The 225373-nt window shown below is 70.3% G+C and carries 209 protein-coding genes and 4 pseudogenes (1 of these 213 cut by a window edge); 89 read left to right on the top strand and 124 right to left on the bottom strand.

The features are described 5' to 3' along the window. The 8 genes from ACYQ1L_RS01585 to ACYQ1L_RS01550 all read left to right on the top strand — a co-directional run. Positions 1 to 877: the end of an alpha-galactosidase gene (locus ACYQ1L_RS01585; protein ID WP_460002490.1), read on the top strand. Its footprint begins 1298 nt before the window's first position; the window shows 877 of its 2175 coding nt (coding positions 1299-2175); its start codon lies off the left edge, out of view; the stop codon is at positions 875 to 877. A gap of 95 nt (positions 878 to 972) precedes the next feature. Next, the gene (locus ACYQ1L_RS01580) at positions 973 to 2229 is read left to right on the top strand and encodes an ABC transporter substrate-binding protein (RefSeq protein WP_460002488.1); all 1257 of its coding nucleotides are present in this window, start codon (positions 973 to 975) and stop codon (positions 2227 to 2229) included. 2 nt (positions 2230 to 2231) lie between these two features. Then, positions 2232 to 3161 carry a carbohydrate ABC transporter permease gene (locus ACYQ1L_RS01575; RefSeq protein WP_460002487.1) on the top strand — a complete coding sequence of 310 codons (930 nt, stop codon included), beginning with the start codon at positions 2232 to 2234 and terminating at the stop codon, positions 3159 to 3161. Continuing rightward, positions 3161 to 4066: a carbohydrate ABC transporter permease gene (locus tag ACYQ1L_RS01570; protein WP_460002486.1), complete on the top strand. Its 906-nt coding sequence runs from the start codon at positions 3161 to 3163 to the stop codon at positions 4064 to 4066. The genes ACYQ1L_RS01575 and ACYQ1L_RS01570 overlap by 1 nt, the downstream gene beginning before the upstream one ends. 70 nt (positions 4067 to 4136) lie before the next feature. Beyond that, positions 4137 to 4658, top strand: a complete 522-nt coding sequence (locus tag ACYQ1L_RS01565; RefSeq protein WP_460002484.1) for an adenine phosphoribosyltransferase — start codon at positions 4137 to 4139, stop codon at positions 4656 to 4658. A 107-nt stretch (positions 4659 to 4765) separates the two neighbouring features. Then, the gene (gene purS, locus ACYQ1L_RS01560; protein ID WP_460002483.1) at positions 4766 to 5014 is read left to right on the top strand and encodes a phosphoribosylformylglycinamidine synthase subunit PurS; all 249 of its coding nucleotides are present in this window, start codon (positions 4766 to 4768) and stop codon (positions 5012 to 5014) included. Then, complete coding sequence (gene purQ / locus ACYQ1L_RS01555) at positions 5011 to 5718, top strand: phosphoribosylformylglycinamidine synthase subunit PurQ (protein WP_460002481.1); 708 nt, start codon at positions 5011 to 5013, stop codon at positions 5716 to 5718. The genes purS and purQ overlap by 4 nt, the downstream gene beginning before the upstream one ends. Positions 5719 to 5959: 241 nt before the next feature. Then, a complete protein-coding gene (locus ACYQ1L_RS01550; protein ID WP_460002479.1) occupies positions 5960 to 6547 on the top strand; it encodes a dihydrofolate reductase family protein in 588 nt (195 codons plus the stop codon). Between the two features lie 60 nt (positions 6548 to 6607). Here the strand turns inward: ACYQ1L_RS01550 and ACYQ1L_RS01545 are convergent, their stop codons facing one another. The 9 genes from ACYQ1L_RS01545 to ACYQ1L_RS01505 form a co-directional block, all read right to left on the bottom strand. Then, positions 6608 to 7102, bottom strand: coding sequence for a hypothetical protein (locus ACYQ1L_RS01545; protein ID WP_460002477.1), 495 nt, complete (start codon positions 7100 to 7102; stop codon positions 6608 to 6610). A gap of 56 nt (positions 7103 to 7158) precedes the next feature. Further along, positions 7159 to 8715: an SDR family NAD(P)-dependent oxidoreductase gene (locus tag ACYQ1L_RS01540; protein WP_460002476.1), complete on the bottom strand. Its 1557-nt coding sequence runs from the start codon at positions 8713 to 8715 to the stop codon at positions 7159 to 7161. A 193-nt stretch (positions 8716 to 8908) separates the two neighbouring features. Further along, the gene (locus ACYQ1L_RS01535; RefSeq protein ID WP_460002474.1) at positions 8909 to 9310 is read right to left on the bottom strand and encodes an SRPBCC family protein; all 402 of its coding nucleotides are present in this window, start codon (positions 9308 to 9310) and stop codon (positions 8909 to 8911) included. Beyond that, positions 9303 to 9644: an ArsR/SmtB family transcription factor gene (locus ACYQ1L_RS01530; RefSeq protein WP_460002472.1), complete on the bottom strand. Its 342-nt coding sequence runs from the start codon at positions 9642 to 9644 to the stop codon at positions 9303 to 9305. The genes ACYQ1L_RS01535 and ACYQ1L_RS01530 overlap by 8 nt, the downstream gene beginning before the upstream one ends. Before the next feature lie 367 nt (positions 9645 to 10011). Next, positions 10012 to 10770 carry an SDR family NAD(P)-dependent oxidoreductase gene (locus ACYQ1L_RS01525; protein WP_460002471.1) on the bottom strand — a complete coding sequence of 253 codons (759 nt, stop codon included), beginning with the start codon at positions 10768 to 10770 and terminating at the stop codon, positions 10012 to 10014. Between the two features lie 187 nt (positions 10771 to 10957). Next, a complete protein-coding gene (locus ACYQ1L_RS01520) occupies positions 10958 to 12124 on the bottom strand; it encodes an ATP-NAD kinase family protein (RefSeq protein ID WP_460002469.1) in 1167 nt (388 codons plus the stop codon). Positions 12125 to 12128: 4 nt separating this feature from the next. Continuing rightward, positions 12129 to 13769, bottom strand: coding sequence for an aminomethyl-transferring glycine dehydrogenase subunit GcvPB (gene gcvPB / locus ACYQ1L_RS01515; RefSeq protein WP_460002468.1), 1641 nt, complete (start codon positions 13767 to 13769; stop codon positions 12129 to 12131). Continuing rightward, entirely contained in the window at positions 13766 to 15193 is a 1428-nt protein-coding gene (gene gcvPA / locus ACYQ1L_RS01510; RefSeq protein WP_460002467.1) for an aminomethyl-transferring glycine dehydrogenase subunit GcvPA, read from the bottom strand. The genes gcvPB and gcvPA overlap by 4 nt, the downstream gene beginning before the upstream one ends. After that, positions 15190 to 17307 (bottom strand): beta-galactosidase, encoded by a 2118-nt coding sequence (locus ACYQ1L_RS01505; protein WP_460002465.1) that lies wholly within the window; start codon positions 17305 to 17307, stop codon positions 15190 to 15192. The genes gcvPA and ACYQ1L_RS01505 overlap by 4 nt, the downstream gene beginning before the upstream one ends. Positions 17308 to 17431: 124 nt before the next feature. On the opposite strand from ACYQ1L_RS01505, the gene ACYQ1L_RS01500 reads away from it, so the two are divergent. Next, the gene (locus ACYQ1L_RS01500) at positions 17432 to 18088 is read left to right on the top strand and encodes a GntR family transcriptional regulator (RefSeq protein WP_460002464.1); all 657 of its coding nucleotides are present in this window, start codon (positions 17432 to 17434) and stop codon (positions 18086 to 18088) included. A 12-nt stretch (positions 18089 to 18100) separates the two neighbouring features. Here ACYQ1L_RS01500 and ACYQ1L_RS01495 read toward each other — a convergent pair whose 3' ends face one another. From ACYQ1L_RS01495 to ACYQ1L_RS01465, 7 genes are all read right to left on the bottom strand, one after another. Next, positions 18101 to 18997, bottom strand: a complete 897-nt coding sequence (locus ACYQ1L_RS01495) for a carbohydrate ABC transporter permease (protein WP_460002463.1) — start codon at positions 18995 to 18997, stop codon at positions 18101 to 18103. Continuing rightward, positions 18994 to 19938 carry a carbohydrate ABC transporter permease gene (locus ACYQ1L_RS01490; RefSeq protein WP_460002462.1) on the bottom strand — a complete coding sequence of 315 codons (945 nt, stop codon included), beginning with the start codon at positions 19936 to 19938 and terminating at the stop codon, positions 18994 to 18996. The genes ACYQ1L_RS01495 and ACYQ1L_RS01490 overlap by 4 nt, the downstream gene beginning before the upstream one ends. 1 nt (position 19939) lies before the next feature. Beyond that, complete coding sequence (locus ACYQ1L_RS01485; RefSeq protein WP_460002461.1) at positions 19940 to 21256, bottom strand: ABC transporter substrate-binding protein; 1317 nt, start codon at positions 21254 to 21256, stop codon at positions 19940 to 19942. A gap of 292 nt (positions 21257 to 21548) precedes the next feature. After that, on the bottom strand, positions 21549 to 23240 hold the full coding sequence (locus tag ACYQ1L_RS01480) for an amylo-alpha-1,6-glucosidase (RefSeq protein ID WP_460002460.1): 1692 nt from the start codon (positions 23238 to 23240) through the stop codon (positions 21549 to 21551). Then, the gene (locus ACYQ1L_RS01475) at positions 23240 to 24181 is read right to left on the bottom strand and encodes a carbohydrate ABC transporter permease (protein WP_460002458.1); all 942 of its coding nucleotides are present in this window, start codon (positions 24179 to 24181) and stop codon (positions 23240 to 23242) included. The genes ACYQ1L_RS01480 and ACYQ1L_RS01475 overlap by 1 nt, the downstream gene beginning before the upstream one ends. Beyond that, positions 24178 to 25128, bottom strand: coding sequence for a carbohydrate ABC transporter permease (locus tag ACYQ1L_RS01470; protein WP_460005743.1), 951 nt, complete (start codon positions 25126 to 25128; stop codon positions 24178 to 24180). The genes ACYQ1L_RS01475 and ACYQ1L_RS01470 overlap by 4 nt, the downstream gene beginning before the upstream one ends. A 2-nt stretch (positions 25129 to 25130) precedes the next feature. After that, on the bottom strand, positions 25131 to 26432 hold the full coding sequence (locus ACYQ1L_RS01465) for an ABC transporter substrate-binding protein (protein ID WP_460002457.1): 1302 nt from the start codon (positions 26430 to 26432) through the stop codon (positions 25131 to 25133). A 195-nt stretch (positions 26433 to 26627) separates the two neighbouring features. Between ACYQ1L_RS01465 and ACYQ1L_RS01460 the strand changes: the two genes are divergently transcribed. Both ACYQ1L_RS01460 and ACYQ1L_RS01455 read left to right on the top strand, forming a co-directional pair. Further along, positions 26628 to 27557 (top strand): NAD(P)-dependent oxidoreductase, encoded by a 930-nt coding sequence (locus ACYQ1L_RS01460; protein ID WP_460002455.1) that lies wholly within the window; start codon positions 26628 to 26630, stop codon positions 27555 to 27557. A gap of 113 nt (positions 27558 to 27670) precedes the next feature. Then, on the top strand, positions 27671 to 29332 hold the full coding sequence (locus tag ACYQ1L_RS01455; RefSeq protein WP_460002453.1) for a glycoside hydrolase family 13 protein: 1662 nt from the start codon (positions 27671 to 27673) through the stop codon (positions 29330 to 29332). Positions 29333 to 29342: 10 nt separating this feature from the next. On the opposite strand, the gene ACYQ1L_RS01450 is transcribed toward ACYQ1L_RS01455, so the two are convergent. The 10 genes from ACYQ1L_RS01450 to ACYQ1L_RS01405 form a co-directional block, all read right to left on the bottom strand. After that, positions 29343 to 29717, bottom strand: coding sequence for a DUF7882 family protein (locus ACYQ1L_RS01450; RefSeq protein WP_460002452.1), 375 nt, complete (start codon positions 29715 to 29717; stop codon positions 29343 to 29345). A gap of 130 nt (positions 29718 to 29847) precedes the next feature. Beyond that, positions 29848 to 30138, bottom strand: coding sequence for a helix-turn-helix transcriptional regulator (locus ACYQ1L_RS01445; RefSeq protein ID WP_460002450.1), 291 nt, complete (start codon positions 30136 to 30138; stop codon positions 29848 to 29850). 831 nt (positions 30139 to 30969) lie between these two features. After that, positions 30970 to 31281: a DUF7882 family protein gene (locus ACYQ1L_RS01440; protein ID WP_460002448.1), complete on the bottom strand. Its 312-nt coding sequence runs from the start codon at positions 31279 to 31281 to the stop codon at positions 30970 to 30972. 200 nt (positions 31282 to 31481) lie between these two features. Next, positions 31482 to 32726 (bottom strand): MFS transporter, encoded by a 1245-nt coding sequence (locus ACYQ1L_RS01435; protein WP_460002446.1) that lies wholly within the window; start codon positions 32724 to 32726, stop codon positions 31482 to 31484. 75 nt (positions 32727 to 32801) lie between these two features. Continuing rightward, positions 32802 to 35045 carry an exo-beta-d-1,3/1,6-glucosidase gene (locus tag ACYQ1L_RS01430; protein WP_460002445.1) on the bottom strand — a complete coding sequence of 748 codons (2244 nt, stop codon included), beginning with the start codon at positions 35043 to 35045 and terminating at the stop codon, positions 32802 to 32804. Beyond that, positions 35042 to 36109, bottom strand: a complete 1068-nt coding sequence (locus ACYQ1L_RS01425; RefSeq protein ID WP_460002443.1) for an ABC transporter permease — start codon at positions 36107 to 36109, stop codon at positions 35042 to 35044. Before ACYQ1L_RS01425 ends, ACYQ1L_RS01430 begins: the two co-directional genes overlap by 4 nt. A gap of 2 nt (positions 36110 to 36111) precedes the next feature. Beyond that, the gene (locus ACYQ1L_RS01420) at positions 36112 to 37107 is read right to left on the bottom strand and encodes an ABC transporter permease (RefSeq protein WP_460005742.1); all 996 of its coding nucleotides are present in this window, start codon (positions 37105 to 37107) and stop codon (positions 36112 to 36114) included. A 104-nt stretch (positions 37108 to 37211) separates the two neighbouring features. Next, complete coding sequence (locus ACYQ1L_RS01415; RefSeq protein WP_460002442.1) at positions 37212 to 38024, bottom strand: ABC transporter ATP-binding protein; 813 nt, start codon at positions 38022 to 38024, stop codon at positions 37212 to 37214. Next, positions 38021 to 38845: an ABC transporter ATP-binding protein gene (locus ACYQ1L_RS01410; RefSeq protein WP_460002441.1), complete on the bottom strand. Its 825-nt coding sequence runs from the start codon at positions 38843 to 38845 to the stop codon at positions 38021 to 38023. The genes ACYQ1L_RS01415 and ACYQ1L_RS01410 overlap by 4 nt, the downstream gene beginning before the upstream one ends. Positions 38846 to 38968: 123 nt before the next feature. Beyond that, the gene (locus ACYQ1L_RS01405) at positions 38969 to 40642 is read right to left on the bottom strand and encodes an ABC transporter substrate-binding protein (RefSeq protein ID WP_460002440.1); all 1674 of its coding nucleotides are present in this window, start codon (positions 40640 to 40642) and stop codon (positions 38969 to 38971) included. 143 nt (positions 40643 to 40785) lie between these two features. Between ACYQ1L_RS01405 and ACYQ1L_RS01400 the strand changes: the two genes are divergently transcribed. From ACYQ1L_RS01400 to ACYQ1L_RS01390, 3 genes are all read left to right on the top strand, one after another. Continuing rightward, the gene (locus tag ACYQ1L_RS01400; RefSeq protein WP_460002439.1) at positions 40786 to 41433 is read left to right on the top strand and encodes a TetR/AcrR family transcriptional regulator; all 648 of its coding nucleotides are present in this window, start codon (positions 40786 to 40788) and stop codon (positions 41431 to 41433) included. Positions 41434 to 41476: 43 nt separating this feature from the next. Further along, complete coding sequence (locus ACYQ1L_RS01395) at positions 41477 to 42691, top strand: amidohydrolase (RefSeq protein ID WP_460002438.1); 1215 nt, start codon at positions 41477 to 41479, stop codon at positions 42689 to 42691. Positions 42692 to 42842: 151 nt separating this feature from the next. Then, positions 42843 to 43367 (top strand): hypothetical protein, encoded by a 525-nt coding sequence (locus ACYQ1L_RS01390; RefSeq protein WP_460002436.1) that lies wholly within the window; start codon positions 42843 to 42845, stop codon positions 43365 to 43367. Positions 43368 to 43373: 6 nt separating this feature from the next. On the opposite strand, the gene ACYQ1L_RS01385 is transcribed toward ACYQ1L_RS01390, so the two are convergent. After that, entirely contained in the window at positions 43374 to 44066 is a 693-nt protein-coding gene (locus tag ACYQ1L_RS01385) for a GTP pyrophosphokinase (RefSeq protein WP_460002435.1), read from the bottom strand. Positions 44067 to 44369: 303 nt separating this feature from the next. Here ACYQ1L_RS01385 and ACYQ1L_RS01380 point away from each other — a divergent pair, with 303 nt between their 5' ends. The 3 genes from ACYQ1L_RS01380 to ACYQ1L_RS01370 all read left to right on the top strand — a co-directional run bounded on the left by ACYQ1L_RS01380 (position 44370) and on the right by ACYQ1L_RS01370 (position 48348). Beyond that, on the top strand, positions 44370 to 45554 hold the full coding sequence (locus ACYQ1L_RS01380; RefSeq protein ID WP_460002434.1) for an FAD-binding domain: 1185 nt from the start codon (positions 44370 to 44372) through the stop codon (positions 45552 to 45554). Between the two features lie 4 nt (positions 45555 to 45558). Then, positions 45559 to 46191: a TetR/AcrR family transcriptional regulator gene (locus ACYQ1L_RS01375; RefSeq protein WP_460002433.1), complete on the top strand. Its 633-nt coding sequence runs from the start codon at positions 45559 to 45561 to the stop codon at positions 46189 to 46191. A 69-nt stretch (positions 46192 to 46260) separates the two neighbouring features. Further along, positions 46261 to 48348: an APC family permease gene (locus tag ACYQ1L_RS01370; RefSeq protein WP_460002432.1), complete on the top strand. Its 2088-nt coding sequence runs from the start codon at positions 46261 to 46263 to the stop codon at positions 48346 to 48348. Positions 48349 to 48546: 198 nt separating this feature from the next. Here the strand turns inward: ACYQ1L_RS01370 and ACYQ1L_RS01365 are convergent, their stop codons facing one another. The 3 genes from ACYQ1L_RS01365 to ACYQ1L_RS01355 form a co-directional block, all read right to left on the bottom strand. Beyond that, a complete protein-coding gene (locus tag ACYQ1L_RS01365) occupies positions 48547 to 48828 on the bottom strand; it encodes a hypothetical protein (RefSeq protein ID WP_460002431.1) in 282 nt (93 codons plus the stop codon). A 96-nt stretch (positions 48829 to 48924) separates the two neighbouring features. Then, a complete protein-coding gene (locus tag ACYQ1L_RS01360) occupies positions 48925 to 49860 on the bottom strand; it encodes a sensor histidine kinase (protein ID WP_460002430.1) in 936 nt (311 codons plus the stop codon). Then, positions 49857 to 50537, bottom strand: a complete 681-nt coding sequence (locus ACYQ1L_RS01355) for a response regulator transcription factor (protein ID WP_460002429.1) — start codon at positions 50535 to 50537, stop codon at positions 49857 to 49859. Before ACYQ1L_RS01355 ends, ACYQ1L_RS01360 begins: the two co-directional genes overlap by 4 nt. A 99-nt stretch (positions 50538 to 50636) precedes the next feature. Here ACYQ1L_RS01355 and ACYQ1L_RS01350 point away from each other — a divergent pair, with 99 nt between their 5' ends. Together ACYQ1L_RS01350 and ACYQ1L_RS01345 are read left to right on the top strand one after the other, a co-directional pair. Further along, positions 50637 to 51938 carry a COG4705 family protein gene (locus ACYQ1L_RS01350; protein WP_460002428.1) on the top strand — a complete coding sequence of 434 codons (1302 nt, stop codon included), beginning with the start codon at positions 50637 to 50639 and terminating at the stop codon, positions 51936 to 51938. A gap of 16 nt (positions 51939 to 51954) precedes the next feature. Continuing rightward, positions 51955 to 52677, top strand: a complete 723-nt coding sequence (locus ACYQ1L_RS01345) for a DedA family protein (protein WP_460002426.1) — start codon at positions 51955 to 51957, stop codon at positions 52675 to 52677. Here ACYQ1L_RS01345 and ACYQ1L_RS01340 read toward each other — a convergent pair. Further along, a complete protein-coding gene (locus tag ACYQ1L_RS01340) occupies positions 52653 to 53312 on the bottom strand; it encodes a response regulator transcription factor (RefSeq protein WP_460002425.1) in 660 nt (219 codons plus the stop codon). The two genes, ACYQ1L_RS01345 and ACYQ1L_RS01340, sit on opposite strands and share 25 nt — an antisense overlap. Continuing rightward, positions 53309 to 54346 (bottom strand): sensor histidine kinase, encoded by a 1038-nt coding sequence (locus ACYQ1L_RS01335; RefSeq protein WP_460002423.1) that lies wholly within the window; start codon positions 54344 to 54346, stop codon positions 53309 to 53311. Before ACYQ1L_RS01335 ends, ACYQ1L_RS01340 begins: the two co-directional genes overlap by 4 nt. 321 nt (positions 54347 to 54667) lie before the next feature. Here ACYQ1L_RS01335 and ACYQ1L_RS01330 point away from each other — a divergent pair, with 321 nt between their 5' ends. The 4 genes and pseudogenes from ACYQ1L_RS01330 to ACYQ1L_RS01315 all read left to right on the top strand — a co-directional run bounded on the left by ACYQ1L_RS01330 (position 54668) and on the right by ACYQ1L_RS01315 (position 58875). Beyond that, entirely contained in the window at positions 54668 to 54757 is a 90-nt protein-coding gene (locus tag ACYQ1L_RS01330; RefSeq protein WP_233311593.1) for a potassium-transporting ATPase subunit F, read from the top strand. Continuing rightward, positions 54757 to 56441: pseudogene (kdpA, locus tag ACYQ1L_RS01325) on the top strand (potassium-transporting ATPase subunit KdpA). Before ACYQ1L_RS01330 ends, kdpA begins: the two are co-directional and overlap by 1 nt. A gap of 110 nt (positions 56442 to 56551) precedes the next feature. Next, a pseudogene (locus ACYQ1L_RS01320) lies at positions 56552 to 57301 on the top strand (P-type ATPase actuator domain-containing protein); the annotation flags it as partial. A gap of 536 nt (positions 57302 to 57837) precedes the next feature. Further along, on the top strand, positions 57838 to 58875 hold the full coding sequence (locus ACYQ1L_RS01315) for an FUSC family protein (protein WP_460002422.1): 1038 nt from the start codon (positions 57838 to 57840) through the stop codon (positions 58873 to 58875). A 78-nt stretch (positions 58876 to 58953) separates the two neighbouring features. Here the strand turns inward: ACYQ1L_RS01315 and ACYQ1L_RS01310 are convergent, their stop codons facing one another. Then, the gene (locus ACYQ1L_RS01310) at positions 58954 to 59214 is read right to left on the bottom strand and encodes a hypothetical protein (RefSeq protein WP_460002421.1); all 261 of its coding nucleotides are present in this window, start codon (positions 59212 to 59214) and stop codon (positions 58954 to 58956) included. Positions 59215 to 59458: 244 nt separating this feature from the next. On the opposite strand from ACYQ1L_RS01310, the gene istA (ACYQ1L_RS01305) reads away from it, so the two are divergent. Together istA (ACYQ1L_RS01305) and istB (ACYQ1L_RS01300) are read left to right on the top strand one after the other, a co-directional pair. Continuing rightward, a complete protein-coding gene (istA, locus tag ACYQ1L_RS01305) occupies positions 59459 to 61117 on the top strand; it encodes an IS21 family transposase (RefSeq protein ID WP_460002419.1) in 1659 nt (552 codons plus the stop codon). Continuing rightward, complete coding sequence (gene istB / locus ACYQ1L_RS01300; RefSeq protein WP_460002418.1) at positions 61114 to 61923, top strand: IS21-like element helper ATPase IstB; 810 nt, start codon at positions 61114 to 61116, stop codon at positions 61921 to 61923. Before istA (ACYQ1L_RS01305) ends, istB (ACYQ1L_RS01300) begins: the two co-directional genes overlap by 4 nt. Before the next feature lie 87 nt (positions 61924 to 62010). Here the strand turns inward: istB (ACYQ1L_RS01300) and ACYQ1L_RS01295 are convergent, their stop codons facing one another. Together ACYQ1L_RS01295 and ACYQ1L_RS01290 are read right to left on the bottom strand one after the other, a co-directional pair. Next, positions 62011 to 62631 (bottom strand): HAAS signaling domain-containing protein, encoded by a 621-nt coding sequence (locus ACYQ1L_RS01295; protein WP_460002417.1) that lies wholly within the window; start codon positions 62629 to 62631, stop codon positions 62011 to 62013. Positions 62632 to 63043: 412 nt separating this feature from the next. Continuing rightward, positions 63044 to 64225 (bottom strand): MFS transporter, encoded by a 1182-nt coding sequence (locus ACYQ1L_RS01290; protein ID WP_460002416.1) that lies wholly within the window; start codon positions 64223 to 64225, stop codon positions 63044 to 63046. Between the two features lie 261 nt (positions 64226 to 64486). On the opposite strand from ACYQ1L_RS01290, the gene ACYQ1L_RS01285 reads away from it, so the two are divergent. Genes ACYQ1L_RS01285 through narI form a run of 4 tightly spaced genes read left to right on the top strand, consistent with a single transcriptional unit; the run spans position 64487 to position 71332 of the window. After that, positions 64487 to 68242, top strand: a complete 3756-nt coding sequence (locus tag ACYQ1L_RS01285; protein ID WP_460002414.1) for a nitrate reductase subunit alpha — start codon at positions 64487 to 64489, stop codon at positions 68240 to 68242. After that, positions 68239 to 69891 carry a nitrate reductase subunit beta gene (gene narH, locus ACYQ1L_RS01280; RefSeq protein ID WP_460002413.1) on the top strand — a complete coding sequence of 551 codons (1653 nt, stop codon included), beginning with the start codon at positions 68239 to 68241 and terminating at the stop codon, positions 69889 to 69891. The genes ACYQ1L_RS01285 and narH overlap by 4 nt, the downstream gene beginning before the upstream one ends. After that, positions 69888 to 70586 (top strand): nitrate reductase molybdenum cofactor assembly chaperone, encoded by a 699-nt coding sequence (gene narJ / locus ACYQ1L_RS01275; protein WP_460002411.1) that lies wholly within the window; start codon positions 69888 to 69890, stop codon positions 70584 to 70586. The genes narH and narJ overlap by 4 nt, the downstream gene beginning before the upstream one ends. Beyond that, entirely contained in the window at positions 70574 to 71332 is a 759-nt protein-coding gene (gene narI, locus ACYQ1L_RS01270) for a respiratory nitrate reductase subunit gamma (RefSeq protein WP_460002409.1), read from the top strand. The genes narJ and narI overlap by 13 nt, the downstream gene beginning before the upstream one ends. Before the next feature lie 116 nt (positions 71333 to 71448). Here narI and ACYQ1L_RS01265 read toward each other — a convergent pair whose 3' ends face one another. Next, positions 71449 to 72540: a tellurite resistance/C4-dicarboxylate transporter family protein gene (locus ACYQ1L_RS01265; RefSeq protein WP_460002408.1), complete on the bottom strand. Its 1092-nt coding sequence runs from the start codon at positions 72538 to 72540 to the stop codon at positions 71449 to 71451. Between the two features lie 265 nt (positions 72541 to 72805). Beyond that, positions 72806 to 74251 (bottom strand): glycoside hydrolase family 35 protein, encoded by a 1446-nt coding sequence (locus ACYQ1L_RS01260; RefSeq protein WP_460002407.1) that lies wholly within the window; start codon positions 74249 to 74251, stop codon positions 72806 to 72808. Positions 74252 to 74465: 214 nt separating this feature from the next. On the opposite strand from ACYQ1L_RS01260, the gene ACYQ1L_RS01255 reads away from it, so the two are divergent. Together ACYQ1L_RS01255 and deoD are read left to right on the top strand one after the other, a co-directional pair. After that, on the top strand, positions 74466 to 75128 hold the full coding sequence (locus ACYQ1L_RS01255; RefSeq protein ID WP_460002405.1) for a DNA alkylation repair protein: 663 nt from the start codon (positions 74466 to 74468) through the stop codon (positions 75126 to 75128). A 90-nt stretch (positions 75129 to 75218) separates the two neighbouring features. Beyond that, the gene (gene deoD, locus ACYQ1L_RS01250; protein ID WP_460002404.1) at positions 75219 to 75932 is read left to right on the top strand and encodes a purine-nucleoside phosphorylase; all 714 of its coding nucleotides are present in this window, start codon (positions 75219 to 75221) and stop codon (positions 75930 to 75932) included. 132 nt (positions 75933 to 76064) lie between these two features. On the opposite strand, the gene ACYQ1L_RS01245 is transcribed toward deoD, so the two are convergent. Both ACYQ1L_RS01245 and ACYQ1L_RS01240 read right to left on the bottom strand, forming a co-directional pair. Beyond that, complete coding sequence (locus tag ACYQ1L_RS01245) at positions 76065 to 77771, bottom strand: SulP family inorganic anion transporter (protein ID WP_460002403.1); 1707 nt, start codon at positions 77769 to 77771, stop codon at positions 76065 to 76067. Beyond that, the gene (locus ACYQ1L_RS01240; RefSeq protein WP_460002402.1) at positions 77768 to 78175 is read right to left on the bottom strand and encodes an ArsR/SmtB family transcription factor; all 408 of its coding nucleotides are present in this window, start codon (positions 78173 to 78175) and stop codon (positions 77768 to 77770) included. The genes ACYQ1L_RS01245 and ACYQ1L_RS01240 overlap by 4 nt, the downstream gene beginning before the upstream one ends. 77 nt (positions 78176 to 78252) lie before the next feature. On the opposite strand from ACYQ1L_RS01240, the gene ACYQ1L_RS01235 reads away from it, so the two are divergent. The 4 genes from ACYQ1L_RS01235 (at position 78253) to ACYQ1L_RS01220 (ending at position 82736) form a co-directional block, all read left to right on the top strand. After that, on the top strand, positions 78253 to 78609 hold the full coding sequence (locus ACYQ1L_RS01235) for a zinc ribbon domain-containing protein YjdM (RefSeq protein WP_460002400.1): 357 nt from the start codon (positions 78253 to 78255) through the stop codon (positions 78607 to 78609). Between the two features lie 93 nt (positions 78610 to 78702). Beyond that, on the top strand, positions 78703 to 81231 hold the full coding sequence (locus tag ACYQ1L_RS01230) for a DEAD/DEAH box helicase (protein WP_460002399.1): 2529 nt from the start codon (positions 78703 to 78705) through the stop codon (positions 81229 to 81231). A 76-nt stretch (positions 81232 to 81307) separates the two neighbouring features. Beyond that, positions 81308 to 82402, top strand: coding sequence for a M4 family metallopeptidase (locus tag ACYQ1L_RS01225; protein ID WP_460002398.1), 1095 nt, complete (start codon positions 81308 to 81310; stop codon positions 82400 to 82402). After that, positions 82383 to 82736: a protealysin inhibitor emfourin gene (locus ACYQ1L_RS01220; RefSeq protein ID WP_460002397.1), complete on the top strand. Its 354-nt coding sequence runs from the start codon at positions 82383 to 82385 to the stop codon at positions 82734 to 82736. Before ACYQ1L_RS01225 ends, ACYQ1L_RS01220 begins: the two co-directional genes overlap by 20 nt. Before the next feature lie 102 nt (positions 82737 to 82838). Here ACYQ1L_RS01220 and ACYQ1L_RS01215 read toward each other — a convergent pair whose 3' ends face one another. The 8 genes and pseudogenes from ACYQ1L_RS01215 to ACYQ1L_RS01180 form a co-directional block, all read right to left on the bottom strand. Continuing rightward, positions 82839 to 83030, bottom strand: coding sequence for a hypothetical protein (locus ACYQ1L_RS01215; RefSeq protein WP_460002396.1), 192 nt, complete (start codon positions 83028 to 83030; stop codon positions 82839 to 82841). A 72-nt stretch (positions 83031 to 83102) separates the two neighbouring features. Continuing rightward, on the bottom strand, positions 83103 to 84158 hold the full coding sequence (locus tag ACYQ1L_RS01210) for a DUF998 domain-containing protein (protein ID WP_460002394.1): 1056 nt from the start codon (positions 84156 to 84158) through the stop codon (positions 83103 to 83105). Between the two features lie 88 nt (positions 84159 to 84246). After that, positions 84247 to 84801, bottom strand: coding sequence for a hypothetical protein (locus ACYQ1L_RS01205; protein WP_460002392.1), 555 nt, complete (start codon positions 84799 to 84801; stop codon positions 84247 to 84249). A gap of 128 nt (positions 84802 to 84929) precedes the next feature. Then, on the bottom strand, positions 84930 to 85907 hold the full coding sequence (locus tag ACYQ1L_RS01200) for an SRPBCC family protein (RefSeq protein WP_460002391.1): 978 nt from the start codon (positions 85905 to 85907) through the stop codon (positions 84930 to 84932). Positions 85908 to 85942: 35 nt separating this feature from the next. Continuing rightward, entirely contained in the window at positions 85943 to 86317 is a 375-nt protein-coding gene (locus tag ACYQ1L_RS01195) for an ArsR/SmtB family transcription factor (protein WP_460002390.1), read from the bottom strand. A gap of 66 nt (positions 86318 to 86383) precedes the next feature. Further along, positions 86384 to 86698 (bottom strand): DNA glycosylase AlkZ-like family protein, encoded by a 315-nt coding sequence (locus ACYQ1L_RS01190; protein WP_460005741.1) that lies wholly within the window; start codon positions 86696 to 86698, stop codon positions 86384 to 86386. A gap of 9 nt (positions 86699 to 86707) precedes the next feature. Further along, positions 86708 to 87122 (bottom strand): annotated as a pseudogene (locus ACYQ1L_RS01185) (DNA glycosylase AlkZ-like family protein); the annotation flags it as partial. 305 nt (positions 87123 to 87427) lie between these two features. Beyond that, positions 87428 to 88309, bottom strand: a complete 882-nt coding sequence (locus tag ACYQ1L_RS01180) for an SDR family oxidoreductase (protein ID WP_460002388.1) — start codon at positions 88307 to 88309, stop codon at positions 87428 to 87430. An 86-nt stretch (positions 88310 to 88395) separates the two neighbouring features. Here ACYQ1L_RS01180 and ACYQ1L_RS01175 point away from each other — a divergent pair, with 86 nt between their 5' ends. After that, complete coding sequence (locus tag ACYQ1L_RS01175; RefSeq protein WP_460002387.1) at positions 88396 to 88953, top strand: TetR/AcrR family transcriptional regulator; 558 nt, start codon at positions 88396 to 88398, stop codon at positions 88951 to 88953. Between the two features lie 225 nt (positions 88954 to 89178). Continuing rightward, a complete protein-coding gene (locus tag ACYQ1L_RS01170) occupies positions 89179 to 89649 on the top strand; it encodes a hypothetical protein (protein WP_460002385.1) in 471 nt (156 codons plus the stop codon). A gap of 24 nt (positions 89650 to 89673) precedes the next feature. Here ACYQ1L_RS01170 and ACYQ1L_RS01165 read toward each other — a convergent pair whose 3' ends face one another. Further along, complete coding sequence (locus tag ACYQ1L_RS01165; protein ID WP_460002384.1) at positions 89674 to 90033, bottom strand: ArsR/SmtB family transcription factor; 360 nt, start codon at positions 90031 to 90033, stop codon at positions 89674 to 89676. Between ACYQ1L_RS01165 and ACYQ1L_RS01160 the strand changes: the two genes are divergently transcribed. Then, positions 90032 to 90949: an MFS transporter gene (locus ACYQ1L_RS01160; protein WP_460002383.1), complete on the top strand. Its 918-nt coding sequence runs from the start codon at positions 90032 to 90034 to the stop codon at positions 90947 to 90949. The two genes, ACYQ1L_RS01165 and ACYQ1L_RS01160, sit on opposite strands and share 2 nt — an antisense overlap. A 154-nt stretch (positions 90950 to 91103) precedes the next feature. Here ACYQ1L_RS01160 and ACYQ1L_RS01155 read toward each other — a convergent pair whose 3' ends face one another. The 3 genes from ACYQ1L_RS01155 to ACYQ1L_RS01145 all read right to left on the bottom strand — a co-directional run bounded on the left by ACYQ1L_RS01155 (position 91104) and on the right by ACYQ1L_RS01145 (position 94134). Next, a complete protein-coding gene (locus ACYQ1L_RS01155) occupies positions 91104 to 93077 on the bottom strand; it encodes an ABC1 kinase family protein (RefSeq protein ID WP_460002381.1) in 1974 nt (657 codons plus the stop codon). Beyond that, on the bottom strand, positions 93077 to 93670 hold the full coding sequence (locus ACYQ1L_RS01150) for a PadR family transcriptional regulator (RefSeq protein ID WP_460002379.1): 594 nt from the start codon (positions 93668 to 93670) through the stop codon (positions 93077 to 93079). Before ACYQ1L_RS01150 ends, ACYQ1L_RS01155 begins: the two co-directional genes overlap by 1 nt. 74 nt (positions 93671 to 93744) lie before the next feature. Next, complete coding sequence (locus tag ACYQ1L_RS01145; protein ID WP_460002378.1) at positions 93745 to 94134, bottom strand: DUF2510 domain-containing protein; 390 nt, start codon at positions 94132 to 94134, stop codon at positions 93745 to 93747. Positions 94135 to 94290: 156 nt separating this feature from the next. On the opposite strand from ACYQ1L_RS01145, the gene ACYQ1L_RS01140 reads away from it, so the two are divergent. Then, positions 94291 to 95046, top strand: a complete 756-nt coding sequence (locus ACYQ1L_RS01140; protein WP_460002377.1) for a ribonuclease H family protein — start codon at positions 94291 to 94293, stop codon at positions 95044 to 95046. Positions 95047 to 95071: 25 nt separating this feature from the next. Continuing rightward, a complete protein-coding gene (locus ACYQ1L_RS01135; RefSeq protein ID WP_460002375.1) occupies positions 95072 to 95368 on the top strand; it encodes a DUF503 domain-containing protein in 297 nt (98 codons plus the stop codon). 166 nt (positions 95369 to 95534) lie between these two features. Here ACYQ1L_RS01135 and panB read toward each other — a convergent pair whose 3' ends face one another. The 6 genes from panB to ACYQ1L_RS01105 form a co-directional block, all read right to left on the bottom strand. Further along, complete coding sequence (gene panB, locus ACYQ1L_RS01130; protein ID WP_460002374.1) at positions 95535 to 96401, bottom strand: 3-methyl-2-oxobutanoate hydroxymethyltransferase; 867 nt, start codon at positions 96399 to 96401, stop codon at positions 95535 to 95537. Positions 96402 to 96546: 145 nt separating this feature from the next. Then, a complete protein-coding gene (gene panD / locus ACYQ1L_RS01125; protein ID WP_460002373.1) occupies positions 96547 to 97044 on the bottom strand; it encodes an aspartate 1-decarboxylase in 498 nt (165 codons plus the stop codon). Continuing rightward, positions 97044 to 97895, bottom strand: a complete 852-nt coding sequence (panC, locus tag ACYQ1L_RS01120; RefSeq protein WP_460002372.1) for a pantoate--beta-alanine ligase — start codon at positions 97893 to 97895, stop codon at positions 97044 to 97046. The genes panD and panC overlap by 1 nt, the downstream gene beginning before the upstream one ends. Beyond that, a complete protein-coding gene (locus ACYQ1L_RS01115) occupies positions 97892 to 98680 on the bottom strand; it encodes a DUF2520 domain-containing protein (RefSeq protein ID WP_460002371.1) in 789 nt (262 codons plus the stop codon). The genes panC and ACYQ1L_RS01115 overlap by 4 nt, the downstream gene beginning before the upstream one ends. Before the next feature lie 254 nt (positions 98681 to 98934). Then, positions 98935 to 100626 (bottom strand): hypothetical protein, encoded by a 1692-nt coding sequence (locus tag ACYQ1L_RS01110; RefSeq protein WP_460002370.1) that lies wholly within the window; start codon positions 100624 to 100626, stop codon positions 98935 to 98937. Between the two features lie 116 nt (positions 100627 to 100742). Beyond that, the gene (locus ACYQ1L_RS01105; protein ID WP_460002368.1) at positions 100743 to 101369 is read right to left on the bottom strand and encodes a VWA domain-containing protein; all 627 of its coding nucleotides are present in this window, start codon (positions 101367 to 101369) and stop codon (positions 100743 to 100745) included. Between the two features lie 132 nt (positions 101370 to 101501). Between ACYQ1L_RS01105 and ACYQ1L_RS01100 the strand changes: the two genes are divergently transcribed. After that, complete coding sequence (locus tag ACYQ1L_RS01100) at positions 101502 to 102473, top strand: A1S_2505 family phage non-structural protein (protein WP_460002367.1); 972 nt, start codon at positions 101502 to 101504, stop codon at positions 102471 to 102473. A gap of 42 nt (positions 102474 to 102515) precedes the next feature. Continuing rightward, positions 102516 to 102734 (top strand): hypothetical protein, encoded by a 219-nt coding sequence (locus ACYQ1L_RS01095; RefSeq protein WP_460002365.1) that lies wholly within the window; start codon positions 102516 to 102518, stop codon positions 102732 to 102734. A gap of 10 nt (positions 102735 to 102744) precedes the next feature. Here ACYQ1L_RS01095 and ACYQ1L_RS01090 read toward each other — a convergent pair. Then, positions 102745 to 103937 (bottom strand): IS3 family transposase gene (locus tag ACYQ1L_RS01090; protein ID WP_460002364.1). Its coding sequence is split into 2 segments (ribosomal slippage): positions 102745 to 103650 and positions 103653 to 103937, totalling 1191 coding nucleotides; the frame shifts between segments, so codons are not numbered across the junction. A gap of 56 nt (positions 103938 to 103993) precedes the next feature. On the opposite strand from ACYQ1L_RS01090, the gene ACYQ1L_RS01085 reads away from it, so the two are divergent. From ACYQ1L_RS01085 to ACYQ1L_RS01075, 3 genes are all read left to right on the top strand, one after another. Beyond that, entirely contained in the window at positions 103994 to 104518 is a 525-nt protein-coding gene (locus ACYQ1L_RS01085; protein WP_460002362.1) for a DUF3427 domain-containing protein, read from the top strand. A gap of 38 nt (positions 104519 to 104556) precedes the next feature. Next, positions 104557 to 104901 (top strand): nucleotide pyrophosphohydrolase, encoded by a 345-nt coding sequence (locus ACYQ1L_RS01080; protein WP_460002361.1) that lies wholly within the window; start codon positions 104557 to 104559, stop codon positions 104899 to 104901. 87 nt (positions 104902 to 104988) lie between these two features. Beyond that, positions 104989 to 106098: a nuclease-related domain-containing protein gene (locus ACYQ1L_RS01075; RefSeq protein WP_460002360.1), complete on the top strand. Its 1110-nt coding sequence runs from the start codon at positions 104989 to 104991 to the stop codon at positions 106096 to 106098. A 116-nt stretch (positions 106099 to 106214) separates the two neighbouring features. On the opposite strand, the gene ACYQ1L_RS01070 is transcribed toward ACYQ1L_RS01075, so the two are convergent. The 9 genes from ACYQ1L_RS01070 to ACYQ1L_RS01030 form a co-directional block, all read right to left on the bottom strand. Next, the gene (locus ACYQ1L_RS01070; protein WP_460002359.1) at positions 106215 to 106940 is read right to left on the bottom strand and encodes a hypothetical protein; all 726 of its coding nucleotides are present in this window, start codon (positions 106938 to 106940) and stop codon (positions 106215 to 106217) included. Positions 106941 to 107059: 119 nt separating this feature from the next. Continuing rightward, positions 107060 to 107578 carry a hypothetical protein gene (locus ACYQ1L_RS01065; protein WP_460002358.1) on the bottom strand — a complete coding sequence of 173 codons (519 nt, stop codon included), beginning with the start codon at positions 107576 to 107578 and terminating at the stop codon, positions 107060 to 107062. Positions 107579 to 107978: 400 nt separating this feature from the next. Then, entirely contained in the window at positions 107979 to 108581 is a 603-nt protein-coding gene (locus ACYQ1L_RS01060) for a dihydrofolate reductase family protein (RefSeq protein ID WP_460002357.1), read from the bottom strand. A gap of 92 nt (positions 108582 to 108673) precedes the next feature. After that, entirely contained in the window at positions 108674 to 109735 is a 1062-nt protein-coding gene (locus ACYQ1L_RS01055; RefSeq protein ID WP_460002356.1) for a carboxylate-amine ligase, read from the bottom strand. Between the two features lie 86 nt (positions 109736 to 109821). Continuing rightward, positions 109822 to 110013 carry a hypothetical protein gene (locus tag ACYQ1L_RS01050; protein WP_460002355.1) on the bottom strand — a complete coding sequence of 64 codons (192 nt, stop codon included), beginning with the start codon at positions 110011 to 110013 and terminating at the stop codon, positions 109822 to 109824. 130 nt (positions 110014 to 110143) lie between these two features. Beyond that, a complete protein-coding gene (locus ACYQ1L_RS01045) occupies positions 110144 to 111148 on the bottom strand; it encodes an RNA polymerase subunit sigma-70 (protein ID WP_460002354.1) in 1005 nt (334 codons plus the stop codon). Between the two features lie 129 nt (positions 111149 to 111277). Further along, positions 111278 to 111715, bottom strand: coding sequence for a type II toxin-antitoxin system VapC family toxin (locus tag ACYQ1L_RS01040; RefSeq protein WP_460002352.1), 438 nt, complete (start codon positions 111713 to 111715; stop codon positions 111278 to 111280). Beyond that, positions 111712 to 111948 carry a FitA-like ribbon-helix-helix domain-containing protein gene (locus ACYQ1L_RS01035; protein WP_460002351.1) on the bottom strand — a complete coding sequence of 79 codons (237 nt, stop codon included), beginning with the start codon at positions 111946 to 111948 and terminating at the stop codon, positions 111712 to 111714. Before ACYQ1L_RS01035 ends, ACYQ1L_RS01040 begins: the two co-directional genes overlap by 4 nt. Positions 111949 to 112169: 221 nt before the next feature. Continuing rightward, positions 112170 to 113771, bottom strand: coding sequence for an APC family permease (locus tag ACYQ1L_RS01030; protein ID WP_460002350.1), 1602 nt, complete (start codon positions 113769 to 113771; stop codon positions 112170 to 112172). Positions 113772 to 113984: 213 nt separating this feature from the next. Between ACYQ1L_RS01030 and purL the strand changes: the two genes are divergently transcribed. The 8 genes from purL (at position 113985) to ACYQ1L_RS00990 (ending at position 123209) form a co-directional block, all read left to right on the top strand. Beyond that, entirely contained in the window at positions 113985 to 116312 is a 2328-nt protein-coding gene (gene purL, locus ACYQ1L_RS01025) for a phosphoribosylformylglycinamidine synthase subunit PurL (RefSeq protein ID WP_460002349.1), read from the top strand. A gap of 20 nt (positions 116313 to 116332) precedes the next feature. Continuing rightward, positions 116333 to 116497 carry a hypothetical protein gene (locus tag ACYQ1L_RS01020; RefSeq protein ID WP_460002348.1) on the top strand — a complete coding sequence of 55 codons (165 nt, stop codon included), beginning with the start codon at positions 116333 to 116335 and terminating at the stop codon, positions 116495 to 116497. 103 nt (positions 116498 to 116600) lie between these two features. After that, a complete protein-coding gene (locus tag ACYQ1L_RS01015; protein ID WP_460002346.1) occupies positions 116601 to 117614 on the top strand; it encodes a LacI family DNA-binding transcriptional regulator in 1014 nt (337 codons plus the stop codon). Positions 117615 to 117758: 144 nt separating this feature from the next. Then, entirely contained in the window at positions 117759 to 119132 is a 1374-nt protein-coding gene (locus ACYQ1L_RS01010; RefSeq protein WP_460002345.1) for an APC family permease, read from the top strand. A gap of 2 nt (positions 119133 to 119134) precedes the next feature. After that, positions 119135 to 120736, top strand: a complete 1602-nt coding sequence (locus ACYQ1L_RS01005) for an amidohydrolase (RefSeq protein ID WP_460002344.1) — start codon at positions 119135 to 119137, stop codon at positions 120734 to 120736. A 144-nt stretch (positions 120737 to 120880) separates the two neighbouring features. Next, the gene (locus ACYQ1L_RS01000; RefSeq protein WP_460002343.1) at positions 120881 to 121231 is read left to right on the top strand and encodes a TraR/DksA family transcriptional regulator; all 351 of its coding nucleotides are present in this window, start codon (positions 120881 to 120883) and stop codon (positions 121229 to 121231) included. An 84-nt stretch (positions 121232 to 121315) separates the two neighbouring features. Then, positions 121316 to 122194, top strand: coding sequence for a hypothetical protein (locus ACYQ1L_RS00995; protein WP_460002342.1), 879 nt, complete (start codon positions 121316 to 121318; stop codon positions 122192 to 122194). Between the two features lie 4 nt (positions 122195 to 122198). Next, a complete protein-coding gene (locus ACYQ1L_RS00990; RefSeq protein ID WP_460002341.1) occupies positions 122199 to 123209 on the top strand; it encodes a Gfo/Idh/MocA family protein in 1011 nt (336 codons plus the stop codon). 71 nt (positions 123210 to 123280) lie between these two features. Here ACYQ1L_RS00990 and ACYQ1L_RS00985 read toward each other — a convergent pair whose 3' ends face one another. The 5 genes from ACYQ1L_RS00985 to ACYQ1L_RS00965 form a co-directional block, all read right to left on the bottom strand. After that, positions 123281 to 124087 (bottom strand): histidine phosphatase family protein, encoded by an 807-nt coding sequence (locus tag ACYQ1L_RS00985; protein ID WP_460005740.1) that lies wholly within the window; start codon positions 124085 to 124087, stop codon positions 123281 to 123283. Positions 124088 to 124308: 221 nt separating this feature from the next. Beyond that, positions 124309 to 125061, bottom strand: a complete 753-nt coding sequence (locus tag ACYQ1L_RS00980; RefSeq protein ID WP_460002340.1) for a glycoside hydrolase family 3 C-terminal domain-containing protein — start codon at positions 125059 to 125061, stop codon at positions 124309 to 124311. Then, positions 125031 to 125465, bottom strand: a complete 435-nt coding sequence (locus ACYQ1L_RS00975; protein ID WP_460002339.1) for a glycoside hydrolase family 3 N-terminal domain-containing protein — start codon at positions 125463 to 125465, stop codon at positions 125031 to 125033. The genes ACYQ1L_RS00980 and ACYQ1L_RS00975 overlap by 31 nt, the downstream gene beginning before the upstream one ends. Positions 125466 to 125565: 100 nt before the next feature. After that, positions 125566 to 126147 carry a TetR/AcrR family transcriptional regulator gene (locus ACYQ1L_RS00970; RefSeq protein WP_460002338.1) on the bottom strand — a complete coding sequence of 194 codons (582 nt, stop codon included), beginning with the start codon at positions 126145 to 126147 and terminating at the stop codon, positions 125566 to 125568. 10 nt (positions 126148 to 126157) lie between these two features. Continuing rightward, on the bottom strand, positions 126158 to 126580 hold the full coding sequence (locus tag ACYQ1L_RS00965) for a TetR family transcriptional regulator C-terminal domain-containing protein (RefSeq protein ID WP_460002337.1): 423 nt from the start codon (positions 126578 to 126580) through the stop codon (positions 126158 to 126160). On the opposite strand from ACYQ1L_RS00965, the gene ACYQ1L_RS00960 reads away from it, so the two are divergent. Further along, positions 126579 to 127688 (top strand): glycoside hydrolase family 3 C-terminal domain-containing protein, encoded by a 1110-nt coding sequence (locus ACYQ1L_RS00960; protein WP_460002336.1) that lies wholly within the window; start codon positions 126579 to 126581, stop codon positions 127686 to 127688. The genes ACYQ1L_RS00965 and ACYQ1L_RS00960 overlap by 2 nt on opposite strands. 58 nt (positions 127689 to 127746) lie before the next feature. Here the strand turns inward: ACYQ1L_RS00960 and ACYQ1L_RS00955 are convergent, their stop codons facing one another. The 4 genes from ACYQ1L_RS00955 to ACYQ1L_RS00940 form a co-directional block, all read right to left on the bottom strand. Beyond that, positions 127747 to 129258, bottom strand: a complete 1512-nt coding sequence (locus ACYQ1L_RS00955) for a lipase maturation factor family protein (RefSeq protein WP_460002335.1) — start codon at positions 129256 to 129258, stop codon at positions 127747 to 127749. 261 nt (positions 129259 to 129519) lie between these two features. Beyond that, the gene (locus tag ACYQ1L_RS00950) at positions 129520 to 130449 is read right to left on the bottom strand and encodes a glycine betaine ABC transporter substrate-binding protein (protein WP_460002334.1); all 930 of its coding nucleotides are present in this window, start codon (positions 130447 to 130449) and stop codon (positions 129520 to 129522) included. After that, a complete protein-coding gene (locus ACYQ1L_RS00945; RefSeq protein WP_460002333.1) occupies positions 130442 to 131389 on the bottom strand; it encodes an ABC transporter permease in 948 nt (315 codons plus the stop codon). Before ACYQ1L_RS00945 ends, ACYQ1L_RS00950 begins: the two co-directional genes overlap by 8 nt. Beyond that, positions 131386 to 132774 carry a quaternary amine ABC transporter ATP-binding protein gene (locus ACYQ1L_RS00940; RefSeq protein ID WP_460002332.1) on the bottom strand — a complete coding sequence of 463 codons (1389 nt, stop codon included), beginning with the start codon at positions 132772 to 132774 and terminating at the stop codon, positions 131386 to 131388. The genes ACYQ1L_RS00945 and ACYQ1L_RS00940 overlap by 4 nt, the downstream gene beginning before the upstream one ends. A gap of 509 nt (positions 132775 to 133283) precedes the next feature. On the opposite strand from ACYQ1L_RS00940, the gene ACYQ1L_RS00935 reads away from it, so the two are divergent. Then, positions 133284 to 134624, top strand: a complete 1341-nt coding sequence (locus ACYQ1L_RS00935) for a DUF222 domain-containing protein (protein WP_460002331.1) — start codon at positions 133284 to 133286, stop codon at positions 134622 to 134624. Positions 134625 to 134776: 152 nt separating this feature from the next. Here the strand turns inward: ACYQ1L_RS00935 and ACYQ1L_RS00930 are convergent, their stop codons facing one another. After that, the gene (locus ACYQ1L_RS00930) at positions 134777 to 135928 is read right to left on the bottom strand and encodes a class I SAM-dependent methyltransferase (protein WP_460002330.1); all 1152 of its coding nucleotides are present in this window, start codon (positions 135926 to 135928) and stop codon (positions 134777 to 134779) included. A 123-nt stretch (positions 135929 to 136051) separates the two neighbouring features. On the opposite strand from ACYQ1L_RS00930, the gene ACYQ1L_RS00925 reads away from it, so the two are divergent. Further along, the gene (locus ACYQ1L_RS00925; RefSeq protein ID WP_460002329.1) at positions 136052 to 138091 is read left to right on the top strand and encodes a DUF5107 domain-containing protein; all 2040 of its coding nucleotides are present in this window, start codon (positions 136052 to 136054) and stop codon (positions 138089 to 138091) included. 67 nt (positions 138092 to 138158) lie between these two features. On the opposite strand, the gene ACYQ1L_RS00920 is transcribed toward ACYQ1L_RS00925, so the two are convergent. Both ACYQ1L_RS00920 and ACYQ1L_RS00915 read right to left on the bottom strand, forming a co-directional pair. Then, positions 138159 to 138641 carry a DUF2510 domain-containing protein gene (locus tag ACYQ1L_RS00920; RefSeq protein WP_460002327.1) on the bottom strand — a complete coding sequence of 161 codons (483 nt, stop codon included), beginning with the start codon at positions 138639 to 138641 and terminating at the stop codon, positions 138159 to 138161. A 51-nt stretch (positions 138642 to 138692) separates the two neighbouring features. Next, positions 138693 to 139445 (bottom strand): M15 family metallopeptidase, encoded by a 753-nt coding sequence (locus ACYQ1L_RS00915; RefSeq protein ID WP_460002326.1) that lies wholly within the window; start codon positions 139443 to 139445, stop codon positions 138693 to 138695. Positions 139446 to 139532: 87 nt separating this feature from the next. On the opposite strand from ACYQ1L_RS00915, the gene ACYQ1L_RS00910 reads away from it, so the two are divergent. Both ACYQ1L_RS00910 and ACYQ1L_RS00905 read left to right on the top strand, forming a co-directional pair. Further along, the gene (locus ACYQ1L_RS00910) at positions 139533 to 140279 is read left to right on the top strand and encodes a response regulator transcription factor (protein WP_460002324.1); all 747 of its coding nucleotides are present in this window, start codon (positions 139533 to 139535) and stop codon (positions 140277 to 140279) included. After that, positions 140272 to 141405 (top strand): sensor histidine kinase, encoded by a 1134-nt coding sequence (locus ACYQ1L_RS00905; protein ID WP_460002323.1) that lies wholly within the window; start codon positions 140272 to 140274, stop codon positions 141403 to 141405. Before ACYQ1L_RS00910 ends, ACYQ1L_RS00905 begins: the two co-directional genes overlap by 8 nt. A gap of 32 nt (positions 141406 to 141437) precedes the next feature. On the opposite strand, the gene ACYQ1L_RS00900 is transcribed toward ACYQ1L_RS00905, so the two are convergent. Further along, complete coding sequence (locus ACYQ1L_RS00900) at positions 141438 to 141680, bottom strand: hypothetical protein (RefSeq protein ID WP_460002322.1); 243 nt, start codon at positions 141678 to 141680, stop codon at positions 141438 to 141440. Positions 141681 to 141847: 167 nt separating this feature from the next. On the opposite strand from ACYQ1L_RS00900, the gene ACYQ1L_RS00895 reads away from it, so the two are divergent. Then, positions 141848 to 142882 (top strand): nuclease-related domain-containing protein, encoded by a 1035-nt coding sequence (locus ACYQ1L_RS00895; protein WP_460002320.1) that lies wholly within the window; start codon positions 141848 to 141850, stop codon positions 142880 to 142882. Positions 142883 to 142908: 26 nt separating this feature from the next. On the opposite strand, the gene ACYQ1L_RS00890 is transcribed toward ACYQ1L_RS00895, so the two are convergent. Continuing rightward, positions 142909 to 143760 carry a helix-turn-helix transcriptional regulator gene (locus ACYQ1L_RS00890; protein ID WP_460002318.1) on the bottom strand — a complete coding sequence of 284 codons (852 nt, stop codon included), beginning with the start codon at positions 143758 to 143760 and terminating at the stop codon, positions 142909 to 142911. Between the two features lie 101 nt (positions 143761 to 143861). On the opposite strand from ACYQ1L_RS00890, the gene ACYQ1L_RS00885 reads away from it, so the two are divergent. Continuing rightward, entirely contained in the window at positions 143862 to 144623 is a 762-nt protein-coding gene (locus ACYQ1L_RS00885) for an SDR family oxidoreductase (protein WP_460002317.1), read from the top strand. Positions 144624 to 144638: 15 nt separating this feature from the next. Here the strand turns inward: ACYQ1L_RS00885 and ACYQ1L_RS00880 are convergent, their stop codons facing one another. The 6 genes from ACYQ1L_RS00880 to ACYQ1L_RS00855 form a co-directional block, all read right to left on the bottom strand. Beyond that, positions 144639 to 145415, bottom strand: a complete 777-nt coding sequence (locus ACYQ1L_RS00880) for a DeoR/GlpR family DNA-binding transcription regulator (protein WP_460002316.1) — start codon at positions 145413 to 145415, stop codon at positions 144639 to 144641. Positions 145416 to 145443: 28 nt separating this feature from the next. Beyond that, positions 145444 to 146310 (bottom strand): class II fructose-bisphosphate aldolase, encoded by an 867-nt coding sequence (locus ACYQ1L_RS00875; protein ID WP_460002315.1) that lies wholly within the window; start codon positions 146308 to 146310, stop codon positions 145444 to 145446. Beyond that, positions 146307 to 147317 (bottom strand): 1-phosphofructokinase family hexose kinase, encoded by a 1011-nt coding sequence (locus ACYQ1L_RS00870; protein WP_460002313.1) that lies wholly within the window; start codon positions 147315 to 147317, stop codon positions 146307 to 146309. Before ACYQ1L_RS00870 ends, ACYQ1L_RS00875 begins: the two co-directional genes overlap by 4 nt. Next, on the bottom strand, positions 147314 to 148261 hold the full coding sequence (locus ACYQ1L_RS00865) for an ROK family protein (RefSeq protein ID WP_460002311.1): 948 nt from the start codon (positions 148259 to 148261) through the stop codon (positions 147314 to 147316). The genes ACYQ1L_RS00870 and ACYQ1L_RS00865 overlap by 4 nt, the downstream gene beginning before the upstream one ends. A 10-nt stretch (positions 148262 to 148271) precedes the next feature. Then, positions 148272 to 149186, bottom strand: a complete 915-nt coding sequence (locus ACYQ1L_RS00860) for an SIS domain-containing protein (RefSeq protein ID WP_460002309.1) — start codon at positions 149184 to 149186, stop codon at positions 148272 to 148274. Between the two features lie 266 nt (positions 149187 to 149452). Further along, a complete protein-coding gene (locus ACYQ1L_RS00855; protein ID WP_460002308.1) occupies positions 149453 to 149749 on the bottom strand; it encodes a chorismate mutase in 297 nt (98 codons plus the stop codon). Between the two features lie 183 nt (positions 149750 to 149932). Between ACYQ1L_RS00855 and ACYQ1L_RS00850 the strand changes: the two genes are divergently transcribed. Together ACYQ1L_RS00850 and ACYQ1L_RS00845 are read left to right on the top strand one after the other, a co-directional pair. Then, entirely contained in the window at positions 149933 to 151132 is a 1200-nt protein-coding gene (locus ACYQ1L_RS00850) for an AI-2E family transporter (RefSeq protein ID WP_460002306.1), read from the top strand. Positions 151133 to 151371: 239 nt separating this feature from the next. Next, a complete protein-coding gene (locus ACYQ1L_RS00845) occupies positions 151372 to 151995 on the top strand; it encodes a histidine phosphatase family protein (protein ID WP_460002305.1) in 624 nt (207 codons plus the stop codon). 122 nt (positions 151996 to 152117) lie between these two features. On the opposite strand, the gene ACYQ1L_RS00840 is transcribed toward ACYQ1L_RS00845, so the two are convergent. Together ACYQ1L_RS00840 and ACYQ1L_RS00835 are read right to left on the bottom strand one after the other, a co-directional pair. After that, positions 152118 to 153521 (bottom strand): aspartate aminotransferase family protein, encoded by a 1404-nt coding sequence (locus ACYQ1L_RS00840; protein ID WP_460002304.1) that lies wholly within the window; start codon positions 153519 to 153521, stop codon positions 152118 to 152120. Positions 153522 to 153539: 18 nt separating this feature from the next. Beyond that, the gene (locus ACYQ1L_RS00835) at positions 153540 to 155039 is read right to left on the bottom strand and encodes a CoA-acylating methylmalonate-semialdehyde dehydrogenase (protein WP_460002302.1); all 1500 of its coding nucleotides are present in this window, start codon (positions 155037 to 155039) and stop codon (positions 153540 to 153542) included. 102 nt (positions 155040 to 155141) lie between these two features. On the opposite strand from ACYQ1L_RS00835, the gene ACYQ1L_RS00830 reads away from it, so the two are divergent. After that, positions 155142 to 156815, top strand: coding sequence for a PucR family transcriptional regulator (locus ACYQ1L_RS00830; RefSeq protein WP_460002301.1), 1674 nt, complete (start codon positions 155142 to 155144; stop codon positions 156813 to 156815). A gap of 6 nt (positions 156816 to 156821) precedes the next feature. Here ACYQ1L_RS00830 and ACYQ1L_RS00825 read toward each other — a convergent pair whose 3' ends face one another. From ACYQ1L_RS00825 to ACYQ1L_RS00815, 3 genes are all read right to left on the bottom strand, one after another. Further along, on the bottom strand, positions 156822 to 157328 hold the full coding sequence (locus ACYQ1L_RS00825; RefSeq protein ID WP_460002300.1) for a cupin domain-containing protein: 507 nt from the start codon (positions 157326 to 157328) through the stop codon (positions 156822 to 156824). Then, positions 157325 to 158719: an NAD(P)/FAD-dependent oxidoreductase gene (locus ACYQ1L_RS00820; protein WP_460002299.1), complete on the bottom strand. Its 1395-nt coding sequence runs from the start codon at positions 158717 to 158719 to the stop codon at positions 157325 to 157327. The genes ACYQ1L_RS00825 and ACYQ1L_RS00820 overlap by 4 nt, the downstream gene beginning before the upstream one ends. A gap of 92 nt (positions 158720 to 158811) precedes the next feature. Further along, positions 158812 to 159279 (bottom strand): Lrp/AsnC family transcriptional regulator, encoded by a 468-nt coding sequence (locus tag ACYQ1L_RS00815; RefSeq protein ID WP_460002297.1) that lies wholly within the window; start codon positions 159277 to 159279, stop codon positions 158812 to 158814. 100 nt (positions 159280 to 159379) lie between these two features. Between ACYQ1L_RS00815 and ACYQ1L_RS00810 the strand changes: the two genes are divergently transcribed. Continuing rightward, positions 159380 to 160828: an aminobutyraldehyde dehydrogenase gene (locus ACYQ1L_RS00810; RefSeq protein WP_460002295.1), complete on the top strand. Its 1449-nt coding sequence runs from the start codon at positions 159380 to 159382 to the stop codon at positions 160826 to 160828. A 323-nt stretch (positions 160829 to 161151) separates the two neighbouring features. Beyond that, positions 161152 to 161931 carry a dienelactone hydrolase family protein gene (locus ACYQ1L_RS00805; RefSeq protein ID WP_460002294.1) on the top strand — a complete coding sequence of 260 codons (780 nt, stop codon included), beginning with the start codon at positions 161152 to 161154 and terminating at the stop codon, positions 161929 to 161931. Positions 161932 to 162020: 89 nt separating this feature from the next. Here the strand turns inward: ACYQ1L_RS00805 and ACYQ1L_RS00800 are convergent, their stop codons facing one another. The 8 genes from ACYQ1L_RS00800 to ACYQ1L_RS00765 form a co-directional block, all read right to left on the bottom strand. Beyond that, the gene (locus ACYQ1L_RS00800; protein ID WP_460002293.1) at positions 162021 to 162722 is read right to left on the bottom strand and encodes a type 1 glutamine amidotransferase domain-containing protein; all 702 of its coding nucleotides are present in this window, start codon (positions 162720 to 162722) and stop codon (positions 162021 to 162023) included. 91 nt (positions 162723 to 162813) lie between these two features. Further along, positions 162814 to 163680, bottom strand: a complete 867-nt coding sequence (locus ACYQ1L_RS00795) for a LysR family transcriptional regulator (protein ID WP_460002291.1) — start codon at positions 163678 to 163680, stop codon at positions 162814 to 162816. A gap of 68 nt (positions 163681 to 163748) precedes the next feature. Then, on the bottom strand, positions 163749 to 164666 hold the full coding sequence (locus ACYQ1L_RS00790; RefSeq protein WP_460002290.1) for an ABC transporter substrate-binding protein: 918 nt from the start codon (positions 164664 to 164666) through the stop codon (positions 163749 to 163751). Positions 164667 to 164697: 31 nt separating this feature from the next. Continuing rightward, positions 164698 to 165465: an ABC transporter permease gene (locus ACYQ1L_RS00785; protein WP_460002289.1), complete on the bottom strand. Its 768-nt coding sequence runs from the start codon at positions 165463 to 165465 to the stop codon at positions 164698 to 164700. After that, on the bottom strand, positions 165462 to 166199 hold the full coding sequence (locus tag ACYQ1L_RS00780) for an ABC transporter permease (RefSeq protein WP_460002287.1): 738 nt from the start codon (positions 166197 to 166199) through the stop codon (positions 165462 to 165464). Before ACYQ1L_RS00780 ends, ACYQ1L_RS00785 begins: the two co-directional genes overlap by 4 nt. A 1-nt stretch (position 166200) precedes the next feature. Beyond that, the gene (locus ACYQ1L_RS00775) at positions 166201 to 167067 is read right to left on the bottom strand and encodes an ABC transporter ATP-binding protein (RefSeq protein WP_460002286.1); all 867 of its coding nucleotides are present in this window, start codon (positions 167065 to 167067) and stop codon (positions 166201 to 166203) included. Between the two features lie 13 nt (positions 167068 to 167080). Next, positions 167081 to 167413 carry a DUF427 domain-containing protein gene (locus ACYQ1L_RS00770; RefSeq protein ID WP_460002285.1) on the bottom strand — a complete coding sequence of 111 codons (333 nt, stop codon included), beginning with the start codon at positions 167411 to 167413 and terminating at the stop codon, positions 167081 to 167083. 240 nt (positions 167414 to 167653) lie between these two features. Continuing rightward, a complete protein-coding gene (locus ACYQ1L_RS00765; RefSeq protein WP_460002284.1) occupies positions 167654 to 169072 on the bottom strand; it encodes a dihydrolipoyl dehydrogenase family protein in 1419 nt (472 codons plus the stop codon). A gap of 239 nt (positions 169073 to 169311) precedes the next feature. Between ACYQ1L_RS00765 and ACYQ1L_RS00760 the strand changes: the two genes are divergently transcribed. From ACYQ1L_RS00760 to ACYQ1L_RS00735, 6 genes are all read left to right on the top strand, one after another. Continuing rightward, positions 169312 to 170376 (top strand): ABC transporter substrate-binding protein, encoded by a 1065-nt coding sequence (locus ACYQ1L_RS00760; RefSeq protein ID WP_460002283.1) that lies wholly within the window; start codon positions 169312 to 169314, stop codon positions 170374 to 170376. Positions 170377 to 170389: 13 nt separating this feature from the next. After that, positions 170390 to 171220: an ABC transporter ATP-binding protein gene (locus tag ACYQ1L_RS00755; protein WP_460002281.1), complete on the top strand. Its 831-nt coding sequence runs from the start codon at positions 170390 to 170392 to the stop codon at positions 171218 to 171220. Further along, positions 171210 to 172034, top strand: a complete 825-nt coding sequence (locus ACYQ1L_RS00750) for an ABC transporter permease (protein ID WP_460002280.1) — start codon at positions 171210 to 171212, stop codon at positions 172032 to 172034. The genes ACYQ1L_RS00755 and ACYQ1L_RS00750 overlap by 11 nt, the downstream gene beginning before the upstream one ends. Beyond that, a complete protein-coding gene (locus ACYQ1L_RS00745) occupies positions 172031 to 172900 on the top strand; it encodes an ABC transporter permease (protein ID WP_460002278.1) in 870 nt (289 codons plus the stop codon). The genes ACYQ1L_RS00750 and ACYQ1L_RS00745 overlap by 4 nt, the downstream gene beginning before the upstream one ends. A 213-nt stretch (positions 172901 to 173113) precedes the next feature. Beyond that, a complete protein-coding gene (locus ACYQ1L_RS00740) occupies positions 173114 to 174724 on the top strand; it encodes a LuxR C-terminal-related transcriptional regulator (protein WP_460002277.1) in 1611 nt (536 codons plus the stop codon). A gap of 120 nt (positions 174725 to 174844) precedes the next feature. Continuing rightward, on the top strand, positions 174845 to 175936 hold the full coding sequence (locus tag ACYQ1L_RS00735) for a flavin-containing monooxygenase (RefSeq protein ID WP_460002276.1): 1092 nt from the start codon (positions 174845 to 174847) through the stop codon (positions 175934 to 175936). Positions 175937 to 176007: 71 nt separating this feature from the next. Here the strand turns inward: ACYQ1L_RS00735 and ACYQ1L_RS00730 are convergent. From ACYQ1L_RS00730 to ACYQ1L_RS00690, 9 genes and pseudogenes are all read right to left on the bottom strand, one after another. After that, positions 176008 to 177246, bottom strand: a pseudogene (locus tag ACYQ1L_RS00730) (IS256 family transposase). A 406-nt stretch (positions 177247 to 177652) separates the two neighbouring features. After that, positions 177653 to 178990: an SNIPE associated domain-containing protein gene (locus ACYQ1L_RS00725; protein ID WP_460002275.1), complete on the bottom strand. Its 1338-nt coding sequence runs from the start codon at positions 178988 to 178990 to the stop codon at positions 177653 to 177655. Next, positions 178987 to 180237, bottom strand: coding sequence for a hypothetical protein (locus ACYQ1L_RS00720; protein WP_460002274.1), 1251 nt, complete (start codon positions 180235 to 180237; stop codon positions 178987 to 178989). The genes ACYQ1L_RS00725 and ACYQ1L_RS00720 overlap by 4 nt, the downstream gene beginning before the upstream one ends. Before the next feature lie 55 nt (positions 180238 to 180292). Further along, positions 180293 to 181234 (bottom strand): transposase, encoded by a 942-nt coding sequence (locus ACYQ1L_RS00715; protein WP_460005739.1) that lies wholly within the window; start codon positions 181232 to 181234, stop codon positions 180293 to 180295. Positions 181235 to 181239: 5 nt separating this feature from the next. Further along, positions 181240 to 181557, bottom strand: a complete 318-nt coding sequence (locus ACYQ1L_RS00710; protein WP_460002273.1) for a transposase — start codon at positions 181555 to 181557, stop codon at positions 181240 to 181242. Between the two features lie 134 nt (positions 181558 to 181691). Then, positions 181692 to 182474: an IS21-like element helper ATPase IstB gene (gene istB, locus ACYQ1L_RS00705; protein ID WP_460002272.1), complete on the bottom strand. Its 783-nt coding sequence runs from the start codon at positions 182472 to 182474 to the stop codon at positions 181692 to 181694. Further along, the gene (gene istA / locus ACYQ1L_RS00700) at positions 182474 to 183724 is read right to left on the bottom strand and encodes an IS21 family transposase (RefSeq protein WP_460002271.1); all 1251 of its coding nucleotides are present in this window, start codon (positions 183722 to 183724) and stop codon (positions 182474 to 182476) included. The genes istB (ACYQ1L_RS00705) and istA (ACYQ1L_RS00700) overlap by 1 nt, the downstream gene beginning before the upstream one ends. 717 nt (positions 183725 to 184441) lie before the next feature. Then, positions 184442 to 185422: a reverse transcriptase family protein gene (locus ACYQ1L_RS00695; protein WP_460002270.1), complete on the bottom strand. Its 981-nt coding sequence runs from the start codon at positions 185420 to 185422 to the stop codon at positions 184442 to 184444. A 354-nt stretch (positions 185423 to 185776) separates the two neighbouring features. After that, positions 185777 to 186985 (bottom strand): phosphoribosyltransferase-like protein, encoded by a 1209-nt coding sequence (locus ACYQ1L_RS00690; protein WP_460002268.1) that lies wholly within the window; start codon positions 186983 to 186985, stop codon positions 185777 to 185779. A gap of 481 nt (positions 186986 to 187466) precedes the next feature. Between ACYQ1L_RS00690 and ACYQ1L_RS00685 the strand changes: the two genes are divergently transcribed. Beyond that, entirely contained in the window at positions 187467 to 188906 is a 1440-nt protein-coding gene (locus ACYQ1L_RS00685) for an AAA family ATPase (RefSeq protein ID WP_460002266.1), read from the top strand. Positions 188907 to 189162: 256 nt separating this feature from the next. Then, a complete protein-coding gene (locus ACYQ1L_RS00680; protein ID WP_460002265.1) occupies positions 189163 to 189798 on the top strand; it encodes a hypothetical protein in 636 nt (211 codons plus the stop codon). Positions 189799 to 189986: 188 nt separating this feature from the next. Here the strand turns inward: ACYQ1L_RS00680 and ACYQ1L_RS00675 are convergent, their stop codons facing one another. From ACYQ1L_RS00675 to ACYQ1L_RS00660, 4 genes are read right to left on the bottom strand one after another with little or no spacing between them, the layout of a single operon-like run. After that, positions 189987 to 191108: a lactonase family protein gene (locus ACYQ1L_RS00675; RefSeq protein ID WP_460002264.1), complete on the bottom strand. Its 1122-nt coding sequence runs from the start codon at positions 191106 to 191108 to the stop codon at positions 189987 to 189989. Between the two features lie 22 nt (positions 191109 to 191130). Continuing rightward, a complete protein-coding gene (locus ACYQ1L_RS00670; RefSeq protein ID WP_460002262.1) occupies positions 191131 to 191694 on the bottom strand; it encodes a PIN domain-containing protein in 564 nt (187 codons plus the stop codon). Beyond that, a complete protein-coding gene (locus ACYQ1L_RS00665; protein ID WP_460002260.1) occupies positions 191691 to 192221 on the bottom strand; it encodes a helix-turn-helix domain-containing protein in 531 nt (176 codons plus the stop codon). Before ACYQ1L_RS00665 ends, ACYQ1L_RS00670 begins: the two co-directional genes overlap by 4 nt. A gap of 38 nt (positions 192222 to 192259) precedes the next feature. After that, positions 192260 to 193546 carry an adenylosuccinate synthase gene (locus tag ACYQ1L_RS00660; protein ID WP_159575040.1) on the bottom strand — a complete coding sequence of 429 codons (1287 nt, stop codon included), beginning with the start codon at positions 193544 to 193546 and terminating at the stop codon, positions 192260 to 192262. 203 nt (positions 193547 to 193749) lie between these two features. Here ACYQ1L_RS00660 and ACYQ1L_RS00655 point away from each other — a divergent pair, with 203 nt between their 5' ends. The 9 genes from ACYQ1L_RS00655 to ACYQ1L_RS00615 all read left to right on the top strand — a co-directional run bounded on the left by ACYQ1L_RS00655 (position 193750) and on the right by ACYQ1L_RS00615 (position 202997). Further along, on the top strand, positions 193750 to 194664 hold the full coding sequence (locus ACYQ1L_RS00655; protein WP_460002259.1) for a hypothetical protein: 915 nt from the start codon (positions 193750 to 193752) through the stop codon (positions 194662 to 194664). A 287-nt stretch (positions 194665 to 194951) separates the two neighbouring features. Beyond that, a complete protein-coding gene (locus tag ACYQ1L_RS00650; protein ID WP_460002258.1) occupies positions 194952 to 195935 on the top strand; it encodes a DMT family transporter in 984 nt (327 codons plus the stop codon). Between the two features lie 487 nt (positions 195936 to 196422). Next, positions 196423 to 197388 carry an AAA family ATPase gene (locus ACYQ1L_RS00645; RefSeq protein ID WP_460005738.1) on the top strand — a complete coding sequence of 322 codons (966 nt, stop codon included), beginning with the start codon at positions 196423 to 196425 and terminating at the stop codon, positions 197386 to 197388. 89 nt (positions 197389 to 197477) lie between these two features. Beyond that, positions 197478 to 198440 carry a DUF58 domain-containing protein gene (locus ACYQ1L_RS00640; protein WP_460002257.1) on the top strand — a complete coding sequence of 321 codons (963 nt, stop codon included), beginning with the start codon at positions 197478 to 197480 and terminating at the stop codon, positions 198438 to 198440. Continuing rightward, entirely contained in the window at positions 198424 to 198927 is a 504-nt protein-coding gene (locus ACYQ1L_RS00635; RefSeq protein WP_460002256.1) for a hypothetical protein, read from the top strand. The genes ACYQ1L_RS00640 and ACYQ1L_RS00635 overlap by 17 nt, the downstream gene beginning before the upstream one ends. After that, entirely contained in the window at positions 198918 to 199904 is a 987-nt protein-coding gene (locus ACYQ1L_RS00630; RefSeq protein WP_460002255.1) for a VWA domain-containing protein, read from the top strand. The genes ACYQ1L_RS00635 and ACYQ1L_RS00630 overlap by 10 nt, the downstream gene beginning before the upstream one ends. Further along, positions 199901 to 201013 carry a vWA domain-containing protein gene (locus tag ACYQ1L_RS00625; protein WP_460002254.1) on the top strand — a complete coding sequence of 371 codons (1113 nt, stop codon included), beginning with the start codon at positions 199901 to 199903 and terminating at the stop codon, positions 201011 to 201013. Before ACYQ1L_RS00630 ends, ACYQ1L_RS00625 begins: the two co-directional genes overlap by 4 nt. After that, positions 201010 to 201825 (top strand): hypothetical protein, encoded by an 816-nt coding sequence (locus tag ACYQ1L_RS00620; RefSeq protein WP_460002253.1) that lies wholly within the window; start codon positions 201010 to 201012, stop codon positions 201823 to 201825. The genes ACYQ1L_RS00625 and ACYQ1L_RS00620 overlap by 4 nt, the downstream gene beginning before the upstream one ends. 290 nt (positions 201826 to 202115) lie before the next feature. Next, positions 202116 to 202997, top strand: coding sequence for a hypothetical protein (locus tag ACYQ1L_RS00615; protein ID WP_460002252.1), 882 nt, complete (start codon positions 202116 to 202118; stop codon positions 202995 to 202997). Here ACYQ1L_RS00615 and ACYQ1L_RS00610 read toward each other — a convergent pair. Continuing rightward, on the bottom strand, positions 202969 to 204219 hold the full coding sequence (locus ACYQ1L_RS00610) for an MFS transporter (RefSeq protein ID WP_460002250.1): 1251 nt from the start codon (positions 204217 to 204219) through the stop codon (positions 202969 to 202971). The two genes, ACYQ1L_RS00615 and ACYQ1L_RS00610, sit on opposite strands and share 29 nt — an antisense overlap. A 128-nt stretch (positions 204220 to 204347) precedes the next feature. Here ACYQ1L_RS00610 and ACYQ1L_RS00605 point away from each other — a divergent pair, with 128 nt between their 5' ends. The 3 genes from ACYQ1L_RS00605 (at position 204348) to ACYQ1L_RS00595 (ending at position 206426) form a co-directional block, all read left to right on the top strand. Further along, positions 204348 to 205250, top strand: a complete 903-nt coding sequence (locus tag ACYQ1L_RS00605; protein ID WP_460002249.1) for a LysR family transcriptional regulator — start codon at positions 204348 to 204350, stop codon at positions 205248 to 205250. Positions 205251 to 205347: 97 nt separating this feature from the next. Beyond that, a complete protein-coding gene (locus ACYQ1L_RS00600; protein ID WP_460002248.1) occupies positions 205348 to 205542 on the top strand; it encodes a tautomerase family protein in 195 nt (64 codons plus the stop codon). 95 nt (positions 205543 to 205637) lie between these two features. Next, entirely contained in the window at positions 205638 to 206426 is a 789-nt protein-coding gene (locus ACYQ1L_RS00595) for a Pr6Pr family membrane protein (protein WP_460002247.1), read from the top strand. Between the two features lie 45 nt (positions 206427 to 206471). Here the strand turns inward: ACYQ1L_RS00595 and ACYQ1L_RS00590 are convergent, their stop codons facing one another. From ACYQ1L_RS00590 to ACYQ1L_RS00560, 7 genes are all read right to left on the bottom strand, one after another. Beyond that, positions 206472 to 207440, bottom strand: a complete 969-nt coding sequence (locus ACYQ1L_RS00590) for an N-acetylglucosamine kinase (RefSeq protein ID WP_460002246.1) — start codon at positions 207438 to 207440, stop codon at positions 206472 to 206474. A 63-nt stretch (positions 207441 to 207503) separates the two neighbouring features. Beyond that, entirely contained in the window at positions 207504 to 210425 is a 2922-nt protein-coding gene (locus tag ACYQ1L_RS00585; protein WP_460002245.1) for a glycosyl hydrolase, read from the bottom strand. 85 nt (positions 210426 to 210510) lie between these two features. Beyond that, positions 210511 to 211470, bottom strand: a complete 960-nt coding sequence (locus ACYQ1L_RS00580; protein WP_460002244.1) for a glycoside hydrolase family 113 — start codon at positions 211468 to 211470, stop codon at positions 210511 to 210513. After that, positions 211467 to 214085, bottom strand: coding sequence for a glycoside hydrolase family 2 protein (locus tag ACYQ1L_RS00575; RefSeq protein WP_460002243.1), 2619 nt, complete (start codon positions 214083 to 214085; stop codon positions 211467 to 211469). Before ACYQ1L_RS00575 ends, ACYQ1L_RS00580 begins: the two co-directional genes overlap by 4 nt. Then, positions 214082 to 214963 carry a carbohydrate ABC transporter permease gene (locus ACYQ1L_RS00570; RefSeq protein ID WP_460002242.1) on the bottom strand — a complete coding sequence of 294 codons (882 nt, stop codon included), beginning with the start codon at positions 214961 to 214963 and terminating at the stop codon, positions 214082 to 214084. Before ACYQ1L_RS00570 ends, ACYQ1L_RS00575 begins: the two co-directional genes overlap by 4 nt. Further along, positions 214960 to 215928, bottom strand: a complete 969-nt coding sequence (locus ACYQ1L_RS00565; protein ID WP_460002241.1) for a carbohydrate ABC transporter permease — start codon at positions 215926 to 215928, stop codon at positions 214960 to 214962. The genes ACYQ1L_RS00570 and ACYQ1L_RS00565 overlap by 4 nt, the downstream gene beginning before the upstream one ends. Positions 215929 to 215955: 27 nt before the next feature. Next, positions 215956 to 217263, bottom strand: coding sequence for an ABC transporter substrate-binding protein (locus ACYQ1L_RS00560; RefSeq protein ID WP_460002239.1), 1308 nt, complete (start codon positions 217261 to 217263; stop codon positions 215956 to 215958). Between the two features lie 248 nt (positions 217264 to 217511). Here ACYQ1L_RS00560 and ACYQ1L_RS00555 point away from each other — a divergent pair, with 248 nt between their 5' ends. Further along, positions 217512 to 219662 (top strand): alpha-galactosidase, encoded by a 2151-nt coding sequence (locus ACYQ1L_RS00555; RefSeq protein ID WP_460002238.1) that lies wholly within the window; start codon positions 217512 to 217514, stop codon positions 219660 to 219662. Positions 219663 to 219708: 46 nt separating this feature from the next. Here the strand turns inward: ACYQ1L_RS00555 and ACYQ1L_RS00550 are convergent, their stop codons facing one another. The 3 genes from ACYQ1L_RS00550 to ACYQ1L_RS00540 form a co-directional block, all read right to left on the bottom strand. Beyond that, on the bottom strand, positions 219709 to 220752 hold the full coding sequence (locus ACYQ1L_RS00550) for a LacI family DNA-binding transcriptional regulator (protein WP_460002237.1): 1044 nt from the start codon (positions 220750 to 220752) through the stop codon (positions 219709 to 219711). 38 nt (positions 220753 to 220790) lie between these two features. Next, a complete protein-coding gene (locus ACYQ1L_RS00545) occupies positions 220791 to 221765 on the bottom strand; it encodes an acetylxylan esterase (protein ID WP_460002236.1) in 975 nt (324 codons plus the stop codon). Between the two features lie 159 nt (positions 221766 to 221924). Beyond that, entirely contained in the window at positions 221925 to 224039 is a 2115-nt protein-coding gene (locus ACYQ1L_RS00540; RefSeq protein ID WP_460002235.1) for a carbohydrate-binding module family 20 domain-containing protein, read from the bottom strand. Between the two features lie 243 nt (positions 224040 to 224282). Between ACYQ1L_RS00540 and ACYQ1L_RS00535 the strand changes: the two genes are divergently transcribed. The 3 genes from ACYQ1L_RS00535 to ACYQ1L_RS00525 form a co-directional block, all read left to right on the top strand. Beyond that, positions 224283 to 224519 carry an AbrB/MazE/SpoVT family DNA-binding domain-containing protein gene (locus ACYQ1L_RS00535; protein WP_460002234.1) on the top strand — a complete coding sequence of 79 codons (237 nt, stop codon included), beginning with the start codon at positions 224283 to 224285 and terminating at the stop codon, positions 224517 to 224519. Then, positions 224503 to 224919 carry a PIN domain-containing protein gene (locus ACYQ1L_RS00530; protein WP_460002232.1) on the top strand — a complete coding sequence of 139 codons (417 nt, stop codon included), beginning with the start codon at positions 224503 to 224505 and terminating at the stop codon, positions 224917 to 224919. Before ACYQ1L_RS00535 ends, ACYQ1L_RS00530 begins: the two co-directional genes overlap by 17 nt. A gap of 73 nt (positions 224920 to 224992) precedes the next feature. Then, a partial coding sequence (locus tag ACYQ1L_RS00525) for an argininosuccinate synthase domain-containing protein (protein ID WP_460002230.1) occupies positions 224993 to 225373 on the top strand: 381 nt, incomplete at its 3' end.

Below are 225373 nucleotides of genomic sequence, written 5' to 3'. Positions count from 1 at the left end.
CCCGGACGCGTACGCGTACATCGCCGGCCGGCTGCACGCCCTGCTCGACGAGTACCCCATCTCCTATCTGAAGTGGGATCACAACCGCGACCTCGTCGACGCCGGGTCCGGCCCGGGCGGCGGATCGCGGGTGCACGCGCACACGCTCGCGGTGTACCGGCTCCTGGACGAGCTCACCGAGCGGCACCCCGGACTGGAGATCGAGAGCTGCGCCTCCGGCGGCGCGCGCGTCGACCTCGGGATCCTGCAGCGCACCCACCGGATCTGGACGAGCGACTGCACCGACCCGCTGGAGCGGCTCGACATCCAGCGCTACACCGGCCTCGCCGTGCCGCCCGAGCTCATGGGCATGCACCTCACGGCGCCCGTGGTGCACTCCACCGGGCGCGCGGTCGAGCTGGATCTCAGCGGGGCGGTGGCCCTGTTCGGGCACTTCGGCATCGAGTGGGACCTCACGACCCTGGATCCGGCGCAGCGGGCGCAGGTGGCCCGATGGGTCGCCCTGGCGAAGCGCGTCCGGCCCCTCGTGGCGACGGGCCGCGTCGTGCATGTCGACGGCACCGACCCGGGGATCGATGTCCGCGGCGTCGTCGCCGGCGACCGCGACCACGCCGTCTTCACGATCACCCAGGCGGCGACGTCGCTCGCCTACCCGCCGGGGCGGATCCGGCTGCCCGGACTCGACGTGGACCGCACCTACCGCGTGCGGCTCCTGGCGGTGTCCGGCGAGGCGCACACAGCGGGCCAGTCGCCGCTCGCCTGGGCCGAGGACGGGGTGCTGCTCACCGGTGCCCAGCTCGCCGTCGCCGGGCTGCGTCCACCGGTGCAGAACCCGGGTCGCGCATGCGTCCTGGAGCTCACCGCCATCACGACCTGAGCCGGATCCGACCGGCATCCTCGAACACCGACCGCGCAAGGAGGCGCATCATGAGACATCGACGCAGATCACGAGGGATGTCGTTCCCTCGACGAGTGGCCGCCGCGGCGCTCGCGCTGGGGGTGCTCGTCGCTCCGCTGACGGCATGCTCCGGCGACGACGGCGTGACCACGCTGAACTTCTTCCAGTTCAAGGGGGAGGCGACACAGGACTTCGACGCGATCATCAAGGACTTCGAGGCCCAGCATCCGAAGATCCGGGTCGTGCAGAACCAGGTCCCGGACGCCGACACCGTCATCCGCACCCTGCTGGTGAAGGACAAGGCGCCCGACGTCATCACGCTCAACGCCAACGGCAACTACGGACGACTCGCCCAGGCCGGTGTCTTCGCGGACTTCCGTTCGGATCCGGTCCTGAAGACGATCAACCCGTCCGTGCAGGAGATCCTCGCCGCGCTGGGGAACAAGAAGGGCGAGGTCAACGGGCTCGGCTACATCAACAACGCGAACGGCATCATCTACAACGCCGACATCTTCGCCAAGCTCGGCCTGCAGCCGCCCACCACCTGGGACGAGCTGATCGCCGTGTGCGACAAGCTGAAGGCGGCGGGGGTCACGCCGTTCGCCGGAACGCTGGCGGATTCCTGGACGGCGCTGCCGTCGTTCAACGGGCTCGGCGGCTACGCCGCGCAGGACCACTGGTTCGACCGGCTGCGCGCGGAAGGCGAGAACGTCGGCCCGAAGGCCGCCGAGTCGTTCCAGAAGGACTGGACCACGACCGTCGCCGCGCGGCAGAAGCAGCTGTACTCCTACGCGCAGGAGGGCTACCGCGGCAAGACGTACGACGACGGCAACGCCGCCTTCGCGAAGGGCGAGGTCGCGATGCTGATGCAGGGCATCTGGGCGGTCAACCCGATCACGCAGATCAACCCGAAGATCAATGCCGGGATCTTCCCGTACCCGACCGACAGCGCGGCCGACCGTCGGCTGGTCTCCGGCGTCGACGTCGTCGTGACCATGGGCCGGAACACGCCGCATCGGGCGGAGGCGCAGGAATTCATCCACTACCTGTTCCAGCGCGGAGTGATCGAGAAGTTCGCCGCGTCGCAGAACATGATCCCCTCCGTGCAGGGCGCGAAGCTCGGTGACAATCGAGCGCTGAAGGACGTCGAGCCGTTCTTCACCTCCGGGAGGATCACGGGTTTCATCGACCACCAGATCCCCCCGAGCGTCCCCCTCGCGCAGATCGCGCAGGAGGAGCTGTTCACCGGCGACGTCGAGCAGGGGATGGCCACGCTCGACAGCGAATGGCGCAAGGTCGCCGCCCGCACGATCCCCGTGACAGGAGACTGACCATGAGCACCATGACCCAGGCGATCCGCAGCACCGCCGGATCCCGCCGCCGCGCGGAGCGCATCCGCACCACGTCGGCACGGATCCTGCCCGCCTACCACTGGATGATCTGGCCGTGCGTGATCGCCTTCGCGGCGTTCCACACGCTGCCGATGCTCGTCGGCATCTTCTTCAGCTTCACGAACTACGCCGGCTACGGCGACTGGAACCTCGTCGGGTTCGCGAACTACGTCAACCTGTTCAAGGACGACCGCGTCTACGCCGCCTACGGGTTCTCGTTCCTGTTCGCGATCGTCGCGACCGTGCTCACCAACGCGATCTCGCTGGCGCTCGCGCTCGGCCTGAACGCGAAGATCCGGGCGCGCAGCTTCTGGCGGGGCGTCTACTTCGTGCCGTACGTGCTGGCGATCCTCGTCGTCGGATACGTGTTCCAGTTCTTCTTCTCGAACTCGCTGCCGAAGCTGCTACCGCAGATCCCGCTGTTCCGCGACAACATCCTCGCCAGCCCCGAATGGGCCTGGCTCGCGATCGTGGCACTCGCCGTCTGGCAGGCCTGCGCGTTCTCGATCATCATCTACCTGTCCGGGCTGCAGACCATCCCGGGCGAGCTGTATGAGGCCGCCGCCCTGGACGGCGCAGGACCCTGGCGGCAGTTCCGGTCCATCACGTTCCCGCTGATCAGCGCTTTCTTCACGATCAACGTGGTGCTCAGCCTCAAGGGCTTCCTGCAGGTCTTCGACCCGATCGTGGCGCTGACCAACGGCGGCCCCGGCACGTCGACCGAGTCGGTCACGCTGCTCATCTTCAAGGGCGGCTTCTCGGGCGGAGAGTTCGCCTACCAGACCGCCAACGCGGTGGTGTTCTTCATCGTGATCACGATCGTGTCCCTGCTCCAGTTCCGTATCCTTCAGCGTCGAGAGGCGGATCTCTGATGTCCAGCTCCCTGGCCGCCCCGAGCGGCTCCACGCGTGCGATCGTCACGCCCCGTCCCCGACGGCGCAGCGCCGACGACCTCGACACCCGGCGCACGAACTGGTGGGCCACCGCCCTGATCGCGGTGTGCTCCCTCACCGTGCTGGTCCCGCTCTATCTCGCCGTCGTGGTCGCCCTGAAGACGCCGGAGCAGCTCGCCTCCGGCACGGGCTTCGAATGGCCCGACCCCATCCGGTGGCAGAACTTCGCCGACGCATGGGAGCGCACGCATTTCCCGCAAGCGCTGCTGAACACGGCCCTGATCACCGTCGGGTCCGTCGTGTTCACGCTGCTCACCAGCTCCGTGGCCTCGTATGCGCTCGCACGGAATCTGCACCGACGGCTGTTCAAGGGCGTGTTCTTCTACCTGCTCGCGGCGCTGTTCATCCCGTTCCCGATCATCATGCTGCCGCTCGTGAAGCAGACCGCCGTGCTCGGTCTGGACAACCAGGTGGGCGTGATCCTGCTCTACATGATCTACGGGCTGTCCCTGAACGTGTTCATCTACACGGCCTACATCCGCTCGATCCCGATCGAGCTCGAGGAGGCGGCGCGGGTGGACGGCGCGAGCACCTGGGGCGTGTTCTGGAAGATCGTCTTCCCACTGCTCACCCCCATGAACGCGACCGTCGGGATCCTCACCTGCGTGTGGGCGTGGAACGACTTCATCCTGCCGCTCGTCGTGCTCACCGATCCGGGAGCGCGCACCCTGCCGCTCGCGCAGTACGTGCTGCAGGGCCAGTACAACACCGACTACACGACCTCGTTCGCCTCGTATCTGATGGCGATGGCGCCGCTGCTCGTGGTGTACGTGTTCTCGCAGCGCTGGGTGATCTCCGGCGTGATGCGCGGGTCGATCAAGTAGCGCGCCCGACCAGCGCGCAGAGGGGGTCACCGGCCGCGGCGGGTGACCCCCTCTGCCGTACCCTGGTCCGGTGACCTCCTCGCCCGCGCTCGTCCGCGCCGAATCGCTCATCCGCTCCGTGCCCGACTACCCGCAGCCGGGCATCCTGTTCCGCGACATCACGCCGCTGCTGGCCGACCGCGAGGCGCTGCAGGCGACGACCGAGGCCCTCGTCGCCCCGTTCCGCGGCGCGTTCGACGTGGTCGCGGGCATCGAGGCGCGCGGTTTCATCCTCGCTGGAGCCGCGGCCATCGAGGCCGGATCCGGGTTCGTGCCGATCCGCAAGGCCGGCAAGCTGCCGCTGCCCGCCGCCGCGGTCGACTACGCGCTGGAGTACGGCACCGCGTCGATCGAGATGCACGAGGATCTGCCCGCCGGATCCCGGGTCCTCCTCATCGACGACGTGCTCGCCACCGGCGGCACCCTCGCCGCGGGCCGGCGCATCGTGGAGCAGCTCGGCTACACGGTCGCGGGGATCTCGGTGCTCTTCGAGATCGACGGTCTCGGCGGGCGCGACGTGGTCGGCGACGTGCACACCGTGTTCCGCAGCTGAGCGGGGCCGTCGCGCTTCGAAAGACGGGTTCCGGCACCCGGCCGGAGCCCTCTCCCCCGGACGGTAGACTGAGCGTGCCCCCGCCCGCGACTGTCCCGGAGCCGTCCATGCCCACCATCGTCGTCGACGTCATGCCCAAGTCCGAACTGCTCGACCCGCAGGGGAAGGCCGTCTCGGGAGCGTTCGCCCGCACCGGCGTGACCGCGTTCAGCGATGTCCGCATCGGCAAGCGCTTCGAGCTCACCGTCGACGGCGAGGTCACCGACGACGTGCTCGCCGAGGCCCGCCGGGTCGCCGAAGAGGTGCTCTCCAACTCCGTGATCGAGGACGTCGTGGGCGTCGAGGTCGCGGAATGACCGTCCGCATCGGGGTCATCACCTTCCCCGGGTCCCTCGACGATCGGGATGCGCAGCGCGCCGTGCGCATCGCCGGCGCCGAGCCCGTCGCGCTCTGGCACGGCTCGCACGACCTCGAGGGCGTCGACGCCGTGATCCTGCCCGGCGGCTTCAGCTACGGCGACTACCTGCGCTCGGGCGCCATCGCCGCGCTGTCGCCGATCATGACCGAGGTCAAGGACGCCGCCGCCAAGGGCATGCCGATCCTGGGGATCTGCAACGGCTTCCAGATGCTCGTCGAGGCGCACCTGCTGCCCGGCGGCCTGATCCGCAACGACCACCAGCACTTCGTGCGCCGCGACCAGAAGCTCACGGTCGAGAACGCCGACACCGCCTGGACGAACGAGTTCACGCGCGGTCAGGAGATCATCATCCCGCTGAAGAACGCCGAGGGCGGGTACATCGCCTCCGACGAGACGCTCGACCGGATCGAGGGCGAGGGCCTCGTCGCCTTCCGCTATGCGGGCGTGAACCCGAACGGATCCCTGCGCGACATCGCCGGCCTCACCAACCCCGCGGGCAACGTCGTCGGCCTCATGCCGCACCCGGAGCACGCGACCGAGCCCGGCTTCGGCCCCGACACGGCCGCCGCGATGCGCAGCGGAGTCGACGGACTCCCCTTCTTCACGAGCGCCATCGCCGCGGTCGCCCGCGTCGCCGCGTAACGGCGTCCGCCTGCGCGGGCGCCCCTGCCGCCTCGCCGCACGCTTCGCTCGCCTCGCCGCGCGCATCTCGCCGCGACGGATGCAGGATCCTGCGACGCCTGCACGCCCGGATCCGCGATTCCGTCGTGCAGGCGTGACGCGGTCCTGCAGACGTCGCGTGCTGCGACGCCGCACCGGATCCGTTGCACCGCTCCCCGCCCCGGTCTACCGTCGAATCGGACGCCGCGGCGAGGAGGATCCCATGGGCCGGTTCGTGTACTGGATGAACGTGTCGCTGGATCTGCGGATCGAGGCCGTGCCCGGCGACGACGGCGGCGGCGACTGGATGCGGATCGGCGAGCCGCTGCACCGCGAGTTCAACCGGCGCGCGAGCGATCTCGCGCTCATGGTGCAGGGCAGGCGCGTGTTCGAGATCATGGAGGACTTCTGGCCGGCGGCGCGGGATGACGCCTCGCTGCCCGCGTACATGCAGGAGTACGGCGGGATCTGGACTGACAAGCCCAAGATCCTCATCTCGCGCACCCGCACGGAGGCGCCGTACAACACTCGCGTGATCGGCGACCACGCGCTCGACCGGCTGGCCGAGGTGCGGGCGGGGACCGAGGGCGACATCGGCGTCGGCGGGGCGACGATCGCCACGGCGCTGCTCGACGCCGGCCTGCTCGACGAACTGCTGCTGTTCACGCATCCGGCGATCCTGGGAGCCGGCCGGCCGCTGTTCGACGATCCGCGGCCCGGCGAGACCCGCCCGCCCGTGGTGGTCGACCTGCTCGAGCAGGCAGCCTACGACGAGGGCGTCACCCTGCACCGCTACGCCGTGCGGCACTGAGCGGCGCCGCCACGGCCGACCGCAGGACCGGCGCCACCTGACGCGGCGATGTCCGCCGCGTCAGTCCCGACGACGCACCGTCGGCCCGGGCAGGGAGCCGGGGTACGGCATATCGGGGCGCAGCGCCTGCAGCCGCTGGATCTCGTCCACGGACAGCTCGCCGCGCTTCGCCCGCGCTGCGATGCCCATGATCGCCACGTCGTTCAGCACGGCGCCCGAGTTGACGGGATGCCCGTCGGTCCGCGTCGCATGCTGCTGCATGATCGCCCAGGCGTACACCGCGCGCTGCTCCTTCGACATCCGCAGCCAGGCACGCAGCATGACGACGAACATGATCGTGAACACGACCCCCACGAGCAAGACCATCACGCCCTGACCCCGTTCGACCGGCGTGCCGGGAGGGGCGAGCACCTCGTCCGGCGCGACGAGCACGAACACGCCGGCGGCGAGGCCGCCGAACCCCAGCACCGCGCTGATCAGCAGCTGACCGACCCAGTATCCGGTGCCCTTGTACGGGCTCTTCGGAGCGGAAGGGTTCGCGGCAGGAGAGGTCACCCTCTCACCCTACGGACGGGCGCACGCATGCCGCGATGGGCAGCGCTGCCCATCCCTCACCACGGGCTGGGCTGGTAGTCCTTCAGGAACACGCCGTGGATGTCCTCCCCGGCCTCACCGCGGACGATCGGGTCGTACACGCGGGCGGCGCCGTCGACGAGGTCGAGCGGGGCGTGGAAGCCCTCCTCCGCGAGGCGCACCTTCGTGTAGTGCGGGCGCTCGTCGGTGATCCATCCGGTGTCGACCGCCGTCATCAAGATCCCGTCGGTCTCCAGCATCTCGCCCGCGCTCGTGCGGGTGAGCATGTTCAGCGCCGCCTTCGCCATGTTCGTGTGCGGGTGCCCCGGGCCCTTGTACCGACGCGAGAACTGTCCCTCCATCGCCGAGACGTTCACGATGTGCTTGCGCCGCGCGGGCGACGCGGCCATCGCGGGCCGCAGCCGGCTGATCAGCAGGAAGGGTGCGGTGGTGTTGCAGAGCTGCACCTCGAGCATCTCCAGCGGATCCACCTGGTCCACGCTCTGCACCCAACTGTTCACGCGGTTCACGTCGGGCACGAGACCGCCCGCGTCGATCGCGGTGCCGTCGGCGTGCTTCGCGAGCGACGAGGATCCGGGAGCCATCGCCAGCCGCGCGAGCTCGTCGGCCGTGAGCGCCTGGCCGCCCTGTTCGGCGATCGTGCCGCCCAGCGACGCGATCGACAGCAGCGGGTGCGCGTCGACCGAGGCCTGCAGCGCTTCCGGATGCGGATCCGCGGTGTGCCCGAAGGTCTCCATCTCGGGCAGCGGGCCGTTCGGCAGCGGCTGCAGCTCGGCGTCGACGAGCAGCGAGTACGCACCGGGCGAACGGCGCACGGTCTGCGCGGCGTTGTTGATGAGGATGTCGAGCGGGCCCTGCGCGGCGACCGAATCGGCCAGCGCGATCACCTGAGCGGGGTCGCGCAGGTCGATGCCGACCACGCGCAGGCGATGCAGCCAGTCGGCCGCGTCCGGGAGCGCCGCGAACCGGCGCACCGCGTCGCGCGGGAAGCGCGTGGTGATCGTGGTGTGCGCACCGTCGCGGAGCAGGCGCAGCGCGATGTGCATGCCGATCTTCGCGCGGCCGCCGGTGAGCAGCGCGCGCTTGCCGGTGAGGTCGGTGCGGGCGTTGCGCTTGCCGTGGCTGAACCGGGCGCAGTCCGGGCAGAGCTGGTGGTAGAACGCGTCGACCGTCGTATACGGCTGCTTGCAGATGTAGCAGTTGCGGGGCTTGAGCAGCTCGCCCGCCGTCGGGGCGTCCACCACGCTGCTGGCGAGGTCGAGGCCGCGCGTCTCGTCGTCGATGCGGTCGGGGGCGCCCGTCGCGGTCGCCGCGATCACGGCGCGGTCCGCCTCGGCGATCGCATCGCGGATCTCGCGGCGGCGCACGCGCTTGGCGGCCTTGAACATGGCCGAGGTCGCCCGGCGGACGGCGATGAAGTCGGGATGCTCCTGGTCGAGCTCGTGCAGCTCGGCGAGCACCCGCAGGGTGGTCGCGAGGTCGGCCGGGTCGATGCCGGATCCGACGACGCCGTCATCCGTCGTGGCGCTGCGGTCGCTCGGGGACGACGAGGCGTCGGAGAGGGCGTCGATCATTGTCACGATTTTACGCGAGCGGGCTGAACGCTGGCCCGGGCTCTCGTCGGTACCCCCCTCCGCCGTCCAGACCCCCGTTCAGTGGCGCGTGTCCGAGGGAGCCTGGTCGGCTCGAGGGGGTCTCGACGAGCGAGAGGGCACGGCCCCCGCACGGGATCGCGACGACGGCCGGCCGCACTCAGGGCCGCCGTACTCAGGCGACGACGGCCGCGATGCGGCGGATCACGCCGGGCCAGCCCCGGCCCATCCCCTCGAAGGCCTGCCTGCCGCGCGGATCGTCGAGGTCGAGGCCGTCGTGCGTGAAGAGCAGCCGGGTGCCGGTGCCCTCGGGAACGAGCCGGAACGTGAGCGTCGAATCGAGCCCGCCCTCGCTGAACGTGTACCGCAGCAGCCTCGGCTCGTCGGCCTCGAGCACGGTGCAGCGCTGCGTCCCCCACGGCCCCATGTCGAGAGTGAACGTGTGCCCCACCGTCGGGCGGATGTCGCCCTCGGCCCACCACTTCGCCACGATCTCCGGGGTCGTGATCGCCTCCCACACGGTCTCGGCCGGGTAGGGCAGGAACTCGTCGCACTCGATCGAGCGGATGTCAGGCATGGGTCTCCTCGTCAGGGTCGGGTGTCGCCGCGTGCAGCTCATCGAGCGTCTCGCGCAGGCCGCGCAGGCGACCGCGCCAGTAGCGCTCGAAGGGGTGGAACCAGTCGGCCGCCTCTGCGAGTCCAGCCGCCTCCAGGCGGTAGATCCGCGACCGCCCACTGGGCTCGTCACGGACGAGACCCGCCGCGCGCAGCACCTGGAGGTGCTCCGAGACGGCGGGGCGGCCGATCTCGAAACGCGCGGCGAGCTCGTTCACCGTCTGCGGGCCCGACCGCAGCACGTCCAGGATCTCCCGGCGGGTCGGGTTCGCGAGGACGGAGAACACATCGGGCACGCCGACCATGATACGTCGGAAATCTCCGACGTATCATGGTCGGCGTCCGAAACTTCAGCTGGATCCGGATCTGTCCTCGGCTCTACTGGTGCAGGCCGTGAGCGACGTCGTCGGCCCCCGGCTCGTGCGCGGCGGAGAGCGGGCCACGGGGTGGCCCGCGGCGCGCCGAGACCCCCGCTGCGCGCCGAGACCCCCGCTGCGCGCCGAGACCCCCACGCAGTCGCGGACCTCCGCGGGGGTCTCGGCGTCTCGTGGGGGTCTCGGCGGACGCGGCGTGCGGCCTCAGGACGCGGCGTGCGGGCGCAGGACGCGGCAGGGGTCCGCCGGGGCCGGGATCCCGCGGGCCGGAGGGCCGGGGACGCCGGGCTCAGGCGATGCCGCCGCCGTCCACGACGAGAGCGGATCCGGTCACGTATGACGATTCGTCGCTCGCGAGCCAGACGACCGCCGCGGCGATCTCCTCGGGCTCGCCCATGCGGTTGAGCGGACGCTCGGCGGCCTCGGCGAGGAACCCTGCCTGGTCCTGACCGAGCTGGCGGGCCTCGTCGCGCAGCATGCCCGTGTTCACGTCGCCCGGGTTGACGGAGTTGACCCGGATCCCCTGCGGGCCGTGATCGATCGCGAGCGCGCGGGTCATGTTCACCACGGCCCCCTTCGAGGCGCAGTACGAGATCGCCTGACCGCCTCCCTTGAGGCCCCAGCCCGATCCGGTGTTGACGATGGATCCGCCGCCGTTCGCCGCCATGATCGGCACGACGTGCTTGCACATCAGGAAGATCGCGCGCACGTTCACGCCGAACACGCGATCCCACTCCTCGACCGTGGTCTCGACGGCCGTGGTGCGGCGGATGATGCCGGCGTTGTTGAAGACGACGTCGATGCCGCCGAACGCGTCGACGACGGCCGCCACGACCCGCTCGATGTCGACCTCGCTCGACACGTCGGCGCCGATCGCGATCGCCGTGCCGCCCGCGGCGCGGATCTCCTCGGCCACGGCTTCGGCGGCGTCGGCGTTCAGGTCGACGACGGCGACCGAAGCGCCTTCCGCGGCGAAGGCGAGGGACGTGGCGCGGCCGATGCCGCCGGCGCCTCCGGTGACGATGGCGTTCTTGTTCTGCAGGCGCATGATGGGTTCCTTCCGGACGGATGGTGCGGGGTCGGTCAGGATCCCTTCGACAGGCTCAGGGACCGGATTGGTGCGGGTCCCTTCGACAGGCTCAGGGACCGGGTGCGGGTGGTTCGGGGGCCCTTCGACAGGCTCAGGGACCGGGTGCGGGTGGTTCGGGGGCCCTTCGACAGGTTCAGGGACCGGGTCAGGGGACGAGGACTTCGGGGGCGGCGACAGCGTAGAACGCCGCGGCTGCGGCGCCGGTGATGACGCGGATGTGTCCGGCGAGCGAGGCGTCGATCTCCGCATCGCCGGTGTCGACCAGCAGCGGGCGGCCGCCGAGATCGACGAGCTTCTGCTCAGGGGCGACGACGAGCAGGGGATCCGGCCCGAGCGCGCGGATCACGCGCGCCGACAGCTGCTGGTTGCCCCGGCCGAGCAGGAAGCCCTGACCGCCGATCACCGTGACCACGGCCTTCGCCGGCCCCGCGGCGACCTCTGCGAGCAGGCGCTGCTCGTCGGCGCCCGGGGCGATGACCTGTCCGTCCAGCACGACGTCGACGCCGAGCGCGGTCTTGGCGACGCCGAGCTCCGCCGCGATGCGTGCCGTTGTGCCGCCAGGGCCGAGCAGGTACCGCACCCCGGGCCTCATCGCGCGCACCGCTCCCCGGGCGGCGGCCGCGACCGCGTCCTCCTCGGTGACCGGGGTCGGCGCCTTGCGCGCCTGGGTGCGCCCGAGGCGCTGCGGCACGCGCAGCGTTCCGTAGAGCACGGGCTCCACGCGGGCGCGGCGGAGGGCCGCCTCATCCACGTCGAGCACCTCGCGCTCCGCAGTGGGGACCGGATCCGGCCCCAGCCAGTCCGCCGCGAGCGCTCCCGCGGCGACCGGGGAGACCGCGAAGACCGGGGAGTACATCTTGACGCCGGCGGGGATCCCGAGCACGGCCGGGACGCCTGCGAGGACGCCATCCACGGCGACCCCGCCCGCGGCCGACGCCAGTCCGCGCACGGCGTCTCGCAGGGTGCCGTCTCCCCCGGCGACGAGTACCAGGCTCGACCCCGCGGCGACCACGGCGGCGACCGCGGCGGCGGTGTCATCGGGCGTGGTCTCGAACTGCCCCGGGGCGTGGACGACCACCGGGTCGAGCCCTGCCTCCGCCACGGCCGTGGCGCCCATGGCCCCGCCCGCGGTGAGGATCCGCGTTCCGGGGCGCGAACGGGCGAGGACCGCCAGCGCCTGTGCGGCGCGCACGCCGGCCCGCGGCACGGAGCCGTGCTCCACGGCCCGGGCCTGCACGTCCGCGCCGTCGGAGCCGGCGAGGCCCGCGGGCCCGCCGACTCCGGCGACAGGGTTGACGACCAGTCCGATCACGGGATCAGTGCTCCCACACGCCCAGCGGTGCGGCCTCGGTCGAGCCGGGCAGGCTGCTCGCCACGGCGCCGGCCGGCTGCTCGCCGAAGTACTTGCGGCGGTAGGCGCGCCACGTGATCGCCCAGCGCTCCGGGTCGTCCAGGTCGTCGTGGTGGGTGTGGTGCACGGTCTGGTTGTGCGGCGCGGTGCGCACCACCTCGGGCGTCTCCCGCGCCTCGCGCGCGACCTCGGCGAGCGCGGCGACGTACTCGTCGATCTCCGCCTTCGAGTACGACTCCGTCGGCTCGAGCGTGAACGGCTGCGGCACCACATACGGGTGGTGGCTCGTCCAGTAGTGCATCCCGAAGTCGCTCAGGCGGATCCCGATCTCCTCCGAGCTGATGCCGGTCTCCTGGAACAGCTCCTCCCACGAGTAGCGCACCTGCTCGATGCGGCGGCGACCCGTCGCGTACGGCGCGGATGCACCGGGGATGTCGGTGACCTTCTTGAGCAGGTAGTTGTTGTTGAGCACGGCGATCTCGGCCGCGGCGAGCAGGCCGTCGGCCCCCAGCGCCATGATCCACGAGTACGCGCGGACGAGGTTGGGGATCACGCCGTGGAACGGCGCGACCGACCCGATCGACTTCTCCCCCGACTCTGCGATGGCGAAGGATCCGTCGTCCTGCCGCACGATCCGCGGGCCCGGCAGGAACGGCGCGAGCGCTGCGCTCACCGCGTTGGCACCGGCGCCAGGACCGCCGCAGGCGTGCGGCGTCGAGAACGTCTTGTGCAGGTTGAAGTGGCACACGTCGAAGCCGGCGTCGCGCGCCCGGGTGATCCCGAGGATCCCGTTCGCGTTGGCCTGGTCGTACGAGGCGAGCGCGCCCACCGCGTGCGCGGCGTCGACCCACTCCCGGATGGCCGGGTTGTAGATGCCGGTGTCCTCAGGGTTGGTGACCATGATGGCCGCCGTCCGCTCGGAGAGCGCGGCCTTCATCGCGGCGAGGTCCGGGTAGCCCTCGGCATCCGGGAAGATCGTGACGACCTCGTAGCCCGCGGCCTTCGCCGCCGCGGCGTTGGACGGGTGGCTGAAGATCGTCGTGATGACCTCGCGGCGCTGCTCCCCCTCGCCGTTCGCCTCGTGGTACGCGCGGATCATCGCGATGTTCGACCAGATCGCGGCGGATCCGCCCTGCGTGTGCAGGGAGACCTCGTCCATGCCGCTGATCTCGGCGATCATCCGCTCCAGGCGCCACACGATCTCGAGCACGCCCTGCGCGTCGGCCGGATCCTGATGCGGGTGCATCTCGGTGAGCTGCGGCACGCCGATGAGCTGGTCGTTGATCTTGGGCGAGTACTTCATGGTGCAGGTGCCCTGGCCGATGTCGACGTTGAAGTCGGCGCCGAGGTTCTCCTGGCTCAGGCGCAGGTAGTGCTTGAGCACGCGCATCTGACCCATCTCGGGCAGCTTCGGCGCCGTGCGGCGACGCAGCGACGCCGGAAGCGATCCGACCACGTCGCCGACGGCGGAGCGCACACCGGGCTCGACCGGGGTGACCAGCACCCCGCGCTCGCCCGGGGTGGACAGCTCGAAGATCACCGGCTCGTCCCACCGGGCCTGATGGAAGCGGCGCAGCGCGGGCTTGGGCGCGACGGGAAGGCTCACTTCGTCTCCTCCTTGCAGTCGTCGCTCAGTGCATCGCATCGGTTCTGCTCCTCTGCAGCGATCGGGGAGGGGGCGACGACCGCGGCGAGCGCGGCGGCCAGGCGGTCGATGTCGGACTGGCCGGTGGCCTCGGTGACGCACACGAGCAGAGTGCGCTCGCCGGTCACGACGCCCGGCTCGATGCCCTCGGCACGCAGAGCCGCGACGACGTCGGCGGCGGGCACGGGGAGCTCGACGGCGAACTCGCGCAGGTGCAGCGCGGAGTCGGTGAGGCGGATCCCGTCCACCTCGGCGAGCCTCTGCTGGGCGTAGCGGGTGCGAGCCAGCAGCAGTTCGCCGAGGTCGGCCATGCCGGCAGGGCCCATGAGCGCGAGGTAGACGCCCGCGGCGATGCCCCAGAGCGCGGCGGCGGTGCCGACCCATTCCTTGCCCTCTTCGCGGTGCGCGAAGGAGGTGCGGTCGTACGCGACGTCGCCGAAGCCGTACTCCCCCTCGACGTCGGTGGAGGCCAGGCCGAACAGGCGCGACGGCATCTGCATCACGAACCGGGGCTCGTCGTGCACGGCGATGAAGCCGCCGTGACCACCGCCGTACCACTGGTGGACGCCGAGCGACTGGATGTCGCCCGTGACGATGTCGGCGCCCTGCGACGCCGGGGTCGCCAGCACGCCGTACCCGATCGGGTCGGTGCCCACGACGACCACCGCTCCCGCGGCGTGCGCGGCGTCGGCGATCTCGCGCAGGGCCGCCTCGACCGCCCCCGTCGCGCTGGGGGTCTCGATCCACACGGCGGCGACGTCGTCGCCCAGCGCGGTGCGGACGGCCTCGACGTCGGCTGTGCCGTCCACGGTCGGGACGATCTCGAGCTCGACGTGGGCGCGGACGTAGTCGCGCACCTTCGACAGCTTCGCGGGCAGCACGTCGCTGGCGACCAGGATCCGCTTCCGGCCGGTCAGGCGGCCCGACATCGTCAGCCCCGTGGCCGTGGCCTGGTAGCCGTCGTAGACAGGGACGTTGACGACGTCCATCTCGAGCAGCTCGGCCATCATCGACTGGTACTGGAACAGCGCCTGGAACCGGCCGTGGTCCTCGTAGGGCTCGCCGGCGTAGGCGGTGAGGAACTCGCTGCGCCCGATGACCTCGTCGACGACGGCGGGCACGTAGTGGTTGTAGGTGCCCGCGCCGAGGAAGCTCAGCCGCTCCTGGGTGGAGCGGTTCTTCGCGAGCAGCCCGCGCACGTGGCGCGCGAGGTCCTGCTCGGCGACGAGCGGCTCGGGCAGGTCCAGCGGCGTGCGCAGCCGCAGGTCCTCCGGGACGTCGGCGTAGAACTCGTCGATGGACGCGGCGCCCGTCTCGGCGAGCATCGCCGCACGGGTCTCGGGTGCCGTGTTCGGGATGTAGGGGTGCACGAACGTCTGCGTCATGCTTGCTCCTTCGGCGGGGTGGTCAGGGGGACGGGAAGCGAGAGGGTGACGAACGGGATCTCGTCGGCGCGGGGGGCGGCGATCACCGCGATGCCATGGCGTCCGAGCGTGAGGGATCCGGTGGTCTCCGCGCCGGTGAGCAGGTCGCGCCCGGGCTGCGGCAGGTGGAAGGTGACGGGTTCCGTGGCGTGGTTGAGCAGGAACGTGTAGTCCGTGGTCCCGTCCGTTCGGGTCACGGCCTCGGCGTCCACCGACACCTCGTCGCGGGCCGGGAGTCCGGCGGTGCGCAGGATGTCGCGGAACACCTCGACGAGGCCTTCCGGCGTCAGCATCGCGCTGACGTACCAGGCGGATCCGGATCCGTCCGCACGGCGGGTGACCGCCGGGAGACCGGCGAGCTCGCCCGAGGCGTACGTGCCGCGCACCTCGACGTCCGCGTCGGCGTCGAGCCACTCGCTCCAGCTCGGCACCTCGAGCACGTCGCCGCAGTAGGCCAGCGACTCGGTGCGGCCGTCGGCGATCGGCCACTGCTCGTCCACCTCGACGCCGAGCAGGTCGCGCAGCGGGCCGGGGGCGCCGCCGTCGTGCACCTTCTCGGTCGCGTCGACGACGCCCGAGAACGGCCCGACCACCAGGGTGCCGCCGCGCTCCACGAACGCGCGCAGGGCATCGGCCTGCGCCTGCTCCAGGATGTACAGGTTCGGCGCCACGACCACGTCGTAGCCGTCGAACGGGGGGCCGGCGTCAGCGCCGCCCGCCCGCACCGTGTCGACGGGGTGGCCCAGCGTGTAGAGCGCGCGGTGCCAGGCGCGGGCCTGCTCCGCCCACTGCAGCCGCTGCGACGGCAGCGACTCGCTCGCGCTGGATCCCCACCAGGAGTCCCAGTCCACGACGAGGGCGACGCGGGAGCGCACCCGGGTGCCGCGCACCGGCTCGAGCAGGCGCAGCTCGTTGCCGAGCGCCTTCGTCTCCTGGAAGCTGCGGGACCGCTCGCCGCGGTGGCCCAGCATCGAGGAGTGGAACTTCTCCTGGCCGTACTTGGCCTGGCGCCACTGGAAGAACATGACCGCGTCGGATCCGTGCGCGACAGCCTGCAGGCTCTCCACCCGGATCTTGCCCGGAGCCTTGGGCACGTTGATGTCGCGCCAGCTCGTCGCGCTCGCCGACGACTCCAGCAGCAGCCAGGGACGGCCGCCTTTGAGCGAGCGCATCAGGCCGTAGTTGAGCGCCGCGCCGACGTGCGACGTCGGATCCATCGGATCCGGATAGGCGTCATCGGTCACGACGTCCTCGCGCTCGGCGAAGCGCCAGTAGTCGAGGTCGCGGAACATGCTCATGAAGTTCGTGGTGACCGCGATGTCGGGGGTGACCTCGCGCAGCACGTCGATCTCGACCTGGAACAGCTCGAGCATCGCGTCGGAGGAGAACCGCTCGAAGTCGAGCAGCTTCGTGGGGTTGACCGGCCCGGGCGCCTTCTTCGGCGTCTCGACGTGCTCCCAGGAGGTGTAGCGCTGGCCCCACACGTTCACGCCCCAGGCCTCGTTCAGGCCGTCGAGGTCGCCGTAGCGGTCCTGCAGCCAGCGCCGGAAGTGCCGGGCGGACTCGCGGCACCAGCACCGTGAGACGTGGTCGCCGTACTCGTTCGAGATGTGCCACATCGCCAGCCCCGGGTGGTCGCCGTAACGCTCCGCGATGGCGCAGGTCATCCGCGCCACGTTCTCGCGCCACACCGGCGACGACGGGCAGTAGGTCTGCCGGGAGCCGAACTCGAGCCGGTGCCCGTCGGAGTCCCACGGCGCCATCTCGGGGTGCGCGCGCAGCAGCCAGGACGGCGGCGTCGCGGTCGCCGTGGCGAGGTCGATGCGGATCCCGGCCTCGTGCAGCAGATCCAGGATCCGGTCCAGCCAGCCCCAGTCGTAGACGCCCGGCTCGGGCTCGAGCTGCGGCCAGCTGAAGATCGGCAGGCTGACCAGGTTCACGCCCGCCTCGAGCATGAGCCGGATGTCCTCGCGCCAGACGTCCTCGGACCACTGGTCCGGGTTGTAGTCGCCGCCGTACGCCAGGGCGTCGATGCGGACCTCGCGGATCCGCTCGCCGTCGGGAAGCTGCGCCACGGAGGCTCCTCTCTGAGTCTGTACACCTGCGCTGTTAAATGTATTCTGTATACAGCAAGCGTAAGACGAATGAGAGATCCGGTCAAGCCGTAGGCTGACCGCACCGGCCGAAGGGGAAGAACGAATGGCGATCGAACGCAAGAACCTGCGTTCCCAGGTGCGCGAGGAGCTGCTCAGCCGCATGCGCACCGGCCAGGTGCAGCCTGGCGAGGGCATCAACGAGGTGCAGCTGGCCGCCGAGCTCGGCGTCAGCCGCACGCCCCTGCGCGAAGCCCTGATCGCCCTGGAGTCCGAGGGGCAGATCACGAGCGAGAACGGCAAGGGCTTCCGGTTCGTCCCGCTCAGCGCCGGCGAGTTCGAGGATCTCGCGCCCGTGATGGCGACGTTGGAGAGCCTCGCGCTCGAGCTCAGCCCCGTCGACGAGCTGAAGCGCGTCGGCGTCCGCCTGGTCCAGCTCGCCGAGGAGTTCACCGACGAGCACGTCGAGCACGCGCTCGTGATGACCAAGGACGATGAGTGGCACGCCGTCATGCTGTCGGCCTGCCCCAACCGCCGCCTGCTCGACGTGATCGAGAGCGTGCGCGGGGCGTTCCACCGCTACGAGGCCCTCCTCGTCGCCGAGGACGTGAAGATCGACCGCGTCGCGGCCGAGCACGCCGCGATCGCGCACGCCCTCGCCGCCGGCGACGTGCCCGCGGCCGTCGCCGCCCTCAAGGTCAACTGGATGCAGGGCATGCGGCGGATCCTCGACAACTCCTCGAGCGCCTACTTCTCCGCCTGACCCGAACACACCTCAGCCCTTGACTGCGCCGCCGAGCAGGCCCGCGACGAACTGCTTCTGGAACACCAGGAACAGCACGAACAGCGGCAGGGTCGCCAGCAGGGATCCGAGCATGAGCCCCGAATAGTCCACGCGGCTGAGCCCGATCATCGTGTTCAGCGCGACCGGCACCGTGTACCGGTCCTCGGAGTTGAGCATGAGCAGCGGCCAGATGAACGAGTTCCACTGGCTGATGAACGTGTAGATCACCAGCGCCGCGATCTGCGGGCGGGCGACCGGCAGCACGATCCGGTAGAACGTGCGCAGCTCGCTCGCCCCATCGATGCGCGCCGCCTCGATGAGCGTCCGAGGGAAGTCGAGGAACCCCTGCCGCATCAGGAAGATGCCGAACGCGTTGGCCAGGAACGGCACGATGAGCGCCTGGTAGCTGTCGATCCAGCCGGCGCTCGCCATCATCTGGAACAGCGGCACGAGCAGCACCTGCATCGGGATCATCATCGTGACCAGGATCACCCCCAGCAGCACCCCGCGCCCCCGGAATCGGTACGTGGCCAGGCCGTATCCGCACATGATGCTCACGACCGAGCTGAACACGGTGTAGATCACGGCGACGAGCACGCTGTTGAGCATGACCTGCCCGAACCCGACGCTCTCCTGCAGCCGGCCGAGGTTCTGCCAGAACTCGCCGCCCGGCAGGAGCGGCAGCGGTGTGACGAACAGGTCGCTCGTCCGGTGCGTCGAGGCGATGACCATCCACAGGAACGGGATGAGCGCGAGCGCACTGGCCAGGATCAGGACGAGGTAGACGGGGGCACGCAGAGCGATCCGGCGCAGCAGCGGCTGTCCACCGTGCGTCGACGGTTGACCGCTGCGGCGCGGCCGGCCGGTGGTGATCAGCTGCGTGGTCACGGCTTCTCCCTCATGATGCGGAACTGGATCAGCGCGATGATCCCGGTGAGGACGACGAGCATCCACGCGATCGCGCTCGCGTAGCCGAAGTCGAACTGCTGGAAGCCGACTTTGTACAGGTAGAGCACCGGTGTCAGCGTCGCGTTGTTGGGGCCGCCCCCGGTGAGGATGTAGTTCTCGTCGAACAGCTGCAGCGCGCCGATGGTCGAGGTGACGCTGGTGAAGACGAGCACGGGGCGCAGCTGCGGGACCACGATGTGCCGGAAGGTCTGCCACCGCCCTGCGCCGTCGATGCGTGCGGCCTCGTAGAGCTCGGCCGGGATCGACTGGAGCCCGGCGAGGATGATGACCATGTTGTAGCCGGTCCAGCGCCAGGTGATCGAGGCGATCACGGCGACCCGTGCCCACCACTCGTTGTTGAGCCAGTCGATCGGCGCCGCGCCGAACAGCGCAAGGGCCTGGTTCAGCATGCCCCCGTCGGTGGTCATGATGACGCGGAACACGACCGAGTAGGCCACCAGCGTGGTGATGGCGGGCAGGAACGTGAGCAGCCGGAATCCTGCGCGGAAGCGCAGCCAGGCCTGGTTCAGCAGATAGGCGAGGCCGACGGCGAGCGCCATCATCAGCGGCACCTGCACGATGAGGATCAGCAGCGCGTTGCCCAGGCTCTTCAGCACGAGCGGATCCCGGAGCATGCGCGCGTACTGCTCGACGCCCACGAACGTGCTGACCCCGCCCGAGGTGCGGAACAGGCTCTGCAGCAGCGACACCGCGAGCGGATAGGCGAAGAACAGCGCGAGCAGCGCGGCCGCGGGCAGGGCGAACCACATCCCGGGGCGCTGCATGCGCGCCGCGAAGCACCGTTCCCGCCGAGGGGGATCGCGACGGATCCCGTCCCGATCCTCCTCGCGGGCGGGCCGCCGCATCGTGGCGACCGTCATCTCAGCCTGCGATCTTGCGGCCGGTCGAGTTCGCGATCTGCGCCGCCGCGTCGTCGAGCGCCTTCTTCGGGTCCTCGCCGTTCAACACCGCGGCGCCCACCGCGTTGGCGACTGCGTCGCTCGCGACGGACTGGTCGGACGTGAAGGAGATGGAGGGGATCTTCGGGGTCAGCCCGGCGAAGGTCTGGAACACCTTCTGCCCGCCGAAGTAGTCGCTCGGCTGCTCGAAGAAGTCGGACTTCAGCGCCGGCAGGTAGGCCGGGAACAGACCCTCCTTCTGCATCATGCTCGACTGGTTCTCGGTGTTCGCGAGCACATAGGTCAGGAAGTCGGCTGCGAGCTGCGGATTCTTCGCCTGCGCCGGGATCGCGAGTCCGGATCCGCCGTTGTTCGACGTCGGGGCGCTGGCGTCGTCGAACACCGGCAGATCGCGCACCGCGTACTTGCCGCTGAGCTCGGGCGCCTCGCCCTCGAGGGTCCCGATCCACCAGACGGCCTCCGGGGTGACGGCGGAGTCGCCGTCCTTGGCGCTGGTGACGCTCGCGTCCCAGCCCTTCGCATTGGCGATGAGGCCTTTCTGCTGCATGGTCTGCAGCAGGGTGAGCGCGCGCACCGCGGCGGGCGAGTTCACCGTGATCCGGCCCTCGTCATCGAAGTAGCCCTGGCCCTGCTGCTGCAGGTACATCGCCAGGGAGCCGCCTGCCGAGAGGTCGGCCGTGAGCAGGGTGTGCCCCGTGGCGGCCTTGATCTTCTCGCCCGCGGCGACGAGGTCGTCCCACGTCTTGACGGCCGACGGATCCACGCCCGCGGCCTGGAAGTAATCGGTGCGGTAGTAGAGGCCGACGGTGCCGGAGTCCCAGGGCGCCATGCGCAGCTTGCCGTCCTTGTCGGATCCCGTGGACCACTTGAACGGATCGAAGTCGGCCTTCTTGTCGCCGAGCACGGGCGAGAGGTCCGCGAAGCCCTTGGGGAACTGCGTGAGGTAGCTCTGATCGTGGTCGGTCTCGAGGGTGATGAGGTCCGGGAGGCCGGTGCCGGCTTGCAGGCCGACCGAGATCTTGTCGTAGGCGTTGTCGTAGCCGATGTCGACGACCTTGATCGTGGTGCCCTTGTGCGCCTTCTCGTAGTCGGCGCCGAGCCGCTTGAGCGCGGTGGCCGCGACGTCCCACGACCAGACGGTGATCGTGCCCGTCGCCTTCGCATCCGAGGCGAGGGTCTTCTCGCTCGATGGCGCTCCTCCCCCGAACGCGCATCCGGACAGCGCGACGGCCGCCGTCGCCCCGATCGCCAGCGCGAGCATGCCGCGTCGCTTCATCATGACCTCCTCGTCAGAATTGGATATTGCATACAGTACACGGGTGGTTACGCAAACACCAGATCCCCGCTGCGCACCCTCCTCCCGGCGCACCCTCCGCCATCGCCCGCACCGCACCGCACGGCACCGGCACCGGCACCGGCACCGGCACGGCACCGGAAGATGCCGAAACCCCCACGGGACGCCGAGACCCCCGCCTGCCTGCGCGGCTGCGAGGGGGTCTCGGCGCACTGTGGGGGTCTCGGCGCTCTGGGCCCCGGCGCGCTGAGTCGCTCGGCGCCCGAGGGGGTGCGCGTCAGCGGCTGAGGGTGACCGCGAGATCGATGAACAGCGCCGCCGACCACCCGAAGGCGGTGGTCGCGCGCGACGCCTTGAGGCCCGTGAGCGGGTTGTAGTACTCGTGCGGGCCGCCGCCGTGGATCACCAGCCGCGCGGTCTGCTCGCGCAGCGCCCGAGCGCGCTCCGGCAGCCCGGAGGCGTCCAGGCCCTCGGCGACGAGGGCGCTCGTGTTGATCCAGATCGGGCCGCGCCACATGCGCTCCGCAGAGAAGTCGGGATCCGATGCCGCCACGGTGGGCAGCCCCCAGGGCATCGCGTACCGCGCGGAGTCGTCCAGCGCCCCGACGAGTGCCTCTCGCACGTCGGTCGGCAGCGTCCCGGTGCGCAATGGCAGCAGCCCCAGCACCGTGTCACTGGCGATGTGCTCGCCCTCCGGACCGTGCGCGAAGAAGCGGCGCTCCACCGGATCCCACATCTGCCGCAGCATCAGGGACTCAGTGCGGTCGGCGCGCGCCCGGTGCCGGGCGACGTCGTGGCCGGGCAGGTACCGCTCGGCGAGCGTCGCGATCTCCCGGTCCTGCCGCACGAGGTAGGACGCGAGATCCGGCGCGGCCGTCGGGATCGGCCCGTCGAAGACCGGGCTGTCGTCGAGCCCCGAGGAGTACGGGTGACCGTACTCGGGCATGCCGTCGCCGTCGAGGTCGGAACCGTTCTGCTCCGGACCGGCGAACCACCAGTCCTGGGAGCGGATCACGCGGCGCAGCTGCCCGGCCGCCCACTCCGGCGCATCCTCCGCCTCGAGCACGAGCCGCAGTGCCCAAGCGGCCAGCGGCGGCTTCGTCAAGGGGACGGGCGCGGAGGGATCCGCGACCCGGGATCCGGCACGGCGCAGGTTCGCGCGGTCCGCCTCCGGCAGGTCATCGCTCGTGGCGAGGATCCCCTCCTCGTGCACCACGTCGGGCAGCTGCCCGTTGTCGCGCGGGAAGCGGAACGCGAGCTCGAGCTGCTCGCGCGCGAGCGCAGGGTCGCCGTGGCGCAGGCCGACGGCGATGAAGTACGCGTCCCACTGCCACAGCCCCACGTACCCGATCTTCGACGGCACGACGGCGCGGGCGCCGGCGAGCGCGGGCAGCTCGACGATGTTCGCGCCGAGCACCCACCAGCAGAAGGCGGTCATGTCCTGCAGGTCGTCGCGCACGCGGGGGCAGCGGTCGAACCACTCCGCCCACTCCCGTTCGAGCGCGGCCTCGGCGGCTTCGTGCGCCTCCGCCGGCCGAGCGGTCAAAGTCGTGGTCCGGTCGGCGGCGACGTCGACGCGCAGCCCGGTCCCGACCGGATGCTCGGCCGCGGTCCCGTCCGGGAGCACCAGGCGCACCGCCGCGGCCGCGCTCCCGCCGATGCTCAATGCGCGCAGGCCGTCGAAGGTCAGCGTCACGGAGGCGGAGCCGTCGGCCGCGAACCGGATCCGGTGCGGCTGCACGTCGGCGACGGGCAGCACGCGGCCGGTCGCGTCGGTGACGATGAGCTCGTCGACCACCCGGCACTCGCCGAGGCCGCGCTCGTACTCCGAGGTGTGCACGCGCACGCCGTCGCCCTCGCGGAACACGAGCAGCCGCGACCGCGGGATCGTGAAGGGCGCGGTGACGAGGTCGAGATGGCGGCCCGCGGCGAGTGCGAGCTCCGCCGCAGACGGGGCGACGACCGCCATCAGCGCCCTCCGAGGCCGGACGCCGCCATGCTGTTCAGGATCCGGCGCTGGCCGATCACGAACACGATCAGCATCGGCACGGTCGAGATCGCCGACGCCGCCATGACGAGGCCGTAGTTGACGGATCCGAACTGCCCCTGGAACGACTGCAGCAGCAGCGGCACCGTGAACAGGTCGGGGGTGTTCAGCAGCACCAGGGGGAACAGGAACGAGTTCCACACGTCCAGCGCCACGATGATGCTGAGCGCCGCCAGCCCGGGCTTCAGGTTCGGCAGGATCACCTGGAAGAACGTGCGGATCCGCCCCGCGCCGTCCACCAGCGCCGCCTCCTCGAGCTCCTTGGGCAGCGACAGCACGAACTGGCGCATCAGGAACACCGCGAAGGGGTTGGCGATCATGCCGGGGACGATGAGCGCGAGGTGCGAGTCCACCCAGCCGAGCTGGGTCATCAGCAGGTAGAACGGGATGAGCGTGACCTGCTTGGGGATCATCTGGGTGGCGAGGAACACGATGAACAGCACCCGGGATCCGCGGAAGCGGATCCGCGCGAAGGCATATCCGGCCATCGACGCGGTGATGAGCGTGCCGATGACGACGAGCACCGCGATGTAGGCGCTGTTCAGGTAGGCCTGCGCGAAGGGCACGGCGTTCCACGCCTCGACGTAGTTGCCGAAGGTCCAGGGACTCGGCAGCAGCGAGAGCGGATCCTTCAGCAGCTGCGGCAGCGTCTTGAACGAGGTGAGGATCATCCAGACGAACGGGAAGACCATGCCGAGGCCGGCCACGATCAGCACGACGTGCAGGACGGTCGCGGAGACGCGACGGCGTCCCCGGCCCGCCGGCTTCGGGCGGACCCGACGGCCGGGCGCGACGATGGCGATCGTCGAGTCGGTGGCGGGGGCGGCGCCGCCGCGGGTGAGGCTCGTGGTGTCGACGCTCATGCCGGGTCATCCTCGTAGTGGACGAACTTCTTCTGCGCAGCGAACTGGATCGCCGTGATGACCAGCGTGAGCAGGAGCAGGATGATGCTCGCCGCCGACGAGAGTCCGAACTCGAACTTCTTCATGCCGAGGTCGTAGATGTGGTAGACGATCGTGCGCGTCGCATTGTCGGGTCCGGCGTTGCGCACCAGCACGTACACGGTGTCGAAGGTCTGCAGCGACGAGATGAACGCGATCACGGAGGAGAAGAACACGATCGGCGACAGCAGGGGCAGCCGGATCGCAGTGAAAAGCCGCCACGCGCCGGCGCCGTCGATCCGAGCCGCCTCGATCACGGACGGCGAGATGTTCTGGAGTCCGGCGAGGAAGATGATCACGTTCAGGCCCAGGGACGACCAGATGGTCACGATGCACACCGCGATCAGGGCGAGGCGCGGGTCCTGCAGCCAGTCCGGAGGCGCGACTCCGAAGACCTTCGAGATCGTGGTGGACAGCACGCCGTCGGCACGGAACAGCTGCTGCCACATCATGGCGACAGCCACCGTCGAGGTCACCACCGGCGCGAAGAACAGCACGAGGTAGAGGGTGCGGGTCTTCAGCTTCTCCAGGGCGACCGCGATGACGACCGCGAGTCCGAGCCCGATCGGGACGGTGATGATCGCGATGAGCAGCGTGTTCAGGATCGCGCGCCCGAAGAGGGGATCCGACAGCTCGGTGCCGAAGTTCTCGAAGCCCACCCAGCTGAGGTCGGTGAGGCCGTCCCAGTGCGCGAACGCCAGCACGAGGCTCGCCAGGAACGGCAGCAGCACGAACAGGCCCATGCCCACGAGCTGCGGTCCCACGAAGGCGTAGCCCCAGCGCCGGTCACGACGCCGCCAGGCCGCTTCGCGCCGCCACCCGGGCGCCGTCGTCGACGACGCCCGGGTGGAAACCGACGGTGCGGTCATGCTCACTTGCCGTCCTGGACCAGTTTGGCGATGGCGTCGAGCGTGGCCTGGGCATCCTGCTTGCCCTGGTACAGCGCCAGGAACTGGTCGCCGATGCCGGAGCGGATCCCGGGCAGACGCGCCTCGGTCGGGTAGTTCACGAAGCCGATGTCGCGCATGTCGAGGAAGCTCTGCGCGTGCGCCGGGTAGCCGTCGAGAACGACCTTGTCCGCGCCCTTGATGGACGGGACGGCGTTGCCTCCGCCCTGCAGGCGGAAGGTCTGGCCCTGGGCCGAGAGGAATTCGGTCCAGAACGTGAACGCCGCATCCTTCACCTTGGTGCCCTTGTTGATCGCGAGGAAGGAGGTGGCGACACCGGTGGGCGCCGCCTTGCCGTCCGGCGTCGGCCAGGGGGCGATGTCGTACGAGTCCTTGGATCCGGCCGCGGTGACCGTGCCGATCGTGTAGCGGCCCTGGACGAAGAATCCGGCCTTGTGCGCGACGAAGACGCTGTCCGCGCCCGCGCCGTCGGGGAGGGTGTCGGCGACGAGGAACGTCTTGTCCTGGAAGAGGGATCCGAACTGGTCGAGAGCCTTGACCGCGTCCGCGTTCTTGTTCGCGACGAACTTCCCGCTCTTGTCGTAGGGCGCGGACACCCCCTGCGAGCTCAGCCAGCTCCACTGCGTGGCCCAGTAGTTCCAGAACATCGTGCCCGTGAGGCCCGCATCGTGCAGCTTCTTGTTCATGTCCAGGAAGGCGGTCGTGGTCCACTTGCCCGCGGCGGCGAGCGTCGCGGGGTCGTCCGTCACGCCGGCGGCCTTGAGCGCCTCCTTGTCGTACCAGAACACGTCGGGGTTGGAGTCGTTCGGCGCGGCGTAGATCTCGCCATCCTGCTCGGCGGCCCCGAACAGGCCGGACGAGAAGTCCGCCTCCTTGCTCTGGCTCTTCGAACCGTTCATGAGCGCCTTGAGCGGCATGAGGCGATGCGAACCGACGAACTGGCCGATCATGTCGTCGCCGACGTAGAACACGTCGGGCGCGGTGTTGCTCGTCAGCTGTGCGAGCAGCTTGGAGTGGTAGTCGTCGTAGCCGGCCACGGGCTGCAGCTTCACCGTGATGTCGGGGTGACGCTTCATGAAGTCGGCGTCGAACTCCTGGTAGCGCTTGAGCTCGTCGGCGCTTCCCCAGGTCGACCACACGACCGTGGTCTTCCCGCCGGAGGTTCCGCCGGAGGCGCCGCCACTGCATGCGGCGAGTCCGAGAGTGAGGATGCCCGCGGTGGCCAGGGCCAGCGAGCGGGTGAAGCGAGGGGAGAAGCGAGGCATGAGGCCACCTCTTTCGTCGTCGGAAGAGCAGATTCGGGTGCAGGACGCGCTTCGTATTCTGTATACAGAACGCAGATATGTCAATCCCCGACCGACGCCGAGCCCGCCCCCGCACGTCGGCCCTCCCCCTCGCTGCGGCCACCATTCCCCGACTGGCCCGGTCGCGGCGGCGACTGCCGGCTCTACCCTCGAAGGGTGAGCCTCCTCGTCACCGTCCCCACCCCGGAACTCGCCGCCGACGTGATCGCCCGCGGCCCAATGCCCGCGGGCGTCGAGGTGCGGGTGTGGGACATGGCGACGCCCCCTCCGGCTCGGCGCATCGATATCGTCGTGCCGTCGTACCTCGGTCGGCAGCACCTGAGCTCGCTGCAGGGCCTCGACGTCGGCCTCGTGCAGGGGCAGATGATCGGATACGAGGCCGTCATCGACCGGATCCCGGCCGGCGTCCCGTTCGCGAACGCGGCGAGCGTGCACGAGCCCGCCACGGCGGAGCTCGCCCTCGCCCTGACCTTGGCCGCGCAGCGCGAGCTGCCCCGGTTCGTGCGCGCGCAGGACGCGGGCGTGTGGGACCGCGCGTTCACCTCGAGCCTCGCCGACCGCCGCGTGCTGCTGGTCGGCATCGGCGGCGTCGGCAAGGCCGTGGCCCGCCGCCTCGCCGGCTTCGAGGTCAGCGTCACCGCGGTCGCGCAGACCGCGCGCACCGAGGTGGTGGAGGGCATCGGGGAGATCCCGGTGCGCGCGCTCGCCGACCTCCCGGCCGTGCTTCCCGAGGCGGAGATCGTGATCCTCTCGCTGCCGGGCGGGCCCGCCACGCACCGCCTGTTCGATGCGGCCATGCTCGCGCGCATGGCCGACGACGCGCTGCTCGTCAACGTCGGGCGGGGCTCGCTCGTCGACACCGACGCGCTGGTCGCCGAGAACGGCCGGATCCGCGCCGCCCTGGACGTGCTGGATCCCGAGCCGCTCCCGGAGGGGCACCCCCTGTGGAACGCCCCCGGGGTGCTGTTCACCCCGCACGTCGGCGGCGCGTCGACCGCGATGGCGCCGCGCATCGCCGCACTCGTGCGCACCCAGATCGACCGCATGCTCGCCGGCGAGGCCCCGGTGAACCTCATCGAGCGCTGACCCCGCCCCGGATCCGCCCCGACTCCCCCGGATCCGCCTCTGCGACGCGCGTCCGTTCGAACCGATTCGATCCGCGATTTTCCGGGAAGCGCGGCTCCCGGTAGCCTGATCGAATGGCCCAGATCGAGCAGCAGTCCGCCCCCGGATCCGAGTGGTGGCGCACCGCCGTCATCTACCAGATCTACCCCCGCTCCTTCGCGGATGCGAACGGCGACGGCATCGGCGACCTGCCCGGCATCACGTCCCGCCTCGACGCCCTCGTCGAGCTGGGCGTGGACGCCATCTGGCTGAGTCCCTTCATGCCCAGCCCGCAGAAGGATGCGGGCTACGACGTCTCCGACTACCGCGGCGTGGATCCGCTGTTCGGCACGCTCGGCGACTTCGACGCCATGCTCGCCGAAGCGCACGCACGGGGCATCCGGGTCATCGTCGACCTCGTGCCGAACCACTCCTCCGACCAGCACGCGTGGTTCCAGGAGGCGCTCAAGGCGGCGCCGGGGAGCCCGGAGCGCGCCCGCTACATCTTCCGCGACGGCAAGGGCGAGCACGGCGAGCTGCCGCCCAACAACTGGCAGAGCGTGTTCGGCGGGGGCATGTGGACCAGGGTGACCGAGGCCGACGGCCGGCCGGGGCAGTGGTACCTGCACATCTTCGACACCAGCCAGCCCGACTTCGACTGGACGAACGAAGAGGTGCGCGAGGAGTTCCGCGGCGTGCTGCGGTTCTGGCTCGACCGCGGCGTCGACGGCTTCCGGGTCGACGTGGCCCACGGCATGATCAAGAAGGCCGGCCTTCCCGACTACACGCCCGACGAGGGCGCGGACTCCATGGGCGGCGACCAGGAGGACGTGCCGTACTGGGGCCAGCCCGGGGTGCACGAGATCTACCGCGACTGGCACGACGTGCTCGCCGAGTACGACGGCGAGCGTGCGCTGTGCGCGGAGGCGTGGATGCCGACGCTCGATCAGATCGCGCTCTGGGTGCGCCCGGACGAGATGAACCAGGCGTTCAACTTCAACTACCTGATGACCCCGTGGAACGCCGAAGAGCTGCGCACCGTGATCCGCGACTCGCTCGACGCGTTCGGCGCGGTCGGCGCCCCGAGCACCTGGGTGCTGTCCAACCACGACGTGGTGCGGCACGCGTCACGCCTCGCCCTGACCTGGGACAACCCGCAGGGCGACGGCATCGGCCCGCGGGACGAGCCCAAGCCCGACCGCGAGGTCGGCCTCGCGCGCGCCCGCGCCGCGACGACGGTCATGCTGTCGCTGCCCGGATCCGCCTACCTGTACCAGGGCGAGGAGCTCGGCCTGCCGGAGGCCATGGAGATCCCCGACGAGTTCCGCCAGGATCCCAGCTGGTTCCGCACGAACGGCGAGCGCTACGGCCGCGACGGCTGCCGTGTGCCGCTGCCGTGGAGCGGGACGGCGCCGTCCTACGGCTTCAACGACACCGGCGCCTCATGGCTGCCGCAGCCCGCGGAGTGGGCGGAGTACGCCCGCGCCGCCGAGGAGGGCGCCGACGCCTCGACGCTCGAGCTCTACAAGCGGCTGCTCCGCCTTCGCCGCGAGCGCGGACTCGGATCCGGCTCCCTCGTGTGGGAGGACCTCGGGTCCGACGCGGTCGCGTTCCGCCGCGGCGACCTGCACGTCGCGGCGAACCTCGGCGCGGAGCCGCTCGCCCTGCCGGAGGGTGCAACGGTCGTCGTGCACAGCGCCGCCGAGGGCGGCACGGTGCTGCCGCCGGATTCCGCCGCCTGGTACACGCTGGGTTGATCCGCGGCGGTCAGCCCTCCGAAGGCGAGCCGCCGTCGGCGGATCCGCGTGCATCGGCGCCGGCCGCGCCCGCGCCGTTCGACGCGTTCATGTGCTCCGGGAGCAGCTGGATCCCGCCGGTGCTGCTCGCCGACCCCGCGAGAGTGCGCAGCCACTCCGCGCTGAGCTCGGGCGGCTCGGGCTCGTCGAAGACGAAGCGCAGCGGGATGGACGGGTGCAGCCACAGCGTCTCGCGCCCGCGCTCCTGCCCCTCCTCGTGACGCCAGGAGAGCGTGAAGCTCTCGTTGCGACGCAGCTTCGTCGCGATGACGACCTTCAGGTGCGCGAGGGTCCGATCCTCGATGTAGATCGGCTCAGAGCTCTGGCCGTAATAGATGCTTCCCATTCCTGTGTCGTCCTCCGATCCCCCCGACCGTAGGACGGCGCCGACGCGGCCCGGGCAGCGCCGGACCGGATGAGGACGCCACCGGAACGGACTGTGCGCACCACGTCACCGAAGGTCGGGGGGCGGAACGTCAGCGGTCGCCGCGCGTCTCGGCGGGCGATCGACCGTAGACCCGGCGGAACTCCGCAGCGAACCGGGACGGGTGCGAGAACCCCCAGCGGCGGCCGATCTCCGCCACCGTCTCACCGGGCCCCGCACGCAGCAGGTCCCGGTGCGCGCCGTCGAGGCGCACCCGGACCAGATGCTGACGCGGGGTGAGGCCGGCCGCGCGCCGGAACGCGTACTGGAGGCCGCGGGTGGAGATGTGGACGGCGCGGGCCACGTCGTCCATGGTGATCGGCTCGTGGGCGTGATCCTCCATGAAGGCCATTCGCGACGCACGGTCGAGGGGGCCGGCGTCGTCTGCGCGGACCGCTGCTCCCGGCCGTGCAGGGCCGACGGAAACGCGGCGAGCGTCACCATCAGCGCGTGCCGGGCGATCTCCGCCTCGATCAGGGGGTGGCCGATGGCGGCCTCCACCTCCTCGGCGAGGCGGGCGACGGTCCGCGACCAGTGCGCCGCCGCCCGGCGATCCGCCGGGGCCGGATCCGTCACGCGGATCAGCAGGCGGTCGTCGCCGAGGATGCGGCGCGCCGTCTCCTGCGTCCAGCCGGGATCGAGAACGACCGCGCGCACGTGCGCCTCCTCATCCCACCGGGCCGTCACCTCGCGTCCGTCGCTGAGCCAGGGAACACCGGAGGCCAGCTCCTGGCGCCCGCTGCGGACGGATCCGCGCGCGGACCGGACACTGCACGCGAACAGCTGGCCCTCCGGCCGCACGGACGAGCGCACGGCGGCCGCCGACAGCCGGTATTCGACGATCCCGACGTGCTCGAGCGCCGCAGAGGACCAGTCGAGGCGCAGCTCCGGCTCGGCGCGGTGCAGCCGGGCGGAGGGCGCGAACTGCGCCCAGGCCTGCTCCACCGCCGACCGCTCACGGGATTGGAAACGGACGATCTCGGGCATGCGGGCATCCTTCGGAGCGTGGGTGCGTCAGGCCGCACGGCGGGACTCCGGCAAGTCCAGAGTCTTCCATTCTCTCCGATCCCGGAGGCGAGGGATCCGGATCCGCGGCCCGCCGCCGTCGATCAGGACGGCCGGAGCGCGGAGATCCCCGGATCGCGGTCTCCGTGGAGCGCGCCGGGCATTCGCCTCACTTCGAGCCGAGGATGTGCTCGTCGGGGATGAGGATGCCGCCGGACGTGTTCGCGGAGTTCGCGTAGGTCTGGATCCGCGCGGGGTCGAGCTGCGGCGGCTCGGGATCGGCGAACTCGAAGCGGAGCTGGATCGACGGATGCAGCCAGATCGTGGACCTGCCCCGCGGCTGATCGTCGTCGTGCCGGCAGGACAGCGTGAAGCTCTCGTTGCGCCGGAGCTTGGTCGCGATCACGACCTTGAGGTGGGCGAGAGCGACGTCCTCGATCTCGATCGCGTGCTCGGAACTGCCGTAGAAAAGAAAGCCCATCGGGGTCACCCGTCTCGTCTGCCTGTCGCCACGGAACCCGTGCCATGAGGCGCGGTCCGGATGACCGCACTGCGGCGCCGGTCCCAGCCTTGCACACCCTGAGGCATGCCGGCCCTTCCGCAGCCGGCGCCGGGCCGTCCCCTCCGCAGCCGGCGCCGGGCCGTCCCCTCCGCAGTCGGCGCCGGTCACGAGGCGGCGACTCAGGCGGGCTCGACCGCGCCCACCGGCGGCTCGCCCGCGCCGACCGGGCCGCCGGTGACCCGGCGCCGGTGCGCCGCCGCGGTGGCCAACTGCACGCCCAGGGTCACCGCGAGCACGGCGCCCGACAGCGGCAGCAGCTGATCCGGCAGCGCGCCGACGGCGAGCGCGACGCCGCCGAGAGCGCTGCCCAGCGCGCTGCCGAGCATCATGGCGCTGTTGTTCAGGGCGAGCACGAGAGCGGCGACGGCCGGCGGCACCATCGTGGCGAGGCGGGTCTGCGCCGCCACGCCGGAGCCGCCATTGAAGAAGGCGCACGTGAGGAACCAGGCGAGGCCCGCGACCGCTCCCGCGATCCCGGGCAGCATCAGGCCGGCCCAGCCGAGCAGCGCGGCGGCCAGCACGGTGGCGACGATGACGGTGAGCACGGCGACCGGGCCGCGCCGATCGGTCACGCGGCCGGACACGATGTTGCCCACGAGGCTGACGATGCCGTAGCCGAACAGCGCGCCGATCATCGGGTAGCCCTCGCCGATCCGCGGACCCAGGATGAGCGTGGCGTACGTGAAGCAGAGGTAGCTCGCGCACATGAGCCCCATCGGCACGAGCAGCACGGCCAGGATCGCCGGGCGCGTGAGCGGGCTCAGCGCGGCGCGCAGTGACAGCGGCGGCAGGTGCAGACGCGGGACGCGGGCGACGATGCCGATGAGCGCGGCGGTGCCGACGCCCACGACGAGGAACAGCGGGATCCGCCAGTCGGCCTGCCCGATCACGAGTCCGACCGGCACGCCGAGCGCCGTCGCGAACAGGAAGCCGCCCATCACCAGCGAGAGCGCCCGGCCGCGGTACTGCTCGGGGCTGCGCGCGATCACGTAGGAGCCGATCACGGCGTTCAGCAGCGCCCCGCCCAGCGCCGAGACGACGCGACCGGTCATGGCCCAGAAGTATGTCGGAGCGAGGCCGACCAGCAGGTTGCCCAGCACGAAGACGGCGAGCGCGAGCACGATCGTGGACTTGCGCTCCCAGCGCCCGGTGAGCGCACCGAGCACCGGGCCGGCGACCGCGCCGGTGGCCGCGAAAACGCTCATCAGCTGACCGGCCGCCGCGGCGTCCACGCGCAGGTCGGTGGCGATCTGGGGCAGCAGTCCCGCCAGCACGTAGCCGTCGATCCCCATCGAGAAGGTCGCGACGGCGAGCCAGATCAGCGCCCCGGCACGGAAGCCGGTGTCGTCAGCAGTCGTTCGCACCAGGTCATCCAAGCAGAGCGGATCCTCTCCCTGCAGGCTTTTGCAAGGATTCCGGACGAATTGTCGAACGGCCCCTCAGCCCACCACCTCGAAGGCGGCCGAGAGCAGCACCTCGTCCCGCGAGGACGGCCCGACTAGCAGCTCGAACGCACCCGGTTCCACCCGGCGCACGCCCGCCGCGTCGACGATCGCGCAGTCGGCGACGGGCACCTCCAGCCGCACGCGGGCGGACTCCCCCGGTGCGAGGTCGACCTGGCGGTATGCCTTGAGCTCCTTGTCGGCCCAGCTCGCGCTCGTCACGACGTCGCGCACGTACGCCTGCACGGTCTCCCGCACCGGACGGGATCCGGTGTTGGCGACAGTGACCTCGGCGACGATCGTCTCGTCCCTGCCGAGCGTCGTCGACGCGAGTGCGAGCGCGGAGTAGGCCACGGTCGTGTACGACAGGCCCTCGCCGAACGCCCAGGCCGGAGCCTGGGTGAGATCGGCGTAGCGGGTGCCGTGCTGACCGCGGATCTGGTTGTAGTACGTGGGCTGCTGGCCCACGTGCCGTGCGAACGAGATCGGCAGGCGCCCCGACGGCTCGATCGCGCCGGTGAGCAGTTCGGCGATCGCGCGCCCGCCCTCCATGCCCGGGTTCGCGACCCAGACCACGGCCGCGGCGTTCGCGACGGAGGCGGGGAGCACGAGGGGCTTGGACGCCAGCAGCACCACGACCACGGGGGTGCCCGTCGCGATCACGGCGTCGAGCAGCGCGTTCTGGCCGCCGAGCAGCTCCAGGGTCGCCGTGGAGCGCCCCTCGCCGACGAGCTCGATCCGGTCGCCGACCACCGCCACCACGATGTCCGCCGACTCGGCGGCGGCCACCGCCTCGGTGAGCCGTGCCTCGTCGACCGCGGCCGGCACCACCACCGGCGGCCGCGGCTGACCGTCCGGGAACGTCGCCCCGAGCGGATCCTCCTCGAGCGTGAGGATGTCGGCGCCCTGCGCGTATTCCACCGCGAGCCCCTCGGTCGCGCGGAGCCCGTCGAGTACGGTCGTGATCATCTCGCGCGGCTGGCCGTCGATCCAGCCGGCCTGACCGGATCCGCCGGCCCAGTCGCCGAGCTGGGTCTGCGCGTCGTCCGCGAGCGGACCCACCACGGCGACGCGGAGCGGATCCGCCCCCGCCGAGACGCTCAGGGGCAGCGTGCCGTCGTTCTCCAGCAGCACGAGGGAGCGTCGCGCGGCCTCGAGGTTCAGGGCGGCGTGGGCCGCGCTGCCGACCACGGCATCGAGGCGCTCCGACGGCAGCCGCGGATCCTCGAAGAGGCCGAGCTCGACCTTGAGGGTGAGGATGCGGGCCACGGCCGTGTCGAACGCGTCCGCGGGGAGCAGCCCCTTCGCCACGGCGTCCAGGGCGCCCTCGTAGAAGCCCGGCGTGTTCATCACCATGTCGTTCCCGGCCCGCACGGCCGCCGCCGCCGCGTGGGTGTGGTCGGGCTGCACCCGCTGCTCCCACACCATCCGGCCGACGTTGTCCCAGTCGGTGATGAGGGTGCCGCCGTATCCCCACTCGCCGCGCAGCACGTCGCTGAGCAGCCAGTCGTTCACGGTGATCGGCACCCCGTCGGTGGTCTGGTAACCGAGCATGAACGTGCGGCATCCCTCCCGCGCCACCCGCTCGAACGGCGGCAGGAACCAGGAGCGCAGCTTGCGGCGCGAGATGTCGGCCTCGGACGCGTCCCGGCCGCCCTGGGTCTCCGAGTACCCGGCGAAGTGCTTGGCCGTGGCGAGGATCGCCGTGGGGTCGCCCAGTCCGGAGCCCTGGTAGCCGCGGACCATGGCCGAGGCGAGCTCGCCGATGAGGAACGGGTCCTCCCCGAACGTCTCGCCCACCCGTCCCCAGCGCAGATCCCTGGCGATGCACAGCACCGGGGAGAACGTCCAGTGCACGCCCGTCACGGCGACCTCCTCGGCCGTGGCGCGTGCGACCCGCTCCAGCAGGTCCGGATCCCACGACGCCGCCATGCCGAGCTGGGTCGGGTAGATCGTGGCGCCCGGCCAGAACGAATGGCCGTGGATGCAGTCCTCGCCGACGAGCAGCGGGATGCGCAGCCGCGTCTCGGCGCTGAGCCGGTTCGCCTCCAGGATCCGGTCCGGCGAGGTGTGCAGGATCGAGCCGGCATGCCGCCGCAGCACGTGGTCGCGCAGGTCGTCGCGCGCGTCGAGCTGCAGCATCTGGCCGACCTTCTCCTCCAGCGTCATGCGGCCGAGGAGATCGGCCACCCGGTCGGCGGCGGACAGCGAGGGGTCGCGGAAGGGCAGGACGTGGCTCACGCGGCGCGGCCCTCTGCGTCGCCGCCGGAGCGGTCGGCGTCGCCGGCGGTGCGCACCGCCGTGACCGACGCGTTCGCGTCGATGCCGCGCTTCTTCAGGGCGCGGGCCCGCTCTCCGGCGGAGCGCAGGCGGGGGTTCACGTACTCGTCGATGCCGAAGTTGATCAGCGCGAGCGCGACGCCGAGCAGGGCGATGCAGAGCCCCGCGGGCACGTACCACCACCAGTAGTCGGGGAAGGCGCTGTTCTGCTGCGCCCAGAACAGGATGGTGCCCCAGTTCAGGTTCGAGACCGGGATGACGCCGATGAACGCCAGGGTGGTGAGCCCGAGCACGGCGGCCGTCATGGTGCCGACGAAGCTCGACGCGATGATCGCCATGAGGTTCGGGAGCATCTCGACGAGGATGATCCGGTGCAGCGGCTCGCCGTTGGCGCGCGCCGCCTGGATGAAGTCGCGGTTGCGCAGCGACATCGTCTGCGCGCGCAGCACCCGTGCACCCCACGCCCAGCCGGTCAGCCCGAGCACCGCTGCGATGACGACGAGAGGCGGATCCTGGAACTGCGAGGCGATGATGATCATCAGCGGCAGTCCCGGCAGCACGAGGAACACGTTGGACAGCGCGGACAGCGACTCGCTCTTCCAGCCGCGCAGGTAGCCCGCGGTCACGCCGACCACGATCGCGACCACGGTCGCCATGATCGTGGCCAGGAAGCCGACCACCAGCACGCCGCGCGTGCCGTAGACGAGCTGGCTGAACACGTCCTCGCCGATGTGGGTCGTGCCGAGCAGGTGCTGCCAGGACGGCGGCTCCAGCGTCGCGTCGAGGTGCTGCGCGGTGGGGCTGTAGGGCGCGATCAGCGGCGCGAAGATCGCGACGAGGGTGAAGACGCCGAGGATGATGAGGCCGGCGGCCGACTTGCGGTTGCCGAACATCGCCAGCGACGCCCGGAGCTGGGTCCAGAAGGTGCGCCGCGGCGCGGGCCGCCGCGCGGCGGTGAGCAGCGCCGCCGTCTCGGGCGCGCCGGCGGCCGGCTGCGCGACCTCGGGGGGAACGGGAGTCGTCATGATCAGGCCTCCGTCTGACGGGTGCGCGGGTCGAGGATGGCGTAGGCGATGTCGGCGATGATGTTCGCGACCAGCACCGCCATCACGAGCACGAGGAAGATGCCCTGCATGAGCGCGTAGTCCTTCGCGTTCGTGGCGCCGAGCAGCAGCAGCCCGATCCCCGGATAGGAGAACACCATCTCCATCACGATGGTGCCGCCGACGATGAACCCGAGTGAGAGGGCGAAGCTCTGGATCTGCGGCAGCACGGCGTTGCGGGCCGCATACCGCCAGAGCACGCGACGACTCGGCATGCCCTTGGCCTGGGCGACGGTGATGTAGTCCTCGTCCAGCACCGTGAGCATCATGTTGCGCATGCCGAGCACCCAGCCGCCGAGCGAGGCGATCACGATCGTGATCACCGGCAAGGCCGCGTGGGAGAGCACCTGGCCGATGAACTCGGCGTTCCAGCCCGGATCCACGCCCACCTCGTAGGCGTGCCCGGCGGGGAACCAGCCGAGCAGCGTGGAGAACAGAGCGATGAAGATCAGCCCCAGCCAGAAGTACGGCACGGTGCCGAGGAACGTGGTCACCGGGACCAGCACGTCCAGGCGTCCGCCGCGTCGCCATCCGATCACGGCGCCGAGCACGGTTCCGACGAGGAACGACACGATCGTGGCGAAGCCGACCAGGCCGAGCGTCCACGGCAGCGCGGCGGCGATCGCGTCTCCGACCGGGGCCATGCCCGTCGAGATGGACACGCCGAGGTCGCCGCGCAGCAGCATGCCCCAGTAGTCGAGGTACTGCTGCCACAGCGGCACCGAGTGGTCCAGGCCGAACATGAGGCGCAGCGCCTTCTCGGCGTCGGGCGTGAGCTGGCCCTGGCTGCGCGCCATGTACGCGTCGACCGCGTCGCCCTTCATCAGTCGCGGGATGAAGAAGTTGATGGTGATCGCGGCCCACGCGGTGAACACGTAGAAGGCCGCCCGGCCGCCGATGAACCGCCACGGCACGCGCATGCGTCCGCGCTCGGCGCGGGTCGCGGTCGTGCCGACGAGCGTCGGATCCACCGGCTCGGAAGCGGCAGGCGACGCCTCGGTCGCGGGTGCGGACGTGTCGGCGCTCATCGCGCACCTCCCGTGGTCTGTGCCGCGCGGCGGCGGAAGAGCTCCTCCGGATCGGGCGACGCGGCCCGCAGCTCCCGGGTGTACGGGTCGCGGGGGCGCAGGATGACGTCGTCCGCGGGTCCTCTCTCGACGACCCGGCCCTGGTTGAGCACCATGATCTCGTCGCTGAAGTGGCGCGCGGTCGCCAGGTCGTGGGTGATGTAGAGCACGCCGAGCCCCTCCTCGCGCTGCAGATCGGCGAGCAGGTTCAGCACGCCGAGGCGGATCGATACGTCCAGCATCGACACCGGCTCGTCGGCCACGAGCAGCGCCGGCCGGGACGCGAGCGCCCGCGCGATCGCGACGCGCTGGCGCTGGCCGCCGGAGAGCTCGTGGGGCCGCCGCTCCATCACCGCGTCCGGATCGAGGCGCACGCGCTCGAGCAGCCGGCGCACCTCGGCGTCGACCTGCTCGCGCGGCACGACGCGGTCCAGCCGCAGCGGACGCTCCACGTGATGGCGGATCGAGTGGTACGGGTTCAGCGAGGCGAACGGATCCTGGAACACCATGCGCAGCTGCTGCCGGTAGGTGCGCAGGCCCTTGCCCCGCCGCGGGATCGGCGCCCCGTCGAGCAGCACCTCTCCGTGCGTGGGGGTCTCGAGCTGGGTGAGGATCTTGGCGATCGTGGACTTGCCGCTGCCGGACTGGCCGACCAGTCCGATCGTCTGACGGGAGTTCAGGGTGAAGCTGACGTCGTCCAGGGCCTTCAGCTGGCCGGAGCCGCGGACGTTGTAGATCTTGGTGACGCCGCGGAACTCGAGCGTGGTCATCGCACCACCACCCCCCGCTCGCCGGTCAGGCGCGGGAAGGAGCGCAGCAGGTCGCGGGTGTACTCGTGCTGCGGATCCGTCCACAGCCGCTCGGCGTCGGCGAGCTCGACGATCTCGCCCTCGCGCATCACCGCGATGCGGTCGCTGATCTCCAGCAGCAGCGGCAGGTCGTGGGTGATGAACACCACCGAGAAGCCGAACTCGTGGCGCAGCTGGGAGATCTGCTTCAGGATCTCGCGCTGCACCAGCACGTCGAGCGCCGTGGTGGGCTCGTCCATGACCATGAGCTGGGGGCGCAGGGCGAGCGCCATCGCGATCATCACGCGCTGGCGCATGCCGCCGGACAGCTCGTGCGGGTAGGACCGCATCCGCTGGCCGCCGACCTTCACGATCTCCAGGAGCTCGACGACCTCCGCCCGGCGCTGCGCCCGGCTCATCCCGGGCCGGTGCACGCGGAACACGTCGTCCAGCTGCGCGCCGATCGTCGCCACGGGATTGAGCGCGTTCATCGCGCCCTGGAACACCATCGACACCTTGTCCCAGCGGAACCGGCGCATCTGCTCGACGTCGAGGGCGTGCAGGTCGATGTCCGTGCCGTCGGCGTCGTGGAAGACGACGCTGCCGCCGGTGATCACGGCCGGCGGCTTGAGCAGCCGCTGCACGCCGTAGGCGAGCGTGGTCTTGCCGCTGCCGCTCTCGCCGGCCAGTCCCACGATCTCACCGCGGCGGATGTCGATCGTGACGTTCTTCACCGCCCGCACGGGCGGATCCACGTCGTACACGACCGAGAAGTCGCGCACGGAGAGAAGGGTGTCTGTCATGGCTTCTGTTTCCCTGTGACGGGGTCCTTCGTCTCGTCGCTGCGCTCCTCGCTCAGGAACCGGTGGGTGTTGCCGGTTCCTGAGCGAGCGAAGCGAGACGAAGGACGCGAGGTGGGCCCGGGACTACTTGCCGGCCGGCTTCAGGTTCATGATCACCTGGACCGCCGAGGGCTGCGTCGGGTCGGCCGTCGCGTACTGGTCCTTCTCGCTCGGCCACCCGGTGAAGGTGCGGGTGTTGTACTCGCCGAGCTGCGGGTGGGTGCCGATCGGGATGGCGGGGACGTCGTCGACGAAGATCTTCTGGATCTTGTTGAGCGCCTCGGTGCGGGTCGCGTCGTCCGACGCCTGGGCGTACTGCGCGAGCAGTGCGGTCGCCTCCGGGTTGCTGTACCGGCCGAAGTTGTCGGAGACCTTGCCGTCGGCGGCCTGCGCCAGGTAGGCGCCGTTCATCACGTCGTCGTAGATGTGCCACGGGTTGGAGCCGGAGCCCGACCAGTGCAGCGCCGCGTCGAAGTTCCCGGTCGCCATGTTCGTGAACCAGGTGTCGGCGTCGGGCGTGGCCACCTTGGCGTCCGCGCCGAGGGTGCTCTTGATCTGCGTGGCCACGAGCTGGATGCCGGTGACGTAGTCGTTCCAGCCCTGCGGATCCTGCAGCGTGAACGAGACGGGGTTCCCGGACGGATCGATCAGCGCACCGTCCTTCCAGGTGTAGCCCGCGTCGGTGAGCACCTTCTTGGCGCCGTCGACATCGATCGAGAACGTCTTGTCCTTGTACTCCGGGGCGATGTACTGGTCGCCGGTGGGCTGCGGGATGCCGGTGACGCTGGTGAGCTCGGGGCCGGCGTTGCTGCGCGCCTTCTCGGCGTGCGCCTTGCGGTCCACGACCATGTTCACGGCCTTGCGGAACGCGACGTCGTTGAACGGCGCCTTCGTGGTGTTCACGAGCACCATGTCCGGGCTCAGCACGTTCGCACCCCAGAACACGTTGTGCTTCGGATCCTTGTCGACGTAGTTCTTCTGGTAGTCGGTGATGAAGATCTGCGCCCAGTCGACCTCCTTGCTCTGCAGTGCACGCAGGAGACCGGTGTTGTCGTTGTACTCGAGGTACTTGAGCTGGCCCACGGGGACCTTGCCGCCCCAGTAGTCGGAGCGGGCGTTGAGCACGACGCCCTGCGAGGAGAAGCTCTTGATCTTGTACGGGCCGGTGCCGATCGCCTCCTTGACCGGATCCTTCGACGGGTCGGAGATGCTCTTCCACTGGTGCTCGGGCACGATGCTGACCTGCAGCACGTCGCCCTGCTTGACGAACTTCGACTCGCTGAACGAGAGCACCACGTTGCCGCCGTCCTTCTTGACGTCGGCGAGCTTGAGGCCGCCCAGGTCGAGGGCGGGGGTGTTCTTGATCAGCGTGTAGGTGAAGACGATGTCGTCGGCGGTGAACGGCTTGCCGTCGCTCCACTTCACGTCGGCGCGCGGGGTGACGGTCAGCTGGGTGTAGTCGGCGTTCCACTCGACCTTGGAAGCGAGCCACGGGGTCGTCTCGTTCTTGCCGACGGGGTTCACCATCGCCAGGGGCTCGTAGATCATCCGGTCGTAGCCGAGCGACATGCCCGATCCCGTGGAGATGAACGGGTTGTTGGTCTGGGTCGACAGGATCGCCGCGCCGTCGGGCTTCGCGATCGTGAGGGAGCCGCCGCCGGACGATCCGGCGGTGGAGCCCGACGAGCAGCCGGTCAGCGCGACGGCGCTGAGCGCTGCGAACGCCGAGACGACGAGCAGGGTCTTGGTGAGCCTCATTGCTTCTCCTTCCGGGGCACGGCCGTCGTGCCCCGCCTGGTGCGGGTCCCGCTTCCGGGGGATGTTGACTTACTAGCGAGAAAGTAAGCAGAAGTGAGGTTACCCACGAGTAAGCTGGATGACAAGCAGTCGAAGGGAACCCAGTGGTCACGACGACGTCGAAGCGCCTGAAATCGCGGCCCGAGACCGAGCGCAAGCGGACGGAGATCCTGGATGCCGCGATCGAGATCTTCGGCGCGAAGGGATCCACCAACGGCACCCTCGCCGACATCGCCGAGCAGGTCGGGATGACCCACGCCGGCGTCCTGCACCACTTCGGCTCGAAGCAGAAGCTGCTGCTCGAGGTGCTCGATTACCGCGACAAGAGCGATGTCGCCGAGCTGGCCGATCAGCACATCCCGGACGGCCCGGAGCTGTTCCTGCACCTCGTCAAGACGGCGCTCGCGAACGAACGGCGACCCGGGATCGTGCAGACGTACACCGTGCTGTCGAACGAGTCGGTGACGGACGGCCACCCCGCCCGGGGCTTCTTCGAGCACCGCTACGACAAGCTCCGCACCGAGGTGTCGGCGGCGTTCGTCGAGCTGTGCGCGCAGGAGGGCGTGACCGACACCGCCGCGATCGGCAAGGCGGCGGCGTCGATCCTCGCGGTCATGGACGGGCTGCAGCTGCAGTGGCTGCTGGACCCCGCGGCGGTCGACTTGGCCGACGCGAGCGCCTTCGCCATCCAGGCGATCGTCAACGGGGTGCTGCATCCGGGCCCCGCCCTGGAGACCTACGCCGCCCGCTGATCGCGCGTCGGCGGGCCGCCCGGATCCGCGTAGGCTCGGCGCTATGACGATCGACCTCGAAGCGCTCTTCATCGACCTGCACCGCAACCCCGAGCTGTCGTTCCAGGAGGTGCGCACCGCGGGCGTCGCCGCCGGGCACCTGCGCGACCTGGGACTCGAGGTCACTCAGGGGGTCGGTCGCACGGGCGTCGTCGGCGTGCTGCGCAACGGCGACGGCCCGGTGGTCTGGGCGCGCGCGGACATGGACGCCCTGCCCGTCGTCGAGGAGTCGGGGCTGCCCTACGCCAGCACCGCGCGGGGCGTGGACGCCGAGGGGCGCGAGGTCGGCATCATGCACGCCTGCGGCCACGACATGCACGTGACCGCCATGATCGGCGCCGTGGAGGAGCTCGTCCGCACCCGGGCCGAATGGTCGGGCACTCTTGTCGTGGTCATCCAGCCGGCCGAGGAGTTCGGCGCCGGCGCCCGCGCGATGCTGGACGATGGAGCACTCGACCGTTTCCCGCGACCGGACGTCGTCATCGGGCAGCACGTCACCCCGCTGCCGGCCGGCATGATCGGTGTGCGCCCCGGTCCGCAGATGTCCGCGTCCGACGGCCTGCACGTGGTGCTGCACGGCCGGGGCGGCCACGGCTCCCGCCCGCACTCCACGATCGACCCCGTGGTCATGGCCGCAGCCACGGTCATGCGCCTGCAGACCGTGGTCTCCCGCGAGGTGGATCCGCACGACCTCGCCGTGGTCACGGTGGGCGCCATCCACGCCGGCACCAAGAACAACATCATCCCGGCCGAGGCCACGCTCGACCTCAGCCTGCGCTACCCCGACGACGCGCTGCGCACCAAGATGCTCGCGAAGGTGGAGCGCGTGATCAAGGCCGAGGCCATGGCGAGCGGCGCCACGGAGGAGCCGACGATCGAGACGCTGCACACGCTGCCCGCGACGATCAACGACGCCGCCGCGACGGAGCGCGCGACCGCGGCCTTCCGCGCCGCATTCGGCGAGGACAACGTGGTCGACCCCGGGCTGTTCACCGGCAGCGAGGACGTATCGTGGTTCGCCCGCGACGCCGGCGTGCCGCTCGTGTTCTGGTTCTGGGGCGGCATCGCCCCGGCCCGCTTCGCCGCCGCGGTGGCCCACGGCACGGTCGACAGCGAGATCGCGACCAACCACTCCCCGTACTTCGCCGTCGAGATCCACCCGACGATCGAGGTCGGCGTCAAGGCGCTCACGGTCGCGGCGCGGGAGTTCCTGGGCTGACGCTGATCCTCCCGCGTGGACTGATCGGATCCCGACGCGTCGGCAGATCGCCACGATCGCATCCCAGAACGCGCTCCGCCGCTGACGCCGTTTCATGGCCGACTGATAGCCCCGGGTGGAACCCTGGGCCGTGTTCCGAGGGGGTAACGCCATGACGAGTCCTGCCGACGTGTCCACGTCTTACGACTACCAGCCGCACGCGCGCGTCGAGGAGCGCCTGAAGTCCGGACCGCCGACCGTCAGCGATGCCGCGAAGAGCCTGCATCCGCAGGACAAGGCGATCAACCGGTTCAACCGCAAGGTGGGGCTCGGCATCACGACGAGCGTGGGGACGATGTGGTGCGCCTACGTCTTCGCCGCGCTGGCGCTGGTGAGCCTGCCCGCCGCGATCCTGTCGGGCAATGCGATCGTGATCGTGGGCTGGATCGCGCAGACGTTCCTGCAGCTCGTCCTGCTGCCGGTGATCATCGTCGGGCAGAACATCCAGGCCGCCGCCTCGGACGCGCGCGCGGCGGCGACGTACGAGGACGCCGGCGCGATCCTGGCGGAGGCGCAGCAGATCCAGCAGCACCTCGCGACGCAGGACGCGGCCATCGGCGCACTGCTGGACAAGGTCAAGGGCCTGGAGGCCTCGCTGGAGGCGGGCCGGTCGGCGGGCCCGTCGTCCGCCGCCTGACAGCGGTCAGACGTCGAGGGGCACCGACGGCAGCACGGCGAGCGGGGCGTGCGCCTCGTGATGCAGCCGCTCCATGCGCGCGTCGAGCTCGCTCGCGGCGTCGGCCGCCGCGGTGAGGTCGTCGACGAGGTGCGCGGGCACCTGACCCTGGAACTTGTAATGGATCTTGTGCTCCAGGCTCGCCCAGAAGTCCATCGCGATCGTGCGGAACTGCACCTCGACCGGCACCATGAGCGGCCCGGAGGACAGGAACACGGGGACCTCGAGGATCGCGTGCAGGCTGCGGTACCCGTTCGGCTTCGGCGCGGCGATGTAGTCCTTCACGATGCGCACGGTGACGTCGTCCTGCGCGGTGAGCAGATCGAACAGCCGGTAGACGTCGGCCACGAAGCTGCAGGTGACCCGCACACCCGCGATGTCGGTGATGTGCTGACGGATGGAGGCGAAATCGGGCTCGATCCCGCGCCGCGCGATCTTCTCCACGATGCTGTCGGGCGACTTCACCCGGCTCTTCACGTGCTCGATCGGGTTGTAGGAGTGGTGGTGGGTGAACTCGTCCCTCAGGATCGAGATCTTCGTCTCGATCTCGCGCATCCCGAACTCGTATTCGTGGAGGAAGCGCTGGAACTCGTCGCGCAGCTCCCGGGCCTCGGAGAGGGTCTGGTTCAGCGCGTCGTCATCGAGAGGGACCGTGCTCATGCCTGCGACGCTACGCAAAAGGCGTTCGGATCTCCTGTGCGTTCGTTCTGAGCGGATCCGAGCACCGGCATCGACGGCGATGACGCCGACGTCAGGGCTTCGCGGTCGTCCTTGTTCATGTCTGCTTCGCGCACCTCGGCCGTGACCCCACCGCAGCGAAAGAACGCGGCGGCCCGGGTGACCCATCCGTGCAGCGCTTCTCGATCGCGAAGGGATCACCCGGTGAGCACCGCATCCGTTGACGATTGATAGACCACTGGTTTAGACTACTGGTCTAATAGCGTCCGATGGAGAGGATGCGTCATGAGGATCTTGATCGTGGGCGCAGGGATCGCCGGCCCGACACTGGCCTTCTGGCTGAACAGATCGGGGCACGACGTGACCATCGTGGAGCACGCTCCGGTGTTGCGCCGCGGCGGCTACCTGATCGACTTCTGGGGCGCCGGCTTCGACGTCGCTGAACGGATGGGGATCGTGCCCGAGCTGCGCGCCCACGGCTATCTCTTCACCGAGGCGAGGGCGATCAACCGGAACGGCCGCGAGATCGCGTCATTCAGCCCCTCGGCGGTGATCGAGTCGGCCGAACGGTACGTGAGCATCCCTCGTACCGCACTCGCCTCGGTGATCTACGGCTCCCTCGGCAACGCAGTGCAGCTGGTGCTGGGCGATACGGTGCGAGACCTCGCCGATGATGGCGAGCAGGTTCGGGTCACGTTCGAGAGCGGGAGCAGACAAGACTTCGATCTCGTCATCGGAGCGGACGGCTTGCACTCGCGTGTGCGCAGGCTCGCCTTCGGACCCGACGTGCGCTACGAGAAATACCTCGGTTTGGTGATCGCCGCGTTCGAGGTCGATCAGTATCCCGCGCGCGACGAACTGGTCGCGATGCTGTACGCCGAGGTCGGATTCCAGGCGGTCCGGCTCTCCTTTCGCGACGACACCACCCTGCTGCTGATCAGCATGCGACACGACGGCGCGGTACCGACCGAGCGCTCCGAACAGGAAGCACTGCTGCGGCAAGAACTGAGCGGCGCGGGGTGGGAGGTACCCGAGATGCTCAGCGCCATGTCGCACGCAACCAGCTTCTACTTCGACGCAGCGAGCCAGATCCGGATGCCGTCGTGGTCGACCGGACGCGTTGCGTTGGTGGGCGATGCCGGCGCATGCCCCTCTTTCCTGGCAGGTCAGGGTTCGGCACTCGCGGTGGTGGAGGCGTACACGCTCGCGGCGGAACTCGCGAGAACCACCGACCACCGCGCGGCGTTCGCCCGGTACGAGCAGTTGCTGGTTCCTCTCGTGCGCTCCAAGCAGGATGCCGCTCAGGGCCTGGGACTGGCCTTCGCCCCGAAGAACACGTTCCAGCTTCTCGTCAGGAACTCGGTACTGAAGATGATGGGGCTCCCCAAGGTCGCCGACATCGCGATGGGCCGGAGCTTCCACGATCGCGTCGAACTCCCGCCGTTCCCCGATCGGGATCCGGCACACTGAGAGCATGGTCCGGCCCCGCTTCGCAAAACTGTCCGCCGCTCAGCAACAGTCGATCGTGCAGGCCGCTATGGACGAATTCGCGACGTACGGATTCCACGACGCCTCCCTCAACCGGGTGATCGAGGCCGCCGGGATCTCCAAGGGATCGATGTACTACTACTTCGACGGCAAGGAGGACTTGTACGGATACGTCACCCAGTTGGGGTTAGCGGGACTCGTCGAGAAGGTCGGGCCGCTGCCGGATCTCGGCGCGGGGGATGCCGACGCCTTCTGGACCGCCGTGAGCGACTACTACCTCCGGCTGATGAGAGCGCTGGTCGCATCCCCGCACCTGGCGTCCCTGTTGCGTGGCTGGGCCGCTGCCGCGCGAAGCCCCGCATCGCAGAAGGCACAGGAGGAGCTGGAGCAGTTGTCCCTCCCCTGGATCTCGCACGCCCTCACCACCGGGCAGCGGGTGGGCGCGGTGCGCGATGACGTGCCTCCCGCCTTGCTGGTCGCCGTCACGATGGGCATGGGCGAGGCGATGGACATCTGGCTCATGTCCCATCCGGTCGATGATGAGTCGCTTCCCGGCCTGATCACGTCGCTGATGAGCATGATCAAGGGCGCCGTGGGCCCCTTGCCCGGCAAAGAGTGATCGAACAGTGATGCAACAACCGCCCCGTCAAATTGCGTCCGCCCCGTTGCAGGCGTAATTTAGCCGCTCGTGGCAAATGACAGCCGTGAGAGCGCCGACGCCCCGCAGGTAGCCAAACGCATCCTGCTCGGCGAGCCGCTCAGCACCGAGCAGGCGAACGAGCAGCTCCTCCCGAAGCGGATGGCGCTGCCGATCTTCGCATCCGACGCCCTCTCCTCCGTGGCCTACGGCCCCCAGGAGATGCTGATGACCCTGGGACTCGGCGGTCTGGCGTTCCTCGCCTTCGCCCCGTGGGTCGCCGCGGCCGTGGTGCTGCTGCTGATCGTGATCGTGCTGAGCTACCGCAAGCTCATCCAGGCGTACCCCTCCGGCGGAGGCGACTACGAGGTCGCGTCCAAGAACCTCGGGGAGATCCCCGGCGTCGTCGTGGCCGCAGCTCTCCTCGTCGACTACATCCTCACGGTGTCGGTGTCGATCGCGTCGGGCGTGGACAACATCATCTCCGCGGTGCCGCAGCTGAACCCGTTCCGCGTCGAGCTCGCGGTGGGCTTCGTGATCCTCATCGTGATCGTGAACCTGCGCGGCGTGCGCGAGGCGTCGACGTTCTTCGCCGTGCCGACGTACATCTTCATCGGGTCCGTGGGCGTCATGATCGTCACCGGGCTCGTGCGCACGTTCCTCGGCGACGCGCCGATCGCCGAGAGCTCGCAGTACGCGATGCACGGCGACCAGCTCGCGAACGCCGCAGTGATCCTCCTCGTGCTGCGGGCGTTCTCCAGCGGCTGTTCCGCCTTGACCGGCGTCGAGGCCGTCTCGAACGGCGTGCAGGCCTTCCGGATCCCGAAGATCGGAAACGCGCAGACGACGCTGGCCATGATGGGCGGCATCGCGATCCTGCTGTTCTCCGGCCTCACCGCGCTCGGGCTCATCACGGGCGTGCACTACGCGGAGGACCCGTGCCGCGACCTCGTGGGATTCAACTGCGCGCTGCCCCAGCAGTCGCTCATGGCGCAGGTCGCCTCGGCCGTCTTCGGCAACGGATCACTGCCGTTCTTCATCATCCAGGCCGCGACCGCCTGTGTGCTGCTGCTCGCCGCGAACACCGCCTTCAACGGCTTCCCGCTGCTCGGCGCCGTGCTCGCCCGCGACGGATACGCCCCCAAGGCGCTGAACACCCGCGGCGACCGCCTCGTGTTCTCGAACGGCATGATCCTGCTCGGCATCGCCGCGATCGGCGTGCTTGTGGTGTTCCAGGCGAATCTGACGAGCCTGATCCAGCTCTACATCATCGGCGTGTTCGTGTCGTTCTCGCTCGGCCAGGTCGGCATGGTGCGGCACTGGAAGGATCTGCTGCGCAGCACGAAGTCGATGAGCGTGAAGGAGGCCCTGCCGGTGCGACGCACCGCCTACACGGGTCTCGTGATCAACTCGCTCGGCGCCACGCTCACCATCGCGGTGCTCGTGATCGTCACGATCACGAAGTTCACGCACGGCGCCTGGATGGTCTTCCTCGCGATCCCGATCCTCGCGATCCTGATGATGGGCGTGAAGCGCTACTACCGCGACGTCGAGCACGAGATCGCGATCGACGACACGACGCACTTCGGATCCGAGGGCGACGTGGCCATCATCCTCGTCAACCGGCTGCAGAAGCCGGTCATCAAGGCGATCGACTACGCGATCGCCGCGAAGCACCAGAAGACGATCGCGCTGCACGTCGCAGCCAACCCCGAGGACGGCGTGCAGCTGCAGAAGGACTGGCAGCAGCACCGGATCCCTATCCCGCTCGTGATCGTGGAGTCGCCGTTCCGCCACTACGCGGCCCCCGTCGAGGCCTACATCAACAAGTACCGCGCCAAGCACGGCCCCGCGGTGGTGACCGTGTACCTGCCGCAGTACATCGTGGGGCACTGGTGGGAGTCGATCCTGCACAACCGGCGTGCGCGTCGCGTGGCGAGCCAGCTGATGCTCGTGCACGGCGTCACGATCACTCTGGTGCCCTGGCTGCTCGACTCCTCGGAGCTCATCTACGGCCGCCGCTCCCGGCCCGTGCCCGGCCAGCAGCGCTCCGGTCGCCCCGTCCCGCTCTACGGCGACGACGATGCCAAGCCGGCCCGTCGCGTGCAGCGTCCGGCGGGCCCGCCCGAGCTGGGCTGACCCCGCTTCGTTCCTCTGCCTCACCTCTGCCAGCCTGCGGGGCACGTGGCCCCGGCCGCTCGCGCCGGGCACGTGGCCTCGCGCCGGGCACGCCGGGTACGTCGGAAAACGGAGAGGGTCGGGGATGTGCGCGGCGCGCCGTCCCGGGATGCAGGGGCGACACGTCGCGCCCCTCTCCGTTCTCCGACCGTGGGGGAGCTACTTGCCGGTGTCGTCCGCGGTCTCGCCGTCGGCGCCGTTGTCCTGCTGCGCGCCGGTCGCTGCGTCGTCCGCGGTCTCGCCGTCGGCGCCGTTGTCCTGTTGCGCGCCGGTCGCCGCGTCGTCCGCGGTCTCGCCGTCCGCACCGTTGTCCTGGGTGCTCTGCACGCCCTGATGCACCGGCGCTGCGGCGAGCGCGGGCACAGTGGCCGCAGCCACGCCGCCGGCGACCAGCGCCAGACCCAGGCCTGCGGCGGTGAGGAGCTTCGTCTGCTTCTTCATGGGGATTCCTTTCCGCGCGGCCCGAGGGGGCCGACGCAGGAACACGGTACGAGCGGCCGCGTGACGAGAGCGTGACAGAGCGGGATCCGTTCCGGCTCAGCGTGCGACGGGCAGGGCGATCGTCGCCGTCGTTCCGGTGCCGGGCACGCTGTGCAACGTGACCTTCCCGCCATGCCCTTCGATGATCCTCTGCACGATCGAGAGTCCGATGCCATTGCCGGCGCTCTGCCGCGAGCTGGCAGCTCGCCAGAAGCGATCGAAGGCGTGCACCGCATCCGAGGCGGAGAGTCCGGGGCCGCGATCGGCGACGACGAATCGCGTCACCGTACTCCCCTGCTCGACCCGCAGCCGGATCTCGGAACCGGGCTCGGCATATCGTGCCGAGTTCTCCAGAAGGTTCGCAATGGCGCGCGCCACGAGATCCGCGTTCCCCGTGATCGTCGCCGTGCCGCCCGAGGTGTCGAACCGGATCCGCTCGCGTATCTCCGCAGGCATCGCCTGGATGGCGCGCCGGGCCGCATCGTCCGGCGAGAATCGTGCCGATTCGCCCGCGGCCGTGAGGTCACCGCTGCGAGTGAGGAGCAGGAGCGCGTCGGTCAGGGAGCCGAGATCGGCGAGGGCGGTGAGCGCTGCGCGCGACGCCGTCCGATACTCCTCCGGCGTGCGCTCGCGCAGCAAAGCCAGCTCGAGTTCGCCCTGAGCGACGGCGATGGGGGTGCGCAGTTCATGAGCGGCGTCGTCGACGAAGCGCTGCTGGCTCTCCATGCTGACCCGCACCGGATTCAGACTCCGCCGCGCCAGGACGTAGCTGACGAACGGCGTGATGAGGGTGAGCAAGGCGAACCCTATGCCGAGCCCGGCATGGAGCGTGGCCAGCGTCGCGTTCACGCTCTGCTCACTGTCCGCGGGGAGCTCCAGATCGAACGCGTACGTGACATAGCGATCGACGGCGACCGCGAACAGGGCGATCGACGCCAGGATGACGAGGGTCATGAGGATCGTCAGGCGCAGCACGGCGCGGCGCAGGATCACGTGGCGCTCTCCGTGAGGACGTAGCCCGTGCCACGGACGTTGACGATCGGATCGGCCGCTCCCGGCTGACGGAGCTTGCCGCGCAGGTGCCGGATCGTGGACGCGACCACGTTGCTGTACCCCTCGTAGTTCGCATCCCAGGCATGATCGATGAACTCGCTCGGGGTCAGCACGCGTCCGGGGCTCCGCATCAGCAGCTCCAGCACCGCGAACTCCCGGGCCGTCAGCGAGATGTCCCGGCCTGCACGCCGCACCGCGCGTCGAGTCGGATCCAGTTCGAGCGCGCCGACGACGAGGACCGGCGGCACCACCACCGGCGAACGGCGCAGCAGTGCGCGCGTCCTCGCGAGCAGTTCCGGGAGGTGGAACGGCTTGACCAGGTAGTCATCGGCCCCCACGTCGAGCCCCCTGACCCGGTGTCGCGGCGCGTCGAGCGCCGTCAGCAGCAGGATCGGAACCTGCCCGCCGGCCGCACGGATCCGGCGGCAGATCTCGATGCCGTCCAGCTCGCCCGGCAGCATGATGTCCAGGATCAGCAGATCGGCGCCGTCCGTCTCGAAGGCGAACAGCGCCGACTCGCCGTCCGCGTGCGCGTCCACGGCGTATCCGCTCTCGCGCAGGGCGCGCTCGAGCACGGAACGCAGACGGGCATCATCCTCGGCCACCAGAACTCGCATGAGCACAGTATGCGCGGCGGATGCGGCGTCGTGCGCCATCCGCGACCGCCCCTCGGGATCCTTGGCGGGTCCTTGGTGACGGCTGCCTAGCGTCGAAGCATGACGACGAGCACCGCGCACACCGAGGCCTGGCCGGGGGCGACCCGCGGACGCCTGCTGAACAAGGTCCCCGAAGTCACGATCTGGTTCTGGATCATCAAGATCCTGTGCACCACGGTCGGCGAGAGCTTCGCGGACTGGATCAACCTCACGCTCGGCGTCGGCCTGAGCAACACCGCGTGGATCTTCACGGGCGTACTCGTGGTAGTCCTCGCGGTGCAGCTAAGCCTCAAGCGCTATTCGCCGTTCCCGTACTGGCTGACGGTCGTGGTCATCTCGATCACGGGCACCCTGTACACCGACATCCTGACCGACCAGCTCGGCGTGCCCCTGTGGGTCTCCTCGGCCGTTTTCTCGGTGCTGCTGGCGGTCGTGTTCGGGATCTGGTGGGCGCGTGAGCGCACGCTGTCGATCCACGCGATCGACACCCGTCCACGGGAGGGCTTCTACTGGCTCACCGTGCTCGTGACGTTCGCCCTCGGCACCGCCACGGGGGACTGGACGCTGGAGCTGACCGGCTGGAGCCCGGGCGTCGCCGTGCTGCTCCCGCTCGGGCTGATCCTCGCGATCACCGCGCTGTGGCGCGGCGGTGCGAACCCGGTGCTGTCGTTCTGGCTGGCCTACATCCTCACCCGGCCGCTCGGCGCCAACATCGGCGACTTCCTCGGATCCCCGACCCAGCCCGCGAACCCGGGCGATCCCGTCGGCCTGGGTCTGGGCACCTTCGCGACGAGCATGATCTTCCTCGGCCTGATCCTCGCCACGGTGATCTATCTCGCGGTCACCCGGCGCGACGTCGTGGAGACCTACGACGCCACGCACGCCTCCCGGGTGATCACGAGTCCGGCCCGCGAGCGTGCCGGCCTGATCGGGTTCGTCGTCCTCGGCGTCGTGACGGCGGCGATCCTCACCGTCGCCTCCCTCGTCCCGCACCAGACCGCCGCGGCCGCCGACGACGGGGCCTCGAACGGCCCGGTCGCCGCCCTCACTCCGCAGCAGGTCACCGCGCACCTGCCGAAGGACGCCGTCGCGAAGTACGTGACCCTCGCGCAGACCGCCGTGCAGCAGGACAAGGCCGGCGACACCGCCGGATCCCACGCGACCGTGCAGAAGATGCGCGACGCGTGGGACGCCGACCAGAGCACGCTTCAGGCGGCGGACTCCACGGCATGGACGTTCCTGGACCACGAGATGGATGCCGTGCTGCGGGCGTACGCGATCGATCACCCCGGCGTGAAGGCGGCGGCACCCGCGGCACAGGAGGCCGAACTCGCCGTGCTGCTGAAGGATCTCGGCGCCTGAGCCGGAGGACGACGCAATGCATCTTCTCGCCTCCTCCGTCCTGGCACCGGCAGGACTCCTCCCCGATGCCACCTCGATGCTGCACGCCTTCGGCCCGTGGGTGCTCGCGGGCATCGCATTGCTGATCTTCATCGAGTCCGGCGTGCTGTTCCCGTTCCTGCCCGGCGACTCCCTGCTCGTCACGGCGGCGATCCTGGCCGGCCCCCTCGGGATCCAGCCGTGGCAGGTGCTCCTGGTCGGCATCCCGGCGGCCGTGCTCGGCGACCAGGTCGGTTACGTCCTGGGCAAGCGCTACGGTCGGCGGCTGTTCCGCGACGACGCGCGCGTGCTGCGAACCAGCCGCCTGGTGGAGACGGAGCGCTTCTTCGAGCGTTACGGCCCGCTGTCCCTCGTGCTCGGCCGGTTCGTCCCGATCGTGCGGACGTACGTGCCGCTCGTCGCCGGAACCGCGCGCCTGCCGTACCGCCGGTTCCTGCCCTGGAACGCGATCGGCGCGGTGGCATGGGTGTGCGGGATGACGGCGATCGGCCTGCTGCTCGGCGGGATCCCCGGCGTCGTCGACAACATCGACCTGCTCATGATCGCGATCGTCGTCGTCTCGGTCGTGCCGGTCGCGATCGGCGGGGTGCGCGGGATGCTCCGCGCCCGCCGACAGAGGGAGGACGCGGCCCAGGTCTCGCGTCAGGACCGCGTGCAGACGGCGGCCGACCCGGATCAGGCCGGCGTCCCCAGCCGGTAGCCGGATCCGCGGACCGTCTGGATGAGGTCCCGATCGGTCTTGCGGCGGAGGTAGTGCACGTAGGTCTCCACGGTGGTCAGGCTCTCGCCCCGGGCGAACACCGCCTCGAGCAGGTACTCGCGGGAGAAGGTGCGCTCGGGCTCGGAGGCGAGCACCGCCAGGAACGCCGATTCGGCCTCGGTGAGCAGGATCCGGCCGGCATACGGCGAATCGATGCTGTGGTCGTCGGGATGGAAGGTCCAGCTGCCGATCGCCGTCCCCGCGACCGGTGCGGCGTAGTCGCGCGTGAGGGCGCGCAGTCGGGCGCTCAGCTCCTCGAACTCGAACGGCTTCACCAGGTAGTCGTTGGCGCCGGCATCGAGTCCCTCGACCCGGTCGCACAGCTCGCCGAGGGCGGTGAGCATGAGGATGGGCGCGCTGACCCTGCGCCGGCGCAGCTCGCGCACCAGCTCCTCGCCGCTCATGCCGGGCAGGCGCCGGTCCACGACGATCGCATCGAAGCCGCGCGCCAGCACGGCATCGAGCCCTTCCTCCGCCGAATCGCACAGCTGCACCGACCACCCGGCCGAGAGCACGTCGCGCATGATCGGGCCGAGGCGGGGATCGTCCTCGACGATCAGCAGCCGGCCGCTCATCGATCCGCCTCCGGCGCGGCCGGCTGCGACGACTCCGGGCCGGGCCCGGCGGCGAACGGCACGACGAGCTCGAACACTGTGCCCCCAGGCCCGGTCCGCGCCACGCGCACCGCGCCGCCGTGGCGCTCCGCGAGCTCGGCGACGAGCGCGAGTCCGATGCCGAACCGGGTGCGCGGCCCGCTCATGCCCCCGGCCGTCCCGGTAGACATGCTTCTGGCCACGGGAGATCCGTGCGCGAAGCGGTCGAACACCCGAGCCGGATCGATCCCGGTGATCCCGGATCCGCTGTCGGCCACCGCGATGCGGGCGACGGCGCGCTCCGCGACGGCCGCCACGGACACGGTGCTGTCGGCCGGCGCATGGTCCACGGCGTTGTCGATCAGCGCCACCAGGCATCGGCGCAGGTCGGCGGCGGGGAGTGCGACCTCACGGGACAGGGGCGTCGTGGCTATCCGCACCCGGCGGCCTTCTGCGAGCAGCGCCATGTCCGCGGCGGCGGCGTCCATGACCTCGGCGAGCGCGCAGCTGCCGCGCTGAGGCTCCGACCCCGTCGCTGCGGCCAGCATGTCGTCGACGATCCCGGACATGATCCCGGCGTCTTCGCGCAGCGCGCCGAGGACCTCGCGACGCGGGTCGCCCACAGGGGTGAGCAGCGCGAGCTGCTGCACACGCGCGTTGAGCACGGCCAGAGGCGTGCGCAGCTCATGACTCGCGTCGGCGACGAAGCGCTGTTGGATCCGTGCCGCCTCCTCGAGGGGGCGCACCGCCCGCCGGGCGATGAGCCACGCGGCGGCGCCGGCGCAGACGATCGCGCCGAGCCCGACCACGACCCCGCCGAGAACGAGATCCGCCGGGTCCAGGAAGATCCGCACGGAGCCCGGTTCGGGCGGTCCATTCACCTCGGCCGGCCTGGTCTGCCAGAACATGTACGCGAGGGCGAGCCCCGCGCCCAGCAGCACCAGCCCGGCGCACACCGCGGCGACCTGCCAGCCGATCGCCCTGCTCGAGCGCCGAAACTCCGCCTGCGTCTCCACCGTCCCATCTTCGCCCCCGGGGCTGTCCTCGCGCTGCAGGCGGGGAGGGAGGACCCACCACCACACGGTTTCGGGGAGCGATGTTCGCTCGATTCTGACCCCCAGGCCGACAGACATCGCTCCCCGAAAGCGGGGATCCGATCGCGCGGGCGTGTGGGACCCGCATGGGTTCCCGGCGCGCGGCGTGAGCAAACCGTGAGGAAGCCCCGTCTGCGGCGAGGGAGCCGGTTCGATCGGATCCGTGCTCGACGTCGTCTACGTCGCGGGAACGCTCGCGCTCTTCGCCCTGGTCGCGCTGATCGCGAAGGGGGTGGAGAAGCTGTGATCGTCATAGAGATCGTGGCCGCCGCCCTCGCGATCGCCGCGATCGGCTACCTCGTGGTCGCCCTCGTCGCCCCGGAGAAGTTCTGATGGGCGCGGCGGGCATCTGGCTCGGCGTGCTCCAGGCCGCCACCCTCATCGCCGTTCTCGTGCTGTTGTACCGCCCTCTCGGCGACTACATGGCCCGTGTCTACACCGGCTCCCGGAACCTGCGCGTGGAGCGCGGCGTCTACCGTCTGATCGGCGTGGACGCGTCCTCCGAGCAGACCTGGCGGGCCTACGCCCGCAGCGTGCTCGCCTTCTCCGTGGTCGGACTGCTGCTCTACCTGCTGCAGCGGGTGCAGCAGGTGCTCCCGCTGTCGCTCGGCCTGCCCGCGGTGCCCGAGGGGCCCGCGTTCAACACGGCCGCGTCGTTCGTCGCCAACACCAACTGGCAGTCGTACTCGCCCGAGCAGACCATGGGCCACCTCGTGCAGCTCGCGGGCCTCGCCGTGCAGAACTTCACCTCGGCCGCGGTCGGCATCGCGATCGCGATCGCCCTCGTGCGCGGCTTCGCCCGCCGCGGCAGCGCCACGATCGGCAACTTCTGGGTCGACCTCATCCGCGGCCTGATCCGTCTGCTGCTGCCCCTCGCGGTGCTCTCGGCGCTCGCGCTCATCGCGGGAGGGGTGGTGCAGAACCTGTCCGGCTTCACCGAGGTGCACACGCTCGCCGGCACCGCGCAGGCGATCCCCGGCGGACCCATCGCCTCGCAGGAGGCGATCAAACTCCTCGGCACCAACGGCGGCGGCTTCTACAACGCCAACTCCGCGCACCCGTTCGAGAACCCCGCGCCGTGGACGAACCTGCTCGAGATCGTCCTCATCCTCGCCATTCCCTTCGCCCTGCCGCGCACGTTCGGCCGCATGGTCGGCGACCACCGTCAGGGCTACGCGATCGCCGCCGTCATGGGCACGATCTTCCTCGTCTCGCTCGTCGCCCTCAGCGCTCTCGAACTCGGCGGCGGAGGCGCGGCGACGCAGCTCGCCGGCGCCGCCATGGAGGGCAAGGAGCAGCGGTTCGGGATCCTCGGATCCGCCCTCTTCGGCACCGCCTCGACGCTCACGTCCACGGGCGCGGTCAACGCGATGCACGACTCGTTCACCCCGCTCGGAGGCATGATGCCGATGATCAACATGATGCTCGGCGAGGTCGCCCCCGGCGGCGTCGGATCCGGCCTGTACGGGATGCTCATCCTCTCGCCGTGATCGCCGTGTTCGTCGGCGGGCTCCTCGTCGGCCGCACACCGGAGTACCTGGGCAAGCGCCTCGGCCCGCGCGAGATCAAGCTCGCCAGCCTCTACATCCTGGTGACCCCGACGCTCGTGCTCGCCGGCACCGCCCTGAGCTTCGCGATCCCCGGGATCCGCAGCGACGTCGAGAAGACCTCGATCCTCAACCCGGGCCCGCACGGACTCAGCGAGGTGCTCTACGCCTTCACCTCGGCGGCGAACAACAACGGATCCGCCTTCGCCGGGCTCACCGCGGACACACCGTGGCTCAACACGGCGCTCGGCGTCGCGATGCTGCTCGGGCGCTTCGTCCCGATCGTGTTCGTGCTGGCCCTGGCCGGATCCCTCGCCCAGCAGCAGCACGTCCCCGAGACCGCGGGAACCCTGCCCACCCACCGCCCGCAGTTCGTCGGGCTGCTCATCGCGGTGTCCGTCGTGGTCACCGCCCTCACCTACTTCCCCGTGCTCACGCTCGGGCCGCTCGCAGAAGGACTCGTCCGATGACCGCCACGAACGCCGCAGCTCCGTCCCCTCACACCGCCGCTCCGGTCCCTGAGCGGGGGCCCCGTGGCCCCGAGGCTCCGAGCAGCGCGAAGCGCTGGTTGGAGAGGGCCATGGGGATCGAAGGGACCTCCGCCCAGCACGACCCTTCGACAGGCTCAGGGCCCTCGTCTCCGAAGCGCCCGCAGCGCGCGTTCGGCTGGAGCCAGCTCGTGCAGGCGCTGCCGGGAGCGCTGCGCCGGCTGAACCCGGCGACGCTGCTGCGCAACCCGGTGATCCTGCTCGTGTGGGCGGGCGCCGCGCTGACCACGGTGCTCGCGATCGCCGAGCCGTTCCTCGGCTCGGGCGCCGCGGCCTCCGGCGGCACGCCCGTCCCGAACGGTTTCACCTGGTCGATCGCGGTCTGGCTCTGGCTCACGGTGCTCTTCGCGAACCTCGCCGAGTCGGTCGCGGAGGGGCGCGGCAAGGCGCAGGCCGCGACGCTGCGCAAGACCCGCACCAGCACGCTGGCCCGCCGCGTGGTCCACTACGAGGCCGCCACGGATCCGTCCGCGGAACAGGCCGCCACAGAGGAGGTCGCGTCGAGCGACCTGCGCCGCGACGACATCGTCATCGTCGCGGCCGGCGAGCCGATCCCCGGCGACGGCGACATCATCGCGGGCATCGCGACCGTCGACGAGTCCGCGATCACCGGCGAGAGCGCCCCCGTCGTGCGGGAGTCGGGCGGTGACCGCAGCGCCGTCACCGGCGGCACCCGGGTGCTGTCGGACCGGATCGTGGTGCGCATCACCTCGAAGCCGGGCGAGACGTTCGTCGACCGCATGATCGCCCTCGTCGAGGGCGCGGACCGGCAGCGCACCCCCACGCCACCGACGCGACGACCGGTGCCGCGGGGGCCGCGGCACCCTGGACGGGCTCGGCGGGGCGGGCGACAGCCGTCGGGACGACCAGGGCTTCCGGCGCCGGGCGCGCGGTGGTCGAGGTGCCGGCACTCACCTGCAGGCGGCGCAGGACGCGGCGCAGGATCCCGTCGCGGCGCACGATCTGATCGGCGTGCTCGGCCATCATCCGCGCGCGCTCCGCGCGGATCGCCGCCTGCTCGATCTCGAGGGTCGTGATGCGGTAGCTCATCGAGGGATGCATGGTCATGATCTCTCCTTCTCCGGTACTCATACACTCGTCGCTAAGGCACCCCGCCCCCATCGGGCAGATGCCCTATCTTCCGCAGCCCGCGCATCAGATCCCGCACCCGACCCACCTCAGATCCGCACGGATCCGGCCTCAGATCGGCACAGGTCCGGCCTCAGATCGGCACAGGTCCGGCCTCAGATGCGGATCCGGCCGCCCGCCGAGCACGCCGCCCCCGGCGCCGCACAGGGGGCCGGACTACCGTGGAGGCATGCGTCCGCTCGCCGCCCTCCGCGCCAGCCGGCGCGCACCCCTGCTCCAGGTGGCGAAGTCGGCGGCGGCCACGATCGCGGCCTGGCTCATCGCCGGCTGGCTCGTGCCGGGGCACCTGCCCGTGTTCGCCGCGATCGCGGCCCTGCTCGTGGTGCAGCCCAGCGTCAACCAGTCCTTCGCCAAGGCCCTCGAGCGCAGCATCGGCGTCATCGCGGGCGTCGTGATCGCGGTGCTCCTGAGCCTCGCACTCGGCGGACTCAGCTGGGTCGTGCTGCTCGCCGTCGTGGTCGCGATGGTCGTGGCGTGGTCGTTCAAGGCCACCCCGGGCACCGCGAACCAGGTCGCCATCTCCGCGATGCTCGTGCTGGCGCTGGGCTCCGCGAGCCCGGACTACGCCGTCGACCGGATCCTGGAGACGCTCATCGGCGCGGCGATCGGCTTCGTGGTGAACGTGCTCGTGGTGCCGCCGGTGCTCGTCGAACCGGCCCGGCGCGACCTCGCGCTGCTCGGCGGAGAGCTGGCGGCGACCCTCGACCGGCTCGGCGACGCAGTGCTCGGCGAGCAGCGACCCGAGCGCCGGCAGGAGCTCATGCTGGAGGCGCGCCTGCTGCGCCCCATGCGGGACTCCGCCGACGCCGCGCTCAGCGCCGCGGAGGAATCGCTCACGCTGAACCCCCGGGGATCCCGCCACCGCGCGGAGCTCGCCGCGATGCGGGCGCTGCTGGAGCGTCTCAGCCCGATCGTGACCCAGGTGATCGGGATGACCCGCGCCTACGTCGACCAGTACGACGAGACGCTGTCGGCCGAACCCGCCGTGCCGGCGATCGCCGACCAGCTGCACCGCGCGGGCCACGACGTGCGCCTCGCCGTCCAGCTCGCCGAGGTCGTGCCGGAGCCCGAGGCGCTCACCTCGGCGATCCCCGCGCTCACCTCGCCGCTCGACATCCGCCCGCCCTCCTCCCGGAACTGGGTGCTGATCGGATCCCTCACGGAGGATCTGCGCCGGATCCGCGCGGGCCTGCGCGACGAGTCGTGAGGATCCGGGCGTCCTTCGTCTCGCTGCGCTCGCTCAGGAACCGGCAGGCAGGCCGGCCCCTGAGCGAGACGGATCCGGTCAGGATCCGATGAACTCCTCCACGGGTCCGAAGTCGGGCTCCTCGTGGACCTCGACGGCCGATCCGAGCGCGTCGGTGTCGAGTACGCGGATCTCGTTGCGTCCGGGGCGCCACAGCGGCGCCGGGGCGTACAGCGTCACCTGCGGACCGACCGCGCGGCGCCGACCCAGCAGGAAGCCGTTCAGCCAGACCAGCCCGTTGGCACCGCCGGGGAACGCGAGCCACGCGTCGGCCGGATCGGCGACGTCGAGCACGGCCACGGCGAGCCCGTCCGTCGCGGTGCCGGAGGCGGCCCCGGAGACCGGGTCGGCCGGGGCGTCCTGCGGAAGGACGCGGTGGATCCACCCGTGCGCGAAGCGGCGTGGCTGTGTCAGTGCTGGGGGGCCCCGTCGTGTCAGAGTTGAGCGGCCCCACTCGCGACTCGCCCGGGTGAATGTGTCGCAGATATCTGGCCCCACCTGATCGTGGTCTCGTCGCTGTTCGTGACGACGGAAGGGGCCCCGGATGGAGTCGGTCAGGGTGGAACTGTTCGCGCAAATTCGACGGGACGCGAGAGTCGAGGGGCTCTCGATCCGCGAACTCGCGCGCAGACACAGCGTGCACCGGAGAACGGTGCGGCAGGCGCTGGAGTCTGCAGACCCACCCAGGAGGAAGCCTCGGCAACAGGCGGCGCCGAAGCTGGACGCGGTGCGCGAGTTGATCGACGGGATGCTGCGGCAGGACATCGACGCCCCCCGCAAGCAGCGGCAGACCGCGACCCGGATCTGGCACCGGCTCCTTGACGAGCACGGTGCCGATGTCGGCTACCCCACGGTGCGGGACTATGTGCGGTGGCGGCGCCCGGAGATCCTCGGCACCGGTGGGGCTTCGATGGCGATGGTGCCGCAGGAACACGCCCCCGGCGCGGAAGCCGAGGTCGACTTCGGTGAGCTGTGGGTGATCCTGGGCGGGGTGAAGACGAAGTGCTACATGTTCGCCTACCGGCTCTCCCACTCCGGACGGGCCGTGCACCGCGTGTATCCGACGCAGGCGTTAGAAGCGTTCCTGGAAGGCCATATCGACGCGTTCGAGGAGCTCGGCGGCGTCCCGACGCTGCAGATCAAATACGACAACCTGTCACCCGCGGTCACGCAGGTCCTGTCCGGGCGGGCGCGGGTGGAGACCACCCGGTGGGCGTTGTTCCGCTCGCATTACGGTTTCGACGCGTTCTACTGCGAACCCGGCATCAACGGTGCTCATGAGAAGGGCGGCATCGAGGGCGAAGTCGGCCGGTTCCGACGCACCTGGCTCTCACCCATGCCCGTCGTCGACTCGCTCGCGGACCTCAACGAGCGAATCCGGGACTGGGACCTGCGGGACGAGAACCGGCGAATCGGGCAGAAGATCAGCACCGTCGCCCACGACTACCAGGCCGACCAGGAGTGCCTGGCCACACTCCCGCGGGACCGGTTCGATCCCGGACTCGAGCTCTACCCACGCGTCGACCGCTCCGCCCTGGTCGCGGTGAGGCAGGCGAAGTACTCCGTCCCGGTCCGGTTCATCGGCCGCAAACTCCGCGTCTCGCTGCGCGCGTCAGAGCTCGTCGTCTTCGACGGCCGCACTGTCGTAGCGAGGCATGAGCGGGTGATCGACCGGTATGGGCAGGCCGTTCTCCTGGACCACTATCTCGAGGTGCTTCAGCACAAGCCCGGCGCGCTGGGCGGGTCGACCGCCCTCGCTCACGCCCGCAACACCGGCGTCTTCACCGGCCTGCATGAGGCGTTCTGGGCCGAGTCGCGGAAGGTCAACGGCGACGCCGCTGGCACCAGGGAGCTCATTGACGTGCTCCTCCTGCACCGCAGCATGCCCGACGAGGCGGTGCTCGCGGGCCTTCGCGCCGCGCTGACCGTGGGGGCGGTGACCGCCGACGTCGTCGCCGTCGAAGCACGCCTCGCTGCAGCCGGGACAGAGCAGAATGACATCCCGTTCGTCGAGGTGGAGGCGATGCCGAAAGTGGTCTCCCTCACGCAACGTCGGCTCACCGACCCGGCCGCGGTGATCGCGGGCCTCCCGCCAGACACCCGGCCCGTCCCGTCGGTTGCGGGCTACGACGCCCTGTTGACCAAGAGGGCGGCGAAGCAGGCAACCACCGCATCCATCAGTGAAGGAGCAACCGGCGCATGAGCCCGACGATCACGAACGTCTCGAACACGCTCCGCCCTCGTCGCGGGCTGACCGAGGAAGCCGCCGCAGCCGCGGTCGATGCCGCGTGCCGGCGGCTGCGGTTGCCGACCATCCGGGCCGTGATGGAGGAGGCCACGCAGACCGCGAAACGGGAGCAGCTGTCCTATCTCGGCTACCTTGCCGAACTGCTTCTCGCGGAGGTCGACGACCGCGACCGTCGCTCCATCACCCGGCGCGTCCAGAACGCCGGGTTCCCCAGGCAGAAATGGTTGGCCGATTTCGACTACGACGCGAACCCGAACATCAACCCCGCGACCATCCACACCCTCGCCCAGGGCGACTGGATCAGACGCGGGGAACCCCTCTGCCTGATCGGCGACTCCGGCACAGGGAAGTCGCATCTGCTCATCGGCCTTGGCACTGCCGCCGCGGAGAAGGGCTACCGGGTGAAATACACACTCGCCACCCGGCTCGTCAACGAGCTCGTCGAAGCAGCCGACGAGATGCAACTGAACCGCACCATCGCCCGCTACGGGCGCGTCGACCTACTCCTCATCGACGAACTCGGCTATATGGAACTCGACCGCCGCGGCGCCGAACTCCTCTTCCAGGTCCTCACCGAGCGCGAGGAGAAGGCCTCCGTCGCGATCGCGACCAACGAGGCCTTCAGCGGATGGACGAAGACGTTCACTGACCCCCGTCTGTGCGCGGCGATCGTCGACCGGCTCACCTTCCACGGCACCATCATCGAGACCGGTACCGATTCGTACCGCCTCAACCACACCCGACGCGAGGCCGCGGGATAGAACAGGCGGGCGGTTCGCCGTTACGTCGCCATCGCCACCGGACTCGAATCGCCATCCGGTCGGATAGGTGAGCGAGTTCGTACGTGCTCAGACGATCCGGCGCTCGTGACGGCGCGAACGAAGTGGCAGGCAGGCGGCAATGATTTCGATAATGCCTGCCGGCAGATAGTAGCGGCCGATGCTGACGGCGCCGAGAATCGCGAAGCCTCCGAGCAGGACTGCTGCGACGATGGACGAAATCTTCCATGCACGGCCGTGGAGGAACAGCGGAACGACGGTGATGGCGACGGGGATGAGGAGCACCAGCAGGTAGGCCGGCCCCATGACGGCAAGCAGCGGCTGGGTCTCGATTTTCTCGTGGCCGCGCGAGTCCGTGGTCACGCTCACGTAGCTGGGGAGCACACAGAGCGCCACGGTGGCAATCAGGGCGAGAGCTGCGGCGACGATCTGTAGGACGCGTTTCGCGTTGAGGTAGTGCGGGGCTTGGGACGGATCATCCCGGACGGCTTCGTCCGCCACGGTTGCCGGGTCGCCGAGTTGTGCGAGCACGGAGTCTACGTCGGCGCCGGCATCGATGGATTCCTGGATGTGGGAGCGGAGACCATCGACGATCTCGTCGCGTTGGACGGGGTCAACCTCCGAGAGCTGCGCTGACACCGCGTGCAGCCACGCACTCGCCTGCGCAGGGAGGCTTGGGACGGTGTTCATGAGTTCCTCCTCAGGGTGTGGTCGACTGCATCTCGGAGTGGCGACCAGGACCGGGACCCCGGATCGCTACCTTCGCGTCGCGTTTGGTGATATTGATCTCCGCAGCGCCTTCATGAACGACACCCATCGCCTGTCTCCTCCCACATCACACGCGGGCCGCGGGAAGGGGCTGGGTGATCAGGAATCTGACGCCCGTGCTCGAAGCAACAATCCACGGTTCACGTGGTGCCTCTCAGGATCGCGCTGGCTCACGGGCGCGAACGGCGCAAGGCCAGTCGATCTCACCCGCGGCCCACTACTCCAGCGTCCGCCTAGAGTACGCGACAGAGCAAGAGGCGACCATGCGCAACTTCCACCCACGGCGCGACAGCGGCCCTGGACAGCTGACCACAATCTGCCGCCTGTCCGTGCATTACGCCCCACCACCCGGGGTGGCGCGTACGTCTCGCAGCATCCCGGCCACGACGAGCGCGATCGCCCCGACGATGACGAGCATCCACAGCCCCAGCGCGTAGGAGTTCGTCGCGGGGTTGTAGGTCGCGCCCATGACGAGTGGCGGGAAGTAGCCGCCGAGGCCGCCTGCGGCGGCTACCACGCCTGTGACGGCGCCGACCTTGTTGGGCGGTGTCGACGGGCCGACCCATGCGAAGACGGCGCCCATCCCGAGCCCCATCGCTGCGGCCATGAGGATGAAGGTGACCCCGGTGACGATTCCCTCAGGTGGCTGTTGCCCGACGAGGTACGCGAGGGACACGATGCCGGCGAGCGAGACGAGCGACACGATCTTCGGGCCGAGCCAGTCGGCGAGCGCTCCGCCGATCGGGCGGGCAACGACCGCTGCGGCCGCGAAGAGTGCGGTGCGTGTTCCCGCTCCCACCGGATCCACTTCGTTCGGGTAGATCGTCGTGAGGTACTTCGGCAGGAAAGTCGAGAAGGCGACGAATCCGCCGAACACGATGCCGTACAGGAACGCCATCTCCCACGTGACCGGGAGCTTCAGCGCCCCGCGCACTTTCGGCACGAGCGGCTGGCTGCTCGCCTTCCAGGCCGGCGACTCCTTCATGAAGAACCACACGGCCATCGCCGCGACCAGCATGATCCCGACGACGAGCAGGTGCGTCGGGACGTAGCCGATCGCCTCGACGAGCCGGGGCGTCGCGAACGCCGACACGGCGGTTCCGATCATCCCCATCCCGAAGACGCCGTTCGCGAACCCGCGGCGCGCGGGCGGGAACCAGGCGCTCGAGAACGGGATGCCGGCGGCGAAGATCGTTCCGGCGATCCCGAGCAGGAACGCCCCCACGAGAAGAAGGGGAAAGCTCGAGATCATGCCGGCGAACATCACGATCAGCACCGCGGGGACGGCCGCCACGAGGACGCCGGAGAACATCTTCCGCCCGCCGAAGCGGTCGGTGTATGCCCCGACGACGATGCGTCCGAGGGCGCCGACGAGCACGGGCGTCGCGAGCATCAGCGAGATTTGCCCCTCGTCGAGGTGCATCGCGGTCGCATAGGTCTTCTGCAGCGGAGCGATCAGCATCCACGCCCAGAACCCGACCGTCGATGCGAGCGTCGCGAGCACGACTTGTGCCATCCCGCCGCGCAGTGGACCGCTTTCCACGTTCTGCACTTCCGCGGGTATCGCCTGATCGGCGTGATTCGTGGTGTCCATGGCTCGTCCCGTCGTCGAGAAGCCGCCTGTCGAGGACGACGCTAGCGGAGGTCGGGCCTTCGCCACGAGCGTCTTCGCCGTGTTTATCGGCCAGGGCCTGACATTCGAATAGGCACGGTGGATACTGGCGTGAGGACGGTACGCGACAGGCCAAGCTTCAGGCAGGCGACATCGGAGGGCCCCATGACACCGCGCGACAGTGACATCCACCCGTCGACGGACGGCGCCCTCGCCGACGCCCTTGTCGGGATGCGGCGCTTCCTACAGCCGCGCGAGGTGTCTCCGGATCTGCGCACGCTGTTCCTGGAGGGCGGGCGCGCGGGCGACGTGTTCTATCGCGATCGCTGGTCGCACGACAAAGTCGTCCGCTCGACGCACGGCGTCAACTGCACGGGGTCCTGCTCATGGAAGGTGTACGTCAAGGACGGCATCATCACCTGGGAGGTGCAGCAGACCGACTACCCGTCCGTCGGTCCCGACTCGCCGGAGTACGAGCCGCGCGGCTGCCCCCGCGGCGCCGCCTTCAGCTGGTACACGTACTCGCCCACCCGCGTGCGCTACCCGTACGTCCGCGGCACGCTGCTGAATCTGTACCGCACGGCGAAGGAGACGCACCCGGACCCCGTCGACGCGTGGGCGTCGATCATGGCCGACCCCGAGGCATCGATGTCCTACCGCCGTCGGCGCGGGAAGGGCGGGCTCGTGCGCAGCACGTGGGAAGAGGCCATCGAGATCGCCGCCGCCGCCCACATCCACACGGTGAAGACCTACGGACCCGACCGCATCGCCGGATTCTCTCCCATCCCCGCGATGTCGATGGTGTCGCACGGCGCGGGAGCCCGGTTCATGAGCCTCCTCGGCGGGGTCATGCTGTCGTTCTACGACTGGTACGCCGACCTGCCCGTCGCGAGCCCGCAGGTGTTCGGCGACCAGACCGACGTGCCGGAATCCGCGGACTGGTGGAACGCGAGCTACCTCATGATGTGGGGCTCGAACGTCCCCGTCACCCGCACGCCGGACGCGCACTTCATGGCCGAGGCCCGCTACCGGGGCACGAAGGTCGTCACGGTCTCGCCCGACTACACCGACAACACGAAGTTCGCTGACGAATGGGTGGCGCCGCACCCGGGCACCGACGGCGCACTCGCGTTCGCGATGGGCCACGTCATCCTCTCCGAGTTCCTCGTCGGCGAGCGGACCGCGCGCTTCGAGGACTACCTGCGCCGCTACACGGATGCGCCGTACCTCGTCACCCTCGAGGACCGCGACGGGGTGCTCGTGCCCGGAAAGTTCGTCACGGCTTCGGACCTGGCCGGATCCACGGAGGCGAACGGAGACTTCAAGCCGGTGCTGATGGATGCCGAGGGCACGCCGTTCGTCCCCGGCGGCAGCCTCGGACACCGCTTCTCGCCGGAGGACGAGGGCCGCTGGAACCTCGACCTCGGCGACGCCGTGCCACCCCTGTCGATCGCCGACGTGCCCGGGTGGGACGGAGCGGCGGCGGCCATCTCGCTGCCCCGCTTCGACCTCACCCCCGAGCCCGGCCACGAGCACGAGGGCGGATCCGGCGTCGTCGTGCGCGGTGTGCCGACCCGCGAGGTCGCAGGGCGCACTGTCACGACCGTCTTCGACCTGCTGCTCGCACAGTACGGCGTCGCGCGCGACAGCCTCCCCGGTGTCTGGCCGACCGGATACGACGACGCGTCCGCCCCCGGCACGCCCGCGTGGCAGGAGGAGATCACGTCCGTCCCCGCGGCCCAGGCGACGCGCATCGCCCGCGAGTTCGCCGACAACGCCGACCGCTCGGGCGGCCGCTCGATGATCATCATGGGCGCCGGCACCAACCACTGGTTCCACTCCGACACGATCTACCGGACGTTCCTGGCCCTCACCACCATGACCGGATGCCAGGGTGTCAACGGCGGCGGCTGGGCGCACTATGTCGGGCAGGAGAAGGTGCGTCCGCTCACCGGATACTCGCAGTACGCCACGGCGGCGGACTGGTCGCGCCCGGGCCGGCAGATGATCGGCACCGCCTTCTGGTACCTCGCCACCGACCAGTGGCGGTACGACGGGCTACCCGCCGACCAGCTCGCCTCGCCGCTCGCACGCGGACGCTTCGCCGACCGCACGACGGCGGACTGCCTCGTCGAGTCCGCGAAGCGCGGCTGGATGCCGAGCTACCCCACGTTCGACCGCAACCCGCTCGATCTCGTCGACGAGGCGGAGGTGGCCGGGGTCGAGCCGGCGCAGTACGTCGTCGACTCGCTCGCCGACGGGTCGTTGCGCTACGCGGCCGAGGACCCGGACTCCCCGGCGAACTTCCCGCGCATCGTGACGGTGTGGCGCGCGAACATCCTCGGATCCTCCGGCAAGGGCAACGAGTACTTCCTGAAGCACCTGCTCGGAACGGATGCGGCGGTCCGCGCGCCCGAGACGCGCGCCTCCGCCCGACCGAAGACCGTGACCTGGCGCGATGATGCACCGAACGGGAAGCTCGACCTCCTGATCACCGCCGACTTCCGGATGACGAGCACGACGCTGTACAGCGACATCGTGCTGCCGGCGGCCACCTGGTACGAGAAGCACGACCTGTCATCGACCGACATGCATCCGTTCATCCACGCGTTCACGCCCGCGATCGACACCCCGTGGCAGACGCGCACGGACTTCGACATGTTCGGGCTCCTCGCCCAGCGGTTCAGCGAAATGGCGCGCACCCACCTCGGTGTCCGGAAGGACCTCGTCGCCGCGCCCCTGCTGCACGACACGCCGGACGCGATGGCCACGCCGCACGGCCGCGTCGTCGACGGCGCGCCGCCGGTCCCGGGCCTCACGATGCCCAAACTCATCGTCGTGGAGCGCGACTATCCCGCCCTCGTCGACAAATGGCGCTCCGTCGGCCCGCTGACCGAGAAGCTCGGCCTGACGACAAAGGGCGTCACATTCCACGCCGAACCGGAGCTGAAGCACCTCGGACAGATCAACGGCGTGTTCCCCGACGATCCGCGCACCGGCGTCGCCGCCGGCCGCGTGCGGCTCGACTCCGACGAGCGTGCATGCGAGCTGATCCTCGCGCTGTCCGGAACGAGCAACGGCCGGCTCGCGGTGCAGGGGTTCCGGGAGCTCGAGAAGAAGACCGGACAGCCGATGGCGTTCCTCGCCGCGGAGCACGAGGGCACGCGCATCGCCTTCCGTGACGTGCAGGTGCAGCCGCGCAGCGTCATCACGTCACCCGAGTGGTCGGGGTCGGAGCGCGGCGGACGGCGCTACACCGCGTTCGCCGTCAACGTCGAGCAGCTGAAGCCGTGGCACACGCTCACCGGGCGCCAGCACTTCTACCTCGACCACGACTGGATGGAGGAGCTCGGCGAGAACCTGCCGATCTACCGCCCGCCGCTCGACCTGCACCGCCTCTTCGACGACCCCGTCGTCGGAGCGACCACACGCATCGCCGGACCCGGATCGGCGGGCCAGACCGAGGTCGCCGTGCGCTACCTGACGCCGCACTCGAAGTGGTCGATCCACTCCGAGTACCAGGACAACCTCTTCATGCTGTCGCTCTCGAGGGGCGGCCCCACGATCTGGATGAGCCCGCAGGATGCCGGGAAGATCGGCGTGGTCGACAACGAGTGGATCGAGGCGTACAACCGGAACGGCGTCGTGGTCGCGCGGGCGATCGTGTCGCACCGGATGCCCGAGGGCACGGTGTACATGTACCACGCCAAGGACCGCACGATCGATGTCCCGATCAGCGAGACGAGCGGGCTGCGCGGAGGCATCCACAACTCGCTCACCCGCATCCTGCTCAAGCCCAGCCATCTCATCGGCGGGTACGCGCAGCTGTCGTTCGCGTTCAACTATCTCGGCCCGACCGGGAACCAGCGCGACGAGATCACCATGATCCGCCGCCGCAGCCAGGAGGTCGAATACCGATGAAGGTCATGGCGCAGATGTCGATGGTCATGAATCTCGACAAGTGCATCGGATGCCACACCTGCAGCGTCACGTGCAAGCAGGCGTGGACGAACCGCACGGGCATGGAGTACGTGTGGTTCAACAACGTCGAAACGCGGCCCGGGCAGGGCTACCCCCGCACCTACGAGGATCAGGACCGCTGGCAGGGCGGCTGGGTCCGGACGAAGAGCGGGCGGCTGCGCCTGCGCGCGGGCGGCCGGATCAACAAGCTGCTGAACATCTTCTCGAATCCGAAGCTGCCCGGGATCCAGGACTACTACGAGCCCTGGACCTACGACTACGACATGCTGCTGAACGCGCCGGAGAGCGCGCATACCCCCGTGGCGCGTCCGAAGAGCCTCCTCACCGGTGAGGACATGAAGATCACGTGGTCGGCGAACTGGGACGACGACCTCGGCGGATCGGCGGCCACGATGGCGGCCGACCCGATCCTGCAGAAGATGAGCGAGCACGTGCAGGCCGACTTCGAGCAGGCCTTCATGTTCTACCTGCCGCGCATATGCGAGCACTGCCTGAACCCCTCGTGCGTGGCATCCTGTCCGTCCGGCGCGATGTACAAGCGCGCGGAGGACGGCATCGTGCTCGTCGACCAGGACCGCTGCCGCGGCTGGCGCATGTGCGTGTCGGGCTGCCCGTACAAGAAGGTGTACTTCAACCACAAGACCGGCAAGGCAGAGAAGTGCACGCTGTGCTACCCGCGCATCGAGGTCGGGCAGCCGACGGTGTGCTCCGAGACGTGCGTCGGGCGGCTTCGCTACCTCGGACTCGTGCTGTACGACGTCGACCGGGTCGCCGAGGCGGCCGCCGTCGAGGACGAGAAGCAGTTGCTCGCAGCCCAGCGCAGCGTGCTCCTCGACCCGCACGACCCCGAGGTCATCGCGGCTGCCCGCCGCGACGGCATCCCGGAGGACTGGCTCGAGGCCGCGCAGCGCAGCCCGATCTGGCGGCTCATCCACGACTACGAGATCGCCTTGCCGCTGCACCCGGAGTATCGCACGATGCCGATGGTCTGGTACATCCCGCCGCTCTCCCCGGTTGTCGACGTCGTGACGGGTTCCGGCAACGACGGCGAGGATGCCCGCACGCTCTTCGCCGCGATCGACAAGCTGCGCATCCCCATCGGTTACCTCGCGGAGCTGTTCACGGCGGGCGACACGAAGCCCGTCGACAAGTCGCTGCGTACGCTCGCCGCGATGCGCTCATACATGCGGGGCATCAACCTCGACGACGAGCGCGACGAGTCGATCCCGGCGGCGATCGGGATGACGGGCGCCGAGGTCGAGGAGATGTACCGGCTCCTCGCCATCGCGAAGTACGACGACCGGTACGTCATCCCGAAGGCGCACGCCGAGCAGGCCGCCCAGCTCGAGGAGCTCGCATGCTCGCTCGACTACGACGGCGGACCGGGGATGTACGGACCCGGCCGCTTCGGCACCTCCAGCGGAGCCCCGCAGCCGGTCGCGGTCGAGAACTTCCACGCCCTGCAGAACCGCCAGACCGCGGATCGGCCCTCGACCGCGGGGCGGGTCAACCTTCTCAACTGGGACGGCAACGGCAGTCCCGAAGGGCTATTCCCGCCCGCGCCCGACGCGAAGGACGACGACGCATGATCGGCCGCGTCACCCCGAAGCGGCTGCTGCCGGACCCGCTGCCGTCCGTGCCGCTGCGGCGCGAACAGCGCGCGACGGCGCACATGGTGGCCTCGCTCCTCCTGGACTACCCCGATGCGGAGTGGTTCGCGCGGCTACCGGTGCTGCGCCCGTACGTCGCGACCCTGCCGCCCCGTATCGCGGAGCTGTTCGATGGATTCATGGATGCGGCGACCGCCGCCGGCCCCGACGCGTGGCAGACGCAGTACGTCGCCACGTTCGACCTCAAGCGCAAGTGCAGCCTGTACCTCACCTATTACGCGACCGGCGACACGCGCAAGCGCGGCGCCGCGCTCGTCACGTTCCTCGACGCGTACCGCGCGGCCGGGTGGGAGTTCGACGCGCAGGAGCTGCCCGACTACCTCCCCGCCGTGCTGGAGCTGTCGGCATCCACCGACTCGCCCATCGCCGCCGGCATTCTCTCCGCCCACCGCGAGGGCGTGGAAGTGCTGCGGTTCGCCCTCGAATCGCAGGACAGCCCGTGGGCCGGCATCGTGCGGGCCGTGACGCTGTCGCTGCCGCCGATCGACGAGCGCACACGCGAGCGCTACCTGCGGCTCGTGAACGACGGTCCACCGACAGAGACCGTCGGCATCGATTCCCTGCCGCCCTTCGCGGTGCGGGCAGACAGCCGGGAGGACGCATGGACACGCTGAACCTCATGCTGTGGGGCGTTCTGCCCTACATCGCGATGGCGGTGTTCGTCGTCGGCCACACCTGGCGGTACCGCTACGACCAGTTCGGCTGGACCTCACGCTCCAGTGAGACGTACGAGAACCGGCTGCTCAGCTGGGGCGGACCGCTGTTCCACTACGGCATCCTGCTCGTGCTCGCCGGGCACATCGTCGGGCTCCTCATCCCGATGGAATGGATCGCCGCGCTCGGCGTCCCCGAATGGCTGTACCACCTCGCCGCCGTCGGCCTCGGCACGTTCGCCGCGATCATCACCATCGTCGGGCTCGCCCTCCTCATCTACCGCCGCCGCACGGTCGGGCCCGTCTTCCTCGCCACGACCACGATGGACAAGGTCATGTACGTGTTCCTCGGCGGCACGATCCTCCTCGGCGCCCTCGCGACCGTGACGACGCAGATCTTCGGCGCCGGCTACGAGTACCGCGAGACGGTCTCGCCGTGGGTGCGCAGCATCCTGCTCTTCCATCCCGAGCCGCAGCTCATGGCCGGTGTGCCGATCCTGTTCCAGCTGCATGCCCTGGCCGCGACCCTCCTGTTCATCCTGTGGCCGTTCACCCGGCTCGTGCACGTCTTCTCCGCGCCAGTGTTCTACCTCTTCCGGCCGTACATCGTCTACCGCACCCGCGACCAGCGCACCGGGATGCGTCCCGCCCGGCGCGGCTGGCAACCTGTGCAGGCGCCCGACCCGCGGCGGCTCCACCGGCCGTGACCCTCGGAGCGGAGCTGCGGCCGAGGAGCGAGCACCGGTCCGCACAACCACGCATCGGCGGGACCAGCATCTTTGCGCCCTCGAGGTGATGCGCGGGAAGTCCCTGTCACATCCGTCTACCCGGATGGAATGCCGAGTCCAGGCTCGCCGACGCGTGCCCGGGCGGGGCGGATCACAGTGCGCCAGAGGTGCACGAGCATCGCCCCAAACGTCACAAGCCACGCACCGAGCGCGATCCAACTCTCGCCGTAACCGATCGCGTGAACGATCGGCAGATGGTCGATGTCACCGAGGAACTGTGAGCCGACGCTGTACATCCCGAGCGGGAACACGATGCTCCACAACGTCGGCTCGTAGCGCAACGGGATCCGATTGCGCACGTGACGCCAGTAGCCGGCCATCACGAGCGGCGGGATGAGCCACGTGCCGAAGGCCCAGAAGAACACCGAGGCGCCGGCGATAAGCCCTCGCGTCGCGTCGACCATCGGGGCCTCAGCCATCTCGACGATTCGGGCGCCGGCGACAACCGTGATGGCGGTCGCCCCCATCGCGACCCAGTACGGCGGGGTGAGGTCGGCAGGCCGGAAAGGATACGCGAGCAGACGCACGCCCACGAACACACCCACCGCGCAGTACAGGAACGTCCCGACAGACCATGAGAACACGGCGAGCAGCGCCAGCGCCGGGCGCGCCGTAGTGAGCTCGACCTCGAGGGTTGCGGCCAGGACCGCGATGGACTGGCTCCCCACGGCCCAGATGAACCACGTCCCGTTCGCCGTCGAGAGCGCCGTGCGGCGACGCTGGCCGAGCACCGCGGTCCACGGGACCGTGTAGCCCAGGATGATCCATGCGACCGAGCCGATCAGCAACAGCACCAGCGCAGCCCCTGAGAATCTCTCGGCAGCGAGCCGACTGCCCAGCACACACGTGCCTGCCACGAACGTGAAGAACCCGAAGGCGCGCGCGGGGTCGGCGATGTCTTGCAGAAGCGCCGTGCGATGTCGGACGATGCGGATGACGTTCAGCGCCACCAACACCACGTACGAGACGACAGCGATCCCCAGCATCGAGACCGAGACCGGCTCCCACCCGTTCGCGCGCATCGCGATCGACAGAATTCCCGTCGCCATCACGAGGGCGAAGTATCCAGGCGTGAGCCCGCGCACGGCAATGTCCAATCGCGCGCCGAGGCCGATCGACGGTGACACGGCACCAGGCTACGCCCGCAGCTGAACGCGGACCGCGAATACCAGCACCGGCGAGTGGCAGGGAAGAGCCATCCTCGATGGCTGCTCTGCACCACTCGAGGAACTCATTGGCCTTACGAAGCTCGGCGATCTTCTTCTGCAGCCGCTTAATCTCCGCGGCCGCGTCGGTCGGTCAGTCCGGGCTTCATTCCGCGACGGCTGACGCCGCGCCCTTCAGCCCGCCACCCTTGAACCAGATTGCGGTGACAAGATCAGCCGGGGCCAACTATCGATGACGAGACGGGGCCATCAATCGTTGACAAAGCCAGCGGCGGCCGATCCGCACGCCCGCCAGGATGCCCTTGCGCTCGCCCGTGTGCGGGCCGTAGTTCGGGCGCCCCTGGCTCTCCACGACGAGCGTGAGCACGCCGGTTCCACCCGCGCCGGGCAGCTCCAGCGACCGCACGCCGTCGCGCTCCAGCACGCCCAGCCGCTCGCCGTCGAGGAAGACGACGGCCCGGTCGTGCAGCACGTCGACGGTGAGCTCGGCGCCGGGGGCGTACGAGATCTCCGCCTCGTACGCGACCAGCCCGTCCTCGGCGCCGAGCTCCTCGAACGACAGCGGCATCGGCGCGGTGGCCACATCCGGCACTGCGCGCACTACGTCGAGCAGCGACGCCGCCGGCACCAGCGGCGTCGCTGCCGCGGGCTGCCGGCGCGGCGCGTCCGGGATCGGCGGCAGGTCGCCGTCGTGGAACGGCGCGAACGCCGCCCGCAGCGCGTGGAACTTGTCGTTCAGGGATCCGTCCTCTCCGATCGGCGCGTCCGAGTCGTACGAGGTGACGGTCGGCCGCAGCGCGCCGTCGTGGTTCGCGCCCGCCCAGAATCCGAAGTTCGTGCCGCCGTGCGCCATGTACAGGCTCACGGATCCGCCTGCGGCGAGCAGCTCGTCCACGGTGCCGATCATGCTCGCGGCCGAGCACACGTGGTGCTGCTCGCCCCAGTGGTCGAACCAGCCGCCCCAGAGCTCCGCGCACAGCAGCGGCTCGCCGGGCTTGCGCAGCTGCTCGGCGAGCGCGACGCCCGTTCCGAAGGTGAACGAGCCCATGGCGCCGTCGACGCTGCCGTTGCGCACCATGTCCGCCGTGGTGCCGTCGGCCGTGGTGAGCAGCTCGACCATGCCGCGGGCGCGCAGCCCGTCGCGCAGATGCTCGAGGTAGCCGCGGTCGCTGCCGAAGAATCCGTACTCGTTCTCGATCTGGATCGCCGTGATCGGTCCGCCGTGCACGGCCTGCAGGGCCGCGAGGCGGGGGATCAGCGCGTCGTACCAGGCGTCGACGGCGGCGAGGAACACCGGATCGCTCGTGCGCAGCGCACGCGTGCGCCCGCTCAGCCAGAACGGGATGCCGCCGTTGGACCACTCCGCGCAGATGTACGGGCTGGGGCGCACGAACACGTCCAGGCCGACCTCGCCCGCGAGCCGGATGAACCGCTCGGCGTCGCGCCAGCCGGTGAAGTCGATCTCGCCCTCGGCCCGCTCGTGGAAGTTCCACGGGATGTAGGTGTCGACCGTGTTCGCACCCATCGCGGCGAGGCGACGCAGCCGGTCCTCCCACTGGTCGGGGTGGATCCGGAAGTAGTGCACCGCGCCCGACAGCATCCGGAAGGGAGTGCCGTGCCGGAGCAGCGCACCGTCGGCGTAGGTGAGCGCGGGCGCTGCGGTGTCGGTCATGACTCTCCTGGGGTCGGCGCGATGTTTGCGTCACCATCGTCGCCTACGCGACCCCTCCCGCGCACGTGCTCCCGCTGCTTGCGGAGGAGGACCCGCGTTCGGAAGGACGGATGCGCGGCAACCCTCCTCCCATGAGCGAGTTCTCCTCCCGGGGATGCGTTCCCGATCCCGGCGTCGCCGCGCCCGAGTCCGGCGGCCGCTCTAGGCTGGCGCCATGTCCACCACGCTTCCCGAGGCCCTCGCCGAGCTCGCCGCCCTGGAGGATCCGAAGGCCCGGGCCATCAACGAGCGTCACGGCGACGCGCACGGCGTGAACCTCACGAAGATGCGCGCTCTCGCCAAGCGGATCGGCACGGATCCCGACCTCGCCCGCCAGCTGTGGGAGTCGGGCGACGTCGCCGGCCAGCTGCTCGGGATCCTGGTCGCGAGACCGCGCGACCTCAGCGCCGACGACCTCGACCGCATGGTGCGCGCCACGCAGAGCTCCAAGGCGCACGACTGGCTCGTGGCCTACCTCGTGAAGAAGTCACCGCGCGCGGAGGAGCTGCGCACGCGCTGGATCGACGGCCCGGATCCGGACGCCCGGGCGGCCGCATGGTCGCTCACCTCCGCGCGGGTCGCGAAGAACCCCGAGGGGCTCGACCTCGACGGGCTGCTGGACCGCATCGAGCGGGAGCTGGCCCACGCGCCGTCCCGTGAGCAGTGGGCGATGAACGAGACGCTGGCGTACATCGGGATCCACCATCCCGCCCTCCGCGACCGGGCGATCGCGATCGGGGAGCGGCTGCAGGTGCTCGCCGAGTACCCGGTGCCGCCGAACTGCACCTCTCCGTTCGCCCCGCTGTGGATCGCGGAGATGGTCCGCCGCCAGGGCTGAGCGGATCGTCGGAGCGCACCGGGAGCACCGCATCCTGCGCATCCGTGCAGCGGCCGTCGTGCCTTCGGGCGCCGTGGATAGCCTGGTCCGATGAGCACGCACATCGCCGCCGCCCCCGGTCAGATCGCCCCCATCGTCCTGTTGCCCGGAGACCCGCTGCGGGCCAGGTGGATCGCCGAGAACTTCCTCGAGGGCGCCGAGCTCTACTCCGAGGTGCGCGGCATGCTCGGCTTCACCGGCACCTGGCAGGGGCACCGCGTGTCGGTGCAGGGATCCGGCATGGGGCAGCCGTCGATGTCGATCTACGCGAACGAGCTGTTCCAGGACTACGACGTGCAGACGCTCGTGCGCGTGGGATCCTGCGGAGCGCTCACCGAGAAGGTCGGCATGCGCGACATCATCATCGCGAACGGCGCCTGCACCGACTCCGGGATCAACCGGATCCGCTTCCACGGCCAGGACTACGCCCCCGTCGCCGACTTCAGCCTGCTGCGCCGCGCCGTCGAGGCGAGCGAGCGGATGGACCTGGAGCACGCAGTGCACGTGGGCCTGCTCTTCTCGGGCGACCAGTTCTACAACACCCGCCCCGAACTGACCGAACCGCTCGTGCAGCACGGCGCCCTCGCGGTGGAGATGGAGACGAGCGCGCTCTACACGCTCGCCGCCTTCTTCGGCCGGCGTGCGCTGAGCATCTGCACGGTGTCCGATCACCTGGTCACGCACGAGGAGACGACCTCCCTGGAGCGCGAGCAGAGCTTCGGCGACATGGTGCGCATCGCCCTGGAGGCCGCGACGGCCGTGTGAGCCCACCGGGAGGCCGCCTGGCAGCGACTCTCACCGCGAGACCGCAACTGCACGACGAGACTGCAGCAGTCTGTTGCAGTCTCGTCCCCCGGTTGCAGTCTCGCGGTTCGATTGGGCGGATCCCGACCGCGCTCAGCGCACGCCGGGGCCGCGGACGATGTGGCTGCGGGCGTGCGCGACCGCGGATCCGAGATCGTCGAAGAGGTGGTTCCGGTGCCGGAGCGATGAGATCACGCCGAGCCGGTCGGCGAGAGCGCGGTGCTCGTCGGGGATGCCCTTGAGCAGCACGGTGACGCCCTGCCTCTCGAGTTCGCGGACGATCTCCGCGAGGGCCTGCGCGCCGGTCGCGTCGAGGTAGCGGAGCCGGGAGAGCCGCAGGATCACGACCTCGACCTCCCGGACCCCCGAAAGCTCCTGCAGGATCCGGTCCGCGACGCCGAAGAACATGAGCCCGTCCAGCCGGAAGACCGCGATGCGCTCGTCACCGGGGACGGGATCCCCCTCGATCGGCTCGCGGACGACCGCCCCGAGCCCGGCGAACTTCCGCAGCGTCAGGAAGGCGGCGGCGACCACGCCGATCTCGATCGCGACGATGAGGTCGAAGGAGACCGTGATGATCGCGGTGAGGGCGAACGCCGCCGCGTCGGCGCGGGTGGAGCCGAGGATCTGCCGGACCGTGCGGGGCGACACCATCCGGGTCGCGGTGACCATGAGGATCCCGGCGAGCGCGGCCAGCGGGATCATGCCGACCAGGGGCGCGGCGAGGTACACGACCGCGATCAGCACCAGGGCGTGCACGATCGCCGCGACCCGGGTCCGGCCGCCGGAGCGGACGTTCACCGCGGTGCGCGCGATCGCGCCGGTCGCGGGCATCCCACCGAAGAGGCCCGCAAGGATCGACGCGACACCCTGCCCGACGAGCTCGCGGTCGGCGTTGAACGGGCCCGTGGTGCGGCCGTCGGGACCGGGCAGACCCGAGGCGACGCGGGCGGACAGCAGGGACTCGATCGCCGCGAGCACGGCGATCGAGATCACGGATCCGGCGAGCGACGGCAGCTGGGTGAGGTTCATCGTCGGGACTCGCGGCAGTGGGAGGCTCGGCGGCAGATGGCCGATCACCGGCGTGCGGATGTGCAGCAAGGCGACGACCGGTGTGACGAGGGCGATCGCGATCAGGCTCGCCGGGATCGACCGGTGCAGCTTCGGCAGGACGACCATCAGCGCCGCCACGAACGCGACGATCCCGAGGCTGATCGCGGATGCCGGCCACGAGGCGCCGAGCACCGACCGCACGGCGGCGACCACCGCGTTCTCACCCGGTGGCACCGGCGACGACAGTGCGGACGGAACCTGCTGCAGGAAGATGATCACGCCGATCCCGAGCGTGAACCCCTCGATCACGGGCCACGGGATGTACGAGACGGCGCGGCCGATCCGGGAGGCGCCGACCAGGAACAGCACGATGCCCGCGAGGATGGTCAGCAGTGCCACGGCCCCGACGCCGGACTTCGCGACGATCGGCGCGAGCACCACGACCATCGCGCCGGTCGGACCGGACACCTGCACGTTCGATCCGCCGAACACCGCGGCCGCGATCCCCGCCACGATCGCCGTGATGAGCCCCGCCTCGGCGCCGACTCCGGAGCTGACCCCGAACGCGAGCGCGAGCGGCAGCGCCACGATGCCCACCGTGACGCCGGCGACCAGATCGCCCTTCCAGGTCCGTGGGAATTCGGCGTAGTCCGCGAGGCCCGGAAGGTCCTCGGGACCGGGAAGGGGACGGCGCAGCGCCCTCAGGACGGCGTTCCGCGTGCCGCCGCGCAGGCCGGTCCCGCTCACGTCCGCACGGCCTGCGGTTGCGACGCGGGCGTCTCTGCCGCGTCCGCGGCGTCGGGGATCGCCGGCAGGCCGTTCTGCTCCACGAGCTGCTGCTGCGTCGTCTGCAGGATCTCACCGAGGAGCGCCCGGGCGACGCGCAGCAGATCCGCGACCTGCGGGTAGGCGAGGCGGTAGTACACGAGGCTGCCCCGCCGCTCGGACACCACGAGCCGGTTGCCGCGGAGCACGGCGAGATGCTGCGACACGTGCGACGCCTCGAGCTCGGTCGCCGCGAGCAGCTCGGTCACCGACGCCTCGGGCGCGGCGGACAGCACCTCGAGGATCCGGATCCGGATCGGGTGGGCGAGGCCCTTGAACAGGCCCGCCTTCACCTCGTACAGCGGGCGGTTCGGGTCACTGAGCATCCGCGCTCTCCCCTCCGGCGCACTCCTGGTGCGGATCCTGGTGTGATGACTTCATCATATCGCGATAGGATCCGACCATGTCCGACTCGCTTCCGCTCTGCCCCGAGTGCTCCAGCGAGCACGCCTATGAGATGGGCGCGCTGCTGGTCTGCCCGATGTGCGGCCACGAATGGGCGCCCGGGGCGGCCGACGGAGATGCCGCCGGCGACGCGCCGCGCGTCGTGAAGGACGCCGTCGGCAACGTCCTCGCCGCCGGCGACACGGTCGTCGTGACCACCTCGATCAAGGTCAAGGGGTCGCCGCAGGGCATCAAGGCCGGCACCAAGGTGCGCGGGATCCGGCTCATCGACCCCGTCAACGGGCACGACATCGACTGCAGGGTCGACGGCTTCGGCGCGATGCTGCTGAAGTCCGGCCTCGTCAAGAAGGCCTGAGCACGCGAGGATCGTCGGCCCGATGCTCTCCGATTCGACGGAGTTCCGGCCGGCGAGTGCGGCTCACCCGGCGGGTGGGATGATCGACACATCATGTCTGCGCGTCTCGATCCCTCCGTCGTCCGCCCGGCTTCGGGGGATCCGGATCCCGACGCGGTCTACCTCGCGTTCGTGGAGTGGGTCGAGTCCATGGGGATCTCGCTCTACCCCGCGCAGGACGAGGCGGTCATCGAGATCGTCTCCGGGCAGAATCTGATCCTCAGCACCCCGACCGGCACGGGCAAGTCGCTCGTCGCCGTGGCGGCGCACTTCGTTGCCCTCGCCGACGGCCGACGCACGTACTACACAGCTCCGATCAAGGCGCTCGTGAGCGAGAAGTTCTTCAGCCTGGTCGAGGTGTTCGGCGCCGAGAACGTCGGGATGGTCACCGGAGACTCGGCCGTCAACCCGGACGCGCCGATCGTGTGCTGCACGGCCGAGATCCTCGCGAACCTCGCCCTGCGCGAGGGCCCCGACGCCGAGGTCGGTCAGGTCGTGATGGACGAGTTCCACTTCTACGGCGACCCCGATCGCGGCTGGGCGTGGCAGGTTCCGCTGCTCACCCTGCCGCAGGCGCAGTTCATCCTCATGTCCGCCACGCTCGGCGACGTGACCGAGCTCGCCGCCGACCTCACCCGCCGCACGGGCCGCGAGACGGCCGTGGTCACCGGCGTCGAGCGCCCGGTGCCGCTGCACTTCTTCTACGAGACCACGCCGATCCACGAGACGATCGAGGATCTGCTGCACACCGACCGCGCGCCGGTCTACATCGTGCACTTCTCGCAGGCCGCCGCCATGGAGCGCGCCCAGGCGCTCGCGAGCGCGAAGGTCGCGACCCGCGAACAGCGGGACGACATCGCCGAGCTCATCGGCGGGTTCCGGTTCACCACGTCGTTCGGCAAGACCCTGTCCCGCCTGCTGCGGCTCGGCATCGGCGTGCATCACGCCGGCATGCTGCCGAAGTATCGCCGCCTGGTCGAGCAGCTCGCCCAGCGTGGGCTCCTCCGGGTGATCTGCGGCACGGACACCCTCGGCGTCGGCATCAACGTGCCCATCCGCACCGTGCTGCTCACCGCACTGACGAAGTTCGACGGCACCCGGATGCGCCAGCTCAACGCCCGCGAGTTCCACCAGATCGCCGGGCGCGCAGGCCGGGCCGGATTCGACACCGCGGGCACCGTCGTCGCGCAGGCGCCCGAGCACGAGTCGGAGAACCTCGCCGCGATCCGCAAAGCGGGCGACGACCCGAAGAAGAAGCGCAAGATCATCCGCAAGAAGGCGCCAGACGGGTTCGTGTCCTGGGGTGAGCCGTCGTTCCAGAAGCTCATCGCCGCGGAGCCCGAGACGCTGACCTCGCACATGCAGATCACGAGCGCCATGATGCTCAACGTGATCGGCCGCGGCGGCGACGTCTTCGCAAATATGCGTGCGCTGGTATATGACAACCACGAGCCGCGGGCGAAGCAGCGGATCCTGGCCATCCGCGCGCTCGGGATCTATCGGACGCTACGGGAGTCGGGCATCGTCGAGCGCGACCCCGACGGCACGATCAGACTGACCGTCGACCTGCAGCCGAACTTCGCCCTGAACCAGCCGCTCTCGCCGTTCGCGCTGGCCGCCTTCGAGCTGCTGGACCCGGCAGATCCGTCCTTCGCGCTCGACATGCTCTCGATCGTCGAGTCCACGCTCGACGATCCCCGTGCGATCCTCGGCCAGCAGGAGTTCGTCGCGCGCGGAGAGGCCGTGGCGGCGATGAAGCGCGAAGGCATGGAGTACGACGAGCGCATGGAGGCGCTCGAGGAGATCACGTACCCGAAGCCGCTCGAGGAACTGCTGTCGGCTGCGTTCGAGACGTTCAGCGCCGCGCAGCCCTGGATCCGCGATTTCGAGCTGCACCCGAAGTCGGTCGTCCGCGACATGTACGAGCGAGCCATGTCGTTCGGGGAATACGTCGCGCTCTACAAGGTCGCCCGCTCCGAGGGCGTGGTGCTGCGCTACCTCTCCGACGCCTACCGCGCCGCCTCGCAGACCATCCCCGAGCACCTGAAGACCGAGGAACTCCGCGATCTCATCGAATGGCTCGGCGAACTCGTGCGCCAGGTCGACTCGAGCCTGCTCGACGAGTGGGAGGAGCTCGTCTCCGGTCATCCGGTCTCGCACTCCGACGAGCCCGTCGTGCCGCCCGCCCCCAAGCGCCTCACCACCAATGTCCGCGCGTTCCGGATCCTGGTGCGCAACGAGCTGTTCCGCCGCGTGCAGCTCGCCGCGAGGGAGGATCTGGACGCCCTCGCCGAGCTGGATCCCGAGTTCGGCACGGACGGCTGGGACGCGGCGCTGGACGCCTACTGCGCCGAGCACGACGAGATCCGCACCGGCGCCGACGCGCGCAGCGCCGCGCTGCTCATCATCGACGAGACCGGCGGCCCCGACCAGGAGCGCCCGGCCCGCTCCTGGCTCGTGCAGCAGATCCTCGACGACCCGGCCGGCGACCACGACTGGCGCATCACCGCGACGGTCGACCTCGACGCCTCGGACGAGGCGGGCGAGGCGGTGCTCGTGGTGACGGCGGTGGGTCGCCTCTAGGACATCCGCACCGATCCCGACCGGATGTCGGCGGGCCGGCGTATCGTCGAAGACACGGAGCGGAACGGAGGGCGTCATGACGATTCAGGAGAGCCGATCGGGGGCGGGACCGCACCTGCACCAGGGGATCATTCCGTCCTACCTGCTGGCCAAGCTGGCCGAGTCGGAGCGCTACTCGCAGGCCGCGGAGGCGGCCCGGCAGACGCTCATCGCTCCGGCGCCTTCGCAGCATCGAGCACAGCTGCGGCTGTCCATCGGCGCAGACGGGTCGCTCGAGGCGACGGTCGAGGCAGCCCCGAACCGCACCATCAGCGACGCGCACAACACCGAAACTCTGCCGGGCACCGTGGTCCGCACGGAGGACGAGCCGACCGTCGCCGACGTCGCTGTGAATCAGGCGTTCGACGGGCTCGGTGCGACCTTCCAGATGCTGCTCGACGCCTTCCAGCGCAACTCGGTCGACGGCAAGGGCCTGCCCCTCGACGCGACGGTGCACTACGGATCCGGTTACGACAACGCGTTCTGGAACGGCGAGCGCATGGTGTTCGGCGACGGCGACGGCCAGGTGTTCCGCGGGTTCACCGGGTCGACCACCGTGATCGGGCACGAACTGGGCCACGGCGTGGTCCAGTACACCGCCGCCCTGGAGTACCAGGGGCAGCCGGGGGCGCTCAACGAGTCGATCGCCGATGTGTTCGGCGCCCTCACCGAGCAGCATCTGCTCGACCAGACCGCTGACCAGGCCAGCTGGCTGATCGGCGCGGGCATCTTCACCCCGACGGTGCACGGCAAGGCGCTGCGGTCGATGCTGCACCCCGGCACCGCGTACGACGACCCGGAGCTGGGCAAGGATCCGCAGCCGGCCGACATGAGCGGCTATGTGAAGACCTCCGAGGACAACGGCGGTGTGCACATCAACTCCGGCATCCCCAACCGCGCCTTCGCCCTGTTCGCGGTGGAGCTCGGCGGCAAGGCGTGGGAGACCGCGGGCTCCGTCTGGTACCGCGCGCTGAGCGGAGGGCTGCCCTCGTCCGCGACCTTCGCGCAGTTCGCGAAGGCGACCATCAAGGAGGCCGATTCCGAGAGCACCGCGGTCGGCGATGCGGCGCGGATGGCGTGGGCGTCGGTGGGCGTGATCAAGGCGACGGGTGATGGGCGACCCTCAGCCTGACCAGCCCGTCGGGGTGCCCTCCGACAGCGACGACGGCGTCGCGATCCGCGTTGCCCGCAGCGGCGGGATCGCGGGGATGACCCGGCGCTGGAGCGTGCAGCCCGCAGGCGAGGAGGCCCGACACTGGATGGGCCTCGTCGACCGGTGCCCGTGGGACGAGAAGCCGCCGCCCGGCACCGGCGCGGACCGCTTCGTCTGGCGCATCGAGGTGCGCATCCGCCGCGTGCGCCATGAACAGGTGATCCCGGAGGAGCACCTGCAGGGCCCCTGGCGCGACCTCGTGGAGGCCGTGCGCGAAGCCGACGGCGGAACGGGCCCATCGCCCGATCGTTGAGCGCCCTTCGTCTCGCTGCGCTCGCTCAGGATCCGGACGCCGCCGGCGACCGCGACGAAGCGCGGCGTCTGCCGAACCGCCCCGTCGCCCGCGCGATCGAGCTCAGTCCTTCGCGTCCGGCTCCACGGGCAGCATGGGGATCGCGACGCTCGTCGACGAGGTCGCCGCGCTGAGGCCCAGGTCCAGCGGATCCGCGGCCGGCGCGGGGAGCAGGTCGTCGTCGCGGTCGAGCGGCTCACCGGGCAGTGCCGCCCAGGCACTCGGCTCCTGCGGCTTCTGCGTGAACATGCCCATGCGTCCATTGTGCGCCTCGGACGCGAAACCGGATCCGGCTGATCTGCGCCGACCTGCGGACGCGGTCCGCGCTCAGCCGCGCAGGGGAGTGGTCCGGGCGGACACCCGGGGCAGGTCCGGCACCAGTACGGCGAGCACGCGCACGAACGTCGTCATCCAGACCAGGCCCAGCCCCACGGCGATCGCCTCGAGGCCGGTGGACGAGTACAGCCCCACAGGCCAGTGCAGCAGCACGGCCCCCACGAGCAGCACGCCCAGGCCGACGGTCGTGATCAGCAGCGCCCGCGGCGGACCCGGCAGCGCCCTCGCCGACATCACCGCGGCGAGCGCGAACAGCAGAAGCGTGGCGATCGCCGCGATCCAGTGCACGACCCGGTTCCGCTCGATCGGCACGAAGCCGACCACGGCGAGGGCCAGCCCGGTCGCGGCCCACAGCACGACCACCCCGGCGATCCTCCGCAGAGCCGCATCGCCGAGCAGCCGGTGCAGGTCGCGGCCGATGTAGGAGCCGACCGTGGCGAACAACAGGCCGGCGACGATGAGCGTGCCGTTGAACGCCCACCCGCCGACACCGAGCCCGAGCTGCGAGAAGTTCTGCTGCCACCACAGCGGATCCGCCGCCGTGCCCATCGCGAACAAGGTGCCGATCGTGAGGAACCCGAACAGCAGCGCCGCCAGATCCCGGGTGCGCAGGCCGACGCCGGCGCTGTACGCGAACCGTCCGCCGATCGCCGAGGCCACGCCCGCGATGAGCGCGCCACCGAGAGCGGGAGCGGTGAAGTCGTGCAGTCCCGCGCCGAACACGAGCCCGGCCAGCAGCACGCCCAGCGCGGTCACAGCTGCGAAGACGACGGTCAGCGCGACCGCGGAGATGTGCGAGACCGCGGTCTGCCACGGCGGCATCGGATCCGTCTCGCCGCGGCGGTGCTGCAGCGTGCTGACGACGAACGCGGCGGCCGCGATCACGGCGGCGATCACCGCCACCGGCTGGCTGAGCGACCCTGGTCCGGTCAGTGGCCGCGGCGGACCCTGCAACAGGGCGAGACCGGCGAGGGTGCCCACGGCGAGGCAGAGCGCCGTCGCCCACACGGTGCGCGTCTCGGCGTCGAGTCGATCCGCGGTGTCCATGCCGACATCGAACCACGCACGGCCGACGTCCGCGTCGCGCCGGTCCGAGAAGATCGGATCCCGGACCCTGGCTGGGGGCAGTCGGGCGTCAGCGCGGAACGGTGCCGGTTACGCCGTGCAGCTCGCCGCGCAACGGCCAGCGTCCGTTGTGCTGTCGGAACTCGTTCGCGCGCAGCAGCGGTGAGAGGTCGTACATCCTCGGGTTCAGGCGCAGCCGCGGGCCGGACGCCGCGCGCACCGTGAGGCGGAGCTGCCCGCCCGAGGCGCGGACGCCGAACTCGGTGATGTCGGCGTAGGCGATGACGCCCTCCCGTCCCCACACGGTGCGGAAGGCGATCTCGTCGGCCCGCGGCTCGACGTAGAAGTTGCGGTACATCAGCAGGAACGCGGCCCCGCCGAGCACGATCGCCACCGCCGCGATCCGCATCGGCCAGAGCAGCCCCGTCGTGTCGTCGGCCGTGAACGACGACAGCGCCATGAGCCCGCCGACCGCGACGAACAGGATCCCGACGAGCAGCACGAAGATCGGCATGCGCTGCCGCACCGGTCCCACCGATCGACGCCCGCGCATCCTCGACACGGCCGCCGCCACGAGGATCAGCACGGCCACGACGAGGAGGATCTTCACCACGACGGCGGACATCCCTCGACCGTACCGCGTCCCGGCGTCCGCACATCGATGGGATGGCCGGCCGCGGCACGATGCAGGGGAACCCGGCCGCACCCCCGCCCGGAGGGTGAGGACGACCGGGGTCCCCTGCGTCGTGTGCGTCAGACCAGGACGAGGTCCTCCATGCGGGCGTACGAGGCCTCCATGCCGTCGATCATGCCCGTGGCGAGGATCATGTCGCGGGTGGCGGCGTCGGGGTACTCCACGAGCAGGGTGATCAGCGTCGCGCCGTCCTCCTCGTAGAGGGAGAGGTCGTTCAGCGTGACCGGGCCCTCGGTGCCCTGCATCTTCTCGGTGGTGACCATGCGGCGCGGCGCCTCGACGATCAGCGCCTCGCCCTCGAAGCCGAACGCCTGCCCGGGGGTGTCTCCGACCGGTGCCCACGAGTTGCGATAGGTCTGACCGGGCTCGGTCGCCACCACGCACTCCGTCAACTCCCAGCCGTCGGGACCGAGCAGCCACTTCTTCATCAGCTCGGGGTCGGTGTGCGCGCGCCACACGAGCTCCTGCGGACCGTCGACGAGGCGCGTGATGCGCACGTGCGTGTCGTCGAGCACCTCGAGCTGCGTACCCTTGCCCTGCGCGTAGTCGCGCAGGTCCTGCAGCACCGCGTCGAGCTGGGCCATCGCCGCCTTCGTGCCCTCGATCACGCCCATCGCCACGACCTGATCGAGCGCCTCGACCGAGTCGAAGTGGCTGGTGCCGGTCATCCGGGTGCCCTCGGCGGTCGGCGAGAACTCCAGCCGCATCCGCATCGCGGGGAAGCCGTCGATCGGCTGCCCGGCGTCGTCGACGAACGAGTCGAGCACCTCGAACATGGTGGGCGCCTCGATGCGCGTGAACTCCCACCGCCCGGACGACTTCTCGCCGCGCGGGCCGGTGAGACGGTACTGCGCGAAGCCGCCGACCGTGTGGTCGAACTCCGTGAAGGTCGCCGGCCACCCCGGAGGACCCCAGAAGCGCTCGAGCTGGCGCGGGTCGGAGTAGGCGGCCCAGACGCGCTCCACCGGGGCGGCGAAGTCGGCGAGGATCGTCAGCGTCAGGTTCTCGGGATCGGTGATCACGTCGGTGACGGGCATGTCACCCTCCTTCATGTGTCGGTCGGTTCTGTCGGTCAGTTCTCGGATCCGCGGGGCGCGGATCCGGGTTCGGGGGCGTCCTCGGCGAGCAGGTCGTCGAGGCGGGAGATCCGGGAGCGCCACAGCTCCTCGTATCGGGCGAGCAAGGCGCGAGCGCGGGCGATCATCTCCGGATTCGCGCGGACGAGCCGCTCGCGTCCTTCGGCGCGCTTGATGATGAGCTCGGCCGCCTCGAGCACGGCGACGTGCTTCTGCACCGCCGCGAACGACATGTCGTAGTCGCGGGCGAGTGCGGAGACGGACTGCTCCTCGGCGATCGTGCGGCGCAGGATGTCACGCCGCGTGCTCGCCGCGAGGGCCTGGAACACACGGTCGATCTGTTCATCGCTCAGTTCATTTCGTACAACCATTTGGTTGTACGTTAGGCCGACCGGATCCGGATGTCAAGAGGTGATCGGGATCGGATCCGGTCCGCATCACACGGGCGCGAACTCCACCTCGGGCGCGACCCCGAGGAACGCCGCGCATCGGGCTGCGGCCTTCTGGATCTCGGCACGCTCGCGGACGCTGAGCCTGCGGTGCGGCGTGAGGGCGAAGACCGCCTTGCGCGCATCGACGCTCCGCCGCATGCCGGCGACGAGCTGACCGTCGACCAGCACCATGCCGATCGTGGCTTCGCGCTCCCGCGGCACGATCCCCTCGGCGTCCAAAACCCAGCGGGAGTCCTGATATCCGCGGTACATCTCGTCGAGGATCTGCAGCACGGGTCGTCCAGTAGGCGAGGTCTCGATCCGTGGCGGGGCCGTGCGAGCCGAGGTAGCGGAGGGCGAGGCGTCCGAGCGCCTCGTCCCGGTCGATCGGCACGGACGACGGCAGTCGCTCCGCGGCGAGGGCGTAGGTGTGCTGACCGTCGCGGGGCACGCCGCTGGTGATCAGGAGCTGGAGCTCGAGGCGGCCGAGCAGGAGAGTCAGCTGAGACGAGGGCACGTCGAGTCCCGCCTCCGCGAGGGCAGCGGCGAGCTCGGGCCGGGTGCGGCCGTCGCCACCCCCGACGGCGTGGACGATCGCGTCGGTGAGCACTGCGAGGCGATCCGCCGAGGGCTGCAGCTGCCGGTCGAACACCGGCAGCACGCGCGGGGCGGTGAGCTCGATGAGCCAGCGTGCGTCCTCGGCATGCACGTAGTGCCAGGTCGGTCTGAGGACATGGGTGCGCACGATCCGTCATCGGAAAGGGCGCCCTGGAGGTCGTCGGGCCGGGGCGAGACGGTGCGCGCCGCCACCGCCCAGGCGGACTGGGCGGGGTTCTCGGCCTGCACGGCGAGCATCGTGCGCACGACGCTCTCGGCGCCCTCGGCCGGATCCACGAGCAGCTGCGCGCGCAGCCGCCGCCGGGCGATGTCGCGGAGAACGGCGCCCTCCGAGTGCGTCGTGACCATGCCGCCATCCCGTCGACCGCGGGTCCGACCGCGGGAGCGCACCGCGTCGCGGCCCGACCCGACCCCGCCCGGCCGCCCGCGGCGTCAGGGCGCGATGTTCTCCAGGTCGGCGAGTAGCGACGGATGCGTCGGCGTCCAGCCGAGCTCCTCGCGGGTGCGCCGGCTGGATGCGGGCTGGTCCGCGACGAAGATCGCGCCGAGGGGGCCGAACGTCTCGGGCGGCACGGACGCCACCGGCAGCTCGAGCCGCCGCCCGATCACCTCCACGATGTCGCGGACGGGGTCGCCTTCGTCGCCGACGGCGTGCCACGAGGTCCCGGCCGGCGCGCTCTCGAGCGCAAGACGGAACAGCGATGCCGCATCGTCGGCATGCACGGCGGGCCAGCGCTGAGCGCCGTCACCCGGATAGATCGCGGTGCCGTTGGTGCGGGCGATGTTCGTCAGGATCCCCGCGAACCCGCCCGTGCCGTTCTTGTGGACGGTGCGGGGCAGACGGACCGCGGATGCCCGCACGCCCTGATCGGCGAGCCCGAGCACGGCGCTCACCGCACGGCCGCGGCCGCCGACCGGGCCTTCCAGGTTCAGCGGATCCGCCTCCGTGGCGGGGCGTCCCGGGACCGCCGGCGTCCCCGCGCAGGTGACGACGGGGCGATCGGTGCCGACGAGCGCCGCGCCGAGGACCTCGAGGGCCGCGGCTTCCTCCGCCACGCCGGCCGCCACCGCCTCAGGACTGCTGAAGTCGTTGCGGAACGCGAGGTGGATCACCCCGTCCACCGCACCGGCGGCCGTGCGGAGGACGTCGTGGTCGCCGAGGTCACCGCGGATCGACTCCGCGCCGATGGCGTGAAGCCGTTCCGCCGAGGCCCCGGAGCGAGCGAGGGCGAGGACCTGATGATCGTGAGCGAGGAGCTCGGTCACGACGGCGGTTCCGATGAGGCCGGTGCCGCCGGTGATGAATACGCGCATGATGTCTCCCGAAAGGTGATGTCAGACTGTGACATGGCTCAGGTTAGCATGCGATGTCAGACAATGACATCACTAGGATGGGACGCATGGGTCGATGGGAACCGGACGCCGCGGGACGGCTGCGCGCGGCCGCGCTGGAGCTCTTCGAGGAGGTCGGGTTCGACCAGGCGACGGTCGCGGAGATCTCCGAGCGGGCGGGCGTCACGTCGCGCACCTTCTTCCGTTACTTCGCCGACAAGCAGGAGGTCCTGTTCGCCGGGTCGGAGAACCTCGGGATCGAGATGGCCGCCGCCCTGACCGCCGCGCCTGCCGACGCGTCCGCGCGCGAGGCGCTCGACGCCGCGCTCGACCAGGCGGCCGTGCTCCTGACCTCGCGTGCGGACTTCGCCCGTCGCCGTCATGCGGTGGTGAGCAGCAACCCCGCGCTGCGCGAGCGGGAGACGATGAAGATGGACCGCGTGATCGAGACGCTCGCGGCGGGCCTGCGGGACCGCGGGGTGGCCGATCCGCTCGCGATCATGACGGCGCACGTGGGGGTCGCCGCGTTCCGGGTCGCGTTCGACGCCTGGGCCCGGGATCCGGCGCTCGACCTCCGCGCCGCGATGGCCGCCAATCTCGCGGCGCTCTCCCCGGCCGCCGCCTGACGCGGTCGGAGGGCAGACTCCCCGGACGCTGAGCCTGTCGAAGCGTCAGCCGACTGGATCCGGACCCTTCGACAGGCTCAGGGACCGGACACGCACACCCATGGATCCGGGCCCTTCGACAAGCCCAGGGACCGGATACGCAGATCCATGGATCCGGGCTCTTCGACAGGCTCAGGGACCGGATACGCGGATCCGCGGATCCATGAACGGACCTATCCTGGCCGCATGACCGAGAATCCGGATCCGCACATCGTCGCGGACGGACTGCTGCCGACGCCGTTCACAGCCGCCGAGATCCGCGATGCGCTCCGCGGCGGCGCCACGATCCGGATCCGCACCGAAGCACCCGACGGGGCGGCGACGGAGCGGGTCAACCGCTTCTCCGACGGCGACGCGGACGGCGCGACGCTGACCGCCCATCCCGCCGACGACCCCGGATCGGCCGTCTCGAAGCGCGTCACCTGGCGGGAGCTGCAGGCGCACGCCGCCTTCCCCGCCGAGCGCACGACGGTCGGATCCGAGACGATCGAGCATCCGCTCGGGCGCCTGGAGTGCCGGCGCTACGCCGTGCGCGACGACGACGGCGACACGGTGTTCTGGTTCGCGCTCGCGCACCCCGGGATGCCGGTGCGATACGAGACGACCGACGCGGCCGGCACCACCCGGACCACGGTGCTCGCGATCACCCGGGGCTGAGTGCCGCCGCCGAACCCCCGCAGCTCAGGACGCCTCGGGCGAAGCCGGCGAGCCCAGCACCGCGTCGAGCAGGCCCGGGAACCGCTCGTCGAGGTCGTCCCGGCGCAGCGTGAGGATGCGCCGGCGTCCGTTCGGCTCGTTGCGGATGACACCCGCCTCGCGCAGCACCTTCATGAAGTGCGACTTGGTCGACTTCGGCAGATTCGGATCCGTCGCGCGGCACGCCGCCATGTCGAGGGGACCGTCGACGAGCTGGCGCGCGATGGCCAGACGCTCCGGGTCGCTGAGCGCGAAGAGCACCGCGGTGAGCTCGATCTCCGAGCGTTCCGGATGCGGGAGGTCGACGGCGCCTGCCGCCGGTCTCGCCCTTCTGGCCGTCAGCATGCTGCTGTTCGGGAACGCCGGATCCGTGCTGCTGCTCGTGCTCGCGAGGATCCTGCAGGGCGTCGCGAGCGGACTGCTCATCGCAGCCTTCTCCGCGACGGTGCTCGATCTCGCGCCGCCCGCACGCCCCGCGACTGCGGCGCTCTGGAACGCACTGAGCCCTGGGATCGGTCTGGCGGCCGGCGCCCTGATCGCCGCGGTCGCTCTGGACGCGACGCCCGAGGCATTGGCCGACGTGTTCGTTCCGCTCGCCGCCGTCTACGTCGCGCTCGCCGCGCTCATGTTCGTCGCACCGGAGACCGCGCCGCGACTGCCCGGCGCCTGGGCGTCGCTGCAGTTCCGCCTGTCCGTGCCGACGGGCATCCGCGCGGAGTTCTGGCGGGCCGCACCGGCGGTCGTCGCCGGCTGGGCGACCGGCGGGCTGTTCCTGTCCCTCGGAGCGAACATCGTCCGCGCCGAGCTGGGTGGCACGGCGCACGTCTGGCAGGGCCTCGCGGTCGCCCTCCTCGCCGGAGTCGGGGCGGTCACCGCCTTCGCGATCCGGCGCCGCACCGCGCGCACGATCGTGATCTTCGGCACCGCGGCGCTCGCCGCCGGCACCGCGCTGTCGCTGCTCGCGCTCGCGATCGGCTCCCTGGCGGCGTACCTCGTGGCTGCGGCTGTGACCGGCATGGGCTTCGGCACCGCGTTCTTCGGCGTCGTCGGGTCCCTCGCGCCACGGATCCCGACGACCCAGCGCGCGGATGCCTTCGCGGTGCTATACCTGCTCGCCTATCTCGCCTTCGGGCTGCCCGCGGTCGTCGCCGGCATGCTCGTCGCGCAGGTGGGACTCGGCGCCGTCTGCGTCGGCTACGGGGTCGTCGTCATCGCACTGGCGGTGATCGCCCTGGTGCTGCGCGTTCGCCGGCCGGCGTGATCGGCGACGCGGGCGTAGCGCTTGCCGACCGTCAGGCCGTGGATCCGTGCCCTTCGACAGGCTCAGGGACCGGATACTGGCCCCGGGGGGCAGGTGCGGCGCTCGCACGCGAGCCCCGCGCTGCGAGCTCCGCACTCCGCGCCGTCGTCAGCGGTCAGCGCGGTCCGCGCCGGGACAGCCCGGCGAACAGCGCGTGCAGCAGCGGCAGCGCCGAGACGCTCATCAGCACGATGCCGAGCGCCGGAGCCGGCGCGAGCACGAGCGCCCCGCCGATGAGCAGCGCGGCGAACAGCAGCGCCGACACACCGCGCCGGATGAGGCCGTCGATGCGGTCGAGGCGGCGCTCGATGCGCGAGGTGTCGAAGGCTACGGATCCGTCGTCGACGCGCGTGATGAGATCGTCGATCCGCCTCGGCAGGCGCCATAGGATGCCCGCGTTCGCGACGGTCTGCGCGGCGAAGTCCTGCACGATGTTACCGCTCTCGTCCGCCAGCAGCCGGGTGGCGTAGGGCTCGATCGATTCCCAGATGTTGAACTGCGGATCCAGTCCGCTGCACATGCCGGAGGTGAGCGAGACCGCGCGGATCAGCAGGAGCAGTCCTTCGGGAAGCTGCACCGGCAGCGAGCGCATCGTGTCGCCGAACTCGACGGCGAAGCTCTGGAACTCGCGCGGGTCCACGTCGCGCAGCTCGGCGAAGCCCATGCCGCCGAAGCGGGCGAACAGGGCGGAGAGCGCCCGCTCGAGGTCGCGGTTCTCCGCCGACGGCATCAGCACGCCGATCTCCTGCGCGGCCGCGACCATGCCCTTCCCGTCGCGGGAGGCGGCGGCGATGAACAGCGTGCGCAGTCCGTGCCGGATCCCCTCGGGCACCTCGGCCATCATCCCGAAGTCGATGAAGGTGAGTCGCCACGCGGGATGCGGCCCGCCCGCGGACTCGCCGGTCCCTGAGCGTCCCTCGTCTCGGAGCTTCGCCCCTCGCTCGGGAACCGCGAAGCGAGACGAAGGGCCCGTGGAAGCGCCCGGCATCCCGACGCCGCCCGCCTGGTGCGGCGTCACGAAGATGTTGCCGGGATGCGGATCCGCGTGCACGAATCCGTGCGTGAAGACCTGGTCGAACATGACCTCGGCGAACACGCGGGCGACCTCGGCCGGGTCGATCCCCGCCGCGCGCAGGGCCTCGACGTCGTTGATTTTGATCGCGGTGACGTCGGAGAGGGTGAGCACGCGGCGCGTGGTGCGCTCCCAGGCGACGAGCGGGGCGTCCACTCGGGGGTCGTCGACGAACGCCTCGGCGAACCGCTCGGCCGCGGCCGCCTCGTGGATGTAGTCGATCTCCTCGAGGCTCGTCTGGGCGAACTCCTCCACGAGCGCCGGGGCGTTCACGCGATCGGCGATGAACCGGATCCGCCGCAGCCACCCGGCGACGCGGCGGAGTGCGGCGAGATCCGTGGCGACCACCTGGTCGATGCCCGGACGCTGCACCTTGACGACGACCTCCGCGAATCCGGCGTCGGCCGCGTCCTGCACGGAGAGCCGGGCACGGTGCGCCTGCCCCAGCGACGCCGCGGCGAGCGGAGTCTCCTCGAACCACGCGAACGCGCGTTCGAGGGGCACGTCGAGCTCGGCTTCGGCGAGCGCGCGGATCCGGTCCACGGGCACGGCCGGCACCTCGTCCTGCAGGCCGGCGAGCTCGGTGGTGATCTCGGGCGGCAGCACGTCGAGGCGCGACGACAGGAACTGGCCGACCTTGATCATGAGCCCGCCCAGCTGCACGGCGAGCACGTGGAACCGCTGAGCGAGCGTGCGCATCCGCCGCTCGCGGCTGCTCTCCGCGACGCGGGTCAGGCCGATCCGCGGAAGGGCGATCTCGTACCACCACGTCTGGACGAGCACACGCGCGGCGAAGCCCAGGATCCGCCGGTACCGGGCGCGCAGCGGCGGCCCCTGGTCGCCGGGCGGGCTCGGAACGGCCGAGCGACCGGCCGCGCGCCCCGGGTCCGATGCTGCGCCGGCCGCGCGCGCGGCCCCCGCGACGGCGGCCGGATCCGCCCTCCCGTCGGCCGTCGCCGGCTCGGGCGCGCTGCCCGGCGCCTGGCTCAGGAACCAGTCGTCGCCCTCACCCGTCATCAGTCGGCGAGGATCGCGTACAGGCGTCGGCGGGCCTCGTCGAGCACGTCGACCGCCTGCTGCACCTGCTCGGGCGTTCCCGTGCGCGCGACCTGCGCCGCGGCACCGGCGAGGTCGACCCCCGCCTTCGGGAGTGCGCCGAAGGAGGCCGCACCCGTGCGCGCACTCGACCCCTCCCACGGCGGCGTGCCCGCCTCCTCCGCGACGGCGCGACCCGCCTCGGTCAGAGAGTACGTCTTGCGGCCGCCCTGCTCGGCGGCCTCGATGAGCCCCTCGTCGGCGAGCAGCTGCAGCGTGGGATAGACGGATCCGGCGCTCGGCTTCCACGAGCCGCCGCTGCGCTCCTCGATCTCCTGGATGATCTGGTAGCCGTGCATGGGCTGCTCGGCGAGCAGCGCGAGCACCGCCGTGCGCACATCACCGCGGGCCATCCGCGGGGTCGAGGGGCGCTGGTCGAAGACCGAGCGCAGGTGCTCCATGGCCTCCCACAGACCCGCCGTCGGATTCATGCCCGGGCGTCGCCCGAAGCCGCGGCCGCCCCCCGGACCGAACTCCGTTCCGCCGAAACCACGCGATGCATAGCTGTTGTCCATGACGACCTCCTCAGGTCCGACTCCTGTCGAGCGATAGTCAACGATATGTCGCTATGTATCGGAAGGGAAGGGCGCTAGGCGATCTTCTCGAACACCATCGTCGCCTGGATGCGGTCGCCTCCGCCGAGCCCCTTGCTGCCGGACGCCGCGGTCGTGATGGTGTGCAATCGATAGCCGAGCGCCGCCTGCTTATTGATCGCCTTCTCGAGCTCGGTGAGATTCCCGGATCCGGTTCCCCACAGCTTCTCCTTGAGGATCACCTGCAGGACGACATAGCTCATTCCGGCTGCTGCCGGCCTCGGCTGCGCACCGGCCACCGCCTCTGCCTCGATGTGGCTGATGATGCCGCTCACGCTGCGTTCGACCGGTGGCGGCGGTTGCACAGCGTCGGTCCAATTGGTGCCGTCCCACCAACGCGTTGTTCCTGACCCGTCGTCGTACCAGCCGGCCTGCGCGTCTGTCATGTGCGTCTCCTTCGTCTTGCCCACGGCCCATTCGGACTCGCGACACGGCGAGCGCCGAACGGGGTTCCACAACATCTCTACACCTGGACATCCTATTGAGCACCGCCGGCATGCGCCATGCCCGGCGCTCGGCTCGCCACGCCCTACGGTGGAGGGATGACGATCACCGCCGCGGCAGACGGATCCGCCCTGGGCAACCCCGGTCCCTGCGGCTGGGCCTGGTACATCGACGATGCGAACTGGGCGGCCGGCGGATCCCCCCACGGCACCAACAACCAGGGCGAGCTGCAGGCCGTGCTCGAGCTGCTGCGCGCCACCGCCGCGGTCGCGGGCGAGAAGCTCGTGATCGAGTGCGACAGCCGGTACGTGATCGACTCGGTGACGAAGTGGATGCCGGGCTGGAAGCGCAAGGGCTGGCGCAAGGCCGATGGCGGCCCGGTGCTCAACCGCGAGCTGCTCGAGGGCATCGACGCAGAGCTGCGCGGGCGCGACGTGTCGTTCAGCTGGGTCAAGGGCCACGCCGGACACCCCCTGAACGAGGCCGCGGATCAGCGCGCGAACGCCGCCGCGACTGCGTACCAGCGCAAGCAGGAGCCCGCCCGCGGCCCCGGTTTCACGGCCGCCGCGCCGGTCATCGCCGGGGCCTCGACGAGCATCCCGGAAACCGCAGGCCCCACGCACTCGACCGCTGCGGACGGTGGGTCCGGTGCGGCCGGCGCGGCCTCGGCCCGGACAGAGGCTCCGCCGCTGTGGGCGGAGGCGTCGGATCTGCTCGACAGCCTCGACCTGCCCGCGGCGACACCCCCGATCGACCTGCGCATCGCCCTCAGCACCGAGGAGCACGCCCGGCTCCGCGATCGCGCCGACGCCCAGGGCGTGAGCCTGGAGGAGGCGCTGCGGCGTCTGATCTGACCGGATCCGGTGCCACACTGTCGGGATGTGGATCGGATGGATCGAGTTCGACATCCTGCTCGGCGACGTGCACTCCCTGAAGGAGAAGCGCAGCGTGATCCGGCCGCTGCTCGCGGACCTCGGCCGGCGCACCGAGGCGGCGGTCGCCGAGGTGGGCGCGCAGGATCTGCACCGCCGCACCCTGCTCGGGGCAGCAGTCGTCGCGGCGCACGCGTCGCACGTGCGCGACGTGCTGGATCAGGCCGAGCGGCTGCTCACCGAGCAGCATCCCGAGATCACGGTGCTCTCGGCCCGCCGCGGGTTGCACAGCAGCGAGGACTGACGGCCACACCCCGCCCGGCGCACGCCGGTGGTCCGGATGGACGGCTTCTGGGTGGCGGCGCTGGCCGGCGTACTGGCCGGGCTCGGCGTCGCGATGCCGCTCGGCGCGTTCGTGCTGGCGCAGGGCGCAGGCGCGCTCGTGGCAGGGTGACCCTGCCGTCGGCCCGTCACCGCGCCGCGAGCAGGTCCCGCAGCTGGGCGGCCTCTTCGGCCGGCATGGAGTAGGTGTGCTCGGGCGCGGGGTACGTCCGCTCGCGCACCTCGTCGGCGTAGGCGGTGACGCCCTCGATCGCGGCGGTGCGCAGGTCGGCGTAGCGCTTGACGAACTTCGCCGCGGGGCCGTCGTAGATCCCGAGCAGGTCGTGGAACACCAGCACCTGCCCGTCGGTGGCGGATCCGGCTCCGATCCCGATCACGGGAGTGTCGATCAGCGGCATGAGGGCAGCGGTGACCTCGCTCGGCACGGCCTCGACGACGAGCAGCGCGCAGCCCGCATCCTGCAGGGCGAGGGCGTCGTCGATGAGCGACAGCGCGGCGTCGGCGGTGCGCCCCTGCGCGCGATAGCCGCCGAGCGACGTCGCGGTCTGCGGGGTGAGGCCCACGTGCCCGACGACGGGGATGCCGGCCTCGACCAGCGCCCGGGCACGGTGCACCGAGGTGCCGCCGCGCTCGATCTTGACGAGGTCGCAGCCGGTCTCCTTGACGAAGCGCTGCGCCGTCGCGAGGGCCTGGGCGTCGGAGGTCTCGTAGGAGCCGAACGGCAGATCGGCGACGAGCAGCGGCGTCGTGAGCCCGCGCCGCACGGCCTTGGTGAGCATGATCATCTCGTCGACCGACACAGGCACCGTGCTGTCGTAGCCGAGCACGGTCATCGCCGCGGAGTCGCCGACGAGCACGATGTCGACGCCGGCTGCCTCCACGATCTGCGCGCCCGGGTGGTCGTATGCGGTGACCATGACGATCGGCTCGCCCGCGGCCTTCTTCGCGGCGAGGTCCCCGAGCCCGAGGCGGCGGGGAGCGGCATACGCGCTCATGCGAGGGCCTCCCGGAGCGGTGCGCCGGCCCTTGGCGCTTTGGCCGCCGTCCCGGATGACCGACGATGTCCCGTTTCGCCGACGAATTCGCCGAGTACGTCGGCGAAACGGGACAAGGTCCGCTGTTCGGGACACAACACCCGGTTCATACGAGCTCCTCCCTCGCGCTCCGGGCACCGCCGGTCGCTGAGCCCGTCGAAGCGTCCGGCACCCTGGTCACCCCGTCGGTCGCTGAGCCCGTCGAAGCGTCCGGAACCCGGGCCTCGGTCAGCAGCACGTCCACCGCGTCGTCGACCTGGATGATCGCGTTCGACCGGTCCACGTGCACCACCGTCGGCGCGTAGTCCGCGAGGTCCTCACGCGAGTAGTCGGCGTAGGAGATGACGATGACCGTGTCGCCCGTGTGCACGAGGCGGGCGGCGGCGCCGTTCACCTGGATCACGCCGGATCCGCGCTCTCCCGCGATCGTGTACGTCTCGAAGCGGGATCCGTTGTCGACGTCGACGACGTGCACCTGCTCGTGCGGGAGGATGTCGGCGGCGTCGAGCAGGTCGGGGTCGATCGTGATGGATCCGACGTAGTGCAGATCGGATCCGGTGATCGTCGCGCGGTGGATCTTCGACTTCAGCATGGTGCGTCGCATCAGGCGCTCACTCTCAGGAGGCGGTTGTCGATGAGGCGGGCCGCGCCGACGTGCGCGGCGACCGCGAGCAGCGCCGCGCCGTCGAGGCGGGTCACGGGCTGCAGGTCGTCGGCCGTGCGCAGCTCGAGGTACTCGGGGACGATGCCGGCGTCGTCCAGGATCCGCCGGGCCGCGTCTTCGATGGCGGCGCCGTCGCGCTCGCCCTGCTCGACGGCTTCGGCTGCGGCTTCGAGCGCGCGGTTCAGCGCGGTCGCCTGCTGCCGCGCCGCGGGGCCGAGGTAGACGTTGCGCGAGCTCATGGCGAGACCGTCGGGTTCGCGCACGATCGGGCAGGCCACGATCTCGACGTCGAGATTCAGGTCGCGCACGAGCCGGCGAACCACGAGCACCTGCTGCGCGTCCTTCTGCCCGAAGTAGGCGGCGTCGGGCGCGACGATGCCGAAAAGCTTGGCGACGACCGTGGCGACGCCGTCGAAGTGGTGCGCGCCGCGGCTCGCGCCGTCGAGGACGTCGGTGATGCCGGAGATGTGGATCGTCGTGGCGAAGCCGTCGGGGTAGATCTCGGCGGGTTCGGGGGCGAAGAGGATGTCGGCGTCCTCGCCCTCGGCGAGCTCGGCGTCCCGCGCCTCGTCACGCGGGTAGCGACTGAGGTCTTCATTCGGGCCGAACTGCGTGGGGTTGACGAACAGCGACACCACGACGAGGTCGTTGTGCGCGCGAGCCTCGCGCATGAGCGAGAGGTGACCCTCGTGGAACGCGCCCATGGTCGGAACGAGTCCGACGCTCCGCCCGTCCTGCCTCGCGGCCCTCACGGCTTCGCGGAGCTCGGCGATGGTGCGGATGATCCTCATGCGCAGCTCCCCTCGTGCCGTTCCCCGGTTCCTGAGCGAGCGGAGCGAGACGAAGGACGCCCAGCGCCCGCAAGAACCCGCGTCTGCACGGTGAGCGCATCGACCAGCGGCAGCAACTCCGGGTTGCCGTCCGCGACAGCCGCCCGCTGCCGCGCGACCGTCACCTCGTCACCCCGGGCGATCGGTCCCGTGAGCACCTCAGCGGCACCCCGGTCGGCCCAGTTCGCCACCGTCCGCTGCACGAGCGGCGCGAGCACCGCGCGCGCCTCATCGGAGCCGATGCCCGCGGATCCGGCGACCCGCTCGGCCGCATCCAGAACGGCAAGCAGCAGGTTCGACGCGATCGAGGCGGACGCGTGATACCCCGCACGCTGCGCCTCGTCGACGCGGAACGGCCGCGCCCCGAGCGCCTCGGCGAGCCGTGTCGCCGTCACCAGCGCGTCGTCCGTGCGTCCATCGACGGCCGCGCCGATCCCGCGGAAGACGTCGGCCGACTCAGATCCGGTGAACGTCTGCAGCGGGTGGATGCTGAAGTCGACCTCGTCGAGTCCGGTCGCTCCCGACACGTGCCCGACGAGCCGCGCGTGCGGGCGCGCGGTCGCAGCGGCCTCGTGAATCGCCGCGTCGGGCACGCACAGGATCGCGACGTCAACCGGCGGCACTGCCTCCGCCCGGCCGAGCGGCCCGCGCACGTCGAAACCGACTTCCGCCAGCGCTCGCGCGAGCACGCCGCCGAGCCGTCCGGCACCGACGACGGCGATGCTGCGAGCGCGCGCAGCAGACACGGGGGAGGAAGATGCGTTCATTGTTGGACCCCGGCCGGAATCGGCAGCCGGGCTGGGTCGAGTATCCGCCTGCGCCGCGATCCGCACCAAATCGGAGATCATTTCGCACGACAAATTCAGCCAAGCGGCGTACTACTGTTCAGGATCAACAGGTTTCGGTTGCCCTTCTGCTCTCCGCGCGCTACGCTGGCACCTGACTACTCAGTCTCCCTCCACGACACCGCCGTACCCGCTTCAGCGCGCCCACGCGCAGCTCAATCCCGCGGGTAGGCCGCCCGCCACCGGTCGCGTTGACGCGCGATGTCGGCGCGCACGTCCGACGTGAGCAGGTCTGCCGAACGCAGGTCGGGGTCGAACGCCCAGTCGTTCGCCCGCAGACCGAGCGCGCGCAGCATCGGCTGCGCCCGCTGTCCCGGCGACCCCTTCAGCCCGAGGCGCTCCATCAGCTCTCCGACCGTGATGTCGTCGCCGAAGTCCAGGTAGTCGTTGCCCTTCGCGACGATCCAGCAGAGCGCCGCGGCCGCCGTGGCGTTGCTCGAGCGGCGACGGAAGATCGCCGGGTCCGCAGTCGCGATGCGCACCAGCGCTCGGCGGGCCGCGGTACGCAGTTCGGGATCGTCGAAGAGGTCGATGCACACACCGTCCGCGAGCGCGGAAACCGAGCGCACTCGGTCGACGATGTCGTCGGGGAGAGCGGAGACGTCGAGAGGCTCGTCGGGCAATGGAGCATCATCGAGCGCATCGAGAATGTCGGGTCCGCCCACTGACTGCGCGAGAACATCCAGATAGTCGGCGGGCCCGCCGAGGAGGTCATCGCCGTCGAGATCGTCGGTACCCAGGATTCCCAGCCGTTCCAGCAGGGCTGCGGGGCCTTGGGCACGCGGCCGGGAGATTGCGTCGAGGTAGCCGGGCGTGAACGCGTCGACGGCCTCAAGCGCCTGCACGGTATATATCTCGGGGACGCCACGGCGCGCGTGCGCGTAGGGGATCACTGTTTTGAGGGTGTCCGGCATGGCGCGCAGGTACGCCTCGGGCGCGATGACCTTGCGCGGAATCAGGTCCACCAGCACGATTTCGACCATGACATTGCTCCAGCGCAGCGGGTCGCCCGTGCCGTAGTCCGCGGCGAAGTTCATCAGCGTCTGCGCCTGGTCGAGCTGATCGGGCGTGAGCGAACGAGCATGCTCCGATGCGGCGAAGTCCGCACGCAGCGCATCCCACTCAGCGTCACTGAGCTCGATGCGCTCGTATCCGTGCCCGTCGCGCGGCAGCCCGCGCAGCAGCCACTCGACGAGCGGCTTGACCTGAGGCCAGGTGTCGGTGGTGACCGGATCGATGAAGCGGTCGCCGGTGGCGATGGCGCCGCGGAGCTTCGCGGCCGCATCCTCCAGGAGGATCTCCCGCAACTCGGTGTCGTCGCCGCCGAGGGCGTCGACACGGCCGAGCGCTTCACGAATCGGCACGTCGGCGATCCAGCAGTCTTTGACGATCGTGCCCATGTTGTGGTCGACGTACGCCACGATCGTGAACGACCGCCCGGGCGTCTCCACCCCGAGGAAGAGGTTGTCACCGTCGCCGAGGATGTGGGTGTTCTCGACCGCGCGCACGATGCGGATCTGGTCGAGATGCCGCAGCCATTGCGGCAGCGCATGACGGCGGTGCGCATCGCGCACCTGACGCCCGACGTCGGGCAGGTCCAGCATCTCCGACCACACCAGCAGCAGGGCGTCGGTCTCGCGTTCACCGACGTCGAGGAACGATGCGATGAGCATCTCGCGGGACGGCCCCGGATCCACCCGCTGCGGTCGCAACGGCGTGCCCGCGAGCGGATCCGGAGCGGTGACCTGAGCCAGGCCGCTCGCCGCCGCGAGGAACGTGAGCGGATGCGGATCCCGCAGGGCGTGCGCGAGGTCGTCCAGCAGAGACGGACGGGAGAGGCCGGGCATGGCGCCAGCGTACGGGAATCATGGGGTGCGTGCCGGTGTCCCCGTGCCGGGCTCGCGACGGCCACGCGGTCTGCGCCCGAGCTCGATGTACGCGGCGTCGGAGCCCCCGGGTCGACTCACGCGCGACCCGGATCCGCCGCCCCGCGCTCCGCCTGGGTGTACCCGGTGCGGTCACCGGCGCGGCGCCGCGTCAGCTTGGCGGCGTGGGCGGCCATCGTGGGCGCGATGTTGCCCATGTCGAACGTCAGGGCGTCCTTCGCATCGATGCCGATGGCGCCCGCCGCGAGGACCGCATCCTGGTTCGCGCCGAGGAAGGAGACATCCCAGTCGTAGTCATCGCGCTGACGCTGGATGATCCGGGCGATGGCGGCGGCGTCGTACTCCTGCGAGGCGTTCTCCGCCCCGTCGGTGACGATCGTGGCGAGCACGGTGCCGGGGCGCGCGTGCTTGGGCAGTGCGGCGAGGGCCGCACCGAAGCCGCTGAAGGCGACGCCGATCGCGTCGTACAGGGCGGTCGCGCCACGCGGTTCGAGGACGATCTTCACGTCGGCCGGCTGAGCGAAGGCGTGCGTGTGCTCGATGACGTTGTCGAACGTGACGACGTCGACGGTCACCATGCCGGGCTGTGCAGCCTGGGAGTCGATGAGCTGCTGGGTGGCGGCCGCCATCTCCGCGGCGCTTCCTTCCATCGATCCCGAGCGGTCGAGAACGACCAGGATCGCGGTGTAGTTCGAGTCAGTCATGAGGAAGCCTTCTCTCTCAGTAGTAGCAAACTTGTGCTTTCAGTTATACAGAGCCACCACAGAGAGCACAAGTGATTCGTTACGGTTAGCATAAGAAGGACCGCCGACACGGGCAGCGAGAGGGAGCAGCGCATGGCATCCGCATCGAAGAAGACCGGCGACGAAGAGGTCGGCCGACGCATCGCGGACCGGCGCACGAGCCTGCGGATGTCGCGTGAGGACCTCGCCCGCACCATCGGCGCATCCTACGCGATGGTCGCTCAGGTCGAGACGGGCTGGCGGATGCCGTCGTACGAGAAGCAACTGCTCATCGCGAAGGCCCTCGGGGCGCGTCTCGACGAGCTGTTCGGCGAGGGCGACGACGAGCCCTTCAACGTCCCCTTCGATACGTCGGTCGGCGCCGCCACCGCGGCCCCTCCGTCGATGAGCGCGCCCGGGTCGCCACAGGTTTCGGCGGCCTTCCCGCTCGGCGAGATCTCAGCGCGGCGGACGAGCGGATCCGGTCCGGCGAAAGGCGCTGATCCCGCGACGAGCGCCCCCGCGGCCCCGAGCGGATCGCCGACGACCCCGAGCGCATCCCTGTCGACGGCCTCACGACCCACGTTCGATGAAGCGGTCGAGCGCGCCGCCGCGGCGCTGCGCGACCTGCCCCCGTCCCGCCGGCTCGATGCCCTGGCGCGCCTGCAGCTGAGCGTGACCCGCGAGGTCGTCGATGAGGAGCGCCGTCAGGCAGGCGGCGAACGCCAGCGGTCGGGGTGGATCACCGAACTGAAGCCGGACGAGGTGTTCGTGTTCGGCTCGAACGCGGAGGGTCGGCATGGCGCGGGCGCCGCGCGCACCGCCTACGAGCGGTTCGGCGCCGTATGGGGCGAAGGGTCGGGGCACCAAGGCCAGTCGTACGGGATCGTCACGATGAGCGGACTCGGCGTGCTGCGCGACGAGGTGGCACGGTTCCTCCGCTACGCGAGCCGCCACCCCGAGCTGCGGTTCCTCGTCACCCCGATCGGCACCGGCGTCGCCGGCTACCGCGCCGACGAGATCGCGCACCTCTTCGACGGCGCACCCGACAACGTCGTGCTGCCGGCGGAGTTCCAGGGACGGTAGACCGCGGCGGATTTGGATCCGGGCGGTGGTTCACAGCGTTTAGTGGCCGAGCCGCCGCCTCAGCGCGACCTGGTCTGGCTCGAAGTGCGCGTCGCCCACATCGTCGCCAAGCGCGTGCTCACCGATCCACATGTCCGCCTCATGCTTGTGGCCTCGTCCCCGGAGCAGTTCAGCCAGCAACTCAACCTCCTCGCAGGTGAGAGCCGTGCCGACCTCGTGGGCCGTGTCTTTATCGAAGGGGACTGCTGCACGGATAGGTGACAGGTTATAGTCACGCCGCCAGTGCGACGGTCGTGTTCATGATGGTCTCGAACTCGATGGGCGTCAAACGGCCCAGGCGTGCCTGGCGTCGGCGACGGTGGTAGGTCCGTTCGATCCAGGTCACCATCGCGATGCGGAGTTGCTCGCGGGTGGTCCAGGTTCGGCGGTTGAGGACGTTCTTCTGCAGCAGCGCGAAGAACGATTCCATAGCTGCGTTGTCTCCGCTGGACCCTACTCTGCCCATGCTCCCGACCATGCGATGCCGGCTGAGGGCGCGGAGCATCTTCCGGCTTCGGAACTGAGATCCCCTGTCGGAATGCACGATGCATCCGGCGACGTCGCCGCGCATCGCAACAGCGTTCTCGAGGGCTTGGACGGCCAGACGGGACTTCATCCGGGAGTCGATCGAGTACCCGACGATCCGTCCCGAGTAGACGTCCTTGATGGCGCAGAGGTAGAGCTTGCCCTCCGCGGTCCGGTGTTCCGTGATGTCGGTCAGCCACAGTTCGTTCGGCGCCTCCGCTGTGAACACGTGCCGCACACGCCCGTCCTCGTCGACGACCGCGCACAGGTCGTCGTGGACGGGAGGGCCGGGTCGGCGGCCCTTGCCGCGCTTGGGCTTGCCGAACGCGCTGAACCAGCCGTTACTCGACGCGATCCGCCACGCCGTCCGATCCGACATCGCCTCTCCGTTGTCGCGGGCCTCGTCGGCGAGGAGGCGGTGCCCGAACTCGGGGTCGTCCTGGTGCGCGTCGAATAGCGCGTTCGCGCGATACGCCTCCACCACCTCACTATCGGTGATGGGGTTCGCCAGCCAGCGGTAGTAGGGCTGGCGGGAGAGCTTCAATACCCGGCACGTCACCGTCACAGGAATCCCTGCGGCGGCGAGCTCCGTCACGAGCGGGTAGAACCTTTTCCCGGCAGGTTCGCCTGCGACAGATACGCCGCCGCACGCCGCAGGACCTCGTTCTCCTGTTCGAGGAGCCGGTTTCGCTTCCGCAATTCGCGGATCTCGGCCGCCTCGGTTCGGGACTGGCCGGGCTTGGCTCCCTCGTCGATGTCGGCGCGACGCATCCACTTCTGCAACGTCATGGGGTGAACACCGAAGTCTTTCGCGATCTGCTCGATCGTCACACCGGGCTCACGATTTCGCGCGACGCGCACGACATCGTCACGGAACTCAGTGGGGTAGGGCTTCGGCACAGCAACATCCTTCCAGGCCAACCCCTCGGGCAAGCCAGATCAGATGTCACCTATTCGTGCAGCAGTCCCTTGCGCGCCATCGCTATCGCTGGTCCAGCACGCTTGAAGTCGGCCAGCGTTACTCCCGTAAGGACGTCTGTCGTCTGCTGAACTGGCAGAAGAACGAAGAGGGCACGATCAACGGTTACAAGGTCGACCTGATTTCGGGAACCTGCCCGATCTTCGTCACCTACCACAAGCACGAGGACGTATCTGCGAGCACCGCATACGGCGATGAGTTCATCAACGAGTCCCAGATGCATTGGTTCACGCGCAGTCGTCGCACGCTCGCGAGCTCCGAAGTGAAGACAATTGCGGAGAACGCGATCCCGCTCCATCTGTTTGCGAAGAAGGACGATGCCGAGGGCCGCGACTTCTATTACCTCGGCCGCGTGCGCGCGTCCTCACCAAAGCAAGCGCAGATGCCAGGAGAGGGCGGATCCCTCTTGAATGTGGTAACGATGACGCTCGGTATGGAGTCTCCGATCGAGGCCAGCCTGTACGACTATTTCGTCGCGAACGCCCCGAAAACCGAGCCCTAGTCGACTGCGAATACGACACCGCTGGTAGCGTCGGCGCCATGCCGTCCTCCGCCACTCTCGCCGCCCTCCGCGCGTTCGTCGACGAGCGCGACTGGGATCAGTTCCACACGCCGGAGAACCTTGCCAAGAGCATCGCAGTCGAATCCGGGGAGTTGCTCGAGTGCTTCCAGTGGGGCGGCGAGTTCGACCAGACGCGCGTCGAGGAAGAGCTCGCCGACATCGTCACGTACTGCATCCATCTGGCGAACCGGATCGGCGTCGACCTCGACGACATCGTGCTGCGCAAGCTCGAGTCGAGCCGCGCAAAGTACCCCGTTGATCAGGCGCGCGGTCGGATGGTGAAGTACACGCAGCTTGCGGCCGAGAGAGATCAGGACGAGTAGCGATCCAGCCCGAGCGTTTCGGGACCGGTCCGCGCCACGCGCGGGCGACGCGCCGGGAAAGCCGGCGGGCGCTGGTTGGCTGGAGGGATGGAGATCCCCACTCTTGCCCTGCTCATCGCCGTCGCTGTGCTGGTCGTCGCCTTCGCGGCGACGGTCTGGGGTCTGAGCCGCCGCAACCGGCGGGTCAGGGAGGAGCTCCAGCGGCGCTACGCCGACGAAGAGAATTCGCTCGTCGAACGCCAGGCCAGCGCGACCCGCGAGCTGCAGAGCACGCACAGCGAAACCGTCGCCACGTTGATGGCGCGCTACGACGCGGAGACCACGCAGCGCCTCGCCGAGCACGAGGAGCAGGTGCGCGCACTCACCGCCGAGCGCGACGCCGCCATCGCGAACGAGGAGGGATCCCGGTTGCTCGCCGGCCGTGGACTGCGCTGGGAGCTCGCCTCGCGTGAGGTGCTCGTCGACGCCTGCGAGGCAGGCGGGTTGGACGCGATCGTCGCGACGAACATCGTCTTCTCCCCGCGCGATGAGGGATCCATCGCACCGTACTGCGCACAGCTCGACCACCTCGTGATCACCGAGAAGGCGGTCGTGCTGGTCGACAGCAAGTACTGGAAGGGTCTCATCCTCGACGGCAAGAAGCCGTCGACGCTCGCGGGGGCGCTCGGCGTGCTCTTCGACGAGAGCGCGCTGCCGAGCTCGTTCGCGATCGCGGTGACGCGGGAGGGCGGCGAGCGCCTCGACGTGCGCACGCTGCTCGGGCCTGACTCTCCCGCGGCGCAGGTCCGACGCCAGGCTCGTCGCTTCTACCAGCACCTGTCAGCGCGGCACGGATCCGCTCCGTACGTGCAGACGTGCGTCTTCTACTCCCATCCCGACGCGCGGGTGTGGACGGGCGGCCTCGACGAGTCCGAGCACGCTCAGCCGACGCGCATCGCCTCGGTCCGCACGATCCAGAAGGCGCTCCTCGACGCGCAGACCGGCGGCCCCGCCGGCCCGTCGTCGCATCAGCTCACGCAGCTCGTCGCGACGGTCCACGAACTGGGCGCCGACCTGCACGGCACCGGACGGTTCGCGTCGGAGTTCCGCAGCCCGGTGCCGCTGAACTTCCGTATGCCGGCACACGGGACGCTGTCCGCGCAGGCGACGACGGCGGAGGGACCGCGGATCCGGGAGCGTCGCAGCGTGCGTTCTTGAAGCGCTTGTGGCTTCGGGGTTTCGCATCGCCGCATGCGGCGAGTTGGATTTCGCTGCTGAAACGTCATCGGGAACAGCGCTTTTCATCGTCGACCGCGGACTGAACTCCGCCCCGGTCAGCAGCCGGGGGCGTTGGGGCGTTCCAGGCACGTACCCTGGACGAGGGCGGTGTACGCCTTGACGACACGGATCTGCTGACTCGCGGGCGGACCGTTCAGCGTGCCGCTGATCGGGATCCACCCGGCGCCGAGATCCACGTCGGCAGTGTAGGTGACCGTGGCGGTCACCGTGTACGTGCCGGGCTCCGTGTAGACGTGGCTCGTGTCGGTGGGCGTGAACTGCGCTTGACCGCTCGTGTCCCACGCGACGCCGGGCGTGGTGCTCGTGCGCCGTTCCCCGTCGCCGTAGTCGAACGCGTAGCTCACCGGGGTGAACCGGATCGTCAGGGACCGGCCGAGGATCGTGCCGGGGATCGTCTCGGTCTTGGCGCTGCTGAGGAAGTTGGCGGGGAGCCCGACGACCGCGATGTTGTCGGGTTCGCCGGCGACCGTCGCCGTGGACGGGACGAAGCGGGCGAGGTCGGAGATGGTGACGCTCCAGCCGGGGACAGCCGGAGGTGGCGTCGTGGGCTCCTGAGTGGTCGGAGCGTCCACGCGGATGCCGTTGAGGCAGCTCTGGAACTCGTGGACGTCGTCGCGACAGGTGTCGTAGATGTTGACGGGTGGTGGGGGTTCCGGGAACCAGAGGTCGTCTGACCCGGCGCCTTCGATCAGCGGACCATTGCCGCCCGGCGTCGGATCCCAATCGTCGGTACTCGTCGTCTGGCTGCCCGTCATCGTCACGCCGCTACGGTCTGGACAGCCGAACATCGCCCCGATTCGTCCGCACGCTGTGTCCACGGGCGCATCTGCGAACACGCCTGCGCCATTTACAACCAAGACGGCGATGAGGAGCGACGAGACTAGCATTTGATGTCCGCTGAAGCCGATTTCGCGATCAACAACGAAGATCCCGCACGGGTGAACTCGACCTGGAGTGGCACGAGCAGCGGTCTGTTAGCTGGAGTCACGTCGCCGCCGCTCTTGTCAATGATGCGGGTCTGGCTGACGTCGAGGCAAACGTCGGCAGCTACCTGGGAAGTTTCGGGACTGAACTTGGAACCGCTGAAGGACTCGACGCGGGCAGCACCCTTGATTGTCAAGCCCTGCGACTTGAGATCACGCTGGCTTGCTAACTCGTCTTCCAGCGCCGCGCCCGCCAGATAGTCCTCCGGTCGAGCAGTCGCGTCACCACTGTCCGCTTTGGCTCCGGCATCCGTGTATTCGCGGTACACGGCCTCCGCGGCTTTGAAGGCGTCGGCCTCGCTGGTGAACAGCGGAGTCGGAGTCGGCTTGGGTGCCGGGCCGGGTGTGCAGCCGGCGAGCCCGACCGCGGCTGCGACGAGCGCCGCCGCGACGCCAGCGCGGAGCGCCCCGGCCATCCGACCGCCGCGAGGGGACCGGACATCGAGAGCAGTGCGCCGAGGAATCACTCAGCCACCGTAACCGGATCCACCCGTCTGCTTGAGAGTTATCCACAGGCTTCGCCCGAGAAGGGTGCCGCGTTTCGTCTCTCTCGGCCTGCGGCCGTGCTCGCTCAACGACCCCGGGTACGGGCTCAGGCGGGCGCAGTCAACGACACCGGAGGGAGCAGGCCGTCGCGCCGAGCGCGATAGGGGCGCCGCGGGCACCGCTACTTCCCGCGGCGCACCACGAGCACGATGAACAGCGCGACGAAGACCGCGACGAGCGCTCCCGCGGTGATACCCATGACGCCTCCAAGCCCGCGCCTGACGGGGCGTGGGCTTGGATTCTCGCACACGGACTTCGGTGCGTCCGCGGTCACTCCGCCGATGCCGGGGCGTACTGCAGCAGAACATTCGACGACCCCGGGATCGGGGCTGCGCCGAGCGTGCGCAGCCGCACCGGGGCCCGGAACGCCGGCACGCCCTCGCCGATCGCGTCCGGCCCCATGATCAGGTCGAGGCGGTCGACCGCGCCGTCCGCCAGCAGGTCGTTCCACAGGGTCGCGCTGGCGAACACGACGATGTCGCCGCCGTCGCCGGCCTTCTCGGCGGCCAGCACGTCGGCCAGATCTGCCCCGCTCACCACCCGCGTGGTGTTGTGCCACGGGTTGTCCGCCGGCACCACGAACCCATCGCTGACCACGATCTTGGGGACGTCGCGGTACAGGCGGCTGAACTCGCGGTTCACCGCGCTCAGCGCGGGATTCGACGGATCCTCCGGCGCATCCGCGACCATCGGCCAGAACGAGCTGAACAGTTCGAACGACGTGCGCCCGAGCAGCACGGTGCCCGCGCCCCGCATGAGCTCGAGGTTGTGCGCGTCGAAGCCCGCGTCGAGGTTCAGAACCATCGGGTTTCCTCCGGCGCCGGCGAAGAAGCCGTCGAGAGTGATGGCGTTGGAGACGATGAGCGAGTGCATGAGCGTTCCTTTCCTGGCAGAAGAGTGCGTACACAGGTGCAGAGACGCCGGATCCGCGAAACTCATCGGTCGCCACGAGAATTCTTCGGAACTCAGTCGACGAGGCACTCCCGGAACAGATCCGCCAGGGCCGGCAGCCCCGCCCGATGCGCCTCCCGTTGCCGGGCGGCCCCGGTGCGACGTGGCCCGAGCAGGCGCGCCACGGCGCGGATCTCGTCGTCGCCGTTCAGGTGCGGCGCGATGCGGTCGTGCAGCGCCGTCAGCACCTCGGCCACCGGCGCGAGGCGCCCGGTGTCGGGGTGCAGCAGGCCACTGTCCAGCCCGTGACGGGCGGCGTGCCAGAGCCCGGCGTCCCAGGGCGCGCGGTCCTCCGACGCTGAGGTGCGGGAATCACGCGCGGAGTCGACGAGGGCGCGGACGACGACCGCCAGGGCGACCGACGATGCGGCGTCGAGCTGCGCGTCGCAGACCCTCACTTCAAGAGTGGGGAACAGGGTCGACAGGCGCATGTTCCAGTTCAGCGACCGGGTATCCGACGTGGCGCCGAGTCCGACCAGAGCGGCGACGGTGGCGTCGTAGTCGTCGACGTCGCGGAAGACCGGCGGGATCCCGTAGGTCGTCCAGCGGCGGAAGTGGATGGCGCGCCAGCCGTCGAAGCCCGTGTCCTGCCCGTCCCAGAAGGGGGAGTTGCCCGAGAGGGCGAGCAGCACGGGCAGCCACCCGCGCAGCACGTTGGACGCGTGCACCCCGGCGTCGCGCTCCACGCCGACGTGCACGTGCAGGCCGCAGACCTGGTGCTCGGCGGTGATGCCCGCCACCTCGGCGGCGATGTGGTCGTACCGCTCCCCCGGGCTCACCGTCGACGACGGGCGCCGGCCCAGCGGCGTGCCCGTGCCGGCCGCCACGACCCCCGCGTCGGCGGCCCACCGGCCGAGGCGGTGACGGAATCCCCGCAGCGCCTCGTGGGCTTCGGCAGCGCCCGTGCACACCGGGGTCGCGTACTCGATCTGGCAGCTGAGGTACTCCCGGGCGACCGTGCCGTCGTCGCGGCCGTCATCGACCTCCGCGACCGCCTCCGCCGCACGTTCCACCGGGGTGAGGGTGGTGGGGTCGAGGAGCAGGAACTCCTCTTCGATGCCGAACGTGGTCGCCATTCACTCCGTCCTGAATCCCGCGGCCTTGAACAGGCCGGCGCACAGTCGTCGCACGACGCGTCCGCCGGCTGGGGGCACGGCCGGTGTCAGCGGTCCTCGTCGTCGAGGTCGTCGTCGGTCTCCGAGGCGATGCGGTCGGCCTCGGCGCTGTCGATATGGTCGTCGTTCCGGTCCGGGTCGAGCTCCTCGTCGCCGTCGGCGTCCTCCATGAGCGGCGGATCCGAGAGCTCCTGCTCCGGATCCTCCGGGACCAGCGGCATCTGCGGGTTGTTCGTCATGGCGCGCTCCTTCGCCTCAGGCGGCCCGGCCTGCGCCGACGTCCTCGGTGACGCGGCGCCCGGTCGCACCGCATACGCTATGCGGCGGGCGCGCCGGCGTCAGCGGTCTTGTCACCGCGACGATGGCGTGCTAGCTCGTGGATCCCGCCCGAGCGAGCAGATCCGGATCCAGGAACGAGGCGATCCAGATGATCTCGGATCCGCGGATCTCGAGCGCCATGACTGCGCCCGGCCGCCAGGCGCCGTCCGCGAACTGCTCGGCGACGACCGCGGGCATGCCGTTGACCTGCGCCCGGGCGCGCACCCGCCACGGCGTGACGAGCGACCGGTCCGCGAAGAACGCCGTGACGTCTGCCACCCCGTCGAACCAGGCCGGCAGCGGCGGCATCGTGAGACGCACGTCGTCGGCGAGCAAGGCGACGATGCCCGGCACATCCCCGGCCTCGAACGCCGCGACGAACGCGTCCACGGCGCGCTGCTCGGCGGAGTCGGGAACGCGAGCCGATCCCGCGGGCGACGGCGCGGCAGCCCCGGCTTCGCCGTCGCCCGCCCCGGCGACTCGGGCGCGGCTCGCGCGGGCCCGCTGCAGCGCGCTGTTCACGGAAGCGACGGTCGTATCGAGGATCTCGGCGGTCTCGGCGGCCGAGAAGTCGAGCACATCCCGCAGGATGAGCGCCGCCCGCTGGGCCGGCGGCAGCTGCTGCAGCGCCGCGAGGAAGGCTAGCGAGATGGTGTCGCGGCGCACCGCCGCCTCCGCGGGGTCGTCGATCGACGCGATCCACGGATCCAGCCAGGCCGTCGCGTCGTCCGGTGCGCCGAGGTCCCCGAGCGGGTCGCGGGCCGGATGCGCATCCCACGACAGCACGCGGGCGGGCCGCCGCTCGGCGACTCGGAGGCTGGTGCGCGTGGCGATGCGGTAGAGCCAGGTGCGCAGCGAGCTGTTCCCGGCGAACCCCGCGATGCCGCGCCAGGCGGCCAGCAGCGCCTCCTGCGTGGCGTCCTCGGCGTCGGCGAGCGACCCCAGGATCCGATAGCAGTGCCGCTGCAGCTCGCGCCGGTGCCGTCCGACGAGCGCTCCGAACGCCGACTCGTCGCCGCCGCGGGCACGGTCCAGCAGAACCGCCGAATCGGTCATGCGCACTCCGTCGCCATGCCGAGAGCGTAACCCGAGCTCATGGGTGCACCCGCGGCTGACGAAGTGGATCGTCGAGCACCAGGAGATCGATCCGGCACACTGACCTCCCGTTCGTCGCCGCCGCACCGGTCAGGCGTTCCCGTCGTCACCATCCGCGCTCCACGGGTCGACGAGGTGCACGCCAAGCCCGTCGAAGTCCCGCACGTTGCGCGTCGCCAGGGTTGCTCGCGCGTGGATCGCGGTCGCCGCGATCTGGGCATCGAAGACGCTGATCGGGCGACCCGCGCGGGAGCGGGTGGCAAGAACCCTGCCGTACTCGATCGCCGCACCGAAGCCGAACGGCAGCACTCGCCCCTTGAGACTCTCGAACGCCAGATCCAGCGCATCCTGCAGCAGGATCCGCCGACGCCCTTCCGGAAGCGCGGCGACCCCGGCGGCGAGTTCGGCGACGACAACCGCGCTCGTGCCGACGTCGGCGCGCCGCTGCCGGTCGAGCCAGTGCCGCACGCGGTCGTCCGGAGCCGGCTTCATGAACTCCGACAACACGTTCGTGTCGAGCAGGATCATGCGAGGTCGATGGGTGCGGCGAGTTCGGACCGCGGCGGCACCTCGAGCGGACCGAGACCGGCGAATGCGGCCGCGAAGAAGGTCCCCAGACCCCGATCATCGCTCTCCGCCGCGACGGCAGCGGTGAGGATGCCGCGCACCTCGGCCTCCATCGAACGACCTTCGCGCGCCGCCCTCAGCTTGAGTGCCCGGACCACGTCGTCATCCAGCCCGCGGACGGTGATCGTCGACATGGCACCTCCTGACTGCATTGCTGTCAATGCATGCAAGGCTACTCCTCCTCCGATCGATCGGCTCCGTCGAGCAAGACCTTCAACGGGAACTTGCTGGCGACGCTAGTCACGCGGGACGGGGCGCTGCGGGCCGATCCCGAACCCCGTGTGGAGACCCGCCCGCCGAGCGTCGGTGGAGGACGTAGCGCGGCAGGAATTCAGGTCGCCGCGGTCTGCGAAGATCAGCCGCCGAGGCCGTCGTCGAAGACCTGCAGCGCGGAGGCGTCGTTGGTGGCGTCGGTGCGCGCCAGGCGCTCCCCACGGAAGAAGCCCGGCGAGGCCTTCGACTGCAGCAGCATCAGGACCACGCCGAGGCCCAGCACGGTCACGCCGATGATGCCCACCAGCCCGACGCCTCCTATGTTGCTCCCCGATCCGGCGGAGGGATCCATCGCGTCGATGGTCGTCTTCACGAACACGATCAGCAGCAGGATCCCGCCGAGGCCGGGCAGCACGATCTTCATCAGGATCGACCCGAGACCCTCGCGGAGGGCCGCCTTGCGGAAGTACCACGGGCTCGCGAGCGCGGTGACGCCGTAGTAGAAGCACACCATCATGCCGAGGGCGGTGATCGTGTCCCACAGCACGTCCTCGCTGATGAAGCGCATCACGGCGTAGAACGCCGACGCGACGATCGAGGACAGCAGCAGCGCGACGTGCGGCGACTTGTAGGTCGGGTGCACCTTCTTCAGCGACGCCGGGAGGGCGCCGTAGTGCGACATCGCGAGCAGCGTGCGCGCCGGGGAGATCGCGGTGGAGTTGATCGACGCCATGGCGCTGACGAGGATCGCGAGCGAGAGCAGGATCGCCGCGGGCCCCATCACGGGGTGTGCGAGGGCCGCGAACACGTTCTCGATGATGTCGGGGTTGCCGAGCCCGGTCGGGCCGTCGCCGAGACCCGCGTAGGCGACCGTGGCGGTCGCGGTGCCGACGTAGAGCACCACGAGGATCGCGACGAGGATCATCGCCGCCTTGCTCTCGGTGGACAGGCGCCCCTTCGAGGGCTTGGTCTCCTCGCCCATGGTGAGCACGGTGTCCCAGCCCCAGTAGACGAAGATCGACACCGCGATGCCGGCGGCGAACGCGCTGAAGCTCGACACCTCGAACGGGTTGAACCAGCTCAGTTCCGGGAGCTTGGCCTCCTTGTTGGCCGGGTCGCCGGCGCCCACGAACATCGCGACGACGAACCACACCATGACCGCCATCTGGAAGATCACGGTGACGTACTGGAACACCTTGGTCGAGGTCATGCCTCGGTAGGAGATGAACGTCGCGAGAGCCATGAACCCGAGGCAGACGGCGATGTTGATGAACTTGTTCGCCGAGAGCTCGGCGATCGACGGATCCCCGACGAGGATGCTGATCGACTGGAAGAGGAACTCCACCGCGATGCCGGCGAGATTGGAGAGCACGAGCACGGTCGCTGCGATGAGGCCCCAGCCGGCCATCCAGCCGACCCACGGGCCGAAGGCGCGGGTCGCCCAGGTGAACGAGGTGCCCGAGTCGGGCATCGCCGAGTTCAGCGCACGGTAGCCGAGCGCCACGAGGAGCATCGGGATGAAGCCCATGAGGAAGATCGCCGGCGTCTGGTAGCCGACCTCGCTCGCCGCCGGTCCCACGGCCGCCGTGAGCGTGTACGCGGGCGCGCACGTCGAGATCCCGATCACCAGACAGCCGAGCACACCCACGGTGCCGGTCGGCAGGCCCTTCTTGCTGATGCCCGTGACGGAGTCGAGGGTCCTCGTGGCCGGATCCGGCGCTCCCTGGTCGTACGTCACGCTCATGCCGATCCTGCTTCCTGCGCGTCGTCGCACGGTCGCCCCGGTGACGACGCTGTGGCCTGGCGACGCTGCGCCCCGCCTTCGATTCTATGCGTGAGCTGAAAGCCGCCCGGACCCGAGGGCACCGCCGGCGAGCGGCGAGTGCGACCGGGATTCGGGCGCTTGTTCGCAAAGTAGACTGGATCCGCCCCGCCTCCCCTCTCTCCAGGAGCCCGCGTGACCACCCCGAACACCCCCACCGCACACGTTCCCGACTCCGTCGCGAACGCCGCCGCGACCCCGGAGAAGGAGCAGCCGTACGCGGCGCTCGGCCTCAAGGACGACGAGTACGCGCGGATCCGCGAGATCCTCGGCCGCCGCCCCACCTCGGGCGAGCTGGCGATGTACTCGGTGATGTGGAGCGAGCACTGCTCGTACAAGTCCTCCAAGAATTACCTGCGCCGGTTCGGGCAGAAGGTCTCCGACGAGATGCGCAAGCGCCTCATGGTGGGCATGGGCCAGAACGCCGGCGTCATCGACGTGGGCGAGGGCTGGGCCGTCACGTTCAAGGCCGAGTCGCACAACCACCCGTCGTTCATCGAGCCGTTCCAGGGCGCTGCGACCGGCGTCGGCGGCATCGTCCGCGACATCATCTCGATGGGCGCCCGCCCGGTCGCCGTGATGGACGCCCTCCGCTTCGGCGCCATCGACGACCCCGACACGGCCCGCGTCGTGCACGGCGTCACCGCCGGCATCAGCTTCTACGGCAACTGCCTCGGCCTGCCCAACATCGGCGGCGAGACCGTGTTCGACGCCGTCTACCAGGCGAACCCGCTCGTGAACGCGCTCGCGGTCGGCGTGCTCCGCCACGAGGACCTCAAGCTCGCGAACGCCACCGGCGTCGGAAACAAGGTCGTGCTCTTCGGCGCCCGCACCGGTGGCGACGGCATCGGCGGCGCGTCCATCCTCGCCTCCGACACCTTCGCCGATGGCGGCCCCACCAAGCGCCCCGCGGTGCAGGTCGGCGACCCCTTCGCCGAGAAGGTGCTCATCGAGTGCTGCCTCGAGCTGTACCGCGAGGAGCTCGTCGAGGCGATCCAGGATCTCGGCGCCGCGGGCATCTCCTGCGCCACGAGCGAGCTCGCCGCGAACGGCAACAGCGGCATGCACGTGTCGCTGGACAACGTGCTGCTGCGCGACCCCAGCCTGACCGCTGAGGAGATCCTCATGTCGGAGTCGCAGGAGCGCATGATGGCGATCGTCGCGCCGGAGAAGCTCGACGCCTTCCTCGCCGTCGTTGCGAAGTGGGACGTGGAGACCTCCGTCCTCGGCGAGGTCACCGGCGACGGCCGCCTCGTCATCGACTGGCAGGGCGAGCGCATCGTCGACGTGGATCCCTCCACCGTCGCGGTCGACGGCCCGGTCTACGACCGCCCGGTCGCCTACCCCACCTGGATCGACGCGCTGCAGGCCGACGCCGCAGAGCTGCTCCCCCGCGACAACGACCCGGAGGCGCTCAAGCAGCAGTTCCTGGCGCTGCTGGAGAGCCCGAACCTCGCCGACACCCGCTGGATCACCAACCAGTACGACTACTACGTGCTCGGCAACACCGCCCTCGCGTTCCCCGACGACGCCGGCATGATCCGCGTCGACGAGGAGTCGGGTCTCGGCTTCGCCATCTCCACCGACGCGAACGGCCGCTACAGCCAGCTCGACCCGTACGCGGGTGCGCAGCTCGCCCTCGCCGAGGCGTACCGCAACGTCGCCGTCACCGGCGCCGAGCCCACCGCGATCACCGACTGCCTCAACTTCGGCTCCCCGGAGAACCCCGAGGTCATGTGGCAGTTCGGCCAGACCGTCGACGGCCTCGCCGACGGCTGCTTCGAGCTCGGCACGCCGGTCACCGGCGGCAACGTCTCGTTCTACAACCAGACCGGCGACGTGCCGATCCACCCGACCCCGCTGGTCGGCGTGCTCGGCATCATCGACGACGTCTCCCGCCGGATCCCGTCCGGCTGGCAGGACGAGGGCCAGAACATCTACCTGCTCGGCACCACCTCGACGGAGCTCTCCGGATCTGCCTGGGCCGACGTCATCCACGACCACCTCGGCGGGCTGCCGCCCAAGGTCGACCTCGCGGCGGAGAAGCGCCTCGCCGGCCTCATCGCCGCCGCCCGCGACGAGTGGCTGATCTCCTCGGCGCACGACCTCTCGGAGGGCGGCCTCGGCCAGGCGCTCGCCGAGGGCGTGATGCGCTTCGGCGTCGGCGCCCGGGTGTGGCTCACCGAGCTCATGGAGCGCGACGGCGTGGACGCCGCGACCGCCCTGTTCTCCGAGTCGACCGGCCGCGTGATCGTGACCGTGCCGCGCGAGGACGACGTGAAGTTCCAGGGCCTGTGCGAGGGCCGGGGCTATCCGGTGCTGCGCATCGGCGTGACCGACAGCGCCCCGCAGCTCGAGGTGCAGGACGTCTTCACGATCTCCGTCGACGAGCTGCGCGCCACGGCCCAGGCCACGCTGCCGGCCGCCTTCGGCCCGACCGTCGCGGAGCCCGTCGGCGCCTGACGCCACGAGGGGACGACGACGTGAACAGCACACCGGACCCTTCGACGGGCCCAGGGGCCGACGAGGATCTGTCGATCTACTCTGAGCGGCGGCAGCGCCGGATCCGCATCACGGCCTGGGTCGTGATCGTCGCGCTGATCCTCGTGGGCGGCGGATCCACCGTCCTCACGGTGCTGCTCGGCTGAACACGCGTCGCCGCGCGCCGGCGCGACGTCGCTCTCGGGCGCCGACACCGCACCGGTGCGCGATGGGATCCACGCGGGCGCCGCACCCGGTAGGTTCGACAGCATGCGACGCGAACGGGCGGTGACCCTGCAGGACATCGCCGACCGGCTCGGCGTGTCCCGCTCGACCGCGTCCTTCGCGATCACCGGACGGGGCCGCGTGTCGGAGGACATGCGGCGCCGGGTGCACGAGGTCGCCGCGGAGCTCGGATACCGTCCCAACACCGTCGCACGCCACCTCAAGGGCTCCCGCACCGGCATGCTCGCGCTGCGGCTGCCCCCGGACAGCACCACCCTGTCGTACTACATGGAGGCCACCTTCGGCATCGTCGAGGAGGCGAACCGCGCCGGCATGACCGTGATCATGCTGCCCACCGAGCAGAGCGCGGACCACGCCGACCAGCTGCCCGCCGACGCCGTGATCCTGCTCGACCCCGACCTCAACGACCCGGTCGTGCACACGCTGCTCGCCGGGCGCCTCCCGGTGATCACCGGCGAGCCCGTGCCCGCCGGCCTGCCCGAGCCCCGCGCCTGGGTGACCAGCGAGCACGCGCCCGCCGTGCGCGAGCTCATGGATCACCTCCTCGAGCGCGGGGTCCACCGCCCGGCGATGCTCTTCCCCGAGCTCACCGGATACTGGGCGATCACGGTGCGCGAGGCCTTCGAGGCCTGGTGCGCCGAGCACGGCATGCGGCCGCGCATCACCCAGGTGGAGCATCCCGCCCCGCCCGAGATCATCCACGCGGCCGTCGCGGAGCTGCTCACCGGGGACGACGAGGACCCGGTCGATGCGATCGTGTCGGTCTCCGACGGCACCGTGCTCAGCGTCGTCACGAGTGCGCAGCAGCTGGGCCGCCGCGTCGGCGCGGACCTGCTCGTGGCCGCCCTCGTCGACACCGAGGTGCTGTCGCTGACGCGCCCCTCGATCACGGCGATCGACCTGCATCCGCGCGAGTTCGGCCGCCGCTGCGTCCGCGCCGCGCTCGCCGTGCTCGATGAGGACGGCGACGCCGCTGCGATCCGGGAGGTCGTGCCGATCACCGTGCACCACCGGGCGTCCACCCGCGGCGACGCCTGACCGGCGCGCACGGGCGTGGCCGCTCGCCGCCCCTGCCTTCCGGGGGTGTTTGCGATGCTTTATCGATATTGCTATTCTTCTTGCACCCCGACCCATCGACCTCTGCGGCCGACGACGATGTCGCGTCCGCCTTCCAGGAGCAACATGTCAAAGTCCGACGAATCCCTCGCCTCACCGACCGAACTCACCGCCCAGGTCACCGAAGGGCGGTTCAAGCGCGTGCTCGGCGTGCCCTCGCTCGTGCTGTTCGGCCTCGTCTACATGGTCCCGCTGACGGCGTTCACGACGTACGGCATCGTCACGCAGCTGACCGGCGGACGCGTGGCCATGACCTACGTCATCACGCTCGTCGCGATGGTGTTCACGGCGCGCTCCTACGCGCGGATGTCCGTCGCCTACCCGTACTCCGGATCCGCCTACGTCTACACCCAGCAGTCCTTCGGCGGCGCCATCGGCTTCCTCGCCGGCTGGGCGCTGCTGCTCGACTACCTGTTCCTGCCGATGATCAACTACCTCATCATCGGGCTGTACATGGGCAGCAGCTTCCCGGGCGTTCCCTCGTGGATCTGGATCGTCCTCGCGATCGCCGTGGTCACGGTGCTCAACATCATCGGCATCGTCTCGGTCGCCCGCGCGAACTTCGTCATCATCGCGGTGCAGGCGATCTTCATCGTCGCGTTCGTCGCCCTCTCCGTGGGCGCGGCGGCCGGCCACGCAGCCGACCCGCTCGCTCCGTTCACCGGTGACGGCACCGTCGGCAGCTTCTTCCCGCTGTTCCAGGGCGCCGCGATCCTGTGCCTGTCGTTCCTGGGCTTCGACTCGGTCTCGACGCTCTCCGAGGAGGCGAAGGACTCCCGGCGCACCGTGCCGCGCGCCATCATGATCGTCACCGTCGCCGCCGGCCTGCTCTTCATCCTGCTCACCTACGTGGCGCAGATCGCCTACCCGTCGAACCACTTCACCTCGGCCGACACCGCGAGCATCGAGGTCGTCGCCTCGCTCGGGCAGCAGTGGCTCTCGGTCCTGTTCATCGCCGGCTTCATCGCCGGCAGTATCGGATCCGCCCTCACCTCTCAGGCTTCTGTCGCCCGCATCCTCTTCGCCATGGGACGCGACGGCGTGCTGCCGCGCGCCGTGTTCGGGCACCTGAACAAGCGCTTCGGCACCCCGGTGATCCCGATCCTCATCGTCTCGGCCGTCTCGCTGTACGCGCTGTTCGCCGACCTGCTCACCGTGTCGAACATGATCAGCTTCGGCGCGCTCATCGCGTTCTCCTGCGTGAACCTGTCCACGATCAAGCACTACTTCGTCGACCGCGGCGAGCGCGGCGGATGGCAAGCGCTCAACAACCTGGTGCTGCCCGGCATCGGGTTCGCCCTCACGGTGTGGCTGTGGACCAACCTCACCGGCATGACCTTCCTCGTCGGCCTCTCCTGGCTCGCGGTCGGCTTCGTGCTGCTGCTCATCGTCACGCGGTTCTTCCGCCGCCCCACCCCGACCCTCGATCTGAAGGAGTGACGTTGGTCGACACGATCGTCATCGGAGCGCGCGTGCACGCGCTCGCGCCGGAGACCGCCGAAGGCGCGGACGCCGTCGCGATCACGGACAGACGGATCAGCGCCGTCGGGCCGCGATCGGAGCTCCTGCCCCTCGCGGACGCCGGGACCGAGCTCATCACCCATCCGACGGCGACGATCATCCCCGGACTCGTCGACGCGCACAGCCACCCGATTTACAGCCTGGGCATCACCCGGGGGCTGTCGCTGACCGGCGTGCACACCTATGCCGAGCTCGTGTCCGCCCTCGAACGGGGCCGGGACGAGCAGGCGGGCGACGAATGGTTCCTGGCGTGGGGGCTGGATCCGACCGCGTTCGAGGGACGTCCGATCAGCAACGTCGCCCTGCACGAGGTGCTCGGCGCCGACCGCCCCGCCTACATCACCATGTTCGACGCGCATTCCGGCATCGCCTCGGCGGCCGCCCTCGCGCGCGCCGGCATCGACGCGCCGGTGACGCATCCGGACGGATCCGGTGCCGCGGGCGATGAAGACGGGAAGCTCACCGGGCACCTGATCGAGTTCCCCACCATGGAGATCGTCGAGCGGGTGCTCCCCGCGCTCGGCTTCGCCGACCGGGTCGCGCAGCTGCAGCGGCTGCTGTCGGACATGGCCGCCGTCGGCATCACCGCGGCGCACGTCATGGATCTGCAGGACGCCGACGCCCTCGACCTGCTCGCGGCGATCGAGGCCACGGCCGAGCTGCCCGTGCGCCTGCGGATCTCCCCGTGGGTCACGCCGGAGACGACGGACGAGGAGGTCGCCGCGCTCATCGCGATGCAGGGCCGCGGCGGCCGCCGCTACCGGGTCGAAGGGGTGAAGTTCTTCATCGACGGCACGGTCGAGGGCGGCACCGCGTGGCTGTCGCGCCCCGATGCGGAGGGCGAGGGCCTGGCGTCCGCGTGGACGCCCGCGGAGGCCTACGCGGAACGGGTGCGCCAGTTCGACCACGCGGGGGTGCCCACCGCGACGCACGCCATCGGCGAGCAGGGCATCCGGTTCGTCGCGGAGACGCTGGCGGCCCTGCCGCGCGGCGGGGTGCCGCACCGCATCGAGCACATCGAGTCGGTCGAGGACGACGTGATCGCCCTGATCGGCGCCAGCGGGATCGTCGCGAGCATGCAGCCCACGCACTGCACGCATCACGTGCGCCGGGACGGATCCGACGACTGGTCGCGCCGGCTCGGTGCGGAGCGGGCGGCGCGCGCCTGGCGCACCGCCGACGTCCGCCGCAGCGGAGCCGTGCTCGCCCTGGGCTCGGACTGGCCCGTCGCCGCCTTCGATCCGTGGGAGATCATGGCCGACGCCCAGGGTCGCCGCCGGGTCGCCGCTCCCGGATCCGCGCCCGTCGGGCCGGAGCAGGCGCTCACCGCCCTGGAAGCCCTCGAGGGGTACACGACGCACGCCCACTGGGCCGTCGCATCCGATGGCGGACGGCTCGTCCCCGGCGCGCCGGCGGACCTGGTCGTGGTCGACCGCGACCCGCTGACGGCCTCGCCCGAGGAGCTCCTCGGAGCGCGCGTGCTGCTCACCCTCGTCGACGGCGTGCCCACCGCCGCGGTCTGAGACGCGGCGGTCTGAGACCCGGACCTGCGCCCGACGCCCGGCGCCCTCGGCGCTCGGCCCTGGACGGCCGCGGGGCGCGGTCGGCCCTGGACGATTGCGGCGCGTTCGACCCCCGGCAGCCGCGACGCGCCTAGAGTGGCCCGCATGACCGTCGACAGCCGTGCCCAGCTCGAAGCGCTCCGCGCCGATGCCGCAGCGCAGGCCGATGCCGCGAGCGCGGCGCTGCACGACCTGCTGCATGATCGAGAGGGATCGCGCGACGACGACGAGCACGACCCGGAGGGCGTGACGCTCTCGTCGGAGTGGTCGCGCCTGACCGGACTCGCCGACGCCGCCGCCGAGAAGCTGCAGCAGGTGGACGACGCGCTCGCGCGCCTCGACGCCGGCACCTACGGCATCTGCGCCTCCTGCGGCGAGCCCATCCCGCCGGGGCGCCTGGAGGTGCGGCCGTTCGCCGAGTACTGCGTCGCCTGCGCGGAGAAGCTCGGCCACTGAGCGGAGCCGGTCCTGAGGAGGCTGCTGCGATCGAATCGCGGCCGATGACGACGCGGATCCGACCGGCATAGGCTGAGGGGCATCATGAACCCCTTCGACCAAGCCCTGCAGTGGTTCTTCGAGCACTGGTGGATCATCTTCATCATCGGCCCGGTCGCAGGTGGTGCCTTCGGCACCGTGAGCCGTTCCCTGGAGCGCGGCGCCAAGCGCCGGCACGAGCGGCGCATGGAGGCGCTGCGCCTCAAGGGCGAGATCAAGGCGGCGCAGCTCGCCGCACGCGGACGCATCGCTCCGCCGGCGTCGGCGCAGGCCGTGCCTCCTCCGCAGGGGAACGCGTCGAAGGAGCTGCTGCAGCGCCTGTTCGCGGAGCACGACGAGATCACCGCGCGCTGGTTGGACTACGAGCTGGACGTCGCGAAGATGATCGCGTTCCCCGCGATGAGCGACGGCCGTCAGCCGCTGACCGCGGCGTTCCTGCGGGCGAAGAAGATCGCCGATGCGCTGCGGCCGGGCTCGGCCGATGCGAAGGTGACCGAGCAGCAGGTCTCGGAGTACCTCGACGCGGTCGGCGACTACGCGGTGGCGTTCGAGGTCGCGGAGAAGGACGCGCGGCGCCTGCGCGACTCCACCTTCACCGACGATGAGCGCAAGCGCCTCGAGCGCGCCCAGCACATGCTGAAGGTCGCCGTCGACCAATCCGCCACGGCCGCCGAACGCCAGACCGCGTACCGTCGCGTGCGGGAGGAGCTGGACGGCCTCATCGACCTGTCCGACGCCGCCGTCGCGAACCTCGAGAAGAAGGTCGCCCTGCAGCTGGAGTCGAACCGTCCGACGGCAGCAGAACAGGATCCGATTCCGCACGCGGAGCCGGATCCGATTCCGCGGACCGCGCAGACCCCCGTGCAGGAACGACGCCCTGCCCCGGGGCCCGCCGCCGCGCCGCTGCCGCACCCGGAGCCCTGAGCCGGTGGCGACACAGGGCGCGCCGCTGCGCGTCGGGCTCATCGGCGCCGGCGGCATCGCCGCCTCGCACCTCGACGCCTGGCAGGCGATCGGCGCGGAGTGCACGCTCTTCTCGCGCACCCGGCCGGAAGCGCTGGCCGCGCGGTTCGGCGTGGAGATCGCGGACGACATCGACGCGCTCATCGACGTCGTCGACGTGGTCGGGGTGCTCGCGCCGACGCCGACGCACGTCGGCTATGCACTGCAGGCGGTCGCGCGGGGACGGCACGTGGTGTGCGAGAAGCCCCTCGCGATGTCGGCCGCCGAGGCGCAGCGGATGGCGGATGCCGCCGACGCCGCCGGCGTGCGGCTGTTCCCGGCCCACGTGGTGCGCTACTTCTCCGCGTATCAGCGGATCCAGCAGCAGATCGCGGCGGGACGGATCGGCGCACTGCAGACCCTGCGGCTGAGCCGGTCGGGCGCGGGTCCGGAGACGGGGTGGTTCTACGACGAGGGCGCCGGCGGCGGGCTCATCCGCGACCTGCTCATCCACGACATCGACCAGGCGCTCTGGCTCGCGGGCCCCGTGAAGGCGGTCGCGGCCCGGCAGGATCCGCCCAGCGTCGCCGGCCGGCTCGCCGCCCCGGTGACCGCGACCGTGGAGCTGCGCCACGAGAACGGCGTCGTCACCCGGATCGACGGCGGCTGGCTGGGCGAGGGCGCGCCGTTCCGCACCACGATCGAGGCGGCGGGCGCCGAAGGGGTGCTCGCGCACGACAGCGCCGCAGGGGCCGACGCCTCCGACGCGGTCGCCCCGGCCGGCCCCGCCGGACCGCCCGCCGTGGACGCCGGCTACCTCCCGCCGCCCACCGAAGACCAGCCCTACCGCGCGCAGATCGCGGACTTCGCGGAGGCGCTGCGCACCGGCGGCCCCGCCCGGGTGGCCCCGGCCGACGGCGTGGCAGCGGTCGCCGTCGTGGACGCGGCGTACGCCTCGATCGCCGCGGGTGGCGACGGAATCCCGATCGCCCGCTGACGCACGGCTGCTCCGCAGACACGACGGCGCGCTCCCGCCGGTTCGAGGAGCGCGCCGTCGTGCATCGCCGCTCAGGGCTGCGGGTAGTACGCCTTGCAGCCGACGGGACCGTCGATCGTGAAGGATCCGTTCTTGTAGAGCACCTTCGTCACGCCGAGGTTGGGCACGCCCGTGGGCGGCATCGCCGGGACGGCACCCGTGGTGTCGCGCATGTCGGGCGCGCCGGCGAAGCAGGAGATCGAGAGGCCGCTGGAGACGACGAACACCGTCTTCTCGTTCTTGTCCACGGCCTTGGCGGCGATCTCGGCGAGGGCGTCGGTCATCCGCGCGTCCACGTCCGTGCAGTCCTCTGCGGGCAGGCCCAGCTGAGGCGCGTCGGCGACCGCCTTGATCGCGGCCATCATCCCGTACAGGCCGTGCTGGGCGATCGCGATGCCCTGCATCGTCTGCCAGGCGCCGTTCTGTCCGTTCGCGTCGGCGGGCGCGGTCGGCGCCGCGTCGTGGTCGATCGTGTAGCCGAGGTGCTCGACCGCGGCGCTCCACAGCTCCTCGTTCCCCTTGCCCTCGTACTTGCCGAAGTTCACCTCGCGCAGGCGCGCATCCTGCGTCACCGTGAGGTTCGGCTGGCCGGCGCCCTGGAGTGCGTAGGTCGCGGTCTCGAAGTGCCGCTTGCCGTCGGCCGAGTACGCCTCTGCGAAGGGGCCGACCGCCGCGCCCAGGTTCGCGCCGACGGCGACGGCGAGCGGACGGCCCTCGTCGAGCCTGCCGACCGGTGCCGTCGCCACCGCCTTCGTGCCGACGAGCAGCGGCGAGTCCGACCAGCCCTGCACCGTGTCGGTCTGGTTCAGGATGGTGCGGCCATGGCGGGTGAGGTAGATCGCGACGGTGCGGTCCGCCTTGCTGTTGCCGGCGGCGACCGCCGTCGGCGTCGGAGCGGCCGCAGCGGAGACGGCGGTGAGGGTGGTCGCCGCGAGCAGTGCGGCCGTGACCGCCGCGACGCGGATGACGTGCTTGTTCGTGGTTCTCTCCTTGAGGGAAGGGCGGATCGAGGGGAGGACGGATCCGGGCGCGACGACGCGCCTCGATCCGGGACGGTGGTTCAGACGACGAGCGCCGTCGCGGTGAGGGCGAGCGGCGCGCTGAGACGGATGTCACGCGACGACAGCCCGACGCGGATCTCCGCCGGGCCGTCGGCGAGTTGCCAGCCATGCGCGACCACGTCGAAGTACGACACCACCCGCCGCGGGATCCGCACGCTCACGCGCTCGGACCTCCCCGGATCCAGTCGCACCTTCGCGAATCCGGCGAGCTGCTGCGGCGGCATGGGGACGGGGGCGGTGACGTCGCCCGCGTACACCTGGACCACGACGGCACCCGCACGGGCGCCGGTGTTGCGCACGGTGACCGTCGCGGTGCCCGCGTCGTCGCCCTCCGCGGGGGTGACGACGAGGTCCTCGAGCTCCCACGTGGTGTAGCCGAGACCGTGCCCGAACGGATAGGCGGGCTCCAGGTCGTGCGCGTCGAAGGCGCGGTAGCCGACGAAGACGCCCTCGTCGTAGTGCACCCGTCCGTCCACGCCCGGGTAGGTGCGGGCGTCGCGCGCCGGCGTCTGCGCGAGCTCCACGGGCAGCGTCAGCGGCAGCCGCCCGCCGGGCTCGGCGGCACCGGTGAGCACCCGGGCGAGTGCGTCGCCCTGCGCCTGCCCGGGGTACCACGCCTGCAGCAGCGCGGCGGGCTCCGCACCCCACCCGGTGACGTCGACGGGGGCGCCGGTCATCAGCACGACAATCGTGCGCGGATTCGCCGCGAGCACCGCGCGGATCAGGTCGTTCTGACCGGAGGGCAGCTGCATGCCGGGGCGGTCGTCCGCCTCCGCCTCGGCACCCGGGCGATGTCCACGGCGGGCCCGAGCGACACGTTGTGGTCGCTGGCCCGGCACTCCGCCCCGATGACCGAACCGTAGGCGGCGGCCTGGGCCGGATCCCAGGTGGCCGCGAGCGCGATCGGCGCCGGCAGCGACGTGGCCCTGCCCTCGTGCACGTCGCCCTTGTTGATCCGCACGCCCGCAGGGCCGTCGGCCATCTGGATGTCGGGCACGCCGAGCCGCGGCACGCCCTCGGCGAAGAAGCCGAAGTTCCAGTTCAGATCGCCCGTGACGAAGGCCACCTTCTCGTCGAGCGTCAGCTGCGCGAGGAGCTCCTCGACGCGCGCATCGGTGGCGGCGGAATCCCAGTCGGCGCCGGACTTCTCGGACATGCACCCTCCATCGGGCTGGGCGCGCCGCCTCGTTGCGGTGCGCGAGTGCACCGAGTCTGGCCGGAAAACCTTAACGAGTCAAGTATTCAGAATCGGTCGGTCAGCCGGCGTGCGAGACCGCCACGATCCCCTCCCAGAGCCGGCGCAGGCGCGCCACCATGTCGATCGTGTGATCGTTGAGCCACTGCAGCTGCAGGCCGTCCGCGGCAGCCACGAGCAGGTCGACCGCCGCGGAGACGTCGATGGCGGGACCGATCACCCCGTTCTCCTGGGCGCGCCGGATCACGCCGGAGAGCCCGTCGCGGAGCCAGGCGTACCGCTCGAGGAAGAACGCGTGCGCGGGATGCTCGGGGATGCTCGCCTCGGCGGAGAACTCGACGTAGAGCCGCACCAGGCCCGGCACCTCCGCGTTGTGCGCGATGACGGCGAAGAATCCCTCGATGGTCGGATCCGGTGCGAAGTACGTCTCGTGGTCGCGGAGATCGCGCGCGCGCAGCACCTCCTGGTACAGCTCCTCGCGCGACGCGAAGTAGTGCATGAGGCCGGCCTGGGTGAGCCCGACGCGATCCGCGATCTCCCGGTTCGACGCCTTCCGGCAGCCCTTCACGGCCACGACGTCGAGCGCGACGGAGAGGATCTCCTCGCGCTTCGCTGTCCCCTTGGCGTACGGACCCCGCTTCACGATTGCCAGACTACGTGGTCGCGTGCCGATCCTCTGCGCCGAAGGATGCCGCGCACAGGGTGCGCCACAGCTGCCGCAGACGTCCGGCCATGTCGACCTCGCGGTCGAGCAGCCATTGCACCTGCAGCCCGTCGGCCGCCACGATCATCTGCTCGGCGATGTCGGCCGCACACGCGTCGGGGCTCATCCGCCCGGATCCCTGGGCGATCCGCACATCTCCCGCCAGCGCCTCGCGCACCGCGGCGTACCGGCGCTGGAAGAACTCCCGGGACGGATGCCGCGGGTCGCCGGCCACCTCGGCGGCGTACTCGGCGAACAGCTGCACCAGGCCCGGAACCTGCTGGTTGTGCTCGATCACGGCGAGGAACCCGTCGATGCCGACCGGGGCGCGCGCGTACCGGGCCTCGTCGATCCGCGCGGTCGCCGGCGACATGCCGTTCGCTCCCGGTTTCGACATCACGCCCGTGGGCGTGTCCGACGCCGACACCGCGCGGCTGCGCGACGAGGCGGTCGCCGTCGCCCGCGACGCCGAGACGGCGCTCCTGTTCCTGGGCGTCCCCTCGCACGAGGAGTCGGAGGGCTACGACCGCGAGAGCATCGACCTGCCAGCGGCGCAGCTCGAACTCCTCGACGCGGTCGTCGAGGTGAACCCGAACGTCGTCGTCGTGCTCTCCAACGGCGGGGTGGTCGCCCTGCCGTTCGCCCGCAAGGTGCCGGCGATCGTGGAGGCGTGGCTGCTCGGCCAGGCCGGCGGATCCGCCACGGCCGACGTGCTGTTCGGCGACGTGAACCCGTCCGGCCGGCTCGCGGAGACCATCCCGCTGCGCCTCGAGGACACCCCGGCGTTCGGCAACTTCCCCGGCGAGCACGGGCACGTGCGCTACGGCGAGGGACTCCTCGTCGGCTACCGCTGGTACGACGAGAAGCAGCTCGCCGTGCGGTATCCGTTCGGGCACGGCCTGTCGTACACGACCTTCGCCTACGGCGACGCGACCGCCGCGGTGCGCGAGGACGGCGACATCGTCGTGCTGGTGCCGGTGACGAACACGGGCACCGTCGCCGGTCGCGAGGTGGTGCAGGCGTACACCGCGCTGCCCGGGTCGAGCGTGCAGCGCCCGCCGCGCGAGCTGAAGGCGTTCGCGTCGGTGCAGCTCGCACCGGGCGAAACCGCCTCGGTGGCGCTGCGGATCCGACGGTCGGAGCTCGCGTACTGGGACGTCCGGGTGGACCGCTGGATCGTGGAGGGCGGCGACTACGTCGTCGAGGTCGGCGCCTCCAGCCGCGACCTGCGCACCTCGACCACGGTCGCCGTGCCGGGCGATGAGGTCGTGCTGCCGACGTCGCTGAACTCGTCCTTCGACGAGCTGCTCCAGGATCCGGTCGTCGGCGCCGACCTGCGCGCGCTGATCGAGGAGCGCTACGGCACGGGCGAGAACCAGCTGCTGAAGATGCTCGGCAACTTCCCGGTCGGCCGCCTGGACGGGTTCCCGCTGCCTCGGGCGGACATGGTGGAGCTCGTGGAGCGCGCGCAGCGCGGCTGACGTCCGAACGCCGGCCTGCGGCACGGAGCCCGAACGGCACAGACGGCGGGGGCGCCGGTCAGCTCAGGCCGGCGCCCTCATCGTCGGACAGCGACAGCGGACGCACTACGACGCGACGGCGGTCGCGCACCCACACCCGGCCGCTCTCGCGATGCTCGGCACGCGTGGTGAACCGGTAGCGGTAGGCGACGGCACGCACCAGCGCCGGCCGCTCGCCCGCGAACGGGTCGTGCCGCAGCAGTCGCAGCGTCGGCGGATCCGCCTCCAGCAGGCGCACCAGGAGCATCGCGAACCAGTCCTCGTACATCCGGCCCAGCGGCAGGAACCACATCAGCCAGTCCAGCCGCAGGTGGTACGGCGCGAACTGCCGCGGGACCCGATGCAGATCGCCCGGCTTGCCCTTGAAGTCGTACTCCCGCCACTCCCCCGCGATCGGATCCGGATCCGCGTCGGGCCGCATCGTGCCCTCGATGACGATCTCGATCCGCTCCTTGGTGACCGTGCCGAAGGCCCCGTAGGCGTTGGCCAGCTGCCAGCGGTTGAAGGACGCGTTCATCGCCTGGGTACGCGAGAACAGGTTGCGCACGGCGGGCACGGAGAGCCAGACGTACAGCACGCCCACCGCGGTGGTCACCACGAACCAGGGCAGCCAGAGCCCGTCGACGACCCACGGCAGCGTCGTCGGCGCGTGCCGGGGAGCGCCGGACGGGATCCCGATCGCCGAGAAGGCGAGCACGATCGTCGCCCAGTTCAGCCACGCGAAGTTGCCCGTGAGCACGAGCCACAGCTGGGTCGCTATGACGACGGCCGCGCCCGCCGCGCCGACGATCGCGGGGACGGGGCTGGGGATCCACAGCCCCAGGATCGGGACGAGCAGCAGCCACGGCGCGCCGAGCTGGGCGACGTGGTTGCCGATCACCTCGAGCCGGTGGAACCACGCGGGCAGGAGGTGCGCCTGCCGGCTCAGCGGGCCCGGCATCGGCTGGGTCTCGTGGTGGTACATGAGCGCGGTGAGGTCCCGCCACTCGCGCCCGCCGCGGATCTTGATCATGCCCGCGCCGAACTCGAGCCGGATCACGAGCCACCAGAACAGCACGAGGATCACCGTCGGCGGCGGCTCGGACGCGGATCCGAGGAAGGCCGCGAGGAACCCGGCCTCCAGCAGCAGCATCTCCCAGCCGAAGCCGTAGAAGGTCTGCCCGATCGACGAGATCGACATGTACCCGAGCCAGAGCAGCAGGAAGCACACCATCGGCACCCACGGCGGGGCGAGCTGCGGGATCCCGGCGACGAGCGCTACGGAGACGGCGATGCCTGCGACGCAGAGGGTCACGAGGCGACGGTCGGTGTACCGGATCCGGCGGAACAGCGTCGGGCGCAGCAGCCTGCGGGCGCGGGCGGAGTTGCCCACCCACGCGAGCAGTTCGGGTGCGGGCAGCAGCCCGTGCTCGCCGAGCAGCGGCCGGAACTGGTTCAGCGTGCTGACGAACGCGACGAGGTACAGCGCGGCGATGCCTCGTTGGAGCACCTCTCGCGCGAACCCGAAATCGACCGCCGCGAAGCCGTCCATACCCGAAGGCTACGCGCGGGCTCCGGATCCGGACAGGTGGGTTGACACGCCTCGCGAGAGCAGCCCGCCCGGCGCCTGCTCCTGCGCGAGGCCTGCTCCTGCGCGACGCCTGCTCCTGCGCGACGCCTGCTCCTGCGCGACGCCTGCTCCTGCGCGACGCCTGCAGGGCCGTGCGACGCCCGCAGGATCCGATCGCGGATCCGGTCGTGCATCCGTCGCGGAGTCGTGCAGGCGTCGCAGCAGAGCGGGTGAGAAGGCGCCCTACTTCTTCAGCCAGGCGAACTCGTCGCCGTGCTTCCGGATCCAGGCGTCGATCGCCCGGGGCTCCTCGCCCTCGCCGAACTCGTTCACGACCGTGTCCTCGAGGGCGCCGTACTGCGCGTCGTCGAGCGTGATCTTCCGGATCAGGGCCGCCGCGTCGGGGTGCTTCGCGGCGAACCCCTTCGCGCCGAGGAAGTGCAGCCCCTCCGGCTTGCCCATCGCGCCCTTCGGATCCTTCAGGTCCTTCACCGGGAAGGCGCTATTGGCCCAGAACGGACGCCACAGCGTCACGGCGATGTCCTGCTTCTTGTCGGTCGCCGACTTCAGCTCGGTGAGCATCGCCGCCGTGGACGAGGTGACGAGCTGGTACTCGCCGTCCAGACCGTACTCCGGCATCATCTTCTGGGTCTGCGCAGTGAGGCCGGCCCCGGGCTCGATGCCGATGATCTTGCCGCCGAACTGCGCGCCCCTGCCCTTGAGCTGGTCGATCGAGTCGATGTCGGAGTAGGTCGGCACCGCGATCGTGAGGCGCGCGTCGCCGTAATACGTGCCGAGGTCGTCGATCGAGCCCCGGTAGGTGTCCATGTAGGCCTTCTGGGTGAGCTCCGGCCACGCGGAGGGGAAGATGTCCACGTCGCCCTGCGACAGACCCGCGTACAGCGGCCCGGCGTCGGAGAGCGTCTGCATCTTCACGTCGTAGCCCAGCTTGCCGAGCTGATCCTGCAGCAGGTACGCGGTGCTGCGGCCGTCGGTCCAGCTCGGCAGGAACCCGATCGTGATCGTGCCCTTGCCGCCGGACCCGGTCGCGTGCGACGGGGCCTTGCCGGCCATCTCGAGCGTGCCGCCCGCGCCGTCGCTCGCGCATCCGGTCAGGGCGACGAGAGCGGCGACGCCCAGCGCCACCAGGGTGGAGATCGTGCGCTTACGCATGCTGCAGCTCCTTCTCCTCGACGGACGCTTCCGGGGTCGCCTCGATCACGGCAGAGGTCGTCGCGAGGCGTCGCGCGCTGCGGCGGCGCGCCAGCATCCCGAGCAGCGACCCGGGGTGCTCGCCGAGCGAGCCCAGCGACGCCGTCACGCGGTCGAGGAACACCGCGATCAGCACCACGCCGAGACCGGCTTCGACGCCCTTGGCGATGTTGACGGTCGAGATCGCCTCGACCACGAGCTTGCCGAGCCCGTCGGCGCCGGCCATGCCGGCGATGACGGCCATCGAGAGGGCGAGCATGATCACCTGGTTGACGCCGGCGAGGATCGTCGGCATCGCGAGCGGCAACTGGATCCCGCGCAGGATCTGCGCCGGGGTCGCACCGAACGACTGCCCCGCCTCGACGGTCTCGGAGTCGACGCCGCGGATGCCGAGCTCGGTGAAACGCACGCCCGGAGGCAGCGCGAAGATCACCGTGGCCACGAGACCCGGCACGACGCCGATGCTGAAGAACACGATCGCCGGGATCAGGTAGACGAAGGCCGGCATGGTCTGCATGAAGTCGAGCACGGGCTTGAGCACCGCGCGGACGGTGGCGTTGCGGGCCGACCAGATGCCCAGCGGGATCGCGATCAGCACGGCGATCGCACCCGCGATGAGCACGAGGGCGAGCGTCTGCATCGCGGGGACCCACAGGCCCATCGCCACGATCAGCCCGAACGAGATCACGGTGCCGATCGCGAGCCGCCACGAGCGCACCAGCCACGCGATCAGCGCGGCGACGATGATCACGACGTAGAACCACGGCAGCAGCAGGAGGAAGCTCAGCCCGTCGACGAGGAACGACACGGCGACCGAGATGACGTGCAGCAGGCCGTCGAGGTTGTCCTTGATCCAGTCGACGGCGACCGCGACCCAGGATCCGAGGGGGAGGACGTTCATCGGGTGACCTCCTCGGTCGACGAGCCCGGCGCGGTGCGGGTGCTCCCCGTGGCGGGGGCGGTACCGGTGGCTCCGGCGGCCGAGCCGGTGGGGGCTCCGGTGGATCCGGCGGAGGCGGTGGGGGCGGTCCAGCCGTCGTCGAGGACGGCGTCGATCTCGGCCTGCGGCAGCGGCAGCACCGGCAGGTTGATCTCGCCCGTGGCTCCCGGTCCAGGGCCGAGCGCGGCGAGCAGGGTGATGCGCGGGATGACGCCGACGAGACGGCCCTCGGCATCGGCCACGGCCAGCGGCAGCGGCGACTCCACGGCCGGGATGAACAGGTTCATGAGCACCTCGCCCTCGTCCACGACCTGCGTGGCGGGCTTGAGCGCGGAGGTGATCGTGGTGGCGCCGCGGCGGATCAGCTTCACCACGTCGCGGTCGGTGACGATGCCGATCAGCTTGCGGTCGCGGCCCACGACGTAGGTCGCCGACATGAAGGCGTCGCGCATCTGCTTGAGCGCCGTGCGCGGGCCGGCGGTCTCGGAGACGACCGGACGCGGGCGCTCCATGACGTTCGCGGCGGTGAGCACGCGGGCGCGGTCGACGTCCTGCACGAACTGCTCGACGTAGCTGTTCGCGGGGTCGGTGAGGATGTCCTCGGGCGTGCCGATCTGCACGATGCGGCCGTCGCGCATCACGGCGATGCGGTCGCCGAGGAACATGGCCTCGTTGAGGTCGTGCGTGATGAAGACGATGGTCTTCTGCAGCTTCTGCTGCAGCTCGAGCAGCTGCTCCTGCATCTCGCGGCGGATGAGCGGATCCAGCGCGCTGAACGCCTCGTCCATGAGCAGGATGTCGGTGTCGGCAGCGAGGGCGCGCGCGATGCCGACGCGCTGCTGCATGCCGCCGGAGAGCTCCGACGGCAGCTTCTCGCCCTGTCCTCCCAGGCCCACGAGGGTCAGGATCTCCTCGGCCCGCGCCAGGCGCTCGGCCTTCCCGATGCCCTTGAGCTCGAGCGGGTACGCCACGTTCGCGGCCACCGTGCGGTGCGGCAGCAGGGCGAAGTGCTGGAACACCATCGAGATGCGGTCGCGGCGGATCTCGCGCAGCCGCGACGCCGGGATGCCGGTGATCGGGTCGCCGGCGACGAGGACGGATCCGTCAGTCGCCTCATGCAGCCCGTTGAGCATGCGGATGATGGTGGACTTGCCGGATCCGGACAGCCCCATGATCACGAAGATCTCGCCGCGCTTCACGGTGAAGCTCGCGTCGATGACGGCGGCGGTGCCGGCGTCGGACACGTCGGATCGGGTTTCGCCGGCCTTCAGACGGCGGATGGCCTGGTTCGGATTCTTCCCGAACACCTTGAACAGATGACGCGCTTCCAGAGCGGTTTCGGACACGTTTCCCCCGCGGCCTCACCCGTGCGGGGAGGCCTGCATCGGTCACGCCCGGGTGACGATCACAGGGCCGCTTCGACAGAGCCGTGCAGGCGGCGCGGGCGCAGGATTTCGGATCCTGCGCAGAGATCATCGACCGTACGCCCACGCCTCTTCGTGCACAGCAGAATCGAAAGAAGGACGCGGCCGCGGACTGGTCTTGGGGCCTCGCGGCCCGCATTCCAACGTAACGAGATCCCGATCCGGTGGCAAATCCGGTCGGACTGCCGGCGCGGACAGCCGGGACTTCTCCGACGTCGCGGAAGCCGCTCCGCGGCCGGATCCCGAGGACGGCGCGATCGTCGCCCGGAGCCCTGGCTGGGTCGTCGACGTCGAGGTCTGATGGCGCCGCTCTCGCACGCTCAGGTTGCGGGCGCCGGCGCTCCGACCTTGCAGGGAATTCCCAGGTCCTGAGACGAAAACATCCGTGAAGAATACTAGAACATAGTTTCGATTCCTGGTAGGATCGGAGCATGACCAGCACCCTCGACCCGCTTCTGGAAGCCACCCGGCTCCTCGCGGACGTGTGGGGCGCGGCCGGGTCGGGTGCGGGGTTGTCGCGGGCGCAGCTGGTGGCGGTGAACGGCGATGCCATCGGTCAGGTGCGGCGGACCCTGGATGCTGTGCATGCGGAGGTCGCAACCGGGATCGCCCGGGAGTCGCGGCGCGAGCTCGGGCCGGAGTCGCTGGCGAAGCAGCACGGGTTCCGGAATGCGGCACACCTGATCGCCACCACCACGGGCTCCTCGACCGGGGACGCTCACCGGCTGGTCAAGGTCGGGGAGGCGACCGGACCGCGCACGAACCTGCTCGGCGTGACCCTGCCGGCGAAGTTCCCCGCCGTGCGCGCCGCACTGGCCGCGGGGCGGATCGGCGCGGCCGCGGCGGACCTGGTCGTCACGTTCCTGGACCGGATGATCGTGAAGATCGGGCGTGCGGCCGTCGCCGAGGCGGAGCAGTTCCTGGTCGCTAGGGCGCCGGGACTGTCGTTGGACGAGGTGCGGCGGATGGTGGTGCGGCTCGAAGCCCACCTGGACCCCGACGGGGTGGCACCCCGGGAAGAGGAACGACGCGGCCGCGCATCCCTGTCGATGTTCGAGCGGGACGGGATGCTGCACCTGAACGCGACCCTGGACCCTGCGCGGGGTGCGGCGGTGAAGACCGCGATCGAGGGGTACGTGTCGGCGGAGTTCGCGGCGAAGCGTGAGGGGCGGGATCCTGCCGCGCCGGACGCGGACCGGCGGACTGTGCAGCAGATCCAGGCCGACGCGCTCGTTCACTTCGCGGAGCATGCGCTCACCTGTCTGCGCAACACCACCCTGAACGGGGCGACCGTCGTGGTCCGGGTCAACCAGGCCGACCTGGAGACCGGGACCGGGTTCGGGGTCATCGACGGGATCACCCAGCCGGTCAGCATCGACACCGTCCGCCGCATGGCCGGCGGAGGCAGCACCGTGACCTGGGTGTGCGGGAACGACGGGGAGGTCCTGACCTGGGGGCGGGAACGTCGCCTGTTCAGCCGCGCGCAGCGCCTCGCGCTCACCGAACGCGACGGCGGGTGCGCGTTCTGCGGGCTGCCACCGGGGATGACCAAGGCCCACCACATCGACTGGTGGGCACGCGACCACGGCACCACGGACCTCGCCAACGGCATCCTGCTGTGTGAGACGTGCCACCACCTGGTTCACGACAACGGCTGGGGCATCCGCATCGACGGCGTCGGTGTCAGGGCGAATGTCTGGTTCCTGCCACCACCCGGCACCGGCACCGCACCCCGCCTCGGCGGACGCGCCCGCACCGAACACATCGCCTGAGAACGGCGAGCGGGATCGCGCGGGTGTCCGACCGTCCGGGCCCTTCGACAAGCTCAGGGGCCGGACTGGGCGGCCCGACCGTCCGGGCCCCTCCACAGGCTCAGGGACCGGATCGGGTGACCCGCGACAGGCTCACGGACCGGATCCGACGATCAGCGCCGGACCGACCTCGTCACGGTGAACTTCGGGGTTCGGGTGAGCTGCTCGGTCTCCCCGACGGCCGCCGCGAGCGCCCGGCGATGGTCGAGGTGCGAGTTGAACACCGTCCAGACCTCGCCGCCGGGCCGCAGCATCCGGGCCGCGGCGTCGATGAGCCGCCGCCCGGCGCCCTCGTGCACGCTCGCCCCCAGATGGAACGGCGGATTCAGCAGCACCAGATCGACGGATCCGTACGAGATCTCGGATCCGGCATCGTCGAGAGTCACGGTCACGCGGTCGGCGACGCCGTTCGCCACCATGGTGGCCCGCGCCGATCGCACCGCCGCCGCGGAGCGGTCGGTCGCGATGATCTGCGCCGCGGGAGCGGCGAGGGCCAAGGCCGCTGCGAGCGCCCCCGTCCCGCATCCGAGATCGACGGCCGCGAATCCGTCCCGCCCGGCGAGCGCCGTCAGCTCGGCCGCCCGCTCGCGCATCACGTCGAGGAGCACGCGCGTGCCGATGTCCACGCGGTCGCCGGCGAACGCCCCGCCGTACGCGCACAGGGTCAAGCCGAACTCGGGATGCGTCGACGACACCGGGAACGGCGGATCCGTCGGCACCGCCAGCGGGTCCGACGCCACGATCAGCCGCGACTTCCGCTCCGCCCGCTGCGGCTGCACCCGCTCGAAGCACCGGCCGAGCACGTCGTTCTGCGCCAGGGTCATGTGCTTCACACGGCCGCCGGCGAGGAGCACCACCTCGGGCGCCGCCCAGCGCGCGATGGCGTCGGCGATCTCCTCGAGCTCGGCCAGCCCCTTCGGCAGCTGCAGCAGCACGAGGCGGGCGTCGTGGAGCAGCTCCGCATCGAGCTCGTGCGGCGCGAATCCGGCGAGTGCCAGCTCCTCCGCATTGCGCGCCAGCGCGCGGCGCCCGGTGACCAGGTCCTGATGCACGCGCACACCGGTGAGACCGGCGGCGACGAGCGGCAGCGTCAGCGCGCCGTACCCGTCGCCGATCACCGCGATGGCGGATCCATCGATCCTGCGCTCGTCCGCGTCCGTCAGCGCAGCGGCCGCGAGGAGCTCATCCGTCGCGTCCCACGCCTGCAGGTTCGGCGCCTCGACATCGGGGAACCGGCGCAGGCGCGCGTACGGGAACTCGGGCACCCGCCCAGCGTACGCGGGCGAGCGCACGGGCCGCGGCCCACTCCGCACCCGGCAGCAGGCCGCGGAGAATGCACGGCGCGGGGAACGTCCGGCGCACAGCCGAGGCGAGGATACTGGGGCACGATGAGCGCAACGTTGACCGTCACCGAGGTCGTCCTCCCCACCGCCCCCGTCGGACCGGCGAATCCCCTTCCCGCCGTGGCGATGATGCCCCAGGCGCCCTACGAGGCCACGACCACCGGGCTGCCCGCCGAGATGGCGGCGAACATCCGGTACGGGCAGGTGTCGTCGATCCACCCCTACCTGATCCAGGACGGCTACGACCGCCGGCGCGCGCCCGCGCCCATGCGCGTCGCCGTGCTCGAGAACGAGCAGCTGCGCGCCGAGTTCGCCCTCGACCTGGGCGGCCGCCTCGTGCGCCTCTTCGACAAGCGCGCCGGACGCGAACTCGTGTACCGCAACGCCGTCTTCCAGCCGGCGAACCTCGCGCTGCGCGACGCCTGGTTCTCCGGCGGCGCCGAGTGGAACATCGGCATGCGCGGGCACTGGCCCCTCACGATCGATCCGCTCTACGCCGCCGAGATCACGGGCGCCGACGGCGAGCCGATCCTGCGCCTGTGGGAGTACGAGCGCGTGCGCGGACTGATCCTGCAGATCGACGCGACGCTCGACGGCGCCGCCCTCCACGTGCGCGTGCGGGTGCGCAACCCGCGCGAGCGCGAGACCGGGATGTACTGGTGGACCAACATCGCGGTCGCGCAGACTCCGGGCAGCCGCGTGTTCGCCCCGGCGACGCACGCCTACATGACCGCCTACGACGGCACCCTGGAGCGGGTCGACCTCAACCAGCGGGATCCGCGTCATCCGGCGACGGCACCCGCCGCCGCGGACTACTTCTTCGACCTCGCACCCGGTCTCGCGGCGTCGCCGGATTCCGCCGGCACCGCGGCGCGTCCGTGGATCGCGGCCGTCGACGAGGACGGATCCGGCCTCGCCCACGTCTCGACCGCACCGCTCGTGGGCCGCAAGCTGTTCGTCTGGGGCGACACACCGGGCGGGCGGCACTGGTGCGACTGGCTCGGCGGCGAGACCGGCGCGTACTTCGAGATCCAGGCGGGACTCGCCACGACCCAGTACGAGCACCTGCGCATGCCCGGCGGCGCGACGTGGGAGTGGACCGAGACGTTCCTGCCGCTGCAGCTCACGGATCCGGTTCTGGACGGAACCTGGAGCGATGCCACCGCGATCGTCGGCGAACAGGTGCGTCAGGCCGCCAACACGGCGGGATCCACCGGCATCGCGCGGCTCGCCTCGGCCGCCGACCTCGCCCCGGATGCGCTGCTGTCGATCGGGTCGCCCTGGGGTGCGCTCGAGCAGGAGCTCGCCGACCGGGCGGGCACCGCCTTCGCCGTGCCGGCCGGTGTGCGCTTCGTGCGCGATGGCGCGGAGGGGGCGTACTGGGCCGCCCTGCTGGACGGCTCGGCGGACCGCGCCGGGAGCGCCTCGGGCGGGGACGGCGGCACAGCCGGGCACCACGGCCACGATGGCGGCGCCGACGAGCCGGATCCGCTCGACGCGCCCGCCTCCTACGTCACCGGCGACGAGTGGGACCATCTGCTCGCCGAGGCGCCCGCCACCTGGCTCACGCACTACCACCGCGCGGTCGCCGCGCACGCCCGCGGAGAGCACGGCACCGCGATCTCGCACTACGAGGCGTCGCTGCGGCACCGGCGCAGCCCGTGGGCGCTGCGCGGGCTCGGCCTCGCCCTGCGGCAGTCGGACGGCGGCACCGCCGCCCAGGCGGAGGGGATCAATCGCCTCACCGAAGCGCACGAGCTCGCGCCCGGCCTCGCCCCACTGGCCCTCGAGCTCGCCGAGGCGCTGCTCGCCGACGGTCGCGCAGAGGAGACGCGCCGGCTGCTGGCGACCCTGTCCGCCGAGGTACGGGCGCTCGGGCGGTTCCGCGTGGTGGAGATCCGCGCCGCCCTCGGCGTGGGTGACCGCGAAACAGCCGGGCGGATCCTCGAGGAGCGCATCGAGGTGCCGAACCTGCGCGAGGGAGAGCTGAGCATGTCGGCGCTGTGGCGCGAGGCCTTCCCCGACCGCCCCGTCCCCGCCTGGTACGACTTCGAGATGGCGCCGGAAGTCGGCCCGCAGCCCTGAGGATCCGGGATCGCCCAGGGCCCTCAGCCGGGGCGGCCGCGCTCCCGCCGAGGCCGATCCGGCGTCGTCAGAACGCGCCGGGCTCGGCGAGGGTGGCCCCTGCGATCCACACGGCGAACACGACGAAGAAGCCGATCAGCGGGACCCACCACGCGGGGCGGCGCTTGATCATCAGCAGGACCGACACCACGACGACGGCGAGCAAGCACACGAGCGGCCCGTAGATGAAGAGCGCGCTGCCGAGCGGCACGAGCCCGCACGACCGGTCGTCGCACACGCTCCCGGCGAAACCGGTCGCGAAGGTGCCCATCAGCGCCACGACGCCGGCGAACATCGCGAGGAAGACATCGAGCACGATCGTGATGGCGACGTTCGCGCTGGAGGCCGGCCGCGCTGCTCCGCTCACGGCGGCCCACTGCGGAGCCGAACCCGGCTGCGCTGTCTGCCCCGAGACGTGCTCCGTCCACGAGGCGCCGTCCCAGTAACGCGTTCCGCCGCCGCCCGCAGGATCCGGATACCAGCCCGCCGGCGCACCCCCCGATGCCGTCATGGCAACCACCCTAGCGAGGTTCCCGAGCGCCGCCGGACGCGGAGGGGACGGTCACCCCTGCATCCGCGGATCCTCGGTGGGGTCGCGGAACATCGCCGGACACCCGGCCTCCACCGCGGACGGGCTCAGCTCGAAATGCCACGGCTCGTTGTCGTAGGTGCGGCACAGCCCGAACTCGGCACCGTGGCGGTGCAGCCAGTCGGCGGCGGCGTAGGGCGCGACGTCGACCGCCTCGCCCTTCACGTGCTGCGAGGTCTCCGGGGTGCCGACCCAGCGCGCGGCCTCCTCGGTGGAGCCGTAGGTGCGCACCGCCTCGCGCAGCAGCCACGACTGGTACGCCTTCGACCGCCAGCCGCTGCCCACCCGCAGGTCGACGCCGTCCTCCTCCGCCGCGTCGTGCGCCCGCTGCAGCGCCTCGCGCAGGGCCGGATCCAGCTTCGCGACGGCGGGCGCCGACAGGTCCGAGACGGCGATCGAGTCGCCGTCGGCGATGAAGCCGTCCTCGGCGGTCGGCCGTCCCCCGCCGCGAGCGGCCGCGGATCCCTCGCCGGAACCCGCCACGGCCACTCCGCCCGGGTAGTCCGGCCGCGACGCGACCCCCGCGGTGACCACGGCGGCAGCGGCGCCCGCCCCGATCGTCCCGACGATCAGCAGCGTCACGAGCAGCCGGAACAGAGGTCGCCGGGAGCGGGCTCGCCGGCCACCGGTGCGGCGCTGCCCATCCGCAGGTCCACCCGGATCCGGGATCCCGTCCGGTGCGGTACCGGTGCGCAGCGAGGTGCTCGGTCTCGTGATGGTGTCCATGCGTCCACCCCATCCGGGCGGACGTTGCCCGGCCGTAAGCGCTTTCGCATACGATCCCGATACATCCGGGTGCCTAGGCTTTCTGGCATGCGCGTGCTGATCGTCGAGGACGAACCCACCCTGGCCGGGGCGGTCCGTGATGGATTGCGCCTCGCCGCGATCGCGGCCGACACCGCCGGCGACGGCGACACGGCGCTCGAGATGCTCGACCTGAACTCCTACGACGTGGCCGTGCTCGACCGCGACATCCCTGGCCCGAGCGGGGACGACATCGCCCGCGCGATCATCGCGTCCGGATCCGGCTTGCCGATCCTCATGCTCACCGCCGCCGACCGCCTGGACGACAAGGCGACCGGGTTCGAACTCGGCGCCGACGACTACCTCACCAAGCCGTTCGAGATGCGCGAGCTCGTCCTGCGGATCCGCGCCCTGGCCCGGCGCGCACCGCGGTCGGTCCCGCCGGTGCACGAGCTCGCCGGCATCACCGTGGATCCGTTCCGGCGCGAGGTGTACCGGGACGGGCGCTACGTGGCCCTCACCCGCAAACAGTTCGCCGTGCTGCAGGTGCTCGTCGAGGCCGGAGGCGGCGTGATCAGCGCCGAGGAGCTGCTCGAACGGGCCTGGGACGAGAACGCGGATCCGTTCACGAACGCGGTGCGCATCACGGTGTCGGCGCTGCGCAAGCGGCTCGGCGAGCCGTGGGTGATCCTCACGGTGCCGGGCGTCGGCTACCGCATCGACGTGGAGGGCGCCGCGGACGGCGACGCGGACCCGCGCCCGGGCGCGGGGCGCGCCGCTGACGCCGCCAGGACGGAGCGCACTCGGCATGCCTGATCGCCCGACGCCCGCACCGTTCGGTCCTCGCGTCGCACGAGCGCCGGGGCTGTCGGTGCGCTGGCGCCTCGCGCTCAGCTACGTGGTGCTGGTCGCGATCGCGGGCGCCGTGCTGCTGGGGGTGGTCGCGCTCTGGCTGCTGCGCTACGTGCCCGACGGCAGCGTGTACAGCACGGGTCCGTTCGACGGCGGGAGCTGGGCGCCGAACCGCTCCGACCTCATCCGCGCGTTCGTCCCGGCCGCGACCTGGGCGCTGCTCGCGCTCATCGGCCTGAGCGTGCTCGGCGGCTGGCTGCTCGCCGGCCGCGTGCTGCGCCCGCTCGCGATCATGGCCGAGACCGCGCGGGCGGTGGGCGAAGGCGATCTCACCGCGCGGATCGCGCTGCCCGGGCGCGACGACGAGTTCCGCCGGCTGTCCGACGTGTTCGACGGCATGCTCGACCGGATCCAGGCCGACCTGGAGCGCGAACGCCGGTTCGCGGCGAACGCCTCGCACGAGCTGCGCACCCCGCTCGCGATCACCCGGGCGCTGCTCGATGTCGCGCAGGCCGAGCCGGATCCCGACGTGCCGCAGCTGCTGGAGCGGCTGCGCGCGGCGAACGAGCGCGCGATCGCGCTCACCGAGGCGCTGCTGCTGCTCGCACGCCTGGACGCGCGTCCGCCCGAGCGCGTCGAGGTCGACCTGTCGCTCGCGGCGGAGGGCGCGATCGAGCTGCTGCACGAGGTCGCGGCCGCGCACGACGTGCGGCTCGACGCGGTCGGCGATCCGGTGTTCGTCCGCGGGGATGCGGCGCTGCTCGACCAGCTCGCGCTGAACCTCGTGCAGAACGCGCTCGTGCACAACCTGCCGTCCGGGGGATCGGCGACCGTGCGCACGGTCCGCCTGGGCGGGCACGGCGCGCTCGTCGTGGAGAACACGGGGGAGGTGCTGGATCCGGCGCGCGTCGCCACGCTGGTCGAGCCGTTCCAGCGCGGGGGCGGTCGCGTGCGCGACGGCGGGCATGCCGGATCCGGTCTGGGACTGGCCATCGCCGGCTCGATCGTGGAGGTGCTCGGGGGCTCGCTTGTGCTCACCGCCCGCCGCGGGGGCGGCCTGCGGGTCGAGGCGACCTTCCCGCTGGCCTGACGCGGCATCAGGGCGTCAGCCGCTCGCTCCGGTCAGGACCGCCAGAACCGCTCGGCGAGCGTTGCGACTTCCTTGTCGAGCCCGGCGAACTTGACTTCCATCGTGTCGAACCGCGCGTTCATCTCCGTCCGCAACGCGTCGAATCGCGCGTCCACAGCTGCGAATTTCGCTGTCATCGTGCGGGCCAGCAACGTCGTCATCAACGTCATCCCGCCGAGCATGACAGCGGCGAACACCCCGATGAGCGTCCAGACCTGCGGTTCTGTCATGACCATGCCTCCATTCTCACTCGCACCCTCGAGGTTGTCACGGGACGCATCCGCGCGGCGACACCTCCTCGATTCCGTGTGGAGCCTCGATCTGCCTCGCGCTGTGCAGGACGAAGCGCACCCCGTGACGGCCCGACCTCGCGGACCTCGGCGCAGGTGAGTACCCTCCCGTCATGGACTCGGATCCCGCACCGAAGCGGATGCGCCTGCGCTACCCCGGTCACTGCCGCCTGTGCGGGGCGACCATTCCCGCGCGCACCGAGGCGATCTACGAGCCGGCGACCAAGACGGTTCACTGTCTCATCTGCCCGGACAGCCCGGAGGCGTCACCCGCGGCACAGCTTCCTGTTGCCGAGCCGACGACCGCCTCGATCCGCACTGAACCGGCGACCGCCGTCATCGGTCCGGGCCCCGTGATCCCCGACGCACTCCGCTTTCGAAGTCCGGGGTCGGCGGTCATTGCAGCGACGCTCCTCATCCAGGCGGATTCCCCGCCGAGAACCGCCTGGCAGCGCTTCTTCGGCCGGAGCCCGCTCTCCGCCGAGGCGCAGAGCTGGTTCCTCGGCGCCACAGGCGAGCTCGAGGTGGGCAGGATCCTCGATCGGCTCGGCCCCGAATGGCACACGCTGCATTCGATTCCGGTCGGCACGAAGGGCAGCGACATCGATCATGTGGTGATCGGGCCCGGTGGCGTGTTCACGATCAACACCAAGCACCACGACGGCGGGAAGCTGTGGGTCGGCGGACGTCGGATCCTCGTGAACGGTCAGCGCACCGATCACCTCCGCAATGCGGAGCACGAGGCCGCCCGCGCGGCGAAGATCCTCGGCAGGGCGACGGGGCTCGCGGTCGACGTCACGCCGATCCTCGCGATCGTCGGCGCGAAGAGCATCCAGGTCAAGGAGAAGCCCCCGCGCGTCGAGGTGCTGCGGGCGAGCGCGCTGGTGCGCCGGATCGAGCGGGCCACCCGCACCCTGACGGGGGAGGACGTGACCGCGCTCGTCCGTGCCGCCGTGATCCCCGCGACCTGGAGCCCCACCCCGCCGCCGGACGCCGACCTCACCGCGTTCGCGGCATTGCGCGAAGAGGTCCTGGCGGCCTGGCGCCGCCGACGCGCATGGACGGCGGGCGGGATCCTGGGTCTCGGAGGGATCCTGGCGGTCGCGGCCGCAGCCGTCATCCCCACGGCATCGGCGATCTTCCGCTGAGCCGCGTTGGCAGCGGATCCAGCTGGTCAGGCTCGGTCGGCGGCGTCGAAGCGCTGCGCGCCGATCACCGCGAGCAGCTGCAGCTTCTGCCACCCTTCGGTGCCCTCGGGGGCGGTCAGCACGAGCAGCGCCTGTGACTGGTCCTCGGTGAACAGCGCCTGGCAGTCCAGCTCGATCGGGCCGATCTCGGGGTGCACGAGCGTCTTGTGGTCCTCGAAGCGCGTCGCGACCTCGTGCCGATCCCAGAGCTCCGCGAACTCGGGGCTCTGCGCCTGCAGTGCGCGGACGAGCTCCCCCGCCCGCGAGCGGGCACCCATCACGCCGTAGGCCGCACGCAGGCCGGCGACCTGGGCGCGTGCGTGCCGCGCGTGGTCCTCCTCGGGGTAGACCGCCCGCGATGCCGGATCCGTGAACCAGCGGTAGACGTCGCTGCGGGCGTGGCCCGTGCGCTCCGACGGGTCGCCGAGCAGCGCCTGCGCCATCCGGTTCGCCACGAGGGTCTCGCCCAGGTTCGACAGGATCAGGGCCGGAGTGTCGTCGAGGCGGTCGAGCACCCGCAGCAGGGCCGGAGCGACATGCGGCAGGGCGCTGTGGCGGTCCGGAGCCGAGTGCCCCGCCGTGCGGAAGAGGTAGTCGCGCTCGTCGGCGGTGAGGCGCAGGGCCCGGGCGAGAGCGGCGAGCATCTGCTCACTGGGCTGCGGGCCGCGCCGCTGCTCAAGCCGGGTGTAGTAGTCGACCGACATGCCGCTGAGCTGCGCGACCTCCTCGCGCCGCAGACCCGGGGCGCGGCGCCGCGCGCCCGTGCTCAGCCCGACGTCGCCGGGGCGCAGGGCCTCCCGGCGGCGCCTGAGGAAGTCGGCGAGTGCGATGCGGTCCATGGATCCATTCTCCGGTGGCGCCGAGGACGCAACCAGGGACCGCCGATCCCCCGATCACGGGGTCTCTTATGCCGATGCCGGATCCCGCCGAGCCTGAGGTCATGAACATCTCCGGAAACACCGTCTTCATCCCCGGCGCGACGAGCGGCATCGGACTCGCTCTCGCGCTCCGTCTGCAGGCAGCCGGCAACACCGTCGTGATCGGCGGGCGCCGTGCCGACGTCCTCGCGCAGCTCGCCGCGGAGCACGGCTTCGCCACGGTGCGCATCGACACCGCCGACCCCGAGAGCATCCGCGAGGCCGCGACCCAGGTGCTCGCCGCGCATCCCGACCTGAACGTGCTGATCGCGATGGCCGGGATCATGCGCGTGGAGGATTGGCGCTCCGACGGCTTCCTCACCGATGCGGAGGAGATCGTCACGACCAACCTGCTCGGCCCGATCCGGCTCATCGCCGCGTTCACCGCCCATCTGCAGAGCCGGCCCGACGCGACGATCGTCACCGTCTCGAGCGGCCTCGCGCACACGCCGCTGCGCGTGACGCCGACCTACAACGCGACGAAGGCCGCGATCCACATGCTGTCGGAGTCGATCCGGCTGCAGTTCGCCGGCACCTCTGTGTCGGTGCTCGAACTCGTCCCGCCTGCGGTCGCCACCGAGCTCCTGCCCGGCCAGAGCGAGAGCCCGTTCGCGATGCCGCTCGACGCCTTCGTCGACGAGACCATGGCCCTCATCGAGGCGCAGCCCGACGCGCACGAGATCCTCGTGGAGAACGTGAAGCTGCTCCGGTTCGGCGAGGTGCGCGGCGACTACGCCGAGACGGTCGCCACGGTGAACCGCCTCGACCCGCACGGGAACGCCTGACGCGGCCCGGGCGTATCAGTCGGCCAGCACCACGTCGTATCCGGCCTCGCGCAGGGCGTCCCGATCGTCCGGCGCGAGGCCGTCGTCGGTGAGCAGCGTGGGGAACAGGTCGGATCCGCCCACGGCCGCGAAGGCGGTCGCACCGACCTTCGACGAGTCCGCGACGATCACCGCCCGACGGGCGCGGGTCGCCATCATCCGGTTCACCGCGGCTTCGCGCTCATCGTGCGTGCTCGCCATGCCGTCGAGCGCCAATGCGTTCACGCCGATGAAAGCGATGTCGAGCGTGATGCCGGAGAGCAGCTGCTCCACGAACGGCCCGACCAGCTCGTAGCTGCGGGAATGGATCACGCCGCCGGTGACCACGACCTTGATGTCGGGGCGGGTGGCGAGCTGCGCGGCGATGTTCACCGCGTTGGTGACGACGGTCAGGCCCTGCTCGGCGAGGTCCTCGCGGGCGGCGAGGGCCGTCGCGATGGCGGTCGTCGTGGTGCCGCCGGAGAGCCCGACCACGGAGCCGGGCGCCACGAGGGCGGACGCCGCCTGGGCGATTCGCTCCTTCTGCGACGTGCGCTGATGGCTCTTGTACCGGATGGGCAGCTCGTAGGCGACGGACTGCGCCACCGCCCCGCCGTGGGTGCGGGTGAGCAGGCGTCGCTCGGAGAGGCTGTCCAGGTCGCGGCGGATCGTCGCGGCCGACGCGTCGAAGCGTTCGACGAGCTCCTCGACCGAGACGTCGCCGCGGGCGGCGAGGAGGTCGAGGATCGCGGTGAGGCGGTTGGCGCGGTTCATGCGCGGATCCCTGTCGCGGTCATCGTCGTCACGCCTCCGTCCCGGCGAACAGTCGCAGTAGCCGTGCGGCCTCGCGGGCGACGGCGTCACGCGCGGGAGCGAGGTACGTGCGGGAGTCCACGAGCCGCTGGTCCTCCTCCAGCCGCTGCCGGATGGCGCGGGTGAAGAACCCGTTCAAGTGCGTGGACACGTTGATCTTCGTCATGCCCGCGCGCACCGCCGCGACGATCGCGTCGTCGGGCACCCCGCTCGACCCGTGCAGCACGAGCGGCACGTCGGCGCCGTCCTCGCCGGCTCCGCGCAGCGCCGCACGCAGGCGCGCGATGAGGTCGACGTCGAGCGCAGCGGTGCGGTCGGTCATCGCGTGCGAGGAGCCCACCGCCACGGCGAGCGCGTCGACGCCCGTCTCCGCGACGAACGCCCTCGCCTCCTGCGGGTCGGTGCGGACGCCGGGCGCATGCGCGCCGTCTTTGCCGCCGACCTCGCCCAACTCGCCCTCGACGTACACGTCTGCGGCGTGCGCGCGCTCGACGACCTGCGCGGTGAGGGCGACGTTCTCGGCGTAGTCCAGCGCGCCGCCGTCGAACATGACGGATCCGAATCCGAGCGCGATGGCCTCGTCGACGAGGTCGGTCCGCTCGGCGTGGTCGAGATGCACCGCGACGGGCGTCGCGGCTCTGCGGGCGACCGCGAGCGTGGCGAGCGCTATCGGCTCGAGGCCGCCGTGGTAGTCGGCGCAGTTCTGCGAGATCTGCAGGATCACGGGCAGCTCCGCCTGGGCGGACGCCGCCACGAGCGCCTCGGCGGTCTCCAGGTGGATCACGTTGAACGCGCCGACGCCCGTGCCGCGGCGGGCGGCATCATGCACGAGATCGCGCGCGGAGACGAGGGTCATCGGGGAGTCCTTTCGGCAGACGGCCGGCGCAGCGCCGTCAACGACGGGCTGTCAACGATCAAAGCAGATTCCAGCTCCGACCAGGACGCGTGGATCTCGCCGGCCACCGGCATGAGCACGGCGGCCGCCGACCACGCCGTCGCCCGGCGCAGCAGCGCGGTCGGATCCTTGACGCCCCGCGCGAGCAGCACGGCGCACGCGGCGACGGCCGCATCGCCGGCGCCGGTGGGGTTGCCCGCCAGGGGTTCCGCGAGGCGCGCGCGCACGATCTCCTCGGAGGTCACGGCGAGCATCCCGTCGGCACCCCGGGAGAGCAGGATCAGCGACGCGCCGCGATGCAGCAGTTCGCACGCGCCCTCGATGGGGTAGGCGATGCCGGTCGCCTCGGCGAGCTCCGCGGCGTTGGGTTTGAGCACCGTCGCACCCGCATCGGCGGCGGCCAGCAGCGCGGGCCCGGAGGTGTCGGCGATGACCGCCGCGCCGGCATCGCGACCGAGTCGGATCAGCGCGGGCAGCAGGTCGTCGGGTGCCTCCGGAGGCAGCGATCCGGAGACCACGAGCACCGGCTTGCGCCCACGGGGGCCGCGTGCGGCCGGCGCCTTCGCCGAGCCCGCCTCGCCCTCCGCGAGCGCCCGACGCACCGCGTCCTTCACCGCTTCCCACTCGGCGGGAGCGGGGTTCACGCCGCGCTCGTTCACGATCGTGGTGTCGCCGAGGTGCGCGTCGACCAGCGCGATGCTGCGGCGGGTCGCGCCCTGCACGGCGACGAGTTCGTGCGGCACGCCGGATGCGGCCAGCTCCGCCGCGAACTCGGCGCCGGTCGCTCCGCCGGCGGTGGCCAGGGCGCGCACGGCGGCGCCTTGCGCGTGGGCCACCCGGGCGACGTTCAGCCCCTTGCCGCCCGCCCGGGCGACGCCGGTTTCGGCGCGGTGCGTGCCCCCGGGCACGATCCGGTCGACATGCCAGGTGAGGTCGAGCGCGGGGTTCGGAGTGACGGTGACGATCATCGAAGGCTCCTCGCCCGCAGCGCCGCGCCCAGGATCCCCGCGTTGCCGAGCAGCTGCGCGGGAACCAGATCCGGGATGCGGTGGAAGCTCAGCCGCGCCTGCAGCCGGGTGCGCAGCTCGTCGAAGAGCGCGCCGCCGGCGCGCGACAGTCCGCCGCCGATCACCACGGCCTGGGGCGCGATCACGGCGGTGAGCTGCGCGATCGACAGGGCGAGCGCGTCGAGCGCCTCGTCCCAGACGGCGGCGGCGTCCTCGTCGCCCGCACCGGCGCGCGCGAGGACCTCCTTGGCCCCGTCCACGACGATCCCGGTGCGCGCGGTGTAGCGCCGCGCGATCGCCCCGGCGGAGGCGATCGCCTCGAGGCACCCCCGGGCGCCGCACGCGCACAGCGGCTCGTCCGCCACCGGCGAGTGCCCGACCTCCCCCGCGTATCCGCCCGAAGTGAACGGCACTCCGCCCAGCACCAGGGCGCCGGCGATCCCGGTGCCGATGATGAGCACGATCGAATCGGCGTACGGCCGGCCGCCGCCGAGCACGTGCTCGGCCCAGCCGCCGGTGCGCACGTCATGGTCGAAGGCGACGGGGAGCCCGAACGCCTTCTCGGCGAGGGCGCGGATCGGGGCGTTCTGCCAGCCCATGTTGCTCGCGAAGACGCCGATCCCGGCGACCTCGTCGACGATGCCGGGCACGACCAGCCCCACCGCGACCGGATCCACCCCGGGATGCTCCCTGCGCAGCTCCGCACCCAGCTCGACCAGTCGCGCCACCAGCCGCTCGGGAAGGTCGGGTCCGGGTTCCGGCGTCGGAGTGCGACGCAGGCCGAGCATCGCCCCGTCCGCGTCGAACAGCGCGGATTTGATGTCGGTGCCGCCGACGTCGAAGGCCAGCACCGGCGCACCGCCGCCGAGCTCCGCCGGCTGCGCGAGCGGATCCGCTACGGGCATGGCGGTTCCCTCAGTCCTCGAGGATGACGGAGCGGGTGAGGTTGCGGGGCTCGTCCGGGTTCAGGCCCGCGGCGAGGGAGCGGTCGAGCGCCACCCGGTGCAGCCGGGCGAGATCGGCCATCGGGTCGATCGTGTGCTGCACCCAGCGTCCGCCCGTCGCGGCGACCTGGGCGTCGAGCCCCTCGGGGGCCGCGCCGAACTGCCAGGTGATGCGGCCGGGCGCCGCGATGGCGATCGGACCGTGGCGGTAGTCCATCGACGGGTACGACTCGGTCCACGACTGCGAGGACTCGCGCATCTTCAGGGCGGCCTCGTGCGCCAGGCCGATGGTCCAGCCCCGGCCGAGGAACGTGTACTGCTCGGCGCCCGCGAGCGTCGGGTCGACGTCGGCGAGGGCGGTGCGGGCGTCGGCGATCGCCCCGGTGAGGTCCTCCCCGAGCGACGCGCGGAACAGGGCGAGCGCGGTCGTGGCGAACCGGGTCTGCACCACGGAGCGCTCGTCGGCGAAGGGCAGCACGATCGCGTCGTCGACCATGCCCACGAGCGGAGAGGTCTCGTCGCCGATCACGCCGACGACGCGCGGAGCGGATCCGGATCCCTTCACCTGGTCGACGAGCTCGAGCACCTCGGTCGTCGTGCCGGACCGGGTGAGCGCCACCACGGCGTCGTAGTCGCGGTCCAGGAACGCCTCGCTGGCCGCGTAGGCGTCGGTGATGCCGAAGCCGGCGCGCTCGCGGAGCGCCGCGTACGACTGCGCCATGAACCAGGAGGTGCCGCAGCCGATCACCGCGACGCGCTGGCCCTTCGCCGGCAGCAGCGCCTGCTCGGCGGTCATGCCGGCGGCGCGCTCCCACGTCTCGGGCTGCGACTCGAGCTCCGCGCGCATGTGCGCGCCGGGGGCGAGCTTCTCGTTCGGGTCGGTCATGCGTCCTCCTCGGCGGTTCTGGCCGACGCATCGTGCGTGACCTTGCTTGATCTTACGACAAAACGATCACTTTCCGTCACTTCTATTTTGCACGTTCTTCTCTGCGGGCACGCCGAAGGCTCCTCCGCACGCACGCCGAAGGCGCCGCTGAGCGGCGAAGGCGGCACTGCTGCCGCACGTGCACCGCAGCACCGCCCCGCACCGGAGCCGCGCATGCGCGCCGGGTGCGAGCAGAGGAGCGGAGCGGTGACGACGACCTCCGGGAGTCAGCGCGACTCTGCGGCCTCGGTGTGGTGGCGGATCACCTCGGCGACGACGAAGTTGAACCACTTCTCGGCGAACTCGGGATCCAGATGCGCCTCCTCGGCGAGCGCGCGCAGCCGCGCGACCTGCTGCTCCTCGCGGTTCGGATCCGACGCCGGCATCTCATGCTCGGCCTTGAGCACGCCGACCTGCTGCGTGCAGCGGAACCGCTCGGCGAGCATGAAGATCAGAGCGGCATCGATGTTGTCGATGCTGGCGCGCAGTCTCAGCAGTTCGGTGCGGGAATCGGTGGCGGTCATGAGGGCTCCTCACCGGGCGGCGGACGTGCTGTCGGGGAATTCGCGACCCTCCGACGATAGCGCCGGCCCGGGGCCTCGGCATCCGTCCGCGGGCGATCCGCTCCCCGGCCCGGCAGAACACCGTTCGCGTCCTCTTCCCCCGCACTCCCGGGCCACGCGGATCCTGTCACCTACAGTGAAGTCATGACGGCCGACCACTCCCGACGCAGGAACAGCGCCCCCGAGAACGGCAAGCGGCGACACAGGCTCAAGAGGCATGCCGCGCCGCAGCCCGCCGAACAGCCGCCCCGCGTCGTCGAGGCCGCCGCCCCCACCGCCTCCATCTGGACCCGGATCGACCGTCCGTTCGTCTTCGGCTTCCTGGTCACCCTCGGCGGCCTGTCCGCGATCCTCCTGGGTCTGGCGCTGCGCAGCCTGTCCGAAGTGCTCATCTACATCGCGTTCGCCCTGTTCGCCGCCCTCGGCCTCGAGCCCGCCGTGCAGTGGCTCGAGCGCCACCGGATGAAGCGAGCCCTCGCGGTGGTGATCGTGATCCTCGCCTTCGCAGTCGTCCTCGGTCTCATCGTGTGGTCGATCGTGCCCATCGTCGTGAAGCAGATCGCGCAGTTCGCGACCTCGTTCCCGGAGACCATCGCCGCCTTCACCCGCACCGACCTGTACCACTTCATGGAGAAGCAGTTCGGAGCGGGGCTGCACGACCTGATCGCGCAGCTGCAGTCGCAGGCGCAGAAGTTCCTCAGCGATCCCCAGCAGCTCACGCAGCTGGGCGGCGGCGCGCTGCAGGTCGGCGGCGCGATCGCCTCCGGACTGTCCGGCGTGCTCATCGTCATCGTGCTGACGCTGTACTTCCTCGCCACGCTGCCGTCGATGAAGACCGGACTCCTCCAGCTCGCGCCGGCGCGCAACCGCGGGGGCATCGACCGCATCAGCACCCAGATCGTGGACGCCGTCGGCGGATACGTCATGGGCATGGTGATCCTCGCGTTCATCAACGCAATGGTCGTGCTGGTGCTCTACCTCGTGCTGGGGCTGCCCTTCCCGCCCCTCATGGCGACCCTGGCGTTCCTCATCACGCTGATCCCGCTCGTCGGTCCGCTGCTGTTCCTCGTGCTCGGCTCCGTGGTGGCCCTGTTCGTGAACCCCGTGCTGGCGCTCGTGTTCGCGATCATCTACCTCGTCTACATCCAGATCGAGGCGTACGTCATCACGCCGCGGGTGATGAACCGGGCGATCTCGATCCCGGGCTCGCTCGTGGTCATCGGCGCCCTCGTCGGCGGCACGCTGCTCGGTCTGCTCGGTGCGCTCATCGCGGTTCCGGTGACCGCGTCGATCCTCATCATCATCAAGCAGGTCTGGATCCCGCGGCAGGACGCCCGGGTCTGATCACCGCCCGGCGTCGGTGCCGGCTGACCAGCCGCGCGGCACCGCCAGCCGGATCCACTCCGTTCAGGTCGCATCTTCTGCTCCAAAACTGCCCGGGAAGAGCAGAAAGTGCGACCTGAACCAGTCAGCTCTGCGACGCCGCCGCCTCGTCAGCGCAGCCGGTACGCGCGGTAGTGCACGGCGGCGCCCTCGCGGCGGCAGGCGGCGACCGGTGTCGGCCCCCGTCCTAGGCTGAAAGCATGACGCGGATCTGGGTGGTGCGGCACGGGCAGAGCATGCTGAACGCGGCGGAGCGGATGCAGGGCTGGTCCGACGCGCCGCTCACCGAGCTCGGGCGCATCCAGGCCACCGAGCGCGGCCGCGACTTCGCCGAGGCCGGGATCCGGTTCGACGCGGCGTTCTCGGGCGACGGCATCCGCCATCGCGAGACCGCGACACGGCTGCTCGAGGCAGCCGGATCGGAGCTGCAGGCGCAATCGGATCCGCGCTGGCGCGAGCTGTGCTTCGGCAAGCTCGAGGCGGAGCGCGCGACCGCGTTCTTCGAGTACATGGCGGCGCACGTGGCGGCGGACAACCCGTTCATGGAGACGCTCGACACCCTCGCCGAGGTGGATCCGCTCGCCGAGTCCCCCGCCGACGTGGCCCGGCGCGCGACCGAGGCGCTGCACGAGGTGGCGGAGGCCGGATCCGAGGTCCTCGTCGTGACGAGCGGCATCACGATCCTCACCCTGCTCGATGCGCTCGGTGTCGATCTCGACCACCTCACCTCGGGCCCGGAGAACCTCTCCGTGTCGACCGTGCACCGCGTCGACGACGGCTGGCGGGTCGACCGCATCGCCGCCACGGATCCCGTCGCCGGCTGAGAGCGGCATCTTCCGTCGCCCGCTGAGCCGGGTCGCCCCGACGCTTTCGGACGACCCGGATACGCAAGAACACCGGATCCCTTCCCCGGATGGGACCGGATCCGGTGTTCAGACGCAGGCCGTCAGGCGGTGTAGCCGTCCGCGACGTCGAGCGCCTCGTCGAGCACGGCGAGACCGCGCACGAGCTCGTCCTCGCCGATCACGAGCGGCGGCGCGACGTGGGTGCGGTTGAAGTGCACGAACGGCCAGACGCCGCCCTTCTTCGCCGCGGCGACGAACGCGCCCATGGGGGCCGCGTCCGCCCCGGCCGCGTTGAACGGCACGAGGGGCTCGCGGGTCTCCTTCGAGCGCACGAGCTCGACCGCCCAGAACAGGCCCTGGCCGCGCACCTCGCCGACGCTGGGGTGCTTCTCGGCCCAGGCGCGCAGGGTCGGCTCCACGACTCGGGTGCCGAGGTCGCGCACGCGCTCCAGGATGCCGTCGCGGCGGAACACCTCGAAGGTCGCGACGCCCGCCGCGCACGCGAGGGGGTGACCCGAGTAGGTGAGACCGCCGGCGAACGGCACCGTGTCGAACGCCGCCGCGATGCGGTCGGAGATCACCACGCCGCCGAGCGGCACGTATCCCGAGTTCACGCCCTTCGCGAAGGTGATGAGGTCGGGCTGGGCGTCGAACGCGTCGATGCCGAACCACTCCCCCAGGCGCCCGAACCCGACCATCACCTCGTCGGCGATGTAGACGATGCCGTAGCGGTCGCACAGCTCGCGAACGCCCTGCAGGTACCCGGGCGGCGGCACGAGCACGCCGTTGGTGCCGACGACCGTCTCGATGATGATCGCCGCGATCGTGCCGGGGCCCTCGAGCTGGATGGTCTGCTCGAGGTGCTCGAGCGCGCGCTGCGACTCCTGCTCCAGGGTCTCCGAGTGGAACGCCGACCGGTACAGGTACGGCCCGAAGAAGCGCACCGTGCCGTTGTCGATTCCGTCGTTCGCCCAGCGCCGCGGGTCACCCGTGAGCGAGATGGCCGTGGCGGTGGAGCCGTGGTAGCTGCGGTACATCGACAGCACCTTGCGGCGTCCCGTGAACGCGCGCGCCATGCGGACGGCGTTCTCGTTGGCGTCGGCGCCGCCGTTGGTGAAGAACACCTTGTTCATGCCCTCGGGGGCGACCTCGGCGATCAGCCGGGCGAGCTCGCCGCGCACGTCGTTCGCCATCGACGGCTGGATCGTGGCGAGCCGGCCGGCCTGCTGCTGGATCGCGGCGACGAGGTCGGGCTGCTGGTGACCCAGGTTGAGGTTCACCAGCTGGCTGGAGAAGTCGAGGTAGGCGTTGCCCTGGTAGTCCCAGAACGTGGATCCCTCGCCGGCGGCGACGGGCACCGGGTCGATGAGCGCCTGCGCGCTCCAGGAGTGGAACACGTGCGCGCGGTCATCGGCGCGCACCTGCGCGTCGGCGGCGGCGTCGGGAAGGGCGTGCGGCACTCCGTGGCGGTCGGTGAACGCCGCGGCTTCGGTGGTGACGGTCATGATCCTGATCCTTCCGTCTCAGTGGTTGCTCGGGAAGCCCAGGTCGACCTGCGCCGGGGTGTGGTCGGGCCAGCGCGTGGTGACGACCTTGGAGCGCGTGTAGAAGTGGATCGACTCGGGGCCGTAGATGTGCGAGTCGCCGAACAGCGAGGCCTTCCAGCCGCCGAAGGAGAACGCGCCGACCGGCACGGGGATCGGCACGTTGACGCCGACCATGCCGACCTCGATGTCGAACTCGAACTCGCGGGCGGTGCCGCCGTCACGGGTGAAGATCGCGGTGCCGTTGCCGAACTGGTGCGCGTTGATGAGCTCGACCGCCTCCGCGTAGCTGGCCACGCGGACGACCGAGAGCACCGGGCCGAAGATCTCGTCCTCGTACACCTTCATGCCGGGCTTGACGTGGTCGATGAGGCTGATGCCGGTGAAGAAGCCGTTCTCGTCGAGCCGCTCGCCGGCCGCGACGCGCTGCGTGCCGTCGATGAGCACGGTCGCGCCCTCCGCCTCAGCTCCCGAGACGTAGCTCTCCACGCGGTCGCGGTGCTCGCGGGTGACCAGCGGGCCCATCTCGCTCGCGGCGTCGGTGCCGTTGCCGATGCGCAGGTTCTGCACCTTCTCCGTGATCGACGCGATCAGGGGCTCGGCGACGTCGCCCACGGCCACCAGCACCGAGACGGCCATGCAGCGCTCGCCCGCGGAGCCGTAGGCGGCGGAGACGGCGGCGGCCGCCGCGGCGTCGATGTCGGCGTCGGGCATGACCACCATGTGGTTCTTGGCACCGCCGAGGGCCTGCACCCGCTTGCCGTTCGCGGAGGCGCGCTCGTAGATCGACTTCGCGATCGGGGTGGATCCGACGAAGCTGACGGCCTTGACGTCGGGCGAGTCCAGGAGGGTGTCGACCGCGACCTTGTCGCCGTTGACGACGTTGAGCACGCCGTCGGGCAGGCCCGCCTCCTGGAACGCCTTCGCGAGCCAGATCGCCGCGGACGGATCCTTCTCGCTCGGCTTCAGCACGACGGTGTTGCCGCAGGCGATCGCGGAGGCGACCATCCACAGCGGCACCATCACGGGGAAGTTGAACGGGGTGATGCAGGCGACGACGCCGACCGGCTGCTTGACCGAGTGCACGTCGACGCCGCGCGCGACCTGCTCGGCGTGCTCGCCCTTGAGCAGGTGCACCAGGCCGGCGGCGAACTCGACGTTCTCGATGCCGCGCGAGACCTCGCCCGCCGCGTCAGAGAGCACCTTGCCGTGCTCGCTCGTGACGATCGCGGCGATCTCGGGCGTGCGCTCCGCGAGGATCTGGCGCAGCCGGAAGAACACGTCCGCGCGCTTGATGAGGCTGGTCGCGCGCCACGCGGGGCCGGCGGCCTTCGCGGCGGCGATCGCCTGCTCCACCTCGGCGGCGCTCGCGAAGGCGACAGTGCGGTGCGCCTCGCCGGTGGCCGGATTGTACACGGGGCCGGTGCGCTCGGCGTCGGCCGTCTCGGTGCCGGCGATGAAATGCGGGATCAGGGTCACGGGTGGTGCTCCTCGGGTTCGGTGGTGGGCAGGTTCCGGACACTCTGATCGGACGCGTCCGCGGGCTTGTCCTCCCATGCTGGCAAAGGAGAGGATGGATCCGTGCCCGCAGATCGTCTGGACTTCGCCTCGGATCGGACAGATCGTCCGGACCCGCCCCTGAGCGCCCCTCGTCTCGCTTCGCTCGCTCGGGAACCGCTACACGAGACGAAGGGCCCTGACCCCCGGTCCCTGAGCGAGGACGTCCGCGCCGCGGGCGAGGCGAAGGGCGACCCGGGTCTGCCGACGGTCGCTGACGCCCTCCGGGTCCCCTCGCTCCAGGCCGGGATCCCCGAGGTGCTGGCCGGATCCCTCGACGCGCCGGTGCGCTGGGTGCACGTCTCCGACAGCGACCGCGTCGCGGCACTGCTCGACGGCGGCGAGCTGCTGCTCACCACCGGCGCGGGCTGGCCGGGCGACGCCGCAGCGCTCGACCGTCTCGTCGGCGAGCTGGCCGACGCCGGGCTGGCCGGCATCGTGCTGGAGCTGGGCACGCGGTTCGCCGTCGTGCCGCCGCCCCTCGTCGCCGCGTGCCGCTCGCGCGACCTGGCGCTCGTCACCCTCGACCGCGAGGTGAAGTTCGTCACGGTCACCGAGGAGGTGCACCGCCGCATCATCGCGGGCCAGGTGGAAGCGCTGCAGGAGCGGCAGCGCCTGCACGAGCTGTTCACGGCGCTGACCCTGCGCGGCGCCCCCGTCGAGGTCGTCGTGCGCGAGACCGCCCGGGCGCTGCACGCACCCGTGGTCCTGGAGGACCTGGCGCACGAGGTCGTCGCCGCCGACACGGCCGGCCTCGCCGAGGCCGAGCTGCTCGGCGGCTGGCCCGGACGCTCGCGGCGACTCCCGCCGGAATGGACCCGGGTGCCGGTCGCCGCGCGCGGCACGCAGTGGGGCGAGCTGATCGCCCTGCCCGGACCGCCGCACCCGGCCGGCCCCGCCACGGTGCTCGAGCAGGCCGCGACCGCGCTCGCGCTCTCCCGGCTCGCCGACGGCGAGGGCGCCTGGTCTCGGCTGCGCGCCGAGGGCCTCATCGCGGCACTGATCGGCGAGCGCTACACGACGGTCGCCGACATCGAGGCCCGGCTGGAGGCATCGGGCTTCCCCGTGCGCGGCCGGACGCTGTACGTCGCGGCGGGCCCGGCGACCATCACCCCGGTCCCTGAGCGACCCGTCGACGCGCTCACGCTCGCTCAGGGCGGGTCCCCGCGAGACGAAGGGCGAGGCGTCCGCACTCTGTCCGCGGTCGTGGACGGAGAGCGGATCCTGCTCGTCTCCCTTCCCGCCGGATCCCGCCTTCCGGACGCCCTCGTCGCCGACCTCGGATCCGGCGCGGTCAGCGACCCGGCCGATTCCACGACCGAGCTGCTCGCCGCGATCCCGATCGTGCGGCGCCTCGCCCGCCAGGCCGAGGCCGGAACGGTGCTGCGCGTGGCCGACCGGCCGCTCGCCCGCCTCGCCGCCGAGCTCAGCGGCGATCACCGGCTGCAGGAGCACAGCGCGCGCCTGCTGGGCCCGCTGATCCGGCATGACGACGCCACGGACGGGGACCTGCTCCGCGTGCTGCGCGCCGTGGTGGCGCATCCCGGCAACCGCACGGCCGCGGCGAGCGCCTCGCACCTGTCCCGCTCGGTGTTCTACCAGCGGCTGGCGCTCATCGCGGACCTGCTCGACGCCGACCTCGACGATGGCGAGACCCTCTCCGCCCTGCACCTGGCCCTGCTCGCGCACGGGCGCTGACCTCCGTCACGCGCCCTGATCGGGACCCACTCGGGCGATGTAGACCTTCCGCAGCGTCTCGGTCACCGTCCAGGTCGTGCGCATGCCCTCGGCCAGACGCACGACGGATCCGGGTCCGATCTCGAGATCGGGAAGCGAAGGATCCGCGAAGGCGATCGTCGCGCGCCCGGAGAGCACCACGAACAGCTCGTCCGCCTCGGTGTCGGTCGCGGTGCCGGGCGTCATCTCCCAGACGCCGATCTCGCGGTCGCCGGTGTCGTCGAGCACGGCGGTCGCCGTCGTCGGGGCGCCGGCGAGCACCTCGGACGCGGGCAACGGCTCGTGCGCGAGCTCGAGGTCGGTCATCGCGGTGCCGGCCGCGGGCAGGCGGGTTCCGGCCCCTTCGACGAGCTCAGGGACCGGAGCGGTGCGGGATCCGGGCCCTTCGACGAGCTCAGGGACCGGAGCGGTGCCGGTTCCGGGCCCTTCGACAGGCTCAGGGACCGGAGCAGTGCCGGAAGGGCGCGCGGTCATGAGTCGAACCCCATGCCGACCGCGTCGAGCGTCTTCAGGAACAGATTGCGCCGGCCCTGGTTGTGGTCGGCCTGGTTCATCGCAGCGCGAACGAGGTTCACCCCGATCGACGCGGCGGGCTCGGGCGGGAACGGGATGGGCTTCGTCCGCACCATTTCCAGCCGGGTGCGCTCGGTCTCCAGCCCCGCGAGCTCATCCAGCATGACATCGGCCGCGAACCGGGTGGCGCCGACGCCGAGCCCGGTGAACCCCGTCGCGTACGCGACACGGCCGCCCCGGGCCGTGCCGAAGAAGGCGCAGAACCGGCTGCACGAGTCGATCGCACCGGCCCAGCGGTGCGTGAACCGCAGCCCCTCGAGCTGCGGGAACGTGGTGAAGAAGTGCGCGGCGAGCTTGCGGCACGTCTCCGGACGATCCTCGTACTCCTCGCGAACCTTGCCGCCGAAGTGGTAGACGGCGTCATAGCCGCCGAACAGGATCCGGTTGTCGGCGCTCAGCCGGTAGTAGTGGAACTGGTTCGCGCTGTCGGCCAGGCCCTGTCGGTTCTTCCAGCCGATGGCGTCGTAATGCTCCGCGGTGAGCGGCTCGGTCATGAGCGCGTAGTCGTAGACCGGCACGGTCATCAGCCGATTGCGCTTGAGCAGCGACGGGAACACGTTCGTCGCGAGCGCGACCTGGTCCGCGACCACGGAGCCGTTCTCCGCGATCACGGTCTGCACGCCCTTGCCGCGGAGCCCGGTGACGCGCGTGCGCTCGAAGATGCGCACGCCGAGCTCGGTGGCGACGCGGGCGAGCTCGAACGCGAGCTTCGCCGGGTGCACCATGGCGCACCCCTCGCGGTTCCAGGATCCGGCGAGGTAGGTCGGGGAGTGCACCTCGGCCTGCACCGCGGCCTCGTCGAGAAAGCCGTCTCCCTCCATCCACGCCACCTGGTGCGGCTCGACGGCGAAGGCCAGCTGTCCGGTGCGCTCCCAGTCGACGTCCATCCCGTAGCGCGTGACGGCCTCCTCGATCCCGTCGAGGTTCTCCAGCCCTAGGCGCTCGAGCTCGTCCAGCTCCTCGGGCCAGCGATTGCGCCCGTTCTCGTAGCCGTGCGTGAGGCTGGCCTCGCAGAAGCCGCCGTTGCGGCCGGACGCGGCCCAGCCCACCCGGTTCGCCTCGAGCAGCACGACCGAGCGCTGCGGGTCGCGCTCCTTGGCTCGGATCGCGGTCCACAGTCCCGCGTACCCTCCTCCGACGATCGCGAGGTCGGCGCGCACCTCGCCCGACAGCGTCGGATATGCGGTGCGCTCGACGTCGTCGAGCCAGAACACCGCGTGCGCGGAGTTCTCAAGAGAGCGCTCGATCACCGAGGCGCTCGGCAGCCGTCGTTCGAAGACGGTGGTTCCCATGGGTTTCCTTGTCCAGAAGGGTGGGTGGTCGGTGCGCCGAGGCGCGACGCAGCGCCCCGCCGCGACGCGGTCGGGAGCGAAGGGTCAGCGGGTCAGCGCGTGCCCCAGTTGTAGAGGTCCTTGTGGAGCCCCGCGTAGAGGAAGCACTCGGTGTGCGAGACGCCCTCGATGGTGCGGATCCGGGTCGCGATGAGCTCGAGCAGATCCTCGTCGCTCTCGCAGATCGCCTCGGCGAGGATGTCGAAGGACCCCAGCGTCACATTGACATATGCGATCTCCGGAATATTCGTGAGCGCCTCTGCGGCGACACGCGGATCGCCGTCGACGCGGATCCCGAGCATCGCCATGCGGGAGAATCCGAGTTGGCGGGGATCGGTCACGGCGACGATCTGCACCACACCGCTGTCGGTGAGACGCTGCACGCGCTGACGGACGGCGGCCTCGCTGAGACCGACCGCACGACCGATCTCGGCGTAGGGCCGACGGCCGTCCTCCTGCAGCAGCTCGATGATCCGCTTCGACACGTCGTCCAGCACGGGCACCTTGGGCTTGTCGCTCATATGACAATCCTGACACTCAGAATCTATTGATGCAACTGATTTCGCAGAATCAGATCCTCTTTTCTTCCGATTTCGTTGATCTTCGCCTATCCTGATCAGCATGCAGAGCACCCTGTCTGAAACAGCACTGTTGCAGAACTTCATCGGCGGACGCGCCGTCGCCGCCCACGGTGAGAGCCGCATGGACCTCATCGACCCCGTCACCGAGCAGGTGTACGGGCAGGCGCCCATCTCGGACCAGAGCGACATCGACGCCGCCTACGCCGCCGCGGCCGCCGCGTTCCCGATCTGGCGCGACACCACCCCCGCTCAGCGTCAGCTCGCTCTGTTCCGGATCGCCGACGCCATGGCCGCCCGCGCCGAGGAGTTCGCCGACCTGGAGTCGCAGGACACCGGAAAGCCGCGCACGAACCTCGTGGCCGACGAGATCGACCAGTCGATCGATCAGCTGCGCTTCTTCGCCGGTGCCGCCCGCAGCCTCGAGGGCAGGGCCGCCGCCGAATACATGGCCGGCCACACGTCGTACGTGCGCCGCGAGCCGATCGGCGTGATCGGCCAGGTCACTCCGTGGAACTATCCGCTGAACATGGCGGTGTGGAAGATCGCGCCGGCACTCGCCGCGGGCAACACGGTCGTACTGAAGCCGGCGGAATCGACGCCGCTCACCACGCTGCTGCTCGCCGAGATCGTCGCCGAGCACACGCCCGCCGGAACGCTCAACGTCGTGCTCGGCGACCGCAGCACGGGGGCCGCCCTCGTCGCGCACAAGACCCCGCAGATGGTCGCGATCACCGGATCCGTGCGCGCGGGCATGGCGGTCGCGGAATCAGCGGCGGCCGATGTGAAGCGCGTGCACCTGGAGCTCGGCGGCAAGGCCCCGGCGATCGTGTTCCCCGACGCCTCGATCGCCAAGGCCGCAGAGGGGATCGTGACGGGAGCGTTCTTCAACGCCGGTCAGGACTGCACGGCGGCGACCCGCGTCATCGTGCACGCCTCGGTGCACGATGAGCTCGTGAAGGCGCTCGTGGAGCGGGTGCGCACGCATGCCCGCACCGGGGCGCCGCACGAGGAGGGCGTGTTCTTCGGCCCGTTGTCGAGCGCCGCGCAGCTCGCGCAGGTGCAGGGATTCGTGGACCGCCTGCCCGCGCACGCCGTGATCGAGACGGGCGGGAAGCGCCAGGGCGACGTGGGGTACTTCTTCGAGCCCACGATCGTCTCGGGGATGCGCCAGGACGACGAGGCCGTGCAGAACGAGATCTTCGGCCCCGTGCTGACCGTGCAGTCGTTCCAGGACGACGACGAGGCGCTCGGGTACGCGAACGACGTGCCCTACGCACTGGCCGCATCCGTGTGGACGACCGACCACGCCCGGTCGCTGCGGTTCTCCCGCGATCTGGACTTCGGGTGCGTGTGGATCAACACGCACATCCCGTTCGTCTCGGACATGCCGCACGGCGGCTTCAAGCACTCCGGCTACGGCAAGGACCTGTCGCAGTACGGTTTCGACGACTACACGCGCATCAAGCACGTGATGAGCGCGCTCGACTGATCCGTCGCGGGGCATGAACCGGTCCCTGAGCGAGCCGAAGGCGAGACGAAGGGTGCCGACGGTGTCCCGATTCGCCGACGGTGTCCCGATTCGCCGACGGTGTCCCGAATCGCCGACGGATTCCCCCGATTCCTCGGCGATTCGGGGCGGGATCCGCTTAACGGGCCGTTGCGGAGCGTGCTACTGTCGCCTACGCCGTGCTGGCATGAGAACAGGAGGTGGTCCCGATGAACGAATCGACGTGGGCGCTCCTGATCGGAGCCACGGTCGGGCGATAGGTCGTCCGGGAGCGCCGCGCAAGCGCACTCCCGAAAGGCACGACCATGAACATCACCCCTGAACTCACCTTCACCTCCGCACGACCGCGCGGCGACAGCATCGTCGAACGCGACTTCGTCCTGGGCGGCGACGGCGGCATCCCCGGCACCCTGTGGATGCCCGGATCCGCGTCCGCTGCGACGCCCGTCCCGCTGATCCTGCTCGGCCACCCGTCCGGGCCGGGCCTCGCCCGCATGCGTCCCCGGCTGGATGCCCGCGCGCGGGCCGCGGTCGAGCTCGGCTGCGCCGCGGTCGCGCTCGAACTCCCCGGCAACGGCGGCCGGCCGCCGCTGCCCGAGCTCGAGAGAGCCCGCGCCGAACTGTGGCAGGCGCTCGACGCCGGCGAACGGCCGGGCGAGGACGTCATCGACCGGCTCGTGCTGCCCCTCGTCGAGCGCGCGGTACCCGAGTGGCAGGCCGCGCTCGACGCACTGCTCGCCCTCCCCGAGATCGGCGGCCCCGTCGCCTATTCGGGCGGCGTGCTGGCGATCGGGATCCGGCTCGCCGCGATCGAGCCGCGCGTCGTCGCCGCCGGGCTGTTCGCCGGCAGCTACGTGCCGCTGCGGATGTTCGAGGAGGCCCGCCGCGTCACGATCCCCGTCCACGTGCTGCTGCAGTGGGACGACGAGGGCAACGACCGGCAGCGCGCGCTGGACGTGTTCGACGCGTTCGGATCCGCGGAGAAGACGCTGCAAGCCAACCTCGGCGGCCACACCGGCGTGCCACCGCACGCCGCGGAGGATGCCGGACGGTTCTACGCCCGGCATCTCGCGCCGCGGCGCTGACCGGCCCTTCGTCGCGCTGCGCTCGCTCAGGGACCGGTGCACATCGGTCCCTGAGCGAGGAGCGCAGCGACGAGACGAAGGGGGCCCGGTCAGTCCGCGAGCACGTCGAGCAGCGCCTGCGCCACGGCGTGGCTGGACTGCGGGTTCTGGCCGGTGATGAGGTTGCCGTCGCGCACGACGTGCGAGGTCCAGGGTTCCCCGCCCTGCACGACTGCTCCGCGCTCGCTCAGGGTGGACGCGACGAACCACGGGCTGTTCTCGCCGAGACCGCCGGTGCGCTCCTCCTCGTCGGTGAACACGGTGAGCGTGCGCCCGGCGAAGGCGAACGAGCCGTCGGCGGAGGTGGCGCTGAGCAGCCCGGCCGGACCGTGGCAGAACGGTGCGATCGGCAGCCCCGCGTCGTCGGCCGCGACGAGGATCCGGCCGAGCTGCTCGTCGACGGCGAGGTCGGCCATCGGCCCATGACCGCCGGGGAGCACCACGGCCGCGTAGTCGGCGGTCGACACCTCGTCCAGCGCGATCGGGTGGTCGAGGTCGGAGCGGATCGCGTCGAGGTACGCGCGGAACTCCGCCACGCGGTCGGCGTCGCCGACGACCTCCGCGTTCAGCGATCCCGGGTCGACGGGAGGGACGCGGCCTCCAGGCGTCGCGATGACGACGTCGTGGCCGGCGCGGGTGAGCTCGCGGTGGGCGACGACGAGCTCCTCCGCCCAGAACCCGGTGGGATGGGCGGAGCCGTCGGCGAGCGTGAGGGAGTCGGCCGCGGTGACGACCATGAGGATCTTCGGCATGTGGGTCCTTTCGACCCGTCCATGCTCCTCCCCCTGCGGATCCCGGCGACGTCGAGGAATCGAACGCAGCCATCGGATTCCCGAGGTATCGTCAGCAGATGATCCGTTGCAGCGCCTCCGCGGTGGCGGCGATCGCCGGGAACCGCTCCACGTCGCCGCTGCGCGTGGCGAGGTGGAGCGTGTTCAGCGGCGGGATCTCCGGCTCGTCGAGCGCGATCAGCGCACCCGTGCGCAGGTCGTCGGCGACCAGGTACTCGGGGAGCACCGACATCCCGATCCCCGTACGCACGGCGTCCCGGATCCCGCGCAGGTCGGGGATCACGGCCACGATGCGCAGTGCGGAGGGCGCACGGCCGAACACGCTGCGCCAGTAGCGGCGCACGATCGGGAGGTTCTCCGCATAGGCCACGACCGGCACGTCTTCCGGATCCGCGGCGGCCCAGGCTGGTGCGGCGACGAGCACGAACTCCTCGTCGTAGAAGGGGATGGCCGTGATGCCCTCCCGCTGCGGGGGCACGGCGCTGACCACAACGTCGAGCGTCCCGCCGGCGAGCGCGTCGAGGAGCTCCTGCGCCAGCCCGAACGCCAAGCGGATCGGGGCGTTCGCGGCATCGATCAGCTCATCGAGCCGCGGCACGACCTTGACCGACAGGATCTCCGCCGCTCCGCCGACGTGGATGGCCGGCGCGGCGCTCTCCGCGAGTCCCGGAAGCAGGGCGTCCTCGATGGCGTCGACATGCGCGGCCACGCGCCGCGCCAGCTCGACGCCCTTCGGCGTGGTCGTCACCCCGGTGCGGCCGCGTTCGAACACGGGGAAGCCGACGGCCGCCTCCACCGCCTGCACATGCGCGGAGACCGTCGCCTGCGACAGGCCGAGCAGCTGTGCGGCCCGGGTGACGGATCCGGTGCGGTGCACCGTGACGAAGGTGCGCAGGTGGTCGAGGCTGGGGGCGCTCACGTCCGCCACTGTACGCGGAACGGCCCCGGGATCACTCCCGGGGCCGTCCTGTGAGATGGGTGTTCGCGTCAGCTCAGTCCCTGCTCCTTGAGCCACGCCTTGGCGATGTCGGCCGGCTGCTTCTTGTCGGCCGTGCTCTGCACGTTGAGCTTGACGAGCTCCTCCGTGGTGAGCTTGGCGCTCACGGCGTTGATCGCCTTGGAGACCTTGTCGGCCGCCTTCTCGCTCACGATAGGGACGACGTTCGACGGCAGGATGAGGTTCTTCGGATCCTTCAGCGCGACGAGGTCACCGGAGGCGAAGGCCGGGTCGGCGGAGTAGATGTCCGCCACCTGCACCGTGCCGGCCTTGAGCGCCTCGAGCGTCGTCTGGCCGGTGGCGGAGAACGTCAGGTCGACGCCGTACAGGCTCTTGGCCGCTGCCGGACCGTACGGGCGCTTCTCGAACTCGGGGGCCGCGCCGATCGTGACGGGTGCCGGCACCTTCGACAGGTCGGCGATCGACTCGAGGCTGTACTTGTCGGCGGTCGCCTTGGTCACCGTGTAGGTGTCCTGATCGGCCGCCTTGGCGTAGTCGAGGACGGTGAGACCCGACGGCAGCGCCTTCTTCAACGCGGCGTAGACGTCATCCGGGTTGTTCGTGTCGGCCTTGCCGCCCAGGTATTCCAGCAGATTGCCGGTGTACTCGGGGAACAGCGTGATCGCACCCGACTTCACATCCGGCATGTACGCGTCGCGCTGGCCGATGTTGAACTTCCGGTCGACCTTCAGGCCGTCCTTCTCTAGGGCCTGCGCGTAGATCTCGGCGATGATCTCGTTCGAGTAGTACGCCTGGGATCCGATCACGATCGTGTCGGACGAACCGGATCCGGCGGACTCCGTGGGCTTGTCGAGCGGGTTGCTGGAGCTGCACGCGCTGAGCGCGAAAGCGACCGCGACCGTGGCGGCGGCCGCGGCGGCGATGCGGGTGATGCGAGCGGTGAACATGGTGTGCCTCTCTTCGGTGGGTCGGTGCAGGTCAGGTGCGGGCGGCGGCCTTCGCGCCCCACGCCCCACTCCGGGGCGCGGGGTCCCCGCTCGGGGCGCCGCCGCGGGGTTCGTGGTCGGAGCGTCCGTCGGCGGCGCGGACGCCGGCCGGGACGGCGGCACGCTGCGCGATCGCGAACAGCAGGTCGGCGATCAGGGCCAGGGCGGCGACGAGGAGCGCGCCGGCGAGCACCTGGTCGAAGCGACCGAGGGGGATGCCCTGGATGATCGGGTAGCCCAGGCCGCCCAGGTTCACCCAGGCGGCGATCGTCACGGTCGCGATCACCTGCAGGGTCGCCGCGCGCAGCCCGCCGACGAGCAGGGGCAGGCCGAGCGGGAACTCGACCTTCCAGAACACCTGCCACGGCGTCATCCCCATCGCCTTCGCCGCATCGATCACGCGCGGCTCGATCGCCTCGATCCCGGTGTACGCCCCAGCGAGGAGCGAGGGGATCGCGAGCAGCACCAGGGTGACCAATGCGGCGGTCGGCACCTGCAGCACGCCGAACAGCAGCACGAGCAGGATCAGCAGGCCGAAGGACGGGATCGCGCGAGCGGCGCCCGAGATGGCCACGGCGACCTCCCGCCCGCGACCGGTGTGCCCGATGAGCCATCCGGCGGGCACGGCGATCAGGCTCGCCACGAGCACAGAGACGACGGTGTAGAGCAGGTGCTGGGCGAGCAGCACGGGCAGTGCGTAGGATCCGGTCCACTGCGCGGGATCGAGCAGCCACCGGATGGCGTCGGCGAAGAGGTTCATGCGCGGACCTCCTCGACGGCAGCTCCGTCGATCGCGTCGTCGGTTCCCGGGGCCTGTACTTGCGGGCCGGCGGATCCGCCGCGCCGGCCGCGGCGCTTCGCTGCGGCCCGCTGCCACGGCATCAGCAGGCGCCCGAGCAGCACCAGCAGCACGTCGACGACGACGGCCAGAACGATCACGGCGAGGACGCCCGCGAACACCTCCTCGATGAGGCGGCGGTCGAGCCCGTTCGTGAAGAGGTAGCCGAGGTTCTGCACCCCGACCAGGATGCCGACCGTGGCGAGGGCGATCGTCGAGACCGCCGCGACGCGCACCCCGGCGAGGATCACGGGCCCGGCGAGCGACAGCTCGACGCTCCAGAACCGGCGCGCGGATCCGTAACCCATGGCCGTCGCAGCGCGCCGCACGTCGGCGTCGACCGAGTCGAGGCCGTCGGCGACCGCGCGCACGAGGATCGCGACGTTGTAGATGGTCAGCGCGACGACGAGGTTGGTCGGGCTGATCGCGGAGTAGCCCAGCAGCGCGGGGAGCAGGATGAGCAGCGCGAGCGAGGGGATCGTGTACAGCAGTCCGGTGAGCACGATCAGCGGACCGCGCACCAGGCGGTACCGCCAGGCGACCCATCCCAGCGGCACCGAGACGACGACCCCGAGCACGAGAGCGATCAGGCTCTGCTGCAGATGCACGGCGGCGAGGCCCACGATGAGCCCGAGGTTGTCGAGGATCCAGGTCATGTCAGCCGACCTCGTCCGCCGGACGCGGGGGATGCGCGTCCAGGAGGTCGGACGGCGTCTGCACCAGGGTGCCCTGGGCGCGGCCGTCGGCGTCGACGACCACGGTGCCGTGCGGGGTCTCGGTCAGGTGCAGCGCGCGGCGGCCCCGGTCGGAGCCGATGAACGCGGCCACGAAGTCGTCGGCGGGCGCGGCGAGGATCTCGGCCGGCGTGCCCTGCTGCACGATGCGGGCGCCCTTGCCCAGGATCACGATGCGGTCGCCGAGCAGCAGCGCCTCATCGATGTCGTGCGTGACGAACACCACGGTCTTGCCGAGCTCGCGCTGCAGGCGCAGCAGCTCCTGCTGCAGCTCGGTGCGCACGATCGGGTCGACGGCTCCGAACGGCTCGTCCATGAGCAGGATGTTGGGATCCGCCGCGAGCCCGCGGGCCACGCCGACGCGCTGCTGCTGCCCGCCGGAGAGCTGGCTGGGGTAGCGCTCGGCGAGCGCCTGGTCGAGGCCGACGATGTCGAGCAGCTCGCGCGCCCGCACATGCGCCTCGCGCCGGGACACCCCGTTCAGGCGCAGCACCGTGGCGACGTTGTCGATCACGGTGAAGTGCGGCAGCAGCCCGGAGTTCTGCATGACGTAGCCGATGCGGCGGCGCAGGGCGACCGGATCCCCGTTCAGCACACTCTTGCCGTCGATCTCGACGGCCCCGGAGGTGGGCTCGACCATCCGGTTGATCATGCGCAGCAGGGTCGTCTTGCCGGATCCCGAGGATCCGACCAGCACGGTCGTCTGCCGGGCGGGGATGACCAGGCTGAAGTCGTCGACCGCGCGGGTGCCGTCGGGGAACGTCTTCGTGACGGAGCGGAACTCGATCATGCGCGGCGGACCCTCAGGCGAGGGACCCCTCCTGCGGCACGTCGCCCTCGCGGATCTCCACTCTGCGGTCGAACGCGACGTATCCGGAGAAGTCGACGCCGACGCGCTCGATGGCCGTCGGGTAGGGGTGCGGGTACGCCCAGGCCAGATCCTTGTGGTCCTGCTCGTTCACACGCAGGGAGTAGTACTGGCACTCGCCCTTCCACGCGCAGGTGTACGGCGTCGGGCTCTCCCGGAGCACCCCCTCGGTGACGGCCGTCGGCGGGAAGTAGCGGTTGCCCTCGATGACCACCACGTCGGAGTCGTCCGCATTCGCGACGACCCGTCCGTCGAATACTGCTTGCATGCTCGTCCGTCCTCTTCGAATCGGTGCGACGCTTCCTCTCGGCGTGCGCCGCCGGGCGCTCTTCCGACAGTAGGCCAAGCCTCCGACATCCCAGAAGCGCCCCACCACATCCGGAAACAGACCGACATCCGCCGGGATTCCCCCGCCGAACCGATCAGCCTGGTTTCAAAGCGCGCAAATGGCTGGATCCGGGGCCCCAATGGAGCCATTTGCGCGCTTTGAACACGGATCCGACGCCCCTCAGGCCGACTGCCGTCCGTATGCCTCGAGCAGCCGCAGCCACACCTCGCTCATCGTCGGATACGAGGGCACCGCGTGCCACAGCCGGGCCAGCGGCACCTCCCCGGCGATCGCGACCGCGGCCGCGTGGATCAGCTCGGCCACGTCGGGCCCGACCAGGGTCACGCCCAGCAGCACCTGCCGATCCTCGTCGACCACCATGCGTGCGCGCCCGCGGTAGCCGTCGGCGTGCAGCGACGCTCCGGCGACCGAGTAGAACTCCACGTCGACGGCACGGACCCGATGCCCGGCCTCCCGCGCCGCCGCCTCGGTGACGCCGACGGCGGCCACCTCCGGCTCGGAGAACACCACCTGCGGCACCGCGGAGTGGTCGGCGGTCGCGACGTGCCGCCCCCAGCGCTCGTCGTCGACGGTCTCCCCCTTCGCTCGGGCGGCGATCACGTCGCCTGCGGCGCGCGCCTGGTACTTGCCCTCGTGGGTGAGCAGCACGCGCCCGTTCACGTCGCCGACCGCGTACAGCCAGTCGACGCCGGGCACGCGCAGGGTGTCGTCGGTGCGGATCCAGCGTCCGGGCGGGAGCGCGACGGTCTCCAGGCCGATGTCGCCCGAGCGCGGTGTGCGCCCGGTCGCGACGAGGATCTCGGCGGCGCGCACGTCGCCGTCGTCGGTCGTGACGGTGACCCCGTCGGCGTCGCGGGTGACGCTCTTCGTCGCGACGCCGGTGCGCACGTCGACGCCGAGACCGCGCAGCCCCTCCGCGACGAGCTCGCCGGCGAACGGCTCCACGGATCCGAGCAGCCCGCTGCGGGCGAGCACGGTGACGGCCGATCCGAGCGAGGCGTACGCGGTGGCCATCTCCACGGCGACCACGCCGCCGCCGATCACGACCAGCGACGCCGGGATCTCCTCCGCGCTCGTCGCCTCGCGGCTGGTCCACGGGTTCGCCTCGTGCAGCCCGGGGATCGGCGGGATGGCGGCGTCGGATCCGGTGCTGATCACGACGGCGTGGCGCGCGGTGAGGGTGCGCACGGTGCCGTCGGGCTGGGTGACCGCGACCCTGCGCTCACCGCTGAGCCGGCCGTGTCCGCGGACGAGGTCGATGCCGGCGGAGTCGAGCCAGGCGACCTGCCCGTCGTCCTGCCAGTGGCTCGTGAAGGAGTCGCGGCGGTCGAGCACCGCCCGCACGTCGAGGTCGCCGGTGATCGCCTCGGCCGCGCCGCCCACGTGGCGGGCGGCGCGCAGCGCCTGCGGCGAGCGCAGCAGCGCCTTCGACGGCATGCACGCCCAGTACGAGCACTCGCCGCCGACGAGATCGCTCTCGACGAGGACGACGGTCAGCCCTCCCTGCACGGCGCGATCGGCCACGTTCTCGCCCACCGGGCCGCCGCCCAGCACGATCAGGTCGTATTCGTCGGTCATGCGTCCGCCTTCCGTGCGCTCGGCGTCGCCGTCGCGCGGCGCCCTGTCCACCCTCGCAGAACGTCGGGCCGACCGCGAGGATTCCGCCGCGAGCCCCGGCAGCGGTCGGATCAGCCGCGAAACCACCGGGAAACCGACCGTGCCTCTCGCCGAAACATGCGGTGCGTACCGTGAGGTTCCTGTCCGCGTCGGCCCGTCGGCGCGACACCCACCCGACCGCTTCCCGGCAGGAGACCGCCATGACAATCCCCTCCTCTCTCCGGCGCACGCTGGCCGTGGTCGCCGCCGCCGCCGTCACCGCGCTCGCGCTGAGCGCGTGCTCGGGCGGAGCCTCGGCCGCGCCGACCGGATCCGCCGGCGCCTCCGACGGCGGACACCTCAACGTCCAGCTCAGCTGGGTCAAGAACGAGGAGTTCTCCGGCGAGTTCTTCGCCGACTCCAAGGGCTACTACAAAGACGCCGGCCTGACCGTCACGCTCACCCCCGGTCCGTCCACCGGCGCCGCCGAGCTGCTGTCGGGCAAGACCGACATCGCCCTCTCCGACGCCGTCTCGATCGGATCCGTCGTGGCGAGCGAAGGCGCGCCGCTGAAGATCATCGGCACCACGTACCAGAAGAACCCGTTCACGGTGCTCTCCCTGAAGGACAAGGGGAACATCGCCACCCCCGCCGACCTCAAGGGCAAGAAGATCGGCGTCCAGGACTCGAACACGGCCCTGTTCAAGGCGCTGCTCGCCGCGAACGGCCTCACCGACAAGGACGTCACGATCGTGCCCGTGCAGTACGACCCGGCGCCCCTGCTCAGCGGCGACGTGGACGGCTTCATCGCCTACCTGACCAACGAGGCGATCACCGTCAAGGCCAAGGGCGTGGAGACCACGAACCTGCCGTTCGCCGACAACGGGCTGCCTTTCGTCGCGGAGACGGTCACCACCACCGACGACATGATCGCCCAGCACCGCGAGCGGCTGAAGTCGTTCCTCGTCGCCGAGATCAAGGGCTGGACCGACGCGGTCAAGGATCCCGAGGCCGGCGCGAAGCTGGCGGTCGAGAACTACGGCAAGGATCTCAAGCTGGATCCGGCCAACTCGATCGCCGGAGCGAAGGAGCAGGCCGAGAAGCTCGTCGTCTCCGACGAGACCGCGAAGAACGGACTCTTCACCATCTCTGACGCGCTCCAGAGGAGCACGATCAAGAGCCTGGCCGGAGCAGGGATCACGCTGACCGCGAAGGACCTGTTCGACCTGTCGCTGCTCGATGAGGTCTACAAGGCCCACCCCGAGCTGGTGAAGTACGCCGGCTGATCCGGAGACCGTCATGTCGGATTCCGCGACCACGGTCGAGGCCGGTGCCCAGGGTGCCACCCTGGGCACCGGCCTGCAGATCACGGCCCTCAACAAGGTGTTCACCAGCGGACGCAGGAGCGTCGTCGCGCTGCAGGACGCCGATCTGCACACCGCGCAGGGCACCTTCCTCTCGCTGCTCGGCCCGTCCGGGTGCGGGAAGTCGACGATCCTGCGCATCCTCGCCGGGCTGGAGCGGCCCACCAGCGGCACGATCCGCGTCGACGGGCGCAGCCCCGATGAGCTGCGGCGGGCGCACCGTCTCGGCATCGCCTTCCAGGACTCGGCGCTGATGCCGTGGCGCAGCGTGCTGTCGAACGTCCGGCTGCCGTTCGAGATCGCCGGGCAGAGCGTCGACAAGGCGTACGTCTCGGAGCTCATCGACCTCGTTGGGCTGACCGGGTTCGAGAAGGCGAAGCCGGCTCAGCTGTCCGGCGGCATGCGCCAGCGCGTCTCGATCGCGCGGTCGCTGATCCTCAAGCCTGACGTGCTCCTGTTCGACGAGCCGTTCGGCGCCCTCGACGACATGACCCGGCAGAAGCTCAACCTGGAGCTGCTGCGGATCTGGACCGAGAAGCCGGCGACCACGCTGCTGGTCACCCACGGCGTGTCCGAGGCGATCTTCCTCTCCGATCAGGTGGCGGTGATGAGCCCGCGCCCCGGTCGCGTCAAGGCCGTGATGACCATCGACCTGCCGCGCCCGCGCACGCCCGAGATGATGCGCACCCCGGAGTTCCACGCCTACGTCGACGAGGCATCCGAACTGCTCTTCGGCGCCGGGGGAGCCGCAGCCGATGACCACTGAGTCGCGCACCGCGGCCTCCGCAGGCCGACAGCTGCCGCCCTGGGCGATCGGCCTGATCGGCGCCGCGGCGCTGTTCGCGCTCTGGTGGGTCATCGCGGCGGCCTTCGGCAGGAGCGCAGTGGGCACGATCACCGTGCCCACTCCGCCCGAGGTGCTGGCGGGCTTCGCCCGCAGCGGCTGGACCTACTACGCGCAGAACTTCGCGGTGACGCTCGCCGAGGCGGGCATCGGATACCTCTGGGGCAACGGCCTCGCACTGCTGCTGTCCGCCGTCGTGCTCGTCATCCCGAAGCTCGAGGGCGTGGCGATGCAGCTCGCGATCACGACCTACTGCGTGCCGATCGTCGCCGTGGGGATGCTCGCCGTCGTGCTCATCGGGCCTCCCGCCGCGGCGGGGCAGCCGAGCGGGACCGCGGTCTTCCTCGCCGCCCTGTCGGTGTTCTTCACGACCGTCGTCGGCGCGCTGCTGGGGCTGAAGTCGGCCGACCGCGCCAGCCTCGACGTCGTCACCGTGTACGGCGGATCCGCCTTCACCCAGCTGATCAAGGTGCGGCTGATCGCGGCGCTGCCGGCCGTCCTGAACGCGCTGCAGATCGCCGTCCCCGCCGCGTTCCTCGGCGCCGTGCTCGGCGAGTTCTTCGGCAAGATCGAGCGCGGGGTCGGGCTGGCGATGATCCTCGCGCAGCAGAACTCCGATGCCGCCGTGGTGTGGGGCCTGGCCCTCGCCAGCGGGGCGGTCGCCCTCGCCGGCTTCGCGCTCGTGGGGCTCGTCGCGCGCGCCGTCGCCCCCTGGTCGAAGGGAGCGGCACGGTGAGCGACGTGATCACGACAACGGCGGCGCAGACCGTCACGGACGTCGGCGCCCGGCTGCGCCGCGAGCGGACCCGGCGCATGCTCGCCGCGGGCGGCGGGGCGCTGCTGACCTTCCTGCTCACGCTGCTCGCCATCGGCGTGCTGTGGGTCGGGGTGCTCTGGCTGTCGGGCGTCTCCCCGCTGATCGCGAAGGGACCGGTCGACGTCTGGAGGTACCTCTTCGTCGTCCCCGCGGCGGCGGCGAACCGGGCGCTCATCTTCGGCAACCTCGTCGTGACGCTCGGGCACTCCGTGATCGGATTCGCGGCCGGGCTCGTGGTCGCACTGCTCGGCGCCACGGCGTTCCAGCTCAGCCGCGGCGTCGAGCACGCGCTCATGCCGGTGGCGATGCTGCTGCGCTCGGTGCCGCTCATCGCGATGGCTCCGGTGATCATCCTGATCTTCGGGCGCGACCTCTGGACCGTCGCCGTGATCGGCGGCATCGTGGTGCTGTTCCCGGCGCTGGTGAACATCTCGTTCGGCCTCAAGTCCGCCTCCGCGCAGATGAACGACCTCGTGGCGGTGTACGGCGGCGGATCCTGGGCCCAGCTGCGCAAGGTCGCGATGCCGTCGTCGCTCCCCGCGTTCTTCGCCGCCGTGCGCATCTCGGTGCCGGGAGCCATCACGGGCGCGCTGCTCGCGGAGTGGCTCGCGGTCGGTGGCGGGATCGGCGGCTCGATCGGCGGCTTCATCCCGCAGGCCCAGTTCACCGCGCTGTGGGCGTCGGTCGTGGTCGTCACCGTGGTGTCGCTCGTGCTCTACAACGTGATCCAGATCGTGGAGGACGTGGTGCTGGCCCGGATGGGCATGCGCCCGCAGACGGCCTAAGGATCCGGTTCTCAGCCGGATCCTGGATGCGGCCTTCCGCCGCCACGAATACAGGACGTCCGCAACTCTGCAGGATGCTTCGCGCCGGATCCGCCTGCAGAGTTGCGATCGTCCTATGGGATGCGAGCGAGTCAGGACGCAAAGCCCGAGGCGGCTCCGCACGGATCCGGATCCGCTCTTGTCGCACGCCGGGCGCGGGAAGATACTGTGCGCATGGCGATCCGGGGCGCGCCGGTCGTGGACTGGACCGGACGATTCGACGATCTCGTCGCGCGGGAGGAGCTCCTCGGCGCGGCGGAGCTGGACGAGCTCGGCCAGGCGGCGTGGTTCACCGGCCGCGACGACGTCAGCGCCCGCGCGTGGGAGCGCGCGCACCTCGCGTTCCTCGACGCCGGCGAACTGGCCGCCGCGGTGCGCTGCGTGTTCTGGCTCGGCTTCACCCTCAGCGAGCACGGCGACGAGGTGCGGGCGCGCACCTGGATGGGCCGGCTGTTCGAGCTGTGCGGCCGCCCGGACGGGGATGAGCGCACGGCGCCGTTCCAGGCGCTGTGCCGCGCGGTGGCGCGGTTCGCGCAGGGCGACCTGGAGGGATCCGTGCCGCTGTACCGCGAGGCGAGCGCGCTGGCGGCGGCCGCAGGCGACGACGACCTCGACGCGCTCGCCACCATGGGTCTGGGCCGCTCGCTGGTGCGGATCGGGCGGGCGGAGGAGGGGTTCGACTGCCTGGACCGGGTGATGCTCATGATCGGATCCGGCCGGGTCAGCGATCGCGCGGCGGGGCCCGCGTTCTGCGCCGTGGTGGCGAGCCTCCTCGCCCGCGGCGACCTGGAGCGCGCGCGGGTGTGGACGCGCGACCTCGGCGACTGGTGCGACAGCCAGCGCGGGCTGGAGCCGTTCCGCGGGGAGTGCACGCTGCACCGCGCCACCGTCATGCAGCTCGGCGGCGAATGGGCCGCGGCCGCACGCGCGGCGGAGCAGGTGTGCGGCACGGAGAAGCGCACCGAGACCCTCGGCAACGCGTGGTACCGGGCGGCGGAGCTGCATCGCATCGCGGGCCGGGCCGCCGCCGCGCGGGACGCCTTCCGCCAGGCCGCGGCGCTCGGCCGTGACGTGCAGCCCGGCCTCGCGCTGCTGCACCGCGACGCCGGCGAACTCGACACCGCGTGGGCGGGCCTGGCCCGGGCGCGTGCCACGATGCGCGGCCCGGCCGAGCGCGCCGAGGTGCTCGCCGCCACGGTGGCGGTCGCCCTGGACCGCGGCCGACTCGCCGACGCCCGCGCCGCCGCCGAGGAGCTCGCCGAGTGCGCCACGGCATTCGGCACCCTCAGCCTGCGGGCGCAGGCGGCGCAGGCGCGCGGCGAGGTGGCGCTGCGCGACGGCCATCCGGATCAGGCGCTGCCGCTGCTGCGCGCCGCGTGGCTGGACTGGCGGCGCCTGGACGCGCCCCACCAGGCCGCGCTCGTGCGCGTCGACATCGGAGCGGCCGCCCGCGCCGCCGGCGACGAGGAGGGCGCGCTGCTCGAGTTCGACGCCGCCCGCGCGGTGCTGGAGGGGCTCGGCGCCGTGCCCGACCTCGCCCGGCTGGAGCGGCTTGCCGCAGCGTCCGCCCCGACGTCCGCGGATCCGGGCCTCAGCCGCCGCGAGCGCGAGGTGCTCGAGCTCGTCGCTCGGGGGTGGTCGAACCGGCGCATCGCGGAGCGGCTCTTCCTCAGCGACCGCACGGTCGCGCGGCATGTGGGCAGCATCCTCAGCAAGCTCGACGTGCCGTCGCGGTCGGCCGCGACCGCCTACGCCTACGCGCACGGCCTCGTCGCGGCGGGCTGAGGTCGTCGCGGCCTGCCCGCCCGCACCGGATCCCATCCGGATCCGAATTGGTCATTTCTGCCGATGCCGGGGCCGGATCCCGAGACCTACCTTTCTCGAAAGCCCGAGAAGGAGGCGATCATGTCCACCACGACACTCGACCTGGCCATCGTCGGCGCGGGAGCGGCGGGGCTTCACACCGCGCGCCGTGCGATGGAGCGCGGCATGCGGATCCAGGTCTTCGACGCGCACGCCCGCATCGGCGACAGCTGGCGGGAGCGCTACCGCTCCTTGCGCCTGTTCACGCCGCGACGCTGGGCCCAGCTGCCGGGCCTGCGGCTCGACATCGGCGTGTTCGACTACCCCACGGCGACGCAGCTCGCCGACTACCTGGAGCGGTACGCCGCGACCTTCGAGATCCCGGTGCGCACGGCGACCCGGGTGCAGCGCTTGCACGTGGACGCCGAGGGGCTGTACCACCTCGCGCTCGACACCGGGGAGGACGTCGTCGCCCAGGGCGTGGTCGTCGCCGTCGGCGTGCACCACCGCGCCGTCGTGCCCCCGTTCGCGGCCGACGTGGATCCGGCGATCCGGCAGCTGCACTCCCTCGACTATCACGGCCCCGAGGACTTCGCCCCCGGATCCGTGCTCGTCGTCGGCGCGGCGAACTCGGGCACGGACATCGCGCTCGAAGCGGCCTCGGCCGGTCACGCCACCGTCATCGCGGGCCGGCATCCGGGCCAGGTGCCGGGGAACATCGACACCCCGATCGGCAATCTGATCAGCGACATCTTCATCCGCAAGCTCCGCAACGCGACGAGCGACACCGAGAAGGGTCGCCGCCTCTGGGAGGAGCGCCGCGGTCACGGCGTGAACCTGGTGCGCAACCACCTGTCCGACCTGCGCAAGGCGGGGATCCGGCAGGTCGGGCGCGTGGCGGGCGTCGAGGACGGCCGCCCCGTGCTCGAGGACGGCGAGCGGCTCGACCCCGCAACCATCGTGTGGTGCACCGGATCCCGGCCGGTCCTGGACTGGATCGACATCCCCGGGTTCGCGGACGAACAGGGCGTGCGTCACGAACGCGGCATGTCCACGGTCGTGCCGGGCCTCGCGTTCATGGGCCTGCCGTTCCAGTACTCCATCGCCTCGCCCACGCTCATGGGCATGGGCCGCGACGCGGAGTACGTGGTGGAGCACCTGCGGCAGCCGGCCCCGGTGGCGCAGGTGGCGTGACGGTTGGTCCCGACACGGGTCAAGTCCTTGGACGTGGTGTATCTGATTCGTGATCCTTCGATGCTTGTGTGTCAGGCGGTGAGGGCGCGGAGGTCGGGTTCGATCACCTCGTCGGTGGGTTCGCCGACGCGTCGTGCGGCGGCGAGGGCGTCGAGTCCGAGGTAGCGGCGTTGCTCGGCCCATTCGTCGTGTTGCTCGGCGAGGACGGCACCGACGAGGCGGATTATCGCGTCGCGGTTGGGGAAGATCCCGACGACGTCGGTGCGTCGGCGGATCTCTCGGTTGAGGCGCTCGTTCGGATTGTTGGACCAGATTTGACGCCAGATGCTCTTGGGGAACGCGGTGAACGCGAGGATCTCCTCGCGTGCGGCGTCGAGGTGCTCGAAGCTGCGCGGGAGCTTGTGTTCGAGGGCGTCGAGGACACGGCCGAACTGGGCGTGCACCGCGTCAGCGTCGGGCTGGTCGAACACCGTCCCGAGCAGCGTCTTCACCCATGGCCAGGAGCTCTTCGGGGTCACGCTCATCAGGTTCGCGGCATAGTGGGTGCGGCATCTCTGCCAGGAGCCGCCGACGGTCGCGCCGATTGCGGCGACCAACCCCGCGTGCGCGTCGCTGGTGACGAGCTTGACGCCGGTCAGGCCGCGTGCGACGAGGTCTCGCCAGAACGTGAGCCAGCCGGCTCCGTCCTCGGTGCTGTTGACCTGCAGGCCCAGGATCTCGCGGTATCCGTCCGCGTTCACGCCCGTGGCGACCAGCACCGCGACCTTGACGACCCGGCCGCCTTCGCGGACCTTCATCGTGAGCGCGTCGGCGGCGACGAACGAGTACGGGACGGCGTCCAGGGGACGAGTGCGGAACGCGGTGACTTGCTCGTCGAGATCCTTCGCCATCTCGGAGACCTGCGACTTGCTGAGCCCGGTGATCCCGAGCGTCTTGACCAGGTCGTCCATCCGCCGGGTGGACACGCCCAGCAGGTAACTGGTCGCGACGACGGTGGTCAGTGCGGCCTCCGCGCGGCGGCGCCGTTCCAGCAGCCATTCCGGGAAGTACGTCCCCTGCCGCAGCTTGGGGATCTTCAGGTCGAGCGTGCCGGCGCGGGTGTCGAAGTCGCGGTGCCGGTAGCCGTTGCGCCGGTTGATTCGGTCGTCGCTGATCGTGCCATAGGAGGCGCCGCAGACCTGGTCCGCGTCGGCGGAGAGCAACTGGTTGATGAACGTGCCGAGCATCTCCCGCAGCAAGTCCGGGGAGGCTTGCGCGAGATGGTCTTAGAGGAAACGGGCAGGGTCGATATCGTGGGGTGCGACGGTCATCGTCGTGGTTCCTTTCGAGATGGATGTGAAGAGTTCTCTCGAAGGATCACACGGTGACCGTCGCTTCTTTCAGAGCGACGCGGTCACCGCGATCCGTACACCACCCTGCCGGACGCAACCCCCGACACGTACTGGCTGGCCGGGCAGGCGGGGCTGAAGCGCACCGCTCATTCGTCGGAGCACACCCCCGAGCGCGCAGAGCCACCGGCGGTCCTGACGGCTCCCTGTGGTCAGGGCCGCCGGGAGCCAAGAACGCCCTGGGGCAGGCGTCGTCCTGCCCCAGGCACCTCACAAGCCGGCCCAGATCTGGCTGGGTGAACCGCCTCTCACCAGCCCCTTTAGCAACACGGCCTAGTATCCGTCAGCTGTTAAGTCCCCGGGTCGGGACTCCGGTGTCACCACGCCACTAGTTGCGGACGCCGTGTTCCGGCCAGAGCCCGACCGACTGTCGGAACTCGGTGGCTTCGCCAACCTCGTTGAACTCGAGGATGTTGCCGACTTTGTCGATGAGGACGTCGCGCACCTCGGCTGGTGTGGCGAAGAAGAACTCCTTTCGCGCGTTGGCACGGTTGAGAGCACGGTCCGCGAAGTGATGATGCAACTCGGATTCGAGCGTGACGGCGTCTTCGGAGAAGAAGAGCGCGTGCGTATCGAATCTGAACGGCACAGAAGCCCCACCGAGTTCGACGATGCGATCACGCGGTTCGAGGCGACGCGTCAGGCCGATCTTCACGACGTTGGCGCCGAACGCCCCCTCATTCGAGATCACGTACACGTAGCCAGCGCGAATGTTCGCCGCCCGGAAGTCGTTCTGTGCGATGGCATCATCGACCGCCGCGAGCCGTGCGCGGAGTGCGTCGTCGATCTGCCCCTGCTGCTCCAAGATTGACAGCGTGTTCAGGAGGTGTGCGCGTTCCTTGTCAAGGCGCGCTCGTTCCTCGGCGAGTTCGCGTTCGACTTTCCTCTCCTCACGGAGGCGCGCTCGCTCCTCACGTTCCGCCTCGCGCTCTTCCTGCTTCTTCATCAGCCAGTCCGCGGTGAGCTCAATCTCCTCGACGCGCAGGTCGTGGAACTCATCGCTGATCTTCATCTCCATGAGCGCGCCCAACTTGGCGATCGCCGTCCGCGACGCCTCAAGCCGACGCTTGGCGGTCACCACGTTCCCGACCCGGAGTGTTCGGATCGCGTTGTCCGCCTCTGCGTTGTAGGCCCGGAGCATGAGCTTCGCCAGGTCGTCGGTCATGCGGCGCCCCTGGGCGAGGGAGTTGTTGAAGGTGAACAGCTCGGACTTCACGATCGCTCGACCCTCCTTTACGGCGTCCGCAATGCGCGACTCGAGTGCAGCAAGCGATTCTTGGTAAGCCGCTGCCGTTTCAAGCGGATGGTGATAACGGTAGATCCCCACGTCCTGCAGCACTCGCGCATCGCTCAAGTCCACAAAGTCGCCCGCACGTGCCTCCGCGAGCTGTTCGCGCAGTGAGGCGTTCTCGGCCTCAAGGAACGCCACCCGGCCTATCGCCCCTCCCGGGGCCGGCGCCGCGTCTCTCGGGGCCTCCGACTTCGGGTGATGTTCCGTCGGCGCAACTACTCCTGCAGTCGACGGTTCGTCCGTCAGCCACAACTGCCACCCTGCGGGGGGTTCCGGCCACGACGGGTCCGGAGTCCAGCCTGCTGGCGGGATCCAACCCGCTGGTGGCTTTGGCCATCCTGGAGGAGGGTTGAACCTGACGCTCGACTCGGTCATCGCGCGCGCCGCACCCCGCCAGCGACGGCGGGCACCAGACCATACGGGTTCTTCGATACCGATGCGCCAAGGTGCTCGAGAGTCGCTGCGGGGACGACTGCGGACAAGTCAAGCGCCTCGAACTCCTCGCGGCGCGCTGCGACTGCGACGAACGGCACGTAGGTCGGTTGGCCGGTCGCCGGACTGATCGTGTCAGTGCCCAACTCCAGCGAAATGCTCGCGATCAGTCCGCGACGGTCGGCCTCGAACACCTCGTGCAGGGACCTCAACGTGATGTTGTGGACGGCACGGAGATAGCGGTCCTTCGTCTCTTTTTGCGTTGCAGCGACAGGAGTGATTTCGTCCGACGCTTTGGTGTAGCGGTACGACTTGATCGCGAGAATCGCGTCCGGCCCGGGAATCACAACACGGAGGCTAAGTTCGGCGGTCGACGGCTCGAAGGTCGCCGAGTGCGATACCGGAAACCACTCCGGGTAGATCGAGTTGGCGAGCACGATCCCGATGTACTCCTGAACGGCGTCAACCGTGCCATATGCCAGGCCGGAGATCAGCTGGTCGAGGGACTCATTCTGCTCGGCGACATCCTTCTGCCGCGCGATTGACTCAGCCTCATACTGGGCGAGCGCCTCGGCAAGGGCGGCCTGTCGCGCGGTCTCTGCCGCCTGGTGCGCAGCTTGTTGCGCCGCGCGGCGTGCGGGAAGTTCGTCAACCGCGGCCTTCCACGCCCAGTAGTCGGTCGCATACTGCTGCTCGGCCGCCGCTAGAGCATCCGCAGCCTTCTGTTTGCGCCCGAACAGGCCCTTCACCGGCTCCGGTTCGCGCTTCACTGGCAGCGGAGGGTCGGGGATCACCGCCGGTTCGGGAATCGGGACGCGCAAGTCCCCCCGCGGGAAGGGCGGGTGCGTTACGACGGCGCGCAGCGACTCCAGGTCTACGAAGTCGTCAACATCGAGCGTTGCCGAAAGAATCTCGTCGAGCTCGACGAAACGCTCGTTCAGCTCTGCGGTTAGCTCTTCGGCCTCGGCTTGGCGAGCCTCTGCATGCGCCTGAGCTGCTTCGCGTTCAAGACGTTTGCGATCCTGCTCCGACGCGCGGGCGGCAGCTGCCGCCGCGCGCTCTGCGGCGCGTTGTGCCGCCTCGGCTCGCTTGACCGCCTGCGACTGTTGACGGAGCGCGGCCTGCTGTCTCTGATCGGCAAGCTTCGCCTGGTGCTGAAGCTCCGCGAAAAACCCACGACGACGTGCCATAGTGCCCCCAATCGACCAACTCCCGAAGTCTATTGGGGAAGCAGGCTGTCCCGCGTCAAGTAGTTGGCAGGATTTCTTCTCTTTCAAAGGTGGGGATGGTGGGGTCGGCCAGGCCCAGGTGCACCTGCATCGGCCTGTTCCAGGCGATCGCCTCGTGCGGCCGCTCGGTGTTGTACTCGACCCGGTAGTCCTCGGCGCGTTCGATCAGCGTCAAGGCGTCGGGGATCTCATCGAGGAACAATCGCTCGTACTTCAGCGTCCCGAACCCGCGTTCGCGTGACCCGTTCTGCCCGGGCGAGCGCACCCTCGTGCGGACGTGCCGCAGCTCGGGGTGCCGCATGATGAACAGCTCGAAGTTCAGCGACCGGAACGGGCCGCCGTTGTCGGTGACGATCGTCACCACCGGCAGCACCTCACCCGTCTCTTCATCGACCTGACATTCGTCGACGAGCGGGTGCTCGAACATCTGCTCGTAGTCGGCGAGGGCGAGTTCGATCGCGGCGATCGCGTCGTACTGGTTCGCGGTCGGCGACACGTGGAACGGGTACTCGAGCTTCGAGTACCAGTCCCGGCACCCCGCGATCCGCCAGGTCCCACCGGTCGTGGTCTCGAACTCGCTGAAGTCCAGCTGCCAGACCTGGTTCGGTCCGGTCGGGTTCCGCGCGAACGCTGCCTTCCGCTCCTTTGCCAGCTCGCGGCGCTGCTTCTGGTACTCCGACGGCAGGATCAGCCCGTCATCGCGCATCAGGCGCAGCACGGTCGCCTGCGACACCTTGTGACCGTCGTGCCGAGTCAGCGCCCAGATCTTCCGATGCCCCCACGCCGGCTTCGCCAACGCATGCCCCGTCACCAGCGGGCGGGCGGCGTCCCTTGCAGGCTGCGGCCAGGGCCCCTTCGTCGGCCGGTCTTGCTTCGCCTTGGCCTGCCAGCGCCGCCAGGTGCGTTCGGGCATGTCGATCAGGCGGCAGAACCTCGAGGTCGACATGCCCGCCTCCATGCGGATCACCTCGAGGTCCTCGAAGGGCCCAACCGGCCCTCCGCACTCTTCTTCCACACCCGAATCTCGACGGCCGCCTCGCCCAGCGCCTGGGTCAGATCGGCGACCTCCGCCTCGAGCTGCTGCTCCCGGGTCGACGGCCCCGTCTTGCCAGCGGCCAGGCCGGTCTTGCCAGCCTCGAGGAAGTCCGCCTTCCACCGGCCGATCGACTGCTCGCTGACCTTCTCACGCCGAGCCGCTTCAGCGATCGTCATCTCGCCGGCGAGGATGCTCAGCACGATCCTCGTCTTCTTCTCCACCGGGATCACTGGTGGTCTACCCATCGTCAAACACTCCGCTCAGGACTCAATCAATCGTCCTGCCACAAAGTCTGACGCGCGACAAGGCCGTCCTGTCAACGTCGGTTGAAAACTGACCCCTTTTCGTCGGCGAAAGTTGACCCCCTCGGGTTGTGTGGTTAGTGGTCCGCGCCCGGTGTGGGCGGGGTCTTGAGGAGCTCGCGTCGGGCCCTTGTTCGGTAGGAGTCGCCGCCGAGGGTGAGGACCTCGGCGTGGTGGACGAGGCGGTCGATCATCGCGGCGGCGACGATGTCGTCGGCGAAGATCTCACCCCACCGGCCGAACGGCATGTTCGAGGTGACGAGGATCGAGCCCTGTTCGTAGCGGTGCGCGATGAGCTGAAAGAACAGGTTCGCGGTGTCGGCGTCGAAGGGCAGGTAGCCGACTTCGTCGATGATCAGCAGTCGGTAGCGGCGCAGTCGTTTCAGTTCGTGCTCGAGCCGGTTGTCGCGGTGCGCAGCGTGCAGGCGGGCGGCCCATCCGGTGGCGGTGTCGAACGCGACCGGGTAGCCGGCGTGGCAGGCCTTGATCCCCAGCGCGATGCCGAGATGGGTCTTGCCGACACCGGGCGGGCCGAGCAGCACCACGTTCTCCGCTTTCGGAACCCAGGTCATCGTGGCCAGGTGCGCGAGCACGTCGCGGCGCAGCGTGGGCTGGTGGTCGACGTTGAAGTCCTCAAGGGTCTTCACCGCGGGGAAGTGCGCGCCGGAGATCCGCAGGCTGGTGCCCGACGCTTCCCGATCGGCGACCTGGCGTTGCAGCACCGCGGTCAGATACTCCTCGTGCGACCAACCCTCCGCTCGCGCCGTGACAGCCAGCTGCTCCCAGACCCGCCCGATCGTGGGGGTCTTCAGCGCCCGGGCGAGGTAGCCCATCGTCGCGGCGATATCGGTGGCGGGCATCAGAACACCTCCCCGGTAGTGGGGTCGAAGTCCACGCCGAACAGCACGTCGTAGTCGGAGGTGTCCCGGAACATCACCCGTTGCGCCGGCAGGACCCGGCCCGCCCGCTCCCGGTCGCGTTTCGCTGCGGAGTACTGCGAACGCAGCCCCTTCGCGATCATCACGTGGGCAGGGTCGGTGACCACCGCGCCGGTCGCCCAGCAGCGGTCGTGGTCGGCGACCGCGGTGCCGTCGCAGACCACGATCACCCGCTCAAGGGTCGCGGTGACATCCACCAGCCGGCCGATCACCCGTGGGTCGACGGAGTAGTCGTTCCCGTCGACACGGACGTAGTAGTCCCTCCCCAGCCGGACCCGCGTCTGCAGGCCCGTCGCCGGCGGACGCGGCGGCAGCGCCGTCATCGCCGCGATGTCCCGGTCCAGCACCTCGATCGGCCTTCCGCTGAGCGAGCGGACCGTCCGGCTGTTCGCGACGGGCAGCCAGTCCGCGAGTTGGGTGTTGAAGTCCGCCGGCGAGGCGAACTGCCGGCCGGGGAGAAACGAGGTCTCCAGGAACCCGTTGTTGCGTTCGGTCATGCCCTTGAACTCCGGATCCCGCGGCGGCGCCAACACCACCCTGGTTGCCAGCGTCCCGGCGAACGCGGCTGCCGCGGCCGTCACCACCCCCTTCCCGCCGATCGCGGCCTCCCGATCCCAGACCAGCGTCTTGGACACCGCGCCGACCTGCGAGATCAGCTGCCACATCCCCGCCAGAAGGTCCCCGGCCTGCCGGGACGGCAACATCAACGCGGACAGGAACCTCGAATAGGTGAGCGTCATCACCAGCACCGGCAGCATCGCCGCCTGCCCGAACCCGACCGGGACCCGCGGCTCCGGGAACCACAAGTCCATCTGCGCCGCCTGCCCCGGCTCATGCACCAACCGGTCCGCCGGGTCGACACCCGCGTACTCCGGGCGGATCTGCCGGATCCGGTCCTTCAGGATCGTCAGCGAGTGCTGCCACCCGATGCGCTGCGCGATCACCGTCGCCGGCATCTTCGCGTCCACCATCAACAGCTTGCGGACCTCGGGCTCGACCGCGTCGACCAGCGACTGCTTCCCGGCCCGCTGATACTTCGGCGGCGCGTCAGACGCGAGCGCGGACCGGACCGTGTTCCGCGCGATCCCCAACCGCCGCGCGATCGCCTTGATCGGCACGTTCTCCGCCCGATGCAACCGACGAATCTCTGCCCAGTCTTCCAAGTTGATCACCCTCCAAGAGTGCTCGGAGGGGGTCAAGATTCCCCGACGCTACGGGGTCAGTATTCACGCGTCGCCGACACGTCCTTCTCACCCCGCCGCTTCAGCCTCCTGATGGCGGTGCTTTGTGGGGACATAGCAACCGCTTCTCGTCGAGCAATCCGTGTCGATGAGTTCCACGCCCTGCGCCAAGCCATGCAGGGCGAATGGACGCCCCGGGCGGGACGCTCTTCGCCCGGCTAATCGCGGAGCCCTCGAATGAGTTCGCCGCGTGGTGGGCGTGGACCTCGTTTTGACCTACGAATGTGAGACCTGTGGCTATCTGCCCCGGAAACAGGCACACATGGTCCAGCCCCTGATGGTTCAGTCGGCTGACGACGGCCTGATCGTACTTCGAGAGGCTTCCGTGTACGGCGGAACTCTCGATGCGCTACGCGGCGGACGGGGGAGGCGCGGCAATGGCGACAGGGCTCATGGTTGGGGCGCCGAGGGCGGCGCACTAGCTGGGGATGTAGAAGCGCTCGATCGGCGGCGGGTTCGCGTGCCAACGCTCGGGCGAACTGAAAGTAGACGTTACCGAGCAAGCAAAGCTATCGCGCGATTTCCGCCGGTTGTTTTGTGGAGGGCCGGTAGTCGTGCGCTTGGTGAACCATGAGTCGCGAGTTGGAGGCCCGCGATCCGGCTCTGACGTGGAATAAAGGTCTGGGATCCGACCTGCCTAGCGATCTTTCACAGTGGATGCCCGTGCCGACGGAGGGCTTCGGTCCAACGTTGTGTCCGTTCGCGGGCCCAGTCGGACTCGATATCCCTTGCAAACGCCAGGCATCCATCAACATAATTAATCATCGATAGCGCGGAGTCGAAATTGCGACTCGCCGCATGAGCGGCCGGACCATACTTGGCGACACAGCGGATGTGATTGTCGAGCCGACTTCTAAACTCAGGGACAAGTCGAACGTCGCGCTCCATCAGCAGGAGCCCAAGGACGATCTTGCGCGCCCCTGGCGGCACCAAGCGAGTCTTCTTCTTGTGCACTTGGAACCCCGAAAGCGCAATCGACTTCTCTATCTGGGCAACAAGCTTCGGCACGAACGCGCGGTTGAACGGCGCGGACGATGACAATGTGAGGTCGTCCGAGTACCGCGTATACACCAGATCGTTCGTATCTGCGATCTTCTGGAGCATCGCGTCCAGCTGGATCCCGACGGCATTTGCCAAGGCACCGCTAGTTGGAGCGCCCTGTGGGAGTATGCCGCGATAGGGCGTGTCGTAGCGCGCGAGGCCCCGCCCCTCGAGCGGAGGCAGCTCCTTCTCCGGCCTGACGAGTTTCGTGCAGAGTCTCGCCATTTCGAATGCGAGGAGGGCTGGATACCCGAGTCCGCGGAAGACGCCGTATACCCGCGACTCCTCGATGGTCCCAAAAAAGTTGTGCAGGTCCATTTTCAGCAGCCACCGAGCACCCACGTGCCGTTCTGCACAGTCTCTTATGGACAGTCCGCGGCGATACGCAAAAGCTGCATCGTGGAGCTTGAGTCCGGTCAGCGCGTTGGCAAGGATCCAGCGCTGGACGTGCATAAGGCTAGGCAACGGCGCGGAGATAGCGCGGTATGTTCCATCCGGTTTGAGGCGGCGGATCGCTGTGTACTCATCTAGCCTCCGCTCCACGATTGATCGCAGGTAACCCCACTCCGTCTCCGTCTCGCGCGCCAAGTGGCCAAGTGTCAGAAGCGGGTATGACCCATTCGCCGCGATTTCTCGCTGATAGATCGATGCGCGGCGGAGCATTCCCTCGTCGCGTCCCAGGCGTAAGCCGCCGTCTATGTATTGGTGAGGAGATGGCAACTGGTCTACTCCGAATGGAGATCCCGAAGGGATCCACGGGCAGGAAGAGCCCGAAGGCACACGTAGGGCGGCCTGTCCGTGCTTGCACGCGTTGCGCGAGCTAGTCCGAATGCACCGGTCACCCGGGGCACCAAGGTCCGTTTCCGAACCAATTGAGCGAATGCGCTCAACGAGTCACGACTACGTCGCGACTTCATCTCTAGGCCAGCGGCAGCCATCTCCTCACCTCAACGATTTAGGGTAGTAGGGAGTCACGTTCTCACTGACTTGCCTGGGCACGACGCGCCGCGGCTTACGTTTGCCGGCGGCTAGCTCCGCAATCCCGTTGACGGTGAGATTGTAGACTTCGTCGATCCACCCCTGCCTCATCATGTATTCCAGAAGTCCAGCGGTCTCAGCTTGTGTCATATTCAAGGCGCTTCCCAGAATCGTCACGCGTTCTGGCGACACCCGCAGCAACGCGAGTGCGGCGAGTATGTCCCTATTGCTCGCGCGCTGCTGCTTGCGGATGCTGACGGAGAGACGCTCCTGACGCACAGCAGCGACGATCGCGTCATGGGCGACGGGGACATCCGAGGAGCTTCCTAGTTCGCGAATCATGCCGCTTGGCACCTGGCGCCCCGCGCTTCCAGTGAACAGCGGCGCCCAATCGCTGCCGTGCTGCCTGAAGATTCGGGGCACCGTGTTGGGCAACCGATCTTGGAAACCAAAGAGTCCAGCATGGTCTCCATACCCGAGGCGGCCCTTACCGCGCCCGTAGCGAACGCATAGGGCGCGTGCCGCGTCTATGTCCTTCTTAGCCCATGCGAGGCTGCGGATTGTGGGCGCTTGGCGGATGAACCGCAGCGAGTCGACCTGCGGAAGGGTCCCGATGACCCGTTCTCCTTCACTCGAGACGGCATACGCGAGCACGGTGAGCCTTATCCAACCAAATGACCGCCAGCTCCTTATGGTTGGGTTGCTTAGTACTGACTTCACATACTTCGCAACCTGACCGCCAGTCTCTATGGTGTCGGAAACCACGATGATGGTTCGCACGCGCCTATCGCGGAGCTCTGAGATGGGCGTGTTGGGTGGAAGAACTCCCTCCTGCTGCACGTCGCGAATCAGGTGGCCAATAAGGCCCTCGCTTCCCGGCATCGAAGGTATGTCCATGCCCGGTTCGAAGTTCTCAAATGCGGTGAGCGACTCGATTGCGGTGAGTCCGTTGGCTAACCGGATGTCACCCGAGTCCATCGCCGGCAGCACCCACACGGGGCCAGCGTTGCGAACCGAGTCAATCTCAGTCCTCAGGAGTTCCAGAAGCGAGGCACGGGCAGCAGTCCAGCCATCAAGCACGAACGCGTCCAAAAGTCGTTTGGCAAGCTCGCGATCGTCGGGAAGAAAGTTGTCGATCCAAGCGACCCCCGCCTCTGTCTCTGACAGCGCCATTGCTGAGCCTCCTCTCGCGTTCATCCTGACAGCCTGACCAGTTCCTGCCGCTCCTCGGCACGCCGAGCTTGTCGCGCCGATTCTTCTAGTCTCGACAACGGTCACCGAACGCGGCCGCGGCGGCTGCTTGGCCTGAAAGTCCACCCTCGCGGACAGTATCAGTCGGCGTCCAGAGCCTGAGGCGATCGATAGTTCAATCACTGAGATCGGAGATCGCGACGACGACCCTCGCGTCAGGGATCGGTCGTGATTGGGTACCCCCTTCCGTCGCCCAGCCGATGGTCGCAACAACGAGTACGCCACGGGCTACCGGAGTGCGTGCAGGACTTCGCGTTCTCACGCAAGGCGCGTCGAGACTCGGTGAATCACGAGTGCCGACCCGCAGACGACTCTGCTCGCGCTCAACGTCGCTACGTGCTGCCCCTAGTCTCTAGAGTCAACGCGCCAGAAGGCCAGGCGCTCGAGTTGGGGGTTCAACCAAGTGCTTCTGAGTTCTGTATATGTTCGCTTCTTTCGATCGTTCAACTTCGACTACCTTCGACAGGACAAAGATGGCGTCGATCGGTTCCCCTGGGATGCGCTCCCAGAAGAGCCTGATGCCTTCTACCCGTTTGTGAAGGTCGACCTCGAGCCCGACATCACGACGGTAGTGGGCGCGAATGAGGCAGGGAAGAGCCAACTAATTGTGGCGATCCAGTGTCTGCTGGGAGATCGCGCCATCACACCGAAGGACTTCTGCCGGTATTCGCAGTTCTTCGGGGTTCGCGGCATCATGCCGCTCCCGCAGTTTGGCGGCCGATTCACCCAGCTTCAGGAATCGGACCTCGCGGCGCTTCAAACGCTCCTTGGCGTCCCTTTTACCGGATCCGAGTTCTGGATGTTCAGGGTTGGACCTCAGCCGCTCCTCTACTGGCGAGACCAGTCGGGGTGGAGCGAACGGGTACTTAGCGACGAGGAGCTGGCGCAGTTGCCACTTCCCGTTGCAAGACGAATCGACGCTGACGTTGCACTTCCCGCGAGTGTCAGCCTCTATGACCTCGCCAACGGGATGACCACGCCGCATCCCCGGGGCCGCGCCGACTGGTATGCGATCTATAGGACACTCAAAGTGGGCGAAGACACCTATGCGAGCAGCGGAGACACAATCGCGTCTCTCCTACCAGTTCCACCGAGTAGGACGGCTAAGGAATCAGCTGCAGCTGGGAAATCTCTTGAACTCGTTAGGGATTTGTTGGTGCGGGTCGCGAACGTCGACCCCCCAGCATTTAGCGAACTCCTGGCGGCGGGCGATGCTGATGATGGCTATAGCGAAGCGATCACATCTAGTATCAGTGATGCTATCGCGGTGTCACTGAACTTTCCCCACTGGTGGTCGCAGGACCGCGATTTCGCACTGGAAGTGCATAAGGACGGATTCTTCCTCGTGCTCACAATGCGTGACCGCACGGGGCAGACGTACACGTTCGATGAGCGAAGCGGCGGAATGAAGTACTTCCTGAGCTACTTCATCCAATACCAGGCCTACGGCCCACAGATCCCCGGCCGCCAAGAGATTCTCCTAATGGACGAACCTGATGCTTTCCTGTCGACACAAGGTCAGCAGGACCTCCTGAAGGTCCTAACGAGCTACGCCTTTCCCGACAACGACACCCAACCTGCGCAGGTTCTTTATGTGACCCACAGCCCTTTCCTCATCGACAAGAACCACCCGCAGCGGATTCGCGTCCTACAGAAGGGCTACGACGACGAGGGCACCCGAGTGGTGGCAAAAGCGTCGACTGAGAAGTACGAACCATTGAGATCAGCGTTCGGATCGTTCCATGCTGACACTGCGTTCATTGGCACTTGCAATCTGCTTGTGGAGGGGCCTGCAGACCTTGCACTCTTCTCCGGCGTCAGCGCGGCAATGCGGGCGGGATAAGCATCAGAGCGCGAACCTGGACCTCAACGCACTGACCATGGTGCCAGTACACGGTTCGACGCAGTACCGATACGCCCTCCACCTCACACGTGGACGAGACCTCGACCGTCCCGCCGTCGTTGTGCTTCTTGATTCAGATGCGGCCGGGAAGGCAGCTCTGGTCGACCTTGAGAAGGGCTACGGTGACGCCGACATCCTCGACCCACGAGTCATTCTCCCGATTGACTCGGTCCCCTTGGATTCCAGCAGTGTATCCGTGACGGAGGTGCACGAACCGGAGGACCTCGTGCCCGCCTCAGTCGCGCTGCTCGTCGTGAAGCGCTTCGCGCTGGACGTGCTAGACCCAGAATCGGCTGCGATCGTTGTGAACGCACTCCCGATCGAACTCACGGTCGGAAAGACCCAGCGAGTGTTCGACGCCGCTGCGGAAGTCGCACGGGAAGCGAGCGCCACGCTGGTCCGACCCCTAACGTTGGGGAAGATTGAGTTTGCCCGCACATTAGGAGCGATCGCGTCGGAGCTGCCTGAGAAGGATCGCCATGTGTTGTATGAGAACTTCGCGGCCCTCTTCCAGGAGATTGTGACTCGTCAGGACCTGTCGATGCAGCTCGCCAACCAGGATCGGCTGACTCACGTCACCCGTCGTTTGGTTGAGCGTTTCAGGCGAGACCACCGCACACGCGCTCAAAAGGTCACGGTCGAGCGGTTCCTGCAGGAGGTCGAACATCACCTGGTCGGGTCCGGGAAGGAAGAAGAGGACGTACGTCGAGTCGTTCGTGAAATCCGGGATCGCTTCAACCTTCACGAGTCCCCACTCGATGACGTCGACGACTTCAGCGACCTGAAGAAGCGCCTGGGGGACCTGATCTATAACGCGGCACGCGCCAGCTAACGCTACTTGCACCCCGGAATCCGTCCGCGCCCGACCTTTGCTCCCAGAAACGTATTCGCGTTCTCCAGGGCCCTGCAGGCGCCGTGATGGGTACCGATCCGTCCGACCCCTGAGCCTGTCGAAGGGTCTGGACCCGCTGACTCAGGCGCATCGGCAAGCTCAGCGACAGCTGCTGCCGATGCACCGCGTCAGCGGGCGAGGAGCAGGTGCGTCGGGGCGGGCGCGGGGGTGCGGTGCCGCACGCGGCCGGGGGCGCCGGTGCGCTCGTCGAGGTCGAGCACGCTGATCTCGTCGGAGCGCTGGCCCGCGACGAGCAGGGCTCCGTCGTGCACGAGGTGGTGGCGGGGCCAGTCGACGCCCGCATCGGCGAGCGCGAGGGGTTCGACCCGCTCGCCGGATCCGCGCACGCGCAGCGCCGCGATCGTGTTGCTGCCGCGCACGCCCGCGTACAGGGTCTCGCCGTCCTTCGAGCGGCTGAGCTCGGCGGGGTAGTCGTGGCCGGGCGTCGCGATCGCCGACACGGGGGTGCCGGCGATAAGCCCCCACCGGCCCTCACGATCGGGGGCGAGGGTGAACAGCTCGCAGGAGTACTCGGTGACCACGTGCAGGTGTCCGCTGGGGTGCACGACCATGTGCCGCGGGCCGGATCCGCGCGGGAGCACGACCTCGTGGTCGAGGGTCAGCCCGGCCGGCGCGGGGCGCCAGATCCGCACCAGGTCATAGCCGAGGTCGGTCGTCGCGATCCGCCCATCGGCCAGGAACGCCGCGGCGTGCGCGTGCGAGACCCGGGGATCGCCGTTCGGATCCAGGCGGTTCGGATCCGAGGCGTAGGGATCCACCGCCGCCGTCTTGTCGACGTCGCCGGCTGAGACCGCCTCCGCGCCGCCGAACAGCGCCTCGCGCAGCTCCGCGGCCTTGTCGCGGGCGTCGGGCTGCAGCGAGCCGTCGGCGCCGAGCCCGATCCGCACCACCCGGCCGTCGCCGTAGCAGCTGGCCACGAGGAAGCGGCCGCGCGGGTCCACGGCGAGGTGGCACACGAACTGCCCGGCCGGCACCGGCCGCCCGAGCGGGCGCAGCGCGCGCTCACCGGTCTGCGTGAAGGCGGCGACCTCGCCCGCGCCCTCGAGCGCCGCGTAGACGACGTCGAGCGTCGGATGCTGCGCGAGCCACGACGGAGACGGAGCAGGCGCCACCGCACCGCGGTACCCGAGCGTGGTCGGGCCCTGCCCCTCGGCGACGGCGAGCAGCCCGATCCCGTCGGCCGGGCCCTCCATGTCGGCGCCGTAGCCGCCGGCCCAGAACCGGGTCATCGCATCCTCATTTCGATTTCGCTCACTTCGCGCGTGCGTCGAGCCTCGTGCTCACAGCTTCCGCGAATCCAGGGACACCAGCGCGTGTCAGACCGAGCAGAAGCTCGTGAATGTCCATCGCCGGCGAATCATACGTCGCGACCAGTTCAGTGAGCGCTCCCAGGGTCGCGTCCTCATAGAGGTCCAACTGGTCCAGGAGGAAGTCGTCGGGATGCACGACCTCCAGATCGAACGGATCAACCGATTCGTCGGGGAAATCCTTCAGGTTGAACGTGACCAGCACTTCGGCTCCGCCCCGCACTGCCGCAGCCAGCACGTGCCGGTCCTTGGGGTGGTTGGTCATGCTCGCCGTCAGGTCTTCATATCCGCTCACCAATGCGTCTCGGAAATAGCGCTCCATGGTATCGACGCGCTTCGCCACGAGGATCGGATCCTCGCCGTTCAGAATCAGGTTCTTCCTCAGCTCTGAGAGGACTCCGGCCGACCACAAAGGCTTGAACATTCCCCGATCGGCGAGTTCGAGGACGACATCGTTGAGCAGCGCCCCATAGAGGACGTTCGTGTCGAGGAAGGCCGGGAAGCTCACTCAGCATCGAGCTCGTCAAGTCGTCTGACACGCGCGGGATCACCGATCCGAACCTTCGCATCCAGGTCTGCGCGCTGAAGCTCACGCAGTGCCGCACGCCGCTCAGCACGGAACGTCTCCTGATACTCGACGAGATCTCGCAAGCGCACTCTCCTGTGGCGCCCCGGGCGATCGAACGGGATCTCGCCCTCCTCCAGCAGCCGAACCAGGGTGGGACGACTCACCCCCAGGAAGTCCGCAGCCTGCTGGGTGGTCATCATCATGTCCTGGGGGATCACGGTGATGCCGTCGCCCCCTGCCAGCGCGTTCGTCACCTGATCGAGGATGCGGAAGATCTCTTCGGGAATCGGGCGGGCTCGGCCCTGCGGGTCGACGAGCGCGGCCTTCGATGCGCTGTCCTTTTCAAACGACGCCTCGAGCTCGCGCAACACCTCCGCGAAATCGCGGAGTTCGCCGCGGTCCTCCGCTTCGGGCAGGTACGTCTGCGCCCCGCGGGAGCTACGGGGAAAATCAATCGAAGCGCTCATACGGCGATTCTAGATCCAATTCGAAAAATTCGAAAGCGTCAGTCGACGAGGTCGTGGCGCACGATCACCTGGTCGCGCTCCGGGCCGACGCCGATGACCGAGATGCGGGTGCCGCTCATGGCCTCCAGCGCGAGCACGTAGTCCTGCGCGTTCTTGGGCAGATCGTCGAACGTGCGCGCCGTGGAGATGTCCTCCTGCCAGCCCGGGTAGTACTCCAGGATCGGCTTCGCGTGGTGGAAGTCGCTCTGGTTCACCGGCACGTCGTCGAAGCGCACGCCGTCGACGTCGTAGGCGACGCACACCGGGATCTGCTCGAGACCGCCGAGGATGTCGAGCTTCGTGAGCACGAGGTCGGTGATGCCGTTCACGCGCGTCGCGTAGCGGGTGATCGGCGCGTCGTACCAGCCCACCCGGCGCGGACGCCCGGTGGTGGTGCCGAACTCGAAGCCGCGCGCACGCAGCCACTCGCCCTGCTCGTCGAAGAGCTCGGTGGGGAACGGGCCGGATCCGACCCGCGTCGTGTACGCCTTGACGATGCCGACGATGCGGTCGAGGCGACCGGGGCCCACACCGGATCCGGTGGAGGCTCCGCCCGCGGTCGCGGAGGACGACGTCACGAACGGGTAGGTGCCGTGGTCGACGTCGAGCATGGTGGCCTGGCCGCCCTCGAACACGACGACCTCGCCGCGCTGCAGCGCGTCGTCGAGCAGGTGGCCGGTGTCGGCGACCATCGGCCGCAGCCGCTCGGCGTAGGAGAGCAGGTCCGCCATGATCTCGTCGACGGTGATGGCGCGGCGGTTGAACACCTTCACGAGCAGGTGGTTCTTCTGGTCGAGAGCGCCCTCGACCTTCTGCCGCAGGATGTTCTCGTCGAACAGGTCCTGCACGCGGATCCCGACGCGGTTGATCTTGTCGGCGTAGGCGGGGCCGATGCCGCGGCCGGTGGTGCCGATCATGCGCTTGCCGAGGAAGCGCTCGGTGACCTTGTCGAGCGTGCGGTGGTACTGGGTGATGATGTGCGCGTTGGCGCTCACCTTGAGGCGCGACGTGTCGATGCCCCGGGATCCGAGGGCCTCGAGCTCGTGGAACAGGACCTCGAGGTCGATCACGACGCCGTTGCCGATCACCGGGGTGACGCCGGGCGAGAGGATGCCCGAGGGCAGCAGGTGCAGGGCGTACTTCTCGTCGCCGACGACGACGGTGTGCCCGGCGTTGTTGCCGCCGTTGAACTTCACGACCCAGTCGGTGCGCTCGCCGAGCAGGTCCGTGGCCTTGCCCTTGCCCTCGTCGCCCCACTGGACGCCGACGATCACGATTCCTGGCATGGGTGCATCCCCCTTGGGTGCGGCCGGTGGCCGCCGTGCTTTCGCCGGGCTTGCACCGGCAGATGAGCTGGCCCGATCGGGCGGGCCCAGTCTATCGGAGGGGGTCGGACGCCCTGGTGACGGTGTCGGTCCGCGGGCAGCTTCCGATATCGTGAGGCGCACGGCCCTGCCAGGGGGGAGGCGCCGCCGGACGGAACGACCTCATGACGCACGACACGGAGCCCGCATCCGCGGGTGCGGGCACGTCGCCCGCAGCTGCGTCGCGCCGCGCCGCCCGGCTCGGACAGCAGCCGGCAGCCGCGCGTGCGGGAGCCGCTGCTCCCGGAGCCGCGCTCCCCGTCGCTCTTCCGGCCGCCGCCCCGATCGCCCACAGCGACGGGCCCGGTGCGCCGACACGGCGCCGTGCCCTGCTGATCGCGGGCACCGCGGCGGCCGTCCTGTGCGTGACCGCAGGCGCCGTGCTGCTCGCCCTGCGCGGCGGAGCGGCCGACGACACCGCGACGGGCTGGAACATCTCCGTGAGCGGCGGCGACTCCGCTCACAGCGCCAACGCGCTCCTCGGCGAGGGCGGCGGCGCTCCCGTGGACCTGGAGCGCCCCCGACCGACCCCCACAGCGCCGCCGAGCGCACCATCCCGCACCACGCCGCCAGCCAGCGCAGAGCCCGTGGCTCCCCTGGTCCCAGCGGCACCCCTCGACGGCGAGCCGTCGGGACCCTCCGGCGACGGCACGACCGACGGCGAGCAGCCCTCGGCGCCGCTCCCGGGCGGAGGGACGTCGCAGCCGTCGGGCCCGCAGCCCGGCTCACCGGACACCCCGACGGCGCCGGCAGCGGCCACCCCGCTCGCCTTCACCGGGATCACCGAGAACACGACGATCGGGCTGCTCGGGATCCGGATCCTGTCCAGCGACACCCTGTCGCTGTCGGGCGAGCCGGGCGCGACCGCGACGGTGAGCTATGACTCGTCCCGGGCGGGCACGGTCACCTTCGACGGCGCGGGCAACGCCTCCCTCACGGTCGGAGGCTCGCTCATCGACGCCGGCGATCCCCTCATCACCGTCGCGTACTCCGACGGCACCGCCGGGGCGCCGATCCAGGCTCGCCGCAGCACGCTCTGAGACGCGCGGTCAGGGTCCCACGGGGCCGCGCCGGTACTGGGGACAACCGCGGCTAGCCTCGCGCACTGTGCGCAAAACCGCGGGGCTGGCGCGTGTCGCGGCCCCCGGGCGCCTGCCGCCCGCCGACACGCCGGTGGGCGTCTCCGTTTTCCGACGCCCTCGACATCGAACCCGCCGCGCGCGGGCCATGCCGACGGCTGTGCGTGCACGGGGTATGGCGGGATCTCGGCGGCGGATGACAGTCGCCGTGCTCGACCGATGTCCGCGGCCCCTGCGACGATCGGATCATGGCGGAGACCCCACAAGGACGAACGCGCGCTCCCGAGGAGACCGGGGCAGCATCTGGCCCGCGCGGGAACGCCGCAGCTCCGGTCCCTGAGCGGAACGCCCCGCGCCGCACCGGCGCGCTCGTCCTGTTCGCCGCGGTGGTCACGGTTCTGCTGTGGGCCTCGGCCTTCATCGGCATCCGCGGCGCCGGCCCGCACTTCGATCCCGGCGCCCTCGCGCTGCTGCGCATGGCCGTGGGCACCGTGGCACTCACCGTCATCGCCCTGCGACGCGGGGTACGCCTGCCGCCGCGCCGGCAGTGGCTCCTGGTCGCGGTGTGGGGCGTGGGCTGGTTCTGCGTCTACAACCTCGCGCTGAACGCCGCCGAACACACGCTAGACGCCGGTACCGCGGCCATGGTGGTCAACCTCGCGCCGCTCATGGTCGTCGTGTTCAGCGGCCTGTTCCTGCGCGAGGGGTTTCCGAAGCCGCTGCTGATCGGCGCACCGATCGCGTTCGCCGGCGTAGTGCTCATCGGCCTGAACTCCTCGACGAAGGCCGGATCCATCGAGATCGCGGGCCTGCTGCTCGCGTTGCTGGCTGCGGTCATGTACGCCGGCTGCACACTGCTGCAGAAGCACCTGCTGAGCGCGGGCGCCGACGCCACGACGCTGACGTGGCTGGGCGCCGCGGCTGGAACGGTCGCCTTGCTGCCGTGGTCGGGCGACCTGGTCGGGGCCGTGCAGACCGCGCCCCTCGACGCCACCCTCTGGGTCGTCTACCTCGGCGTCTTCCCGACGGCGATCGCGTTCACCACCTGGGCCTACGTACTCCAGCGCAGCACGGCGGGGCAGACATCCGCGACCACGTACGTGGTGCCGGCGATCGCGATCCTGCTGTCCTGGCTCATCCTCGGCGAGGTGCCGACGCCGCTGATGTTCGTCGGCGGCGCGCTCTGCCTGCTCGGCGTGCTCGTCACCCGCCTCCGCCGGCGACCACGCTAACCAGGCGCGCCGACGGGGCGAGGCAGCGCGCGCCAGGCGGTGCGCGCGTCGACGCCGACGTACCGGGTACGCCGGGGTGGGTAGTTGTCCCCATCTCCCGCACGCGATGCGGCGGCCGTCGCCGGTTACGCTGGCAGAGGTGCGCGGTCGGAGCGCGCACCCGAACCAGGGGGAGCCGCACGTGAGCCAGAACAACGACGCGCCGACGTTCGCCGCGCAGACAGCGCCTCCCCCCGCGAGCACGATCGCCCCGCCTCCGGCGATCCCGCCCGCGCCCCCGATGCCGCCCGCGCCGAGCACACGCCGCGAGCAGACTGCCGCCCCGGCGGCACCCGCATCGAGCCCTTCGACGAGCTCAGGGACCGGCTCGGCGAATCCCGCCCCCGCCCAGCCGACGCAGGCCCCGGCCCCGGCCCCGGCCCCGGCGCAGCCCACCCCGGCCGCGTCCACGCCGGCTCCGGCGAAGCCCGCCCCGACCGAGGCCGAGATGGCGCGCGCCCGCGAGATCCTCGACATCGTGTCGAAGGCGTACTCCGCCCGCATGGTGGGCCAGGAGCGCCTGCGCATGAGCCTGCTGCTCGCGCTCATGGCGGGCGGGCACATCCTGCTCGAATCGGTGCCGGGCCTCGCCAAGACCACCGCAGCGAGCACCCTGGCCGACACGGTCAAGGCCGACTTCAAGCGGATCCAGTGCACGCCCGACCTCCTTCCCAGCGACATCACCGGCACGCAGATCTACGACGCTGCGAGCGGATCCTTCCGCACCGTGCTCGGCCCGGTGCACGCGAACTTCGTGCTGCTCGACGAGATCAACCGCTCCAGCGCCAAGACCCAGTCCGCGATGCTCGAGGCGATGCAGGAGCGGCAGACCACGATCGGCGGCGAGATCCACAAGGTGCCGCGGCCGTTCCTCGTGATCGCCACGCAGAACCCGATCGAGCAGGAGGGCACCTACGAGCTGCCCGAGGCGCAGATGGACCGCTTCCTGCTCAAGGAGATCGTGGAATACCCGAGCCCCGCCGACGAGCTCGAGGTGCTCGCCCGCATCGACTCCGGCGCTCTGGATCCCGATCGGCATGCCGAGACGACGATCTCCCTGGCCGACGTCGAGCAGCTGCAGGACATCTCCTCCCGGGTGTACGTGGATCCGGCGATCCGCAACTACATCGTCTCGATCGTCTACGTCACCCGCAACCCGGTGCCGTACATCGGCGAGACCCTCGGCGGCTACATCAAGTACGGCGCGAGCCCCCGCGGATCCATCGCCTTCCTGCACGCGTCCCGCGCGCTGGCCCTGCTCGCCGGGCGCTCGTATGTGATCCCGGAGGATGTGCGCAGCCTCCGCCACCTCGTGCTCCGCCACCGCGTGCTGCTGACCTTCGAGGCGGAGGCCGAGAACGTGCGCAGCGAGGACATCATCGACGCCTTGTTCGGCGCCGTGCCCACCCCATGACACCTGGTCGCTGAGGCTCTCGAAGCGATCCGACGACCGCATCCGGTCCCTTCGAGAGCCTCAGGGACCTTCCCCCGAGGATCCATCCCATGGCCAGCCTGCTGACGCCGGTGAAGGGCAAGCTCTTCATCGACTCGACGCGCAAGTCGACGCATGCGCTCGACGGCGCATACGCGTCGCTGCTGCGCGGGCACAGCCTCGACTTCGACGACCTGCGCGCCTACGAGTACGGCGACCAGATCCGCGACATCGACTGGAAGGCGACGGCACGACTCGGATCCCCCGTGGTGCGCCGCTCGCTGGCCACCCGCATGCACACCGTGCTGTTCGTCGTGGACACCGGCCTGTCGATGGCCGCGCTCGCGCACGACGAGAAGCCGAAGAAGGAGCTGGCGATCCTCACGGTCGGCGTGCTGGGCCTGCTCGCCCTCCGGCACGGCGACGACTTCTGCCTCGTCAGCGGGGATTCCTCCGGGGTGCGCCGCCGGGAGATCGGTCGCAGCGAGGCCGCCCTCGAGCACACCCTGCGCCAGATCGACCGCGCGGTCGACGACGCGTCCGCACCCTCCGACCGCGACGCGCTGCTGTCGTACGTCGCGCGTACGATCTCGCGCCGCATGATCGTCGTCGTGCTCACCGACGAGGCCCCGGTCGGCGCCGAGACCGAGCGGCTGCTGCGGCGCCTGCGCGTGCAGCACGACGTGCTGTGGATCACCCTGCGCGACGCGGAGCCGGTGCTCGAAGCGGTGCCCGCGGGCGGGCTGCGGGCCCGTCGCGAGACCCCTTCGACCGGCTCAGGGACCGGGAGCGGATCCGCGGCACCCCAGCGCGCCCGCCGCGACGTCGCCTCGCACTGGGCCATCCCGCAGTTCCTGCAGGGCGACGCCGAGCTCGCCGCCGAGCTGCACGCCGCCGATGCCGCCGACGCCGCGCACACCGACGCGCTGCTGCGCCGCCTGGAGATCACGCACGTCTCCCTCGGCGCCCAGGACGAGGCCGTCGGCGCGCTGCTCACGATGCTGGATGCGAGGTCGCATGTCCGGCACGGATGAGCTGTACCCGCCCGCCCAGTACGGCTGGGGCTGGATCCTGCTCGCGATCGGCGTGCTCCTGCTGCTCGCGGGGGCGGCGTGGCTCGTCGCGGTGCTGACCCGGCCGCGGCGCACGATCGCGGTCGCCGCCCCGCTCCCTGTTCCGGCGCTCACCGCCGACGTCGCCACGGTGCTGCGCCAGGAGTACCTCGGCGCGATCGCCCAGATCGAGGCCGACTACCGCGCGGGTCACAGCGACGCCCGCCGCGCCAACCTCGAGCTCAGCCGCACGGTGCGCTCCTTCGTGAACGAGTACAGCGGCATCGAGGCGCCCGTGCTCGCCCTCGACGACCTGGTGCGCCTCGGCGTGCACCCGGCCCTCATCGACGCCATCGGGCGCAACTACTACCCGAGCATCTTCCGGCGCAGCGCGCCGTCTCCTGAGCCAGTCGAAGGGCCGCTCGTCGGCGCCGAGGCCGCCCGCACGGTGGTAACGACGTGGTACTAGCGAACATCTGGATCCTGCTCGCGGTCATCGGCGTCGTCCTATTGGCGATCGCGCTCGGCGTGCTGCTCGGGTTGCGCGGGCGCAGCGGCGGCACGGCCGGCGTCGGTGCGCCGATCGCGCGTGCCGAGCGGATCCGCTCACTGCCCGCGTTCCGCCGCGCGGTGCGCCGTCGCCAGGCGGCCCTCGCCGCGATCGTGGCTCTCGGGATCCTCGCGGTCGTGCTCGGCGGCGTGGTGGCGGCCCGCCCGATCGCGCAGAAGACGATCCAGCCGGTGTCCACGAACCGCGACATCATGCTCTGCCTGGACGTGTCAGGATCCATGACCGACGTCGACAAGGAGATCGTGTCGATCTTCGACAAGCTCGTCGACGGCTTCAAGGGCGAGCGCGTCGGGCTGACGATCTTCAACAGCTCGGCCGTGCAGGTCTTCCCCCTCACCGACGACTACCCGTTCATCCGCGAGCACCTGCGCAGCCTGATGAAGGGCTTCGACTACTCGACCGATGTTCCGGAGCAGTGGGTGGGCACGATGAACGGCGTGGGCGCCTCCCTCATCGGCGACGGGCTCGCCTCCTGCGTGATGCGCTTCGATCACGCCGACGAGCAGCGGGCCCGCTCGATCATCCTCGCCACCGACAACGAGCTGAACGGATCCCCGATCGTCTCGCTGAAGGAGGCGGCCGACTACTCCGCATCGAAGAAGATCCGGATCTACACGATCAACCCCGTCGACGGCATCGACCAGCCGAACAGCAAGGACCTCGCGGAGGCCGCCGCGGTGACCGGCGGAAAGGCTTATGCGCTGCGGGAGACCACGACCGTGGGTGACATCATCACCCAGGTGCAGAAGCAGGAGGCGTCGCAGCTGAAGGGTCAGGCGACCGTCATCTGGACCGACGTGCCGCAGCTGTGGATCGCGGCGCTGATCGTGATCGCGCTCGGCTTCGTCGTGCTGCTGTGGAGGGTGCGCCTGTGATCCTCCAGCCCGTCATCGCGCCGTTCCTGGCGATCCTGCTCGTGCTGCCCGTGCTGGCCGCCGCGGTATGGATGCTGGTGCGCTCGGTGCGTCCTTCGTCTCGTCGCTCCGCTCCTCGCTCAGGAACCGGCGAGAAACCGGTTCCTGAGCGAGCGAAGCGAGACGAAGGACGCCCGGGAGCCGGCCCGCTGATGTGGATCCTCCGGATCCTCCTCGTCCTCGCGTGCGGTGTGCTGCTGCTGCGCCCCGGCATCCCCGGTGGCCACGTGCGCACCCTGGCGTCGGCGACCGATGTGGTGATCGCGATCGACACCACCGCGAGCATGGTCGCCGAGGACTGGGACGGCGCGAACAGCGGCGCCTCAAGCTCCGCCGGCGACACCCGGATGGTCGGCGTCCGCGGCGACGTGCGCCGCATCGCGGAGGCATACCCCGGCGCGCGGTTCGCGCTCATCACCTTCGACGCGAACGCCGTGCTGCGCCTGCCGCTCACCACCGACACGGGCGCCCTGGTCTCGGCCGTGGACGTGCTGCAGCCCGAGGTGACGCGGCAGTCCAAGGGGAGCTCGATCGGCATCGCGAACCAGCTGCTCGCGCAGACCCTGCAGAACGCGCGGAAGGCGTCGCCGGATCGGGCGCGGATGGTGTTCTACCTCGGCGACGGCGAGCAGACCGTCTCGAGCGAGCCCGAGTCGTTCGCGACCTCGAAGAAGCTCGTGTCGGGCGGGGAGGTGCTCGGCTACGGCACCGCGAAGGGCGGGCCGATGCGCGAGACCACCGGTGCGTTCGAAGGTCAGGGCGACTACATCCAGTACCAGGGATCCGATGCGCTCAGCCGCATCGACGAGAAGAACCTGCAGCAGATCGCCGGCGAGCTCGGCGTGGGCTACGAGCACCGCACGGCCGAGGCGAAGCCGCAGCTGCCGCCCGCGCCGAAGTCGACCCTGGCGTACCGCGAGGACGATCCGCTCACCCAGCCGACGGACCTGAGCTGGATCTTCGCCCTCGTGATCGTCGCCCTGCTGTGCGCCGAGATCACCCGCGCCACGGTGCTGATCATGCGGATGCGCCACCTCTCGGTCCCTCGGCCGCAGGGAGGTGACGCATGACCACCACGGCCCCCGTCGAAGCACGCGAGTCGGTCCCTGAGCCCGTCGAAGGGCCCGACGCCGCCGCGCACGCCCTCCTTGCCGCGAACCGGCGCCGCCGGGCCGTGCGCCGGTGGATCGCCTGGGGCTCGCTCCCGCTGATCCTGGTGGCGCTGCTGTTCGTCGGCAAGCTGGTGAGCCTGTACGCGTTCGCGTACCAGTCGATCACCGCGTACGTCGCGGGCGACTACACCGGATCCGTGAGCGCTGCGCAAGGCCTCGACCCGGCGAACTGGTTCGAGCCGTACAAGGCGCCCTTCGATCAGGGCGTGGGCCTCGCCGAGTCGGGCAAGCTCGCCGCGGGCCAGAAGAAGTTCGAGGAGTCGCTGAAGCTCGCGCACGGGCTCGAGGTGTGCGCGGTCCGCTTCAATCTGGCGCTCGTGCTCGAGCGGGAGGGCGACGCGGCTGCCGACAAGCAGGACCACGTGACAGCGCTGGAGTTCTACGCGCGGGCGCTGCAGGTGAACGCCGAGCGCCCGAAGGAGTGCGACAGCAAGCAGGCGCAGGAGCAGTCGCCGGATCCGCAGCGCGACATGGGCCAGTCGAACAAGGATCAGAAGGACCGGCTGCAGCAGAAGCAGCAGGATCAGCAGCAGCAGCAGAACTCCGACCAGCAGCCGCAGAAGCAGGATCCGCAGCAGCCGCCGCAGCCCGACCAGGGCAAGCTCGACGAACTGCAGAAGAAGCTGCAGCAGGGCGAGCAGGAGCGCCAGCAGAACCAGCAGGACGGCACCGACGACGGCGGAAGCAGCGGGACGGACAAGCCATGGTAGACCGCAGCGATCCGCCCCGGTACGTGACCGACTCGGCCGGCGCTCCACCGGTGCCGCCGCCCGGCGGCTACCGCGGTGCCCGCCGCGCCCTCCTCGGCGTGCCGGTTCCTGAGCGTCCTTCGTCTCGCTCCGCTCGCTCAGGAACCGCGCAGCGAGGCGAAGGACCCCCACCGGTCCCTGAGCGAGGAGCGCAGCGACGAGACGAAGGGCGTCCCGATCCCGGCGAAGGAACCTCACCCACGAAGCGGAGCCCCCTCGGCTGGATCGCCCTCGCCGCCTCGATCGCCTTCGTGGTCGTCGCGCTGATCCTGCTCGCCGTCGGCGCCGCCGACGCCTTCTTCGGCGCCACCATGCTCGTGCTGCAGCTGGTGGTGCTGGGCCTCGCGATCGCCGCGGTCGTGACGCGGTCCGGGCGCATCCTGGGCGCCGTCGCGCTGACCATCGCGCTCGTGCTCAACGTCGGCACGATGGGGGCGCTGAGCGCCGTGCGCGTCGCCGCGACCGGATCCTACGAGGGCCACAAGACCGCGAAGCAGAAGCTGTGGGAGGCGTACCCCGGCATCAAGGACAAGGATCCGAGCGGGTTCCTGAACCAGCAATCGCTCGAGCAGCTCCAGGCTCTGGCCGACGAGACCATGGCCGACGTGCGCGCGCGGCTGACCGCCGAGTACGGATTGCAGTGGGTCAAGTCCGCCGACGCCCAGGAGCGCCCCGAGCGCAACGGCTACGGCGGGGAGTCGATGCTGGTGCGGTACAGCTCGGACGTATGGGCGACGACGACGCCCGTGACCGGCTACGCGCACAAGCTCGAGGTGATGCAGACGGTCGAGTCGGTGATCGAGCAGCACGGCTGGCGCAGCATGGTCGCCTTCAACGATCCCGCGAGCGGCGTGGATCCGACGATGATCTCGAAGATGTACGGCGGCGCCACCCCCGAGACCCAGGTGGACTGGGAGTGGTTCAGCGACGACGAGCCGGATCCGGGCTGGTTCTACGCCGACATCACCGACCTCGCCAACGACACCACCGGTGAGTACCGTGCGTCGCGCGAGCAGACCGCGAAGCGCACCGGGGAGCCGCTGGAGGGACTGCAGCTCGCCGTGGTCGGCCGCTACATGCTCAGCGAGAAGAAGGTCGACGACTTCACGAAGGCCCTGACGAAGTACCCGTGACCGGCGGTACCATCCGACGCGCGCGCCGGCGAGCGGCGAGCATCAGGAAGATCACGAGGCAGATCGCCAGGACGACTCCGGTGAAGATGATGAACGCGCTCGCCACGCCGACCACCTGGATGAGGAAGCCCTCGACGATCGCCGGCACGGAGATCGCGAGGTAGGCGACCACGAAGTAGGCAGCGATCGCTTCCCCGCGCCGCTCCGGCGGCGCGGCCACCGAGACCAGACGCGTGCCGCACATGAAGGCCAGGCCGAACCCCGCGCCGCTGACCAGCGCCCCCAGAACGCCCACCACCGCGATCGATGCCGCTGCGCCGACAGCGGTCAGCATCGTCCCGGTCGCGAGCGCGCTGACGGCGGCAGAGACAAGACCCTCATCGGGGACCGACGAGCAGAATCGAACCCAGAGATACTGGACGACCGCACCGAAGCCCTGTACTGCAAGGATCACCAGTCCCGGCACCAGCGGGCCGGAGAGTCCGACGAGAGACGTGGCGAGGGTGCCGCCGAGCGCGAGGTAGAGGCCCCCGACGGACCACGCGGCGATGACGCACATGGATGCCAGCACGAAGTCGGGTCGTGCGGCCGGCGGCACCGACAGTCGCTGCAGTCGCAGCCATCGGCCGGTCGTCTCCGTGTCGCGAGGCAGCACGGCGGCAACCGTGAGCGCACTCAGCAGACTCAATGCCGCCATGACGACGAACGGCATGCGCAGCCCTCCGCCCGCGCTGATGAGCGTTCCGGCGAGCACCGCCCCGGCGGCGATTCCCAACGACGTCGTCATGCTGTTGGCGGCGGACGACGCCGCGACATCGGCGCGCGGGTGGGTCTCCGCGAGCGCAGCGCCGGCGGCACCGGTGAGCATCCCCGCGGCAACACCCTGCACGAGCCGGGAGAAGATGAACACCGGCAGCCCGGGTGCGACGGCGAGTCCCAGCATCGACGCCGTGAGAATCAGCAGGCTCGCGATGAGCACCGGCCGCCGGCCGACGCGATCGGAGATTCCACCGGTTGTGAGCAGCGCGATGATCACGCCAAATCCATACGCTGCGTACGCGAACGTGAGCGCCAGCGGAGGGAACCCCCAGAGTTCAGCGAATCCGACGTATGTCGGCGACGGCGCGCCACTCGTCGCCAACGTGACGCCGATCGCTCCGCCCACCGTGACATATGCCCGCCAGCCCGCGGCGGTCGTCGTCTGCAGCATCGTGCTCGTCATATCTCCCCTTTGCATGTGTCATCGATCTCGCCACATCATCAGGGCCCACGGCCTTACGGGGTCGACGGTAGGCGGGACATCGAAACATGTCGAAGACCAAGACGGCGCACCGGCATAGGGTATGAGCTATGCCATCGGGCACCGGAGGACATGACGCGCTGCGACCGCGTCTGGATGACATCTCGGTGAGGCACCTCCGCTACGCCCTGGCCGTGTGCGAAGCGGGCTCGGTCTCCGCAGCGGCCGACGACCTCCGCGTCGCCCAGCCCAGCCTCAGCCAGCAGCTCCGCAAACTCGAGGGGCGTCTCGGAGTCCAACTGTTCGAGCGAACCCCTTCAGGGCTTATCCCGACAGCAGATGGCGGGGATTTCCTCGCTCGTGCGGCTGTCTTCCTGGTGAATCTGACCGATGCCGTCGAGGCGCTGACCCACACCGGCGGTCCGCTGAAGGTCGGCATTCCCTCGGGTATCCGTGTCGAGCTGGTCGGAAAAGTGGAAGGCCTGATCCGCAACGGCTATGGCGCTGAGCGTGTCGAGCTCGTGACCGGTTCTTCCGCGGATGTGGCTGCGCTGCTCGCATGCGGGCGCCTGACCTTCGGGCTCATCCGGGAACCATGCTCCCACTCGGCCCTCGTGACCGCGGTCGTCTCGGAGGATCCCCTCGGTGTGGTGGTCGGTCGTGACCATCCCCTCGCCGGCCGACGGTCTGCGACCTGGACGGCGGTGCGCGACATGCGACTCCTGTGGTTCGCCATGGATCGGGCACCGGAGTTCGCAGAGAGCGTCCTCGCCCATATCGCCGCACGCGGCTGGGTTCCAGAACTCGTTGCCGGACCCACCAGTCACGCCCTGTTCCAGCACCGGTTGCTGACCGAGAGCTCGATCGTCGCCCTCCGCCCCCAGTCGGCAGTCGATGCCGAACCACTGCTGCGGTGGCTGCCGTTCGAAGACGGGCCCCCCGTTGAGAGGGTGGCTCTGGCGGCATTGGCGGGGACGCGAGCTGCGGAGTTCCTGACGCAGCTCGCGCTATAGGGGATCGGATATAGCCGGTGGCGATCTCGATCTTTGCCGGGCAGGTGACCGTCGCCATACGATCGCGGCATTCGTTCTCGCCGAGCAAAGGACCATCATGCCCACCATTGCGATCACCCAGACGACCGGCGCCGATCGGACCACGCGCGCCGCGATCCTCAAGGCAGTCACCGCCGCGTACGCCGAGGCGAGCGGTGCCAACCCAACCAGCGTCTGGGTCACGATGACCGAGGTGGAGCGCGAGAACTGGGCCATCGGCGGCGAAACGCTCGCAGAGCGCGTCACGAAATAGCGGGCGCGGGAGATACCTCGCTCGGACGGAGTTCCCGCGCACACCCACGAGCCGGCACACGCGTGATCGGCGGGGCGCACCGCTATCGTCAAGACATGCAGATCTCCGCGCCGGAGCGCACCACCACTCGCCCTGCCCCCTTCGCGATCGACACCCGGGTCTGGGCCGCCGTACGGCTCGTCGGTGCGCTCGCCATCCTCGCCGCCGTGACGCACCAGCTCATCGTGACCGTGGGCAATGCGCTCGCGGCGACCACTCCGTACGGCTCGCACGTGCCGACCGTCGTGGCGAACTTCCTCAGCTTCTTCACGATCGAGTCCAACGTGTCGTCGGCGATCATGCTCATCGTCGTCGCCGTCTGGAGCCTCCGGACCGCCGCCAAGGACGGCGTTTCGTCTCGGGCGGCTTCGCCGTCCTCGCTCAACGACCCCGGTGTGGCCGTCGAACCGCGCGCGATCGCGATCCTGCTCGCCTGCGTCTCGACGTACATGATCGTCACCGGCATCGTCTACAACCTGCTGCTGCGCGGGATCGAGCTGCCGCAGGGCTCGACCGTCGCCTGGGCGAACGAGATGATGCACGTCGTGGGACCGCTGCTCCTGCTCGCCGACGTGCTGTTCGCGCCGCGCCGGCGCTGCCTCGGCTGGGGCGTGCTGGGGATCATCGCGGCCTTCCCGATCCTGTGGGCGGTGTACACGCTCGTGCGCGCGAACTTCATCATCAATCCGCGCACGGGTGAGGTCGGGTGGTACCCCTATCCGTTCCTGGATCCGGCCAACGTCGGCGGGTACCTCGGCGTCGCCGGCTACATCCTTGGCATCGCCGTCGCGATCCTCACCGTGGGCGCCGGCGTGATCTGGGTCTCCCGGCGCCGCGGCTCCTGAGGCGCACCGCACGGCCCGCTCCCACGAAGCGAGGAACCGCGCCGCTCAGGCCTCGACGCGGACGACCCGGGAGCGCAGCGCGCTGCCGACGGCCACCGCCGGCAGCAGCGCCGCACCGTCGAGCGGATCCGCGCTGCCCACGCGCACGTCCGCGCGGGGGATCCGGCGGTGCACGGCCTGGACGAAGGCGGCCGCGAGCACGGGCGACCCGAGCACACCCCCGATCGCGCGCACCCGCGGGGAAGCGTCCTTATCGTCCGCCACCTCGCCGACCCGGCGCAGGCCGCTGACCACGGAGTGCGCGAGCTCCTCGGCTGCCCCCTCGGAGATCGCGATCGACACCGCGTCCCCCGCGGCCGCGGCATCGGCGACCGTCCGCGCGAAGGCCGCGATCCGCTGCACCCTGCCCGGGTCGGCCTGCAGCTCGATGTAGGCCTCCTCCAGCACGGGGAACCGGGCGCGCACCTCCTCGGTCAGCGCCGTGGCGGGCCCGCGGCCGTCGTTCGCGCGGAGCACGGCGTCGAACGCCGCGCGGCCGATCCAGTAGCCGCTGCCGGCGTCGCCGAGCAGGTACCCCCACCCGTCCACCCGCGCCACCTCGGTGCGTCCCACCGCGAGCGTCACCACGCCGGTGCCGGAGGCGACCACCGCGCCCCGGCCGTCGCCCAGGGCGCCGAGGAAGGACGTGATGGAGTCGTGGGCGAGGCTCAATGACCGCGCACCGAGAGACGCCGCCGCGGTCAGGAGGGCCCGTGCGTCGAGCCCATCCTCGGTGAGCCCGGACGTGCCGATCCCCACGGCCGCGGCCGTGCACCCGCGCCGGGAGGCATCGGCGAGCACCTCGGCGAGCTGCGGCAGCAGCGGGCGATCCGTGCGCAGCGCCGGCCTCGCCCACTCGTCGGCGACACCGGCGGGAGCGACGTGGCGGACCTTGATGCTGCTCTGACCCGCGTCGATCGCGAGCAGGCCGCCCGCGGTGGACGTGAAGGCCGGGGCGGCGGGCGGAGTGCTCATGCGCGCATGCGCCTTTCGGTCGGGACGGAGCCGCCTCACGGCGGAGGCGGCTCCGTCGAGGCGTCAGCGGACGCCGATGGCGGAGATCTCGGTGCGGCCCTCATTCACGAAGAGGTTGAGGCCGCGCACCTGGCCGAGCAGCGCCTGGCAGTCCGCGCTCAGTGTCGTGAGGTCGATCACGATCGCGTCGCTGCCGGTGTGCGAACCGGATCCTGCCCAGGCGGCCGGTGCCGTCTCGCACCAGGTCCAGTTCGGGCCGAGCTGCAGGGCCGCCTTCATGGCGACGCCGGTGGTGGCGGGCACGTCGACGATGAGCTTCGTACGGGAGCTGAAGTCCTGTCCGCCCGGGCCGCTGACCCAGTCGCCCCCGGAGCCGGCCTGGACCACGAGCCGGCCGTTCTCGGCCGTGGCCGTACCGCCGTTGGTCTGCCAGTCGGGAACGGCCCAGCCGTGCGCGCCGTCGGAGAAGTCCACCACCGGCGCCGGGCGGTTCGCCCGCACGATCACGTCGGTGCGCTGCAGCCAGCGAGCCAGCACGGCGCGGGAGATGCGCCCGTTCACCCCGAACTCCGTCGATGACGCCGGTTCGACCACGCCCGCGGACACCGCCCAGGCCACCGCGGGCGCGGAGGCTGCGGGAACGTCCTCGAACGTCGGCCCGTTCGCCACGACGGGCGAGCCGGCGCGCTGCCAGAGCGCCATGGTCACGGCGAGTCGCCGGGCCGAGGCCGGAGCGGGAGCCGTGACCCCCGCGGCCTTGTCGTACGCAGCGAAGACGCGCGCAGCCTCGTCATCCTTCACGGCCCGGGTCGGGTGGAAGGCGCCGTTCTTGTCGCCGAGGTCGATGACGCTGTCGTGCAGCCACTGGATCGCGGCGTAGTCGGGGTCGTCACGCGGGACGTCGGTGTACGTCGTGGGCGGGGGCGTGCCGACCACGGCGCGGAGGCCGTCGAGCACGATGGATCCGCCGGTCGCCGCTCCCGAGACGGCGTTCACGTAGACGTTGAACTGGGTCACCTGCGCGAGCAGGTCCTGGGTGAGCACGGCACCGGCGTGCGCGGTGTCCCACGGAGCCGGGTGCCAGTCCGAGAACGGGATGTCGACGAGCGACGCGGTCGTGCCCGCCAGCGACGGGTAGGCCTCGAACGTGACGCCGCCGGCGACCACCTGCAGCACGAGCTTGTTGTCCGAGCCGTCGGGGTGGATCCACGCCTGGAAGTCCCAGAAGCCCGACCAGTCCGCGGTCAGCTGCTTGCCGAACCCGGTGTAGCTCTGGGTCGCGAACGAGTAGTCGAGCTGCAGCGCCTGCGTGCCATCGCCGACCGGGGTGGCCGCCGAGGCTTTCACGAGCGAGATGGTGTTGGAGTTGTACTTCACGTACGCGCTGCGCAGCGCCGCGTCGTCGCCGTACCCCTCGAAGTCGTCGACCTGACCCGGAGCCATGACGGGCGCCGGCCCGACCACGACCGAGGACGCGGTGCTCGCGAGCTCGGTGCCGCCGGCGTAGACATGCAGGGTCAGCCCGTGCGTCGCGTTGGTGCGCAGCTCGACCGGGACGTTCCATGTGCCGGTCCACCACAGGGATCCGGGTGCCGGCGCGGTGAGATCGACGACCTGCGAGGTGCCGTCCACCGAGACGGTGACGTTGTCGACGCCGGTGTCGTGCTGCACCGATGCGAGGATCTGCTGCGTCGTGCCGGCGACCCGGGATCCGCCCGCCGGGCTCGCCAGGTGCGCCACCGGCTCGGTGGGCAGCGCGTCGACCGTGTGGGTGAGCACGTCGGCGGGCAGGTCCTTCGCGAACAGCGTGTACGGGTCGTCGTAGTACGCCTGGAAGTCGGGCAGCATCTCGCCGGAGGTGGGGATGTACGGCGTCGTGGTGCCGCCGAAGTCGGCCCAGGTGAGCATGTACGCCGACCGCGACGCCCGCGGATCTGCCGTGATCGCATTCAGGACGTCCTCGTACCAGTGCACGTTCTTGTTCTGGCCGTCGGGCTGCACCCCGCCGGTGATGCCGAACTCGGTGAACGCGCTGATCTTGCCGCGCGCGTCGGCCAGGTCGGCGATCATCCCGAGGTCGGAGACGAGCCCGGCGAGGAACGTGCTGTCCGCGGCGGCGTCGTAGGTGTCGTAGCCCAGCACGTCGACGAAGTCGTCGCCGGGATAGGTGCGCAGGTACTGGTCGGCGCTGCCGCCGAAGCCGCCACCGGGCGAGAACGCGTAGAGCAGGTTGTGCACGCCCTTCAGGTCGCGCAGGTACTCCACGGTGTAGCGGTACAGCTCCGCGTATTCGCCGGGGGTCCCGAAGGCCGCACCCCACCAGAACCAGGATCCGGCGTTCTCGTGCCAGGGCCGGAAGATGATCGGGATGGCGTGGCCGTTCGCGTCCGTCGCATGCGTCGCCGCCATCGCGATGTGGTCGAGGAACGCGTTCAGGTCGGCGTTGTGCGCGCCGCCCGGAAGGACCGAGCGCAGCGCGTCGCCGGAGGTGTCGTAGAAGTCGCCGCCGGTGGCGAAGTTCGGCATGTGCGCGCTCAGCGTGGCGATGCCGCCGAGGTCGTGCGCCTGACGGATCGCGTTCGCGAGGGTGAGCGCGTTCTGATCCTGCGTCGCGCCGGCATCGCCGGGCTTCTCCTTGCCCTCGATGATGAGCGTGTCGAAGCCGAAGACGGCCGGGTAGTCGCCCACAGCCGCCTTCACGTCGCTGGAGACCCCGTCGGGAGTCGTGAACGTGGTGCCGTAGTCGGTGTCGTGCTGATGACCGAACAGGATCCCGGTGCCGCGCATGTCGCGCAGGTAGGAGAACAGGCTGCGGGTCTCCGGGGTGGCGTCGCCGTCGACCAGGTCGACCGGGGCCGCGCTCGTCGCGGCGGGCAGGGACGCGGCCGGCGCACGCAGGGCCGCCGAGGCGTGCGCCGGCATGAGCAGCCCGGCGAGGACGAGGGCCGCCGTGGCGACGGCCGTGAAACGGGGGATGCGACTCATCGTCGAGTCTCCTTCGGTGGGATGGGGTGCGGGGTGCAGGTGACGCACGGCTCCTTCGACGGGCTCAGGGACCGGTGCGGATCCGTCAGCGGGTCTTGGCGAGGTAGGTGTCGCGCAGGAACGCCGCGGCGGGCTTGCCGTAGGGGCAGTAGTCGTCGTTGGCAGCGGCCTCGGACAGCGGGTACAGCCGCGGGGGCCAGTCCCACAGCATGAATCCGCGCATCCAGGGCCGCCGGTCGCAGGCGTCGAACATGGCGCGGTAGTAGCGCAGCTGCTCATCGCCCGACGGCGCTCCGGGCAGACTCCAGTCGTTCGGCTTCTCCGGCGACCCCACGCGGGACGGGCAGCCGGCCTCCATGAAGAAGAAGGGCTTGCCGGAGGCCTGCACGACCCGCGCGATGCGGTCGAGCTCGGCGTCCCAGCGCTCGATCGGGTAGTAGCCGCTCGAGGTGATCACGTCGACCGCGTCCCACCAGGTGACGTGGTCCTCCTGGTACTTGTCGCAGTTGTACGCGACGACGCCGGAGTACACCTCGCGAACGGCGGCGACGAGCGCGCGCCACTCGGCCTCGCGGCCGTCAGCGCGCACCATCTCGCAGCCGATGCAGAGCATCTCGCAGCCCTCGGCCGCGGCGATCCGCGCCGCGTGCAGGATGAACTCCGCGTAGGCGGCGAACCACTGGCCCCAGCTCGGCTCCCCCGGCACGTCCCAGTCGAAGAAGCCGACGTAGGCGCGCCAGGTGCCGTCGCTCACGTTCACGACCGGCTTCAGGCACACCTTCAGCCCGTGCGCCTTCGCCTCGCGGATCGCCCAGACGATCTCCTCCTCGCTGACCGTGGGCGCCTGGTCCCACGGCATCGTGAGGGACTGCGCGGTCTCCTGTTCGACGGCGTAGGCGAGCGCGGTCCAGTTCACGCCCTGCTCAGCCATGAGCCGCATCGACGCGGCCGCCTCCGGGGCGGCCCAGGTGCCGCGCACCCCGGTCCAACCCCAGGTCATGCCGGCGACGTACGGCTCGAGCACGCCGAGGTCGGGGCCGCTCATCCGGTCACCAGCTCGTTCGCTGTCCGCACCACGCGGGGATCAGTCAGGAGCTGCGGATCCAGCTCCGCGCCGTGGCGGACCAGGAACACCGCGGTCTCGCCGGGGAGGAGCGTGACGAGCCCCTTCTCGGTGACGGCGTTGGGGTCCGCCTTGTCCACGAGCAGGGTCAGGTCGCGCAGCAGCGTCCGCGCGGTGATCCGCACCTCGCTGCCGCCGTTCACCGGCGCGACCTCGGCCGCGTAGCCCGCAGCGGGGAGCGCCGAGTCGCGCGGCTCCGCGAAGTAGCGGAAGCCACGCTCCACGGGCACGGCGCCCTTCGTCTCGCTGCGCTCGCTCAGGGACCGGTCGCTGCGCTCGGGCACGGCGCCCTCCGCGGACCGGTCGTGCACGTCCGCGACGAGCAGTTCGGCCGCAGGATCCCCCGCCACGGCGACGGACGCCTCGAGCGGGACGGTGAGCGAACCCCGGGCGGGCACCGACACGGGCACGGTCTGCGTGGCGAGCCCGGATCCGTCGAACGCGAGCCTGCGCACCACGAGAGAACCTTCCCAGGCCTCCCCGGTGTCGTTGCCCAGCACCGCGACCAGGCCCTCATCGCGCGACTGGATCGTCACGACGCGCGGCGCGAACGCGGCCTTCAGCGCGTACCAGAGCGGCTTGAGCCGCTCGTCGCCGTCGATCGCCGCCCACGAGGTCACCGGCCAGCAGTCGTTGAGCTGCCACACCACGGCGCCCATGGTGTGCGGCGCAAGGGAGCGGAAGTGGTCGAGCGCGAACCGCACCGCGTGCGCCTGGTTCAGCTGCATCGCCCAGTGCCAGTCCTCCATGTCGGCGGGAACCCGGAAGTGCGGCAGCAGGCCGGTGGTGAGCTTGACGTTGCCCTCCATCGCCTTCTGGTGCACGATCATGCCCGGCGACTCGGGAGTCAGCGGGGCGTCGGTCACCGAGCGGGTCAGGGTGGACCACGCCGGAGGGCCCTGCCACCCGAACTCGGCCACGAATCGCGGCCGGTGCTCGGCGTAGGTCGGGTAGTCGCGGCGGTTCCACTGCTCCCACAGGTGCATGGTGCCGTGCGGCTCGGCGTTCGGATGCGGGGTCTCGCCGTCGGGCCGGGTCGGGCTGAACGGGCTGCCCGGGCTGTACGGCACGTGCGGCGCCAGCTCGCGCACGAGCGCGGGGAACAGCTCGTGGTAGTAGTAGGCACCCCAGGTGGCCCCGTCGAGGTACTGCTTCCAGCCCCAGTCCTCGTATCCCCACAGATTCTCGTTGTTGCCCGTGAACAGCACCAGCGAGGCGTGGTCGGCGAGGCGCACGATGTTCTCCCGCGCCTCCGCCTCGATCTCGCCGCGCAGCGGCTCCTCCTCCGGATAGGCGGCGCAGGCGAACAGGAAGTCCTGCCAGGTCAGCAGGCCCAGCTCGTCGCACAGCTCGTAGAAGTCGTCCGACTCGTAGATCCCGCCGCCCCACACCCGGATGAGGTTGAGGTTGGCGGCGAGCGCCTGCCGCAGCCGCCGCTCGTACCGCGCACGGTCCACGCGGACGGGCAGCGCGTCGTCCGGGATCCAGTTCACGCCCTTGACGAACACCCGCTGACCGTTCACGACGAGCGTGAACGGCGTGCCGTCCGCGTCGGGAGCGGTGTCCCACTCCACCGTGCGGAAGCCCACGCGGCGCACCACCGCGTCCAGGTCGCCGCGCACGTGCGGCGGCTCCTCCCGGATCGAGACGTGGACGTCGTAGAGCGGCTGCTCGCCGTAGCCGGCCGGCCACCAGCGCTCCAGGCCGGCCGTCTCGACGGCGACGACGGCGGTGTCGGAGCCGGCGTCGACGAGCGCCTCGCCGCGGGATCCGCCCAGGGTCGCCGTCACGACGAACGCACTGGACGCATCGGCCGACGCGCGTTCGACGCGCACCGTGGCCTCGACGCGTCCGCCGCCGACCGTGGGGGTCGCCGCGATCCGCACCTCGGCGAGGCGCGCGACCGACCAGGACTCCAGGCGCACCGGCCGCCAGATCCCGCTCGTGTACGTCGCGATGCCCCAGTCCCAGCCGAAGTTCGCGGCCGACTTGCGGATCGCCTCGTACGGCAGCGGATAGGGGCGGGGCCGGGGGCCGAGCTCGAGGCTCTGCGCATTCGCGTACCGGATCGGCGAGCGGAACGCCACCTCCAGCACGTTGTCGCCTTCGATGAGGAGATCGCGCACGTCGACGCGATACGAGCGGTGCTGGTTCGCCGCCTCCAGGACGACGCGACCGTTCAGCGTGACCGTGGCGACGGTGTCCAGTCCGTCGAAGACGAGATCGTGCCGCTCATAGCCTTCGGCGGTCCACGCGAAGCGGGACTCGTACGTCCAGTCGACGAGGCCGATCCAGGCCAGCAGCGCCTCGTTGTCGTCGAGGTAGGGATCCAGGATGAGCCCTGCGGCGAGCAGGTCGGTGTGCACGCAGCCGGGCACGGTCGCCTCGACGGATCCTTCCCGCAGCGCCTCCTCCAGGTGCGCGGGCACCGGGCCGTCGGCCGCGCGCAGGCGCCAGCCCGCATGCAGGTCGCGGCGCTGCACGCGCATCGGGCCGGCCTCGGGGATCCGGTCGGTCAGCTCGGAGGTCAGGGTCATTTCACGGCTCCCGTCATCAGGCCTCGGTAGATCCACTTCTGCAGCAGCAGGAACGCGATGAGCGACGGGATGATCACGAGCAGGGTGCCCGCCGCGATCACCTCCCACTGGGTGTTGGTCGCGCTCTTGAAGTTGTAGAGCGTCGTCGACACGAGACCCTCGCTGGGCAGGTAGAGGAACGGCGTGTAGAACTCGTTGTAGATGCCGATGCCCTTGATGATCACGACCGTGGCGATCGCGGGCTTGAGCAGCGGCAGGATGATCCGCCAGTAGATCGTCCAGCGGTTGGCGCCGTCGAGCATCGCAGCCTCGTCGAGCGATTCCGGGATCGACTGCATGAACTGGATGAACAGATAGATCGCGATGATGTCGGTGCCGGTGAACATCAGGATCAGCGCGCCCTTGGTGTCGTAGAGTCCCAGGCCGTTGATGAGCTGGAACGTGGCGACCTGGCTGGTGACCGAGGGCACCAGGGTGGCGATCATGAACAGCGCCGTGACGAGGCCCTTGCCGCGGAACCGGAAGCGGTCCAGCGCGTAGGCGGCCATGGATCCGATGAAGATCGTGCCCACGAGCGAGACGGCCAGCACGATCGCGGTGTTCACGAAGCCCTCGAGCATGTGGCCCTTGACGAACGCGGTCACGAAGTTGCCGATGTCGAACCAGTTGCTCGGCGGCGTCAGCGCGTCGGTGCGGTGGTACTCCTTCGACGGCTTGAAGCTCGCGAACAGGATCGCGACCATCGGCAGGAGGGTGAAGAACGCCGCGATCAGCAGGCTGAGGTACTTGGCGGCCTGGGCGCTGATGCCGCGCAGGCGGATCCACGCCAGGGACGGCGTGCGGCGGCCGTCGGCCTGCCGCGATGCGATGGTGCTCATGCGAGGTCCACCTTCTCGTCGGGGAAGAGCTTGCGCTGGATCCAGGTGACCAGCAGGACGATGATCAGCAGCACGACGGCCATCGCGGACGCGAGCCCGACATGCGTGTAGACGAACGCGGTCTGCACGGTCTTGATGACGAAGGTCGTGGTGCCGTTCGCGCCGCCGGTCATGATGAACGGCGTCTCGAACGCGGCCAGCGAACCGGAGATGCCGAGGATGAGACTGAGGCCGACCACTCGGCGGATGCCCGGGAAGATGATGGCCCAGAACTGCTGCCACCGGCTCGCGCCGTCCAGGTCCGCCGCCTCGTAGAGCTCGCCGGGGATCGACTGGATCGCGCCGAGGAAGAGCACGAAGTTGAGCCCCGTGTAGCGCCAGACCGAGGTGCTGGCCAGCGACCAGTTCGCGATGGAAGGATCGCCCAGCCACTGCGGCGGGTGCGTCACGCCGAACCAGCTCAGCACGATGTCGAGCGAGCCGCCCTGCTGGAACACGTACTGGAACATGAAGGCGATCGCGACGCCGTTGATGAGGTACGGGAAGAAGAGGATCCCGCGGAACAGGTTCGAGAAGCGGGTGCTGAAGCTGAGGATCGTGGCGAAGTACAGGGCCAGGGCCATCTGCACGAAGGTCGCCAGGAAGTAGTAGACGCTCACGAGAAACACCCGGAAGATGTCGGGGTTCGAGAACACCTGGACGTAGTTGTCCAGGCCGATGAACGTCTTGTCCTGATCGAACCCGTCCCAGCTCGTGAAGCTGTAGTAGATGAGGTTCACCGCCGGCCAGTAGGTGAGCAGCAGGAGCAGGCCGAGGGCCGCCGCCAGGAAGAACCAGGGGGTGAGCTGGGTGAGGATCCGCCGGCGGCCCGTGGGCTCCGGGCGCCGCTTGTCGAAGCGGCGCCCGGAGACTGCGGGGATGGCGGAGGTGCTCGCCGGCGTGGCACTCGGAGCCGAGATCGCCATGAGATGTCCTCCGTAGGGATTCGGTCGTTACTTGACGAGCTGCTTCACGGCCGCGCCCCACTGGGTGTTGAGCTCGGCGAAGTAGCTGTCCTTGGTGCCGTCGGCCGCGCCGCGTGCGATGTCGACGAGCTTCTGCCGGTACGTCTGTCCGTAGATGTCGATCTGCGCCTGGTTGGCGACGTCGCTGAGCAGGCTCTCCTTGCCCTTGGGCGCCGGAGCCGGCTCGATGAGCTTCACGCCCGCGTCGGACAGGCCGGTCAGGTTCTTGGGCAGCGGTGCGCTCTTGACGGGCGAGACCATGCCCTGGTCCTGGGTGTAGGACGACTTCTCGGCGAACCACGTGATCCAGGCCTTGGCGGCCGCCTTGGCGTTGGAGTGCTTGCTGATCGCGTTGTTGTAGTCGCCGTCGTTCGTGGCGTACTGGACGCCCTTCACGTTCGCGGGGAACGCCATGTAGCCGATGTCGTCAGCGGAGGCGCCGGCCTTCACCGCCGCGGCCTGCATCTGCGAGACGGCCCAGGATCCGAGCACCATCGCACCGACCTTGCCGGTGCCGAGCTGGGTCTTGGATCCCTCCCAGTCGGTGGAGAGCGGGTCGGGCTCGGTGAGCTTCTCGTGGACCGAGTCGAACAGCAGCGAGTCGATCGCGTAGATGTCCGTGCCCTCGGTCCACGGCTTCGGGTTCTCCGCCATGTGCAGCGCGGCATCCGGGTCGTTCGTGATGGCGCCGAGGCTGCCCATGCCCTGCGAGAGCGGCCAGCCGTCCTTGTAGTTGGTGTAGAGCGGGATGGCGCCGGTCTTGTCCTTGATGAGCTTGAGGTCGGCGAGCCACTCGTCCTCGGTCTTGGGCAGGGTGGTGATGCCGGCCTTCTCCCAGACCTTCTTGTTGTAGACGATGCCGTTCGCATTGCCGCCGGTGGAGAGGCCGTACTGTGTGCCGTCGAAGGAGGACTTCGCGGTGTAGCGGAACGTCGAGGAGTAGTCGCTGGTCTTGCCCAGCGGCTCGAAGAACTGCTTGTACTGGCTGGGCTTGACGGCGGCGGGGATCGCCAGCACGTCGCCGTACTTGCTGCCGTTCAGGCGCGTCTTGATCGAGTTCTCGTAGTCGTTGACGCCCTCGAACTTGACGGTGACGTCGGGGTAGCTCTTCTTGAACTCGGCGGCGTACTTGTCGAACGTGCCGTCCGAGACGAGGTCGGTGCGGTTGGTGAGGACGGTGATGGTGCCCTTCGCCGGGCCATCGGTGCCGTTGGAGCCGCCGCTGGACGAGCAGCCGCTCAGTGCGACGGCCGCGACGGCGAGCGCCGCGGCTGCTGTCAATGCCTTCTTTGCCATGTCTGACTCCTGTCGGGTTCTTCCTTGAACGGGATCGTCGGTGAGACGAGAGAGCGGGTGGTGCTTCGCAGTACTTAAGCGCATAATCTTTGAAGACGCAAGCAGCATGTCGACGGCGCTTCTCGGATCCGCGGATCCCGGGCATCCTGGAAATGACATGTGATCAGGCGGTCTCATACCGCCGAACGGATCCGGATTCCACTGTCATCATCCGGTTACGAACATCTCGATTCGCAGGAGGACCCCGCATGACCACGGATCCGATCGTTCTGGACGCGCACGGCACGTCCCTCGTCATCGACGCATCGAGCCCGGGGCTGCCCGCGGTGCTGCACTGGGGCGCCTCCCTCGGGAGCGCGGCCTTCGACGGCGACGCCCTGCGCAGTGCGCTGAGCCGGCAGACGCCGCCCGCCACCCTCGACGCCGCGTGGGAGGTCTCGCTCTCACCTCAGGAGGCGGAGGGGTGGTCGGGACGCCCTGGCCTGCAGCTGCGCCGGGACGGCGTGCAGCTGCGCCCCCGCTGGCGGATCGCGACGGCGTCGCCGCGAGGCGCCGACGATGTGCGGGCGGACCGGTTGGAGACCACGTCGATCGACGATGCGTCCGGACTCAGCCTCACGATCCGGATCGGCATCGAACCGGGCGGAGTGGTACGGGTCGGCCAGACGCTGCGGCACGACGGCGGCTCCGGACGCATCGATGTGGACTGGCTGGAGAGCATCCTGCCGGTGCCGACGACCGCCGACCACCTGCTCACGTTCGACGGCCGGTGGACGCGCGAGAAGCGCCCTGTCGTGACCGCGATGACCGCCGGCGCGACCGTCCGGCAATCCCGGCGGGGGCGCCCGGGCCACGACGCCCCCACGCTGATGGCCGCCTCGGTCGGCGCGCCGCGCTTCGCCGACGGCCGGATCTGGGCCGCGCACGTCGCCTGGTCGGCGGACGTCACCTACCGGGTGGACCGGATCACCGACGCGGTCACCCAGCTCGGCGGCGGCGAGCTGCTGCGGCCCGGCGAGGTCGCGCTGGAGCCCGGCGGCGAGTACGTCGCGCCCGACGTCCTGTTCGCGTACTCCGCGGACGGCATGGACGGGATCGCGGCAGCGCTCCACCACTGGCTGCGGGCGCGGACCGCGCACCCCCGCACAGCGCGACCGTTCGTGCTGAACACCTGGGAGGCGGTGTACTTCGACCACGACCCGGAGCGGATCATGGCGCTCGCCGAACGCGCCGCATCCGTCGGCGTGGAACGGTTCGTGCTCGACGACGGCTGGTTCGCGGGGCGTCGCGACGACACGACGAGCCTCGGCGACTGGATCGTCGACCGCACCGCATGGCCGCAGGGCCTCGCCCCGCTCGCCGCGCGGGTGCACGAGCTGGGCATGCAGTTCGGCCTCTGGTTCGAACCCGAGATGGTGAGCCTGGACTCCGACCTCGCCCGCAGCCATCCGCACTGGCTGCTGCACGATCCGCGGCACCTGGAGCACGATCCGCGGCTGTCCTGGCGCACCCAGTTCGTGCTCGACCTGGCGAACCCCGGGGCGTACGCCCACGTGCTCGGCCAGATCTCCGCGCTCGTGGGCGAGCTGGGCATCGACTTCATCAAGTGGGACCACAACCGCGATCTCGTGGAGGCCGTGCACGACGGCCGGCCGGGAGTGCACGCTCAGACGCACGCCCTCTACCGACTGCTCGAGGAGCTGAAGGGGCGGCATCCCGGCCTGGAGATCGAGTCCTGCTCCTCGGGCGGCGCCCGCACCGACCTCGGGATCCTGCAGCGCACCGACCGGGTGTGGGCGAGCGACTCGAACGACCCGGTGGAGCGGCAGGACATCCAGCGCTGGACCGGGCTGCTGCTGCCGCCCGAGCTCGTCGGCGCACACGTGGGCCCCGGCACCTCGCACAGCTCCGGCCGGGTCACGCCGCTGTCCTACCGGATGGCGACGAGCCTGATGGGATCCGCCGGGCTGGAGTGGAACATCCTCGACTGCACAGAGGACGAGCTCGCCGCGATCGACGCCTTCGGCCGGCTCTACAAGGAGCTGCGCCCGATCGTGCACACCGGCACCACGCTGCACCCTGTGGTGCGCGACCCCGCGTGGAGGATCACGGCCTTCGTCGCCCCCGAGCGCGAGGCGGCCGTCGTCGTCGCCGCGACGGTGGCGAGCCTCGAGGACGCCCGTGCGGAGCGGCTCCGCCTCCCGGGACTGGACCCCGCCCGGCGGTACCGCGTGCGGGTGCGCCGCGAGATCGGCGACGCCGCGTACGGGTGGATCGCACCCCCGTGGTTCACGTCCGGCGAGGTGGAGCTGTCCGGGGCGGCGCTCGCCGAGCTGGGTCTGCAGCTGCCGACGCTGTGGCCGGTGCAGGCCTTCGTGCTGCACCTCGAAGCGGTGTGAGCGCGGTGCCGAGCGGTCGGGACCGCCTGCGGCGACGACCGCGTCGTCAGGACCGTGCCGGTGCGGGGCCCGTGGAGCCGCGCAGCACCAGGGACGGTGTCGAGTCGAGGAAGGCGCCCGACGCGCCCTCGTCCATCACCTGGAACAGCCGCCGGGCGACATGCGCACCGTATCCGACCACGTCGTGGCTCAGCGCGGTCAGGGCCGGGGCGGTGTAGCGGCACACGACCGAATCGTCCCAGGCGATGACCGAGGCGTCGTCGGGCACGCGCAGCCCTGCCGCCGCGAACTCGCCGAGGCTCGCGATCGCCATGATGTCGTTGTCGTAGACGAAGGCCGTCGGCCGCTCCTCCTCCGCGAGGGCGCGGCGGGTGGCCTCCGCTCCGCGCTCCGGCGAGTAATCGGTCTCCAGGAGGATGCCCGAGCAGGCGTGCTGGGCGACCGCTGCGAGGAAGGCCTCATCGCGGATGCGCGAGTGCGACAGCTCCGGGGTGCCGCCGATGCGCGCGATCCGGCGATGGCCGAGAGCGGCGAGCGCCTCCACCGCCTCACGCATGGCCGCCGCATCGTCGGTCCACACCGCGGGGAGCGAGCCCACGTAAGCCGGGTCCCCGACCGCGATGCTCGCCAGAGGTGCGCCCTTCTCGAGCTCCGCGATGCGCGGATCGTGCGTGCGGATGTCGACCAGGATCACCCCGTCGACGCGCCGCGCCCGCCGCCACTGCCGCAGCGCGCGCAGTTCGGCATCGAGGTCCGGAACCACCTGCAGCAGCAGTCCGTAGTCGCGCCGGGAGAGCTCGCTCTCGATGCCGGTGAGGAACTGCATGTAGAACGATTCGACGCCCAGGTTCCCCGGATCCCGGGCCAGCGCGAGCCCGATGGTGTGGGTCTTGGCTCCGGCGAGCGCGCGAGCCGCGCTGGTGGGCGCCCAGCCGAGCTCGTCGGCGATCGCGAGGATGCGGGTGCGGGTCGCCTCGGAGACGCCCTTGCGTCCGTTCAGCGCGAAGGAGACCGCCGCAGACGAGACGCCGGCGCGCGCGGCGATGTCGTCCACGGTGACCGCGCGCTTCGCCTGCTTGCCGATTCCCACGTCTGAAGGCTACCCGGCGCGGTCCGGGTCCCGGCCGTTCAGCCCTGGCGCATCCGCTCGGCGAGCCACGCGGCTTGGCGCTGCCAGTGCACGCCCTGGCCGCCCTCGTGCTCGTTGAACGCGTACTCCGCCACCTCGACCGGCGCCCCGTGATGGTTCGCCGCCGCGTACACGGTGGACGGCGGGCAGATCGGATCCATGAGCGCCACCGAGAACAGCGCCGGCGCCGTGGCGCGGCGGGCGAAGTTCACTCCGTCGAAGTAGGACAGGGTGGCGAAGCTCTGCGCGGCCGCGTCCCGGTGCACCGAGAGATAGCGCACGACCTCGTTGTACGGGTCGTTCTCGGTGAGGCCCACGGCGCGCTCGAAGTGACACAGGAACGGCACGTCCGGCATGGCCCCGACCAGGCCCTCGGACAGGCCTGCTGCGGCGATCGCGATGCCGCCGCCCTGACTGCCGCCGGTGACGGCGACGCGGGTCTCGTCCACGATGTCGAGCCCGCGCAGGGCGTCGATGAGCAGCACCGCATCGGTGAACACGCGCCGGTAGTAGTAGTCGTGCGGATCCTCGATGCCGCGCGTCATGAAGCCGGGCACGGCCGGGCCTGCGCCGTGCGGATCCGGCGTCGCACCCGGCGTGCCCCAGACACTGCCCTGCCCGCGGGTGTCCATGAACGCCCAGGCGTAGCCCGCCGCGGCCCAGGCCAGTCGCTCGTGCGGGAGGCCGCGTCCGCCGCCGTAGCCGTTGTACTCGACGACGGTGGGCAGCGGCCCCTCGGCGCCCGCGGGCACGACGAACCATCCGCGCACCTCGTCGCCCGCGTACCCGCTGAAGCGCAGGTCGTAGACGTCGAACACCGTCAGCGGGCCCTCCACCCGGGTGAGCACCGGCGGCTTCGCGACTGCGCGGGACTCCTCCAGCGTGCGCTGCCAGAACGCGTCGAAATCGGCCGGGTCCGCCACGTCCGGGCGGTAGGTGCGGAGCTCTTCGTCGGGCAGATCGAAGCGGGGCATGGCGTCCTTTCCGAAGGGCGCATCGTGGTGCGCTGCGTCGAGATTACCCGGGTGCGAGTCGGCACTGAGCGGATGCCGGCGCGAGCGGCGGACATGGATCCGGCCCGCCCTCCCAGGATGAGAGAGCGGGCCGGTGACTCGGGGCGCAGGACGGGAGGCTCAGCGCCAGGTGTCGTCGAGCGTGAGCGATCCGCCCGAGCCGGTGGTCACGCTGCGGTTCGGGTCGCTCTCCCAGGTGACGTTCCCCGCCGCGTCCTTGCGGATGTACTTGTACTCGATGGTCGTCGAGCCGGGCAGGGTGACCGACCCGGTGAAAGTGCCGTCGCCGACGGCGGTCAGCGGGATCGCCGCGTCCGGGCTCCAGCTGCCGAGCGCCGGCACGCTGCCGACGATGTACGCGGTCTGCCCGGCGTCGAGCGTGGCGTGCAGCGTGACCGCGGCATCGACCGTGGCGCCGGCGTTCCAGCCGTCGTTGAACGCGAGAGCGCCGTCGGCGGGCACCGTCGCGGTGCGGGTCGAGCGCGACTCCCACTCGACCGTGCCGTCGGCCGCCAGCTTCACGTACTTGTACTCGAACGCGGTGCCCGCGGGGATCGCGGCCGAGCCGCGCCACACCGGGTAGCCGGCGGGCGAGAGCGCGAGGCCCTTCGCCGGGTCCCAGGCGCCGAGCGCGGGGTCGCTGCCCACGACGACGAGCTGCTGTCCGGCGTCGACCGACGCGTAGGCGGTGAACGTCACGGCCGCGGCGGGGGCCGCCGTGGGCTTGCTGACGCGCGAGTCCTTCGAGATCGCCAGCGCCGACAGGCCCGGCACGGTCGTGGCGAGGGATCCGTCGGCCGCCACCGTCACGGACGGCCCGGTGCAGTGGTTGCCCACCACACGGCCGGTCACGAGGTTGCAGTACGTGCCGGCGGCGAGCCCGGTGTCGAAGGTGCGGGTGAGGGATCCGCTCTCCTTGTTCACGACGACGTACCCGGCGCCCTCACGGGCGAAGGCGATCGCGTCGGATCCGTCGCTCCACCACCGGGTGACCGCGGTGCCGGCCGTGGTGGCTCGGAAGCCCACCATGCCCACGGTGGAGGCGGTGCGGTCCTGGCACAGCCAGCCGCCGACGCCCGAGGTCGCGGTGTTGCACGCCACCGGCAGCACGTTCCCGTCGGCGTCGGACACGGGCCCCGCGTCGGTGCTGGTGAAGTGGTAGCTCGACAGCACGAGCGGGTGCCCGTAGGGCCAGGCGAGCTCGAACACCGTCGCGAGGTCGTTCAGCGCGCCGTCCTTGTAGGTGACCGAGCCGCCCGAGCCGTCGCGCTCGGTGTCGTGGCTGTCGGTGTAGACCACCGAGGTGTCGGAGGCGTTGAACCCCCAGGCCTCGCCGAACAGGTTCAGCCAGGAGAGGGACCCGGTCTTGAAGACGCGGGAGATCTGCGTGCCGTAGCGGTCCTCGATGACGCTGCCGACGGGCAGGTACTCGCTCTTCTGGATGGGGCCGCCGTCGAGCACCTCCTGATAGATGTACGCGGGCCGGGTGAGCTTGGCGGTGATCGCCTGCAGGTCGGCCGCGGGGATGTGCTTGGCCGCGTCGAAGCGGAAGCCGTCCACGCCCTGCGCGAGCAGCGAGTTCAGGTAGCCGGCGAGCGTCGTGCGGACGTGCTCGGTCTCGGTCGCGAGGTCGGAGAGGCCGAGCAGCTGGCAGTTCTGGATCTCCCAGCGGTCGTTCCAGTTCGCGATGTCGTCGTTGCCGTTGCGTCCGCAGTGGTGGAAGTCGTCGTAGCCGTACAGGCCCGGGTAGTCGTAGTAGCCGTAGGTCGAACCGTCGCTGCCGACGCCGCCGTCCTTCTGACCGCTCATGTGGTTGAGCACCGCGTCGACGTAGACCCGCACACCCGCGCGGTGGCAGGCGTCGACCATCTTGGCGAACTCCTTGGGCGTGCCGTAGCGGCTCTGCAGCGAGTACGAGACGGGCTGGTACGCCTGCCACCACGGGTAGCCCTGATCCTTCAGCTCCACGTGCGCCTGCGGGGGCGACACCTGCACGGCGCCGTAGCCGGCCGGCCCGAGCACGTGCGTGCACTCGTCCGCGACCGACTTCCACGGCCACTGGAACAGGTGCGCTGTCACGTCCTTCGTCGCCGCGCCGGCGGGATCCCCGGCCGGCGCCTGCGCCGCTGCGGCGGTCGGCGTCGCGGCCATGGCGGCCGGCGCGACCAGCACCGGGGAAGCGATCAGCGCGACGGCGGCGAGCACGGTCGCGACTCTGCGGGGGATCTGTGTCATCGTCGACTCCTTGCCGCGCGGCGGGCGCGCGCGATCGTGCACAAAGCTAGCACCGCACCGGCGCCAGTGCAAGCGTTTCCAGCTTGTCGCGGGCTTTCCCGCAAAACTGGGATCCACCCCTTGCGCTGCTCCCCACTCAACAATGCAAGCGTTTCCAGTGCGACAGCAATGCCCCCTCTGCCTGGGCTCGATCGCATGGCCACCCAACCCGGGGGCATGCCATTTGAATGGTATTGTGATGGCATGAAGGCGACCATGGACAAGGCAGGGCGCATCGTGATCCCGGCAGTGTTGCGCGAGCGGCTCGGCATGGTTCCGGGTCCGGTGGATCTGATCCTCGATGGCGGGAACATCGTCGTTCAGGTCGAGGCGCACGATGACTTCGAGGTCGACGACGACGGCCGCCTGGTGCTCCCCGCAACGGGTACGCCGCTGACCACGGAGATGATCCGGGAGCTGCGCCTTGCCGACCAACGCTGACTATCTGCTCGACAGCAGCACGGCGATCGCCCTGCTCAGCCCGGACCATCCGTCGCACATCGACGTCAAACGGGCCTGTGCAGGACAGCGCCTGGGTCTGGCCGGCCACGCGATGTTCGAGACGTACTCCGTGCTCACTCGCCTGCCCGGCGCCGCCCGCCGGACCCGTGCGGCCGCCCAGCGGTACATCGGCACGGAGTTCGTCGCATCCGTGGCGCTGCCGACGCAGGTCGCGCTCGGGGCCCTCGCAATCTTCGCCGACGCGAGCATCGCTGGCGGCGCCGTCTACGACGGCCTGGTGGGACTGGCCGCCAAGGCCGCAGGGATCACGCTGCTCTCCTGCGACCGTCGTGCGGTGCCCACCTACGCCGCCCTGGGCGTCGACGTCCGCCTCGTCTGAGCCCGAAGCGGGCGGATTCCACCAGCTCAACGCCCGTCGAAACCCGCGAAACGCCGCCGATAGACTGGATCCCATGTCCAAGGTCCTCCAGTCCCTGCCCGTCGGCGAGCGCGTCGGCATCGCTTTCTCGGGAGGGCTCGACACCTCCGTGGCCGTCGCGTGGATGCGCGACAAGGGCGCGGTGCCCTTCACGTACACGGGCGACCTGGGCCAGTACGACGAGGACGACATCGCGTCGATCCCGGGCCGTGCACTGGAGTACGGCGCCGAGGCCTCGCGCCTCATCGACTGCAAGACCGCGCTCGTCGAGGAGGGCTTCGTCGCCCTGAGCTGCGGCGCGTTCCACATCCGCTCCGGCGGCAAGACCTACTTCAACACCACGCCGCTGGGCCGTGCCGTCACCGGCACGCTGCTCGTGCGCGCCATGAAGGAGGACGGCGTCGACATCTGGGGC

The organism is Microbacterium xylanilyticum, assembly GCF_054654695.1.
The sequence above is the reverse complement of the archived record's forward strand: the minus strand, read 5'-3'. Positions and strand labels throughout refer to the sequence as shown.

Bases quoted from the DNA above. Each gene is read 5' to 3' on its own strand.
- ACYQ1L_RS01575 (WP_460002487.1), top strand. From the start codon at position 2,232: ATGAGCACCATGACCCAGGCGATCCGCAGCACCGCCGGATCCCGCCGC.
- ACYQ1L_RS01570 (WP_460002486.1), top strand. From the start codon at position 3,161: ATGTCCAGCTCCCTGGCCGCCCCGAGCGGCTCCACGCGTGCGATCGTC.
- purS (WP_460002483.1), top strand. From the start codon at position 4,766: ATGCCCACCATCGTCGTCGACGTCATGCCCAAGTCCGAACTGCTCGAC.
- purQ (WP_460002481.1), top strand. From the start codon at position 5,011: ATGACCGTCCGCATCGGGGTCATCACCTTCCCCGGGTCCCTCGACGAT.
- ACYQ1L_RS01550 (WP_460002479.1), top strand. From the start codon at position 5,960: ATGGGCCGGTTCGTGTACTGGATGAACGTGTCGCTGGATCTGCGGATC.
- ACYQ1L_RS01540 (WP_460002476.1), bottom strand. From the start codon at position 8,715: ATGATCGACGCCCTCTCCGACGCCTCGTCGTCCCCGAGCGACCGCAGC.
- ACYQ1L_RS01535 (WP_460002474.1), bottom strand. From the start codon at position 9,310: ATGCCTGACATCCGCTCGATCGAGTGCGACGAGTTCCTGCCCTACCCG.
- ACYQ1L_RS01525 (WP_460002471.1), bottom strand. From the start codon at position 10,770: ATGCGCCTGCAGAACAAGAACGCCATCGTCACCGGAGGCGCCGGCGGC.
- gcvPA (WP_460002467.1), bottom strand. From the start codon at position 15,193: ATGACGCAGACGTTCGTGCACCCCTACATCCCGAACACGGCACCCGAG.
- ACYQ1L_RS01500 (WP_460002464.1), top strand. From the start codon at position 17,432: ATGGCGATCGAACGCAAGAACCTGCGTTCCCAGGTGCGCGAGGAGCTG.
- ACYQ1L_RS01490 (WP_460002462.1), bottom strand. From the start codon at position 19,938: ATGACGGTCGCCACGATGCGGCGGCCCGCCCGCGAGGAGGATCGGGAC.
- ACYQ1L_RS01485 (WP_460002461.1), bottom strand. From the start codon at position 21,256: ATGATGAAGCGACGCGGCATGCTCGCGCTGGCGATCGGGGCGACGGCG.
- ACYQ1L_RS01480 (WP_460002460.1), bottom strand. From the start codon at position 23,240: ATGGCGGTCGTCGCCCCGTCTGCGGCGGAGCTCGCACTCGCCGCGGGC.
- ACYQ1L_RS01475 (WP_460002458.1), bottom strand. From the start codon at position 24,181: ATGAGCGTCGACACCACGAGCCTCACCCGCGGCGGCGCCGCCCCCGCC.
- ACYQ1L_RS01470 (WP_460005743.1), bottom strand. From the start codon at position 25,128: ATGACCGCACCGTCGGTTTCCACCCGGGCGTCGTCGACGACGGCGCCC.
- ACYQ1L_RS01465 (WP_460002457.1), bottom strand. From the start codon at position 26,432: ATGCCTCGCTTCTCCCCTCGCTTCACCCGCTCGCTGGCCCTGGCCACC.
- ACYQ1L_RS01455 (WP_460002453.1), top strand. From the start codon at position 27,671: ATGGCCCAGATCGAGCAGCAGTCCGCCCCCGGATCCGAGTGGTGGCGC.
- ACYQ1L_RS01450 (WP_460002452.1), bottom strand. From the start codon at position 29,717: ATGGGAAGCATCTATTACGGCCAGAGCTCTGAGCCGATCTACATCGAG.
- ACYQ1L_RS01445 (WP_460002450.1), bottom strand. From the start codon at position 30,138: ATGGAGGATCACGCCCACGAGCCGATCACCATGGACGACGTGGCCCGC.
- ACYQ1L_RS01440 (WP_460002448.1), bottom strand. From the start codon at position 31,281: ATGGGCTTTCTTTTCTACGGCAGTTCCGAGCACGCGATCGAGATCGAG.
- ACYQ1L_RS01425 (WP_460002443.1), bottom strand. From the start codon at position 36,109: ATGACGACTCCCGTTCCCCCCGAGGTCGCGCAGCCGGCCGCCGGCGCG.
- ACYQ1L_RS01420 (WP_460005742.1), bottom strand. From the start codon at position 37,107: ATGCGCGTGCCGTGGCGGTTCATCGGCGGCCGGGCGGCCTTCTACGTG.
- ACYQ1L_RS01415 (WP_460002442.1), bottom strand. From the start codon at position 38,024: ATGACCACGCTCGAGTTCCGCGGCGTCACCAAGATCTACAACGTCCGC.
- ACYQ1L_RS01410 (WP_460002441.1), bottom strand. From the start codon at position 38,845: ATGACAGACACCCTTCTCTCCGTGCGCGACTTCTCGGTCGTGTACGAC.
- ACYQ1L_RS01405 (WP_460002440.1), bottom strand. From the start codon at position 40,642: ATGAGGCTCACCAAGACCCTGCTCGTCGTCTCGGCGTTCGCAGCGCTC.
- ACYQ1L_RS01395 (WP_460002438.1), top strand. From the start codon at position 41,477: ATGACGATCGACCTCGAAGCGCTCTTCATCGACCTGCACCGCAACCCC.
- ACYQ1L_RS01390 (WP_460002436.1), top strand. From the start codon at position 42,843: ATGACGAGTCCTGCCGACGTGTCCACGTCTTACGACTACCAGCCGCAC.
- ACYQ1L_RS01385 (WP_460002435.1), bottom strand. From the start codon at position 44,066: ATGAGCACGGTCCCTCTCGATGACGACGCGCTGAACCAGACCCTCTCC.
- ACYQ1L_RS01380 (WP_460002434.1), top strand. From the start codon at position 44,370: ATGAGGATCTTGATCGTGGGCGCAGGGATCGCCGGCCCGACACTGGCC.
- ACYQ1L_RS01375 (WP_460002433.1), top strand. From the start codon at position 45,559: ATGGTCCGGCCCCGCTTCGCAAAACTGTCCGCCGCTCAGCAACAGTCG.
- ACYQ1L_RS01365 (WP_460002431.1), bottom strand. From the start codon at position 48,828: ATGAAGAAGCAGACGAAGCTCCTCACCGCCGCAGGCCTGGGTCTGGCG.
- ACYQ1L_RS01355 (WP_460002429.1), bottom strand. From the start codon at position 50,537: ATGCGAGTTCTGGTGGCCGAGGATGATGCCCGTCTGCGTTCCGTGCTC.
- ACYQ1L_RS01350 (WP_460002428.1), top strand. From the start codon at position 50,637: ATGACGACGAGCACCGCGCACACCGAGGCCTGGCCGGGGGCGACCCGC.
- ACYQ1L_RS01345 (WP_460002426.1), top strand. From the start codon at position 51,955: ATGCATCTTCTCGCCTCCTCCGTCCTGGCACCGGCAGGACTCCTCCCC.
- ACYQ1L_RS01340 (WP_460002425.1), bottom strand. From the start codon at position 53,312: ATGAGCGGCCGGCTGCTGATCGTCGAGGACGATCCCCGCCTCGGCCCG.
- ACYQ1L_RS01315 (WP_460002422.1), top strand. From the start codon at position 57,838: ATGCGTCCGCTCGCCGCCCTCCGCGCCAGCCGGCGCGCACCCCTGCTC.
- istA (WP_460002419.1), top strand. From the start codon at position 59,459: ATGGAGTCGGTCAGGGTGGAACTGTTCGCGCAAATTCGACGGGACGCG.
- istB (WP_460002418.1), top strand. From the start codon at position 61,114: ATGAGCCCGACGATCACGAACGTCTCGAACACGCTCCGCCCTCGTCGC.
- ACYQ1L_RS01295 (WP_460002417.1), bottom strand. From the start codon at position 62,631: ATGAACACCGTCCCAAGCCTCCCTGCGCAGGCGAGTGCGTGGCTGCAC.
- ACYQ1L_RS01290 (WP_460002416.1), bottom strand. From the start codon at position 64,225: ATGGCACAAGTCGTGCTCGCGACGCTCGCATCGACGGTCGGGTTCTGG.
- ACYQ1L_RS01285 (WP_460002414.1), top strand. From the start codon at position 64,487: ATGACACCGCGCGACAGTGACATCCACCCGTCGACGGACGGCGCCCTC.
- narH (WP_460002413.1), top strand. From the start codon at position 68,239: ATGAAGGTCATGGCGCAGATGTCGATGGTCATGAATCTCGACAAGTGC.
- narJ (WP_460002411.1), top strand. From the start codon at position 69,888: ATGATCGGCCGCGTCACCCCGAAGCGGCTGCTGCCGGACCCGCTGCCG.
- narI (WP_460002409.1), top strand. From the start codon at position 70,574: ATGGACACGCTGAACCTCATGCTGTGGGGCGTTCTGCCCTACATCGCG.
- ACYQ1L_RS01260 (WP_460002407.1), bottom strand. From the start codon at position 74,251: ATGACCGACACCGCAGCGCCCGCGCTCACCTACGCCGACGGTGCGCTG.
- ACYQ1L_RS01255 (WP_460002405.1), top strand. From the start codon at position 74,466: ATGTCCACCACGCTTCCCGAGGCCCTCGCCGAGCTCGCCGCCCTGGAG.
- deoD (WP_460002404.1), top strand. From the start codon at position 75,219: ATGAGCACGCACATCGCCGCCGCCCCCGGTCAGATCGCCCCCATCGTC.
- ACYQ1L_RS01240 (WP_460002402.1), bottom strand. From the start codon at position 78,175: ATGCTCAGTGACCCGAACCGCCCGCTGTACGAGGTGAAGGCGGGCCTG.
- ACYQ1L_RS01235 (WP_460002400.1), top strand. From the start codon at position 78,253: ATGTCCGACTCGCTTCCGCTCTGCCCCGAGTGCTCCAGCGAGCACGCC.
- ACYQ1L_RS01230 (WP_460002399.1), top strand. From the start codon at position 78,703: ATGTCTGCGCGTCTCGATCCCTCCGTCGTCCGCCCGGCTTCGGGGGAT.
- ACYQ1L_RS01225 (WP_460002398.1), top strand. From the start codon at position 81,308: ATGACGATTCAGGAGAGCCGATCGGGGGCGGGACCGCACCTGCACCAG.
- ACYQ1L_RS01220 (WP_460002397.1), top strand. From the start codon at position 82,383: ATGGGCGACCCTCAGCCTGACCAGCCCGTCGGGGTGCCCTCCGACAGC.
- ACYQ1L_RS01215 (WP_460002396.1), bottom strand. From the start codon at position 83,030: ATGGGCATGTTCACGCAGAAGCCGCAGGAGCCGAGTGCCTGGGCGGCA.
- ACYQ1L_RS01210 (WP_460002394.1), bottom strand. From the start codon at position 84,158: ATGGACACCGCGGATCGACTCGACGCCGAGACGCGCACCGTGTGGGCG.
- ACYQ1L_RS01205 (WP_460002392.1), bottom strand. From the start codon at position 84,801: ATGTCCGCCGTCGTGGTGAAGATCCTCCTCGTCGTGGCCGTGCTGATC.
- ACYQ1L_RS01200 (WP_460002391.1), bottom strand. From the start codon at position 85,907: ATGCCCGTCACCGACGTGATCACCGATCCCGAGAACCTGACGCTGACG.
- ACYQ1L_RS01195 (WP_460002390.1), bottom strand. From the start codon at position 86,317: ATGGTTGTACGAAATGAACTGAGCGATGAACAGATCGACCGTGTGTTC.
- ACYQ1L_RS01180 (WP_460002388.1), bottom strand. From the start codon at position 88,309: ATGCGCGTATTCATCACCGGCGGCACCGGCCTCATCGGAACCGCCGTC.
- ACYQ1L_RS01175 (WP_460002387.1), top strand. From the start codon at position 88,396: ATGGGTCGATGGGAACCGGACGCCGCGGGACGGCTGCGCGCGGCCGCG.
- ACYQ1L_RS01170 (WP_460002385.1), top strand. From the start codon at position 89,179: ATGACCGAGAATCCGGATCCGCACATCGTCGCGGACGGACTGCTGCCG.
- ACYQ1L_RS01160 (WP_460002383.1), top strand. From the start codon at position 90,032: ATGCTGCTGTTCGGGAACGCCGGATCCGTGCTGCTGCTCGTGCTCGCG.
- ACYQ1L_RS01165 (WP_460002384.1), bottom strand. From the start codon at position 90,033: ATGCTGACGGCCAGAAGGGCGAGACCGGCGGCAGGCGCCGTCGACCTC.
- ACYQ1L_RS01155 (WP_460002381.1), bottom strand. From the start codon at position 93,077: ATGACGGGTGAGGGCGACGACTGGTTCCTGAGCCAGGCGCCGGGCAGC.
- ACYQ1L_RS01150 (WP_460002379.1), bottom strand. From the start codon at position 93,670: ATGGACAACAGCTATGCATCGCGTGGTTTCGGCGGAACGGAGTTCGGT.
- ACYQ1L_RS01145 (WP_460002378.1), bottom strand. From the start codon at position 94,134: ATGACAGACGCGCAGGCCGGCTGGTACGACGACGGGTCAGGAACAACG.
- ACYQ1L_RS01140 (WP_460002377.1), top strand. From the start codon at position 94,291: ATGACGATCACCGCCGCGGCAGACGGATCCGCCCTGGGCAACCCCGGT.
- ACYQ1L_RS01135 (WP_460002375.1), top strand. From the start codon at position 95,072: ATGTGGATCGGATGGATCGAGTTCGACATCCTGCTCGGCGACGTGCAC.
- panB (WP_460002374.1), bottom strand. From the start codon at position 96,401: ATGAGCGCGTATGCCGCTCCCCGCCGCCTCGGGCTCGGGGACCTCGCC.
- panD (WP_460002373.1), bottom strand. From the start codon at position 97,044: ATGCGACGCACCATGCTGAAGTCGAAGATCCACCGCGCGACGATCACC.
- panC (WP_460002372.1), bottom strand. From the start codon at position 97,895: ATGAGGATCATCCGCACCATCGCCGAGCTCCGCGAAGCCGTGAGGGCC.
- ACYQ1L_RS01110 (WP_460002370.1), bottom strand. From the start codon at position 100,626: ATGCCCGGCCTCTCCCGTCCGTCTCTGCTGGACGACCTCGCGCACGCC.
- ACYQ1L_RS01105 (WP_460002368.1), bottom strand. From the start codon at position 101,369: ATGACTGACTCGAACTACACCGCGATCCTGGTCGTTCTCGACCGCTCG.
- ACYQ1L_RS01100 (WP_460002367.1), top strand. From the start codon at position 101,502: ATGGCATCCGCATCGAAGAAGACCGGCGACGAAGAGGTCGGCCGACGC.
- ACYQ1L_RS01080 (WP_460002361.1), top strand. From the start codon at position 104,557: ATGCCGTCCTCCGCCACTCTCGCCGCCCTCCGCGCGTTCGTCGACGAG.
- ACYQ1L_RS01075 (WP_460002360.1), top strand. From the start codon at position 104,989: ATGGAGATCCCCACTCTTGCCCTGCTCATCGCCGTCGCTGTGCTGGTC.
- ACYQ1L_RS01065 (WP_460002358.1), bottom strand. From the start codon at position 107,578: ATGGCCGGGGCGCTCCGCGCTGGCGTCGCGGCGGCGCTCGTCGCAGCC.
- ACYQ1L_RS01060 (WP_460002357.1), bottom strand. From the start codon at position 108,581: ATGCACTCGCTCATCGTCTCCAACGCCATCACTCTCGACGGCTTCTTC.
- ACYQ1L_RS01055 (WP_460002356.1), bottom strand. From the start codon at position 109,735: ATGGCGACCACGTTCGGCATCGAAGAGGAGTTCCTGCTCCTCGACCCC.
- ACYQ1L_RS01050 (WP_460002355.1), bottom strand. From the start codon at position 110,013: ATGACGAACAACCCGCAGATGCCGCTGGTCCCGGAGGATCCGGAGCAG.
- ACYQ1L_RS01045 (WP_460002354.1), bottom strand. From the start codon at position 111,148: ATGACCGATTCGGCGGTTCTGCTGGACCGTGCCCGCGGCGGCGACGAG.
- ACYQ1L_RS01040 (WP_460002352.1), bottom strand. From the start codon at position 111,715: ATGATCCTGCTCGACACGAACGTGTTGTCGGAGTTCATGAAGCCGGCT.
- ACYQ1L_RS01035 (WP_460002351.1), bottom strand. From the start codon at position 111,948: ATGTCGACGATCACCGTCCGCGGGCTGGATGACGACGTGGTCCGGGCA.
- ACYQ1L_RS01030 (WP_460002350.1), bottom strand. From the start codon at position 113,771: ATGAGCGTGACGTACGACCAGGGAGCGCCGGATCCGGCCACGAGGACC.
- ACYQ1L_RS01015 (WP_460002346.1), top strand. From the start codon at position 116,601: ATGCGACGCGAACGGGCGGTGACCCTGCAGGACATCGCCGACCGGCTC.
- ACYQ1L_RS01010 (WP_460002345.1), top strand. From the start codon at position 117,759: ATGTCAAAGTCCGACGAATCCCTCGCCTCACCGACCGAACTCACCGCC.
- ACYQ1L_RS01000 (WP_460002343.1), top strand. From the start codon at position 120,881: ATGACCGTCGACAGCCGTGCCCAGCTCGAAGCGCTCCGCGCCGATGCC.
- ACYQ1L_RS00995 (WP_460002342.1), top strand. From the start codon at position 121,316: ATGAACCCCTTCGACCAAGCCCTGCAGTGGTTCTTCGAGCACTGGTGG.
- ACYQ1L_RS00980 (WP_460002340.1), bottom strand. From the start codon at position 125,061: ATGCAGCTGCCCTCCGGTCAGAACGACCTGATCCGCGCGGTGCTCGCG.
- ACYQ1L_RS00975 (WP_460002339.1), bottom strand. From the start codon at position 125,465: ATGTCCGAGAAGTCCGGCGCCGACTGGGATTCCGCCGCCACCGATGCG.
- ACYQ1L_RS00960 (WP_460002336.1), top strand. From the start codon at position 126,579: ATGCCGTTCGCTCCCGGTTTCGACATCACGCCCGTGGGCGTGTCCGAC.
- ACYQ1L_RS00965 (WP_460002337.1), bottom strand. From the start codon at position 126,580: ATGTCGCCGGCGACCGCGCGGATCGACGAGGCCCGGTACGCGCGCGCC.
- ACYQ1L_RS00955 (WP_460002335.1), bottom strand. From the start codon at position 129,258: ATGGACGGCTTCGCGGCGGTCGATTTCGGGTTCGCGCGAGAGGTGCTC.
- ACYQ1L_RS00950 (WP_460002334.1), bottom strand. From the start codon at position 130,449: ATGCGTAAGCGCACGATCTCCACCCTGGTGGCGCTGGGCGTCGCCGCT.
- ACYQ1L_RS00945 (WP_460002333.1), bottom strand. From the start codon at position 131,389: ATGAACGTCCTCCCCCTCGGATCCTGGGTCGCGGTCGCCGTCGACTGG.
- ACYQ1L_RS00935 (WP_460002331.1), top strand. From the start codon at position 133,284: ATGACCAGCACCCTCGACCCGCTTCTGGAAGCCACCCGGCTCCTCGCG.
- ACYQ1L_RS00925 (WP_460002329.1), top strand. From the start codon at position 136,052: ATGAGCGCAACGTTGACCGTCACCGAGGTCGTCCTCCCCACCGCCCCC.
- ACYQ1L_RS00920 (WP_460002327.1), bottom strand. From the start codon at position 138,641: ATGACGGCATCGGGGGGTGCGCCGGCGGGCTGGTATCCGGATCCTGCG.
- ACYQ1L_RS00915 (WP_460002326.1), bottom strand. From the start codon at position 139,445: ATGGACACCATCACGAGACCGAGCACCTCGCTGCGCACCGGTACCGCA.
- ACYQ1L_RS00910 (WP_460002324.1), top strand. From the start codon at position 139,533: ATGCGCGTGCTGATCGTCGAGGACGAACCCACCCTGGCCGGGGCGGTC.
- ACYQ1L_RS00905 (WP_460002323.1), top strand. From the start codon at position 140,272: ATGCCTGATCGCCCGACGCCCGCACCGTTCGGTCCTCGCGTCGCACGA.
- ACYQ1L_RS00900 (WP_460002322.1), bottom strand. From the start codon at position 141,680: ATGGTCATGACAGAACCGCAGGTCTGGACGCTCATCGGGGTGTTCGCC.
- ACYQ1L_RS00895 (WP_460002320.1), top strand. From the start codon at position 141,848: ATGGACTCGGATCCCGCACCGAAGCGGATGCGCCTGCGCTACCCCGGT.
- ACYQ1L_RS00890 (WP_460002318.1), bottom strand. From the start codon at position 143,760: ATGGACCGCATCGCACTCGCCGACTTCCTCAGGCGCCGCCGGGAGGCC.
- ACYQ1L_RS00885 (WP_460002317.1), top strand. From the start codon at position 143,862: ATGAACATCTCCGGAAACACCGTCTTCATCCCCGGCGCGACGAGCGGC.
- ACYQ1L_RS00880 (WP_460002316.1), bottom strand. From the start codon at position 145,415: ATGAACCGCGCCAACCGCCTCACCGCGATCCTCGACCTCCTCGCCGCC.
- ACYQ1L_RS00875 (WP_460002315.1), bottom strand. From the start codon at position 146,310: ATGACCCTCGTCTCCGCGCGCGATCTCGTGCATGATGCCGCCCGCCGC.
- ACYQ1L_RS00870 (WP_460002313.1), bottom strand. From the start codon at position 147,317: ATGATCGTCACCGTCACTCCGAACCCCGCGCTCGACCTCACCTGGCAT.
- ACYQ1L_RS00865 (WP_460002311.1), bottom strand. From the start codon at position 148,261: ATGCCCGTAGCGGATCCGCTCGCGCAGCCGGCGGAGCTCGGCGGCGGT.
- ACYQ1L_RS00860 (WP_460002309.1), bottom strand. From the start codon at position 149,186: ATGACCGACCCGAACGAGAAGCTCGCCCCCGGCGCGCACATGCGCGCG.
- ACYQ1L_RS00855 (WP_460002308.1), bottom strand. From the start codon at position 149,749: ATGACCGCCACCGATTCCCGCACCGAACTGCTGAGACTGCGCGCCAGC.
- ACYQ1L_RS00850 (WP_460002306.1), top strand. From the start codon at position 149,933: ATGACGGCCGACCACTCCCGACGCAGGAACAGCGCCCCCGAGAACGGC.
- ACYQ1L_RS00845 (WP_460002305.1), top strand. From the start codon at position 151,372: ATGACGCGGATCTGGGTGGTGCGGCACGGGCAGAGCATGCTGAACGCG.
- ACYQ1L_RS00840 (WP_460002304.1), bottom strand. From the start codon at position 153,521: ATGACCGTCACCACCGAAGCCGCGGCGTTCACCGACCGCCACGGAGTG.
- ACYQ1L_RS00825 (WP_460002300.1), bottom strand. From the start codon at position 157,328: ATGACCGCGCGCCCTTCCGGCACTGCTCCGGTCCCTGAGCCTGTCGAA.
- ACYQ1L_RS00820 (WP_460002299.1), bottom strand. From the start codon at position 158,719: ATGGGAACCACCGTCTTCGAACGACGGCTGCCGAGCGCCTCGGTGATC.
- ACYQ1L_RS00815 (WP_460002297.1), bottom strand. From the start codon at position 159,279: ATGAGCGACAAGCCCAAGGTGCCCGTGCTGGACGACGTGTCGAAGCGG.
- ACYQ1L_RS00810 (WP_460002295.1), top strand. From the start codon at position 159,380: ATGCAGAGCACCCTGTCTGAAACAGCACTGTTGCAGAACTTCATCGGC.
- ACYQ1L_RS00805 (WP_460002294.1), top strand. From the start codon at position 161,152: ATGAACATCACCCCTGAACTCACCTTCACCTCCGCACGACCGCGCGGC.
- ACYQ1L_RS00800 (WP_460002293.1), bottom strand. From the start codon at position 162,722: ATGCCGAAGATCCTCATGGTCGTCACCGCGGCCGACTCCCTCACGCTC.
- ACYQ1L_RS00790 (WP_460002290.1), bottom strand. From the start codon at position 164,666: ATGTTCACCGCTCGCATCACCCGCATCGCCGCCGCGGCCGCCGCCACG.
- ACYQ1L_RS00785 (WP_460002289.1), bottom strand. From the start codon at position 165,465: ATGAACCTCTTCGCCGACGCCATCCGGTGGCTGCTCGATCCCGCGCAG.
- ACYQ1L_RS00780 (WP_460002287.1), bottom strand. From the start codon at position 166,199: ATGACCTGGATCCTCGACAACCTCGGGCTCATCGTGGGCCTCGCCGCC.
- ACYQ1L_RS00775 (WP_460002286.1), bottom strand. From the start codon at position 167,067: ATGATCGAGTTCCGCTCCGTCACGAAGACGTTCCCCGACGGCACCCGC.
- ACYQ1L_RS00770 (WP_460002285.1), bottom strand. From the start codon at position 167,413: ATGCAAGCAGTATTCGACGGACGGGTCGTCGCGAATGCGGACGACTCC.
- ACYQ1L_RS00765 (WP_460002284.1), bottom strand. From the start codon at position 169,072: ATGACCGACGAATACGACCTGATCGTGCTGGGCGGCGGCCCGGTGGGC.
- ACYQ1L_RS00760 (WP_460002283.1), top strand. From the start codon at position 169,312: ATGACAATCCCCTCCTCTCTCCGGCGCACGCTGGCCGTGGTCGCCGCC.
- ACYQ1L_RS00755 (WP_460002281.1), top strand. From the start codon at position 170,390: ATGTCGGATTCCGCGACCACGGTCGAGGCCGGTGCCCAGGGTGCCACC.
- ACYQ1L_RS00750 (WP_460002280.1), top strand. From the start codon at position 171,210: ATGACCACTGAGTCGCGCACCGCGGCCTCCGCAGGCCGACAGCTGCCG.
- ACYQ1L_RS00740 (WP_460002277.1), top strand. From the start codon at position 173,114: ATGGCGATCCGGGGCGCGCCGGTCGTGGACTGGACCGGACGATTCGAC.
- ACYQ1L_RS00735 (WP_460002276.1), top strand. From the start codon at position 174,845: ATGTCCACCACGACACTCGACCTGGCCATCGTCGGCGCGGGAGCGGCG.
- ACYQ1L_RS00725 (WP_460002275.1), bottom strand. From the start codon at position 178,990: ATGACCGAGTCGAGCGTCAGGTTCAACCCTCCTCCAGGATGGCCAAAG.
- ACYQ1L_RS00720 (WP_460002274.1), bottom strand. From the start codon at position 180,237: ATGGCACGTCGTCGTGGGTTTTTCGCGGAGCTTCAGCACCAGGCGAAG.
- ACYQ1L_RS00715 (WP_460005739.1), bottom strand. From the start codon at position 181,234: ATGGAGGCGGGCATGTCGACCTCGAGGTTCTGCCGCCTGATCGACATG.
- ACYQ1L_RS00710 (WP_460002273.1), bottom strand. From the start codon at position 181,557: ATGGGTAGACCACCAGTGATCCCGGTGGAGAAGAAGACGAGGATCGTG.
- istB (WP_460002272.1), bottom strand. From the start codon at position 182,474: ATGCCCGCCACCGATATCGCCGCGACGATGGGCTACCTCGCCCGGGCG.
- ACYQ1L_RS00690 (WP_460002268.1), bottom strand. From the start codon at position 186,985: ATGGCGCTGTCAGAGACAGAGGCGGGGGTCGCTTGGATCGACAACTTT.
- ACYQ1L_RS00675 (WP_460002264.1), bottom strand. From the start codon at position 191,108: ATGACCCGGTTCTGGGCCGGCGGCTACGGCGCCGACATGGAGGGCCCG.
- ACYQ1L_RS00665 (WP_460002260.1), bottom strand. From the start codon at position 192,221: ATGAGCGCTTCGATTGATTTTCCCCGTAGCTCCCGCGGGGCGCAGACG.
- ACYQ1L_RS00660 (WP_159575040.1), bottom strand. From the start codon at position 193,546: ATGCCAGGAATCGTGATCGTCGGCGTCCAGTGGGGCGACGAGGGCAAG.
- ACYQ1L_RS00655 (WP_460002259.1), top strand. From the start codon at position 193,750: ATGACGCACGACACGGAGCCCGCATCCGCGGGTGCGGGCACGTCGCCC.
- ACYQ1L_RS00650 (WP_460002258.1), top strand. From the start codon at position 194,952: ATGGCGGAGACCCCACAAGGACGAACGCGCGCTCCCGAGGAGACCGGG.
- ACYQ1L_RS00645 (WP_460005738.1), top strand. From the start codon at position 196,423: ATGGCGCGCGCCCGCGAGATCCTCGACATCGTGTCGAAGGCGTACTCC.
- ACYQ1L_RS00640 (WP_460002257.1), top strand. From the start codon at position 197,478: ATGGCCAGCCTGCTGACGCCGGTGAAGGGCAAGCTCTTCATCGACTCG.
- ACYQ1L_RS00635 (WP_460002256.1), top strand. From the start codon at position 198,424: ATGTCCGGCACGGATGAGCTGTACCCGCCCGCCCAGTACGGCTGGGGC.
- ACYQ1L_RS00620 (WP_460002253.1), top strand. From the start codon at position 201,010: ATGACCACCACGGCCCCCGTCGAAGCACGCGAGTCGGTCCCTGAGCCC.
- ACYQ1L_RS00610 (WP_460002250.1), bottom strand. From the start codon at position 204,219: ATGACGAGCACGATGCTGCAGACGACGACCGCCGCGGGCTGGCGGGCA.
- ACYQ1L_RS00605 (WP_460002249.1), top strand. From the start codon at position 204,348: ATGCCATCGGGCACCGGAGGACATGACGCGCTGCGACCGCGTCTGGAT.
- ACYQ1L_RS00600 (WP_460002248.1), top strand. From the start codon at position 205,348: ATGCCCACCATTGCGATCACCCAGACGACCGGCGCCGATCGGACCACG.
- ACYQ1L_RS00595 (WP_460002247.1), top strand. From the start codon at position 205,638: ATGCAGATCTCCGCGCCGGAGCGCACCACCACTCGCCCTGCCCCCTTC.
- ACYQ1L_RS00590 (WP_460002246.1), bottom strand. From the start codon at position 207,440: ATGAGCACTCCGCCCGCCGCCCCGGCCTTCACGTCCACCGCGGGCGGC.
- ACYQ1L_RS00585 (WP_460002245.1), bottom strand. From the start codon at position 210,425: ATGAGTCGCATCCCCCGTTTCACGGCCGTCGCCACGGCGGCCCTCGTC.
- ACYQ1L_RS00580 (WP_460002244.1), bottom strand. From the start codon at position 211,470: ATGAGCGGCCCCGACCTCGGCGTGCTCGAGCCGTACGTCGCCGGCATG.
- ACYQ1L_RS00575 (WP_460002243.1), bottom strand. From the start codon at position 214,085: ATGACCCTGACCTCCGAGCTGACCGACCGGATCCCCGAGGCCGGCCCG.
- ACYQ1L_RS00570 (WP_460002242.1), bottom strand. From the start codon at position 214,963: ATGAGCACCATCGCATCGCGGCAGGCCGACGGCCGCCGCACGCCGTCC.
- ACYQ1L_RS00565 (WP_460002241.1), bottom strand. From the start codon at position 215,928: ATGGCGATCTCGGCTCCGAGTGCCACGCCGGCGAGCACCTCCGCCATC.
- ACYQ1L_RS00560 (WP_460002239.1), bottom strand. From the start codon at position 217,263: ATGGCAAAGAAGGCATTGACAGCAGCCGCGGCGCTCGCCGTCGCGGCC.
- ACYQ1L_RS00555 (WP_460002238.1), top strand. From the start codon at position 217,512: ATGACCACGGATCCGATCGTTCTGGACGCGCACGGCACGTCCCTCGTC.
- ACYQ1L_RS00545 (WP_460002236.1), bottom strand. From the start codon at position 221,765: ATGCCCCGCTTCGATCTGCCCGACGAAGAGCTCCGCACCTACCGCCCG.
- ACYQ1L_RS00540 (WP_460002235.1), bottom strand. From the start codon at position 224,039: ATGACACAGATCCCCCGCAGAGTCGCGACCGTGCTCGCCGCCGTCGCG.
- ACYQ1L_RS00535 (WP_460002234.1), top strand. From the start codon at position 224,283: ATGAAGGCGACCATGGACAAGGCAGGGCGCATCGTGATCCCGGCAGTG.